The organism is Pseudomonas sp. VD-NE ins, assembly GCF_031882575.1.
Taxonomy (GTDB): domain Bacteria; phylum Pseudomonadota; class Gammaproteobacteria; order Pseudomonadales; family Pseudomonadaceae; genus Aquipseudomonas; species Aquipseudomonas fluorescens_BZ.
The window spans coordinates 5,143,078-5,373,763 of sequence record NZ_CP134772.1; the positions used below are offsets into that span (position 1 = coordinate 5,143,078).

Consider the following 230,686-nt stretch of genomic DNA (forward strand, 5'->3'; position numbering starts at 1 on the left):
CCCAGCGACTGAGCAGCGGCTACGCTGGCCACTTGTTCCTTTGTTGCGATAAACCTGATGCCATTGCGCCAGCGTCTCGAAAACCTGCCGGTCGGCCAGAAACTGCTGGCCGCCCTGCTGGTGCTGTTGACCACCGTCCTGCTGGTCGCCAACCTGACCTTTATCAGTGCCGCCTATTACATCTCCCAGGAAAGCATGGCACCGCAGGCCTTGCAGACCATCGGCCGGCTGATTTCCAACCCGAGCCTGGTCAGCGAAGCGCTGCAATCCCCGCAAAGCGCCGAGCGCCTGCTCAAAGAACTCGACAGTTATTCACCACTGCGCGCCGCCGCCCTGTATGACGGCAAGGGTGAACGGCTGGCGCAAGTCCAGCGCGGCGACAAACTCAACCTGCCGGAACGCTATCGACACATCGAAGCGTGGCAACTGACCGAGTTTCGCAGCAACCAGCTGATCACTCTGCCCCGCCCCGGCACTGCGCCGGGCCATCTGTTGCTGGTCGCCAGCAGCGAACTGCCGATGGCGTTCTACACCGGCACCCTGACTGCAAGCCTCGGCATCCTGATTTTCAGCGTATTGCTGTGGCTGGTGATTGCCCGGCAGATCAAGCGCCTGATCACCCGGCCGATTCATCAGCTTGAGGAGTTGTCGCGTCAGGTCACCCGCGAAGAGAACTACGCCCTGCGCGCCTCGCGCGGCAACCATGACGAAATCGGCAGCCTCGCCGAGGCATTCAACACCATGCTCTCGCGCATCGAAGCCCGCGAGCAGCAGCTCAAACGCGCCCGCGATGACTCGCAAGCCGCTTACGATCAGGCGCAGGGTCTGGCCGAGGAAACCCGCCACACCAACCGCAAACTGGAACTGGAAGTCCAGGTGCGCAGCAAAATCGAGAAGAAGCTCACCGGCTTCCAGAACTACCTCAACAGCATCATCGACTCGATGCCCTCGGCGCTGATCGCCCTCGACGAGCAGCTCTACGTCACCCAGTGGAACCAGGAGGCCAGCGCCCTTTCCGGCACGCGGCTGGACGAAGCACTTAACCAGCCGATCTTTCTTGCCTTCGAACCGCTCAAGCCGTTTCTGCCGCAACTCAAGCAGACCGTCGAGCAGCACACCGTGGCGAAAATCGAGCGAGTGACGTGGTTCAAGGACGATGAACCGAAGCATTACGCGCTGACGTTCTATCCATTGATGGGCGGTGCCGGGCGTGGCGTGGTGATCCGTATCGACGACATTACCCAGCGTCTGTCGCTGGAAGAAATGATGGTGCAGTCGGAAAAAATGCTCTCGGTCGGTGGCCTCGCCGCTGGCATGGCCCACGAAATCAATAACCCGCTGGGGGCGATACTGCACAACGTGCAGAACATTCGTCGACGCCTGTCCGCCGACCTGCCGAAGAACCTCGAAACCGCCGAGCAATTGGGCATCGAACTGGACACGGTGAACCGCTACCTGCAGGGCCGCGAAGTGCCGCAACTGCTCGACGGCATTCAGCAGGCCGGCGCACGCGCGGCGAAAATCGTCACCCACATGCTCAGCTTCAGCCGCCGCAGTACCCGGCAAATGGCGCCGTGCGATCTGCCGGCACTGATCGATCAAGCCGTGGAAATCGCCGGCAACGACTTCGACCTGGCCATCGGCTTCGACTTCAAGGGGCAGGCGATCACCCGCCAGTTCGACCCGGCGCTCGGCCCGGTGCCGGGCACCGCCAACGAACTCGAGCAAGTGCTGCTCAACCTGCTGAAAAACGCCGCACAAGCCATTCACCAGCGTGAAGACGACAGTGAGCCGGGACGGATCATACTGCGCACCAAGCTCAATCCACCGTGGGCCGAAATTCAGGTCGAGGACAACGGCATCGGCATGAGTGAGAACGTGCGCAAGCGCACCTTCGAGCCGTTCTTCACCACCAAGGAAATCGGTCAGGGCACCGGGCTGGGCTTGTCGGTGTCGTATTTCATCATTACCAACAATCACAAAGGACAAATGGAAGTGCAGTCAGCACCGGGCCAGGGCACCTGTTTCACCTTGCGCCTGCCGCTGACGCAGCCGTTGCCCATCGCTGCCGAAACCAATCAATTATCGAGGTAACCCATGGGCTTTCGCCTGTCGAAAATCTACACCCGCACCGGCGACAAAGGCGAAACCGGCCTTGGCGATGGCCGCCGCGTGCCCAAGGATCACCCGCGCATCGAGGCCATCGGCGAGGTCGATACGCTGAACAGTCAGGTCGGCGTGTTGCTGGCCGGGTTGATGGCCGAGCGCGACACGTTTCCTGAGTTGAATGAACTGATCGAGGTGCTGGCGCCTTGTCAGCATCGGCTGTTCGACCTCGGTGGCGAGCTGGCGATGCCGGAATATCAGGCGTTGAATGCGGCGGAAATCGAACGGCTGGAAGCGGCGATTGATGTGTGGAACGAGGAATTAGGGCCGCTGGAGAATTTCATTTTGCCGGGCGGGTCGATGCTGATTGCGCAGGCACATGTGTGCCGGAGCCTGGCGCGGAGTGCCGAACGGCGGTGTCAGCATTTGAATGCGATCGAGCCGTTGTCCGGTGTTGGCCTGGCGTATATCAATCGGTTGTCGGATTTGCTTTTTGTGGCGGCGCGGTTGATTGCGCGGCGGCAGGGGATTGCGGAGATTCTCTGGCAGCCGGCGGCAAAACCCACAGAGATGTAGCGCCTGATCGGCCGCTATCGCTGGCAAGCCAGCTCCCACAGGTTTCGAGTTGTACACAACACTTGTGAACGACACAAAGCCTTGTGGGAGCTGGCTTGGCCAGCGAAGAGGCCGGCAGCCGTTACAGAGAATCAGGCCAGAACGCGCGAATCCCCGCCACGCCTTGTGCACCAACGCCCCAGGCTTTTTCGCGCTCAGCCGGGCCAACCCCGCCCAACAGAAACACCGGCTTACTGAAGCCTTCAATCAACGCCTCAGCCTGCTCCCAGCCCAACGGCCGCGCGTCCGGGTGCGTCAAGGTCGGCTGCACTGGCGACAGCGTGACGAAATCCACGCCCATCTGCTCGGCCAGCGCCAGCTCTTCGGCGTTGTGGCACGACGCCGCCAACCAGCGCTCCGCCGGCAATGGCCGCCCCGCCGCTGCGTATTTACGCAATTGTGCGGAGGTGATGTGCCAGCCGGCAGACGGGAAATCGCCGAGCCACTCGAACGGCCCCTTGATCATCAACTGCGCCTTACCCGCACACAGGCCGGCCGCATCGACCGCCAGATCGCGGTATTTGGGGTCATAGCCATTCGGCGCACGTAGCTGAATCAACTTGATCCCGCCGGCAATTGCCTTCTGGATTCCGCGCAGCAGAGCCGGGGTTTCCAGGTCCTCCGGCGTAATCAAGTACTCCGCAGGCAAACGCGCGGCGGCAACGATCGGCTGGTTGGCGGCCGGAAACTCGTAGTTCGCCAGTTCTTTCGCCGTGACCCAGGCCAACGGCTGCCCTTCGGCACCGTGCGGTTCGCCGCTGAAGTCCGACACTTCCCAGACATCCAGCAGCACCTGCTTGTCCGGGTAATCGTGACGCACTTTGATCAGCGGTCGCGCGGCACCAACGACGATGGCCAACTCTTCGTGCAATTCGCGAGAGAGCGCGCTTTCGACCGACTCGTCGGCCTCGACCTTGCCGCCGGGAAACTCCCACAGACCGCCCTGATGCTGGGTGTCGGCGCGGCGGGCGATGAGGATCTTGCCGCTGTCGTCACGGATGACGGCAGCGGCGACGTGTACGCGTTTCACGGAATCAACTCCTCCAGTCCAGCCTTTTGCCACGCTTTGAAGGCGGGCCATTGGTAGACGGTTTCAACATAGGCTTGGTCGGCGGCCGGCAGCTGCACTTGGTAGGTGCGCAGACGCACGGCAATCGGGGCGAAGAACGCATCGGCCAGACTGACGCGACCAAACAGATAGGGACCGCTTTCGGTGGCGGCAGCACGGCACTCGGCCCACAGCGCGAGCATGCGTTCGATGTCGACCTTCACTTCCGGCGGCACCGGGTTGAGCGGTGCGTCATGGCTGAGGTTGAACGGCATGTGATTGCGCATGGCGAAAAAGCCGCTGTGCATTTGTGCGCAAGCGGACCGGGCCTGGGCGCGGGCGTAAATATCGCTCGGCCAGAGTTGCTCGGACGGAAACTGCTCGGCGAGGTATTCGGCGATGGCTAATGAGTCAGCGATGGTCCCGCGCGAGGTTTGCAGCAGCGGGACCTTGGCGGTCGGCGAGTGCTTGAGCAGCAGCTCACGAGTGTCGGGCTTGCCGAGTTTGATCAGCTCTTCGCTGTAGGGTGCGCCGGTCAACTCTACGGCCAGGGCGGCGCGCAGGGACCAGGAGGAAAGTAGTTTGTCGCCGATGATCAGGTGCAGGGACATGGGTGAGTACCTTCTTGTCAGGGAAACAATCCAGAATTTCTGGCGTCTGTTCGTCCGTCATCGCGGGCAAGCCCGCTCCCACAGTGATTGAGGTCGCTCACAAATTTTGTGTACACCACAGAACCCTGTGGGAGCGGGCTTGCCCGCGATGAGGCCGGCAGCCCGCTCCACCTTTTAGATCAGGTGCGGTATTCAGCGTTGATCTTCACGTATTCATGCGACAGGTCGGTGGTCCAGATGGTTTCGCTGCAATCGCCGCGACCCAACTCGATACGGATGGTGATCTCTTCCTGCTGCATCACCGCCGAGCCCTGGGCTTCAGTGTAGGTCGCCGCACGGGCGCCACGGCTGGCGATGCACACGTCGCCGAGGAACACGTCGATCTTGCTCACATCCAGATCCGGCACGCCGGCACGGCCGACAGCGGCGAGGATACGGCCCCAGTTCGGGTCGGAGGCGAACAGCGCGGTCTTGATCAGCGGCGAGTGGGCCACGGTGTAGCCAACGTCAAGGCATTCCTGATGGTTGCCGCCGCCATTCACTTCCACGGTGACAAACTTGGTCGCGCCTTCGCCGTCACGCACGATGGCCTGGGCCACGTCCATGCACACTTCGAACACCGCTTGCTTGAGCTTGGCGAACAGCTCGCCTTCGGCACGGGTGATTTCCGGCAGTGCGGCCTTGCCGGTTGCGATCAGCATGCAGCAGTCGTTGGTCGAAGTGTCGCCGTCGATGGTGATGCGGTTGAACGATTTGTTCGCGCCATCGAGCATCAAATTGTGCAGCACGTCGCGGGAGACGTTGGCGTCAGTGGCGATGTAGCCGAGCATGGTCGCCATGTTCGGACGGATCATGCCCGCGCCTTTGCTGATGCCGGTCACGGTGATGGTCACGCCGTCATGCTCGAACTGGCGGCTGGCGCCCTTCGGCAGAGTGTCGGTGGTCATGATCCCGGTGGCAGCGGCTTCCCAGTTGTTTTCCGACAGGTCGTCCAGCGCGGCTTGCAGTGCGCCTTCGATCTTCTCGACCGGCAGCGGCTCACCGATCACACCGGTGGAGTACGGCAGGATCTGACTGGCATCGACACCGGTCAGCTCGGCCAGTCTGGCGGTGGTGCGCTCGGCAGCGGCCAGACCCGGCTCGCCGGTACCGGCGTTGGCATTGCCGGTGTTGGTCAGCAAATAACGCACGGCGTTCTGCACGCGCTTCTTCGCCAGGATTACCGGCGCGGCACAAAAGGCGTTCAACGTGAACACACCGGCCACGGTCGAGCCTTCGGCGCAGCGCATCACAACGACATCTTTGCGCCCGGGGCGCTTGATGCCGGCCGAGGCGATACCGAGTTCAAAACCGGCAACCGGGTGCAACGTTGGCAAAGGACCAAGACCAACAGCCATGAATGCGCTCCTTACTCAATGATGTCAGCACCGCCACGCGCAGTGACGGTGGTTTAAATGGCAAAACGCCGCGACGGCAGGAGCCGGTCGCGGCGCGGGTATTTCAGCAGTTGAAACGGGTTTTACTGGATCTGCCCGTGGCAATGCTTGAATTTCTTGCCCGAACCGCAGTAGCACAGTTCGTTGCGGCCCAGCTTCTGATCGTTGCGAACCGGGGCCGTGGCGAGGGCTACATCAACCTCTTCACCGAGTACTTCCGGTTGCTCCAGACCTGGCGCTTCGGCGTGCTCGAACTGCATGCGGGCGGCCAGTGCTTCGGCTTCCTGACGCAGACGTTGCTCTTCGGCTTCCGGATCTTCGCGGCGCACCTGAACGTGCGACAGCACACGGATCGAGTCGCGCTTGATCGAATCGAGCAGCTCGGAGAACAGCGTGAACGACTCGCGCTTGTATTCCTGCTTCGGGTTTTTCTGAGCGTAGCCACGCAGGTGGATACCGTGACGCAGGTGGTCCATGGTCGACAGGTGGTCTTTCCACAGGTCGTCCAGTACGCGCAGCACGATTTGTTTCTCGAACGAGCGCAGTGCGTCGGCACCGGCCTGGTCTTCTTTCTCGTTGTACGCCGCCATCAGCTCGGTCATGAGCTTCTCGCGCAGGGTTTCTTCGTACAGGTGATCGTCTTCGTCGAGCCACTGCTGGATCGGCAGTGTCACGCCGAAATCGCTGGCAATCGAGGCTTCCAGACCGGCCACGTCCCACTGCTCTGGCAGCGATTGCGGCGGAATGTGCGCGCTGACGGTGGCGTTGAGCACGTCCTGACGGAAGTCGGCGATGGTTTCACCGATGTTGTCGGCGGCCAGCAACGTGTTACGCATGTGATAGATCACTTTACGCTGTTCGTTGTTGACGTCGTCGAACTCGAGCAGTTGCTTGCGAATATCGAAGTTGCGGCCTTCAACCTTGCGCTGCGCCTTCTCGATCGCGTTGGTCACCATGCGGTGCTCGATCGCTTCGCCCGGCTGCATGCCCAGGGCTTTCATGAAGTTCTTCACTCGATCGGACGCGAAGATGCGCATCAGACTGTCTTCCAGCGACAGGTAGAAGCGGCTCGAACCGGCATCACCCTGACGGCCGGCACGGCCACGCAACTGGTTGTCGATACGACGGGATTCGTGACGCTCGGAGGCAATCACCTGCAAGCCGCCCGATTCGAGCACTTGCTGGTGACGCTTCTGCCAGTCGGCCTTGATCTGGGCAATCTGCTCAGGGGTCGGGTCTTCCAGCGATGCGACTTCAACTTCCCAGTTACCGCCCAACAGGATGTCGGTACCACGACCGGCCATGTTGGTGGCGATGGTCAGTGCGCCCGGACGACCGGCCTGCGCGATGATCTCGGCTTCTTTTTCGTGGAACTTGGCGTTCAGAACCTTGTGTTCGATGCCTTCCTTCACGAGCAGTGCGGACATGTGCTCGGAGGTTTCGATGGTGGCAGTACCCACCAGCACCGGACGACCGGCCGCCATGCTTTCCTTGATGTCCGTAACGATCGCCGCGTATTTCTCTTCGGCGGTGAGGAACACCAGGTCGTTGAAGTCTTTACGCGCCAATGGTTTGTTCGGCGGAATGACCATGACTTCCAGACCATAGATCTGGTGGAATTCGAACGCTTCGGTGTCGGCGGTACCGGTCATGCCGGACAGCTTGGTGTACAGACGGAAGTAGTTCTGGAACGTGGTCGAGGCCAGGGTCTGGCTCTCGGCCTGGATGTTCAGGCCTTCTTTGGCTTCGATGGCCTGGTGCAGGCCTTCGGACAGACGGCGACCCGGCATGGTACGGCCGGTGTGTTCGTCGACGAGTACGACCTGGCCGTCCTGCACGATGTATTCGATGTTGCGATTGAACAGCTTGTGCGCACGCAGACCGGCATACACGTGGGTCAACAGGCCCAGGTTATGCGCCGAGTACAGGCTCTCGCCTTCAGCCAGCAGGCCGACGCGGGTGAGCATGTCTTCGATGAACTGGTGACCGGCTTCGTTGAGTTCGACCTGACGGGTCTTCTCGTCAACGGTGTAGTGGCCAGCCTTGGTGACTTCGCCTTCGACTTCTTCAACGTGCAGTTCCAGCTGCGGGATCAGTTTATTGATCTCCATGTACAGCTTGGAGCTGTCCTCGGCCTGACCGGAGATGATCAGCGGGGTACGCGCTTCGTCGATGAGGATGGAGTCGACTTCGTCGATCACGGCAAAGTTGAGTTCGCGCTGGAATTTTTCTTCCATGCTGAACGCCATGTTGTCGCGCAGGTAGTCGAAACCGAATTCGTTGTTGGTGCCGTAGGTGATGTCGGCGGCGTATGCCTGACGTTTCTCTTCCGGCGGCTGGAACGGCGTCACGACGCCGACGGTCAGGCCGAGGAATTCATACAGCGGACGCATCCAGTTGGCGTCACGACGCGCCAGGTAGTCGTTCACCGTCACAACGTGCACGCCCTTGCCGGACAGTGCGTTGAGGTAAACACCCAGGGTCGCTACGAGGGTTTTACCCTCACCGGTGCGCATTTCGGCGATCTTGCCTTCGTGCAAGGTCATGCCACCGACGAGCTGCACGTCGAAGTGGCGCATACCCATGATGCGCTTGCCGGCTTCGCGGGCGACCGCAAAGGCTTCTGGCAACAGCTTGTCGAGGGTTTCCCCTTTGGCGATGCGGGCCTTGAACTCTTCGGTCTTGGCGCGCAATTGATCGTCCGAAAGGGCCACCATTTGCTCTTCGAAGGCATTGACGAGCTGCACCGTCTTGAGCATGCGTTTGACTTCACGCTCGTTCTTGCTTCCAAAAAGTTTCTTTAACAAAGGCGCAAACATATCGGCAGGATCTTCCACACTAAAGGGATGGAGGGCGGCCCCGTGAGCGTCGCCCGTGCAGCCCTCATGGCCGCATGCGAACGAGCATTCTACCCGGAAACGGAAGTGAGGAAAGTGGCGATGTTCCACGATGCTGGCACTGCGCTTTGACGGGGCTCACTTAAAATAGGGGCGTTTTGCTCAACTTCAAGTCATACAAGGCAGAAGTTAGTCGTTGATTTAATGGGTAAAGCGGGGGCAAAAGCAATGGGCGAGTGAAAGGGGTGCTTTCTGCTACCATGGCGTTTCTGTTACTTCAGGTGTTCGATCATGGCATTTCGCCCTCTTACGGCCAGAGCACCCGCCGTTTTGCTACGCGAAGCCAAGCCGCTCAAAGCCATCCTCGGCCATGCCCAACGACTGGGGCATTTGCAGCGTCTGCTCGAAAGTCAACTGCAACCTGCCGCCCGGGAACATTGCCATGTGGCCTCGTGGCGTGAAGGCAGTCTGTTGCTGATTGTCACCGATGGTCACTGGGCCACACGCCTGCGCTACCAGCAAAAACGCCTGCAGCGGCAATTGCAGATGTTCGACGAGTTCGCGAGTCTGACGCGGATTCTGTTCAAGGTGCAGCCGCCGACGGTTCAACGCGGGGCAGTCGGGCACACGATGGACTTGTCCACGGATGCAGCGGCGACAATTCAGGCCACGGCGGACGGGATCAGTGATCCGGGTTTGCGCGCGGCGCTGGAGCGCCTGGCGGCACACGCCAAGGCCAAAACCTGAAGCAAAATCAAAAGATCGCAGCCTGCGGCAGCTCCTACAGATGAAACGCAATTCTCCTGTAGGAGCTGCCGCAGGCTGCGATCTTTGCTTTTAGCGGCGTTTGCTGCCTCCGAGTAATGAGCCCATCAAACCGCGCACCAGTTGTTTGCCAAGGTTATTGGCAGCCTGGCGCATCGCCGACTTCAGCGCCTGCCCGGCTGCCGTCCCGAGAAACTCCCCTGCCCTGTCGGCCAGGCTCGGCTCTTCAACTGCTGGCTTACCCGCTGGCACCTCGGCCTCCGGCGCCAGCCCTTTACGCCCCATCAGAATTTCATACGCCGACTCGCGGTCGATCGGCTTGTCATAGCGCCCCTTGAACGGCGAGCCGGCAATCAGCAACGTGCGTTCGGTCTCGGTCAACGGCCCGATTCGCGATTGCGGCGGCGCCACCAGCCCGCGCTGAACCATTTCCGGCGTGCCTTTCTCGGTCAGCGTGCCCACCAGCGCCTCACCAATTCCCAACTCGGTCAGCACCGACAAACTGTCGAATGCCGGATTCGGTCGGAAGCCGTCCGCCACTGCGCGCAGGGATTTCTGCTCTTTGGCGGTAAAGGCGCGCAAGCCATGCTGGATGCGCAGGCCGAGCTGCGCCAGCACGTCATCCGGCAAGTCCGCCGGCGATTGCGTGACGAAATACACACCAACGCCTTTGGAACGGATCAGGCGCACCACTTGTTCAAGTCGCTCCTGCAAGGCCTTCGGTGTATCGCCGAACAACAAATGCGCCTCATCGAAAAACAGCGCCAGCAGCGGTTTGTCGGCATCGCCGCGCTCCGGCAACTGCTCGAACAACTCGGCCAGCAGCCACAACAAGAACGTCGCGTAGACCTTCGGCGCCTCGTGCACCAGACGGCTGGCGTCGAGCAAGTGAATGCGCCCACGGCCGTCGGCGGTCGGTTGCAGAATGTCTTCCAGTTGCAGTGCCGGTTCGCCAAACAAGGCTTCGGCGCCCTGCTGCTCGAGGATCGCCAAGCGCCGCAACAGCGCCTGACTGGAGCCGGTGGTCATCAACGCCGCGTCTTCGCCCAGCAGTTGCGGATTGTCCTTGAGGTGATTGAGCAGCGCTTTCAGATCCTTCAGATCCAGCAGCAACAAACCTTCACGATCGGCGACCTTGAAGGCTGCGTACAGGGCCGACTGCTGACTGTCGGTCAGTTCCAGCAGGCTGCCGATCAGCAGCGGGCCCATTTCGCTCAGCGTGGTGCGCAGCGGATGACCGGACTCACCGTGGATACCCCACAGCGTCACCGGATAAGCCTGCGCCTTGTAATTGAGCCACGGCATCCCGGCGATACGCTCGGCAACCTTGCCCTGCGGGTTGCCGGCCGCACCGAGGCCGCACAGATCGCCCTTGATGTCCGCGGCAAACACCGCGACCCCAGCGTCGCTGAACGCTTCGGCCAAACGCTGCAAAGTGACGGTTTTACCGGTTCCGGTGGCGCCCGCGACCAGTCCGTGGCGGTTGGCCAGGCGCATGGCCTGAGCAATCTGTTGGCCTGCGAGATCGGCGCCGATTACGAGTTGCGAGGAGTCAGGCATTTTGTCACCCAATGGTTAATCTTTGATTGCGCATGGCCGATAAAGAGGAGTGAGAGACCCCGACCACAAGTCACGCCGGACATTTCCCTAAGGAGAGACGGAAATATCAGCTTGTTTTCACCCTTGCCCATTTTGCGCGCTTCTATAAAAGCACGCCCTGGACATTAAGACCTTAGCGGAACCCCAAGCCATGAACAAAAATCTGCGCTTCAGCCATAAAATTTTGCTTGCCGCCGCCCTTATCGTCATCGCCGCCTTCGCCTCGTTTACGGCGTACAACGACTGGTTGCAGCGCAATGCGATCCGCGATGACCTGAACAACTACCTCAACGAAATGGGCGAGGTCACTGCCGGCAGTATCCAGACCTGGCTCAGCGGCCGGATTCTGCTGATCGAGAACGCGGCCCAGAACATCGCCATCAACCCTGAGCCCGCCAACGTCGCCAGTCTGCTGGAACAGAAAACCCTGACTTCGACGTTCATGGCCACCTATCTGGGCGATGCCACCGGCCACTTCACTATCCGCCCGGATACGAAGATGCCCGACGGTTTCGATCCGCGCGTGCGCCCTTGGTATAAAGGTGCCGAGAGCAGCAGCACCTCGACCCTGACCGAACCGTACATCGACGCCGCCACCGGCCAGCTGATCATTTCCATTGCCACCGCCTCGAAAAAGGCCGGCCAGAGCGTCGGTGTGGTTGGCGGCGACTTGAGCCTGCAATCGCTGGTCGACACCCTCGCCGCCCGGGATTTCGACGGCATGGGTTATGTATTCCTGGTCAGCGCCGACGGCAAGATCCTCGTGCACCCGGACAAGGCCCTCGTGATGAAATCACTGAAGGAAGCCTATCCGCAGGACACCCCGCGCATCAGCAGCGACTTCAGCGAAGTCACCGTCGACGGCAAGACGCGCATTGTCACCTTCGCGCCGATCAAAGGTCTGCCGTCGGTGAACTGGTACATCGGTCTGTCGGTGGACAAGGATCAGGCTTTCGCGATGCTCAGCCAGTTCCGCACCTCGGCAGTGATTGCCACGGTAATTGCGGTGGCGATCATCATCGCCCTGCTCGGCATGCTGATCCGTATTCTGATCCAGCCGTTGCACGTGATGACCCGCGCCATGGAAGACATCGCCGATGGCGAGGGCGACCTGACCAAACGCCTGACCATCGTCAATAACGATGAATTCGGCAGCCTCGGTACTGCGTTCAACCGGTTCGTCGAGCGCATTCACACCTCGATCCGCGAAGTGTCGTCGGCCACCGGTCAGGTTAACGAAGTCGCCCTGCGCGTGGTCGCTGCGTCGAACTCGTCGATGTACAACTCCGATCAGCAAGCTTCGCGCACCAGCAGTGTCGCCGCGGCGATCAACCAGCTCGGCGCCGCCGCGCAGGAAATCGCCCGCAACGCCGCGCAAGCCTCGAATCAGGCCAGCGACGCTCGCGGTCTGGCTGAAGACGGCCAGCAAGTGGTGGATCGCAGCATTAAAGCGATGAATCAGCTGTCGAGCATGCTCAGTGCGTCGAGCAGCAATATCGAGTCGCTGAACAGCAAAACCGTGAACATTGGTCAGATTCTCGAAGTGATCACCAGTATTTCCCAGCAAACCAACCTTCTAGCGCTTAACGCGGCGATTGAAGCAGCGCGCGCCGGTGAGGCCGGTCGTGGTTTTGCCGTGGTGGCGGATGAAGTGCGCAATCTGGCGCACCGCACCCAGGAATCGGCGCAGCAAGTGCAGACGATGATCGAGGAGCTGCAGGTCGGCGCCCGCGAATCGGTGAGCACCATGAGCGACAGCCAGCGCCACAGTCAGGACAGCGTCGAAATTGCCAATCTCGCCGGGGAGCGCTTGAACAGCGTGACGCAGCGCATTGGCGAGATCGACGGGATGAACCAGTCGGTGGCCACGGCGACCGAGGAGCAGACCGCTGTTGTTGAGTCGATCAATGTCGATATCACCGAGATCAATACGCTGAACCAGGAAGGTGTGGAGAACTTGCAGGCGACGTTGCGGGCGTGTTCGGATCTGGAGCAGCAGGCTTCGCGTCTGAAGCAGTTGGTTGGCAGCTTCCGCATCTAAGATCAAAAGCCTACCCCCTCACCCCAGCCCTCCCGAAACGTCGGACCGCCCCCAAGGGGGCGAGGGGGAAAGGGAGCAGATCTTCATGCTTTTCAGAACCTGAGTTCGACTCAGGTCTCTCAAGTCGGCGTACCTCCAACATCCACCACGGTCAGTCCCCTCTCCCTCCGGGCGGTCCGACGTTTCGGGAGGGTTAGGGTGAGGGGCTCTTCCGCTCTGAAGCTCTTCAGCCCACCGCGCAATCCCGACCGAACATCTATTCTTGATAAAGGTCAACCAAGGGAGAACCACGCAGCGGAGGGTTGATCACCGTGCACATCGCCGACATCACCATGTTCTACGCCCCGGCCAGCGGTGGCGTGCGGACTTATCTGGATGCCAAACACCGCCGGTTGAGCGTCAAGCCCGGCATTCGCCACAGTCTGTTGATTCCCGGCGCGCACTTCAGCGAGCACGATGGCGTTTACACGGTTCCCGCCCCCGCCCTGCCCTTCGGCAAAGGTTATCGATTTCCCGTTCGCCTCGCCCCTTGGCGCAATGTCCTGCAGGGGTTGCAGCCTGACCTGATCGAGGTCGGCGACCCTTACCTGACTGCCTGGGCAGCACTGGATGCCCGCCGGCAACTGGATGTGCCAGTGATCGGTTTCTATCACTCGGATCTGCCATTGCTGATCAGCAATCGCATGGGCCATTGGGTCACGCCGAATATCGAGGCGTACGTCACCAGGCTTTACGGCAACTTCGACCGAGTGCTCGCGCCCAGTCAGGTCATGGCTGACAAGCTCAGCGGCCTCGGCGTACGCAATGTCTTCGTGCAACCGTTGGGCGTCGATCTGCAGACCTTTCACCCCAGCGCCCGCGACCCGCAACTGCGCGCAGAACTGGGCATCGCCGAAGACACCCGGTTGCTGATTTTTGCCGGGCGCGGTTCGAAAGAGAAAAACCTGCCGGTACTGCTCAAATGCATGCAACGCCTCGGCCCGCGCTATCACTTGCTGCTGGTCGGTTCGTCGATGCCCACGGCCGTGCCGGACAACGTCAGCGTAATCGATGAATTCTGCCCCGCGCCACGCGTCGCGCAGTTGATGGCCAGTGCCGATGCGTTGATCCATGCCGGTGATCAGGAAACGTTTGGCCTGGTGATCCTCGAAGCCATGGCTTGCGGCATTCCAGTGGTGGCGGTGGCTGCCGGGGCGCTCGGAGAGATTGTCACGGAGTCCTGCGGCCTGCTGTGCGCGCCAAACAACCCGCAGGCGATGGCCAATGCCGTGCGCGAACTGTTCAGTCGCGGCTGCGGCAAACTGGGCGCACAGGCCCGCCAGCATGTCGAAACCCACTACGCCTGGGACACTGTGGTTGACAGTTTGCTGGGCCATTATCACGCGGTACTTGGGCATACACTGCCGCGGGTGGCCAATGGTTGAATCGATGAACAATCCCGCCGTGTTGCTGGTACTGCACGACGTGGCACCGTCGACGTGGGCGGATTACCAACCGTTTGTCGAGGCGGTCGACGCATTGGGCAATGTGCCAATGACGTGGCTGGTCGTACCGAACTTCCACCGGCACAACACCCTCGACGCTCACCCGGCATTTTGTCGAATGCTCGACACGCGCGTCGCCCGTGGCGATGAGTTGGCGCTGCACGGTTATTTTCACGATGACCAGGAGCCCCGCCCGACAACACCGCGCGACTGGTTCATGCGCCGTATTTATACCCATGAAGGCGAGTTCTATCGTTTGTCCCGGGAAACCGCTCTCGCCCGCCTGCGCGACGGCATCGAAGTTTTCCAGCGCCATGACTGGCCGCTGCACGGTTTCGTCGCTCCGGCGTGGTTGATGAGCGACGGCACACGCCAGGCCCTGCGCGAGTTACCGCTGAGCTACACCAGTGATCCGCAACATCTTTATCGTTTGCCGGATTTCAGCGCTATCGACGTCCCCGGTCTGGTCTGGAGCGCCCGCAGTGCCTGGCGCCGTGGCTTGTCGAAAATCGTCAGCGAGCAGCGTCAACAGCGCTGGCGCCAGGCACCGGTGATTCGGCTAGGCTTGCACCCTGTGGACATGCGCCATGGTTTCTCCCGTGATTACTGGTTACACACCCTTGAACGCTTGCTGGCCGAAGGACGCGTACCGATGAGCAAAATCAACTGGCTTGCGCAACAGCACGGTCACCAGGAATGCGCCGCATGAGTCGCAGCCTTCTGTTGCTCATCGGCCTGCTTGCGGCGGTGCTGATCCCCGTTGTGCTGGGTGGCGGTGAAACCTGGGCGCGGCTGCAAAGTTTCCCTTTGCACTGGTTGCTGATCATGTTCGGCATGATTCTGCTGTGCTGGGGCATCAATACCCTGCGCCTGCGCTTGCTGCTCGGGGATCAACGCGAGCGCGTCACGCCACTGAAAAGTCTTGGCGTGGTCATGGCCGCCGAATTCGCCTATTGCGCAACACCCGGCGGCAGTGGCGGACCGCTGACGATCATGGCCCTGCTGGCGCGCTGCGGCGTACGTCCGGCCCGGGGCAGCGCGGTGTTTGCCATGGATCAGCTCAGCGACTTGCTGTTCTTTCTCTGCGCCCTCAGCGGGATTCTGATCTATGCGTTGTTCCAGCACCTCAGTGATCGACTGGAGTGGTTGCTGAGCGTCAGTGCGGTGTCATTGTTCGGCGGTTTGTTCAGTTGCGTGCTGGTTGCGCGTTATCACCGCGCCTTGATTCGCCTGAGCGGTCGCCTGTTGGCAAGGATGAACGTCAAGGCCAGCACCCGCCGTCGCTGGGCGCGCAAGTTGTTGCATTTTCTTGCCGCGTTCACCGACACCCTGAAGTTGCCTTGGCAAACATTGATCAAAGTATTCGCCCTGACCTGCGTGCATTGGTTGCTGCGATACAGCGTGCTGTATCTGGCGCTGCGCGGGTTGGGCGCCGACTTGCAGTGGGCGTGGAGTTTTCTGGTGCAGATGCTTTCGCTCGGGGCCGGGCAATTCAGTCTGCTGCCGGGCGGAGCCGGGGCGGCGGAGTTGACGTCGGCAGCGCTGCTGGCGCCGATGGTAGGGAAATCCACCGCAGCGGCGGCGATTCTGATTTGGCGGGTGGTGACGTATTACTTCTATCTGGTGGTGGGCGGCCCGGTATTTCTGTTGATGCTGGGGCGGCCACTGTTGAAGAAGCTGATGAACGTCAGACAGGCTTCTTGACGTCGTCCTGCTCCTGTTCCTTGAGTTGTTCCCACAACTCGGCAGCACCGGGAAACTCGGTACCATCCTCAGGGCTCATGTCCTCGGGATCATATCGACTCAAACAACCCTCGCCCAACGTTGCCGGTGCTTTGGAAGTGGCTTTGTCCAGTGGATCACTCATGGGCATTTCCTCGGGGCTTGAATGAACAAGGGTCTGAGCGATTGAACGCCCAGACCCTTGGTTTTTCAAGCCTGCGTGAGTTCGATCAGAACACCACGGTCTTGTTGCCGTGCACCAGCACGCGATCTTCGAGGTGATAGCGCAGGCCACGAGCCAGGACCATCTTCTCGACGTCACGGCCGAAACGCACCATGTCTTCGATGCTGTCGCTGTGGCTGACGCGGACTACGTCCTGCTCGATGATCGGACCGGCGTCCAGTTCTTCGGTCACGTAGTGGCAGGTCGCGCCGATCAGCTTCACGCCACGCAACGACGCCTGGTGATACGGCTTGGCGCCGACGAACGACGGCAGGAAGCTGTGGTGAATGTTGATGACCTTGTGCGCGTATTCGCGGCACATGTCTGGCGGCAGGATCTGCATGTAACGCGCCAGCACCACCACTTCGGCATCGTGCTGCTTGACCAGACGCGACACTTCGTCGAAGGCCGGTTGCTTGTCCTGCGGATTGACCGGGACGTGGTAGTAAGGAATGCCGTGCCACTCGACCATGCTGCGCAGGTCATCGTGGTTGGAAATCACACAGGAGATTTCACAGTCCAGTTCATCGCTGTGCCAGCGGTGCAACAAGTCAGCGAGGCAGTGGGATTCGCGGCTGGCCATCAGCACAACACGCTTTTTCTGCTCGGTGTCGGTGATGCGCCAGTCCATCGAGAATTCTTCGGCAATCGGCGCAAACTTCTCGCGCAGTACTTCAATACCGAAAGGCAGCGAATCGGCACGAATTTCGTGACGCATGAAGAACCAGCCCACTTGATTGTCCGAGTGGTGGCTCGCTTCGGTGATCCAGCCGTTGTGGGCTGCCAGAAAATTACTGACTTTGGCAACGATGCCAACGCGGTCCGGGCAAGATATCACCAGCCGAAAAGTGCGCATGAGGGGAAACTCCAGAACTTCGCAAAGGCCGCCATTCTAGCGGCTGCGCAGGAAAACTGCAGTATTGATCAGCGCCGGTCCGAGCCAGGCTCGGCCGATTCGGATTCTTGATGAGTAAGCGTCAGGCTGGCGCTGCTCCTGTGGCATCGCTCGATCAGGCAACTGTGAATATCTGTGATGACTGGATCACATTATTTAACTGAATAATCAATAGAGGGCAGTTTCTCGTAACTAATTTAAATAAAAACCCCGGTTAAATGTTTACTTGATGAAACAGCCTGACTATTATTGCGGCACTGTCCCCCTGCCATCCCGCACTCTACTAAGGTAGTAATCATGTCCTTGATCAACGAATATCGCGCCACCGAAGAAGCTATCAAAGAGCTGCAAGCCCGTTTGAAGAACCTGTCCCAAGACGACAAACTGCAAGCCGAGCTGGAATTCGAAGGCAAACTGCGCACCCTGATGGGCGAATACTCCAAATCGCTGCGTGACATCATCGCGCTGCTGGACCCGGAAGCAAAAACCAAAGCAGTACGCGGCGGCGCAGTAAAAACTACCGGCACCAAGCGTGCTCGCAAAGTTAAACAATACAAAAACCCGCACAACGGCGAAGTCATCGAAACCAAAGGTGGCAACCACAAAACTCTGAAAGAGTGGAAAGCCAAGTGGGGCGGTGACGTGGTTGAAGGCTGGGCTACCCTGCTGGGCTAAGCCGCAACGCCTTCGCAGAGCGATCCGCGAAAAAATAAACGCCAGCGAATGCTGGCGTTTTTTTATGCCCGGCATTTAAGCCCGGTCATGTTCGATTTCAAAGATTCAAACGTTTGCGCAATGCCTGGACATAATTCTGCCATTCATTGAGCACCTCACTCTGCATCGGCGTGGCATTAACCGACCACTGCTCTGCCGCTTCTGTAAAAGACTTCAAGGTATTCGGCGCGCCGCATTCAGGTGCGGACAAACGTTGCTGGCAAAATATTCTCCAGCGCTCTTGCTCTTCGAAATTCAACGTCTCGGGAAAGTTACGCGCGCGATATCGAAAGAGTAATTCAGGCAAACGTTCGTCATCGAAAGGCCATTGCTCTTGCGCTAGTTGCGCCGGATCAGCGGTCCTCACTTGCTCACATAGACGTCGATCGCGGTCACCGATAAATCCGTCGTACAACTGTTGTTCCGGATCCTCGCTCGGAATGAAATCTTCGCTGACATAAATTTGCGCAACTTTATCTTTCCAAACTTGTTGTGCGTCAGTTAGCCGCAGTGCTCGCTGTTGATACAACGCCATATCCAGCCCCAGACGTTGCTGATCCTGCGTGCGCAAAACCGCAAGCGGCGCTACCACCGGACAACGGTTGATGTGAATCAGCTTGAGCGGCACCGGCAACTCGCCTTCCGGCAAATCCTCGCGACGCGTGTACAAACGCTGGCGCAGGGTTTGCGCGTCCAGATCCAGCAACCCCTGCGGGTCGAGGTGCAGGTCACAGACGATCAGGGCATTGCGGTTTTTCGGGTGCCAGGCCAGTGGCAGCACCACGCCGATATAACTGCGGGCCGCCGAGAAACGCCCGGAGACATGCACCATGGGTTGCAACAGACGAATCTGATCCATGACTTTTTGCTTGCTGCGCAACTGGAACAACCAGTCATAGAGTTTTGGCTGTTTTTCGCGGATCAACCGGGCCAGTGCGATGGTCGCGCGCACATCCGACAGCGCTTCGTGGGCATGCCCGTGATCGATATCGTTCGCGGCCGTCAGACGCTCGAGCTTGAGTGTCACCCGGCCTTCGTCATCGGTCGGCCAGACCAGTCCGTCGGGACGCAACGCATAGGCGGCGCGCACCACATCGATCAGATCCCAGCGGCTGTTGCCGCCCTGCCACTCCCGGGCGTACGGGTCGAAGAAATTGCGATACAGGCTGTAACGGGTCATCTCGTCGTCGAAGCGCAGCGTGTTGTAACCGGCGCCACAGGTGCCCGGAGCCGCCAGTTGGGCATGCACGCGAGTCATGAAATCAGCTTCGCTCAAGCCCTTTTCGGCGAGCTGGCTCGGGGTAATGCCGGTGATCGCGCACGCCGCCGGATGCGGCAGGATGTCTTCACTGGGCTGGCAATAAAGATTGACCGGCTCGTCGATTTCGTTGAGCGCATGGTCGGTGCGGATCCCGGCCACCTGCAACGGGCGGTCGTTACGCGGGTTGATGCCAGTGGTTTCGTAGTCGTACCAGAAGATTGAAGTCACGGGCGGTTCCTGAACTGAAGATCGGCAAAGTCTAGGCGCTCGACCGCGCTCGCGGCCAGCCTCGCGTCATTCAAACACTTCGCGCTTTACGATGTGCAATACATAGTTATGTCGTTTTCCCCCGAGAGGCTGCTAGCATCGGACTCACTTGCACCCCGAACAGGCGAACATCAGGTAGCCCATGCTCGAGCCCACAGCACCGCCAAGGAAAGCACCGCTGGCCCCGCCGCTGGATACGCGGCATCAGGTCGAAACGCCGGAAGGCATCGACCTGCCGTTGCGCCCGGCCGGGCTGATGGTGCGTGCCGTGGCTTTCGCGATCGATCTGGCTCTGCGCGGTGTGATCATGGGCGTGCTGTTCATCGCCCTGGCGTTTTTCGGCAAGCTCGGCATAGGCCTGGGTTCGTTGCTGCTGTTCGCCATCAGTTGGTGGTACATGGTGTTGTTCGAAGTGCTGCGCCAGGGCCGCTCGCCGGGGAAACAATGGATGGGCCTGCGCGTGGTGCACGACGACGGCACCCCGATTGGCTGGTCGGCCTCCCTGCTGCGCAACCTGCTGCGTTTTGTCGATCTGCTGCCCTTCGGCTACTTCCTCGGCACCCTCAGTTGCCTGCAACACCCGACTTTCAAACGCCTCGGCGACATCGCTGCCGGCACACTGGTGGTCTACAGCGAACGTCCGCTGACCCGTGCGCAACTGCCTGATGCCGAGCCCCGGCGCTCACCTGTCCCCCTGACACTCACCGAACAGCGCGCCGTGCTTGGCTTTGCCGAACGCCAAGGTGAACTATCGCCAGCACGGGTCAATGAACTGGCTTCGCTGCTTGCTCAGCCACTGCATATTTCCGCGCCCAAGGCTGTGACCGAACTTAACGGCATCGCTCGCGGCTTGTTGGGCCCGACATGAAACAAAGCCTTTTCGAAGCGCGTCACAAGGCCGAGTGGGAGCGTTTTGCGCTGGCCCTAGAACGCCTTGAACGCGGCAAGGACACTTCGCAAGTCGCCGGTTTTCCCAAGGCCTATCGGCGCCTCTGCCAACATCTGGCGCTGGCACAGGTACGCGGCTACAGCAGTTTCCTCATTGATTCGTTGCAACAACACGTGCTGCGCGGACATCAACAGCTGTACCGTCATCGCAGCCGTCTAGGCGCCAATCTGCTGAGTTTCATCCTCGCCGACTTTCCCAGGCTGGTACGTGCCGAATGGCCCTTCGTACTGGTCGCCAGCCTGCTGTTTTTTGGCAGCCTGATCGGCGTCGGCATGTTGGTGTATGTGTTTCCCGAACTGGTCTACAACCTGATCCCCGCCGATCAGGTGCGCGAGATGCAAGGCATGTACGACCCGGTCGCCGGCCATCTCGGGCGCCCCGCCGAGCGTGCGGCCAGCGAAGACTGGGTGATGTTCGGTTACTACGTGATGCACAACATCGGCATTGCCTTTCAGACCTTCGCCAGCGGCTTGTTGATGGGCGTGGGCAGCGCGTTCTTTCTGTTCTACAACGGCATGGTCATCGGCGCGGTGGCCGGACACCTGAGCGAGATCGGTTTCGGTCAGACCTTCTGGTCATTCGTCATTGCCCATGGCGCCTTTGAACTCACCGCCATCGCCCTCGCCGGGGCCGCCGGCCTGGAACTCGGCTGGGCCTTGATCGCACCCGCACGGCTGAGCCGCAGCGAAGCGCTGAAGCGGGCGGCGCGCAAAAGCGTGTTGCTGGTCTGCGGCGTGATGTTGTTCCTGTTGATTGCCGCGTTCATCGAAGCCTATTGGTCGTCGAAAACCGGCGTCGCGCCACTGACCAAATATCTGGTCGGCGCCGGGCTTTGGACGTTGGTCGCGTGCTATCTGCTGTTCGCCGGAAGGACACGCCATGCGCCTGAGTGATGCCACCGTGGTGATCCGCCCGCGCACGACCTGGGAAGCCATGGATCTTGGCGTACTGATGTGTCAACAACATCGACGCTTGCTCATGACCAGTTGGGCCATCGTCACTTTGCCGCTGTTCGCTTTGCTCAGCGTGTTGTTTTGGGATTCGCCGTCGCTGGCAGTGTTTATCTTCTGGTGGCTGAAACCGGCGTACGAACGCCTGCCGTTGTACATCCTGTCGAAAGCGCTGTTTGGCGAAACGCCGACACTTAAACAAGCCTTGCGCGAATGGCCGCGCCTGCTCAAACCGCAACTGCTGGCCAGCCTGACCTGGCGCCGTCTGAGTTTCAGCCGCAGCTTTCTGCTGCCGGTGGTGCAACTCGAAGGCCTCGATGGCAGCGCCAGACAACAACGCCTGCACGTGCTCCTGCAACGCAACGCCGGTGCCGCGCAGTGGTTGACCCTCATCGGCGTGCACCTGGAAACCGCGCTGTGGATCGGCCTGATGGTGCTGTTCTACATGCTGCTGCCACAGCAAATCGAAACGGATTGGGACTGGCAGTCGCTGATTCTCGCAGCGGATAACCAGTGGCGTTGGCTCGAACATCTGACCAATGCCTTCTATGCGCTGGTGCTGGTGGTGTGGGAACCGATTTATGTCGCCTGCGGCTTCAGCCTTTATCTGAACCGGCGTACGCAACTGGAAGCGTGGGACATCGAACTGGTGTTCCGCCGCTTGCGCCAACGCCTTAACGCCAGTGTGTTGGGGCTGCTGCTGGCGGTCTGTCTGGTGCTGCCGAGTGTGCCACCGACCTGGGCGGCCGAGCCTGATGACAGTCCGCAGGCACCGCGCTTGTTGAATCAACCGCTGACCAGTCAGGCATCACGGGACAGTATCAAGGCGTTGCTTGAACAACCTCCGTTCAAAAACAAGGAGTCCGTTACCCGCTACCGTTTTGGCGACGACCAGGCGAAACCTGCCACAGCACAAAAACCCGGTGACGCACCGCAGTGGCTGAAAACCCTCTTGAGCTGGCTCGACGGGCAACACTTCAACGTGCTGGCGAAGATTATTGAAGTGTTGTTGTGGGGCGCGATCATTACTGCGTTCGGCTGGCTGATCTGGCGTTATCGCGAATATCTCCAAGCCTTCGTCAGCCGCCGCCCGAGACTGCCTGCCAAACCAAAACGCGCGTTGCCACAGCAGGCCTTTGGCCTGGACCTGAATCGCGACACTTTGCCTGACGACATTGCCGCCAGCGCCGAACACCTCTGGCAAAGCCAACCCCGTGCAGCGTTGGGCCTGCTCTATCGAGGGCTGCTCAGCCATTTGCTCCATGACTTCGATCTGAGCCTGAAACCCGCCGACACCGAACTTCAGGTGCTGGCGCACGTTGAGCAATTGCAGCGCCCGGAACTGCTTGCCTTCAGCCGCAGCCTGACCACCCATTGGCAAAACATGGCCTACGGGCATCGCGTGCCGACTGCACAACTGCAACAGGAATTGTGCGATGGCTGGCGCGCCCTGTTCGGCCCCGGAGCCGCCCGTTGAGTCGCCGGACACTGTGGTGGGTCGGCGCGTCAATCGTGCTGTTGCTCGGCACGTTAAGCGTTTTCCTCTATCTCAAGGCCAAGCCTTATCAGGAAGAAGTCGATCACGGCCCCTCGCCCGCTGCGCAAGCCAATCCTTATCTGGCAGCCGAGCTGTTCTTGCGTGAGCGTGGCCTCAACGTCAGCCATGCCGAAAGCCTTGCGGTGCTCCCCGATATCGATCCGCGCCGGCATACGCTTCTGCTGTTCAACGACCGCTCTCGCATGACTCCGCGTCAGGTCGATCAGATCCTGAACTGGACGCGGGCCGGCGGGCGGCTGGTGTTCGTCGCCGAATCGCTGTGGGACGAGCAGACAAAACAGAGTAACGACCTGTTGCTCGATCGGGTGCAACTGCATCAATCCCTGAGCAAGGATCTGAAAGACTTGCCCGACGACATTGAGCCAGAGCGCTTCCCGAAACTGACCAAGCTCTATCTGGAAGACGAAGACGCACCGGCCTACGCCGGTTTCGACACCGACTTCCACCTCGACGACCCGAAGAATCTTGCGCAAGCCTGGGCCAACAGCGCCAAGGCGACGCACATGATGCAACTGCCCTACAGCCTTGGCACGATCACTGTGGTCACCGACGCAGAGTTGTGGAAGAGCAAAGCCATCAGCCAATACGACAACGCCTGGCTGCTCTGGTATTTGTGCGCCGATACCGACGTCACGTTGATTTACAACACCGGGCACGATGGCCTGCTGACCTTGCTCTGGCGCTACTTTCCGCAAGCCATCGTCGCTTTGCTCGGGTTGATCGGACTGTGGCTCTGGCACGTCGGCGTACGCCACGGCCCACTGCAATTACCCGCCCCGAGTGGACGTCGGCAATTGCACGAACATCTGCGCGCCAGCGCCGATTTCCTGTTGCGCCACAACGGCCAGCAAGCGCTGCTGCAAGCACTGCAACAGGATGTGCTGCGTCGCGCCCGCCGCCGCCATCCCGGCTTTGACCAATTGAACGTTGCCGAACAATGGCTGGCGTTATCGCGCCTGACCCGGCAACCCACCCGCGCTATCAGCCAGGCCCTGAGCCCGGTGCCGGATCGACGCTTGTCCAGCGCCGATTTCTGCCGCCAGGTCGCCCACCTGCAAACCCTGAGGAACACGCTATGACCGAACAGATCGAGCCCGGCAGCGCCAGCCACGCCGCCCAGCAACGCCAGCGTGCCAGCCAGTTGGCGCAGGCAGTACGCGGCGAATTGCAGAAGGCCCTGATCGGCCAGAACCAGGTGATCGATGATGTGCTGACGGCGCTCATCGCCGGCGGTCATGTGCTGCTCGAAGGCGTGCCGGGGCTGGGTAAAACCCTGTTGGTAAGGGCGTTGGCCCGCTGCTTCGGTGGCGAGTTTGCGCGGATTCAATTCACCCCGGATCTGATGCCCAGTGACGTCACCGGCCACGCCGTGTACGACCTGCAAACCGAGCAGTTCAAGCTGCGAAAAGGCCCATTGTTCACCAACCTGTTGCTGGCCGATGAGATCAACCGCGCCCCGGCGAAAACCCAGGCAGCCTTGCTCGAAGCGATGCAGGAGCGCCAGGTCACGCTCGAAGGTCGCGCCCTGCCGATCGCGCAACCGTTCATGGTCCTCGCCACGCAAAACCCGATCGAACAGGAAGGCACCTATCCGCTGCCGGAAGCCGAGCTCGACCGGTTCATGCTCAAAGTGCGCATGGACTACCCCGACGCCGATCAGGAGCTGAACATGGTGCGCCAGGTCTGCCGCTCGACCCGCGCCGACATGCTCGATGTGCAACCGTTGCGCACCGTGTTGCAGGCCAAGGACGTGCAAGCCCTGCAACGCATCGCCAGTGATCTGCCGCTGGACGATCAGGTGCTTGATTACGCCGTGCGCCTGGCGCGCAGCACCCGCACCTGGCCGGGACTGACCCTCGGCGCCGGGCCGCGCGCCTCGATTGCCCTTGTGCGTTGCGCCCGCGCCCGCGCCTTGTTGCGCGGTGGCGAGTTCGTGATTCCCGACGATATCAAGGGCTGTGCGCTGGCCGTGCTGCGCCATCGCGTACGCATCGCCCCGGAGCTGGACATCGAAGGTTTGCAGGTCGATCAGGTGCTCGCGCAATTGCTCGACCAAGTCCCGGCGCCGCGTCTGTGAAACCCTCACGCCTGTTGTTGATCTGGCTGACATTGCTGCTGCTTATCGGCATTGTCCTCGGTACATTGCGCGCACTGGAGATCGAGATCCCGGCGAGCCTGATCTCGATCAACTGGGGCTTGCTGCTGGCGCTGTTGGCCCTGGCGGTACTGGATGCGCTGCGCCTGCAACGCCTGCCAACACCGCGCATCACACGGCAGATGCCCGGCAGTCTGGCGCTTGGCCGCTGGGGTGAGGTGCGTCTGGAAGTCGAACATGACTTCAGCGAGCCGATGCGCATTGAACTGTTCGATCACCCGCCAGAAGGTTTGAGTTTCGAACACCTGCCGCTGTCGATTGAATTGCAACCCGGCCAGCGCAGCCTGCTCGGCTATCGTCTGCGCCCACTCAAGCGTGGTCATTTCAGCTTCGCCCACTGCGAAACAAGTCTGCCCAGCCCCTTGGGTTTGTGGTCAGGCAAACGCCTGCTCGACGTCAGCGACCAGACCCGCGTCTACCCCGACTTCGCCCGGCTTTACGGCGGTGAGTTGCTGGCGGTCGACAACTGGCTCAGCCAGCTCGGCGTACGTCAGCGGCAACGGCGCGGTCAGGGCCTGGAATTTCACCAACTGCGCGAATTCCGTGAAGGCGACAGTCTGCGTCAGATCGACTGGAAAGCCACCGCGCGCCAACGCACGCCGATTGCCCGTGAGTATCAGGACGAGCGCGACCAGCAAATCATCTTCCTGCTCGACTGCGGCCGACGCATGCGCAGCCAGGACGATGAACTGTCGCACTTCGACCACGCGCTCAATGCCTGCCTGCTGCTCAGTTACGTGGCCCTGCGTCAGGGCGATGCAGTGGGTTTGAGTACCTTCGCCAGTGAACAGCCACGCCATCTCGCGCCGGTCAAAGGCACCGGGCAACTGAACGTGCTGCTCAACACGGTTTATGACCTCGACAGCACGCAGCGCCCTGCCGATTATCAGGCCGCCGCCAATCAACTGCTGAGTCGCCAGAAGCGTCGGGCACTAGTGGTACTGGTGACCAACCTGCGCGATGAGGATGACGATGGACTGCTGAGCGCGGTCAAACGCCTGAGCGCACAACACCGGGTGCTGGTGGCCAGTCTGCGCGAAGAGACGCTGGATACGTTACGCCAGACACCGGTGCAGACCCTGCCGGAGGCGCTGGCCTACTGCGGGACAGTGAATTACCTGAATGAGCGGGCAGAACTCCATGAGCGGTTGAGCGCTCATGGCGTTCCGGTGGTGGATGTCCGGCCTGCGGAGCTGGGGGCCGAACTGGTGACGCAGTATCTGAGCTGGAAAAGAAGTGCGGCGCTTTGATCAAGTCACCACCTCGACCTGTACGCTGCCAGTGTCCGAAGAACCGTCAGGATTTTCGACCTTGACCGTCAGGGACATGACTTGCGGCACCTGCACAGGCCTGCCAATGCTGGTGTATTTCCCCTCTCTGTCGGTAAGCCCCTCGATAAAGGGCGCATTGTTGCGTGACACCAGAATTTTTCTGAATGGCATGGGTTTTCGCGATTGCTTGTCGACGATCTGCGCGGTCATCGTCACCAACTGATTGACCGGAACCGGATTGGGTGTAGCGACAACCGACTCGACGGCCGCAAAACGTGACTCGACGATATCGAGGATCAACGCCCTGACGTCCCATCCCGCTATCCCTCCCCTCACCGATGCCAATAGTGAATCCTTTTCTGGTTCGCCAAGGACGAAATGCACCTTCGTCTTGCCCTCGGCATCCGTCAGCGTTGCCGGTAACGATGTGTTGTCGTATTCCCACATCACTTCGACATTGGCCAGAGGCTCCCCGGTGTCAGCTGAAACAACCAAGGCCTGCGCTGTCATCTCTTGTCCTGGATGTCCGGTCAAATCATCGCTGACCAGTTCTTTGATTTCCCGAGGCTCATGGAGAAAAAACGGCAACGAAATCGACTCCGAATACTGCGCATCCCCCACGGTCACCGTCAGTTGCGCCGCTCCGGGATTCTTGGGCACAAAGCGGATCCGCGCCTCGCCGTAGAAGTTGGTGGTCGTCGTTACCTCGCCAAGATCCGGACTGCGCCAGACAACATTCATCCCCACCATCGGCCTGCCGCTGATGGCCGAGACGATAGTGATCGTCTCCGACAACGCCTCGCCCCAAAGCAAGGTCTGACTGCCCCGCGGACGCTCGGCGATCTTCACCACTTGGGCGCCTTCGCCCACCGACATTGCATTGACAGGTGACCATCGAGCCAGCTTGTCGCAGGCCAGAAACAAACCGAAACTGCCGTTACGCTTGTCATCGACCGAGAATGAATCGGTGAATCCTGCCTCGCTGCTGAAAACCCTTGGCAGACCGAGTACTGGCTGAGCAAAGCGAATGCCCAGAGCCTCGGGACCGGCACCCACCATGCCCAGTGTCAATTCGCGACCTGACAAGAACGTATCCCCCGGAGCGGTCATATTGATTCGGTGGGTCAGTTTGCGACGCGGAAAACAAGTGTTCTGGCCGAATGGCTGTGCAGGCCCGTTGTCCATACTGAACTGCAATCGAGCCCACGGATCGTCGGCCAGCGAACAGACCTCCATCGAACGAGCATCTGTAACATTGTCATACGGACTGGTGACAGCCACCTCAACCGTTGCCAATCCGCCTGTGGTTGCCCCATACGCAAAGGCTGCCCAGCCATCGTCAGCAGTCACCTGTTCTTCAGTGTGGCCATCAACCGTCCACCATGTCGGCACTTGAACCATGGCATCTTGCGAGAAGTCTGAACGCACCTTCACCCACATCCATGCCGGTTCCTGACCCACGACCGGGTACACCGCGGATTCACGCACGGTTTCAATGCTGAGTTTGTTATGACCCAAGTGCAGCGTGGTTGAATCGGTTTTGCCCCAAAGCCCCAAAATAAAATTAATTCTAAAACTCCCGGCAACCCGACTCGCCGAGCAATCCAGTGTCCAGGTCATGCCACTTTCATCAATAACATTGTCGCTACGTAAAGGAGGGTTCAGGACGATGCCCAATTCTGCTGCTGGAGTTCCGTTCCATTGCAAATCCATCGCAAGACCCACCAGGGCACTCAGCGCATGGGTTCTGAAAATATACCGGTGTACGGCGCCCAGGCAGGGATACAGCGACTGACCTCGTTCGGGGCTCATTTGATCCAGAACAAGCGTGAACTCATCGTGAATATCCGGCGAAAACAAGCGACCGAGTAACTCTCGATCTTCCAGTGAATCGGTCAACAATCGCAGTCCGAACATACTGCTGCGGCTCGTTGCGAACTCGGAACTCAGGGTCCAGATCAGCGGTTCATCTTCCAGCAATACCCTGGGCTCGCCGAGGTGACTGACCTCCAGCCCGATCTCAGGATCGTCAACGCCCCATGCCAAGGTGATTTTTTGGCCAATCAGAGGACTGCGGGCAAGGGCAGTAACCTCCAGGGAGTGGGTTCGACCTCGTGTGCAGGCAACACCTGAATCTCTGTCGATCAGGCCGCGATCAAACGTAATGCCGAGCTTGTCTTTCCACGAGCTACTGGCAATTGCGGTCACGGTAAATTCGCACTGATGCGGCTCAGCAGACTCATGGGCCCGGACCGTGGCGGCGATCGCATGAATCCCGGGCTCTCTGGTGTAAAACTTCAGGCTCCCCCAACCACCGCTTCCCGTTTGGCTGCACACAATGCCATTGGCGGTTAGCCACTCGATCTTCGCACCGATCACCGGTTCGCCGTCGCCCTGATCGGTGACATGAACCACCTGCAATCGCAGGTACGCACTTTCGTACTCTTCCACCACCGGACTATTTTCCGCCTGGCGTACCTCTTTGATCCTGATCCTGTTGCGCGCCAGCGACATGCATTTCCTGGGCGACGGCAACAACAGCTTCGAGCAGACCAGTGACAATTCGAACATCCCGTCACGCTGGTCTTCACAAGTCAGGCTCCAGGAGGCGGTGCCGCCCTCGTCGACCGGCATAGGCACTGCCGTTTCCAGAGGCGGACTGACAACGACACCCAGTTGCTCATGCCTGTCACCGTGCCAGTACAGATAGAAGTCACTGCCGCGCAGACGACTGTCTGCGGCCAGCATTACGTCAATGGAATGTGTAGAACCTCGGTTTGGATAACTGTTATCAATCCAGTATCTGGTCTCGTTGTTTTCAACGACAGTCAACTGTGCCCACGGATCCTCGCCCAGTACCAGCACGTCAAACGTCTGAGTCCACACACCCTGCTCGTAATAAAGACTGACCACAGAGGCTTCAATAATGAAGTCCCCTGCTGCCTTCGCCTCATAATCGAAGTAGGCCCAACCTTGTTCATCAGTAACGGCAGCCGCCAAAACCCCTTGCCCGGCGGTCGACCAGTTCACCGTAAGCCCGGCAAATGGCTGGCCGGTGTAGTACGACGCAACCTGCACACCCAGGCGAACAGTTTGCTCAATCAACGGGTAGTAAGCGGCCTCGACCACCTCACGAAAAATCAGTCGGTGATGCCCTAGCGATACAGGGATCTCGTAGGCCTGCGCGGTGTAACGGTTGCGCAAACTCAGGGTGAATTCATAGTCCTGATCATCGATCAACGGGCAATCGAGCGTCCATGGCAGGTCCAGCGATTGCTGGGTGTCCCAAGCAGGTTTCGCGACAATCGCGCCCTGCGGGTTATTGTCGATGCTCAATGCAACCGGGGTGCCGTCCCAAGGGTTATCTGACACAGGTACAAAACTGAGTATGTGGGGCGAGATCAATCCGCCGCCGCCGAAATCACTGCCACTGTTTGCTCCCTGGCACAGATACATTTTGCGCGAGGGCAGAAACGACATGCCATCGAGTTGTATTTCCTGTAATTCAAGCGGCGCAAGTTTCAATTCGAGCTTGATGCGGGTAACCCAGAGTTCGCCATTAGGATTGGGGGACTCATTCGAGCTGAATAATTCAATGCGCAACGGCTCTGATTCTGAAATAGCCGATGTCAGTTCCACTTCATGCAGGGTCGGACTGAATCGCCTCGCAGGCTCTGAGCCGAGACGATCCAGACGGTCTTCATGATCACGGTTGCTGGCGGGTTTTAGCTCGATGAAGTGGTGCTCGGTTTCTCCCTGGGAAATCCTCACCCAGCCTGATTGGTTGAAACTGCTTTCCCAGAGAAAACTCAGCCAATAAGTGCCATTGCCATCGAGGTCCTTGGGAAGTGTAACGTCCTGACTGATACCCGCACCCTTCGGCGCTTTGATGTGTTTGACAGGCATGTTGTCGTAATACGCAGTACCTATGAGAACCCTCCCCGTCCTTGTCCAGAATTCGAATGCTTCTTCGAACTCGCCATTGCACACAAGATTCTCGTTTGCCTGAACGACAGGATCATTCATGACTGCGCACTCCCTTGCCCTTGCCAGCCTGTCTCTCTCCCGTTGCCTTGACCAACTCCTTCACCGAATCGGTAAACGACTGATCTCCGCTCTTGCACGTATAGCGAATGCGCAGAATGCAATCGTTCATCGAGCGCAACATGGCCTCCTGCTGCAGCTCTTTATGCCAAGGCCATTTCAGCTCCCAGGCGGACACCACACCGGTGTTTTCAAACGGATTGAGCAAACCTTCATCCGGCTTTACCGCCGCCATGCCATTGTCGGCAATACCTACCGACAGGGCGATCTGCTGACCGGGGCGCACGTTGAACAGCACATCGTTCGGGGCCACCTCCTCAGGAACGGGATTGTGCAAGTACTGCACTGACTGCACCGAAGCCCGGCTCGCGGTCAAGCTGCCGACCTGTAGCAACGTCGCGTGCACGTCCTCGAAAGGTCCCGTCAGTATCGGCAAATCGACTTCCACCGAACTGATCTGCCGGCAGTAATGCCCCGGATAATCCCGATCGAACAGCAATTGCGTCAGTCTGAACTCCAGCGAGCCGGTGGTCTGCAGTTGCGCCAGCGCCGCCTCCCAATTACCGATGCCGACCTGAGGGTCTGTTGCATCGTTGAACAGGCGACGCAAAGAGATGGTTTTTACCAGCTCCAGCCGCCGCTCGGTGCGCTGCAGGTATTCATGCTCCATACGCAGCAGATGTGCACGCAGATGCTCGCCGGCGGTCAAACCGTGGCGCTGATCCAGCCACACCTGAGGCAACGGAATATGTGAATCGTAATCGCCGGTTTCGGCACTCATCGCCGTTTGTGCGCTGAGACACAGACTGACCACCGCGTCATAAGCCTGATAGTGCAAGGCCTTGAGTTGGCCCAGCATCCAGCCGAACAATTCGGCATTGGTCGCGCGTTTTTTCAGATAGTTGTACATCGTCAACGCCTGAGCATTAGCTCGCAGCGTTTGCGCGAAGTTGGTTCTGGCCGCATCAATCGCGTAGCTTTGCGCGACGATTTGCGCATCGATAGCAGCGACTTCTGCCAACGCCTGATCGCGTTGCAGCCCCCAATCATTGCGGCGGCGGCGATAGCCTTCGGTGGTGGCTTGCTTGTCGGCATCGATCTGCAACATCGACGAAGCGATTTCCAGGCCAAAGCAGATGGCATCGGTGACTTTGTCGACACGAAACCCACCGTTCGCCATACCGAAGATATTAGGCGCAGCCGCCACGGCCGCGCCTACCGGTTTGAGGATTTTGGCGGTCAGCGCCAGCTCCTTGGACTGGTCCAGGTTTGCCATGACCTGATATTCGACGGCCGACACGTTTTCGTCATAGCGGGCTGCGTAAGCATCCGCTCGTTCCCGAGCCACGGCCCGGCTCTGCTCAAGTGCCGTCAAACTCGCTTCCAACTGGGCGATGGATTGCTCCTGCACGGTTTTGGCATAGCTGCCCAACTCCACCAGATGGTTTTGCTGCAACTCCTCCTGCTCGGCACGATCACGCCGCTCAAGCAGGTTGAGCACCTGGCTGCCGTAATCCTGCAAGCTCTGCACGGCGCGCAAGGCAACTTCGAAGATCACGCGCCAGCGAAACGCGATCACCACCAGCCGTCCGCCCATCGGCCTTGCGCCACCGACACCACCCGCCGCCAGCGCGCGCAGCAACTGATTCGGGTCAGTCGGTGGGTTGAACAGCGGCAGGAGCATGGGCTTGCCATCAATGGTCAGATTATTGCGCAAGTTGTTCATGCGGTACTGCGGCTCGTTGAACCGAGCGAGCAATTGCTCATTGATGGGCGCCCTGAACGGCGGACACCCCAACATGCCCAGCATCGGAGCCGAATCGGAACCGGCCGCAACATCCGCCAGGCTGAAACTCAGTGTCTGCTCGAAAGTTTCCAGTGCCGGGCGCGTGCAACTCTGTGCCAGAAGATTCTCCAGTGTTGCGCTCTGCCACAGGTTCACCGTTTGAGTCAGCGGCGGTTTGCCCATCAATGATCCCGCTTGCACATAGCACAACTTCGCTGCCACCAGACTCTCACGGGTCAATTGACGGTAGTGCCAGTCCCCCCAGGTCATGAGGTTCTTCACATACTCGATGAACATCAGCATTCTCAAATGCACAGGCGCTGAATATCCGATTGCATCCGGGTCGGCGGGCGCCACGGCTTCACAGCCGGCATTGCCCAGATCGTTGATCAACGGTCTGCAGCGCCAGTAATCCGGTTTCTCGGGGACCGAGCTGCTGTCGGCAGTAGCCCGGGGATCGAAGACGAAATGCAACCACGTCTGCGCTTCGGCAAACCGCTCTTCATCACGCAAGCGTGTCGCGATCAAATGCGGCAAATGGAAAAACAGCTCCCAGAAAAACAGACCGTTGGCACCGTCGAAAGCGCCATTGCGTTCCTCGAAATCAACATTGGTAGGCGGCGGCTCTGACAGATGCTGGGAGTCCCAGTTAATCAGCGTCGCTGGAGAGACAGTGGAGCGTGTGACCAACTCGGGACCGAACAGCGAATTGAGCCGAACGTATCGCAGTGCCCAAGCAGCGCCAAGCTGAAAGTCGAGGAACTGGGCGGCATCCGTGGTGTTTTTCAGCAGCGTTGGCGCAAGGAAATCAGAGAGATCGACAATCGTCAGGTCAAACTGTTTACCGCCAAAGCCTTCAGTATCATTCCTTAAAGTGAACTTGACGTTGTTCCAGGCCCCCTTTGGTCGAGTGAAAGTAGCCAGAAATTTCATTGTCCAACCGCCGGCTGTAGACATCGCACGCTTCACCGGCGCCGGGTCACTACCGGCGGAATTCTCCAACTGCAAGGTGAAGTTTGTATTCTTCTCTGACAAATCTGTGGGCCTGCAAAAGCCCTCAACCGTGAGCACGTCGTTGTCACCCACTCGCATGGCGAAGACGTTCAGGCCCAGAAAAGCTGCCATGGAGCCTGACGGTGACTCACTTGGGACCACCCTGACCTCAAGGCCCAAGGGGTGCTGAACCGTCAAGGCAGAAACAAATCGATCTTTCTTGGCCAGCTCCAGCCAGTTACCCGTGTCTTCGACAACGGGGCGCATCAGCACATCGATGATCGCTTTCTCGTTCAAGGTGCCGGCGTTATTGACCAGCAATACCCCGAGCTTGCCTTTGGGATTCTGGGAATCAACCCATACGGTTGCAATCAGCCTGGCACCTGCAGAGAGATCCTCATCGAACTCGCCATGGCGTAAATTCAAAGGCGCCGACCACTGGCCGTTCTGCCTTATGAAGGCCACATTGATATCCAGTTGATGGGGCACGAATCGGGATCTGTCGTCCTTGGCGGGATTCTCGGGGTCGACCTTGATGATCTCGCCGACCTTGTCCCGCCACTCAGCCCAGACCAGACACAGCCGGCCATTCCAGACCACCGGACGCATGTCCAGCACCCGCCCTGCGGGTTGAATGTCCACCGCTGTCCATTCACGCCACGCCGCCGGGTTGACGGCAACACACGTGGGAGTGATCTCGATTTGTGCCTTGCGCCAGAAGTACTGGAACGGCGGCAGCCGCTGACGCCCGACAAAGTAATAATCGGCACGCTCCGGGGTCGTGCCGTCCATGTAGCCACTGACAACATCCAGATCGCAGATCTGTTCAAAGGCTTGCAAGTAATCCTGCAGCGCGGCTTGAACCGAATCGGTGCTCAGACGGGCCTGGTTGAGATTGTTTTCAAGGGTCTTGAACAGATCCGTCTTGCGCTGACGCACGAACGGATTGATGTAGTTTTCCGGGTAGAGCGCGATCATCTGCACCGCGGCCCAGTCCGAGTAGTTGTTGTACAGCGTCCAGTTTTCCAGCTCCCCGGGGGGGAACTCGTGGTTTTCGAAACCGGGCTCCATTTTGTTGTACACCGCACTGATGTATTGCTGCGCACAACTGATCGCTTCGGCCACCGCCGACGTCTGCACCCGAGCACTGTCCAGCGGGTCAATGCGCAGCAGTTCGAAAACGTCCTCCGGGGTCAACAAAGGCGGATAGCGCTCCGACCTGACTTGCCCGATGCAATACTCAAGCAACGCCGTACGACGTTTTTCCTGCAACAGGCCAATGTTGTTCGAGGTCATGATCCTTGCTCCGTGGAAGAGGTTCCCGCGTCACTGTCAGGAGGCGGTGCCGCTTGTTCATGCGAGTGCTTGCGGCCTTGCGTCATCCCAAACTTGATGGGTTCGAAATGAATCCCCTGCCCGCTTGCCAGGCTGCGTATACCGACTGTGAATTCGCCACTGAAAGCGCTGGAGACATGAACCCTGGTTACACCGTGCTGATTGGTGAAACCCTGTGCCGGGCGGATCGTTGGTCTTTCTTCGGGATCTGTTTCTCCCTCCCAGGCCCAGTCCACCAGCATGTTGGCCCCAAGGTTTCCATGCGAGTCCATCATCGTGGCGTAGAGTTCGATTTCCTGTCCGAGAGGTACGACCTCCGTTGGCACCGGAGACATTAATCCGGTAGGGAAATGCATGCTGTTGGCCTCGGCGATGACGTCGATGTTCACCGCCCACTCAGGCTCAAGCAGGCTCATGGAAAAATAGAGGTTATCCGTGCCCAGGATCTCGCCCGGAGAATATTCAGCCGTGAGGACGCCCGCGGTATTTGTCACCTGCGCAGAGACCGTCCCAAACTCGGATTGCCAGTCAACGGAAACACCTTTCAACGGTGCGCCCTGGGCGTCAGTGAGCGTCAACGTGATGATCGCTTTCTCGTCTGGTTTACGAGCGATGATCTCAGTAGGGGTTGCGCTACAAGTCATCCTGACCAACTGTTTCAGTTCGCCCGGCATTTGCACGACCGGCATGCGCGTTTGGGTTTCACTGAGCAAGGCCAGCTCAGCCGCCTGGGCATAGGCCTCCTTATCGTCGGTTGTCTCCGGCAAAGTGCCGATCCGCAAGATGGTCCGCGCATCCATACCGGTCTGCATCGACAACTGGTACACGCGCATCAACAGGTCCAGTTGATCCAGTGTTTTCAGCACTTGGGTCTGGGGATCGATATGGCGAACACATTCACTGACTTCCTGCGCACTCCAGGCAAAGAACTCGGCCAGCTTGATAGCCGCAGCCTGCTGCACTATGCGCAATGCATCGGCGCTGGGCTTAAAGGGTAATGAATTGACCTGACGCAGATAATCCAGCAATTTCTGATCCGCCTGCTCGCTCAGGCCAAAAGCGCGGGTCAGCGTTGTCAGCGCGTAAAGTGTGCGCACCGAGAACACATATTTCTGACTGGAGTCGATTTTTCCAGGACGGCCAGGCCAGGATTCGTATCCATAATCCAGGTAATCCCGGAGCAGTGCCGTACTCAAGCCCAGCGTCGAAACAACTTCAGCGCGCTGACGCACAACGGCCAGCAGCTCGAGTAACGGGTCTGAAGGTTCGCCACGCAAACGCTCCGTCGCTGGCGATTCGAGGGCGGTGCGGTCATACACCTGGCGCAACAGTTGATAGACCGACGCTTCGACCCAATTCAGCACCAGGATGGCCGACTCGCCATCGATGCCGGTATAGACCGCCAGCGACTCCCTGACCAGCGACACCTGAGCGTCTCTGGTCTGCAGAAGAATGGTGAGCATGCTCTCGGTCAAGGCACTGACCTGGGCCTCTTCTATGTCCAGGCCGTTCCTGACCGCCCATTCGAGTTTCTCGCGAGCGGTGATCAAATATTGTTCTGGCGTGCCGACAGGGGCCAGTACCAGGCCATTGACGTCGACAACCGGGGCTAGCCCCTCACTGTCAATCGAGAGCAAATCCAGCCAGTCATTTTCTCCCGCTGGCGGAATACCGGCCATGAGAAAAGAGTTGTTGGACAACAACGCGCTGGGCAGGAGATTGCCGATCTTGTCGAAGAACTGCTGGTCCTGCTGGGAGAACTCGCTGAGGCGCTGGGGTGCGCTAACGTGCTGCAACATCCACAGCACCGATATGTTGCTTTGCTCACACCATTGCACACAGGCCTGCATGGCCTCGATCAGGCTCAGCACACCCGGACCGCCAGCCGTGGCCTCAATGCGGCTGTCATCATCCACCGCGCTGACAATACGTGGCTTGCCCGCGAGCCCGTTGAGCCAGGCTTCGCCCCCAAGCACTCTCAACATCAGCACGCCTTCGACTGGCGTGATATTCAACAGCCGAGCCAGTTTTACCAAACGGTAAAAACTGGAAATGACCACCGAACTGCGCTCCAGCGTATCGCTGAAACCATGAGCCTGGGCTATCGCCTGCGCCAGATAGTGGTAAGTCTGAAGATCAATCCCCAGACCATTGCACAACTGGCTGATCGTCAGATTGTCTTGATCCGATGTCGGTATCAGCGCAAACGGTTTGCCGTCGAGCTTCAGTGGCTGGCGGTAGTTGTCCTGATTGTTGAAGACCTGATCGAACTGCGACAGCGCATCGCCGCGACCGTAGAGTGATAACTCATCGAGAAACACGGCGAAATCGGCAGCCGTGCAGTTGTACCGTTCACGCAGTCGCTGAAACAGACCCAGGGCATGGATCACGTTCAACGAAATCGCCCACACCTCCGGCTTTTCAGCGCCACGTGCTTCGGCCCTGATCGCCGCCGCCAACAGGGCGTCAGTCTGCTCGCTGGGTAGATTCAGCCATTTGTCCAGGCGTAACTTGCGGTTCAATCGGTCAAATGTATTCAAACCTTTCAGGGTTTGGGGACTAACGATTATCCGATGGAAATTACTCCCTGACTGGGAAGTGATGCCGATAGCAGGATGGCTGTTCCCATTGATGTAAACCGAGCCAGACCGACCGCCTTCCGGGACATCGGGCTCTTCAGGGTATTCGACATTGTCCGTACGCCGCGGCGCATAGTCTCCAACCGAAAAAAGACTTGTAACCTCCTCGGCGACAAGATTCGTACGTTGAGCCAGATAAAAAATCTGATTGAGATTCAAGTACTCCAAGTCTTCGGTGCCAAAATTTTCCCGATAGAACTGATACATATCTTCGGAGTTTTTGTACTCCTCAGTCAGCAACCGTTGCTGGTAAGGGCCCAGCCGAGAGGCATGAGCCAGGGCGGCAGCGGCAAGCGTCGTCAGGGCTCCGGAGTGCAAGAAGTAGGGAAACTTCACGTCAACGATGTTGGAAAAATCCCCCACCGATCGACCATTGAAACCGGCAACCCCATCGACCGTGACCCAATGCTGGTAATACGGCAGACCGTTGGGATAACGTGCTTCGACCATTGCATCCTCATATGAACCCTTCTTGTCCGCGGTGATAAAAGCATCCAGCACGCGGACAATGACGTCGACCGACGACTCCGGCGCATTGACCGTTTTGCTGTCGACCTGCAACTCCATCAAATCCGTGCGGCGCTCATGCAGCGGCAGCCTGGTGTCGTCAGCAACCGGCTCGATCAAGTCGCGAATCAAGCGATACAGAAAGACAAGATAGGCCGCGGGCCCGTACATGGACTCCAAAGAACCCGGAGGGCATTTGGCTCCGAATTGCAGATCGAACATTCGCTCCAGTTGCGGTCCCGCTACGAGTGACATCAACCCGCTGGACGGCCCTCTCGGCCCGATTTTGTCCCGATGCACGTCTTGCTCGATATACCGACGCCGCACATAGGTCCCCAGGCTGTTAGCCCGGCGCAAAAAACGCCGAGCCTCTTCCTCCTCGAGTTCGTACTCGGCGACCAGCAACGGAATACCCCTTTCGACCAGAGGAAAAATCGATCCCCCCTCCACTATGTAGTTCCAGAGCTTCCAAAGCCGGTTTTGCCTGGTGGGCGCTTGCTCACCAAATAGCTGAAGGAACAACTGCGCGGCGGGGCGGAGTGAATCAGCCATGGTCACATTCCTCGAGTCGATAACAGGCTCGGGCTACCTGACGGTTGTTTCCGGCGACCCAGCGTTCAATAAGGATTTAGCGCTTGAAACCAGTCGCCGCCAACTGTCAGAAATGACAGGTTTAGTGACCGTTCATCGGATTTTCACTCCGGTTTTGTCTGCCGGCGCTGATTCGACTTCAAATCGATCGCTGACGACCCAGTCAGACCCGGTCGGATCGCTGTCATCTGGCTGCTGCCTGAAGCGACACCAGGTGCCACCCAGCGGTAGCGTTTGGTCAGACAGGCCTTGCCAGTCAGGGTCGACCTGAACCGACGCGATCCAGGTTTTGTCAGGGTTAAAGGCGTCAACCAGAATACCGACACCTTGACGGCCCTTGCCGGCAAACAACACCGGATTACGCACCCAGGACCCAGGTGCGGGTTTCTCAATGGTGGGCAGGAATGTAGCCAACCGAATTGAGAGGTTCGCCCTCTCGGATTCATACCCTTCGCAAGCCGCCACCGCGTCCAACTGATGAACGCCTTCGACCTGCCCGGGCTCCAGGGTCACCGACCACGTACGGTTGTCCCGCACCTCGGCGCTTGCCTGATCGCTACCCAGCGTCACGGTCACGGTGTCGCCGGGTGTCCCGAAACCCGACACGACGACCCGCTGTCCGACATGATCATCGCAGGTGGGGGTTTCAATAAACGGAGCCGCCGGCACGACCTTGTAACGCAAACGCTCATTGGGTTGAGAACGCTGCGCAATGCCATTGACGACGAAGGTCTGAAAGGCCCAGATGGTATGGTCGCCCACCGGTAAACTGACCTCGGCTTCCCATTTTTCATCCGAGTTCACATTGATGCCTGTCAGCAATGGCTCGGTACTGCCTTGCAGCCAGACTTCCACTTGGGCGGTGGGTCGACCGGTGCCAGCAATCTTCGCAGTACGCGGTTCCTTGCCGCCGGGAATCGGCGCGGTGAAGCGAGGCGGCGGCACCACCACATTGAGTTTGTGCTCGGCGCTGTTGGCCGATTCTCTCCCATTGAGAGTCTGCTGCGCGTGGAGGAAATATCCCCTCAGCTCCAGATCGCGCAGTTCGATCGACCATTTGCCCTCATCAAGTAATTCAAGCGGTGCGCCTAGCGTTCCTCCCATCTGGCTGTCATGTAATTGCATGACAGCGCCCTGCATACCGTTATCACCTTCAATGGTGACGTCGTACCCCACCTCTGAGCCGGATACCGGCGCGATAATGTGCGGTTGCAACATGACTCTGTGGACAGTGAAGGTTTTCGATATTGGCTCCGAAACGAGCTCGACAAACGTCTGGGTGGCGCTGGCGATGTGTTCAACGTTCGCCTTGAACGGGGTCGGTCGCTGAAACGTCCAGATTTCCCTCTCCACAATCGCCCCGTACACCTCGTCATCGTCGCTGAACGTGATGCTCACCGTGGCGCCGTTCAAGCAAGTACCACTGAAGATTGGCTCCAGCCCCTCCTCGGAGGGATCATCCAGGCCTGGCGCCAGCGGTGGAATCGTGACGTGCAGTATGCAAGGACGTTGCGAGGGAAAGTCTCCCAGATGCTGTGTAATGTGAACTTCCCGCTTGTTGGTTGGCCCCCACTTCACCAATGCCGGGGTCGACCATTGGCCGTTCACGACCACTACACTCCGTGCAGCCTCGGTTGTATCGGGAAACCTGAGCGAGACGGTAGCACCTGTGTAACCCTTGCCGCTGAAGACGGGTAGATACTCCTCGGTGTAGCTCGCCTCGGTGATATCCGGCATGTCGTTGTGGACTTTGAAATCAAAAGGCAGCGATTCGATCCAGCCATTGGCGTTGTCGGCGATCTTTTGAATCACCGTCACATCGTAGCTGCCCAGAGGCCAGACAACGGGGGCCGCTTCCCACTGGCCTTGGGCATTGACGGGGATGTTGGGAGGCAAAGGCAGCGAGCTGTCGCTGGCAGAGAACTGGATTTCGGTCGAGAGGTTTTGATCGAAATGGCCGGAGCCGGAGAACTTCAAGCTTGGATCCGGGAGAAAGGTGACCTCAGGTTCTTCCAGTTCGGGAGGGCGGATCCGGAAAGAGCGGGGAGCGCTTCGCTTCGACGGCTCATTGTTCAATACCTGCAGCGCAACAAGTGAAACCGGTCCTGGCTTGACCGTCACAGGCAAGCTCCAGTCATTCGCAGTGACGGCAATCTCACCCAGGTTTTCTGATGTCAAATCTATATAGATATATAGAGTTGCGCCCACGACGCCATCGATACCTGACAGTAAGAAATGGCGTTCCTGCAAATCAATGACCGGGAAGGTGATGGTCGGAATGCGAATGCCCGGAGAATAGGTTTCAGGTTGAGATTCGTCTGAAGCAAATTGTTTGTCACCGATAGAAAAACTGCTTTTTGCTACGTATACGTATTCCTTTTCTTCAGGTTCAAATCCTTCGAGCCACTTGGGGATCCACTTTCCATCGCTGCCAACAACAGCAGTCCCAATCACGCTTTTTCCATCTGAACTGTCGCCGTGTACCACTATGCTGGTACCGAATATCCCCGTCCCGTTCAGATCGACACCGGTGCCTTCCTGAGGCGCAATCCTTGGCGGAGGCTGAGTGGCAGTGAAGTAATTCGTCACCTCAAAAATTACGCTGCGTGCCGTAACCCGGTTTTTGCCCGTAGGCATAAAGTGCGGCAGGGTAAAACTCCAGACACCCTGCTTGGCAGACACCTCGAATTTCAGATCAACAAGAGGCCCAATGATTTGAATGTAAACCGTCTCATTGTGGATCAGGCCTCTACCTGAAATGGTATTGCTCCTGAAATCAATCTCCGATCCGTCTGCAGGCTCGTCGATGATCAAGGTGAGCACATCAGGATTCTGGTGGGTATCGTCGTTCATGCATCACCTTCGGATACAGTGACAGGAGAAGACAGAAAGCCACAGGAGTCAGCTTATTCCTACCTGTAAAATCTGACAGTCCCGACGAACGGTGTCTGCTCGCATAGCGAGCCAATAATGTCGTGCAACCTTCAACTCGCGACTACAACACCCTGGTTCCTCACCTGCAAATCTCTGAAAAAATGCGCTGGTCTGTGCACTTGCGGATCTAACTGAAAGACCGCGGCCTCTGCCTGACGATCAATCAGTTGAGCGAGAGGGGAATGTGGTTTCGGAGAAGGCTGGGTAACGAATGGGCCAATGACACAATCTGACGGTCGGTATTCGTGCACTCGTGAGGACGCTTTCGCGGACAAGCCCGCTCCCACAGGATGCTTGTGCACCCCGGATCCAGTGTGGGAGTGTGGGAGCGAGCCTGCTCGAGAAGCTTTTGGAGGTTTGAATTCAGGCCGAAGCCGGCATCGGCTGAAAACTGAAGTACTGCTGCAATGCCTGCACCAGTTGCCCGAATTCAGGCGGCGGGCGCTGCACGATGAAGCCGGCGTCGTAATGCAGCGGCGTGACGTCTTCGTGGCACCACACGCAACACGCAGTGAAATCGATGACTTGTTGGCAGCCATCGCTGGCGGGGATTTTCAGGCGTAACTGGAAGTCCACCCCGATCATCATCGGCAACTGGCTGATCAGCATCAGCCCGTCTGCGGAGACGTTGCCGAGAAAGCCAATGGGCTTGTCAGTGACACTGTTGAACACTCTGAGGAAGTACGGCAATTGGTGCCGTTCGATCCGGCGGTCGGTAAACATGCGCAGTTCGCCATGCAAGGCTCCATCACAGAGCCGCACCTTTGCTTCGGAACGTGCCGGTATCGCCGGCCCGCTCTCCCCGCTTCCGGTGTGACGGTCGCTACGTCGCCGTCACCTGACCACTTGCCAGTCGCAGGTGTTGCTCCGGGTTTACAGATTCGGCTCTAAACCCGGGTTACTCGACTATAGCTCAGCCTGTACACACGGCCAGATTTTGTATGACAACTGTCATCAGAAACGGGTCGGGCGCACCACGGCAGCGGCGCTGCGCGTCGGGTAATGGCCCAGGCTCTGCAAGGTTTCCAGACGCGCGCGAGCGCGGTAGGCGTATTCGCTGTTCGGGTAGGAAGCGATGATGAACTGGTAAGTCTGCGCCGCATCGACGAACATTTTCTGCCGTTCCAGGCACTGGCCGCGCATCATCGACACTTCCGGCCATACGTACGGGCGGGCGCGGCTGGCGCGTTCGACCTTGGACAGCTCCAGCATGACCTGCTCGCAATTGCCACGGTCATAGGCGCTGTAGGCGTTGTTCAAATGGTGGTTCATCGACCAACGGGTGCAGCCCGTCACGGCGAGGACGCTGAGGGCAAGGGCGGCAATGGGTAAGAATCGCATGAGGGTTCTCCTGTCTTGTGCTCTTTATCGACCCTTGCCGAAAAATCTTCAGAAGTGTTTGCGCCAATCGTCGTGTTCAATAAAGAAAGTATTAAGTAGTGCAAACGAACAATGACTACACCCCAAGAGCATAGTAGCCTTCGCTAGCGCTTGAACTCAGGAGTCTTTGCATGTCCGTCCGTCGTACCAAAATCGTCGCTACCCTTGGCCCGGCCAGTAACTCGCCGGAAGTTCTCGAACAGCTGATTCTGGCTGGTCTGGACGTTGCCCGTCTGAACTTCTCCCACGGCACCCCCGACGAGCACAAGGCTCGCGCGAAGCTGGTGCGTGACCTCGCTGCCAAGCACGGTCGCTTCGTCGCCCTGCTGGGTGACCTGCAAGGCCCGAAAATCCGTATCGCCAAATTCGCCAACAAGAAGATCGAGCTGAAGATCGGTGACCAGTTCACCTTCTCCACCAGCCATCCGTTGACCGAAGGCAACCAGCAAGTGGTCGGCATCGACTACCCGGATCTGGTCAAGGACTGCGGCGTGGGTGACGAGCTGCTGCTCGACGACGGCCGTGTGGTGATGCGCGTTGATACCGCCACCGCAACAGAATTGCATTGCACCGTGACCATCGGCGGCCCGCTGTCCGACCACAAAGGCATCAACCGTCGCGGTGGCGGCCTGACCGCACCGGCCCTGACTGAAAAAGACAAGGCCGACATCAAGCTCGCTGCGGAAATGGAAGTCGACTACCTCGCGGTGTCCTTCCCGCGTGACGCTGCCGACATGGAATACGCCCGTCAACTGCGCGACGAAGCCGGCGGTACTGCCTGGCTGGTGGCGAAGATCGAACGTGCTGAAGCCGTAGCGGATGACGAAACCCTCGACGGCCTGATCAAGGCTTCCGACGCGGTGATGGTTGCCCGTGGTGACCTCGGTGTGGAAATCGGCGACGCCGAGCTGGTAGGCATTCAGAAGAAAATCATTCTGCACGCACGCCGCCACAACAAGGCGGTGATCGTCGCGACCCAGATGATGGAGTCGATGATCCAGAACCCGATGCCAACCCGCGCCGAAGTGTCCGACGTGGCCAACGCCGTGCTCGACTACACCGACGCCGTGATGCTGTCTGCTGAATCCGCAGCGGGTCTGTACCCGCTGGAAGCTGTTCAGGCCATGGCGCGCATCTGCGTCGGCGCTGAAAAACACCCCACCGGTAAAACCTCCAGCCACCGTATCGGCAAGGAATTCACCCGCTGCGACGAAAGCATCGCACTGGCGACCATGTACACCGCCAACCACTTCCCGGGCGTCAAAGCGATCATCGCCCTGACCGAAAGTGGCTACACCCCGCTGATCATGTCGCGTATCCGTTCTTCGGTGCCGATCTATGCATTCTCGCCGCACCGTGAAACCCAGGCGCGTGCCGCCATGTTCCGTGGCGTGTACACCGTACCGTTCGACCCGGCTTCGCTGGAACCGCACGAAGTCAGCCAGAAGGCGATCGACGAGCTGGTCAAGCGCGGCGTTGTGGAAAAAGGCGACTGGGTCATCCTGACCAAGGGCGACAGCTACCACACCACCGGCGGCACCAACGGCATGAAGATCCTGCACGTGGGCGACCCGCAGGTCTGAGTGACGCGCTGAAAAACAAGAGCCCCGCCATGTGAATGGCGGGGCTTTTTTTGTCTGCGTTGAATCGAAAGCCCCTCACCCTGGCCCTCTCCCAGAGGGAGAAGGAGCCGATTGAGGGATATTGCAGAATTGCACCGACCTGATAGCTCTGCGCTGAATCCGACCGATTCTTTCAAGTCGATGTATAACGCATTACACCTCGGTCGGCTCCCTCTCCCTCTGGGAGAGGGCTGGGCGGGCGGCGTTCCGATGAGGGTTGGCTTTTCAATGCCGTTTGATAAACCCGGTCAACGCCGCCAAGGCTTCCGGCGAACGCAACCGCTGGGTGAACAACGCGCCCTCCTCCTCGATCACCTTACGGATCAACTCGCGATCCGGCGCTCGCATCAATTGCTTGCTGATGCGCACCGCTTCGGCCGGCAGCTCGTCGAAACGCAGCGCCATTTCCCGCGCCTTGCTGAGCGCCGCCGCGCCGCTACCCAATGCTTCGCTCGCAATCCCCCACTGCGCAGCCTGCTCACCGCTAAATCCCTCGCCCAACAGCAGCAGCTCCGCCGCTTTGGCCTGCCCAAGCAGACGTGGAAGGATCAGGCTGGAACCAAACTCCGGACATAACCCGAGATTGACGAAAGGCATGCGCAACCGCGCATCGCGGGCCACGTAGACCAGATCGCAGTGCAGCAACAACGTCGTACCGATGCCCACCGCTGCGCCCGCCACAGCGGCAATCACCGGTTTGCGGCATTCGAGCAGATTGAGCATGAAATGAAACACCGGGCTGTCGAGGTCGCTCGGCGGTTGCAGGATGAAGTCGGCGATGTCGTTGCCGGCGGTGAAGCACTCGGCGCTGCCGGTGATCAGCACGGCGTTGATTTCAGAGTCGTTGTCAGCCTGTTTCAACGCCTCGGCGAGGCGGCTGTACATCGCGCGGGTCAGGGCGTTTCTCTTGTCCGGGCGGTTGAGGCGCAGGGTCAGTAAACCGCGTTCGCGTTCCAGCAGGATGGCATCGGTCATGGCGTGTCTCGCGTCTGAAAATTCAGCGCTCAACCACGGCTCAAAAATACGTCGGCCAGCAGTTGGTTGCGCGGCAGTCCGGCCAGGTACAGACGCCGGGCGAAGGCGTCGACACTGGCCGTCGAGCCGCAGACTAAGGCCAGGGTTTGCCGGGAAACAAGGCGCAGTTGCGCCAAAGCGGCGGCTGACTCGGCCGCCGTCCACAACTCGACGCTGAGGTTTTCCCGCTGCGCAGCCAGTGCCGCCAGGGGTTTGGCCAGATAGTGTTGATCAGCATCATGGGCCAGGTGAATGACGCGGATTGCGCCTTGGTGATCCTGGCGCAGGGCTTCACGCAACACGCCGAACAACGGGCCTAAACCCGTGCCGGCGGCCAGCAGCCATAGCGGACGGCTGTGCCAGTCGGGGTCGTAATGCAAGGCGCCGCCACGCAGTTCGCCGAGGCGGATCGAATCGCCGATCTGCAAGCGCCGCGCGGCATCACTGAACTCACCGGGCTGTCGGCAATCGAGGTGGAATTCGAGAAAACGGTCTTCTTCCGGCAGGCTTGCCAGCGAATAGGGCCGGGCGATGTGATTGATCCACAGCACCAGATGTTGCCCGGCGCTGTAGCGCAAGGGCCGCTGCGGGGTCAGACGCAAACGCAGAACGCTGTCGCTGAGCCAGTCCAGCGCTTCGACCACCGCCGGACGACCGTCGGTAAGCGGATCGAAGGTGTGCACCTGCAAGTCTTCGACAACCTGACACTGGCACGCCAGACGCCAGCCTTCGTGACGCTGTTCGGCGCTCAAGGCGTCCGGCCGATTGTCGGCGGGCAGGCCTTGCACGCATTGCACCAGACAGGCATGACAGCTACCGGCGCGGCAGCTGTAGGGCACAGCGACGCCGTTCTGATTGAGGGCATCGAGCAGATTGCTGCCCGCCGCCACTGACCATTGTCGTTCACCCACGCGAAGTTCAGGCATCGACGCTCTCCCACGCGGCCGCACAACGATTGCGCCCGTCTCGCTTGGCCCGATACAACGCCTGGTCGGCGCGCTGCAGGGCGTCGTCCAGATCATCGCCCAACGCCAATAAGGTCATGCCGGCCGACAGGCTGAGGTTGCGCACATTCAGGCCCACCAGTTCAACATCAGTGAAGGCAATACGCAGACGCTCGCAGCAAGCGGTCAGCCGTTCGGCGTCGCAATCGGGCAACAGCACGACGAATTCCTCACCACCATAACGCGCCAGCACATCGCCGTCGCGCAGACAGGCTTGAGCAACGCCGGCGAAAGCCTGCAACACCTGATCGCCGGCGGCATGGCCGTGCAGGTCGTTGATGCGTTTGAAATGGTCGAGGTCGATCAATGCCAGACCGTGCACGACGCCATCGTCCATTGCATTCAGCTCTCGTGAGGCCAGACGCAAAAAGTGCCGACGATTGAACAGCCCGGTCAATTCATCGGTAGCGACCAGATCCTCCAGCTGACGCATCATTCCGCGCAGAGTGTCCTGATGCGCCTGCAAGGCAAACCGGCGCTGGCGCTGGCGTTGGCGCGAAACCTGGACGAAGCGCGCGTACAGCACCAGCCACGCCAGCACCATTGCCAGAATGCACACCTGCAGGGCGGCAAGCGCCGGTTCGCGCAAGCGGAAGTGGTAGCCGTCCCACAGCGTAATTGCACAGAAACTGAAGAACACCAGCAGTGCGCAGCGGATGAACGCCCGTCGACTGAGATGGAACAGGCCGAACAGCAGGATCAGCACGTAGAACACCAGAAAGGCGCCACGGGCTTCATCCAGATGGGCGATCAGCCAGGTCTGCCAGCCGAGACCGACCAACACCTGCGCTTCGGTCAGGCTGGGATCGGCAAAGCGCATGTTGCGCCCGCTCCAGAACAGCGCGAACAGCACCGACTGGCTGAGCACCACCAGCGCACTGCCGATGGCCACGGAGCTCAGGGACTGGGCGTAATGACCGGTGAAAAACGCCAGCCACAGCAGCAGCAAAGCCAATCCATAGGTGGCCGCAGCGAGGGCAAAGCGTTTGAGCAAAAGACGTTGAATGGCGTTATGGGTCAATCGTTGACTCACCGTGCGATAAGAGGCTGACCGAGTGTCCTACTCTACAGACCGGCTGCCACTTTAGAGGCCCAGTCGATAAATGACCACCGATTTTCGGGCTCGAAATTTGACGTCAAAAGTGTGGCCTGCGCATACCGCCAAAAGCCCCTCACCCTAGCCCTCTCCCAGAGTGAGAGGGGACTGACCGAGTTGTTTGTTCGAGATACGCCGACCTGAAATAACGAGCCGGACTCAGGTTTGAACAACATGAAGATCAGCTCCCTTTCCTGAGCCGGACTCAGGTTTGAACAACATGAAGATCGGCTCCCTTTCCTGAGCCGGACTCAGGTTTGAACAACATGAAGATCGGCTCCCTTTCCTGAGCCGGACTCAGGTTTGAACAACATGAAGATCGGCTCCCTTTCCTGAGCCGGACTCAGGTTTGAACAACATGAAGATCGGCTCCCTTTCCCCCTCGCCCCCTTTGGGGGAGAGGGCTGGGGTGAGGGGGTAGCTCTTGAAGTGCACACCCTCTGTCCGATATTCGCCCAGCCATGCGACCAACGAATGACTGCCGGCGCGTGTATGCCCCATCGAGGCGCGGTATACTGCCGCGCCTTTTTAGCGTCGCGCCAGCAGCCCCGGCGTGCCCGGCCCAAAGGGCCAGCTTCAAGTTGCAAGCTCCAAGCCGCAAGCTCGAACAGTCCGCGTACTGCTCCAACTTGTCGCTCGAAGCTAGAAGCTCAAAGCTGCCCTATTAAAATGTTCCCGTCTTTTAGAGGAGCGCGACTCATGACCGTGATCAAGCAAGACGACCTGATTCAGAGCGTTGCCGACGCCCTGCAGTTCATTTCCTATTACCACCCCGTGGATTTCATCCAGGCGATGCACGAAGCCTACCTGCGCGAAGAATCGCCAGCGGCCCGTGACTCGATGGCGCAGATCCTGATCAACTCGCGCATGTGCGCCACCGGCCACCGCCCGATCTGCCAGGACACCGGTATCGTTACCGTGTTCGTGCGCGTCGGCATGGACGTGCGTTGGGATGGCGCCACCATGGGCCTGGACGACATGATCAACGAAGGCGTGCGTCGCGCCTACAACCTGCCGGAAAACGTCCTGCGTGCCTCGATCCTCGCCGACCCGGCGGGTGCTCGGAAAAACACCAAGGACAACACCCCGGCCGTGATTCACTACTCCATCGTCCCGGGCAACACCGTGGAAGTGGACGTGGCGGCCAAGGGCGGCGGTTCCGAGAACAAGTCGAAAATGGCTATGCTCAACCCGTCCGACTCGATCGTTGACTGGGTACTGAAGACCGTTCCGACCATGGGCGCCGGCTGGTGCCCACCGGGCATGCTCGGCATCGGCATCGGCGGCACCGCCGAGAAAGCTGCGGTCATGGCCAAGGAAGTGTTGATGGAATCCATCGACATCCACGAGCTGAAAGCCCGTGGCCCACAGAACCGCATCGAAGAAATGCGCCTGGAGCTGTTCGAGAAGGTCAACCAGTTGGGCATCGGCGCCCAGGGCCTCGGTGGCCTGACCACCGTGCTCGACGTAAAAATCATGGACTACCCGACCCACGCAGCCTCGCTGCCGGTGTGCATGATCCCCAACTGCGCCGCCACCCGTCACGCACACTTCGTGCTCGACGGTTCCGGCCCGGCCTCGCTGGAAGCGCCACCGTTGGAGGCCTACCCGGAAATCGTCTGGGAAGCCGGCCCGTCGGCCCGCCGCGTCAACCTCGACACCCTGACCCCGGAAGACGTGCAGAGCTGGAAGCCGGGCGAAACCGTTCTGCTTAACGGCAAGATGCTCACCGGTCGCGACGCTGCGCACAAGCGCATGGTCGAGATGCTGAACAAAGGTGAAACCCTGCCGGTCGACCTCAAAGGCCGCTTTATCTACTACGTCGGCCCGGTTGATCCAGTCGGTGACGAAGTGGTTGGCCCGGCAGGCCCGACCACCGCAACGCGGATGGACAAGTTCACCCGGCAGATCCTTGAGCAAACCGGCCTGCTGGGCATGATCGGCAAATCCGAGCGCGGCCCGACCGCGATCGAAGCGATCAAGGACAACAAAGCCGTGTACCTGATGGCCGTTGGCGGCGCTGCTTACCTGGTGGCTCAGGCGATCAAGAAGTCGAAAGTGCTGGCGTTTGCCGAACTGGGCATGGAAGCGATCTACGAGTTCGAAGTCAAAGACATGCCGGTCACCGTAGCGGTGGACAGCAAAGGTGAGTCGGTGCACATCACTGGTCCTGCGATCTGGCAACAGAAGATCAGCGAAAGCCTGGCGGTCGAAGTGCAGTAAGCCCTTCGCACCCTGAAAACGGCCGGCTCATCCGCAACGATGACCCGGCCGTTTTTTATTTGGGCAAACCCTTCGCGATAAAAAATCTGCGAAAGCATACAAAATGATCTTGCGCACCTGTCAGATCTGACAGGTTCATTTATGCGCTGTTCTTGTTAGCGTCAGTCCATTCACGCCCCTCTCGCGCGCAATGGATTCGACCATGGCTGATCAACAAGAACTGAGCATCACCACCCCCTCCATTGCCAAAAGCGCATCGATTGCCACCATCGGCAAAAGCTGGGGCGCGGTGGGGCCGACCGGGGCGGCGTCGTTCGAATTGCCGATTCCGACGTCTGCCGGGCGGGGCTGGGATCCGCAGTTTTCGCTGAGTTACAGCAGCCAAAGCGGCAATGGTCCGTTTGGGCTTTCGTGGCACTTGGGCGGAGCGGGTCAGATCAGCCGCCGCACCCACAAAGGCGTGCCGCGCTACAGCGATCACGACGAGATCATCGGTGTCGATGGCGAAGTGTGGATGCCGGAACTGGATGAACAAGGTGAACTCCAGTTCCGTGAGGAAAGCGTTTACAACGGCGTCGACATTGGCCCACACAGAGTCGTGCGCTACTGGCCTCGAGTGGAAAGCGATTTTGCCCTGCGCGAGCGCTGGCAGCGGCAAACCAGAGAAACCGACCCACCGGTATTCTGGTTGATACACGGCGCCGACGGCTCGTTGCATCTTTACGGCAAAACCGAAGCCACACGAATCGCCGACCCGGACGCTCCCGGACGCATCGCCACATGGCTGCTGTGCGAAAGCATGAACGCGCGCGGCGAACACATTTGCTTCGAATACAAGGCCGATGATCAGGATCCCGACCCGCTGCATGACTACCGCGCCCAGCGCTATCTGCGCCGCGTGTGCTACGGCAACTTCAAAGCCAGCAGCAACCTGTACAGCTGGACGATCGACAATCCCGCCGAACTGGGCTGGCACTTTCATCTGCTGTTCGATTACGGCGAGCGCAGCACTTCACTGACTGACATACCGGCGTATGACGGCGACACCCTGAAACCCTGGACAGTCCGCCCGGATCGTTTTGCAACCCATGGTCAGGGGTTTGAGCTGGGCACTCGCAGACTCTGCCAACAGGCATTGCTGTTTCATCATTTTCCCGGGCAAACGACTGATCAACCGAAACTGGTGCGCCGCCTTCTGTTGGAATATCACCAACCGCAAAACATCACGCAGTGGGCCTACAGCCAGATCAGCGCGGCGCACTATCAGGCATTCGATGCCAGCGGCGTTGTCGAAAACACGCCGCCGGTCGAGTTCGACTACGCCCCTTTCGACATCCATAAAACCCCGGCGCGCGTCTTCGAACTCGATGTTCAACCGGGTATCGAGGACGGTGGTTTTTACCAGTGCGTCGATCTTTATGGCGAAGGTGTACCGGGTTTCCTCTGCCGTTATGACCAGAGCTGGTACTACCGCGAACCACAGCGCGCGACCCAGGGCACCGATGAAATCGGCTATGGGCCATGGACCGCACTGAACAAGATCCCGGTTGCTGATCGCAACCGTCCGGTACAGCAACTGCTGACCGACCTGACGGGAGACGGCAGGCTCGACTGGGTCATCGCGCAGCCGGGCAGCAGTGGGTTTCGCACGCTGACCGAGCAACGCGCGTTTGCCGACTTCGTCCCCTTCGGCAAATTCCCTCCGGAGTTTTTCAACACCCTCGCGACACTCGGCGACTTGAGCGGAGACGGCTTGAGCAGCCTGGCATTGATCGGACCGAACTCGGTGCGGCTATATGCCAACCAGCGCGAACAAGGCTTCGCCGCGCCGGAAGAGGTGCAGCACGAACCCGACGACGACCGCTTGCCAGTGTTCAGCAACGCCCCCACAGAACTGGTGCTGTTGGGCAACCTGCTGGGCAGCGATATGCCCGAGTTGTGCCGGATACGCCATGACGAAATCCGCTGCTGGCCGAACCTGGGCCACGGCCGGTTTGGCAAGGGTCGCAAGATCAGCGAGTTGCCCTTCAACTACGAGCAATTCGATTCGTCCCGGGTGCGCCTTGCCGACCTCGACGGCTCCGGTGCCGCGTCGCTGATTTATCTGAACTCGGATACCTTCGAGATCTACCTGAATCGTGGCGGCAACGGCCTGGAGCAAACACCGATCAGCGTGCCGTGGCCCGACGGTGTGCGCTACGACCGTCTCAGTCAAGTGAGCTTCGCTGACCTGCAAGGCCTGGGCTGCGCCAGCCTGATCCTCAGCGTACCGCACATGCAGGCGCAACATTGGCGCTACGACTTCGTTTCGGCCAAGCCGTATCTGCTGACCAGCAGTAACAACAACATGGGTTGCAGTACCAGCGTCGCCTATCGCAGTTCGGCGCAGGAATGGCTGGATGAAAAACACCGTTTGCTCACCCTCAAGCGTTTGCCGGTTTGCCACCCGCCGTTCCCGGTGGCGGTGGTCAAGAAACAGCAACAACTGGATGAAATCACTGGCAATTGCCTGACGCAGACCTTCACTTGGCGCGAAGGCGTCTACGACAGCCGCGAGCGTGAGTTCCGCGGTTTCGGTCTGTTGCAACAAACCGACAGTGAGAGCGCCAGAGCAGATGAGAGCGAAGGTTTCAGCGAACCGGTGCGGGTCTGCACCTGGTTTCATACCGGGCAATCGATGGACCGGCCGCGCGACGACTACTTCAATCAGGATGCACAAGCGGTAGCCCTGGGTAACACCCTGTTCAGTCGCCATCACCCGGAAGACGATGCCGATGAACTGATTCCGGTGCAGGATGAAGACAGCCGATACCAGATCTCCCGAGCGTTGGTCGGCTCGGTGGTCCGCAGCGAAACCTACGCTGATGCAGACATGGACGCCCCCGGGATTGCCACGCCTTATGCCGTAGAAGAAGTGCGATATCAGGTGCGCGAGGTTCGCGAGCAAGGTCCTTATGCCGCCGCCGTCTTGCTGCCACTGGTGGTGGAAAAGGTCAGTTATCAGTACGACCGCTTGGTTGATGATCCACTGTGTCGCAAAGACGTGAACCTGCGCTACAACAGCCATGGCCAGCCGACGCACGCCATCACGGTGAGTTACGCCCGGCGACTGACCGAAAAAGATGCGCCACCGTTCGACGACCCGGATGTACAGCAGTGGTGGTTCGACGCCCATGACCCGGCGCAACAATCGTTCTACCTGAATGAAAGCCGTTCAGCGCTCATCGATCTGGACAAGGACCTGCAGCATTGGCGTCTCGGTTTGCCTTTTCAGCAGCGTGGCAATGCACTGGTCTTGCCCAAAGGCACCCTGCCCACCGGGCTTGAAGCCGCGCAAGTGTCCTATGAGTGCCTGAAGGCACATGAGGATTCGGCGCACTGGAACGCTGAACGGGTGCTGACCACCCAGTCTGTACAGCGCTACTTGAGTACCGATGGCCAACGGCTGGACGACGGCGTTGCCGGATTCGAGGCCTTGGTCGGTCCACTGGAAGTGGCACAACTGGACAAGACGGCGCTGGACGCTTACAGCGTTCTGTCAGATTTCAACGTGCGCTCTGAACTGGAGAAAATCGGTTACACACCCATGCCGTTTCTGTTCTGGGTAAATCCCTTGGGCAGTACGGAAAATGACCTGTGGTCGGCGAATTTCGGCTACGCCGAATACGCCGGCCTCGACGGTTTCTACAAGGTCCGGCGCTATTGCGAAACCCTCAGCCACGCCTACACCCGCGCCGAATACGACGCTCATGCGCTGGCCGTGACCTTCGTGGAACTGCCGGATGGCTGTACCACGCGCATTGAGTACGACTACCACGCGCTGCAACCGCTGAGCATCATCGATGCCAACGACAACACCCACGAAGCGATCTATGAACCTTCCGGCCAGCCCTTGGCCAGCAGCTTTTACGGCACCGAAAACAACCAGACTGCGGGTTTCAACCCGTTGAGCGACTATTTGCCTCCGCAGGATCGGCGCCCGGCTACGGCGATTGCCTTTCCGGACGCCGCCGTGCAAAAAGCCGCCAGTACCCTGCGCAAGGACCTGTTCAGCTGGATGGGGCAGATCGCCAACGGCGCCAGTGAATGGATTGCCCAAGGCTATCTCCTGCCCAGCGGTCACATCAGGGCCAGTGCGCGGCAAAAACTCGCCCGGCGCAGCGCTACTTTGACGCCTGAAGAGCGGGCATTGCACAAGGCGATCGGTGCGGTGCATCGAGAACCGGTTCACAGTGTGATCCTCACTGCCGACCGCTACCCCGATGATCCATTTAGGCAGATCCAGATCGTCAAAGCCTGCGTCGACGGCTTCGGCAGGGCTCTGCAAACCCAGCAAAAGGTTGATCCGGGCAAGGCATATGCCGTGGACGACGACGGTTCACTGATCGTCGAAGATGGCCAGTTCAAAGAGGTCGATGCCGACCCGCGCTGGCGCATCAGCGAGCGGGTCGAATACAACAACAAGGGTTTGCCGGTCCGTCAGTTCCGGCCGTTTTTCGCCGATACCCACAGCTACGTCAACGATCAGTCCCTGCGCGAAATGGGCTTCTTCAATCAGGTGTTCTATGACGCCCTTGGCCGACAGATCAAAGTGGTCAACGCCAAGGGCGACTGCTCTCGAGAAACCTACCACCCCTGGTACCACACCAGCGAAGACTTCAATGACACCGCCGAGCCGTCACCGCCAGCCAAGGCATCGCGGTCATGACTGCCAACCTGCATTGGCGTACACCCGCGCTGTCCGTGAGCGATGCGCGAGGCTTGCCGGTGCGACAGATTGCTTACCTTCGTGGCACAGCGGCTGACCCGCCTGCTGCGCTGGTCAGCCGTCAACAGCATGACCACCTCGGACGCCTGGTCGATCAATGGGATCCGCGCCTGTCAGCACCTTGTCTGAGTACGGTTTACAGCCTGGACGGCTCGGTATTGAAATCCGACAGCGTCGACGCTGGCTGGCGCCTGACCCTGCCGGGACTCGCCGGTGAGCCGTTGCAACGCTGGGACCAGTGCGGTAGCTGTTGGCGCACGACCTTCGATGAACAATTGCGAGTGATCGCGCTCGAGGAAAACAGCGAGGCCAATGTGGAGGTGTTCAGCTACGCCGACGCCTCGGACAACGCGCAGTACAACCGCCGCGGCCAGTTGCTGGAACAGAAAGATCGTTCCGGTTCGCTGAGTACGGATAGCTTCTCCCTCACCGGCCAGCCCCTGAACGAAACCCGCACCTTCCACGATGACCAAGCGTTCACCAGCCAACAGGTATTCAGTCCGCTCGGCGCGCTGCTGGAACAGACCGACGCCGGCGGCCATCAACGACGCTCGCGCTTCGGGCTGGCCGGGCAGCTCAAGCAAGTCGAACTGCTGATCAGCGGCACGCCGGACTGGCAACTGGTGTTACGGGACGCCCAGTACAACGCCAACGATCAGATCATCGAGCAACTGGCCGGTAATCGCGTCCTCAGTGAATGGGCGTATGACCCGGCGGACGGTCGTCTGCACATCCAGTCCAGCCGCAAGGACGGCGGCGCTGTCCTGCAAAACCTCGAATACTTTTATGACCCCGTCGGCAATATCACCCGCATCGAAGACCACGCTTTTCAGCCGCGATATTTCGCCAATCAACTGATCGATGGCCACCGCGATTTCACCTACGACTCGCTCTATCGATTGACCAGTGCCACCGGCTACGACGACGCGCCGCCCTCGGACATTCCCGGTTTGCCGCTACCGAGTGACCCGAACAATCGCCTCAACTACAGCCAGACTTATAAATACGACAGCGGCAGCAACCTGATCGAACTGTGTCATGTACGCGCAGGCAACAACTCAACCCGGCACATGCGCATCGACCCGCACAGCAATCGCGGGGTGCGCTGGACACCGGGCGAGCCGGAGCCGGTGTTCGACGAGCTGTTCGACCCGCACGGCAATCAACGGTCGGTGCAACCAGGCCAGCCGCTGCAATGGAACGTTCGCGATGAGCTGGAGAAAGTGACCCTGATTTCGCGCGAAAACGCCCGCAGTGATGCCGAGCATTACCACTACAGCCAGGGCGTGCGCGTGTTCAAACGCCACGAAACCTTCGCGGCCAACGCCGAACATTTTCATCAGGTGCGCTACTTGCCGGGGCTGGAAATCCGCACCCGCGACAACGGCGAAGAACTGCACGTCATCAGTCTCGGCAACGCCCGCTGCCTGCATTGGGCAAAGAACAAACCCGATGTAATCGACGTGGATCAACTGCGCTACAGCCTCGAAGATCACCTCGGTTCCTGTGTGATGGAACTGGACCAACAGGGCGATCTGACCAGTCAGGAGGGTTATTACCCATTCGGCGAAACGGCGTGGATGGCCGCACGCCACGAAGTCGAAGTGCGCTACAGGTTTATTCGTTATTCAGGCAAGGAGATGGATGTCAGTGGGCTGTACTACTACGGCGCGCGGTACTACGCGCCGTGGTTGCAGCGCTGGGTCAGTGCGGATGCAGAGCAGGCCGATGGGCTGAATCTTTATGCGTTTGTGGGCAACAACCCGATGCGCTACGTCGATCCTGACGGCAACACGCGTGCCGAAAGCGTGATTTTGCTGACGTCGGACTTTGTTTCAGTCGTCAACAATTACTCCACGGAGTTGGTGAATCAGTTGCATAACATTCTCCATCCGCTTGGACTCAACAGAAATATGGTGCTGAGCTTTGTCGTCGAAGGCGGCTATTGGTATGCCGCAACCACCCACGCTGGAAGTCTCGGCAGCGGATTTGTCGATGGCATTATTCCCCCTCCAACTGAGATCGCCGCCTATCCGACAGTAGGGGGCGTTGTCGGCGGTAACATCGCCGGCGATGTCGGCACAAAAATGATAGATCCGGTAGCGGAAAGTGGCGGAATCAATTTGGGCCCACTGATTCCTCAGACCTCGAAAATGTCTGTCAGCGCCATTGACAATAGTTTGGGCATCGACGGTCCCGTCAAGGAGATCAAATCGTGGAAAGACGTAAAAAGCGAATTGATCCACCCTGCCCTCAACTCCGTAATCAACCCTGAATTTCTGATCGGCCGAGTGCTTGGCGCAGCGATATCGATCGTCCCGCACTTTCTGAATCTGTTTAAAAAGGCAATGGATAACGAGGACATCAAGAATCGACTGGACCCAGCGAAAATCCAGAAAATCGAAAACATGCTTGATGAATGGAAAGCAGCCGTAGAACAACGCGCTGGCTGGGCAGAGAACGCATTTGACGCACTGGGCACTGACGTCATTTCGCCCGCCGAGATATTGCCCAACATTACCCATATGACTTCCGCGCAAAGGCTGAAACCAATCACGCGCTCGGCCATGCGTGAACAAACCAACGCCGTCCTGGGCAATATTTCACGGGCCCAGACCATGGTCGGCTGGTACAAGGAAATGGGCACCACGGACAATCAGTTTTTGCTAAAGCAGAAACATACCAACAAGAAAAAGGCTGCCTGAGATGACGGTCTGTGCGAGTGTCTGGGCATGAATCAGTCAGTACACTGGCATACGCCAACGCTGCGCGTTCATGACCCCAGAAATCTTCCGCTCAGCAATGTCACGTACCTGCGTAAAGTGACCGGCGCGCAAGTTGAGCGCCAGGTCGCCCGTCAGCAGCATGATCACGCCGGGCATCAGGTCGGGCAATGGGATCCGCGTCTGTCGGCACCTTGCCTGACTACGGTTTACAACCTGAACGGTGCGGTATTGAAGTCCGACAGTGTCGATGCTGGCTGGCGCCTGAATCTGCCGGGGCTGGCCGGCGAGCCTTTGCAACGTTGGGACCAGCGCAACCACCATTGGCGCACGACGTTCGATCAGCAACTGCGGGTGGTGGCGGTCGATGAAAATGGTGAAGCCAGCGTTGATGTTTTTACCTATGCCGACGCCTCGGCTGATGCGGGCTACAACCGGCGCGGCCAATTGCTGGAGCAGAAGGATCGCTCGGGTTCGCTGCTCACGGACAGTTTCGGCCTCAGCGGCCAGCCACTGCATGAGACCCGAACCTTTCACGATGGCGAAGCGTGCATCAGCGAGCATGTGTTCAGCCCGCTCGGCGCGCTGCTGGAACAGACCGACGCCGGCGGCCATCAACGACGCTCGCGCTACGGTCTGGCCGGGCAACTCAAGCAAGTCGATCTGCTGATCAGCGGCACGCCGGACTGGCAACCGGTGTTACGGGACGCCCAGTACAACGCCAACGATCAGATCATCGAGCAACTGGCCGGTAATCGCGTCCTCAGTGAATGGGCGTATGACCCGGCGGACGGTCGTCTGCACATCCAGTCCAGCCGCAAGGACGGCGGCGCTGTCCTGCAAAACCTCGAATACTTTTATGACCCCGTCGGCAATATCACCCGCATCGAAGACCACGCTTTTCAGCCGCGATATTTCGCCAATCAACTGATCGATGGCCACCGCGATTTCACCTACGACTCGCTCTATCGATTGACCAGCGCCACCGGCTACGACGACGCCCCGCCCTCGGACATTCCCGGTTTGCCGCTACCGAGTGACCCGAACAACCGCCTCAACTACAGCCAGACTTATCAGTACGACAGCGGCAGCAACCTGATCGAACTGTGTCATGTACGCGCAGGCAACAACTCAACCCGGCACATGCGCATCGACCCGCACAGCAATCGCGGGGTGCGCTGGACACCGGGCGAGCCGGAACCGGTGTTCGACGAACTGTTCGACCCGCACGGCAATCAACGGTCCGTGCAACCAGGCCAGCCGCTGCAATGGAACGTTCGCGATGAGCTGGAGAGCGTGACCCTGATTTCGCGCGAAAACGCCCGCAGTGATGCCGAGCATTACCGCTACAGCCAGGGCGTGCGCGTGTTCAAACGCCACGAAACCTTCGCGGCCAACGCCGAACATTTTCATCAGGTGCGCTACTTGCCGGGGCTGGAAATCCGCACCCGCGACAACGGCGAAGAACTGCACGTCATCAGTCTCGGCAACGCCCGCTGTCTGCATTGGGCAAAGAACAAACCCAAAGACATCAACGACGACCAACTGCGTTACAACCTCGAAGATCATCTCGGCTCCAGCGTGATGGAACTGGATCAAGACGCCGTCATGATCAGCCAGGAAGGCTATTACCCCTTCGGTGAAACCGCGTGGATGGCACCGAATTCGGAAACCACGTACCGCTTCATCCGTTATTCAGGCAAGGAAATGGACGTCAGCGGCTTGTACTACTACGGCGCACGCTACTACGCGCCATGGTTGCAGCGTTGGGTCAGTGCCGATCCGGCGGGGGATGTGGATGGATTGAATCTGTATGCGATGGTGTCGAACAACCCGATGATTTATGTCGATACCGATGGGCGCGGACGGTTCGATTTTTCCCAGATCATCGGTGCATTTCGCACCACTGCCAACGTCGCCAGCCAGGCCCACGATGCCGCAACTGAATTTGATGGCCCCGACGACGAAGCCAATGTCAGTCAGGAAACCCGCGCGCGTATGACGTTTCGCCGCTACCTGTTCAGTAAAAACGGATTAGCGGCGTTTGGGCTCGGTTTCACCGTCGGAGCCACTGTCGGCGGTGCAGCCGGATCATTCGCGCCGGTAATTGGCAATACGATTGGCGGTTTTGTCGGCGGTCTGCTTGGCGGATCAGGAGCTGCCTATATTCGCTACCGTTTTTTCAAGCGTGGCATTCGCGTAACCGAAGCACTGCACACGGCTGAAGTCCGCGACGCCACGCAAACCATTGCGCAGGGTGCAAATGATCTAGTCAATGGCACGCTCCCGCGATCTGTTCAGGACGGGATAAACCAGATCCGGCAAACAGCTACAGAAGCCATTCTGAAAGAAGTCCAAAATATGGCCCCGCTCGATCAGCTCGATTTCGCAAAAATGGTGGACGAGGGCATTTCAGTCGCTGACGCTTACCGCACGATAACGGCTAAAACCACTGAGCTCATCAACAACACCCGGAACGCACTGGAAACGACACAAGACATACTTGATAGCCTCAGCGAAGCCGACGGTGTGACTGAACGCCTGCAACAATTGGAACAGTCAATTGCTGACGAGCCGCGTCCCAGACCCGTGCCGAAACCACGGCTGAATCTACAGCGGCGACATCAGGTGCAGGAAACGGCCGTATGACCCACGTGGCCCGCGCGAACAGCACGGCGGCCCACCTCGGCACATGCTATCGTGCCCGCCCGACCTGCCACCCGTTCGCCCAGCATGCTGCCGACTTCCCGTACCTTGCGTCTGTCGTTGTATACCTTGCTGATCATCGCCGGCGCAGCGCTTGCCGCCACGCTTGCGATCCGCCACGCCGAACGTCAGGCGCTGGAGGAAGACGCCGCTCGCGCCAACCAGCAACTGGCGTTGTACGCCAATTCCCTGCACACCCTGATCGATCGCTACCGCGCCCTGCCCGCCGTGCTGGCGCTGGACCCGCAATTGCGCTCGGCACTGGCCGGGCCGGTCGACGCCGACGAACAGGCGGCGCTGAACCTGAAACTGGAAAAGATCAACGGCGCGGCGCAATCCTCGACCCTTGAACTGCTCGACCACACAGGCCTCGCCGTGGCGGCGAGCAACTGGCGTCTGCCGAGCAGTTACGTCGGCCACAATTACGGTTTTCGTCCCTACTTCAGCCAGACCCGCACCCAGGGCACCGGGCGTTTTTATGCGGTGGGCGTGACCAGCGGAATTCCCGGTTACTTCCTCTCCAGCGCGGTGCTCGGCGACAACGACGAGTTCCTTGGTGCGATGGTGGTCAAGCTGGAATTCCCCGAGCTGGAACGCGAGTGGAGTCAGGGCAATGACACCCTGCTGGTCAGCGATGCGCGCGGGATCATCTTCATCGCCAACCAGCCCGGCTGGCGCTATCGCGCGCTGCGGCCATTGAGCGCCCGCGACATGGATGAAATCAAAGCCACCCGCCAGTACGACAAGCAATCGCTGCTGCCCTTGACGCATTTATCGCTGCGCCGCTTCGATGACAACAGCGACCTGCGCCGCGTCGAAGGCCCGCAAGGCACGGCGGATTATCTATGGGAATCGCTGCCCCTGAGCGCCGAAGGCTGGACCCTGCACCTGTTACGCCACCCGCAAGTAGCGTTTGAAGACCTGCGCAACGCCGGGCTGGCCGCCGCCGGGGTGTGGCTGGCGCTGGTATTTCTGTTGCTGTTTCTCAACCAGCGCTGGCGCCTGTCGAAAATCCGCCAGCGCAACCGTGAGGAACTGGAACAGTTGGTGGAAGAGCGCACCCGCGACTTGCGCACCGCGCAGGACGGCCTGGTGCAATCAGCCAAACTCGCCGCGCTCGGCCAGATGTCCGCCGCGCTGGCCCATGAAATCAATCAGCCGCTGACCGCTCAGCGCATGCAACTGGCGACCCTGCGCCTGCTGCTCGACCATGGCCGGGTCGACGATGCTTATAAAGCCTTGAAACCGGTAGACGAAATGCTCACGCGCATGGCCGCCCTCACCGGCCACCTCAAGACTTTCGCGCGCAAAAGCCCCAGCGGCTTGCGTGAGCGGCTGGATCTGGCGACGGTAGTTGATCAGTCGTTGCAGTTGCTCGATGCGCGGCTGCGCGACGAGCAGGTCAGTCTGGTGCTGCACCTGACGCGTCCGGCGTGGGTACGCGGTGATGCGATTCGTCTCGAACAGGTGCTGATCAACCTGCTGCGCAACGCCCTCGATGCGATGCAGGGCAAACCCTGCAAGCGCCTCGAAATCCGTCTGGAAGCCGATGAGCAACTGTGGCGCCTGAGCGTCAGCGACAATGGCGGCGGCATCGCCGAAGACCATTTGGGCCAGGTGTTCGATCCGTTCTTCACCACTAAACCGGTGGGTGACGGCCTGGGCCTCGGCTTGGCGGTATCCTTCGCTATCGTGCACGAATCCGGCGGCCGTCTGAGTGCTGAAAATGGCGACAGCGGCGCGGTGTTCAGCCTGACTTTGCCGATCGATCTGGAGGCACACATCTGATGCTCAATTCGGTGATGGTGGTCGATGACGAAAGCAGCATTCGCAGCGCCGTCGAGCAGTGGCTGAGCCTGTCCGGCTTCGAGGTGCAATTGTTCAGCCGCGCCGAAGAATGCCTCGCCGCCCTGCCCGCACACTTTGCCGGGGTGATCCTCAGCGACGTGCGCATGCCCGGCATGGGCGGCCTGGCATTATTGGCCGAGGTGCAGAAACGCGACGCTGATCTGCCGGTGATTCTGCTCACCGGCCATGGCGACGTACCGATGGCGGTCGAGGCGATGCGCGACGGCGCCTACGACTTTCTGGAAAAACCGTTCAGCCCGGAAACCCTGCTCGGCAGCTTGCGTCGGGCGCTGGACAAACGCCGGCTGATTCTGGAAAACCGTGCGCTGCACGAGCAGGCCGACAACCGCGCCAAACTTGATGCGACGTTGCTCGGCGTGTCCCGTGGTTTGCAGACGCTGCGTCGGCAGGTGCTGGACCTGGCGGCGTTGCCAGTCAACGTGCTGATCCGTGGCGAAACCGGCAGCGGCAAGGAATTGGTTGCGCGTTGCCTGCATGATTTCGGCCCGCGCGCGGCCAAGCCGTTCGTGGCGCTGAACTGCGCGGCGATTCCTGAGCAATTGTTCGAGGCCGAGTTGTTCGGTCATGAAAGCGGCGCGTTTACCGGCGCCTCGGGCAAGCGCATCGGCAAGCTGGAATACGCCGATGGCGGCACCTTGTTTCTCGACGAAATCGAAAGCATGCCGCTGGCGCAACAGGTGAAACTGCTGCGGGTGTTGCAGGAGCAGAAGCTTGAACGGCTGGGTTCGAACCAGAGCATTCGTGTCGATCTGCGGATTGTCGCGGCGACCAAACCGGATCTGCTCGACGAGGCTCGGGCCGGACGTTTTCGCGAGGATCTGGCCTATCGCCTGAACGTCGCCGAACTGCGTTTGCCGCCGTTGCGCGATCGCCGCGAAGACATTCCGCTGTTGTTCGAAACCTTCGCTCACCATGCCGCTGAACGCTTGGGCCGCACCTTTCCACCCTTGAGTGGCGCGCAATTGAGTCATCTGCTCAGCCACGACTGGCCGGGCAATGTCCGCGAACTGGCCAACGTTGCTGAGCGCCAGGTGTTGGGTCTGGATGAGCCGGCACCGGGGATTGACCCGGGGCAATCGCTGGCGGCGCAACAGGAGGCGTTTGAGGCGCAGTGTTTGCGTGCAGCGCTGACCCGGCACAAGGGCGATGTGAAAGCGGTGCTTGAAGAGTTGCAACTGCCGCGCCGTACGTTCAATGAAAAGCTGCAGCGGCATGGGTTGAGTCGGGAGATGTTTCTGAGCGAGTGAGTCGGGCTTGGGATCTTCTGTGTGGCTGAGATCTTTTCCCCCTCACCCCAGCCCTCCCGAAACGTCGGACCGCCCCCAAGGGGTAGAGGGGAAAGGGAGCCGATCTTCGTGCCATTCAAAACCTGAGTTCGACTCAATGTCTCAGGTCGGTGCACCTCGGACAATCCACTCGGTCGGTCCCCTCTCCCTCTGGGAGAGGGCTAGGGTGAGGGGCTTTTGACTTTCACCCCAATAAGCGGAAATCCGCTCACAAGATCAATTCCATCGGCACAAATCCGCCCACCCAATCCCGTCCCCCCCTCTAAACCGGCCCTCTCCCCGTTGGCACACCTCCTGCTATAGCCCTCGCAGGCTGCGTTCCAACGCGCTCCACAAAAACAATTAAACGAAGGATCCTTCAATGGATAACTCCAACGCCCTGCCACTTGGGTCGGCTGCCGTGCCCGCCAAAGAAAGAACCACCGCCAGCCGGATCAAATCGATCTTCAGCGGTTCCGTCGGCAACATGGTCGAGTGGTACGACTGGTATGTGTATGCCGCCTTCTCCCTGTACTTCGCGAAAACCTTTTTCCCTGCCGGTTCCACCACTGCCCAACTGATGAACACCGCTGCGATTTTCGCCGTCGGCTTTCTGATGCGCCCGATCGGTGGCTGGCTGATGGGCATGTACGCCGACAAGGTCGGCCGTAAAAAAGCCCTGATGGCCTCGGTCTACCTGATGTGCTTCGGCTCGCTGCTGATCGCCCTCAGCCCGAACTACGAAACCATCGGCATCGGCGCACCGATCCTGCTGGTGTTCGCCCGACTGCTGCAAGGCCTGTCGGTCGGTGGCGAATACGGCACCTCGGCGACCTATCTCTCGGAGATGGCGACCAAGGAACGTCGCGGCTTCTTCTCCAGCTTCCAGTACGTGACCCTGATCTCCGGCCAGCTCATCGCGCTCGGCGTGCTGATCGTGCTGCAGAACGTGCTGACCACTGAACAGCTGTACGCGTGGGGCTGGCGTATTCCGTTCGCCATCGGCGCGCTGTGTGCGGTCGTGGCGCTGTACCTGCGTCGCGGCATGGAAGAAACCGAGTCGTTCACCAAGAAAGAAAAGTCCAAGGAAAGCGCGATGCGCACCTTGATGCGCCACCCCAAAGAGCTGTTGACCGTGGTCGGTCTGACCATGGGCGGCACCCTGGCGTTTTACACCTACACCACCTACATGCAGAAATATCTGGTGAACACCGTCGGCATGAGCATCTCCGACTCGACCACCATTTCTGCCGCCACGCTGTTCCTGTTCATGTGCCTGCAACCGATCATCGGTGGCCTGTCGGACAAGATCGGTCGTCGTCCGATCCTGATCGCCTTCGGCGTGCTGGGGACGATCTTCACTGTGCCGATCCTGATGACCCTGCACACCATTCAAACCTGGTGGGGCGCGTTCTTCCTGATCATGGCGGCGCTGATCATCGTCAGCGGCTACACCTCGATCAACGCGGTGGTGAAAGCCGAATTGTTCCCGACCGAAATCCGCGCCCTCGGCGTCGGCCTGCCGTACGCACTGACCGTGTCGATCTTCGGCGGCACCGCTGAATACATCGCGCTGTGGTTCAAGAGCATCGGCATGGAAACCGGTTACTACTGGTATGTGACGGCGTGCATCGCGGTGTCGTTGCTGGTGTACATCACCATGAAGGACACCCAGAAGCATTCGCGCATCGTCACTGACTGATCGGGTTTTCACAGCCACTGCAACGGTGGCTGTTCTGGCCCCAATCGCTGGCAAGCCAGCTCCCACAAGTTTCGCGTCGTACACAAGGTCTGTGAACGGCGCTGTCATTGTGGGAGCTGGCTTGCCAGCGATTGGGGCAACTCGGTATCAGGTCAACTCGGCAACCTGCGGCTTGCCGAAACGCTTCTGCGCATACGAAGCACCGACAATCATCACCAGCAGAATCCCCGCCAGCACCGCCGATGAACCGATGGTGCCGAAGTCCAGCCCGCCCTTCTCATGGGGCTTGGTCATCAAGTCGCCTAAGGTCGCGCCAAACGGCCGGGTCAGCACGAACGCCACCCAGAACAGCACCACTGTGGAAATCCTGGTGAAGTATTTCAGCAACACGACTGCCGCGATGGTCGAGCCGATCAGCAGCGCGCCACCGGCAAAACCCAGCCCTGAATCGTCGGCCAGGTAGTCGCCCAGCGCGGTGCCGAGGGTGTTGGAAAACAGAATCGCCATCCAGTAGAACATCTCGCCGCGGAAGGTCTGCACCTTGCTGACGTTGAGCGAGTCACCGCTCAGGCGCCACGCGGCAAAGATCGCCAACAGTATCGCGATAAGGATCATCGAGCCGGTGGCGTAACCCAGTCCGAGGGTGCGATCCATGAAGTCCGACATGGTCGTGCCGGCGGTGCTGGTCGACAGGATCACCAGCCAGTACAGCAAAGGCTTGTAAGTCTTGGCCATCAACTGCGTGATCAGCGTCAGCACAAACACGCTGATCAGAATCAGCGAGCTCATGGCATAGCCGACGTTAAGGGTCATCGACAGCAAATCGCCCGCGGTTTCCCCCAGGGTCGTCGCGCAGATTTTCATGACCCAGAAGGCCAGGGTGATTTGAGGCAGTTTATTCATCGCAGGCAACGCTCCAGTGTGAGACGGCCGGTTCTTGGTTTTCTGGCCACGGGCAGACTGGCGTTGCAACGGTGAAAAAGCGGTCGGTAAAGTATGAAAAAACTGTCACACACGTAAAAACAGCGATTAATCGCTAATTAATGCTGCCCCTTCATTCTGCAATCACCTGATCGATGACCCGCGCGACGCTCGCTCCGACGACGAAAGCGAATTGAATGCGTCGCCCTTAATATCAAGTTAATCGATTGTTTTTAGCATTAATTTGCGCTTTTTAATCAATTTAGTTGGCGTAGCATTCAACCCATGCAAGACATACCGCCAACGAATCTGGAGTAACCACCATGAAAACCAAACTGATCCTCGCCCTGACCCTGTCCGTACTGGCCGCCAACACCTTTGCTGCCGACGGCTCGGATCGCACCAAATCCGCCGACTTCATCAACGGCGCCAGCGCCGCGATCGAAACCAGCCACACCGGTACCTATGCCGCTGACGGTTTTGATAAAACCAACATTGGTAAAGCGGTTGCTGCTGATGGTTTCGACAAGACCAACCTGGGTAAAACGGTCGCTGCTGACGGCTTCGATAAAACCGGCACCGCCGCTGCCATCAGCTAAGTATCCGCAGTCCTCCCACAGCCCGGCCTTGGCCGGGCTTAGTCATTTCTGGGGCATGACATTTTTTATAAAACCGACACAAAAACCTGTGGGAGCTGGCTTGCCAGCGATGACATTTTGTCATTCAAAGTCATTGTCGACTGACAGGCCGCCATCGCTGGCAAGCCAGCTCCCACAGGTTTTCCATTGGATGGAATATCAGTGACTGACTGGAAATTGTTTGACGGCACTTGCACTATTGCCCACTGACTCATGCCCTCCAGGAACTTCAGACATGCCCGATGACATCCACTTCTACGAACCCGCCAACGGCCACCGTCTGCCCCACGATCCGTTCAACGCCATTGTTGGTCCGCGCCCGATCGGCTGGATTTCTTCACAGGATGCCAACGGCCGCTTGAACCTGGCGCCGTACAGTTTCTTCAACGCCTTCAACTACATTCCGCCGATCATTGGTTTTTCCAGCGTCGGGCGCAAAGACAGCCTGAACAACATCGAGCAGACCGGCGAATTCGTCTGGAACCTTGCCACCCGCCCGTTGGCCGAGCAGATGAACCAGAGCTGCGCGATGGTCGCGCCTGAGGTCAATGAATTCGAATTGGCGGGATTGACGACAGTGGCGTCAAAGGTGATTTCGGTGCCACGGGTCGCCGAAAGTCCGGTGTCCTTCGAGTGCAAGGTCACGCAGATCATTCAGTTGCAGCGCGCCGATGGCGAGACAGTGCCGAGCTGGCTGATCCTCGGCGAAGTGGTCGCCGTGCATATCGCCAAGTGGCTGTTGAAGGACGGCATCTACGACACCGCCGCGGCAGAACCGATTCTGCGCGGCGGCGGGCCGGCGGATTATTTCCAGCTGGGGCCTGAGGCCCTGTTCAAGATGTGGCGTCCGGGCGCAACCAGGTAACGCGTTACCAGATCAACTCGGCGTCGTCAGTGACGCCCTTGAGGTTATCCAGTTCATTGATCGCCGCTTCATCGGCGGCAATGGCGCCGGGGAAGATCTGATCATTCAGCAGTTTGTGAAAGCGTGGTGCGCCGCCATCGACCAGGGCCTTGACCGCGATTGCCGCGTGATAGCCCTTGTTGCCGCCCAACTCGACGGGGACGACTGCGGAAACTGCTTCGAAGTGCTCAAACTCTTTACGTGCCATGTCACACATCCCGGCTCAGACAAATTAAGCCGGACATTAAACCCTCAACCGACGAGTTTGTGTACCGGCGCCGGGCATTGGCCGAGGGCTTGCGCCGCCGACACGTCCTTGAAGGTGTGGAAGTCGAGGCTGTTGACCACCAGTTCCTGCACCAGCTCGGCGAAGATTTCCATCGACGGACTGTTGAAATAGTTGGTCATCATTTGCTGGCTGCTCCAGAACCCGGAGACCAGCCACAGCTCGGAATCACACTGCGAATGCTGCAAGGCAAAGCTCAGGCAACCGGGGGCGGCGCGGGACGGCTCGATCAACGCGCTCAGGCGCACACCGAGTTCCGCCGAACGCCCGGCGCGCGCTCGAACGAAGGCCATATGACTGACGGGAATCTGCTTGGACATGTTCAACCCTCCCAGGGAGTCGCGTGGCAGCCGGGGGACGGGCTGCGACAGGATCAAAGGTTAAGGGCCTCGCGCCGGGCGCCGTTAGTCGATTCCTGTCGCCGCGTTGCACAATCCTGCGAGACTGCACACAGAAGCTGTAACAACCTGTAAACCTGCGCAACACGTCTGTCATACGCGTTTTGTGTAGGAGCTGCCGAAGGCTGCGATCTTTTGATTTTGCTTTAAAGATCAACAGATCGCAGCCTTCGGCAGCTCCTACAGGGTTGGATCGCGACAGGCGCGGAAACACCCCGGGGCAGAATCAGGCAAGCATTTCGCAGGATGTGTCTACCGCTGGCGCTTGCACAAACATATGCTCTGCTCCATTCCACCCCCCCTGCCGAGGATGCCGTGCATGACGTCATTCGATCGTTTTCAAGCCGAACCCACCGCTGACATGGAAAAACAGCGCGCGGAACTGGCGGCGATCATCCGCCGCAACACCACCGACGATGGCAGCTACGAGACCGCCATCGGCTCGCTGTTCATGTCGCGCCACACAAAATCCCACGACTTTGCCCCGGTGCTCGCGCAACCGGCGCTGTGCATCATGGCGCAGGGACGCAAAGAGGTGCGCCTGGCCGATGAATACTTCAATTACGACCCGCTGAATTATCTGGTGGTGTCGGTTTCGATGCCGCTCAGCGGGCGCGTGGTCAACGTCTCGCCGGAGGATCCGATCCTCGCCGTGCGCCTGGACATCGACCCGACCGAAATCACCGCGCTGATCGCTGACGCCGGTCCAATGGGCGTGCCGACCCGGCCGACCGGGCGCGGTTTGTATGTCGAGCAGATCGACAGCTCCATGCTCGATGCCGTGTTGCGTCTGGCCCGATTGCTCGATGCACCGAAAGACATCGCCATGCTCGCGCCGCTGATTCGCCGGGAGATTCTCTATCGCCTGCTGCGCAGCCCGCAGGGGCATCGCTTGTATGAAATCGCGATTGCCAACAGTCAGAGCCATCGCATCAGCCAGGCGATCAAATGGCTCAACGGCAACTTCGAGCAGCCGCTGCGCATTGATGATTTGGCGAAAGAAGTGAACCTCAGCGTGTCGACTTTGCATCACCGCTTCAAGGCGATGACGGCGATGAGTCCGCTGCAGTATCAGAAGCAGTTGCGCCTGCAAGAGGCGCGGCGGTTGATGTTGGCGGAAGGGCTGGAGGCTTCGGCGGCGGGGTATCGGGTGGGGTATGAAAGTCCGTCGCAGTTCAGCCGGGAATACAGTCGGTTGTTTGGTGCGCCGCCGTTAAGGGATTTGGCGCGGTTGCGGCTTTCGGTGTGACCGTTTAGAAGCCCCTCACCCTAACCCTCTCCCGGAGGGAGAGGGGACTGAATGGGAGATATTGAAGAAGTACGCCGACCTGAAAGTGCTTTGCCGAATCCATAATCGACTCGATATCTCAGGTCGATGGATAGCGCCAGACACCTCGGTCGGCCCCCTCTCCCCCCGGGCGGTCCGACGTTTCGGGAGGGCTGGGGTGAGGGTTCCTAAGCCCCCAACACCCGACAAGCCTCCACCGGCAACGTCACCGACACCGGATGCCCAATCCCCAACCCGATCCCCTGACACGGCGTGCTCAACGCGGTAAACGTCACCCCGGAACACTCCACCGTGGTCTCGATGGTCGCGCCGATATCGCGCACAAACGTCACCTTGCCCAGCAACCGATTCCCCGCCGTCGCTTGCGCTGCCGACAGTTGCAGGTCTTCCGGGCGAATCAGCATCTTCACTTTTTGCCCGACGACAATGCTGCTACAGATCGGCACTTGAAGCGCATCACCGCCCGGCAGGCTGACCTTGCCATCGCCCAGTGCCGTGGCCGGGAAGATGTTGCCCGAACCAATGAAGTCAGCGACAAACTCATTGGCCGGATGCCGATAGATTTCAATCGGCGTACCGACCTGCTGCACCTTGTGCTCGCCCAGCACCACGACGATATCGGCCATGGTCATGGCTTCGCGCTGATCGTGGGTGACCATGATCGTGGTGATGTTCAGGCGCTGTTGCAACTGACGGATTTCCACCTGCATCGACTCGCGCAATTTGGCGTCGAGCGCCGACAGCGGCTCATCAAGCAGAAGGATTTTCGGGTGCGAAGCGATCGCCCGGGCAATCGCCACGCGTTGCCTTTGCCCACCGGAGAGCTTCGCCACCGGACGATCGATCATCGCCTGCAACTGGATCAGTTCCAGCAACTCCACCACGCGCTTGTGTTGATCAGCCTTGCTGACGCCGCGCAACTTCAGCGGGTAGGCGATGTTCTCGCCGACCGTCATGTGCGGAAACAGCGCCAGCGACTGAAAGACCATACCGAAGTTGCGCAGGTGCGCCGGGGTCTGACCGATGTCTTCGCCATCCAGGCGTATCTCGCCAGCGCTGAGGGTTTCCAGCCCGGCAATCATCCGCAGCAAAGTAGTTTTGCCGCAGCCGGACGGGCCGAGAAAACACACCAGTTTGCCTTCCGGCAAATGCAGGTTGACGTCTTGTACCGCGCATGCCGAGCCGTAGAATTTCTTGACGTTTTCCAGAATCAGACCAGTCATGTTGCACCTCAAATCAAAAGGAAACGCCGCCCTCGCCCACCAGCTTCTCCAGCGCCCAGATCAGGACGAAGTCGATCAGCACGATCAGCACGGCAAACGAGAACACGGTAGGGTCGAGCGACGACACGGTGCGGCTGTACATCCAGATCGGCACGGTCATGACGTCGATGGTGTAGAGGAAATAGGTCACGGTGAATTCGTTGAACGAGACGATGAACGCCAGCAGCATGCCGGCCAGAATCCCCGACTTCATCAAAGGCACCACCACATCAACGATGGCCCGCAGCGGCGAAGCGCCAAGCATCCGCGCCGCTTCCTCGACTTCGCTGCCGATTGAAAGCATCGCCGCCGTGCAGTTCTTCACCACAAACGGCAGCGCTAGAATCACGTGGGCAATCACCAGTCGCGAGGTGGTCATGTGGAACGGCAGGCTGTCGAACACCAACAACAACGCCAGACCCAACACCACCATCGGAAACACCAGCGGCAGCGACATCAATTGCAGCGCCACGGCTTTGCCCCGGAACTCGCAACGGGTCAGCGCATAAGCGGCGGGCACCGCAATCAGCGTGGCGAAGACCATGGTCAGGCACGACACCAACAGGCTGGTGGCCATGGCCTGGCCGAGGCTGAGCACATCACTGGCGTCCGGCGACACGAAGGTGTGCCAGGCGGCTTTGTACCATTGCAGGCTGTAGCTGCTCGGCGGGAAGTCGAGGTTCGACGCGCCGCTGAACGACATGACGATCATGGTCAGGATCGGCAACACCGCCAGCAGCAGAATGAAGCCGGAGAGGATGCCGGCGAATTTGCCGGTTTCGCCGGGCAGCAGCGCCATGCGCTTGTTGGTCAGGGCACTCATTGCGAAGCCTCCAGCAGACGCCGACGACGGCCAGTGATGTATTCGGACAAGGTCATGATCGCCAGCGTGGTGATGATCAGCACGACGCCGGCAGCGGACGCGGCAGGCCAGTTCATCAGCGGGGCGATCTGGTCATGCACCATCACCGCCAGCATCGGTACGCGACGGCCACCGAGCAGCAGCGGCACTACGAAGCTGCTGGCGTTGTAAGCGAACACCAACGTTGCGCCGGTGATGATCCCCGGCAAACTCATTGGCAGCACCACTTGGCGGAACACCTGAAAACGGCTGGCGCCGAGGGTCGCCGCGGCCTCCTCATAAGTGCGGGCGACACCGCGCATGGCGCTGGCGATCGGCAGCACGGCGAGCGGGAACGCGGTCTGCACCAGGCCCATCAACACGCCGTTCTGGTTGTACAGCAACATGATCGGCCGCTTGATCAGGCCGAGTCCCATCAGCGCCTGATTGAGCATGCCCGCCGGGCCGAGGATCACCAGCCAGCCGTAGCTTTGCAGCAACAGATTGACCAGCAACGGCAGCAGCACCGCAGCGAGGAAAATCCGCCGCAGGAACGGCGATGTCAGTCGCGACATGGTGTACGCCACCGGGATCGCCAGCACCACGGCTATCACCGCGCTGATCAACGCCAGACGCAAGGTCAGCAGCAAGGATTTCAGGTAATAGGGTTCGAGCAACTGGGCGTAACTGGCCAGGCTGAAACCGCTCCACTCGGCGCCTTTGGTGCCGACGCTCATGCGCAGCACCAGCAGGCTCGCCGCGATGAGCACGCCGAGAAACAGCATCGACGGCGAGAGGAAAAGCCACGCCCGCGCGGTCGGTGAAAAACCGCGCACCGGGCGCACGGTAGCGGCGCCAACCGGTTGGGTCAGGGATTGATGTTCCATAGCAATGATCTCGTCAATGGAAAAACAACTGACGAACACAACTCTCCAAACCACCGAGCCCCTGTGGGAGCTGGCTTGCCAGCGATAGCAATCTGTCAGTGACATGATTGTCGACAGGTAGGCCGTCATCGCTGGCAAGCCAGCTCCCACAAGGGATTTGTGGTGTTCTGAAGGTTTGTGTTCGGCTCAGGAAGAAAAGATTTCCGTATAGCGACGAATCCATTGGTCATGCACGGTGGCCAGGAAGGCGTTGTCGTGCATGATCGCCTTCTCGGCAATCTGCTCCGGCGTGAGGATGAACGGGCTCTTGCGCGCTTCGGCGGAGATGATCGCCTTGGCGTTGACCGGGCCGTTGAAGATGTCTTCGGCCATCTTGCCCTGCACCAGCGGGTCGAGTGAGTGGTCGATAAAGGCGTAAGCCAGATCGGTATCGCCCGGACGGTTCTTCGGCATCACCGAGAGCATCAGGTCGGTGTAGAAACCTTCCTTCATGCCGAATGTGGCACCGAGACCGTAGTTCGGATCGCGAATCTGCTTGGGGAAAAATGCCGGCGCGTACAAGCCGCCCATGTCCAGCGAACCGGTGCGAAACAGCTCGGCAATCTGGTTCGGGTTTTCACCCAACGTCACCACGCGATCCTTGAGCTCGGCGAGTTTCTTGAAGCCCGGCTCGATGTTGTGCTCGTCACCGCCGGCCAGTTTCGCGGCGATGATGATCAGGTCCATCGCTTCGGTCCAGTTCGGTGGCGGCAGGAAAATATTCGGCGCCAGATCGGCGTCCCACAGCGCGGCGTAACTGGTTGGCGCTTCTTTCTGGGTGCGGGTGCTGTAGACCAGACTGTTGCACCACAACAGGTAACCGATGCCGTGGCCATTGGCGCCAGTGCGGTATTTTTCCGGGACGTCGACGAGGTTGGGAATGCGGTTGAGGTCGGGTTTTTCCAGCAGTCCGGCAGCGGCCAGACCTTCGGCGCCGACACCGGCCAGGGTGATGATGTCGTACTGCGGACGATCACCGCCGGCCTTGAGTTTGGCGACCATTTCCGAGGTACTGCCGGTGCGGTCGGCGATGACTTTGGCGCCGGTTTTGGCTTCGAACGTGGCGGCGATATTGCGCAGTGCGGCGAGGCCGGTGTCATCCGACCAGGTCAGCAAACGCAGGGTCTTGCCAGCGAATCGCGTGTCGCTGGCGCTCGCCCGGATGAAGGGCATGCTCAGGGCGGCCGCCGCCACCGAGGCGACGCCGACGGTTTTAATGAATTGACGCCTGTTCAGATCGTGCTCGCCCATGACGGACTCCCTTTGTTCTTTTAAGTATGAGGTTGGTCGCAACCGTTGCATCCGCGCGGCCGGGTCCGCTGAAAGCCTTGTTTTCAAAGGCCTGCAGCGCTGCCGACGGGTTCATCCTGAGGTCGTGCAAAACACCTGACTATCGATAAAAACTCATCGAAGCCATGACGCCGACGCATGCCTCGTTGCGAGGCATGCGCTGACCTTTTTCGGGCGTTCAGAGCGCCCGGATCACGTGTTTGATTTCCTGAAACACAGCCAAGCCCCACGGCCCCAACTCGCGGCCGATGCTGCTCTGCTTGTAACCGCCCCACGCCGTTTGCGGGAAGATCACTTGCGGCGCGTTGAGCCACACCAGCCCGGCCTGCAGGGCATTCGCGACACGTTCAGCGGTCTCGGCGTTACGCGTCACCACACTGGCGACGAGGCCGAACTGACTGTCGTTGGCCAGGGCGATCGCTTCGGCTTCGCTGCTGAAACGGCGCACGCACAGCACCGGGCCGAAAATTTCTTCGCACCACAGCGCACTGTCGAGGGGCACGTCGGTGAACACCGTCGGCTGCAAAAAATAGCCGCGCGGCAAATCTGCCGGACGATTACCGCCGCAGAGCAGCTTCGCCCCGGCACTCAAACCACGGTCGATGTGACCGAGCACACGCTGGTATTGCGCCTGATTGACCAGTGCGCCCATCTCCACGTCGGGGTCGAACGGGTCGGCGACGCGAATCGCTTGCGCACGCTTGTGCAAACGTTCGAGGAATTCGTCCGCCAGTTCATCGGCAACCAGTACACGGCTGGTGGCCGAACACATCTGCCCGGCGTTGAAGAAACCGCCACCGCAGGCCAACTCTACCGCCAGTTCCAGATCGGCATCTTCGAGCACCAGCAGCGAAGATTTTCCGCCCAGTTCCAGACTCACGCCCTTCACCGTTTCGGCGGCGCGCTGCATCACCTGGACACCGACGGCGGTACTACCGGTGAAGGAAATCTTGGCGATGCGCGGATCCGCCGACAGCGGCGCACCTACCGCCAGACCGGTGCCGCAGACGACGTTCAACACGCCTTTGGGAAGACCCGATTCAGCGATGATTGCCGCCAGTTCCAGCTCCGGGAGCGGCGTGACTTCCGACGGTTTCAACACCACGCAGCAACCGGCGGCGAGGGCCGGTGCGAGTTTCCACGCGGTGGTCACCATGGGGAAATTCCACGGCACGATCAGCCCGACCACCCCGCACGGCTCGCGGCGCAGGCGTGCGCTGAAATCATCGCTGGGCAGCGGCACGTTGCAGTCCTGTTTCGCGTCGAGGCCTTCGGCAAGTTCGGCGTAGTACTCGAAGGTGGCGATCACATCGTCGACGTCGATGGCTGCTTCGAACTGCGGTTTGCCGTTGTTGCTCGATTGCAGGTTGATCAAGTGATCGCGACCGTTGCGCACGCCATTGGCGATGTTGCGCAGGATCGCGCCGCGCTCGGCACCGCTGGTTTGCGACCATTCCTTGAACGCGGCAGTGGCAGCGGCGACGGCTTGATCGACCGCGTGCTCGTCACCGCCATTGACCGTGGTCAGCAGCGCTTCGGTGGCCGGGTTGATCACGCGCAGATGTTCGCGGCCGGCCGACCATTGGCCGTTGATGTAGAGGCCGTCGAGTGTGGTTGGAAAATTGATCATTTGGCCACCGCCTGCATCCACTGGTTCTGGTCGATTTCGATCACGGTCGGGCCTTGGCGATCGGTGGCGGCACGCAGTGCACTGCGCAGTTGTTCTACCGAGCTGATCGCTTCGGCGGCACAACCGAGGGCCTTGGCCACTCCGACGAAATCCGGGGTGTAGATGTCGACGCCGACCGGCTCGATGGCGCGGTTGACCATGTATTTCTTGATCTCTTCGTAGCCCTGGTTATTCCACAACAAAACGATTACCGGGGTGCGCGCTTCGACGGCGCTGGCCAGTTCCGGCAGGGTGAATTGCAGACCTCCGTCGCCGATCAGGCACACCACTGGCGGGCGGGCGCCTTTGTCGAGCTGTCCACCGAGCCAGGCGCCAATCGCGGCTGGCAACGCATAGCCGAGGGTGCCGTAACCGGTCGATGAGTTGAACCAGCGACGCGCACGCTCCGGGTTGAAGGTGAGGTTGCCGGTGTACACCGGTTGCGTGGAGTCGCCGACGAACACCGCGTCCGGTAATTCGTGCAGCACGGTTTCGAGGAAGCGGGTTTGCGCCAGCGTCGGGGCATCCCAGTTCGCGGCCAGGTCCTCACGCAAACGCGCGGCGCGCACCTGGCCCCAATCGTTACGGCGCTCGGCCAGCGCCTTGTGCGACAAGGCACTGAGCAGCGCTTGAGCGGCGTTGCGCGAATCGGCAACCAATGCCACGTGTGGCGGATAGTTACGCACGGTCTGATCGGCGTCGATGTCGATGCGCAGCAGTTTGCCTGGAATCTCAAAACCACCGGCGAAGGTCACGTCGTAATCGGTTTCCGCCAGTTCGGTGCCGATCGCCAACACCACATCGGCATCGGCGACCAGCGCGCGGGTGGCAACCAGGCTTTGCGTTGAACCGATCAGCAGTGGATGCGTCGACGGCAACATGCCCTTGGCATTGATGGTCAGCGCCACCGGTGCGTCGAGCAGTTCGGCCAGTTCGGTAAGCTCTGCTGCGGCATCAATCGCACCGCCACCGGCGAGAATCAGTGGCCGTTGAGCACCGGCCAGCAACTCGCTCATGCGGCTCACGGCAGCGGGGGCGGCACCGGCGCGGTCGATGTGGACCGGGATGCTGGCGAGCAGCGCATCGGCGTCTTCAACCAAGACGTCCAGCGGGATTTCGATGTGCACCGGGCGCGGACGCCCGGCCTGGAACAAGGCGAATGCGCGAGCGAGCACGCCGGGCAATTCCGCCGCCGACATCAGCGTGTGGGAGAACGCCGCAACGCCAGCGACCAGTGCGCTCTGGTTCGGCAACTCGTGCAGCTTGCCGCGACCGCCGCCCAACTGATTGCGGGTCTGTACGCTGGAAATCACCAGCATCGGGATCGAGTCGGCGTAAGCCTGGCCCATCGCCGTGGTGATGTTGGTCATACCCGGCCCGGTGATAATGAAGCACACCCCCGGTTTGCCGCTGGTTCGCGCATAACCGTCGGCCATGAAACCGGCGCCTTGCTCATGCCGTGGAGTGACGTGGTTGATGCTCGAACGGGCCAGCCCGCGATACAGCTCCACGGTATGCACCCCGGGAATGCCGAACACCTGCTCGACCCCATAACCTTCGAGTAACTTGACCAGTACTTCGCCACACGTCGCCATGTCATTGCCCTTCTTGTTCGTCTGAGACACAAGGCCCATGCGGGCCTTCAATGGGTTCATTGAACGGTCGGCAGGTAGCGGCAACAATCGATTAAAAGTCATACTAGCCATGTCCTCACGTCATACCTTGGATCCCCATGAAACGACTGCCTCCCCTGCCCGCCCTGCACACGTTTCTGATCACCGCGCAGTGCTGCAACTTCACCCGGGCCGCCGAGCAGTTGCACATCACCCAGGGCGCGGTGAGTCGGCAGATCGCCGGGCTGGAAGATCATCTGGGGTATGAATTGTTCATCCGCCTGGCCCGTGGTCTGGAGCTGACGGCCGAAGGTCGTGAGTGGTTGCCGCGAGTGGAAAAGGTCTTCGGCCTGATCACTGAAGCGACCGAGCAGATCGGCCTCAAGCGCGAAACCCTGCAACTCAAAGCCCCCAGTTGTGTGATGCGCTGGCTGGTGCCCCGCCTGCTGCAATGGCAAAAGGAACGCCCGGATGTGCCGGTCAAACTGACCACCACCCTCGCCCATGGCGTGGATTTTCAGCGCGAGCAATTCGACGCAGCGGTGATCTATGGAGCGCCGCCGGACAACTCCTCGACCGCGCTGCATCTGTTCGATGAACAGCTGACCCCGGTCTGTTCACCAGCCCTGTTGAAAGGCCCACCGGAATTGTCCGACCCGGCCGATCTGCAACAGCATCTGTTGTTGCATCCGACCCGCGATATCCAGGACTGGACGGTGTGGCTGACGGCAGCCGAGTTGCAATTGAACAATGTGAACATGGGCCAGCATTTCGAGACGCTGGATCAGGCGATGTCGATGGCGTCCCACGGGACGGGGGTGGCGATTGGTGACTGGTCGTTGATCGGCGATGACCTGCGCGCCGGGCGGCTGGTGATGCCGTTTGCGTTGAAGGTGAAGACGGGGCTGGCGTATTACGTGGTGGTGCCTGCGGGAACCGAGCCATCGGCGCAGCTGGAGGAATTGATGATCTGGTTGGTTGAGCAGGCGCATTTGCGGTGAGGCTTTTTCCCCTCACCCTAACCCTCTCCCAGAGGGAGAGGGGACTGACCGAGTTGTTTTGTCGAGTTACGCCGACCTGAAAATGCTGTACAGAATCCATAATCGACTCGATCGCTCAGGTCGATGTACAACGCCAGACACCTCGGTCGGCTCCCTCTCCCTCCGGGCGGTCCGACGTTTCGGGAGGGCTGGGGTGAGGGTAAAGCTGTATATCAATACCCGACAGTAAACCGCTGACGCGAATGCTTCGGCGTTTCCACCTCGTCGATCAGCGCAATCGCGTAATCGGCAAAGGTGATCCAGCTACGCCCTTCAGCACTCACCAACAAGTGATCCTTGCCGACACGAAACTTGCCACTGCGCTCACCTTCAACAAACTCTGCCGACGGCGACAGGAAGGTCCAGTCCAGATCCTGCTCCTGACGCAACGCCTCAAGAAACGCCGCACCGGCACTGGCTTCAGCTTTGTACTCTGCCGGGAAACCCACGCTGTCGATCACTCGCGTATCGTCCGGCAGCAACAGCGAACCGGCACCGCCGACCACCAGCAAACGCTTCACCCCAGCCTGCTTCACCGGCCCGACTATCGCCGCCGCCGGCACGGTATCGAAATGCGCAGCGGTGATCACCACCTCGTGACCGACCACCGCGTCTTGCAACGCGGCTGAATCCAGCACATCGACATTCTTGCTGACCACACCGGCACGCGCGCCGATCTTCGAGGTGTCGCGGGCGATAGCGGTGACGCTATGGCCGCGACGCAGGGCTTCTTCCAGCAGTTGGCTACCGGCGCGGCCGGTGGCACCAATGATTGCGATCTTGCTCATGACATTCTCCAGTTGGCTTGAGAGTGCTGCTTTTTTCAGAATCGGCTTACCACTGCATTTCGCCCTTGGCGACTTTCGCGCTCAGCTCCAGCGAGCTTTCTTCGCCGAGTGTCGGGTAGCGCTTTTTCATGGCCTTGATCAGTGCGGTGGAGTCTTTGGCCTTGGCGGTTTCCACGTCGAAAGCCTTAATGTAGTCGGCGGTGAATTTCACGCTGGCCAGTGAACGGCTGCTGTCGCCCAGGTAGTGACCCGGCACCACGGTGTTCGGCTTGAGGGTTTCGATCGAGTGCAAGGTTGCCAGCCAGTCGGCGTGGGATTGCGCGGTCTGGGTATCGGCCATCCATACGTGGATGTTCTCGGCAACGACAACGCCACCGACCACGGCTTTGAGCGACGGAATCCACACAAAGCTGCGGTCCGGCTGTTTGCCGTCGAGGCCGACTACCTGCAACTTCTGCCCTTCGAGCATCAGGCTGTCGCCCTTGAGCACGCCCGGCACGATGGTTTTCGCTGGCACATCGGCGCCCATTTTCGGGCCCCAGAAAGCCAGTTTGCCGGCGACGGTTTTGTTGATGTGATCGACGGTCGGTTGCGAAGCCAGCACCTTGGCGTCAGGGAACGCCTGAGTCAGGGTGTCGAGGCCGAAGTAGTAATCCGGGTCGCCATGGCTGATGTAAATGGTGGTCAGGTGCTTGCCGCTGGCGCGAATCTTCTCCACGACTTGTTCAGCCTGGGATTTGCCGAATTGCGCATCGACGAGGATCGCGTCCTTCTCTCCGCTGACCAGCACCGAGGTCACCGGGAAAATCGCGTTGGTTCCCGGGTTATAAACGTCGAGGGTCAGGTTGGCTGCGGCGGCATGCGCGGCGAAACCCAGGGAAGCGGTGGCGAGCAGAACGCGTTTGAGTGTGGTGAAGCCGATCATCTGTTGCTCCGGTGTCGGAATGCCGTGTCAGGCGATGGGACAGAGCTTAGTTGCCTGACTCAGTACAAAAAATGCGATGCTTGAACATAGTTTGTTTCTGAAAGCGGGCAAATCATGGATCGTCTCCAAGCAATGCGGGTATTTGTCACCGTGGTGGATCTGGGCAGTCAGTCGGCTGCGGCTGATCATCTGGATCTTTCGCGGCCGGTGGTTTCACGTTATCTGGCAGAGCTGGAAGACTGGGTCGGCGCACGCCTGATGCACCGCACCACGCGCAAGTTGAGCCTGACCGCTGCCGGCAGTGAAATTCTGCCGCGCTGTCGGCAGATGCTCGAACTGTCGACGGACATGCAGGCGGCCGTCAGCGAACCCCACGACGCCCCGCGCGGGCTGCTGCGGATCAGCGTCAGTACCTCGTTCGGCCAGGCCCAACTGGCGGATGCGATGGCCGCCTACGTCAAGCGTTATCCCGGTGTGAGCATCGATCTGCAAATGCTCGATCGCACGGTGAATCTGGTGGATGAGCGCATCGATCTGGCGATTCGTACCAGTAACGATCTCGACCCCAACCTGATCGCCCGACGCCTGACCGTTTGTCGTTCGGTGGTCTGCGCCGCGCCGACTTATCTGCAGGAGCAAGCGGCGCCGTTGCGGGTCGAGGAATTGAGTCGGCATAACTGCCTGACGCACTCGTATTTCGGCAAGAGCCTGTGGCATTTCGAGGAGGATGGCGAACCGGTTTCAGTGCCGGTGCAGGGCAATATCAGCGCCAACGAGGCCAGCACGTTATTGCGCGCGACACTGGCTGGCGCGGGGGTGGCGATGCTGCCGACCTATCAGGCCGGGGTGCATATTCACAGCGGTGAACTGGTCCGCCTGCTGCCCCATGCGGAGCCGCGGCAGATGAGCATCTACGCGGTGTACGCCTCGCGCAAACACATGCCGGCGGCGTTGCGCAGCATGCTGGATTTCCTGGTGCTCAGGTTCCCCGAAAACCCCGAATGGGATGAAGCAGCGTCAAGCGTAAAGCCACAAGCTGCGAGCTAGCTGCACCGCAATTCATCTTGACGCTTGCCACTCCAAGCTTGCAGCTGCCCCTACCTGACCTATGCTGAAAGTAATACCGCAGGGTATGTCGTTCAGAGGTCAACGCCATGAACATCAAAACAAGAAGGTACTTCGCGATTTTCATTACCTGCGCCGCCACGCTGGCGCTGTACGGCACCGCTGCCTGGCGGGTCGAACAGCTGCGCCAGCTGCCGCGCGAGTATGCGAGCTGCAACTTAGAGCGGTGCATTCCGCACAATGCCACGCTGAACGCATTGCGCTGATTTAGCTGCCTGGAATGTGATCCTGTGGGAGCGAGCCTGCTCGCGAATGCGGTGTGTCAGTCAATATTGATGCTGAATGACACACCGCATTCGCGAGCAGGCTCGCTCCCACAGTAGACCGCAGCGCTTAGAAGGTTATTGCTCGGCCTTGAGGCTGTCGCGGAAAGCTTTTGGTGAAATCCCCACCCTGCGCCGGAACAGGCGCGTGAAGTTGGTCGGATCGGAAAACCCCAACAACTCCGACATCTCGTAAATCGTCATGCTGGTGTAGGTCAGCAAGCGCTTGGCTTCCAGCAACTGGCGCTCGTGCATGATCTGCAATGCTGGCTGTCCCGCCAGCTCACGGCACGTGCCGTTGAGGTGCGACACCGAAATCCCCAGGCGATGGGCCAGGTCCTCGACCTTCACGTGCTGACGATAAGTCTCCTCGACCAATTGAATGAAACCATTGAGGTATTCGCGCTGACGTTGCGGGCGTTGACTGGCTTTGTGCCGCACGATCGCCTGCCGGCTGACCCAGACCATGATCACGCTGACCAGCGAATGCATGAGCATTTCCCGCGCCGGTTGATGACCGTTGTATTCGGCCTGCAACGCCGAGAACAGGCTGTTGAGGTAATCGCCGTCGTTGCCTGCCGGGTAGTTTTCCGCGCTGGCCAGCGCATGTACCGAATCGCCCAGTTGCGCCTGCAAGTGGTTGATCAGCGGTGTGGCGAGGGTAACGATGAACCCTTCGACGTCTTCGGAAAAACGAAAGCCGTGCACCGACAACGGTGGCAGCACTTGAATCGCCGGAGTTTCGAGTTGCGTGCGTTGCCCTTCGATCTCAAGCTCTGCCTGACCTTTGAAGACGAAGAGTAACTGGCACAAATCAGCATGGCGGTGGGGTTTGATTTCCCACTCATGTTCGCGACTGCGGGAGGAAATGGTTTCACAGTGCAGCAAGTCGGGGGTCGGCCAGTCCAGGCTTTCACCGTAGAGCTTGAACACTGGAATCGAAGGCAGCTCAGGCTTGTTCATCACTTCAATCCAGGCCTCGGGGTTGTGGGCGATAATCGCACCGATTGGCAGAATGTACAGGTATCGGCTCAGTTTTCACCTTCAATTGACAGACCCGCAAGGGAAAAATGCAAGCACTCGATCCATAAAAATCATTCACCGGTCATGGCCGCGTGAAGCTTGCGAGTCATAAAAACAATGAAAACGCTGAAAACCCAAGTCGCCATTATCGGCGCCGGTCCGTCCGGATTGCTCCTCGGCCAGTTGTTGCACAACGCCGGCATCGACACCCTCATCCTCGAACGTCAGACCCCCGATTATGTGCTCGGCCGCATCCGTGCCGGTGTGCTTGAACAAGGCATGGTAGAGCTGTTGCGTCAGGCTGGTGTGAATCAGCGCATGGACGCCGAAGGGCTGGTGCATGGCGGTTTCGATCTGGCTTTGGACGGACGTCAGGTGCACATCGATCTGCACGCGCTGACCGGTGGCAAGACCGTCATGATCTACGGCCAGACCGAAGTCACCCGCGACCTGATGGCCGCTCGTCGGGAGGCCGGCGCGCCGACGATTTACCAGGTGAGCAATGTCGTTCCTCACGGCATGAAAAGCGACGAAGCCTTTGTCACGTTCGAAAAGGACGGCGAAACCTTTCGCGTCGATTGCGATTACATCGCCGGTTGCGACGGTTTCCACGGTGTCGCTCGGCAGGCGATTCCGGCCGACAGCCTGAAAGTCTTCGAGCGGGTTTATCCGTTTGGCTGGCTGGGGATTCTCGCCGACACGCCGCCGGTGCATGACGAGTTGGTCTACGCCCGCCATGAACGCGGCTTTGCCTTGTGCAGCATGCGTTCGGCAACTCGCACCCGCTATTACCTGCAAGTGCCGGCGGATGAAAATGTCGATGACTGGAGCGATCAGCGCTTTTGGGATGAATTGAAAAAACGCCTGCCGGTGGAGCTTGCCGAGAAACTGGTCACCGGCCCGTCGATTGAAAAAAGCATCGCGCCGCTGCGCAGTTTCGTCGTCGAGCCCATGCAATACGGACGGATGTTTCTCGTCGGCGACGCCGCGCATATCGTTCCGCCGACCGGCGCCAAGGGTTTGAATCTCGCCGCCAGCGACGTCAGTACGCTGTTCAATATTCTATTGAAGGTTTATCGCGACGGACGCACCGATCTGCTGGAGAAATACTCGGAAATCTGCCTGCGCCGCGTGTGGAAAGCCGAGCGCTTTTCCTGGTGGATGACTTCGATGCTGCACCACTTCGATGATCACGATGCGTTCAGCCAGCGCATCAGCGCCTCGGAACTGGACTACTTTGTCAGTTCAGAAGCAGGGCGAAAAACCATTGCAGAAAATTACGTCGGACTTCCGTACGAGGCTATCGAATAGCTTCCTACCGACTTACACTGGCGAGCATCCCCGCTCGCCTGACGATCTGCGGGACTCTCACTGCCCGCAGGTTTTGCCCGTGACCAATCTCAATCACCCCGAAACGCCCAAACCGGCCATTCGCAGCGTGCTGGTCGCGCTGATGATGGCGATCTTTCTCGGCGCGCTGGACCAGACCATCGTCGCCGTGTCGATGCCGGCCATTTCTGCGCAGTTCAAGGACGTCAGCCTGCTGGCCTGGGTGATTTCCGGGTACATGGTGGCGATGACCGTAGCCGTACCCATCTACGGCAAGCTCGGTGATTTGTACGGGCGACGCAAACTGATGCTGTTCGGCATGGGCCTGTTCACCCTCGCCTCACTGTTTTGCGGCATGGCGCAAAGCATGGAGCAACTGGTGCTGGCGCGGATCCTTCAGGGCATCGGCGCCGGCGGGATGATTTCGGTGAGTCAGGCGATCATCGGCGACATCGTGCCGCCGCGTGAACGCGGGCGTTATCAGGGTTACTTCAGCAGCATGTACGCGGTGGCCAGTGTCGCAGGTCCCGTTTTGGGCGGTTATATGACCGAGTACCTGTCGTGGCGCTGGGTGTTTCTGATCAATCTGCCGCTGGGCCTCGGCGCCTGGTGGGTGGCCCGCCGCAATCTGCGCGGGCTGCCGATACCGCAGCGCAAACCGATCATCGATTACCTCGGCACTGTGTTGATGATCATCGGCCTGACCGCCCTGCTGCTGGGCATTACTCAGGTCGGCCAGGGTCATGCTTGGCGCAGCGCTGAAGTACTCGGTTTGTTCGCTTCTGCAGTGGTGGTGTTGGCGCTGTTTGTCTGGCACGAGCGGCGTGCGCGGGAGCCGTTGCTGCCGATGCACCTGTTCGCCAATCGCAATGCGCTGCTGTGCTGGTGCACGATTTTCTTCACCAGTTTCCAGGCGATTTCGCTGATTGTGCTGATGCCGCTGCGCTTTCAGAGTGTCACCGGGGCCGGGGCTGACAGCGCCGCGTTGCACTTGTTGCCATTAGCGATGGGTTTGCCGATTGGTGCATTCTTCGCTGGCCGGCGCACGTCGATCACCGGGCGTTACAAACCGCAGATTCTGACCGGCGCTCTGCTGATGCCGATCGCGATTCTCGGCATGGCGTTCAGCCCACCGGAGGCGACGCTGATCAGCGGACTGTTCATGTTGCTCTGCGGCATTTCCAGCGGCATGCAGTTCCCGACCTCGTTGGTCGGCACACAGAATTCGGTGGAACAACGCGACATCGGCGTAGCGACCAGCACCACCAATCTGTTTCGTTCCCTCGGCGGCGCAGTGGGCGTGGCGTTGATGTCGGCGCTGTTGCTGGCGTTGTTACAGGACTCCAGCTTCGCCCATCTGGCGAGCAGTTCGCTGATGAGCGAGGGCCATTCGGGCAACGTCCTGCTCGATGGTTTGAACGCCGCGCCGGGTGATGCGCAGAACGCCTTGCGTGCGGAGTTGCTGGTGACATTCCGGCATTTGTTGTGGGTGAGTGCGGTGGTGTCATTGCTCGGGTTGGCGGCGGCGATTGCGATGCCGAACAACCTGCTGCGCGGTCGCGAGCACGGCGCCAAATAACCGCAACACCACAAAACCCTGTGGGAGCAGGCTCGCTCCCACAGGAGGACGGTGTTTCATTCAAGGGCTGTAGTAACCCACGGCCACGAGGAAATGCCCGGCCTTCTTCAGGTAAGCATGCTTGTCCTCGACCTTGCCGGTCACCGGGTTTTTCCAACGGTATTCATACTCACCTTCATCCTGCTTGCCGATCAGCGCCAGAATCGGCTCGCCCACCGGTTTGCCTTCGGGATCCTTGACCTTACCGAAGTCGGTGTTGATCAAACGCAGATTGGTGCCGTGGGCGACGTAGCGCTGGGTGTTCAGATCCACCACAAACACGTACAGGTCATCCTGCAAATAACCGCCCTTGAGCGAGTTGATCGCCGTCAACGTGCCCTTCTCGTCTTTGCCCAAATCAGTCGCCGCTTTGTCGAGTAATGCCTTGGCCTGCTCAGCCGAGGCTCGCGGCAAGTAATAACCGACCGCCAGAATCCGCTGGCCGATGCGCTGGTAATACACGTGCTTGCGCTCGACCTTGCCATCGGCCCAATTCTGCCAACGATATTCGGCCTGCTGGATGCCATTGCCTTCCGGCACTTTCAACGCGTCCTTGAAGGTTTTCTGCAAATCCGGACCGAGCACCTCACTGACGTCACGACCGATCAACGCTGATGAAGGCCCGCCACTGGCGAGCATCACGCCCTTGGTATCGACCACGAATACATAGCGATCCTTGTCGACGAACTCGCCCTGGCGGCTGAACGCGGCGAACGCCTTGTCGCCGTTGTCGTGGTAATAGGCCAGGGCTTTTTCCAGCAAGGCGATGGCGGCCTGACTGTCATCCTTGGCGGTCGTGGCGGCGCTGGCCTGGCCGAAACCGGCCAGTAACATCACGCCGAGCCAGGCCACTTTATGCAAAAACCCCATAGCGCATCCCTCGTTCTTGTTGGTGTTTCAAGAGCGTAGACGGCTTGAGGTGATGTATGGATATTCAGAGGGTTTCTGAACGTTTCGCGGATCCTGTGGTGAGGAATGGCCCCACCACAGGTGATCAGAATTCAAGGGCGGGCGTTGATCTGCTGCTGCAGATTCTGGATCTGCGCCTGCAGCGTATTGATGTTGCGGGTCATCTGCCCACGGAAGGCATCGAACTCAGCAGTATTGCCGCCGCCCTGCGCGGCTGCCGGGCGGTTGTCCTGTTCGCTTTTGAGGACGACGATTTCCTGTTCGAGGCGATCGATCGCCGCGCTCGGGTTGCCCTGCTTCTTCAACGCCGCAATATCAGCGCCGAGGCTTTTGAACTGAGCGTCGAAGGCCTTCAACTGAGCATCGACCTTGCTGGTGTCGGCCGGCGTGCTTTTCACCGTCGCCAGTTCTGCAGTCAAGGCTTTGACCTGCGCCTGCAATTGGGTATTGGCGTTCTGCTGTTCGGTGGTCTGCGCGGTCATCTGCGCCAGGCGTTTGTCCAGATCACTGGCCTGCCCCGCGACGCCTTGCTGCTGCTTGCTCTGATCGAGCAGCTTGCCTTCGAGCTGTTTGATTTGCAGCTTCAGGGCCTCGCTGTCACTGGTGACGTTGGACTGACTGGCGACGACCTTGCCGGAAATGTCCTGCAAGCGCCCGGCCGCTTCTTCGCTGATCCGCGCGAAGCTTTCCTGGGTCGCGACCAGTTGCTGCTCCATCAGCGAGATCTGCTGGAAACTCCACCAGGCCAGACCGACAAAGGCGAAGAACAGCGCACCGACCAAGGCCCACAACGGCCCGGTACTCGCGGCCTTGACCTTGACCACCGGCGGCGTGCGCGAGTGCACGGAGGTGCGGGCGGTGGTCGGAATGTCATCGTCGTCGAAGTTGTCGGCACGCAGGCTCGGGACATCATCGAAATCGTCGTGGGCATCATTACGCATGGACATTGAGGCAACCTTTGTGAAACGCGGTGATGGCTAAATGCTGCGAAGTATAACCGCCGCAGCCGCAGGGATTGACCCCCAAGCGGCTACACGGTTCATTGCCGCCCGGCCGAATCGTTTCAACGGATGTCCTGAGCTTTCCACCACGCGCAGAACTCATCCAGCGCCGACCACAGGCTGACTTTCGGATCGTAGTCCAGATAATGCCGGGCGCGGCTGATGTCGAGGGTGAAACTTTTTTTCATTACCTGCATGCCCAGGCGCGACAGGGTTGGCTCCGGACGCCCGGGCCAGAGCTTGCACGCCCCTTCGTTGAGCGCCGCAACGCTGTAGGCCAGACCATACGAACGGTACTTGGTGACCTGCGGCACTTCCATCTTGCGCATCACGTAATTGACCACATCCCACAACGGTACCGGCGCGCCGTTGCTGATGTTGTAGGCCTTGCCCAGCGCGGAACCGGCGGCCAGCAAACTGCTGAGCAGCGCTTCGTTGAGGTTCTGCACACTGGTGAAGTCGACTTTGTTCAAGCCATTGCCGATGATCGCCAGCCGGCCCTTGCGCTGCATGTTCAGCAGGCGCGGGAAGATGCTCATGTCGCCGGCGCCGGTGACGAAACGCGGGCGCAGAGCGATGGTTTCCAGACCGAACTCCTGCGCACCGAAAACCTTTTGCTCGGCCAGATACTTGGTCGCGGCGTAGTGATGCTTGAAGCGCTTGGGCACTTGCTCTTCGGTCAGGTTGAGGTGATCACGGCCATCGAAGTAGATCGACGGCGACGACAGATGCACCAATCGGCGGACGCGCTGCTTCAGGCAGGCTTCGACGACGTTTTCGGTGACCTGCACGTTGCCTTGATGGAAGTCCTGATAGCGGCCCCACAGCCCGACAGCCCCAGCGCAGTGCACCACGGCTTCGACGTCGGAACACAGTTCGCGTACCAGGTCGGGATCGGTCAGATCGCCAGGCACAAACTCGGCACCACGGCGCACCAGATGTTCCACGCTCTCGGCCCGGCGACCGTTGACCCGCACGTCCAGGCCCTGCTCCAGGGCGAAGCGCGCAAAGCGTCCGCCAATGAAGCCGCTTGCGCCGGTGACCAGAATTCTCATGCAAAACTCCAACAAAAAAGCAGCTACGAGCTTCAAGCCCCCAGCTGCAAGTTAAAACGGTGCGCAGCGCTTGACTTGCCGCTTGCAGCTTGACGCTCGCATCTGCTTTTAAGCCACTAGCCATTGCGCCGATGAACGCACCAATTGCTCGGTCAGCAAGCCCAGCAGCTGACCGCCATTGCGCCAATGATGCCAGTACAACGGCACATCGATCGGTTTATCTGGCAACAGTTCGCGCAACACACCGCGTTGCAACTGCTCGCGCACTTGCAGTTCCGGCACCAGCCCCCAGCCGAGCCCGGCTTCGGTCAGGCGGATAAAACCTTCCGAGGACGGACATAAATGGTGTTCGAATCCGCCATCGACGCCCAACGAGGCGAGGTAGCGATGCTGGAGGAAGTCGTCCGGGCCGAACACCAGCGCCGGGGTACGCGGCAGTTGTTCGGCGCGTACGCCGTCGGGGAAATGTCGTTCGATAAACGCCGGGCTGGCCAGCGCGCGATAACGCATCGCCCCGAGCAACACACTGCGCGCGCCGGCCACCGGTCGTTCGCTGGCGCAAAGGCATGCGGCCACTTCGCCAGCGCGCATGCGTTTGAGGCCGACCGTCTGGTCCTCGACGACCAGATCGAGCAACAAATGCTGTTCGGCACAGAAATCGCCAACCGCTTCGGCCCACCATGTGGCGAGACTGTCGGCATTAAGGGCGATGCGCAAACGTTCCGGCAAACCCTCCTCGTCCAGCGCGGGCACAAGGGTTTGCAAGTCGCGTTCAAGCAAACGCACCTGCTGCACATGGTTGAGCAGGCGCCGGCCAATTTCGGTCGGCGATGGCGGCGTGCCGCGTATCAGCACCGGCTGGCCGACCCGCGCTTCGAGCAGTTTGATCCGCTGCGAGATCGCCGATTGCGACAAACCCAGCACCTGCGCGGCCCGTTCGAATCCGGCCTGCTCGACCACGGCGGCCAGAGCGGAAAGCAATTTATAGTCGAACATCAGTTTTCCTAATGAGCGATCAGCACTATTGGTTTTTCTTATACAGGTTTCGCCCGGAGAATAGCCAGCAAGCACTCTTTCCCAAGGATCACTTTCATGGCTGGCGAAACTTCACTCTCGACTTTGTTGCGCAGCATGAGCCCGCAACTCAATGCCGGCGAATACGTGTTCTGCACCCTGCCCGACGGCGCGTTGCCGAGCGGTCTGGAGATGGTTGGCAGCTTCCGCGAGCAGGAAGGCCTGACCGTGATTCTCGAACGTTCCCACGCCGAACAGTCCGGTTTCAGCTTCGACTATGTCGCGGCGTGGATAACCCTGAATGTGCATTCGGCTCTGGAAGCCGTGGGCCTCACCGCCGCATTCGCCACGGCATTGGGCAAGGCCGGGATCAGTTGCAACGTGATCGCCGGTTATTACCACGACCATTTGTTTGTCGGCCAGGCCGATGCCGAGCGCGCCATGCAAGTGCTGCGCGATCTCGCAGACAACGCGGAGTAATTTTTATGTGGCAAAGTTATCTGAACGGTCTGCTGGTGGCGTTCGGGCTGATCATGGCGATCGGCACGCAGAACGCGTTTGTATTGGCGCAGAGCCTGCGCCGTGAACATCACCTGCCGGTGGCGGCGCTGTGCGTGGTCTGCGATGCCCTGCTGGTGGCGGCCGGGGTATTTGGCCTGGCGACGATTCTCGCGCAGAACCCGACGCTGCTGGCGATTGCCCGTTGGGGCGGCGCGACGTTTTTGATCTGGTACGGCAGCCAGGCGCTGCGTCGGGCCTGTTCGAAACAAAGCATGGATCAGGGTGCGAATCAGACCGTACGTTCATTGCGCGCGGTGATGCTCAGTGCGTTGGCAGTGACGCTGCTCAACCCGCACGTTTATCTGGATACGGTGTTGCTGATCGGCTCTCTCGGCGCGCAGCAATCGGTGCCGGGGGCTTATGTGGTTGGTGCTGCGAGTGCTTCGCTGTTGTGGTTTTTCACCTTGGCATTGGGCGCTGCGTGGTTGGCGCCATGGCTGGCGCGTCCGAGCACCTGGCGGATTCTCGATCTGGTGGTGGCGTTGATGATGTTCACGGTTGCCGGGCAATTGATTTTCGCCAGCTGATTTATTCCAAACAGCTCTGGAACCTCTATCCCACACAGTTGTTGCGTGGTTATGCCGCAACCCCGGTGCTATGATCGAAACCCTGCGCCGCAAAGAGTAAAAACTCGCCGGTGCATTTCTGGCCGCCCGTGATCGGCCTTGCGCTCACCGCAACAGACCTGATTAGGAGAATCATCATGGCTTTCGAATTGCCGCCGCTGCCTTACGCACACGATGCCCTGCAGCCGCACATTTCCAAGGAAACCCTGGAATACCACCACGACAAGCACCACAACACCTATGTCGTGAACCTGAACAACCTGGTGCCAGGCACCGAGTTCGAAGGCAAGACCCTGGAAGAAATCGTCAAGACTTCCTCGGGCGGTATCTTCAACAACGCCGCTCAGGTCTGGAACCACACTTTCTACTGGAACTGCCTGGCACCAAACGCCGGCGGTCAACCAACCGGCGCGCTGGCTGAAGCCATCAACGCAGCCTTCGGTTCGTTCGACAAGTTCAAGGAAGAGTTCAGCAAAACCTCGATCGGCACCTTCGGTTCCGGCTGGGGCTGGCTGGTGAAAAAGGCTGACGGTTCCCTGGCCCTGGCCAGCACCATCGGCGCCGGCAACCCGCTGACCAGCGGCGACACCCCGCTGCTGACCTGCGACGTCTGGGAACACGCTTACTACATCGACTACCGCAACGTTCGTCCGAAGTACGTCGAAGCGTTCTGGAACCTGGTCAACTGGAAGTTCGTTGCTGAGCAGTTCGAAGGCAAAACCTTCACCGCTTAAGCTGTGCGCCAGTCAAAAAACCCGGCTTCGGCCGGGTTTTTTTATGGGCGTTTGATGATCGTTCCCACGCTCCTGCGTGGGAATGCAGCCCGTGACGCTCCGCGTCACTGGACGCAGAGCGTCCCTGGAGGCATTCCCACGCTGAGCGTGGGAACGATCAAAGATCAAAAGATCGCAGCCTTCGGCAGCTCCTACATAACAATGGCGTTTTTCTCACGCTGAAAGCTGTCTGCCGCTGCTTGCTGCCATGCCACTGCGGGCTAACATCAAAAAGAGGAAAAAATGCTGCGAACCGCTCAAGTTGAGGGGCGAAACTACCGACATAGTACAAATTAGGGCTAATACTCCAGACAGCAGCATTTCGGACGAGACCACGGGCAAATCATCCCCGGCCTGATTGTCCCTTTGACTGCCAACTCGGGATTGCCAATACTCATGGCAACTTGACGCTACCCGCACGGAACAAGGAATAACCCTTTGAAGCTGGAACTCAAGAACAGCTTGTCGGTGAAGTTGCTCCGGGTCGTGCTCCTGTCGGCATTGATCGTCGGCGTAGTCTTGAGCTGCGCGCAGATTGTTTTCGATGCCTACAAAACCCGCCAGGCCGTTGCCGGCGACGCCGAACGCATCCTCGACATGTTCCGTGATCCCTCGACTCAGGCCGTTTACAGCCTCGATCGGGAAATGGGCATGCAGGTGATCGAAGGCCTGTTCCAGGACGATGCCGTGCGTCAGGCTTCCATCGGCCATCCCAACGAGGCGATGCTCGCGCAGAAATCCCGCGAATTGCAGCAGTCCAACAGCCGCTGGCTGACTGACCTGATCCTCGGCCAGGAGCGCACCTTCACCACGCAATTGGTAGGGCGTGGTCCGTACAGCGAATATTACGGCGACCTGAGCATCACCCTCGACACCGCCACCTATGGCGAAGGGTTTATCGTCAGTTCGGTGATCATCTTCATTTCCGGGGTTCTGCGCGCATTGGCGATGGGTCTGGTGCTGTATCTGGTCTATCACTGGCTGCTGACCAAGCCGCTGTCGCGAATCATCGAACACCTCACCGAAATCAACCCGGATCGCCCCAGCGAACACAAGATCCCGCAGCTCAAGGGCCACGAGAAAAACGAACTGGGGATCTGGATCAACACCGCCAACCAGTTGCTCGAATCGATCGAACGCAACACCCATCTGCGCCACGAAGCCGAAAACAGTTTGTTGCGCATGGCCCAATACGACTTCCTCACCGGCCTGCCTAATCGCCAGCAACTGCAGCAGCAACTGGACAAGATTCTGGTCGACGCCGGCAAGCTGCAACGCCGGGTCGCGGTACTGTGCGTCGGGCTGGATGATTTCAAAGGCATCAACGAACAATTCAGCTATCAGACTGGCGACCAATTGTTGCTGGCCCTGGCTGATCGCTTGCGCGCCCACAGTGGCCGTTTAGGCGCCCTCGCCCGTTTGGGCGGCGATCAGTTCGCACTGGTGCAGGCCGACATCGAACAGCCTTATGAAGCAGCGGAACTGGCGCAAAGCATTCTTGATGATCTGGAAGCGGCGTTTGCCCTCGACCATCAGGAAATCCGTCTGCGCGCGACCATCGGCATCACTCTGTTCCCCGAGGACGGCGACAGCACCGAGAAGCTGTTGCAGAAGGCCGAGCAGACCATGACGTTGGCCAAGACGCGCTCGCGCAACCGCTATCAGTTCTATATCGCCAGCGTCGACAGCGAGATGCGTCGCCGTCGCGAGCTGGAAAAAGACCTGCGCGATGCCTTGCTGCGCGATCAGTTCTATCTCGTCTATCAGCCACAGATCAGCTATCGCGATCATCGCGTGGTCGGCGTCGAAGCACTGATTCGCTGGCAGCACCCGGAGCATGGTCTGGTGCCGCCGGACCTGTTCATTCCGCTGGCCGAGCAGAACGGTACGATCATCGCCATTGGCGAATGGGTGCTCGATCAGGCCTGCAAGCAACTGCGCGAATGGCACGATCAGGGTTTCGCCGACCTGCGCATGGCGGTCAATCTGTCCACCGTGCAACTGCACCACGCCGAGTTGCCGCGCGTGGTCAATAACCTGCTGCAGATGTACCGCCTGCCGCCGCGCAGTCTCGAACTGGAAGTCACCGAAACCGGCCTGATGGAAGACATCAGCACCGCCGCGCAGCACCTGTTGAGCCTGCGCCGCTCCGGCGCATTGATCGCCATTGACGACTTCGGCACCGGGTATTCATCGCTGAGCTATCTGAAAAGCCTGCCGCTGGACAAGATCAAGATCGACAAGAGCTTCGTTCAGGATCTGCTCGATGACGATGATGATGCGACGATCGTTCGCGCCATCATTCAACTGGGCAAGAGCCTTGGCATGCAGGTGATCGCCGAGGGCGTGGAAACCGCCGAGCAGGAAAGCTACATCATCTCCGAAGGCTGCCACGAAGGTCAGGGCTATCACTACAGCAAGCCATTGCCGGCCCGGGAACTGAGCGCCTATCTCAAGCAAGCGCAACGCACTAACGCGGCCATTCTCTAAAAGATCAAAAGATCGCAGCCTGCGGCAGCTCCTACATTTGGAATTCGTTCCCCTGTAGGAGCTGCCGAAGGCTCGGGCCGCGATCGGACGATCTTTTGATCTGCGTAAATAAGAAATATTTCCAGCCACAACCCTTTACACATAATGCGAAAGATTTGCATTATGTCGCAGTTTTGCGCACCCCCAGCGCGAGTCCACTCAACTATCGAAGCAGGATGTTCGCCATGATTCGTATGCCTCTGGCTACCGCCAGTCTGCTGGCCATCGCTATTTCCCTCGCCGGTTGCGGCGAAGGCAAAGACAAGGCTGCCGCTCCGGCCGCGCCGACGCCAGCCGCCAGCACCACCGCTCCTGCGGCTGCTCCTGCCGCTGCCGGTAAAGTCGACGAAGCCGCCGCCAAGGCTGTGGTCGCGCACTACGCCGACATGGTCTTCGCCGTTTACAGCGATGCCGAATCTACCGCGAAAACCCTGCAAACCGCCGTCGATGCTTTCCTCGCCAAGCCGAACGCCGACACCCTGAAAGCCGCCAAGGCTGCCTGGGTCGCCGCGCGCGTTCCGTACCTGCAGAGCGAAGTGTTCCGCTTCGGCAACACCATCATCGACGATTGGGAAGGTCAGGTTAACGCCTGGCCGCTGGACGAGGGTCTGATCGACTACGTCGACAAATCCTACGAGCACGCTCTGGGTAACCCGGGCGCCACCGCCAACATCATCGCCAACACCGAAGTTCAGGTCGGCGAAGACAAGGTCGACGTCAAAGACATCACCCCGGAAAAACTCGCCAGCCTCAACGAGCTGGGCGGCTCCGAGGCCAACGTCGCCACCGGCTACCACGCCATCGAATTCCTGCTCTGGGGCCAGGACCTCAACGGCACCGGCCCTGGCGCTGGCAACCGTCCTGCGTCCGACTACCTCGAAGGCGCCGGCGCCACTGGCGGCCACAACGATCGTCGTCGTGCCTACCTGAAGTCCGTGACCCAATTGCTGGTCAGCGATCTGGAAGAAATGGTTGGTAACTGGAAGCCGAACGTGGCTGACAACTACCGCGCCACTCTGGAAGCCGAGCCGGGCGAAACCGGTCTGCGCAAAATGCTCTTCGGCATGGGCAGCCTGTCGCTGGGCGAACTGGCAGGCGAGCGCATGAAGGTGTCCCTGGAAGCCAACTCCCCTGAAGACGAGCAGGATTGCTTCAGCGACAACACCCACAACTCGCACTTCTACGATGCCAAAGGCATTCGTAACGTCTACCTGGGCGAGTACACCCGTGTTGACGGCACCAAGATGACCGGCGCCAGCCTGTCGTCGCTGGTGGCCAAGGCTGACCCGGCGGCCGACACCGCGCTGAAAGCCGATCTGGCTGCCACCGAGGCCAAGATCCAGGTCATGGTCGATCACGCCAACAAGGGTGAGCACTACGACCAGTTGATCGCTGCCGGCAACACCGCTGGCAACCAGATCGTTCGCGACGCGATCGCGTCCCTGGTCAAGCAGACCGGTTCGATCGAAGCCGCTGCCGGCAAACTGGGCATCAGCGACCTGAACCCGGACAACGCTGATCACGAGTTCTGATCAACCACGTCTGCGTCAAAAAAGGCGACCTTCGGGTCGCCTTTTTCATGTCTGCTTTTTGTGGTGATGCTGATGGCCCCATCGCTGGCAAGCCAGCTCCCACAGGGATTGCTGGTGCACACAGATATTGTGAACGCCGCTGTACCTGTGGGAGCTGGCTTGCCAGCGATGGCCGCACCTCGGTCTCGAGTGAAATCCTGCGTCATATCAAGCAAACGATAATTCCTCTTATTCAAACCACCTCGCCCTGTTAGACTTTGCGCCTTTAATTTTGCCCGTCCGCAGGATGTCTGATGCCCTCGCTGCCTCTTCGCTTGTCCGCACTGCTGCTGGCCCTGGGCCTGAGTGCCTGCGATGACGCCCCGCGTTTCACCAAGGCCGAGCCCGGTGAAGCACGTTCGGGCGGTGCAGCGACCGTGCGCAAGACCGATCAGAACGCGTTCTCTCTGCCCTCGGCCAACCTGCCGCCGTCACGCCGAGTGGATTTCAGCGTCGGTAACAGCTTCTTCCGCAGCCCGTGGGTGATTGCGCCGTCGACCACCACAGCGCGCGATGGCCTCGGCCCGTTGTTCAACACCAACGCCTGCCAGAACTGCCATATCAAGGACGGTCGCGGTCATCCGCCGACGCCGGATGCCGCCAACGCGGTGTCGATGCTGGTCAGGCTGTCGATTCCCGACGCGCCGGAATATGTCCGGCTCATCGAGCAGGTTGGCGTGGTGCCGGAGCCGGTCTACGGCGGCCAGTTCCAGGACATGGCCGTGCCCGGCGTTGCCCCGGAAGGCAAGGTGCGCGTCGACTACACGCCAGTGCCCGTGCGTTTCAAGGACGGCACCGAAGTCGAACTGCGCAAACCGGTGTTGCAGATCACTCAACTCGGCTACGGCCCGATGCACCCGGACACGCGCTTTTCCGCACGCGTCGCGCCGCCGATGATCGGCCTCGGCCTGCTGGAAGCGATCCCCGAAGAAGCCATCCTCGCCAACGCCGCCGCACAGGCCAAAGCGAAAAACGGCATCCATGGCCGGCCCAATCAGGTCTGGGATGACGCCTTGCAGAAAACCGTCATGGGCAGATTTGGCTGGAAAGCCGGGCAACCGAACCTCAATCAACAGAATGTTCACGCGTTTTCGGGTGATATGGGCCTTACGACGAGTTTGAGACCCTTTGATGACTGCACCGACGCGCAAACTGCCTGCAAACAGGCACCGAATGGCAATGGCCCGGACGGCGAACCGGAAGTCAGCGACAACATTCTGCGTCTGGTGCTGTTCTACAGCCGTAACCTCGCCGTCCCTGCGCGTCGTGGCATCAACGACGAACAAGTGCTGGCCGGCAAGAACCTGTTTTTCCAGGCCGGTTGCGATTCCTGCCACACGCCGAAATACACCACCGCCGCCAACGCGGCCGAACCTGAGCTGGCCAATCAAGTGATTCGTCCGTACAGCGATCTGCTGCTGCATGACATGGGCGACGGTCTGGCCGACAACCGCACGGAATTCCAGGCCTCCGGCCGCGACTGGCGTACGCCGCCGTTGTGGGGGATTGGCCTGACGCAAGCGGTCAGCGGGCACACGCAGTTTTTGCATGACGGTCGCGCGCGCAATCTGCTCGAAGCGGTGCTCTGGCATGGCGGCGAAGCGCAAGCCGCGCAGCAACAGGTTTTGTCTTTCAATGCCGAGCAGCGTGCCGCGCTACTGGCGTTTTTGAACTCACTTTAAACACTGATAAAAGAATCGGGAGCCCGACATGTTCCGTCCCAAGCTACTGTTCACCAGCCTCGCCGCGCTCGCCCTCGGCGCCTGCTCGCCGCAGGATCCGCAAGCGGTCACCTCGGCGGCCATCGCCAAATCGGTGATCCTGCCGACCTACACCCGTTGGGTCGAAGCCGACAAGCAACTGGCGGTCAGCGCCCTCGCCTACTGCCAGGGCAAAGAAACCCTGGAGACCGCGCGCGCCGACTTCCTGCACGCACAGAAAGCCTGGGCCGAGTTGCAACCGCTGCTGATCGGCCCGTTGGCCGAGGGCAACCGTTCGTGGCAGGTGCAGTTCTGGCCGGACAAGAAGAACCTCGTTGGCCGTCAGGTCGAACAACTGGTGGTCGCCCAGCCGCAGATCGATGCCGCCGCTTTGGCTAAATCCAGTGTGGTCGTGCAAGGCCTTTCGGCTTACGAATACATCCTCTTCGACGCCAAGCCTGACGTGGCCAATGCCGAACAGAAAGCCAAGTACTGCCCGCTGCTGATCGCCATCGGCGAGCGCCAGAAGCAATTGGCTGAAGAGATTCTGCAAGGCTGGAACAACAGCGACGGCATGCTTGCGCAGATGACCAAGTTCCCCAACCAGCGCTACGCCGACTCCCACGAAGCGATCGCCGATCTGCTGCGGGTGCAGGTCACCGCGCTGGATACCCTGAAGAAAAAACTCGGCACGCCAATGGGCCGCCAGAGCAAGGGCGTGCCACAGCCGTTCCAGGCCGATGCATGGCGCAGCCAGTCGTCCCTGACCGCGCTGGAAGCCAGCCTCGCCGCTGCCAAAACCGTGTGGGAAGGCGTCGACAACAAAGGCCTGCGCGGTCTGTTGCCGGCTGAGCAAAAGCCATTGGCCGACAAGATCGATGCCGCTTATGCCGCTTCGCTGAAACTGTTCGACAGCACCCAGCGTTCGCTCGGCGAAATGCTTGAAGACGACGCCGGTCGTCAGCAACTCAACGACATCTACGACAGCCTCAACGTCGTCCACCGCCTGCACGAAGGCGAACTGGCCAAGGCGCTGGGCATCCAACTAGGCTTCAACGCCAACGACGGTGACTGATGAGGGCAACTGCCATGCTGCGACGTCAGGTTCTGACTTTAGGTAGTGCACTGCTGGGAGCAGTGACGCTGGGCGGCTGGACGCTGTTCAAACGCAAGGATCAGAGCCCGCTGTTGCTGTCGGCGCGCGACGACACTGACGGCAAGCACTACGCCGTCGGTTATCGGCTCGATGGCACGCGGGTGTTCGCCACCGAAGTCGGCCAGCGTTGCCACGACATCCTCAACCACCCGACGCAGCCGATCGCGCTGTTCGTCGCACGTCGCCCGGGCACCGAGAGTTACCTGATCGATCTGCGCGACGGCACGTTGCTGCAAACCGTGACGTCGCAGCCGAACCGGCATTTCTACGGTCACGCCGTGGTGCACAGGGACGGCGAATACCTGTACGCCACCGAGAACGACACGACCGATCCCGGTCGCGGTTTGCTCGGTGTGTACAAGTTCGAAGGCGAGCGGCTGGTGCACACGGGGGAGATTTCCACCCACGGCCTCGGCCCGCATCAAGTGTCGTGGATGCCTGATGGCGAGACGCTGGTGGTGGCCAATGGCGGGATTCGCACCGAGGCGGAAAGCCGCGTCGATATGAACCTCAACGCCATGGAGCCGAGCCTGGTCCTGATGCAGCGCGACGGCACGTTGCTGAGCAAGGAAACCCTCGCCCAGCAGATGAACAGCGTGCGCCATCTGGGCATTGCCAGCGACGGCACCATCGTCGCCGGCCAGCAATTCATGGGCGCCTCGCATGAGCGTTCGGAGCTGTTGGCGATCAAGCGGCCGGGGCAGCCATTCGTGGCCTTCCCGGTGCCGGAGCATCAGTTGCAGTCGATGGGGCATTACACCGCCAGTGTTGCGGTGCACAGCGACTTGCGCCTGGTCGCCCTGACGGCGCCGCGTGGCAACCGCTTCTTTATCTGGGATCTGGACAGCGGCGAAGTCCGCCTCGATGCGCCGCTGCCCGATTGCGCCGGTGTCGGTGCAGTGAAAGACGGCTTTGTCGTGACCTCCGGTCAAGGCCGTTGCCGTTACTACGATTGCCGTCAGGATGAGTTGCTGGCCAAACCGCTGGAGTTGCCGGCGGGGCTCTGGGACAACCATCTACACCTGATGGCGTAAAAAAAGCTTTAAAAGATCGCAGCCTGCGGCAGCTCCTACTCTGGAATGCAATCCCCTGTAGGAGCTGGCGAAGGCTCGGGCCGCGATCGGACGATCTTTTTGCGCCACCCTGTAAGAACTGTCAGTTGGAATCCCCCCTGTACTCGGAGTAATGTGCCCGCCTGTCTCACCTGATTTATCCAAGGAACTGGAAATATGCTGCGTCGCCGCATGCTGATCATGTTGGGTGTTGTTTTGTTGATCGTCCTGGTGCTGGGCGGGTACAAAGCCTTTTCGATCTACACGATGATCCAGGGCTTTTCCAAGCCGAAACCGCCGATCAGCGTCGCCGTGGCCAACGCCACCGAACGCCCGTGGCAGATGCGCCTGCCCACCGTCGGCAGCCTCAAGGCACTGCAAGGCGTCGACCTGAGTCTTGAGGTCGCCGGCACTGTCACCGAGCTCAAATTCGAATCCGGACAGAAGGTCAAGGCCGGGCAACCGCTGCTGCAACTCGACAGCGCCGTCGAAGCAGCACTGCTGGAGACCGCCAAGGCCGATCTGGGTCTTGCGCAACTGGACTTCGGCCGAGGCAGCCAACTGGTCGACAGCCGCGCCATTTCCAAAGGCGAGTACGACCGCCTCTCCGCCGTGCTGCAAAAGAACAAAGCCACGGTCAATCAGCTCAACGCAGCGCTGGCGAAAAAGCACATTCTCGCGCCGTTCAGCGGCACCATCGGCATCCGCCAGGTCGACATTGGCGACTACCTCGCCAGCGGCACCAAAATCGCTACCCTGCAGGATTTGAGCAGCCTCTACGCCGACTTCTACCTGCCCGAGCAATCGATCCCGAAACTGGCCATCGGTCAACCGGTGCAGATCTCGGTCTCCGCTTACCCCGGGCAAAACTTCGCCGGCAAGATCAGCGCAATCAACCCGATCGTTGAAAGCACCACGCGCAATATTCTGATCCGCGCCACCCTGGCCAACCCCGATGGCAAACTGCTGCCGGGCATGTTTGCCAGCCTTGAAGTGCTGCTGCCCGATCCGCAAAAACACATCGTTGTGCCGGAGAGCGCGATCACCTACACCCTCTACGGCAACTCGATCTACGTGGTCGGGCAGAAGAAAGCCGAGGACGGCAGCCTCGAAAAGGACGACAAAGGCCAACCAGTGCTGATCGCCGAACGCCGCTTCATCGAAACCGGTGAACGCCGCGATGGCCTGGTGATGATCAACAAGGGTGTGCAGAACGGCGAACAAGTGGTGACGGCTGGCCAGATCAAACTGGACAACGGCGCACACATCGCCATCAGCGACGACAAGACCCTCGGCGAGCAGAACAGTCCGCCTCGCGCCGACTGATCAAGGAATCCCCATGGCTTTTACTGATCCGTTCATCCGCCGCCCGGTGCTCGCCACCGTGGTCAGCCTGTTGATTGTGCTTCTGGGCTTTCAGGCCTGGAGCAAGTTGCCGCTGCGCCAATACCCGCAAATGGAAAACGCCCTGATCACCGTGACCACCGCTTACCCCGGGGCCAACGCCGAAACCATTCAGGGCTACATCACCCAGCCGATGCAGCAAAGTCTGGCCAGCGCCGAGGGCATCGACTACATGACCTCGGTCAGCCGGCAGAACTTCTCGGTGATTTCGATCTACGCGCGCATCGGCTCCAATACCGACCGTTTGTTCACCGAGTTGCTGGCCAAGGCCAACGAAGTCAAGAACAAGCTGCCGCAGGACGCCGAAGACCCGGTGCTGAGCAAGGAGTCCGCCGATGCCTCGGCGCTGATGTACATCAGCTTCTTCAGCAAGGATTTGAGCAACCCGCAGATCACCGATTACCTGTCACGGGTGATCCAGCCAAAACTGGCCACGCTGCCGGGCATGGCCGAAGCAGAGATTCTCGGCAATCAGGTGTTCGCCATGCGCCTGTGGCTCGACCCGGTGAAACTCGCCGGTTTCGGCCTCAGCGCCAGCGATGTGACCAACGCCGTGCGCCAGTACAACTTCCTCTCCGCCGCCGGCGAAGTGAAAGGCGAGTACGTGGTCACCAGCATCAACGCCAACACCGAGCTGAAATCCGCCGAGGCTTTTGCGGCGATTCCGCTCAAGGTCAGTGGCGACAGCCGCGTGCTGCTCAGCGATGTCGCGCGGGTGGAAATGGGTGCGGAAAACTACGACTCGATCAGCTCCTTCGGTGGCACGCCGTCGGTGTACATCGGCATCAAAGCCACACCGGGCGCCAACCCGCTGGACGTGATCAAGGAAGTGCGCAAGCTGATGCCGGAGCTGGAAGCGCAACTGCCGCCGAACCTGAAAAGCGAGATCGCTTACGACGCTACGCTGTTTATTCAGGCCTCCATTGATGAAGTGGTGAAAACCCTGTTCGAAGCGGTGCTGATCGTTATCGTCGTGGTGTTCCTGTTCCTCGGCGCGCTACGTTCGGTGGTGATCCCGGTGGTGACCATTCCGCTGTCGATGATCGGCGTGATGTTCTTCATGCAGATGATGGGCTACTCGATGAACCTGTTGACGCTGCTGGCAATGGTGCTGGCCATCGGTCTGGTCGTCGACGACGCTATTGTCGTGGTGGAGAACATCCACCGGCACATCGAGGAAGGCAAGACGCCGTTTGATGCGGCGCTGGAAGGCGCGCGAGAAATCGCCATGCCGGTGGTCTCGATGACCATCACCCTGGCGGCGGTGTATGCGCCGATCGGTTTTCTCACCGGGCTGACCGGGGCGTTGTTCAAGGAGTTTGCGCTGACCCTGGCCGGCGCGGTGGTGATTTCCGGGATCGTCGCCCTGACCCTGTCGCCGATGATGTGCGCGTTTTTGCTGCGTCACGAGGAAAACCCCAGCGGCCTGGCGCACCGCCTCGACCGTATCTTCGAAGGCCTCAAGCGCCGCTATCAGAGCATGCTGCACGGCACGCTGAACACGCGCCCGGTGGTGCTGGTGTTCGCGGTGATCGTGCTGTGCCTGATCCCGGTGTTCCTCAAATTCACCAAATCGGAGCTGGCCCCGGACGAAGATCAGGGCATCATTTTCATGATGGCCACTGCGCCGCAGCCGACCAACCTTGATTACCTGAGCACCTACACCGACGAATTCATCAAGATCTTCAAGGAGTTTCCGGAGTACTACTCCTCGTTCCAGATCAACGGCTACAACGGTGTACAGGCGGGGATCGGCGGTTTCCTGCTCAAGCCGTGGAACGAACGCAGCCGCACGCAGATGCAGATCCTCCCCGAGGTGCAAGGCAAACTGGGCGCCATCCCCGGCCTGCAGATTTTCGGCTTCAACCTGCCCTCCTTGCCCGGCACCGGCGAAGGCTTGCCGTTCGAGTTTGTGGTCAACACCGCCAACGATTACGAACTGCTGCTGCAAGTCGCCGACCGGATCAAGAAACGCGCGATGGAATCCGGCAAATTCGCCTTCGTCGACCTTGATCTGGCGTTCGACAAACCCGAGGTGGTGGTCGATATCGACCGCGCCAAAGCGGCGCAGATGGGCGTGTCGATGCTGGATCTCGGTGGCACGCTGGCGACGCTGCTGGGCGAGGCGGAAATCAACCGGTTCACCATCGAAGGGCGCAGCTACAAGGTGATCGCCCAGGTCGAACGGCCATACCGCGATAACCCGGACTGGCTGAACAACTATTACGTGAAAAACACTCAGGGCGAGTTGCTGCCACTGTCGACGCTGATCAAGGTCAGCGACCGCGCACGACCGCGTCAGCTCAACCAGTTCCAACAGCTCAACGCGGCGAAGATTTCCGGGTTCCCGCTGGTCAGCATGGGCGAAGCCATCGACACCGTGCTGCAGATCGCCCGGGAAGAAGCGCCGGCCGGGTTTGCCTTCGACTATGGCGGCGCCTCACGCCAGTTCGTCCAGGAAGGCAGTGCCTTGTGGGTGACGTTTGCCTTGGCCCTGGCGATTATCTTTCTGGTGCTGGCGGCGCAGTTCGAGAGCTTCCGCGATCCGCTGGTGATTCTGGTGACGGTGCCGTTGTCGATCTGCGGGGCGTTGATTCCGCTGTTCCTTGGTTGGTCGAGTATGAACATCTACACTCAGGTCGGGCTGGTGACGCTGATCGGCCTGATCAGTAAACACGGGATTCTGATCGTCGAGTTCGCCAACCAGTTGCGCAAGGACAAAGGCCTGACGGCGCGTGAAGCCGTTGAGGAAGCGGCGGCGATTCGTTTGCGGCCGGTGTTGATGACCACGGCGGCGATGGTGTTTGGCATGGTGCCGTTGATTCTGGCCACGGGTGCTGGGGCGGTCAGCCGGTTTGATATCGGTATGGTGATTGCCACGGGGATGTCGATTGGCACGTTGTTTACGCTGTTTGTCTTGCCGTGCGTGTACACCCTGCTGGCGAAACCCGATCCCAAACAAACCGCGTAACCCTGTGTGGGAGCGAGCCTGCTCGCGAAGGCGGTGTGTCAGACACCATAGGTATTAACTGACAGACCGCTTTCGCGAGCAGGCTCGCTCCCACAGGGGGCCAGACCCGAATTCCTGGCATAAAAAAAGGCCTCGCATCTGCGAGGCCTTTTATGTGGGCTTCAATCGGTTCAACTTTGCGGCCTCATCCCTTGAGAAAGTCCGAACATGAACAGCAACAAATCATGATCGGGTTTGGTCGCCACGGAGGCTTTCGCCACCCGTGGGACTGCGCAATGGGCGTCGTCTACGGACGCGCCAACCACCTGCATGCGGGGCTGCTCCCAGGCAGCCACCGCCAATGACGCAACTGCCAAGGCTCCAACCAAAAACAAACCTCGTGCAATTTCTAGTTTCATCGCTATAAACCTTTGATAGCGCTGCCAAACGCCGTCTCATAAAAGTAGACGAGTTTTTTCCAGTCCGCGTCGCGGAACGACGAATGGCGGCGCAATTGCTTCATGTCGTGGGAAGCGGCGCGATAGGCGGTCAGACGCTGGCGGCATTTCTCCAGATCGATCAAAGCGACCTCGACCTTGGCCGACTCGCCTTCGCCGGTCACGCGCACAAACACGTGTTTGATGTAGATGCAGCTGTGCTGCCAACGGCCCTTGTGCATGCGCGCCAGGTTCTCGGCGAGGTCCTTGAGCACGCGCTCATAAACCACATCGCCACACTGATCGCGACCGCCGGCAGCCGCCAGCCAATGTTCCAGTTCCTGGAAACCGTCCAGGGACTTGGTCACCAGCAGCGCGCGCCATTTGTGCTGCGGATCAGGCTGGGCGCCGCAAAAAACGATTTCTGGCACGCGCACACCGAGCTTGCTTACGCCGGTCAGCGCATCAAGTTCACGCAAAACAGTAGGACGGCCAAAAGGGTGCAACCAACTGCGATAGATATGACCAGTCTGGCGCTTGGCGTACAGCAGTTGACCATCGCGCCCCACGACCCTTTGCACGCCACTTTCCCCGCCACGTCGAACGTTGGGCTCTTCCACCCACTCGCCGCGCTGGTTCCAGTAAAAGTCAAAGCGATCTTGCGGAGCGACATCCGTTTCTGCTGCAAATTGCACTGCCATCCTGTTACCTCTTGCGTAATACGTAAACCCGCCACATGGCGTAGAGCGGAATAAAGTCCAGTTGTTCCTGAATCCGAAAACCTGCTTCCTCGAACTCCTTTTCCACCGTAGCGGCCGGTAACACAAAGCGATTCTGATACTCGCGTTTGTCACGGTTGCGCTCGGCTCGCTGGCGTTTCCAGGCTTTGAAATTGCCATCGACCCACAACGAAACGATCACACTGTCCCGGGTTACGCGCTCGAATTCGCGCAGAATCGCCCGGCGATGCTCGGCTTCACCGATGTGGTGGAGCAGACGCATGCAGAAAATGCTGTCGACGGCGTTGTCAGGCAAGGCAATGTCGAAGGCAGATGTGTGCAAGGGTTGTACCCGTTTCACCACATCGGCCGGTTGCGACTGCATTGCCGTCTTGATCATCGACTCGGAATTGTCCGCGCCGATAATCACCCGGTTGGTCTTTTCGCCCAACAAGGGCCAGAAACGCCCGGCACCGCAAGGCAGATCCAGCACCAGTCCCGGTTCACCCACCGACGCCAGCGCCTTGCGGGCCATCTGTTCGTCACGCCAATGGGAGAGACGACGTCCAAGGCTTTCTTTGTGCTTGCGCAGGTATTTCTGCGCGTGTTGATCGTCGTACTTCTCGGAAAAATCGAGTTTGATCGGACCGGCCATCACCTGGACTCCTGAATTGCTGATGTCACCACCTTAAGGAGCGGCGTGTCAGCGTCAGGTCATCCATTTGTGAAAAAAATGTCCGGTAAACAGACAAATTATTACAGCGTTATACAGGATTTAGACAGGAAGGAGGGAGTAGCATTGAGCCACTCCGTGCGTCAGATTTTGCCCAGATCTACCTCGAAGCGGCAGCCATTGGGCTCCATCGTGCTCAAGCTGACGGTCCAGCCCTGGTTCTCGCAGATCCGCTGAACCAACGACAATCCCAACCCCAGGCCTTCGCCGCGCTTTTCGCTGCCACGCACGAAGGGCTCGAACATGGCTTCGCGTTTTTCCTCCGGAATGCCGACACCGGAGTCTTCCACCACAAAGCCGTTGGCAGTGAGTGTCAGGCGAATGAAACCCTTCTCCGTGTAGTGACAAGCGTTGCGCAACAGGTTGCCCATCACCGCGGTCAACAACGTTGCGTTGTAGCAAGAGGTCGGCGGATTCCCCGGTTCGAACTGCAAGGTCAGCCCTTTGCTTTCGATCGGCTCACGCCACATGCACAGCAGACTGTCCGCGACTTGAGCGAGATTCTGTTGCGGCGCCGAACCGGCGTCTTCGCGCTGGGAGCGGGCGAGCATCAGGAAGGTCTGCACCAGTTCGCGCATTTCCTCACTGGCCCGGGCAATGCGCTCGACCTGATTACGCCCACGCTGATCGATGGCCGGGTTTTCCATCAGCAGCTCGCAGGAGCTGGCCAATACCATCAACGGCGTGCGCAACTCGTGACTGACATCGCTGGTGAACAATCTTTCACGGGTCAGCGCCTGACGCAGACGTCCCAGCGTGGCATCGAACGCCACCGCCAGTTCGCCGACTTCGTCTGCCGCATAATCCGGCGCCAGCGGCGGTGCCAGCCCGAGTAACTGGTCGCGATGGCGCACTTGTCGGGCCAAGCGCACCACCGGCGCCATCACCTTGCGCGCGAGCACCCAGCCAAGGAACACCGCCAGCGCCAGACTGAGCACGAAGCCCACCAGCACCACGGCAAACAGCACGCGCTCACGCTCTTCGAAATCGCTTTGATCCTGCAGCAGCACATAACGCCGACCGTCGACGATCTCGACCATTGCGTGATACGAAAGCTGCTCGCGGAACACTTCATGGAAACCCGCATCGAGGTGACGCAAGTCCTTGGGCAACTCGAAATCACCCGGCCCGCCGCTGAAATAGAACAACTGGTCCGGTTCCGGGCGATGGCTCCAGTCCGAAACATTGTCCATCAGCAGCAGACGCTGCAGGTCGCCGCCCAGCCCCGCCGAAATCAGTTTTTCTTCCACCAGGTGCACGGTCGCAACAATGCCCATGGCAAACGCGCCGGCCACCAGTGCGCTCATCAGCGCAAAGGCGATGATGATCCGTTGGGAAAGGCTTTGCTTAAACTCCATCGCGGCCCTCGGCCAAGCGATAACCGACGCCATGCACGGTGTGCAGCAGTGGTTTGGCGAACGGTTTGTCGATCACCTGACGCAACTGGTGGACGTGGCTGCGAAGGCTGTCGCTGTCCGGGCAATCATCGCCCCACAGCGCTTCTTCGAGAATTTCCCGGCGCAGCACGTGCGGGCTTTTCTGCATCAACACCGCCAGCAACTTGAGGCCGACCGGGTTGAGTTTCAGCAGTTTGCCTTCGCGGGTAACCTCCAGCGTGTCGAGGTCGTAGCTCAGATCACCGACCTGCAACGACCGGCGTCCGCCACCCTGGGTGCGGCGCATCACCGCTTCGACACGCGCGGCCAGTTCCGACAGGGCGAACGGTTTGACCAGGTAATCGTCAGCCCCGGACTTGAAGCCCTGCAAGCGGTCGTCGAGTTGATCGCGGGCAGTGAGCATGATCACCGGCGTGTCACGACGGGCGTCTTCACGCAGGCGTTTGCACAGGGTGTAGCCATCGATGCCGGGCAGCATGATGTCGAGCACGATCAGGTCGTAATGCTCGGTGGCGGCCAGATGCAGGCCTGACAGACCATCCTGGGCGCAATCGACGGTATAGCCTTTGAGCCCCAGGTAATCGGCCAGATTGGCGAGGATATCGCGGTTGTCTTCAACCAATAGAATTCGCATGGGCACTCCTCCGTACACAGTAACGGCCGTCATGGCTCGCGCAGCTTAAGGCCATCGCCAGCTCAGAGCTAGGGCTGAAAGCCTCGTAAATCAACTCTCTCAAGCAAATTCAAAGCTTAACGAGTTTTTCACTATTGGTTCACAACCTGACTACAGTGACAACGCGAGACTCTCGCGCCATTAGATATAAGGAATGTAGACAATGGACTTTTTCAAGACGGCGCCCATGCGCCTTCTGCTGTTGGTCACTGGCGTCTGGCTGGTGCTGTTCTTCCTGACCCGAACCGTCCTGCTGCTGACTCACCTTGATGAGGCCGGCGGCATTGCGCTTTCCGTCTTCGGCATCGGTCTGTTGTATGACCTGGGTTTCCTCGCCTACGCCGCATTGCCAATGGGCCTGTACCTGTTGCTGTGCCCGCCGGCGCTGTGGCGCCGTCGTGGTCATCGCTGGTTCCTGCAAGGGCTGCTGACCGTCAGCCTGTTCGCCATGCTGTTCGTTTCGGTGGCCGAGTGGCTGTTCTGGGACGAGTTCGGTGTGCGCTTCAATTTCATCGCCGTCGACTATCTGGTGTATTCCGACGAAGTACTGAACAACGTGCTGGAGTCGTATCCGATCGGTACGCTGCTGAGCATTCTCGCGCTACTGGCCGTTGCTCTCAGCTTCGCCCTGCGCAAGCCGTTCAATGCGGCGCTGGACGCTCCGCTGCCGCCGTCGCGTGGGCGTTTGCTCAATGCGCTGGCGTTGCTGGTGGTCGCCGGTCTGAGCCTGCAACTGCTCAGCCAGGATGCGCCACGTGCTCAGGGTGGCAATGCCTACCAGAACGAACTGGCCAGCAATGGCCCGTATCAGTTCTTCGCCGCGTTCCGGAACAACGAACTGGACTACACGCAGTTTTACGGCAGCCTGGCGCCGGAAAAAGTCGCCCAACAGATTCGTGCTGAACTGAATGAACCCAATGCACAGTTCATTGGCAAGGACCCGCAAGACATCCGCCGGATGATCGACAACCCCGGCACCCCGCGCACACCAAACATCGTGCTGGTCACCATCGAAAGCCTCAGCGCCAAATACCTGGGCAGCAATGGCGACGAGCGTAACCTGACACCGAATCTGGATGCCTTGCGCAAACAGAGCCTGTACTTCAGCAACTTCTACGCCACCGGAACGCGTACCGACCGAGGCCTGGAAGCCATCACCCTGGCCATTCCACCGACTCCGGGGCGTTCGATCGTCAAGCGCATCGGCCGCGAAAGCGGTTTCGCCAGCCTTGGCCAGCAACTCAGTGCGGTGGGTTACGACAGCGTGTTTGTCTACGGCGGACGCGGTTACTTTGACAACATGAACGCGTTTTTCAGTGGCAATGGTTACCGCGTGGTCGATCAGAGCAGCGTTGACGAAGCCGAGATTCACTTCAAGAACGCCTGGGGCATGGCCGATGAGGATCTTTACAAGCAGACGTTGAAGCTGGCCGATGCGGATTACGCCAAACAACAGCCGTTCTTGCTGCAGTTGATGACCACCTCCAACCATCGCCCCTACACCTACCCGGACGACCGGATCGACATCAAATCCGGTAACGGTCGTGATGGCGCGGTGAAATACACCGACTACGCGATTGGCCAGTTCCTTGAGCAGGCACGGCAGAAACCGTGGTTCGACAACACGATCTTCATCTTCGTCGCCGACCACACGGCAGGCAGCGCCGGCAAAGAAGATTTGCCGATTACCAATTACCAGATTCCGCTGTTTATCTATGCGCCGAAACTGGTCGAGCCGCGTGAAAGTGGCCAACTGGCCAGCCAGATCGACCTTGCGCCGACGCTGCTGGGCTTGTTGAACATGGATTACCAATCGACGTTCTTCGGTCGCAATCTGTTGCAGGACAACCCGCTGCCACCGCGTGTCGTGGTCGGCAACTACCAGCATCTAGGCCTGTTCGACGGCAAGGATCTGGCGATTCTCAGCCCCCGCCAGGGCTTGCGTCGACATGACGATGCGCTGACCGAAAGTCGTGAATCCCGAGTGACCAGTGATGACCCACTGATCAGCCGCGCGATCACTTATTACCAAACCGCCAGTTATGGCTTCAAGCAACAGCTGCTTGCCTGGAAAACACCCAAGGAGGGTGCTCCGCAAGTCAGCGAACGTTAATCGAAGCGCCCCGGGCTGATGCCCCGGGGCGTTTTCTTTTATTCAGGAACCAACATGTCATCAAATGTTGTACGCCCCACTCCTCGCCCGATGAATCTTTGGCTGTATCTGGGAATCCCCGTCGTTGCAGCGATCTCTCTGATCCTGCTGGAAATGACCGATCTGGACATGGTGCTGGCGCGGTTGTTCTATGACCCGGTTGCGGGCGACTTCATTGGCCGCCACAGTTTTTTCCTGGAAGACATCCTTCACGATCGCGCCAAACAGGTGGTGATCGCGTTCTCGGTGTTTGCGGTATTGGGTTTTCTCGGCTCGTTTTTCCTCGCCAGACTCAAACCGTTCAAGCGAGAACTGGGTTGCCTGGTGCTTTCGCTGGGCCTGGCAACATCGTTCGTCACTCCGGTCAAAGCCGTGACCGCCGTGCAGTGCCCGTGGAGCCTGGAGCAATTTGGCGGCCATGAAACCTACAGCAAACTGATGGAACATCGCCCACAGACCGACAAACCAGGCCGTTGCTGGCCGGGTGGTCATGCGGCGACGGGGTTCACTCTGTTTGCACTGTTCTTTGTCCTGCGTGATCGCCGCCCGCGTCTGGCGCGTCAGGCGTTTATCTTCGCCTTTGCCTTGGGCTCGGTGTTTTCGATCAGCCGGATGATGCAGGGCGCGCACTTCTTCTCGCACAACGTATGGACGGCGATTTTCTGCTGGCTGATTTGCTTGGGGTCTTATTACTGGGTGCTATATCGCCCGGCGGTAAAAACCGAGGCCGTGGTCAAGGCACAACCGGTCAGCGCCTGATCTGACGCCATCGCTGGCAAGCCAGCTCCCACAGGGTTGGTGCCGAGCACACATTTTGTGAACGCCCGAATCACTGTGGGAGCTGGCTTGCCAGCGATGAACGATTACTCGGACTTGCGCCAACACTAAATCAAAGGCAATAAAAAACCCCGCTGACTTTCGTCAGCGGGGTTTTGCGTTACAGGGGTAAGGCTGGCTTACATCATGCCGCCCATGCCACCCATGCCGCCCATGTCTGGCATGCCGCCGCCAGCAGCGCCGTCTTTCTTCGGCGCGTCAGCTACTGCTGCTTCGGTGGTCAGGATCAGACCGCCGATCGACGATGCAGCTTGCAGAGCGGAACGAGTCACCTTGGTTGGGTCCAGGATGCCCATTTCGATCATGTCGCCGTACTCGCCAGTCGCAGCGTTGTAACCGAAGTTACCTTTGCCGTTCTTGACTTCGTTGACCACAACACTTGGCTCGTCGCCGCTGTTGGCAGCGATCTGACGCAGCGGAGCTTCAACAGCGCGGCGCAGAACAGCGATACCGACGTCCTGATCAGCGTTGTCGCCTTTCAGGTCAACCAGCGTTTGCAGAGCGCGGATCAGCGCAACGCCACCGCCAGGTACCACACCTTCTTCAACGGCTGCGCGGGTTGCGTGCAGGGCGTCTTCAACGCGGGCTTTCTTCTCTTTCATTTCAACTTCGGAACCAGCGCCAACCTTGATCACTGCAACGCCGCCGGACAGCTTGGCCAGACGCTCTTGCAGTTTTTCACGGTCGTAGTCCGAGGAAGTTTCAGCTGCCTGGGCACGGATCTGAGTGATACGCGCCTGGATATCAGCTTCTACGCCAGCACCGTCAACAATGATGGTGTTTTCCTTGGAGATGGTCACACGCTTGGCGCTACCGAGGTTTTCCAGGGTAGCGGCTTCCAGGCTCAGGCCGATCTCTTCGGAGATAACGGTGCCGCCGGTCAGAACGGCGATGTCCTGCAGCATGGCCTTGCGACGGTCGCCGAAGCCTGGCGCCTTGACGGCTGCGACTTTAACGATGCCACGCATGTTGTTCACAACCAGAGTCGCCAGGGCTTCGCCTTCAACGTCTTCGGAAACGATCAGCAGTGGACGGCCGGCTTTGGCAACGGCTTCCAGCACTGGCAGCATTTCGCGGATGTTCGAGATCTTTTTGTCGACCAGCAGGATCAGCGGGCTGTCCAGCTCGGCAACCATGGTCTCTGGCTTGTTGACAAAGTACGGGGACAGGTAGCCACGGTCGAACTGCATGCCTTCTACAACCGACAGTTCGTTTTCCAGGCCAGTGCCTTCTTCAACGGTGATCACGCCTTCTTTGCCGACTTTTTCCATGGCTTCGGCAATGATGTCGCCGATGGAGCTGTCGGAGTTGGCAGAGATGGTGCCTACCTGAGCGATGGCCTTGGTGTCAGCGCATGGCTTGGACAGGTTCTTCAGCTCTTTGACGATCGCGATGGTCGCTTTGTCGATACCACGCTTCAGGTCCATCGGGTTCATGCCGGCAGCGACGGCTTTCAGGCCTTCGTTGACGATCGACTGAGCCAGAACGGTAGCGGTGGTAGTACCGTCACCAGCGTCATCGTTGGCACGGGAGGCAACGTCTTTGACCAGCTGCGCGCCCATGTTTTCGAAACGGTCTTCGAGTTCGATTTCTTTGGCGACGGAAACGCCGTCCTTGGTGATGGTCGGAGCGCCGAAGCTCTTCTCGATGATCACGTTACGGCCTTTCGGGCCCAGGGTCGCTTTTACTGCGTCAGCCAGGACGTTGACGCCCTTGAGCATTTTTTTACGGGCGGAATCGCCAAACAGAACTTCTTTAGCAGCCATGATCGATATTCCTTAAATACTTTGTAGTAGCGGGAAAATGAACGGGGGTATCAGCCTTCGATAACAGCGAGGATTTCGTTCTCGCTCATTACCAGCAGGTCTTCGCCGTCGACTTTCACAGTGTTGCTGCCGGAGTAAGGACCGAACACAACCTTGTCGCCTTCTTTAACGGACAGTGCGCGCACTTCGCCGTTTTCCAGAGCTTTGCCCGGGCCTACAGCGAGAATCACACCGTGGTTGGCTTTTTCAGCAGCCGAACCTGGCAGGACGATACCGCCAGCGGTTTTCTTTTCTTCTTCGCTGCGACGGATTACGACGCGGTCATGCAGAGGACGAAGCTTCATTGTCGATCTCTCCTAATTGTGGTTTTCATCGGCCGGTGTAGTCCCGGCGGGTTTAACAAATCCGGCCTGCGCCGGTTGCGGTTCGTCAAGCGAGCCGCGGAAGTCTGACTGGCTCAAATGCCAGAAACCTTTCGGTGACCGATACATAAGGGCGCATAAGCTTATTACAAGGGCGAGGCGAAAAATTTTTCACCGATATGTTGCACAAAAGCAGCCCATAAACGAACACGGCACCCGAAGGTGCCGTGTCGATGCAGATGTTACTTGGAGTCGCGATGTTCGAACTCGCCTTCGATCACATCACCCTCACGGCCCAAGGGCTGGCGCGGTGCAGGACCGCCACGGGGTTGCAGATCATCGGCAAACGCACGCTGGCGCATGGCCTGTTCTTCGGCGCGTTGGCGCATCTTGTTCGCCAGCAGCCGACGCGTGAACGGCAGCAGCATGACCAGACCGACCACGTCGCTGATGAAGCCCGGCAGGATCAACAGGCCACCGGCCAATGCCAGCATCAAACCTTCCAGCATGGTTTGTGCGGGCAGTTCGCCGCGGTTCAGGCTTTCACGGGCACGCAATGCAGTGGCCAGACCGGCGACGCGCAGCACAAACACACCGAACATCGAGCCGAGAATGATCAGCAGCAGGGCCGGGAAAAACCCGATAGCCCCTGCCACTTTGACGAATACGAACAGCTCCAGCACCGGAAACAGCAGAAAGAGCAACAGAAAAGGGCGCATCAAAGTTTCCTCAACGCAAGAAATGCCTTGCAGTAAGCCTTAGATGACGTCGCCCTTTCGTGAATTCAAGCGTCGACCACTGCATTTTTTGGCCAGACCTGCGCGTGAGCCAATGAAACCAAGGCTTCGCGCACTTGTGTCGGCGTATGACAAGGGGCTTGAAACGGCAACCAGTACAGCGCCTGACCGATGCGCAGGTGCATGCCTTCGGTGTCGATCCCGGCCAGTTGCGCCGGCGCGGTTTTCGGCAGACCGGCGAGGTCGACGTAGTGCGCGATGGCTTTGGCGTGGTCGCTGTTCATGTGCTCGACCATGCTGATTTCAGCCTTGCCGGCGAACGGGTTGGCCAGGGTCAGTTGATCAACCCAGTGGATCGCGCCGAAACCGCCGATGTAGCGGTGACGCACCGGGGTCAGCACCCAGAAATCGAAATCGTGGGCCTTGTGGTAATTCTGCGAATCCGGGAAATAACGGTAGTAACGCTCGGCGGCAGCTTCTATCGCAGCAGCGTCTTCAAGCTTTTGCGCTTCGGCCAGATAGGTCAGGCGACCAACGGCTTGCACATCATCGGCCTCGCGCTCACCGACGAGCAGCGAGCATTTCGGGTCTTTTTGCAGGTTGTGGGTATGCTGGGCGATGCGGCTGATCAGGATCAGCGGCCGGCCCTGCTCGTCCAGGCAGTACGGCACCACAGAGCCAAAGGGAAAACCGGGCATCGATTTGGAGTGGGTCGACAGCACTCCACGGTATTCCTTGAGAAGCAATTCTCGGGCATTCTTGGCCACTTCAACGCTCAATTTATGACTCCTTAAATAGAATCCGTCGAAAAAACGGACGGGCGCCCGGGATCAAGTCCCAGTCACGCCAGCGGGCAATTCTCATGTGCAACCCAGCCACGGCCGGTGCAGATCGGGAGTCGCTGAAAACAAAAACTACTCAGACCTGCTATCGGGGCATGCGAATGCAACTCAACGACAAAGTAATCATTATCACTGGCGGTTGCCAGGGTTTGGGCCGCTCGATGGCCGAGTATTTCGCCAGCAAAGGCGCGAAGCTCGCGCTGGTCGACCTCAATCAGGAAAAGCTCGACGACACGGTCGCGGCCTGCAAGGCCAAAGGCGTCGAGGCGCGCAGCTATCTGTGCAACGTCGCCAATGAAGAGCAGGTCGAGCACATGGTCGCCCAGGTCGCCGCCGATTTCGGCGCGATCCACGGTTTGATCAACAACGCCGGGATCCTCCGTGATGGCCTGCTGTTGAAGGTCAAGGACGGCGAAATGACCAAGATGAGTCTGGCCCAATGGCAGGCCGTCATCGACGTCAACCTGACCGGCGTGTTCCTCTGCACCCGTGAAGTGGCGGCGAAAATGGTCGAGCTGAAGACCAGCGGCGCGATCATCAACATTTCGTCGATCTCGCGTGCCGGCAACGTTGGCCAGACCAACTATTCGGCAGCCAAGGCCGGTGTTGCTGCAGCGACAGTGACCTGGGCCAAAGAGCTGGCGCGTTACGGCATTCGTGTCGCGGGGATTGCGCCGGGCTTCATCGAGACCGAGATGACCCTGGGCATGAAACCGGAAGCGCTGGAGAAGATGACCTCGGGTATTCCGCTCAAGCGCATGGGCAAGCCGGAAGAGATCGCCCATTCGGCGGCTTACATCTTCGAGAACAACTATTACACCGGGCGGATTCTGGAGATGGATGGCGGCTTGCGGATCTAAGCCACACCGCAAAACCAAATGTGGGAGCGACGGTGCGACGATTCGACCTGCTCGCGAATGCAGTGGATCAGCCAACTAATGAGTTGAATGACACTCCGCTTTCGCGAGCAGGCTCGCTCCCACAGTTTTGCCCGGCGTTTACAGATAGATTTAATCGTCGCTGATGGTGATGTTCGGCATCGCTGGCGTCGCCGCTTCCTGCAACACGATCCGCGCGCCGACGTGGCGGGCCAGTTCCTGATAGACCATGGCAATCTGGCTGTCAGGCTCGGCGATCACCGTTGGCTTGCCGCCATCGGCCTGCTCGCGGATCAGCATCGACAGCGGCAGCGAAGCCAGCAGCTCTACGCCGTATTGGGTCGCGAGTTTCTCACCACCGCCCTCACCGAACAGATGCTCGGCATGCCCGCAGTTCGAGCAGATGTGCACGGCCATGTTTTCCACCACGCCCAACACCGGAATGTTGACCTTGCGGAACATTTCCACGCCTTTGCGCGCGTCGAGCAATGCGAGATCCTGCGGAGTAGTGACGATCACCGCGCCGGCCACCGGGACTTTCTGCGCCAGGGTCAGCTGGATATCGCCAGTGCCTGGCGGCATGTCGATCACCAGATAATCGAGATCGCCCCACGCGGTTTGCGTGACCAGTTGCAGCAAGGCGCCCGAGACCATCGGCCCGCGCCAGACCATCGGCGTGTTGTCGTCGGTCAGGAACGCCATCGACATGACTTCTACGCCGTGCGCCTTGAGCGGCACGAACCACTTCTGATCCTTGACCTCCGGGCGGGTGCGCTCGGGGATGCCGAACATGATGCCTTGGCTCGGGCCGTAGATATCGGCGTCGAGAATACCGACCTTGGCGCCTTCGCGGGCCAGGGCCAGCGCGAGGTTGGCGGCGGTGGTCGACTTGCCCACACCGCCCTTGCCCGAAGCCACGGCGACCACGTTCTTGACGTTGGCCAGCCCCGGAATCTGCGCCTGCGCCTTGTGTGCGGCGATCACGGTGTTGATCTCGACTTTCGCCGCGGTCACGCCATCGAGGTTTTCGATGGCCAGTTGCAGCAGTTGCGCCCAGCCGCTCTTGAACAGACCGGCGGCGTAACCGATTTCCAGCTGCACGTTGACGCGATCACCGACGATCTCGATGTTCTTCACGCAACCGGCGCTGACCGGATCCTGGTTCAGGTAAGGGTCGGTGTATTGGCTGAGGACGGCTTCCACCGCTGCGCGAGTGACGGCACTCATGGGCAACTCCGATAACAAGACTGGGAAAAGATGGCGGGTATCCTACCCCTTCTATCCTCCGGACGGCATGCCTGGCAACGATTTGCAGGGGTGAAATATCTTGCCCGGCGCTTTATAGTGGCCGACCTCCGTTTCATCAAGTAGCGAAGCCCCACATGTCCGAACCACGCAAGATCCTCGTCACCAGCGCCCTGCCCTACGCCAACGGTTCGATTCACCTTGGCCATATGCTGGAATATATCCAGACCGATATGTGGGTGCGCTTCCAGAAGCATCGCGGCAATCAATGCATTTACGTCTGCGCCGACGACGCCCACGGTTCGGCGATCATGCTGCGCGCGGAAAAGGAAGGCATCACCCCGGAACAACTGATCGCCAATGTGCAGGCTGAACACAGCGCCGACTTTGCCGAGTTCCTGGTCGATTTCGACAACTTCCACTCCACTCACGCCGAAGAAAACCGTGAGCTGTCGAGCCATATCTACATCAAGCTGCGTGACGCCGGGCACATCGCCCAACGTTCGATCACCCAGTATTTCGACCCGGAAAAGAAAATGTTCCTGGCCGACCGCTTCATCAAGGGCACCTGCCCGAAATGTGGCACTGAAGACCAGTACGGCGACAACTGCGAAAAATGCGGCGCGACCTACGCACCGACTGACCTGAAGGATCCGAAGTCGGCCATCTCTGGCGCCACCCCGGTGCTCAAGGATTCCCAGCACTTCTTCTTCAAGCTGCCAGACTTCCAGCAAATGCTGCAAACCTGGACCCGCAGCGGCACCCTTCAGGATGCCGTCGCCAACAAGATCGCCGAATGGCTGGACGCCGGCCTGCAACAGTGGGACATCTCCCGCGATGCGCCGTACTTCGGTTTCGAGATTCCGGGCGAGCCGGGCAAGTATTTCTACGTGTGGCTGGACGCGCCGATCGGATACATGGCCAGCTTCAAGAACCTTTGCGATCGCACGCCGGATCTGGATTTCGACGCGTTTTGGGCCAAGGATTCCACCGCCGAGCTGTACCACTTCATCGGCAAGGACATCGTCAACTTCCACGCGCTGTTCTGGCCAGCGATGCTCGAAGGCGCGGGCTACCGCAAGCCGACCGGCATCAATGTGCACGGCTACCTGACCGTCAACGGCCAGAAGATGTCGAAATCGCGCGGCACCTTCATCAAGGCCCGCACCTATCTCGATCACCTGTCGCCTGAATACCTGCGCTACTACTACGCGGCCAAACTGGGCCGTGGCGTCGATGACCTCGATCTGAACCTCGAAGACTTCGTGCAGAAGGTCAACTCCGACCTGGTCGGCAAAGTGGTCAACATCGCCAGCCGTTGCGCCGGTTTCATTCAGAAAGGCAACGCTGGCCTGCTGGTCGGCACCAATGCCGCGCCAGAACTGACCGAGGCGTTCCTCGCTGCCGCGCCAAGCATTGCCGACGCCTACGAGGCCCGCGATTTCGCCCGCGCCATGCGTGAAACCATGGCCTTGGCCGACCGCGCCAACGCCTGGATCGCCGACAAGGCGCCGTGGTCGTTGAACAAGCAGGAAGGCAAGCAGGATGAAGTCCAGGCGATCTGCGCCACCGCCATCAACCTGTTCCGCCAATTGGTGATCTTCCTCAAACCGGTACTACCGCTGCTGGCCGCCGATGCCGAGGCGTTCCTCAATGTCGCCCCGCTGACCTGGAACGACCACACCACACTGCTGGCCAACCACCAGTTGAACGAATTCAAGCCGTTGATGACCCGCATCGACCCGGTGAAAGTACAAGCCATGTCCGACGCCTCGAAAGAAGACCTGACCGCCAGCCAGACCGACACCGGCGCCGCCGCCCCTGCGGGCAATGGCGAACTGGCCAAGGACCCGCTGTCACCGGAAATCGACTTCGATGCCTTTGCCGCGATCGACCTGCGCGTCGCATTGATCGTCAAGGCCGAACACGTGGAGGGTGCCGACAAGCTGCTGCGCCTGACACTGGATATCGGTGACGAGCAACGCAACGTGTTCTCGGGCATCAAGAGCGCTTACCCGGATCCGTCCAAGCTCGATGGTCGCCTGACGATGATGATCGCCAACCTCAAGCCACGGAAAATGAAGTTCGGTATCTCCGAAGGCATGGTGATGGCAGCCGGCCCTGGCGGTGAAGAGATCTACCTGCTGAGCCCGGACAGCGGCGCCAAGCCGGGTCAACGCATCAAGTAAGGTCCTGCAATAAATCGATCCCACCGGCGTGCCCTGCATGCCGGTGGGATTTTTCATATCTGGCCCACCCAACGGGGCTGCCGGATAATGCCTAACCTTATGAGACATTCGCCCGTTGCCCCGGCAGAACCATGACCGAACTCGTGCTTACGCTGATCAGTGCCGCCCTGCTCAACAACTTCGTGTTGCACTGGCCGCTGGGCGTCGATCCGCTGCTGGCCGGCAGTCGCCGTCAGGTGCATGCGTTGGGGCTGGCGACGTTATGCCTGATGCTGGTTGTCGGTGTATTCAGTTACGTCATCTGGCATTGGCTACTGATGCCGCTTCAACTGGAAGCGCTACGGTTGTTCGTATTTCTGCCGATGAGCGTTTTGCTGATCGCGCCGCTGCTGAAGCAGTTGGCACGCTGGTTGCCGAATCTACCCTTCGAAGGTCTATGGCCATTGCTGCTGGGCAATGCCGGTGTACTGGGGCTGGCGCTGACCAACGCGCAAAACGATCAAGGCCTACCGCAGGCGATAGCGCTGAGCCTCGGTGCCGGGTTGGGTTTCTGGTTGGTACTGAGCCTGTTCCAGGATTTGCGTGAACGTACGGCCGACAACGATATTCCCCTGCCCTTTCGTGGCTTGCCGATCGATTTGATCAGCGCCGGACTGATCGCAGTGATTTTTCTCGGATTCAGTGGACTGATCAAAACATGAGTCTGATTCAACGCATCGACGCCCTCCTGCCGCAGACCCAGTGCGGCAAGTGCGGCCACCCCGGATGCAAACCGTATGCACAAGGCATCGCCGAGGGCGAGCCGATCAACAAGTGTCCGCCGGGCGGTGACGAAACCATCGCCGCGCTGGCTGAACTGTTGAAAGTGCCGGTGCTGGAGCTGGATATCAGCCGCGGTTCGGCACCGCCGCAAGTGGCGTTCATCCGTGAAGCCGAATGCATTGGCTGCACCAAGTGCATTCAGGCCTGCCCGATCGACGCGATTGTCGGTGCGGCGAAACTGATGCACACCGTCATCATCGACGAATGCACCGGTTGCGATTTGTGTGTCGCACCGTGTCCGGTGGACTGCATCGAAATGCACCCACTGCCGCCGAGCACATTGCCGGTCGTCGGCGGCCTCGCATTCAGTCTCGAAGAGCAACGCGCACGCGCGGCCAAACGCGATCACGCGCGTCAACGTTTCGAGCGCCGAAACGAGCGCTTGCAACGCGAAGAACAACAGAAACAGGCTGAACGTGAAGCCCGGGCGAAACGGGCGGCGCAACCTGAAGTGACCGCCACCGATCCTGTGCAGGCGGCGCTGGAACGGGTGCGTGCGCAGAAAGCGGCGACCGCAGACGCGGCACTGAAGAAAGCCAAGATCGATGTGGCGATGAGCCGTGCACAATTGCATAAATCATTGAAAGCCTTCGGCCATCCACCGACCTTCGAGCAGCAGACGCAACTGATCGTATTGCAGCAGCAGTTCGAAGCGGCTGAACAGGCGTTGGCAAAGCTCGATAGCAGCCCGGCGCCAGCACCCATCGTGCCCGCCCCCGCCAAAGACACCGATCTGAAACGGGCAAAGATCCAGTTGGCCATGCGCCGCGCCGAACTGAAAAAAGCCCAGACCGCCGAAGCGGCGCCCGAGCAGATCGCAACGCTGGAACAGGCATTGCGCGATGCCGAACAGGCCCTGCACGCCGCCGAAGCCACCAGCGATCAGCCGTTACCTGACTTGGTGCGCGTCGAAAAACGCCCGATCGACAGCCAGCTTCGCCAGTTGAAAACCGAATTGGCCTACGCCCGCGCGGACCTCAATAAACTCGAACGGCGCGCCGACACGCCCACTGAAACCCTCGCCAAGGCCCGCGCCCGCCTGCAAGACGCCGAGCGCCAGGTGCAAGATCATGTCGCCCCTTGAAACACCGGACAATCGCCTGCAACAGGCGATGAAACTGGTGCTGCTCGCCGCCTTGCCGGGGCTGCTGACACTGTTCTGGTTGTACGGCTGGGGCGTGTTGATCAATCTGCTACTGGCGATCGTTACCGCGCTGATGGTCGAAGCCAGCGTCCTCCGCCTGCGTCGACAGCCACTGCGACCAACGCTGAGCGATGGCAGTGCGCTGGTCAGCGCGACTTTGCTGGCCGCCGCCCTGCCACCTTATTGCCCGTGGTGGCTGACGGTGACGGCGATCGCTTCGGGACTGTTGTTCGGCAAACATGTATACGGCGGCGTCGGTAGAAATCCGTTCAACCCGGCGATGCTCGGGTTTGCCTTGGCCATGGTGATGTTCCCGCAACCAATGACCCATTGGCCGGCCCATGGCCTGGATCTGTCGGCAACGTTTCAACAGGTCTTCGGCGCAGGCCAGCCGCCGGACGCCTGGGCACAGGCCACGGTGCTGGACAGCCTGCGTATCAACAAAAGCCTGACCATGGACGAATTGTTCGCCAGCAATCCGGCCTTCGGTCGTTTTGGCGGGCACGGTGTGGAATGGGCCAATCTGGCATTTCTTGTCGGCGGGTTATTTTTACTGCAACGCCGCGTCTTCGCTTGGCATGCACCGGTGGGCATGCTCGCCAGTCTGTTTGTCATCAGCCTGCTGTGCTGGAAGGGTTCCGGGTCGGACTCGCATGGGTCACCGCTGTTTCACCTGCTCAGTGGCGCGACGATGCTCGGCGCGTTTTTCATCATCACTGAACCGGTCTCTGGCGCTAAAAGCGCGTTTGCCCGTCTGTTGTTCGGCGTCGGCGTCGGGTTGCTGACTTATTTGATTCGCACCTGGGGTGGGTATCCGGATGGCGTGGCGTTTGCGGTGCTGCTGATGAACCTTTGCGTGCCGGCGCTGGAGCGATTTACCGCAGGCCGTCAGGTTGAGGTGATGCCATGAACCGCACGGGCAGCGCGCTGATTGTGTTGATGCTGGTGGTCATCGGCATCGGTGCGACCTACGTCTTACAGCGCATTAACGCACCGCAGATTGCCGCCGAACAACGCTTGATCGAAAGCCGCAAATTGCTCGACCTGCTCCCGTTCGAGGCCTACGACAATCAACCGCTGGAACAGCCTTTGGCCTTGGCAGACACAGCCTTGAACCACAGCATCTTGACCGGCGGTTATCGCGCGACCCGAGATGGCCAGCCCGTAGCGATATTGCTGCGCAGTCAGACTCAGGGTTATGCCGGCGCCATCGAACTGTTGATCGCCATTGATGCCAACGGCAAATTGTCGGGTGTGAAGACTCTCCAACAGACCGAAACTCCAGCGCTGGGCGGGCATCTGGGCGACTGGCCAAATACCTGGCTACAGACATTCATCGGCAAATCGAGCAATGAGCCGAGCGATGCGGGCTGGGCGCTGAAAAAGGATCAGGGCCAATTTGATCAAATGGCCGGTGCGACCATCACTTCCCGCGCAGCCATCAGCGCGATCCATGATGCCCTGCGTTACTTCGATGAACATCGTGCGGCATTGTTGGGGAGCGGAACATGAACCGGTCGGCAACCCTCTCGAATGCTTTGATGCTGACACTGCTGCTTGGCACCAGTGACTCATTGGCCGGCGCACTGGTGACATTGTTGATGTTCGGCACTGTCGTGGGTCTCTATGGGCTGTGCATGCCTGCTTTAAGGTCTCGGCTCACGGGAACAAGCGCATTGCTGGCCAGCCTGCTGCTCGCCGCGACCTTCACCAGTTGCGCAGACCTTTTCGCGCAACGCTGGTTTCTGCCCTGGCAACAAACATTCGCCCTCTATACCAGCCTGATCGCCTTGCAATGCGTGGTGCTGGAGCACAATGGCTTCTGGCGTTCATTGCCGGCCGAGCGTTTCAAACTCTGCGGCACGTTCGGCGGATTGATGTTGCTGCTCGCCGGGCTGCGCGAACTCACCGGTCACGGTAGTCTCGGCCGGGGACTATCCGAAAACTGGCCAGGTCTTGTTGTATTTAGCGAAGGGTTGCACCTGATCACCTTGATCCCCGGTGCTTTTATTTTGTTGGCGCTGCTGCTGGCGGCGCGTCAGGCGTTGATTCGCCCTAACTCGATATCCAAGGAAACGCATCGTCAATGAATGCTGCAAAACGTCTGGAAATTTTCCGTCGCCTGCACGAAGACAATCCGGAACCGAAGACCGAACTGGCCTACTCCTCGCCGTTCGAGTTGTTGATCGCCGTGATTCTTTCGGCGCAGTCGACTGACGTCGGCGTCAACAAAGCCACGGCGAAGCTGTTTCCGGTTGCCAATACACCGGCAGCGATCCACGCGCTGGGTATCGAAGGTCTATCCGAATACATCAAGACGATCGGTCTCTACAACAGCAAAGCCAAGAACGTCATCGAAACCTGCCGCTTGCTGGTCGAACGCCATGGCAGCGAGGTACCGCAAACCCGTGAAGAACTCGAAGCCCTGCCAGGCGTGGGCCGCAAGACCGCTAACGTTGTGCTCAACACGGCTTTCCGGCAACTGACCATGGCTGTCGACACCCATATCTTTCGGGTCAGCAACCGCACCGGCATTGCACCGGGCAAAAATGTGGTCGAAGTGGAAAAGAAGCTGATGAAGTTTGTTCCCAAGGAATTCCTGCTCGACTCTCATCACTGGCTTATTCTTCATGGCCGTTACGTGTGTCTGGCTCGCAAGCCACGCTGCGGCAGTTGCCGAATCGAGGATTTATGCGAATACAAGGACAAAACATCGGACGATTGACCCGCTATTGGAATAATTGATAAGTCGATTGAAAAAATCTTTTTTACCCGCCGCAGGAATGTCGATATAAGGAGCGCCAAAGGCATTCTTAGCCGGGAGTTAGCTGATGAGTAGCGACAAAGAGCCACTGGATGTAGATGACGATATCACCGCAGAAACGGATGACGCCGAACCTGTGGCCGAAGTCGCCAAGACAAATCTCAGCAAGCGCCGTACGATCGATAACCTGCTTGAGGAGCGCCGACTGCAAAGGCAATTGGCCGAATACGATTTTGATGACTGACATTTGAAAGCCTCCCGAACCGGAGGCTTTTCATTTTCTGCGGCTAGCTGAACTCGATCGGCCCATGACCCTGTCAGCTATCGATGCATTCAAACCAGACCGTTACGCTGCGCCAACTCGATCAGATCCACCAGGGAGCGCGCATTGAGTTTCAACAACAGGCGCGTCTTATAGGTGCTCACGGTTTTGTTACTCAAAAACATGCCATCGGCAATTTCCTTGTTGGTCTTGCCCCGGGCCAACTGCTGCAACACCATCATCTCACGCCCCGACAGACGATCGACCATGTCGGCTTCACTGGCATTGCCCAGGCTGGTACGAACGGTATGCAAGGCCTGATTGGGGAAATAACTGTAGCCTGACAGTACCGCTTTGATCGCACTGAGCAACTCGGTCAGGTCCTGCTGTTTACAGACATAACCGGCCGCCCCCGACTGCATGCAACGCATTGAAAAGTGCCCGGGCGCCTGGGAAGTCAGCACCAGTACTTTAATAGGCATGGCCGTCGAGGTCAGGCGCGCGATAACTTCCAGGCCATCAAGTTTGGGGATTCCAATATCCAGAATAACAATATCCGGCATCTGTTCTCGAGCAAGTTGTAAAGCATCCACACCGTTATCAGTTTCTGCGATGACTTCGTAGCCATGACGTTCCATCAGCATACGTACCGCAAGACGAATGACAGGGTGATCATCCACGATCAGCACTTTATTCATGGGCAAGTCCAGTTTCGCTGTTCGAATTTTTAGAACCCGCACAATAGCCCAGCCGCTTGCTCTATGGCATGCCAGGGTTAACACGCACTTGCATCGAGAGACATACCCTACAGCCATTGCGGATTAATCCTACAAAAAACCTCTCCCCCTCTAAACATCCGACGCTATTTTCGCCTTGGACCAAGTCAACTTGTCTCTTTTCAACTTGTTACAGACTACGACTGACAGCGCAAAAATCATGACTGCCGCTGAGGCTCATCACGTCTGATCGATGCCTCCCCCCTTCAAATTCCGCACTCCCGACAAGATTTATTAAGACTGGAAACACCCGGCAATACCCACCTCGACAACTTCATACTCACAAACAACCCATAAACACTTGAAACAAGATATTTATACTTAATCAAATACTTTTGCTATAAATTTAAACCTCCAAAACCCAACCAAGAGCAACTCAACCCACACGAACCTGACAACAATGAGAAAGATCAAACAGAACACTTCAAACTTGCTGAAAATAAAAAGCAAAATCACTAACCCAATGACAGTGATTGCAATATTTGCCGCCATCTCGGAAACATCAGCTGCGGTTTCCCTGCCATTTCTGGACAACAAAGACAGGGAGATTTATGTGTGGTTCCTGATCAGCTTTCCGTTTTACTTGCTATTTCTTTTCTTTATCACTTTAAACTTCAACTATCGCTCTCTCTATTCACCTTCCGACTTCGGTAAAGACAAGAACTTTTTAAAAGTAATCGATAACAATGATCGCGAGAACAAACGAAACACCTCGACGTCGGGACCCGCCGCACAAGGTACATTTGGACTATCAAGTTGTATCGTGCCCAGCGAGTCAGGCCCGGTCGAATGCAAAGACGCGTGCAAAGTACACAACGCCCCCGACCCGCCGTCGGATACCAATGCAAAACCGAGCCACATTATTCAGCACAACATTCAGCTACCAGCCTGGATCAGCGACCTGCATCTCATCGACGCGAGGGATGTCGATGCCTCAAGAGAATTAGTCACGATTCTGGAAAATATCCGAAACCTCGATAGGAAAACTTCACGGGTAGTCGTGTTTCTTTCCAATCATGTATCGGATGTTTTACTGACGCAGAATGCCCTGCTGCAAATCAGGCAGGTCAAGAAAGGCTCAGGCAAAACGCTTTGTATTGTTTATAACCTGTGCTCAAAAGCGGTAACGCTAATGGGACGGGCCTGAAAGATGAGTCGTAGCCACACGCACACGGAACAGCAACATGCAGGGCCGAACCAGACAAAGAATCATGCAAAAAGGGCGACCTTGTCTCGATGACAAGGCCGCCCTTTTCTTTACGCTTCAGATTGTCAAAGCTCAGAACAGCTTGCGGCCCTTATTGGCAGCAATGCGCATGCGCAGCGCGTTGAGCTTGATGAAGCCCGCCGCATCAGCCTGGTTGTACGCACCGCCATCTTCTTCGAAGGTCGCGATGTTCGCATCGAACAGCGAATCGTCGGACTTGCGGCCAGTGACGATCACGTTGCCTTTGTACAGCTTCAGGCGCACAACGCCATTCACGTTGACCTGCGACGCGTCGATCATCTGTTGCAGCATCAGACGCTCAGGGCTCCACCAGTAACCGGTGTAGATCAGGCTGGCGTATTTCGGCATCAACTCGTCTTTGAGGTGAGCGACTTCGCGGTCCAGAGTGATCGATTCGATGGCGCGGTGAGCGCGCAGCATGATGGTGCCGCCCGGGGTTTCGTAGCAGCCACGGGATTTCATGCCGACGTAACGGTTTTCAACGATGTCGAGACGGCCAATACCGTGAGCGCCACCGATCTTGTTCAGCGTCGCCAGCACGGTGGCCGGGGTCATTTCGACGCCGTCCAGTGCAACGATGTCGCCGTTACGGTAGGTCAGTTCCAGGTACTGTGGTTTGTCAGGAGCGTTCTCCGGGGAGACGGTCCATTTCCACATGTCTTCTTCGTGCTCGGTCCAGGTGTCTTCCAGCACGCCACCTTCATAGGAGATGTGCAGCAGGTTGGCGTCCATCGAGTACGGGGACTTCTTCTTGCCGTGACGCTCGATCGGGATCGCATGCTTCTCGGCGTAGTCCATCAGTTTTTCGCGGGACAGCAGGTCCCATTCGCGCCAAGGAGCAATCACTTTCACGCCAGGCTTGAGCGCGTAGGCACCCAGTTCGAAACGCACCTGGTCGTTGCCCTTGCCGGTGGCGCCATGGGAAATGGCGTCAGCGCCGGTTTCGTTGGCGATTTCGATCAGACGTTTGGCGATCAGCGGACGTGCGATGGAAGTACCCAGCAGGTACTCGCCTTCGTAAACGGTGTTGGCGCGGAACATCGGGTACACGAAATCACGCACGAACTCTTCGCGCAGATCGTCGATGTAGATTTCTTTGACGCCCATGGCCTGGGCCTTGGCGCGGGCCGGCTCGACCTCTTCGCCTTGACCGAGATCAGCGGTGAAAGTCACCACTTCACAGTTATAAGTATCCTGCAGCCACTTGAGGATCACCGAAGTGTCCAGGCCGCCGGAATACGCCAGAACGACCTTGTTTACGTCCGCCATGCCATCACTCCACGGGGTTCTACGGAAAGCCGAGGAGTCTACCGCTCAAACGCGATAATTTACAGAGGCGCGACAGCTTAAGACGACAAAGCGACAGAATCTGTCGAGAGCACGACGATGACCGGCGGGTCAGGAAGTCGCTGCAGTGCTGGCTGGCGTGCTCGCTTGCGGTGCTGGAGCGGTCACTGGAGCCACGCGCGCCAGTTTGACATTGACCCGACGGTTCTTCGCGCGATTGGCCGCGTTGGTGTTCGGCACGATCGGATATTGCTCGCCATGGAAGCGCACGGTGATCTGTGATTCCTGAATGCCATTGGCCTTGAAGAAGTCGACCACTGCCAGCGCTCGGCGGCGCGACAGTTCACGGTTGGTCAGGCGATTGCCGCTGTTGTCCGAGTGGCCATCGAGTTCGATGTGATTGACCGTTGGATCGGCTTTCATGAATTCGAGCATCACTTGCAGTTTGGCCTTGGCGGCGGCGTCCAGATCAACGCCCTCGCCAGGGAAGCCGATCTGCGATTGCTTGATCTGGTCGAAATTCTGCGGCAGCAACTTCGCCACACAGGTCTGATAGTCGTTAAACGCCTTGCTGAACTTGACCGGCAACAAACGCACTTCCGACACGCGGCCATCACCCGACGCGCGACGTACTACCGGGCTGCGACCGTCCAGCAAACCGCTGATCAGGCCGCCGGCCTGCGACTGCGAACTGTTGAACAGCACGTTGCCGCTGCCGAGCCTCACAGAGCCAAGGTTGATGTCACCACGTCCCGGCTGCCAAGGGGCAGCCGCTGCCAGCAAGGTCGCCGAACCGCCGCCGAGCATGGCGTTGTAGGCGTTCAGACGGAATATCGCCTGCTCGCCCGCCTTGCGCACGAACTCACCCGAGCCGAAATCAGTGATCGGTTGGGTCAGACGACATTCGAACTTGTCGCCGGCGACCGTCCACTCAATGTTCTCCAGACGGGTCTGGTACGTGAGCGCCATCGCCGGAAGGCTGGCAAACACACTGAGCAAGGCTAAATAACGCTGGCGCACGGGAGGCTCCATTGGCTTCTGAAACACAAAGACCGATTCACACTATGTTTACGGCATACCTACGGGATATCGGAAGGTTCCCGCAAAACTTGATAGCGAGTGCCTGCAAGAGTCTTTTCCGGTAGCATTCGCCTCAGTTTGACCCGCCTGGAAGCCCCTCATGTCCGACCGCCTGACCCTGCTGCGTCCCGACGACTGGCACATTCATCTTCGCGATGGTGCCGTGTTGACCAATACCGTTGCCGATGTTGCGCGCACTTTTGGCCGCGCCATCATCATGCCCAACCTGGTACCTCCGGTGCGCAACGCCGCTGAAGCCGACGGCTATCGCCAGCGGATTCTGGCTGCCCGCCCGGCCGGCAGTCGCTTCGAGCCGCTGATGGTGCTGTACCTCACCGACCGCACCCAGCCCGAAGAAATTCGTGAAGCCAAGGCCAGCGGTTTCGTGTACGCCGCCAAGCTGTACCCGGCCGGCGCGACCACCAACTCCGACTCTGGTGTGACCAGCATCGACAAGATTCTGCCGGCAATCGAAGCCATGGCCGAAGTCGGCATGCCGCTGCTGATCCACGGTGAAGTCACCCGTGGCGACGTCGATGTGTTCGACCGCGAAAAGATTTTCATCGATGAGCACATGCGTCGCGTGGTCGAGCGTTTCCCGACCCTGAAAGTGGTGTTCGAACACATCACCACCGGCGACGCCGTGCAGTTCGTCAACGAAGCTTCGGCCAACGTTGGCGCGACCATCACCGCGCACCACCTGCTCTACAACCGCAACCACATGCTGGTGGGCGGAATTCGGCCGCACTTCTATTGCCTGCCGATCCTCAAACGCAATACACACCAGGAAGCCCTGCTCAACGCCGCCACCAGTGGCAGCGCGAAGTTCTTCCTCGGCACCGACTCGGCGCCGCACGCCCAGCACGCCAAGGAAGCCGCTTGCGGTTGTGCTGGCTGCTACACCGCGTACGCCGCCATCGAGATGTATGCCGAAGCCTTCGAACAGCGTAATGCGCTGGACAAGCTCGAAGCCTTCGCCAGCCTCAACGGCCCGCGTTTCTACGGCCTGCCGGCGAACACCGATCGCATCACCCTGGTTCGTGAAGAATGGACCGCCCCAACCAGCCTGCCGTTTGGCGAGCTGACCGTTATCCCGCTGCGCGCCGGTGAAAAACTGCGCTGGCGCCTGCTGGAGGAACACGCGTGAGTGAAGAGCATTTCGACGACGAACTGGACGGTCAAAGTGGTGGTGGCGGTTCCCGTCACCCGATGGCAGCACGCTTTCGCGGCTACCTGCCGGTTGTCGTCGACGTAGAAACCGGTGGTTTCAACTCGGCCACCGATGCGTTGCTGGAGATTGCCGCGACCACCATCGCCATGGATGAAAAGGGTTTTGTTTACCCGGACCACACCTACTTCTTCCGCGTTGAGCCGTTCGAAGGCGCCAACATTGAAGCAGCAGCGCTGGAGTTCACCGGGATCAAGCTCGATCACCCGCTGCGCATGGCAGTCAGCGAAGAAACCGCGCTGACCGACATTTTCCGTGGCATCCGCAAGGCGCTGAAGGCCAATGGCTGCAAGCGTGCGATTCTGGTTGGTCACAACAGCAGCTTCGATCTTGGCTTCCTCAACGCGGCCGTTGCGCGTCTGGACATGAAGCGCAACCCGTTCCACCCGTTCTCCAGTTTCGACACCGCGACCCTGGCCGGTCTGGCCTACGGTCAAACCGTACTGGCGAAAGCCTGCCAGGCCGCCGACATCGACTTCGACGGCCGTGAGGCGCACTCGGCGCGTTACGACACCGAGAAAACCGCTGAGCTGTTCTGCGGCATCGTCAACCGCTGGAAGCAGATGGGCGGCTGGGAAGATTTCGACGACTGATCGATGGTCGTCGGGTAAATCCCGCGCATAAAAAAACCGGCCACGTGGGCCGGTTTTTTTGTACCTCGACGTTGCGCCTTACAGGGCTGCAGCGTTCTCGGTCAGGTAGGCAGCAACGCCTTCTGGCGAAGCGTTCATGCCTTTGTCGCCTTTTTTCCAGTTGGCAGGGCAGACTTCGCCGTGCTCTTCGTGGAATTGCAGAGCGTCGACCAGACGGATCAGCTCTTCCATGTTACGGCCCAGTGGCAGGTCGTTGATGATCTGCGAGCGGACAACGCCTTTGTCGTCGATCAGGAACGCGCCACGGAAAGCCACGCCGCCTTCGGATTCAACGTCGTATGCCTTGGCGATGTCGTGCTTCATGTCGGCAGCCATGGTGTATTTCACCTGGCCGATGCCGCCATTGTTCACTGGAGTGTTGCGCCATGCGTTGTGAGTGAAGTGCGAGTCGATCGACACAGCGATCACTTCAACGTTGCGTGCCTTGAAGTCAGCCATGCGGTTGTCCAGAGCGATCAGCTCGGACGGGCAGACGAAGGTGAAGTCCAGTGGGTAGAAGAACACCAGGCCGTATTTGCCTTTGATGGCCGAGGACAGGGTGAAGCTGTCAACGATCTCGCCATTGCCGAGTACGGCCGGGACGGTGAAGTCAGGGGCTTGTTTGCCTACGAGTACGCTCATTGATATCTCCTGGTGTAAAAACTTGAAGTTCAGGGTCCGGGCCAGCCTGCCACCCTCAGGCGACAGCCCTGTGACACGAACCCCCTTCGCAAGGGCCGACCATCATACACTGCGAATTTGGCCTGTCTTTAACGGTTTTTCAAAGCAGACGCAGAACGGCGCTGCATTTACGGGGCCAGGCAAATCGCCAGCAAATACCGTTCGTCAGTCATGGCGGTTAATCAGCTGAAGCTTTCCGAAAGCACTTTGACAATCATTCTCGTTAACATTAAGATCCATCGCAATTGAGTCACAACCAGCGACGGTTCTCACTTATGTATGTTTGTCTCTGCACTGGCGTCACCGACGGACAGATCCGCGAAGCGATCTATGAAGGTTGCTGCAGCTATAAAGAAGTCCGCCAGGCCACCGGCGTCGCCAGCCAATGTGGCAAATGTGCCTGCCTTGCCAAGGAAGTGGTCCGCGAAACCCTGACCAAGCTGCAAACCGCTCAGGCCGCGATCCCCTATCCGGTAGAATTTACCGCTGCGTAATAACACCCTATTTCAAAGAACCGGACTTATGTCCGGTTTTTTTATGCCCGTAAATCAATTGCTTAGCGTCCAGACGCGGAACACAAACATTCTTATTCCGATTAATTTTCATATATTATTCAATAACTTAGGTTTGACACTTATAAGTGCGAAGCTCAAACTCCGCCGTATATACAGCGAATACAGGGCAGGACTCCGATCATGAAAGGCGACATTACAGTCATCCAGCATCTCAACAAGATCCTTGCCAATGAGCTGGTCGCGATCAATCAGTACTTCCTGCATGCACGCATGTATGAAGATTGGGGTCTGAACAAGCTCGGCAAGCACGAATACAAAGAATCCATCGACGAGATGAAACACGCGGACAAGCTGATCAAGCGCATCCTGTTCCTCGAGGGCCTGCCGAACGTGCAGGACCTGGGCAAGCTGCACATCGGCGAGCACACCCAGGAAATGCTGGAGTGCGACCTGCGTATCGAGAAGACCGGCCACGCCGATCTGAAAACCGCGATCGCGCATTGCGAAACCGTCGGTGACTTCGGTAGCCGTGAACTGCTTGAAGACATTCTCGAATCCGAAGAAGAACATATCGACTGGCTGGAAACCCAGCTGGGTCTGATCGATAAAGTCGGTCTTGAGAACTATCTGCAATCGCAGATGGGCGAAGAGTAGGAGCTGCCGCAGGCTGCGATCTTTTCAGATTGCACCGGCAACTTGCAGTAACTTTTCGAACGCACTAAAAAGCCCCGCCCTCTTTCGAGGTGCGGGGCTTTTTATTGGCTGAAGATCAAAAGATCGCAGCCTCGTTTCACTCGACAGCTCCTACAGAAGCAGCAGCTGTCGCATGAGACCGGCCGATCAGGCTTCGGACTTGTTCGCCGCTGCCGCTTCAACAGCCGACTTGATGGTGCTTTGCAGCGAACCGTCTGCAGCCATCTCGGTCATGATGTCGCTACCGCCGACCAGTTCACCGCCGACCCACAGTTGCGGGAAAGTCGGCCAGTTGGCGTATTTAGGCAGGTTGGCGCGGATTTCCGGGTTCTGCAGGATGTCCACGTACGCAAACTTTTCGCCGCAAGCCATGACAGCCTGCGCAGCTTTCGCGGAGAAGCCACACTGCGGGGCATTCGGCGAGCCTTTCATGTAAAGCAGAATGGTGTTGTTGGCAATCTGCTCTTTAATCGTTTCGATGATATCCATGGAGCACCTCGGCTGAACTTTCCGACTCATGGGTCGGCACGGTGGCGCATTGTAACGGAATCCCGAGCGCCATGCTCGGTCTCCCCGACAGACTAGATCAAGCCGCCGCCACCGTCACCGGCACACCATTAAGTGCAGCGTTGCCGGACAACTCGTCGAGCTGGCATTCATCGGTCAGGTCATTGGCACTTGACCCCGGCTGACCGCTGGCAATCGCCATCTGCACGCCCGGGCGCGCATGGCCCCAGCCGTGCGGCAGGCTGACCACACCTTTCATCATGTCGAGGCTGCCAAGCACTTCCACTTCGATCTGGCCAACCCGTGAACTGACACGCACCCGCTGACCATCGTTGAGCCCACGGCTGGCGAGGTCATCCGGGTGCATCAACAATTGGTGACGTGGCTTGCCCTTCACCAGACGGTGATAGTTGTGCATCCAGGAATTGTTGCTGCGCACATGGCGGCGCCCGATCATCAGCAGTTCGTCGGCGGCCGGTGCTTGTAACGCGGCAAAACGCGCGAGGTCGGCGAGGATCTCTGGCGGCGCAGCATGCACGCGCTGGTTGGTTGTTCTCAGGCGCGACGCCAGATTGGCTTTCAACGCCCCCAGATCAATGCCGTGAGGATGATCAAACAATGTCGCCAACGAGAGTTTCTGCTCGGAGGCGTCACCGTACATGCCCATGCGCAGGCCCATGTCGATCATCTTCGCCGGCGGCATGGTCGGTTTCAGCTCCTTGCCGGTCTTTTCGGCAAAGGCCTTGGCCAGGCCCACGAAGATCTCCCAGTCATGCATGGCGCCCTCGGGCTTGGCGAGGATTGCGCGGTTGAAGCGAGTGACGTTGCGCACCGCGAACAGATTGAACGTGGTGTCGTAGTGATCATTCTCCAGCGCCGAGGTCGACGGCAGGATCAGGTCGGCATAGCGCGTGGTTTCGTTGATGTACAGGTCAATGCTGACCATGAATTCCAGGCCGTCCAAAGCCTGCTCCAACTGCCGCCCGTTCGGCGTCGACAACACTGGATTACCCGCCACAGTGATCAGCGCACGGATCTGGCCCTCGCCTTCGGTGAGCATCTCTTCGGCCAGCGCCGAGACCGGCAACTCGCCGCCGTATTCAGGACGCCCCGAGACACGGCTCTGCCATTTGTTGAAATGCCCGCCCGAGGTCGACGCCACCAGATCCACGGCTGGCTCGGTGCACAGCGCACCGCCAACCCGGTCGAGGTTGCCGGTGACCAGGTTGATCAATTGCACGACCCAATGGCACAAAGTGCCGAAGGCTTGGGTTGAAACCCCCATGCGCCCATAACAAACTGCACTCGGCGCGGCAGCGAAGTCACGTGCCAGCTGGCGGATCTGTTCGGCTGGCACGGCGCACAACGGACTCATGGTTTCAGCGGTAAACGTGGCGACTGCCGCGCGCACTTCGTCCAGACCATCGACCGGCAAATGGCTGTCGCGGGTCAGGCCTTCACTAAACAGCGTGTTGAGCACGCCAAACAACAACGCCGCATCGCCACCAGGACGAACGAACAGGTGTTGGTCAGCCATCGCCGCCGTCTCGCTGCGCCGTGGATCGACCACAACGACTTTACCGCCGCGCGCCTGGATTGCCTTTAAACGTTTCTCAACATCCGGCACCGTCATAATGCTGCCGTTGGAGGCCAGCGGATTACCGCCGAGGATCAGCATGAAGTCGGTGTGATCGATGTCCGGAATCGGCAGCAACAAGCCGTGGCCGTACATCAAGTAACTGCTGAGGTGATGTGGCAACTGATCGACCGAGGTCGCCGAGAAGCGATTACGCGTCTTCAGCAACCCGAGGAAATAGTTGCTGTGGGTCATCAACCCGTAATTGTGCACGCTCGGATTACCCTGATAGACCGCCACGGCGTTCTGCCCATGACGTTCCTGAATTGCCGCCAGCCTCTCGGCCACCAGCGCAAACGCCTCGTCCCACTCGATCGGCAGCCATTCGCTGCCAACGCGGCGCATCGGCTGGCGCAGACGATCCGGATCGTTCTGGATGTCTTGCAGGGCCACGGCTTTGGGGCAGATGTGGCCACGGCTGAAGGTGTCGAGGGCATCGCCTTTGATCGAGGTGATCGCGACGTGTCCATCGGTTTCGGTGGTCTCGATGGTCAGGCCGCAAATGGCTTCGCACAGGTGGCAGGCACGGTGATGGAGAGTCTTGGTCATGGCCAGTCTCTGTCTTGTTCTGGGCGGGCAATCACGTCCGCGGGAACAAAACTATGGCCCCGGCGCTGTTCAGGCGCCAGCGACGTTCGTCTTGTGAATCGACGCCTATCAGGTGCGCCGATAAACCGCCCCGATCAGTTCGATGGCAGCTGCGGCGGCGCGGCCAGCTGAATTTCCTGAATGGTTTCGATCTGCTCGTGAGCGACATGTACGCCGGTGAGTTCGCCGATCAGGCGCCAGTGCTCGTCGAGGCCGGCGCTGATGGTCGCCATGCGATCGATCATGTGGCGACCGGCGCTCTTCACCACTTCGTCTTCGCTGCGCAGCAGTTCGAAGGACATTGAGGTCACCGACGCGGTGAGATGGGTCAGTGAGCGAGCCGTGTGGCCCAGCAATTCCATTAACAGTTTTTCTTTCGATTCCATGCGGAGGCTTCCTGCGTCGCTCGAAACTTATTTATAACCCAGCACTTTGCTTTAGCAAATGTTTCGGCCCGAGCATCCGACCAAGTGATGGCATGGCGCCACGGTCGTAAACCGACTCAAGCGACACGATCCCCGCCACGCCGCATTGCCAAGCCCTGCGAGGCCAGTGTACAAAGAGGCTCGCTGCTGTCCTCAACCCGGCTTCAAATACGCGACTGTAACGCCAGTGCGTTCTCCGAATCCCACAAAAACCGTAGCCTATTGGAAAAACGCGACATTTAGTGTCAATATCGCGCCTTCCCCTATTTCGTCGCCCCGTGCGGCTTACGCCGCAGGTCTCGCCCGTTGTTCCGATAAACAAGGCTTTGAGCATCTGCGGTTTGTAGCAAAAAGGTAGTCAATGATGAGCGCAAGGCACTTTCTCTCCCTGATGGATTGCACGCCCGAAGAGCTGGTCAGCGTGATCCGTCGAGGCGTTGAGCTCAAGGACCTGCGTAACCGCGGCGTACTGTTCGAGCCTCTGAAAAACCGTGTACTGGGCATGATCTTCGAGAAGTCCTCGACCCGTACCCGTATCTCCTTCGAGGCCGGCATGATCCAGCTCGGCGGCCAGGCGATCTTCCTGTCGCCGCGCGACACCCAACTGGGCCGTGGCGAGCCGATCGGCGACTGCGCCATCGTCATGTCGAGCATGCTCGATGCGGTGATGATCCGTACCTTTGCCCACAGCACCTTGACCGAATTCGCCGCCAACTCGCGCGTGCCCGTGATCAACGGCCTGTCCGATGACCTGCACCCGTGCCAGTTGCTGGCCGACATGCAGACGTTCCTCGAGCATCGCGGCTCTATCCAGGGCAAAACCGTGGCCTGGATCGGCGACGGCAACAACATGTGCAACAGCTATATAGAAGCGGCGATCCAGTTCGACTTCCAGTTGCGCGTCGCCTGCCCGGAAGGCTACGAACCAAACCCTGAGTTCGTCGCCAGGGCCGGCGATCGCGTGACCATCGTTCGCGATCCTGCCGACGCCGTGCGCGGCGCGCATCTGGTGAGCACCGATGTCTGGACTTCGATGGGTCAGGAAGAGGAAACTGCCAAGCGCCTCAAGCTGTTCGCGCCGTTCCAGGTCAACCGTGCCCTGCTCGACCTCGCTGCCGAGGACGTGCTGTTCATGCACTGCTTGCCTGCGCACCGTGGCGAAGAAATCAGCCTCGACCTGCTTGATGACCCGCGCTCCGTCGCCTGGGATCAGGCAGAAAACCGTCTCCACGCACAGAAGGCCCTGCTCGAGTTCCTCGTCGAACCGGCATATCACCACGCATGAGCCATGAATTACTGCTGAACCTGCGCAACCTCGCTTGCGGCTATCAAGATCAACGTGTGGTGCAGAACCTCAATCTGCACCTCAACGCCGGTGACATCGGTTGCCTGCTCGGCTCGTCCGGCTGCGGCAAGACCACCACCCTGCGCGCCATCGCCGGTTTCGAACCGGTGCACGAAGGTGAAATCACCCTCGGCGGTGAGACCATTTCCAGCGCCGGCTTCACCCTGGCGCCGGAAAAACGCCGGATCGGCATGGTGTTCCAGGATTACGCGCTGTTCCCGCACCTGAGTGTCGCCGACAATATTGCCTTCGGTATCCGCAAGCATCCGAACAAAGAGCGCGTGACCGAAGAACTGCTCGAACTGGTCAACCTGAAAAATCTTGGCAAACGTTTCCCGCACGAGTTGTCCGGCGGCCAGCAACAGCGCGTCGCCCTCGCCCGTGCGTTGGCGCCGGAGCCGCAATTGCTGCTGCTCGATGAGCCGTTTTCCAACCTCGATGGCGAACTGCGGCGCAAGCTCAGCCATGAAGTACGCGACATCCTCAAGGCCCGTGGCACCAGTGCGATTCTGGTGACCCACGACCAGGAAGAAGCCTTCGCCGTCAGCGATCACGTTGGCGTGTTCAAGGAAGGTCGACTGGAACAGTGGGATACGCCGTACAACCTGTATCACGAGCCGGCAACGCCTTATGTGGCCAGCTTCATCGGTCAGGGTTACTTCATTCGCGGCCAGCTCGGCAGCCCGGAATCGGTGCAGACCGAGCTGGGTGAGTTGCGTGGCAATCGTGCTTATACATGGCCGATTGGCGGCGCCGTGGATGTATTGCTGCGCCCGGATGACATTGTTTATGCACCGGACAGTGGCTTGAAAGCACGGATTGTCGGCAAGACCTTCCTGGGCGCTTCGACGCTGTATCGTCTGCAATTGCCGACGGGGGCGCAGCTGGAATCGATCTTCCCAAGCCATGCGGATCATCAGGTCGGTGCGGAAGTGGGGATTCGTGTAGTTGCCGAACACTTGGTACTTTTCCAGGCCTCCGGCAGCACCGCCGCACAGATCCCGGCAGTGGAAAGCGGCGTGCGCCGTTACAGCGCCGCACTTTAAAGATCAAAAGATCGCAGCCTTCGGCAACTCCTACAGGGATCAATGTAGGAGCTGCCGAAGGCTGCGATCTTTTAGCTTCTAACCGAGGATCAGGGTGCCGCTGGCAACCAGCGTCGCATTGCCGCCGATCTTCACCCGCTCACCCTCCAACCGACAAAACAACTCCCCGCCCCGCGCCGAGCGCTGGCACGCGGTCAGGCTCGACTTGCCCAGACGCTTCGACCAATACGGAATCAGGCTGCAATGCGTTGAACCGGTCACCGGGTCTTCATCGATGCCGATCGCCGGTGCGAAATAGCGCGAGACGAAGTCATGCTGATTGCCCCGCGCCGTAACGATCGCGCCCAGCCACGGCAGCTTGGCCAGCGCAACCATGTCCGGCTTGCAATCGAGCACCGCCTGCTCCGACTCCAGCACCACAAACAGTTCGTTTGAGCCGAGCACATCCACCGCCTCAACACCCAGCGCCCGCTCGACGTCCAGCGTCACGCCAATCTCTGACGGTACGATCGACGGGAAGTCCAGCCACAACCGATCACCTTCACGCGTGACGCTCAGCGCGCCGGACTTGCAAGTGAAGTCGATACGTTCGGCGCTTTCCTTGTAGATTTCGAACAGTACATAAGCGCTGGCCAACGTGGCGTGCCCGCACAACGGTACTTCAGTGGTCGGCGTAAACCAGCGGATATGCCAGGCCTGACCTTCGCGTACCAGAAACGCGGTTTCCGCCAGATTGTGCTCGGCGGCAATCTTCTGCATCAGCTCATCGGCGAGCCAGGCGTCCAGCCGATAAACCATTGCCGGATTGCCACTGAACGGCCGATCACTGAATGCGTCGACCTGATGAAACTCGAGCTGCATAACCTTCTCCCTAAGTCAGTCGGCAGAGCATGCCGCCACGACGCGATCAGCACCAGTGACAGAACCGGCCAATTTTCTGCATACAGCGATAACGACTACGCACGGCCGATATCGGCAAATTTCGCCTGGGTATGTTCGGCGAGCACAGCAGGCGCCAACTCGACTTCCAGCCCGCGCCGACCGGCGCTGACATAAATAGTCGCAAAACCCTGAGCCGAGTTATCGATGAAGGTGCGCAGGCGCTTTTTCTGCCCCAACGGGCTGATGCCGCCCAACAGATAACCGGTGGAGCGCTGGGCCGCTGCCGGGTCAGCCATCTCGACTTTTTTCACGCCTGCCGCATGCGCCAGACCTTTGAGGTCGAGGCTTCCGACGACCGGCACCACTGCCACCAGCAACTCGCCCTTTTCGCTGGCTGCCAGCAAGGTTTTAAACACCTGCGCCGGTTCAAGTGCCAATTTCTCTGCGGCCTCCAGCCCATACGACGCGGCCTTTGGGTCATGTTCGTAACTGTGCACGCGATGTTCGGCACGAACTTTTTTCAACAAGTCCAACGCAGGGGTCATGGCAGCTCCAGGCTCGGCAGTGACAGAAAATTCCTCCGGCGGATTCTAGGTGATCAGCCCTTAAAAGGCTCTATCCCAAGCCACGATTCCCGTGGGGTGTAGCCATTTCAAAAGTGCCGCGCTGTGTGCATGGCACAGGATCATTCACCCAGCGAATAGTTTTATTGTGACCGATGGTTCACTTTCGACCTTTGACAGGTTTGTTTCTTGTCTATATTTTTTCGAATCTGAATAATGTAAGAATTATCGTCATCGCAGCACCCAGCAGTAAACCGGGAACGGAATGGGGATTCCTACCTGGTGAAAATCGCGCCTTGCCCTGACGGCAGCGCGCCAGACAACAACAAAAACCGAGGTTTTCAATGACAACTGCTTTACAGCAACCAACGCTCTCAAGCCAATGCATGGCCGAGTTTCTGGGTACTGCACTTCTGATCTTTTTCGGCACTGGTTGCGTCGCCGCGCTCAAGGTCGCGGGTGCCAGCTTCGGCCTGTGGGAAATCAGCATCATCTGGGGCGTCGGCGTGAGCATGGCGATCTACCTCACTGCCGGTGTTTCCGGCGCACACCTGAACCCGGCCGTGAGCATCGCCCTGGCGATCTTCGCCGACTTCGAAAAGCGCAAACTGCCGTTCTATATTCTTGCCCAGATCGCCGGGGCCTTCTGTGGCGCGCTGCTGGTTTACACGCTGTACAGCAATCTATTCTTCGATTACGAACAAACTCACCAAATGGTTCGTGGCTCGGCCGCCAGCCTCGAGTTGGCCTCGGTGTTCTCGACCTTCCCGAACCCGGTACTGTCGACCGCGCAGGCGTTCCTGGTCGAGATGATCATCACCGCGATCCTGATGGGCGTGATCATGTCCCTGACCGACGACAACAACGGCCTGCCGAAAGGCCCATTGGCACCGCTGCTGATCGGCTTGCTGATCGCGGTGATCGGCAGTTCGATGGGCCCGCTGACCGGTTTCGCGATGAACCCGGCGCGTGACTTCGGTCCGAAACTGATGACTTTCTTCGCCGGCTGGGGTGAAATTTCCTTCACTGGCGGCCGCGATATTCCCTACTTCCTGATTCCGATTTTTGCACCGATTGTCGGTGCCTGCCTCGGTGCTGCCGGGTATCGCGGGCTCATCGCCCGTCACCTGACCGGCGCCACACCTGCTACAAAGGATGCAGAACCGGCCATTGACGGCAAACCAAGAACTTCTTGAAACAGTCGGCGCCGGCTCCTGCCCAATAGAGCCTGCGCCACGGCCCACTCTCCCTTATTTCGTCCAAGGCAATCGACATGACCGACATTCAGAATAAGAACTACATCATTGCCCTCGATCAGGGTACGACCAGCTCCCGCGCGATCATTTTCGACCGCGATGCGAACGTGGTCTGCACCGCGCAGCGCGAATTCGCCCAGCATTACCCGCAGGCCGGTTGGGTCGAACACGACCCGATGGAAATCTTCGCCACCCAGAGCGCGGTGATGGTTGAAGCGCTGGCCCAGGCCGGTCTGCATCACGATCAGGTCGCCGCCATCGGTATCACCAACCAGCGTGAAACCACCGTGGTCTGGGACAAGACCACCGGCCGCCCGGTTTACAACGCCATCGTCTGGCAGTGCCGCCGCAGCACCGAGATCTGCCAGCAACTCAAGCGCGACGGTCACGAAGAGTACATCCGCGACAACACCGGCCTGGTCACCGACCCGTACTTCTCCGGCACCAAACTGAAGTGGATCCTCGACAACGTCGAAGGCAGCCGCGAGCGTGCGCGCAACGGCGAATTGCTGTTCGGCACCGTCGATAGCTGGCTGATCTGGAAGTTCACCGGCGGCAAAGTACACGTCACCGACTACACCAACGCCTCGCGCACCATGCTCTTCAACATTCACTCGCTGGAGTGGGATTCGAAGATGCTCGAGATCCTCGACATCCCGCGCGAAATGCTCCCGGAAGTGAAAGCCTCTTCGGAAATCTACGGTCGCACCAAGAGCGGCATCGCCATCGGCGGTATCGCCGGCGACCAGCAAGCAGCCTTGTTCGGGCAAATGTGCGTGGAGCCAGGTCAGGCAAAAAACACCTACGGCACCGGCTGTTTCCTGCTGATGAACACCGGCGACAAAGCGGTGAAATCCCAGCACGGCATGCTCACCACCATCGCTTGCGGCCCGCGTGGCGAAGTTGCTTACGCACTGGAAGGCGCGGTGTTCAACGGCGGTTCGACCGTACAGTGGCTGCGCGATGAACTGAAGATCATCAACGACGCCCACGACACCGAATACTTCGCCAATAAAGTGAAGGACAGCAACGGCGTGTACCTGGTACCGGCATTCACCGGTCTCGGTGCTCCGTACTGGGACCCGTATGCCCGTGGCGCGCTGTTCGGCCTGACTCGCGGCGTACGTGTGGATCACATCATCCGCGCTGCGCTGGAATCGATCGCTTACCAGACCCGCGACGTGCTCGACGCCATGCAACAGGACTCCGGCGAACGCCTCAAGGCTCTGCGCGTGGATGGCGGCGCGGTGGCGAACAACTTCCTCATGCAGTTCCAGGCCGACATCCTCGGCACGCAGGTTGAGCGCCCGCAAATGCGCGAAACCACGGCACTCGGCGCGGCGTATCTGGCCGGCCTGGCGTGCGGCTTCTGGGGCAGCCTGGAAGAACTGCGCGGCAAAGCGGTGATCGAGCGCGAGTTCGAGCCGAGCCTGGACGAAGTGGAGAAAGAGAAGCTGTACAAAGGCTGGAAAAAAGCCGTCAGCCGCACCCGTGACTGGGCGCGTGAGGACGCTGAATAAGCCAACCTGAGTACTCGTATCTGTATGTAACTGGTCGGGAGGAGATTCCTGCGGCATCATGGGCAAATTTTGCACGGCAGCCCAAAGGAAGCCCCATGAATCTGCCTCCCCGTCAGCAGCAAATCCTCGAGCTGGTCCGCGAACGCGGCTATGTGAGCATCGAGGAAATGGCCACGCTGTTCGTTGTTACCCCGCAAACCATCCGCCGCGATATCAATCAGCTCGCGGAAGCCAATCTGCTGCGTCGCTACCATGGCGGTGCTGCCTACGATTCCAGCGTCGAAAACACTGCCTATGCGATGCGCGCCGACCAGATGCGCGATGAAAAACAACGCATCGGTGAAGCCATCGCCGCACAGATTCCCGATCACGCCTCGCTGTTCATCAATATCGGCACGACCACCGAATCGATTGCCCGCGCCCTGCTCAATCACAATCACCTGAAAATCATCACCAACAACCTGCACGTAGCGTCGATGCTCAGTGCCAAGGATGATTTCGATGTGCTGCTGACCGGCGGCAATGTGCGTCGTGACGGCGGTGTGGTCGGTCAAGCGAGCGTGGATTTCATCAATCAGTTCAAGGTTGATTTCGCCCTGGTCGGGATTAGCGGTATTGATGAAGACGGCAGTTTGCTCGACTTTGATTATCAGGAAGTGCGGGTTTCGCAGGCGATCATTGCCAATGCACGACAGGTGATTCTGGCGGCGGATTCGAGCAAGTTCGGGCGTAACGCGATGATCCGGTTGGGGCCGATCAGCTTGATTGATTGCCTTGTAACCGATCAGCAGCCGGTGCCGGCGCTGGCACAGTTGTTGAGTCAGCACAAGATTCGCCTCGAAGTGGTTTAAAAACCCTCAAGATCAAAAGATCGCAGCCTTCGGCAGCTCCTACATAGGTTCACTTGACCTGTAGGAGCTGCCGGAGGCTGCGATCTTTTTTGCTCTTAATGTTCGTATTTTTTCCTTTCCCCGCCCTTCGATGAGTTTTTTCAATCGAACGTGACTGGCTGCGCGCGTGTTTATGGGCTACCATTTTCGCAAATGAACATTCATGTTCGATTTCCAATATAGAAAATCAAAAGAACCCGAGGCCAGCCGATGTCCACCTCTACCTTGCGTACGCCCCCAATCTCCGAGATCTACGACATCGCCGTTATTGGCGGCGGGATCAATGGCGTGGGGATCGCAGCGGATGCCGCCGGTCGCGGGCTTTCGGTGTTCCTTTGTGAAAAAGATGATCTGGCCAGCCACACCTCGTCGGCCAGCAGCAAGCTGATCCACGGTGGCCTGCGCTACCTCGAACATTACGAATTCCGTCTGGTGCGTGAAGCGCTGGCCGAACGCGAAGTGCTGCTGGCCAAGGCGCCGCACATCGTCAAACCGATGCGTTTCGTGCTGCCGCACCGTCCGCACCTGCGCCCGGCGTGGATGATCCGTGCGGGCCTGTTCCTGTATGACAACCTCGGCAAGCGCGAAAAACTGCCAGGTTCGAAAAGCCTGAAGTTCGGTGCCGACAGCGCGCTTAAAAGCGAAATCAAGAAAGGCTTCGAGTATTCCGACTGCTGGGTCGACGACGCCCGTCTCGTGGTTCTGAATGCCATGGCCGCTCGCGAAAAAGGCGCCCACGTGCACACCCAGACCCGTTGCGTCAGCGCCCGCCGCGCCAAAGGCTTGTGGCACCTGAACCTGGAACGTGCCGACGGCAGCCTGTTTTCGATCACCGCCAAAGCGCTGGTGAACGCCGCCGGCCCGTGGGTCGCCAAGTTCATTCGTGACGACCTGAAGATGGAATCGCCGTACGGCATCCGTCTGATTCAGGGCAGCCACATCATCGTGCCGAAGCTGTACGAAGGCGATCACGCGCACATTCTGCAAAACGAAGATCAACGCATCGTTTTCACCATTCCGTACCTCAACCACTTCACTCTGATCGGCACCACCGACCGTGAATACACCGGCGATCCGGCGAAAGTGGCGATCACCGACGGCGAAACCGATTACCTGCTGAAAGTGGTCAATGCGCACTTCAAGCAGCAGATCAGCCGCGACGACATCCAGCACAGCTACTCGGGCGTACGCCCACTGTGCAACGACGAATCCGACAACCCGTCGGCCGTCACCCGCGATTACACCCTGGCCTTGTCAGGCAGCACTGAGGAAGCACCACTGTTGTCGGTGTTCGGCGGCAAGCTGACCACCTACCGCAAACTCGCCGAGTCGGCGATGGCGCAGTTGCTGCCGTTCTTCACCCAGATGCGCCCGAGCTGGACCGCCACCGCCACACTGCCCGGTGGCGAAGACATGACCACCCCGCAAGCCTTGTGCGCGCAGATTCGCGACAAGTTCGACTTCGTGCCGACCGAGATCGCTCGTCGCTGGTCCACCACCTACGGCAGCCGCACCTGGCGCATGCTCGAAGGCGTGGAAACCCTGGCCGACATGGGCGAACACCTCGGCGGCGGGCTCTACACCCGTGAAGTCGATTACCTGTGCAGCGAAGAATGGGCAACCACTGCCCACGACATTCTCTGGCGCCGCAGCAAACTCGGTTTGTTCACTACGCCGGCAGAGCAGGAAAAACTGGCGGCGTATCTGGGCAAGGTTGAACAGAACCGCAAGATCGAAGCGGCCTGATCTTCGGAACGTCGCTTGAACGAAAGCCCCTGAGTTGTGAGATTCAGGGGCTTTTTGTTGTGCCCGCAAGATCCAGCCCCCCTCACCCCAGCCCTCTCCCCCCAAGGGGGGCGAGGGGGAAAGGGAGCCGATCGGGGCTCGTTCAAATACCGCGCAGGGAAAGGGAGAGCCGATCGGGGACTTTTCAAATTCTGAGGTCGACTCGATATTTCAGGTCGGCATCACTCGCAAGGACGACACGATCAGTCCCCTCTCCCACTGGGAGAGGGTTAGGGTGAGGGGCTTTTGGGCCGTTATCACTGCGCCAGATGCAACAACAGAAAATCGATAAACGCCCGCGACTTGTGCGGCAGATGCGGGGTGTTCGGAAATACCACATTGATCGACTGCGAAGGCAACGAATACTCCGGCAGCAAGCGCACCAGATGCCCGGCAGCAATGTCATCGGCCACCACCCACGCCGGCAGAACCGACACGCCCAGCGAAGACAACGTCATCGAGCGAATCGCCGTCGACGAGTTCGATTCGAAGTGGCTGGTGCCGCCGACCTCAACGCTCTGCCCTTGCCCATGGCGCAATGTCCACTGGGTCGGCGCCTGCAAATTGCTGTTGGCGATCCATGGCACGCTGTTCAGATCCTGCGGTTCCCGCACCGTATGCCGGGCGAGAAATGCCTCGCTGGCCACCAGCACGATTTCATAATCGGCCAACTTGCGACTCTTGAATGCCGAATCCGCCAAGTTGCCCAGACGGATCACCAGATCAAGCTTCTCCGCCACCAGATCATTCAACGAAGAGTTGAAGTTGTAGCACAGGCGAATTTCCGGATAACGCTCGGAGAACAGTGGGATCAACGGCAGAATATACTTTTCACCGTATTCACTGGTTGAACTAATCCGTAACTTTCCGGATACCCGATTATTACCTTTGAGGACATTATCAAAGGCATTGTCGATGTCCGCGACAATACCCTTGAACTCTTCATAAAACTCCTGACCTATTTCGGTCAGCGATATATTGCGGGTATTGCGGATCAACAGCGTCGCCGACAAAACCTCTTCCAGCGCCTTGACATGCAGGCTGGCCATGGCTTTGCTGATACTCAGGTAGTTTGCAGCTTTGGTATAAGAACCAAAGTCGACCACCGCGAGGAACGTCTGAACCCGATTAAGATGAGAATGCATGGCGCTATGGCTCACTGTTAAATCCTGTCAAACATTGTTTTAAGCATAGTCGTATCGACACTTCAAGTCCATCGCCCCTATGCTGCGCGGCAAAGGGGATACAACATGAACTATCGCTATAAGATTGCGCTGATCTTTTTGATCGGCTTTTTTATTGACTGTATAAACATATTTATGTCGGCTGTGGCATTGCCCAGTATATCGGCAACTTTACAGGTGAGTACTTCATCGGTGGCGTGGGTCGCCAATGCTTATATTCTGGGCCTGACCCTGATTATTCCGGTCAGCACCTGGCTGGCCGGGCGTTTTGGCAGTCGCGAGATTCTCACCGCTTCGATGCTGGTGTTCACCGGCTCTGTGTGGATGTGCGGCATGGCCGACAGCTTCCATGAACTGGTGATCTGGCGTTTCGTTCAGGGCGTCGGTGGCGGGCTGTTGATTCCGGTCGGTCAGGCGCTGACCTTCAATCTGTTTCAGGGCGAGCAGCGGGCGAAAATATCCACTCTGGTGATGGCTGTCGCGCTGATTGCCCCGGCCATTTCGCCGACGGTCGGCGGCATCATCGTCGACAGCAGCTCCTGGCGTTGGGTGTTCTACAGCAACATCCCGTTCTCGTTGATCGCCGCCGGGCTGTCGTGGTTGTGGATCAAGGAAAGCAAACCAACCGATCTTCCACGCCCGGACATCAAAGGCCTGCTGCTGGTCAGCGCTGCACTCGCCAGCCTGCTGATGGGCATGTCGCTGTACGGCGGCGACTACCCGGCGCTGGCCGCGTTGAGCTGTGTCGCGGCCGGCTTGCTGTTCATCGCGCTGTACCTGCGGCACTACCGCCGCTGCAGCAACGCGATCATCGAATTGAGCCTGCTCAAAAGCAAAAAACTCAGCACCTCGATCCTCATCTATTACGCGATTCCCGGCGTGTTCACCGGGGTCAACCTGATGAGCATTTTCTTCCTGCAGAACACCCTGCACTTCAGCGCCCGACTGACCGGGATGTTCATGATCCTCTACGCCATCGGCGCGTTCATTGCGATGACGATATGCGGCCGGGTCTACAACCGCGTCGGCGCGAAACGCCTGTTCACCCTCGGCATGCTGCTGCACAGCGCCGGCATCGCCACGCTGATGCTGGTCAACGCGCCGACAGACCTGTGGGTGATCGTCATCGCTTACAGCCTGATGGGCATTGGTGGCGGCATCGGCGCCAACACCGCGCAAACCACCTCGTTGATGGATTTCGCCGGCGGCGATACGCACAAGGCCAGCGTGATCTGGAACATCAATCGGCAGATGTCGTTCAGCCTCGGTGCCGCGCTGTTTCTGATGATTTTCAATGTGCTGCTCAAGCAGTTCGACACCACACAGGCCTATCACGCGACGTTCGCGATTGCGGCACTGGTCGGGCTGTTCCCGCTGTTTCAGATGAGTCAATTGAACCCTCCAAAGGAATGCCATGAACAACAACCTGGTTGAACGAGCGCAACACAGTATTCACCACGTGCACGATCTGATTCACCGCGTCTTCACCGATGCCGACGGTGCCGGCGCAGACGCCATCGCGCCGCTGATGGCGGTGTTCGCCGAACACTTCAGCATGGTCACCACGTCGGCTGCCGTGGTCGGTCGGGCGCAAGTCGAGCAACTGTTCAGCGGCGCCGTCGGTGCCCGCAAAGGTCTGGAGATTCTGATCAGCGACCTGCACACGGTCTGGCACGAAGGCTCGACCGTGGCCCTGCGCTACAAGGAAACCCATCGCCTGAATCAGAGCGAAACCTCGCGTATTTCGCTGGCGATCCTTCGCGTCCAGCACCACGACGTCCAGTGGCTGTACCTGCACGAAACACCGTTGAGCCAGGAAAAGCCTGCATGAAATACACCGTCACCCACTGCCGGATGCTCTCGGCGTCGATCAAGGAAGTCACCGTCAGCGGTCCGGCCTCCCTGGTGGACATGACCCATGCCGGTGCGCACTTCAAATGGCTGATTCCGGGGCTGGACGACTGTCGGCATTACTCGACGGTGCATGTGGACGAGGTCGCGGATGGCCAGTTCACCTTCGCCATTCGCCTCTCGCCGGACTCCGCCAGCAGCCAGTACATCCAAGCGTTGGCCGTAAACGACAGCGTGGAGCTGGAAGGTCCGTTGAACACCTTCGACTACCCGCTCGACGCTGACAGCGGACGTGATATCGCGATTGCCGGTGGCATCGGCATCACGCCGCTGACCGGCATCCTGCGCCACCTCGACGCGTTGAACCGCCCTGCGCACCTGCATTACTTCGCCAAGAGCGCCGACGACGCGGTCTACGCCCGGCACCTGCAAGAACAGCTGCAAGAACGCCTGCAACTGCACTTCTCCGGCAGTCGCCCGGCGATCAGCGAAGTGCTTGCCGACCTGACCGCCGATGACCGTCTGTATGTCTGCGGCCCGGCGGCGATGCTCAGCGCGGTACTCAGCCACGCCGAAAGCGTTGGCCTGGCGCGGGAGCAGATCCATCTGGAAGTGTTCAACGTTGCCCGCGATGACGCCGCGCAAGGCTTTGTCATCGAGGCGGCCGACTCCGGCGTCAGCGTCAATGTCGGCCCGCAACAGTCGTTGCTCGAAGCCTTGGAGGCGGCCGGACTCGATCCGCTGTACGACTGCCGTCGCGGTGAATGCGGCGTTTGTGCGCTGGATGTACTGGAAGGCGAAGTCGATCACCGCGATTTCATCATGAGCGAACAGGAAGCGGCGTGCAGTGCGCGAATCTATCCCTGCGTTTCACGGGCAAAAAGCCCGCGCCTGAAACTGGCGATCTGAAAGAGGACACCCCGTTGGACAACTATTTCAATGGCAGAGAAGTGCATAAATCTCTGTTCCTTGATCAGGCGCTTTTCGAACAGGAACAGCAGCGCGTGTTTGCCGCGAGCTGGTGCTACCTGGGTCACGACAGCCTGATCCCCGAGACCGGCGATTACTTCACCACTACCCTCGCGCAACAGCCGCTGGCGATGGTTCGGCAGAAGAACGGTGCCATCGTCGTGCTGCACAACCGCTGCCCGCACAAAGGCGTGAAAGTACTGGCCGAAGCGCGCGGCAATGTCGGCCGCTTCATGCGTTGTCCGTACCACGCATGGACGTTCAAGACTGACGGCGAGCTGCTGAGCATTCCGGTGAAAAAGGAATACGACGACTGCGACCTCAGCAGTTGTTCTGCGCACAAAGGCATGCGCCCGGTGAACGCGGTGCACAACTATCGTGGTTTCGTGTTTGTCCGTTTGACGGAACAAGGCATCGGCTTCGAGGAGTTCTTCGGTGAGTCGCTGTCGACCCTGGACAACATGGTCATGCGCTCGCCGCAGAGCCAGTTGAAAGTGATCGGCCAGCCATTGCTGCACCGCCATCGCTGCAACTGGAAAATGGTCGTCGACAACCAGACCGACACCTGCCACCCGATGATCGCCCACGAATCTTCGGCCGGCGAAGCGATACGCCTGTGGCAGGCAACCGGTGATCAGGGCAAGCCGCCGATGGCGGTCGAACTGTTCTCGCCGTTCATGGCCTCCTACGAGTTTTTCGCCGGCATGGGCATTCGGGTCTGGGCCAACGGCCACGGGCATACCGGCGTCAGCAATTCGATTCACAAGGCGTACACCGACATCCCCGGCTACTGGGAACAGATGGTCGAAAGCTACGGTGAAGACCAGGCCCGGGCGATCCTCGACGATACCCGCCACAACACCGTGTATTTCCCCAACCTGATGGTCAAGGGACCGATTCAGACCTTGCGTGTGATCAAACCGGTCAGCGCCCGCGAAACCATCGTCGAGTCGTGGATCTTCGAACTGCAAGGCGCGCCCGTGCAGTTGCTGGAAAGGACTGTGCAGTACAACAACCTGATCAACTCGCCGTGCTCGATGGTCGCCCACGACGATGTGGAAATGTACGAACGGGCCATGGAAGGCCTGGGCAGCGACGCCAACGAATGGGTCAACGTCGCCCGCTTGTTCAGCCCGAACGAATCCTATGCGCAGACCCAAGTGGTGTCCGGCACCAGCGAAATGGCCATGCGTAATTTCTATAACAGTTGGCAGCACTTGATGCGGGACGACCATGCAACACGATCAATCTAATCACCACGCCATTGAGCAACTGATCGAAACCGAACTGCACTTGCTCGACCAGCAGGATTTCGACGCCTGGCAGCAACTGCTCAGCGATGACTACCACTACTGGATTCCCATGACCCGTGAGCAGGTCAGCCCGTTGCACGAATCGTCGCTGGTGTATGAAGACCGTTTTCTGACCACGCTGCGGATCAACCGGCTGGCCAATGCGCGCAACTTTTCCCAGCAGCCCAAGAGCCGCAGCCTGCACATCGCCCAGCGCCCGCGCATCAGCCTCGACGCAGCCTCGTTCAACGCCTTCGCCAGCTCCAACATGCTCTATTGCGAAGCGCGCGGCGACAACGAATGGCACTACCCGGTGACCGTCGAGCATCAACTGATCAACATCGATGGCACGTGGAAAATCCACGGCAAGAAGATCCTGTTGCTCAACCCCGCACGCGCCCTTGAAAGCCTGCAGCTCATTATCTGATCGATCGAGAATTCCCCCCTGTGAAGCCTATTTCCCATGATTGCAGTCAGGCGTCCGCGTGCCTGTCTTTTCCCTACGTCGATCTGCTGTATGACTACGGCCAGTTCCTGCGCAGTGCCGATGAAGCCATTGGTTACCTGCCGGCGGAAAGCGCCGAGAAACACATCGGCATCGTTGGCGCCGGCCTCAGCGGTTTGGTCGCCGCCTACGAATTGCTGCGCGCCGGGGCGCGTCGCGTCACCCTGTTTGAAGCCGAACCCGAGCATGTTGGCGGGCGCCTGCTGACCCAATGTTTTGACGAAGAGCAGCCGCAATTCATTGCCGAAATGGGCGCCATGCGCTTTCCGCCGAGTGAGGTCGGTCTGTTTCATTACCTCAATCGTTTCGGCATCCAGACCACCGAGGCGTTTCCCGACCCGGGCGTCGTCGACACCGAAATCCACTACCGCGGCGAGGCCCATCACTGGGCGGCGATGCAACCACCGCCGGCATTGTTCAGCACCGTTCACCAGGGCTGGATCGCCTTTCTCAGCGAAGGCGTGACCCTCGATGACGGCACGTGCCTGGCACCGCCGCTGCTGATCACCGAATTGCTCAAGCAGCACAATTACTGCGAAGTGCAGCCCGAGTGGCAACGCTATCTGGACTGCTTCGGTGACAGCTCGTTTTACTCGGCCATGGTGCGCATCTTCACCGGCAAAAAACCGCCGGGCGGCAAGCCGTGGCGCAAGCCCGAAGACTTCCATCTGTTCGGTTCGCTGGGCATTGGCTCCGGCGGTTTCCAGTCGGTGTACCGCGCCTCGTTCACCGAAATCCTGCGGCTGGTGGTGAATGCGCTGGAGGTCAATCAGCGTCTGGTGCCCAACGGTATTTCCTCGCTGGCCGAGCGGATTGCCGACACCTCGTTCAACGGCATTCAGGTACGCGACATGATTTGCCGCACGCGCATCGAATCGATCAACAAAGGTGCGCACGGCGAAATTCTGCTGGCCGGCAGCAATGGCGAAACGTATGCCTGCGACCGGGTAATCACCACCACCACGACCCGCGCCCTGCAAGTGAACCTCAAGCTCACGCAGAACCAGGCCTTCGTCAATCGCGACGTCGCGCGGGCGATCAATGAAACGCACATGGTCGGCTCATCCAAGCTGTTCATCCTGACCAAGGACAAGTTCTGGCTCAAACATGGTCTGGCGCAAAACATCCAGACCGACACCCTGGTCAAGGGTGTGTATTGCCTCGACTACGCGCCGCACGATCCGGATTCCTGGGGCGTGGTGCTGATCAGCTACACCTGGGAAGACGACTCGCACAAGATGGTTTCGATGACCGACAAGGTGCAACGCTGCCTGCGTCTGGTCGATGAATTGGCGATGAGTGCACCGGAGTTTGCCAGCCATCTGCTGCCGCTGGACGGTAACTACCAGCGCTACGTTCTGGAATACGACTGGCTGACCGACAAGCACGCGCTGGGCGCTTTCAAGCTGAATTTCCCCGGCGACGATATTTACTCCGAGCGCCTGTTCTATCAGTTCCGCACCGCACTCGATCCGCAACAGGACACCGGTTTGTACCTGGCCGGTTGCGGCGCCTCGTTCACTGGCGGCTGGGCCGAAGGCGCGATCCAGACCGCGCTGAATGGCGCGTGCGCGGTGATCAGCAGCCTGGGCGGCGACCTGATTGCCGGCAACCCGCTCGACGACCTGCACTCGCAGTACCGCTACTGCTGAACCAGTCCCTTTCCACGCCGAGAATCATCCATGTACAGCCAGCTTTCAATTGAACAGCTCGTCAACGGCTTTCGCAGTGGTCAACACTGCCCGGACACCTGGCAGCACGCCCTGCGCGAGCGCCATGTGCAGATGCAGCATCTGAACAGTTTCATCACCTTCGACCCGTCAGCGTTCAAGGCAAATGCTGCCGCGCGCGACAGCGCACTGTATGGCCTGCCGGTGTCGTTCAAGGACAACATCAATGTCAGCGGCCTGCCGACCACCGCCGGCACGCCCGGGCTGGCCGACTATGTGCCGCAGGCCGATGCCGGCATCGTCGAGCGCTTTCGGCAATTGGGCGCGCAGATTGTCGGCAAGAACAACATGCACGAATTGTCGTTTGGCGTGACCTCGGCCAACCATTCTCATGGCGCCGTGATCAACCCCGTCAACGAACGCTACAGTGCCGGCGGCAGCAGCGGTGGTTGTGCCGCGGCTGTCGCTGCCGGGCTGGTGGCGTGCGCGGTCGGCACTGACACCGGTGGCTCGGTGCGTATCCCGGCGGCGTTCTGCGGGATTGTCGGGTTCCGCCCGACCACCGGCGTATATCCGGTGGAAGGCATCGTCCCGGTGTCGCAAACCAAAGACACCCCGGGCCTGCTGACCCGCACCGTGGAAGATTGTCAGTTCGTTCACGCGCAACTGACCGGCAGCCTGCATCAGCCTGAAACCCGGCCGTTGCGCATTGGCATTCCCGAGCATTTCCTCTGGGCCGACCTCGCTGACAACGTGCAACGTGCTTGCCGCGCGGCCATCGATAGCCTGGCCGCGCGTGGCGTGATCATCGTGCCGGTCGACGATGCAGTGATTGGCGAGATCAACGAGAGCATTCAGTTTCCGCTACCGATCTACGAGTTCTTCATCGACTTTCCACGCTTCCTGATGAAAGCAGGACGCGGCGAACAGTTCCTCGACATCCTCGCGCAGATTCGCGACCCGGCGATCAAGAAAATCCTCACCGCGCAACTGGAAAGTCCGGCGATTTCCTACACGGACTACGTGCAGGCATTGATGAGCAAACTGCGTCTGGAGAAGGAATACCGCGCCCTCTTCAGCCGCCATCAACTGGATCTGCTGGCTTACCCGACCGTCACTTGCAGCGCGCCACTGCTCAGCGCTTGCGCGGATGAGAGCAACTTCGAAACCTTCGTGCGCAACACCGACCCGGCGAGCAACCTGGCGGCGCCGAGCATCAGCGTTCCGGTCGCGGCGGCGGGTGAGTTGCCAGTGGGTTTGTCGTTCGATGCGTTGCCGGGGCAGGACAGCTTTTTGCTGGCGAATGTTCAACGGTTAGCTCGTTTGCTCAACATCGCCTGAACCACGATCCCTGTGGGAGCGAGCCTGCTCGCGAAGGCGTCGTGTCAGTCGACATCAACTTCGTCTGCCAGACCGCATTCGCGAGCAGGCTCGCTCCCACAGGGGCTCTGCGTCGATGCACCTATAACAATTCAAATTGCGGGCCTTGCCATGCGCGTCACCTCAATATCCTCCGTTCCCGCTGTCGAACGTTCGCCGTCGATCCTCGGCGGCGCCATGATCATCGGCGGCACCATCGTCGGTGCCGGCATGTTCTCGCTGCCGGTGATCATGTCCGGGCTATGGTTCTACGGCTCCATCGCGGTGCTGCTGTTTGCCTGGTTCTGCACGTTGCACTCGGGCTTGATGATCCTCGAGGCCAATCTCAACTACCGCGAAGGCGCGAGTTTTTCCACGATCACCCGCGATCTGCTCGGCCGGGGCTGGAGCCGTTTGAACGGTTTGAGCATTGTGTTTGTCCTCTACACCCTGACGTACGCCTATATTTCCGCCAGCGGCTCAGTGATTCATCACACCGCGCAATCCTTCGGGCTGGAGTGGTCATCGCGCGCCGGCGGTTTGGGGTTCACGCTGCTGGTGGCGTTCATTGTCTGGCTGAGCACCACGGCGGTGAGTCGCATGACCACGCTGGTGTTCGGGGCAAAAATCCTCGCATTCTTTTTGACCTTCGGCGGTTTGCTCGGCCATGTGCAAAGCACCACGCTGCTGGATCTGAACGGCGGCGACAGGCATTACTGGCCTTATCTGTTGGTGACGCTGCCCTTTTGCCTGACTTCGTTCGGTTTTCACGGCAACGTGCCGAGCCTGATGAAGCATTACGGCAAGGACCCGCAGCGGATTCGCGCCTGTCTGGTCGGCGGCACCTTGATCGCACTGGCGCTGTATCTGGTGTGGATGCTGTGCAGCATGGGCAACATTCCCCGCGACACGTTCAAGGACATCGCCCAGCGCGGCGGTAACATCGATGTGCTGATCAGCGCCTTGGGGGCACGGCTCAACAGCGCCAACGTCGATCTGCTGCTGACGTTTTTTTCCAACTTCGCCGTGGCCTGTTCATTTCTCGGGGTGACCCTGGGTTTGTTCGATTACCTGGCCGATGTGCTGAAGTTCGACGACAGCCCCGTCGGTCGCCTGCAAACAGCGGCCGTGACGTTCGGGCCGCCAATGCTCGGTGGCTTCCTGTGGCCGGAAGGCTTTCTGCATGCCATCGGTTTTGCCGGGTTGGCGGCAACGTTGTGGGCGGTGATCACCCCGGCGTTGCTGGCACGCGCTTCGCGCAAGCGCTTTGGCAGCCCGCGCTATCGCGTATGGGGCGGCACGCCGATGATCGTCCTGGTGCTGTTGTTCGGGGTGATCTGCGCGGTGTCCCATGTGCTGTTCGTGCTGGATTGTCTGCCGGTGTGGCGCTGAGGCACTGCGTTCGGTTTTCCGAACGCGACTTCACGGTCGATTCGGTTAACCGGATCAGCCAAGGTGAAAAATACCGCCACAAAACTTTAATAACGTTATAAATCATCAACTTAGCTATCAGCGACTGGTCTGGCACGAGTCATGCTCTACACTCTCTCGACGAATGCCTGTTGTGCCAACACTTCAGGAGCCGTCAGGCATTCGAAGCACAAAAGGGCCGACGAACTGGCTCCATAAAAAAAACAATTCGAGGAAAATTTGATGCGCATCGTTCCCCATATCCTGGGCGCAGCCATTGCGGCCGCTCTGATCAGCACGCCAGTTTTCGCCGCCGAACTCACCGGCACCCTGAAGAAGATCAACGATTCGGGCACCATCACGCTCGCTCACCGCGACAGTTCCATTCCGTTTTCCTACATTGCAGATGCTTCCGGCAAGCCAGTGGGCTACTCCCACGACATTCAAGTGGCCATCGTTGAAGCGCTGAAAAAAGACCTGAACAAGCCAGACCTGCAGGTCAAGTACAACCTGGTGACCTCGCAAACCCGTATCCCGCTGATCCAGAACGGCACCGCGGATATCGAGTGCGGCTCCACCACCAACAACGCCGAACGCGCCCAGCAAGTCGACTTCACCGTCAATATCTTCGAAATCGGCACCCGTCTGCTGGTCAAGAAAGACAAGGATGGCAAGCCGTCCTACGCTGACTTTGCCGACCTGAAAGGCAAAAACGTCGTGACCACCGCTGGCACCACGTCCGAGCGCATCATCAAAGCGATGAACGCCGACAAGCAGATGGGCATGAACATCATCTCCGCCAAAGACCACGGCGAATCCTTCAATATGCTGGAAAGCGGCCGCGCCGTTGCCTTCATGATGGACGACGCCCTGCTGGCCGGCGAAGAAGCCAAGGCCAAGAAACCGGCTGACTGGATCATCACCGGTACTCCACAATCCTTCGAAGCCTACGCGTGCATGGTTCGCAAAGACGACCCGGCCTTCAAGAAAGCTGTCGATGACGCTATCGTCGCCCTGTACAAGTCTGGCGAAATCAACAAGATCTACAGCAAGTGGTTCGAAAGCCCGATTCCACCAAAAGGCCTGAACCTGAACTTCCCGATGAGCGACAAGGTTAAAGATCTGATCGCCACCCCGAGCGACAAGCCGGCGCCTGACGTAAAAATCTGATTCCTGACTAACCTTATTGCCTGAGGGGGCCACTCTCCCTCAGGCGTCTGTTACTACCTGCGGGCTTTACTGTGGAACACTCGACCTGGCGGTTTTCGAGCCGATCGCGTGTGCCTGACGTTCAACGTCAGGCGGGAAAGGATCTTCCCCAAGCGGGTGCTTGTACATCGATCGATCTCGAGGGGAGACCCTAATGAATTACAACTGGGACTGGGGCGTGTTCTTCAAGTCCACCGGCGTCGGCAGCGAGACTTATCTCGACTGGTACGTCACCGGTTTGGGCTGGACCATTGCCATCGCCATCGTGGCCTGGATCATCGCCTTGCTGCTGGGCTCCATTCTGGGGGTCATGCGCACGGTGCCGAACCGCATCGTATCGGGCATCGCCACCTGCTACGTGGAGCTGTTCCGTAATGTGCCGCTGCTGGTGCAGCTGTTCATCTGGTACTTCCTGGTACCCGACCTGCTGCCGCAAAACCTGCAGGACTGGTACAAACAGGACCTCAACCCGACCACCTCGGCTTACCTGAGCGTTGTCGTCTGCCTGGGCCTGTTCACCGCCGCCCGTGTTTGCGAACAAGTACGCACCGGCATCCAGGCGCTGCCACGCGGCCAGGAATCCGCCGCGCGCGCCATGGGCTTCAAACTGCCGCAGATCTACTGGAACGTGCTGCTGCCCCAGGCCTACCGGATCATCATTCCGCCGCTTACCTCGGAATTCCTCAACGTCTTCAAGAACTCCTCCGTGGCGTCCTTGATCGGTTTGATGGAACTGCTGGCGCAAACCAAACAGACCGCTGAGTTCTCGGCCAACCTGTTTGAAGCCTTCACCCTGGCCACGCTGATCTACTTCACCCTGAACATGAGCCTGATGTTGCTGATGCGCATGGTCGAGAAGAAAGTCGCAGTGCCCGGCCTGATCTCCGTGGGGGGTAAATAATGGACTTCGATTTCAGCGGCATCATCCCCGCCATTCCGGGCCTGTGGAACGGCATGGTCATGACCTTGCAGTTGATGGTCATGGGCGTGGTCGGCGGCATCGTGCTGGGGACCATCCTCGCACTGATGCGCCTGTCGTCGAGCAAACTGCTGTCGCGGGTGGCCGGCGCTTATGTGAACTACTTCCGTTCGATCCCGCTGCTGCTGGTGATCACCTGGTTCTACCTGGCGGTGCCGTTCGTACTGCGCTGGATCACCGGTGAAGACACGCCAATCGGTGCGTTCACCTCCTGCGTCGTGGCCTTCATGATGTTCGAAGCCGCGTACTTCTGCGAAATCGTCCGGGCCGGTGTGCAGTCTATCCCCAAAGGCCAGATGGCCGCCGCGCAAGCAATGGGCATGACCTATGGCCAGACCATGCGTCTGATCATCCTGCCCCAGGCGTTCCGCAAGATGACCCCGTTGCTGCTGCAACAGTCGATCATCCTGTTTCAGGACACCTCGCTGGTTTACACCGTGGGCCTGGTGGACTTCCTCAACTCCGCCCGCTCCAGCGGCGACATCATCGGTCGTTCCAACGAGTTCCTGATCTTCGCCGGTGTCGTCTACTTCATCATCAGCTTTTCCGCCTCGCTGCTGGTCAAGCGTCTGCAAAAAAGGTTTGCCGTATGATCTCTATCAAGAACATCAACAAGTGGTATGGCGACTTCCAGGTGCTGACTGATTGCAGCACCGAGGTCAAAAAAGGCGAAGTGATCGTGGTCTGCGGCCCGTCGGGTTCCGGTAAGTCGACCCTGATCAAATGCGTCAACGCGCTCGAGCCGTTCCAGAAAGGCGACATCGTCGTCGACGGCACCTCGATTGCCGACTCGAAGACCAACCTGCCGAAACTGCGTTCGCGCGTTGGCATGGTGTTCCAGCATTTCGAACTGTTCCCGCACCTGACCATCACCGAAAACCTGACCATCGCGCAGATCAAGGTGCTGGGCCGCAGCAAGGAAGAGGCGACCAAGAAAGGCCTGCAACTGCTCGAACGCGTTGGCCTGTCGGCGCATGCCCACAAGCACCCGGGACAACTGTCCGGTGGTCAGCAGCAGCGTGTGGCGATTGCCCGGGCGCTGGCGATGGACCCGATCGTCATGCTGTTTGACGAACCGACCTCGGCGCTCGACCCGGAAATGGTCAACGAAGTGCTCGACGTGATGGTGCAACTGGCCCACGAAGGCATGACCATGATGTGCGTAACCCACGAAATGGGCTTCGCCCGCAAAGTGGCCGACCGGGTGATTTTCATGGACGCCGGCAAGATCATCGAGGACTGCCCGAAAGAGGAATTCTTCGGCGACATCAGCGCCCGCTCCGAGCGCGCGCAACACTTCCTCGAGAAAATCCTGCAGCACTAAAAGCAAACCCGCCTCCCCCTGTAGGAGCTGCCGCAGGCTGCGATCTTTTGACTTTTTTTTCAAAGATCAAAAGATCGCAGCCTGCGGCAGCTCCTACAGTGGATTGGTGAAGTTTGTTGTGGTGGTTGACCCAAGGCAACTGTGATGAAATGCGACCCCAATCTCTATCGCGCCGCGCCGCCATCACTTGCCGTGAAACCCCGTCTGATTCGTCATTTGTTCCTGCCGCCACTGATCATCGCCCTGATGATCGGCCTGGGTTTTATCGGCTTCTGGACCAGTGAACATTTCGGCATCCGTAGCCTCGGCGAGAGCGGCCAGCGTCAACTGGAACTGCACGCCCGCGCCGTCGAAAGCGAAATCAGCAAATACACCTACCTGCCCAGCCTGCTGGAACTCGAAACGAGTGTGTCGCAGCTGCTGGCCGACCCGACCCCGGAACACCGGCAAGCGGTCAACGATTACCTTGAGGGCCTGAACCGGCGCAGTCGCAGTCGGGCCATCTACGTCATGGACACCACCGGTCGCGTCATGGCCACCAGCAACTGGCGCGATGTCGACAGTTATCTCGGTGAAGACCTGTCCTTCCGCGCCTACTTCCAGAAAGCCATACGCGGCGAACCCGGGCGCTTCTACGGGATCGGCAGCACCAACGGCGAACCCGGTTATTACCTCGCCCACGGCCTCGAAGAGCACGGCAAGATCATCGGCGTCGCCGTGGTCAAGGTGCGTCTGGAAGCCATGGAAGAACGCTGGCAGCGCGCTCGCCTGGAAGCCTTTGTCAGCGATGAAAACGGCATCATCATTCTTTCCAGCGATCCGGCCCGGCGCCTTAAAGCGGTCATTCCCTTGAGTGAAACCACCAAGGAAAAACTCGCGCGCAGCCTGCAGTACTACTGGTTTCCGCTCAACGAATTGCAACCGTTGGCTCGCGAAACCCTGTCCGAAGGCGTGGAGAAACTCACCTTCCCGGCCAATAGCGAGGTGCAGTCAGGCGAAGACGACATCAGCTATCTGGCGCAAACCCGACCGCTGAGCGACACGCCGTGGAATTTCACCCTGCTCACCCCCCTTCAGGATCTGCGCCGTGAGGCGATCAACCAAGGCATTCTCGTCGCCGTCGCATTCGCGCTGGTGGCCTTCCTGCTGATCGCCTGGAACGAGCGGCGCAAGGTCATCGCCACCCGCCTCGCCGCCCGCGAAGCCCTGCAGGAAGCCAATAATCAACTGGAGCGTCGGATTACCGAACGCACCACCGACCTGCGCGCCAGCAATGAGCGACTGAAGAGCCAGATCCGCGAACGCCGTCAGGCTGAAGAGACGTTGCGCCGCGCGCAGGATGAACTGGTGCAGGCCGGTAAACTTGCCGCCATTGGCCAGATGTCGACCAGCATTGCCCATGAATTGAACCAGCCGCTGGCAGCAATGCGTACGCTGTCGGGCAACACCGTGCGTTTCCTCGAACGCGGTCAGCTGGATGTCGCCAGCACCAACCTCAAGACCATCAACGACCTGATCGATCGCATGGGCCGGATCACTGCCAGTCTGCGTTCGTTCGCCCGACGCGGTGACAATCAGGGCCAGGCCAGCCTCGGCAAAGCCGTGGACGCTGCGCTGCAGTTGCTCGGCGCACGCCTGGAGAATTCGGCGCTGCAGATTCACCGGCAGTTTATCGATGTGCAGTTGCAGATCGACCAGACCCGCCTCGAACAGATTCTGGTCAACCTGATCGGCAACGCCCTCGATGCGATGCAAGCGCAACCGCATCCCGAACTGTGGCTGGAGGGCGAAGAATTCAACGCCAAATATCGCCTGCGCGTGCGCGACAACGGCCATGGTGTCGATGCCGAAGCACGCAAGCATCTGTTCGAACCGTTCTTCACCACCAAACCCGGCGAACAAGGCCTGGGCCTTGGTCTGACTCTATCCGCCAGCCTCGCCGCCGCCACCGGCGGGCACCTGGGTGTTGAACACCCGGCCAGCGGTGGCACCACCTTCGTCCTCAGTTTACCGTTGGTAAGCCCTACTCCTGCCGAGCCAATATGAACCCTGAACTCAGTGTACTGATCGTCGAAGACGACCCCCATGTGCTGCTCGGCTGCCAGCAGGCGCTGACCCTGGAAGACATTCCCTGTGTCGGCGTCGGCAGTGCCGAAGAGGCGCTGGAAAAGGTCGGCGACAACTTTGCCGGCATCGTCATCAGCGACATTCGCCTGCCGGGCATCGATGGCCTGGAACTGCTGACCCGCCTCAAGCAACGCGATCGCAGCCTGCCGGTGGTGTTGATCACCGGCCACGGCGATATTTCCATGGCCGTCGGCGCAATGCAGAAAGGCGCCTACGACTTCATGGAAAAACCGTTCTCGCCCGAGCGTCTGGTCGACGTCGCCCGGCGTGCGCTGGAGCAACGCAGCCTCGCCCGCGAAGTCTCGTCGCTGCGCCGCCAACTGGCCGAGCGTGATTCCCTCGAGGGGCGGATCATCGGCCGCTCGCCAGCGATGCAGAATCTGCGCGAACTGATCGCCAACGTCGCCGACACCTCGGCGAACGTACTGATCGAAGGCGAAACCGGCACCGGTAAGGAACTGGTCGCCCGTTGCCTGCACGATTTCAGTCGACGCCACAGCAAACAGTTCGTCGCGCTTAACTGCGGCGGTCTGCCGGAAAACCTCTTCGAAAGCGAGATCTTCGGCCACGAGGCCAACGCCTTCACCGGCGCCGGCAAACGCCGTATCGGCAAGATCGAACACGCCGACGGCGGCACGCTGTTCCTCGACGAAGTGGAAAGCATGCCACTGCCATTGCAGATCAAACTGCTGCGGGTGTTGCAGGAACGCACCCTTGAACGCCTCGGTTCGAACCAGAGCGTGGCCGTGGATTGCCGGGTGATCGCGGCAACCAAATCCGACCTCGACGAAGCGAGCAAGGCCGGTGAGTTCCGCAGCGACTTGTACTACCGCCTCAACGTAGTGACGCTGGAGTTGCCACCTTTGCGCGAACGCCGCGAAGACATCCTGCAACTGTTCGAACACTTCACCCAGCAATCGGCCCTGCGCTTCGACCGTGCGTTGCCGGCGCTGGACAACCAGACCCTGTCGAACCTGATGAGCCACGACTGGCCGGGCAACGTGCGCGAACTGCGAAACGTCGCTGAACGTTTTGCCCTTGGCCTGCCCGCGTTCAAGAAGTCCGGTGCCAACGGTGGAGGACAAGGCCTGGGCTTTGCCGAAGCGGTGGAAGCGTTCGAGCGCAACTTGCTCAACGACGCCTTGCAACGCAGCGGCGGCAACCTGACCCAAGCCAGTCTTGAACTGGGCATGGCCAAGACCACGTTGTTCGACAAAGTGAAGAAGTACGGGTTAAGCCATTAAGCGAGAACGATGTGGATCTGTTTTTCAAAGCCTTGCTGGGCGCAGCGGTGGTGTTGATCATCGCAGCGTTGTCGAAAACCAAAAACTATTACATCGCCGGGTTGGTGCCGCTGTTTCCGACGTTTGCGCTGATTGCGCATTACATCGTTGGCAAGGGGCGTTCGGTTGAGGATCTGAAGACCACGATCGTGTTCGGGATGTGGTCGATCATTCCGTACTTTGTGTATCTGGCGACGTTGTATGTGATGGTGGATCGGCTGCGGCTAGAGGCATCGCTGGCGGTGGCGGCGGTGGCCTGGTTGATGGCCGCCACTGTTTTGGTGACTGTGTGGGTGCGCCTGCACAGCTAAGGTCAAAAGCTACCCTCACCCCAGCCCTCCCGAAACGTCGGACCGCCCGGAGGGAGAGGGGGCCGACCGAGGTGTCTTGCGTCTGACATTGACCTGAAAGATCCAGTTGATTATGGATTCGGTACAGCACGTTTAGGTCGGTGTACAACTCCAGCATCCCCCAATCAGTCCCCTCTCCCTCTGGGAGAGGGTTAGGGTGAGGGGCTTTTGGCTCCTACCGATATCAACTAACCGTACCACCCTTCGACTCAGCCATGATCTGCCGGATCGCTCCGACAAACGTCTCCACCGGCTGCCCGCCCGTCACCGCGTATTGCCCGTTGAACACCACCGTCGGCACCGAACTCACCCCACGCTGCAGCCACAACTGCTCCTCCTCGCGCACCTCATCGGCAAATTCGTCCGACGCCAGAATCGCCTCGGCTCGCTGGCGATCCAGCCCGACGCTTTGCGCAACCTGCACCAGTTGCCGGTGATCCGACGGATTGCCGCCATCACTGAAATACGCCTTGAACAACGCCTCTTTCAACGGCAGCTGCACACCTTCAAGACCGGCCCAATGCAGCAAGCGATGCGCATCGAAGGTGTTGTAGATACGACTGTTGCCGTCAGTGCGAAAGGCAAACCCGAGTTCAGCGCCACGGGCACGAATCGCTTCGCGATTCTTCTGCGATTGCTCTGGCGTCGAGCCGTACTTCTCTTGAATATGCTCAGCAATGTTCTGCCCATCAACGCCCATTTTCGGGTTCAGTTCGAAGGGTTGGAAACGGATCTCGGCCTGCACTTCGTTGCGCAGGATCTCCAGTGCCTGTAACAGGCCACGCAAACCGACGACACACCAAGGGCAGGAGACGTCGCTGACAAAGTCGATTTTCAGAGCGGAATTCATCAAATACCTCGCAGGGGAAATCGTGCGGGAAAGTTTGCACGATACACCTGCTCCAGATTTTTTGGTGACCATAGCGGCCCCTTCGCGAGCAGGCTCGCTCCCACCCTTGGAATGCGTTCTCCTGCTCGCGAAGAGGCCCGCTCAGACATTACAAAGACCTTGGTTACAGCAAATTCCCGCCCACCGCCGGCTCAATCTGCGCCCAGTGCGAAGCGTCTTCACGATGCGCCTGCAGATACGGCAACACCGCCGCCAGCAACGGCTCCTTGAATGCCTCCTGAAAACGATGAGCCAACCCCGGAATCAGCTTCAACTGGCTGCCACGAATGTGCGCCGCCAAATGAACCCCGTGCATCACCGGCAACAACGGATCCGCCGTGCCATGCACCACCAGCGTCGGTACCCGCAACTGGTTGAGCAACGCCACCCGACTTGGCTCGGCAAGAATTGCCATGATCTGCCGCTTCACGCCTTCGGGGTTGAACGCGCGGTCATACGACAGCGCAGCTTGATGCAACAAGGCCTGCCGATCATCCGCGACGGCCGGGCTACCCAGTGCCGCGAGCAAATCAGCCTGTTGCTCCAGCGCCACCTGGCGATTCGGTGCACCGCGCCGTGATAAAAGCTGCACCAGCGCGGCACTCGGAGCCGGCAGACCTTCGGCGCCAGAAGTGGTCATGATCAATGTCAGACTTTCGACCCGCTGCGGCGCCATCGCGGCCATGTGCTGGGCGATCATTCCGCCCATGCTCGCGCCCAATACGTGAAATTGCTCGACGTGCAACGCGTCCATCAGGCCGAGTGCATCGTCGGCCATGTCAGTCAGGCTGTAGGGCGCCGCCACCGGCAAGCCGAGCTTGTAGCGCAGTACTTCAAAGGTCAGATTGGCTTCAGGCGGCGCCTGACGCCACGTCGACAGGCCGACATCGCGGTTGTCATAGCGAATCACCCGAAAACCCTGCTGACACAGCGCGACCACCACTTCGTCCGGCCAGTGGATCAACTGTCCACCCAGGCCCATGACCAGCAACAACGCCGGATCCGACGCGCGACCAATACTCTGGTAAGCAAGACTCACCTGCTGCAGATCAACGTGCTCGGTCGGCACATTCACATCGCAACGCGCCGCCGCCCACGACGATGATCCGAAAAAAATCGCGGCCAACAAAGCCGCGACCGATAAAAAACCCTTAGCCATGAAAAACACCGAAACGCAGAACCCCAGTAGAGCGCGAGTCTGATGAAGTTTGTTCAAGCGCGCTGCCACACTTCCATGACAGTTTGATGAAGAGCGCCGAGCGGTCATGGGCGTTTGTTGCAAAGAATATCTATGTACCGCCATCGCCTTGCGCGATTTCTCTTGAATGACTCGCTCAGGGACGGATTCCCCGCCCCGCCATGCGAGTCACGCCACCATGCCCGATCGCCTTATTCTGGATGAGCTCCGCGCACCGTCACCGCTGCCCGAGACCGTCGAGCACCTGCCAAAAACCATTGATGACAGCCTGTTGCTGCAGGCCAGCCAACGCTGGCACGCCAGCAGCGAGGGTTTGCGCGACTTGTTTGCCGCCAGCCCGGCCCTGCGCGATAGCGTCAATGAGCTGCTGCGCCAGCAGCTGCAACTGGACGGCGAAAAAACCGGACTGCGCTTTGCTGCCACCGATGACGAACCGGAACACACCGTCAGCCTTACCGATGCCTGTGCCTTTGTCGTTCAACACCCAACGCTGGAAACCGATCTGGATCAGCGCTGCAGCGTGACGGGTCTCCGCTCGAATCACCCGCTGTACGCGTTAAAACCCGTGCAGCTCCTTGAAAAGCTGAAGGCGCTCGATCCACGCAAAAGCCACGAGATTCGCTGGGCAGCGTTCTGGGACGCGCGCGCCCCGCGCACACCGATGTCGCGGCGTGCCCGCGCGACGCAACTGTACCGGGCGCATTTCGAAGCCACCGCACACACAGCCCTTGCCCACCAGACCATTAGCGCGGTGCAACTCAAGACCCTGCAACAGATCATCGACTCTAGCGCCAGCGCACTGAGCATCGATGGGCAACCCGTCCACACCGAAAAACCGGCACTGGTGCTGAGCAATCACAGCAGAGTCAAACTCCCCGGGGCGTGGGTCATCAGCGTGGGTGATGTGGCCACGGCCGCTCCGTTGCTATATCTGCCCAGCCACCCCGTGTCGATCCAGGCGTTCGAGACCCGCGCCGACCTGCAAACCTGGCTGACCGCGCATGTGCAGATCCCCACCGATCTGCCCAAGGAAATCCTGCGCTTTGACTACACCGCAGCGGTCAACCCGATGGTCACCGGGGCAAGCGATCTGTTCGCCGACCGACACCACGCGCAACTCGATGCCTTGAGCAATGCCAACAAAGGTAAACCCGGGATAAGGGAACACGGCGCGCGATCACTGGTGCATGTCGAGCTGATTGATCATCAGCGCAGCAGTGCGATCATCGTGGCTGCCCCGCCAAAACCGGTTACGCCCGCCATCGATATCGAAACGGATGAGAAAACGCTGTTCGGCAGCCTGTCGGCCGGTATTCCACTGGCCGTGCGACAAGCGGCGCTCAAACGCGAACGCGATGCGCTCGAACGCTTGCAGGACAACGATCGCGACGGTTCCCGGTATCAGCAATGCAAGGACGCCCTCAAAGCGCTGGAGACGGCCGAGCAAGCCGGCGAGACCGCCGCCACATCACTGCTGTACAGCGAAAGCGCCCTTGATGTGACGCCCGCAAACACAGCGCTAACCGCCCTGCGTCAGGCGCATCAGGACGGTTTGTATGCCGAAGCCAGACTGCAAGCGGCCCTGGGCCAACTCGACAGCGCCGAACACGCTCTGCTTAAAGCCGTGCTGGACACCCCCGTAGCGGCCGAGCGCGACGCTGACATCACAGCGGCCAGCCTGACATTGACGCTGACCGAAACCAAAGACGAGACCGTTACGACGCAGAGCGAACCACTCAAGGGCGCGCTGGTCATTGGTCGAAAGGCGGCACTCTCGGACAGGGCATCGACGTCCAGCCTGATGCTTTACTGGATGGGTAGCGGCGGTGGCCTGCAATGCTTCGCCGATCGCCGGACCCTGGAGCGTGAGGTGTTCAGGATTATGGACCGCGACAGCGACCTGACCCTGCAACTGAACCCCATCAGCACAAACCCGCTGCATCACTGCCTCAATGCGCTGATGACCGACTTCGAAGCGAAAGCCACGAGTCTGCGCGGTAAACCTGAACAGGCTGACGCTCTGGAACTTCTGCGCCTGGGCTGTCTCGCCCATGTGCAGGTCCCGGTTAACGCCGCCAGAAGCCTGTCCTTCGCCCATCGGCAGGACCAGGAGCGCAGTGGCACCCTCGCCGGCCATTTGCCGGGCTGGCTGATCAGACTCAAGGCAAACGAGCGTAGCTCGCTGAAACAGAATATCGAGGCGTACATCGCGGCGATGCGCCAAAGCCACGCGCTCATGACCCTCGCGCTGGAACCCCGTGACGACTTTACCCGCCGCCACCTGCACGCCCGGCTGCGCAAGGATTTTTCCCTCGAAGGCCACTTTTCCGTAGAGGTCGAATTGCCCGACTCGACCAAAATCGAACAGGTTCCCGAATCGGGGCCCGGTGGCGTCAGGACTACGACGACTATTGTGGCTAGCAAGACTTACAGCAAAATGTCACTGGAAGACTTGGCCCAGCTCAATATCGACAACGTGCACTCAGTGCTCAATGACTCACTGTCGCAGCGCCTGATTTTCCTGCGGCTGGAGGTCACCGCGACGCTGAAACAGGATCGCATTCGCCTGCTCAACGGCATCAAATTGCCCTATTTGCGCAAAGTCTTGCCGGAACTCGACCTGCCAAAAGCCTATGAGCAGAAGATCCACGACGCCTTCAGGGGCGCCGCCAGCGAGGCGGATTTTGTCAAACAACATCGCCGGGAAAGCCTGATCGAGCCCTGGCGTCTGATGCTCAAAATACAAAGCGAAAATGCGCGCCTGCAAAAACACCTCAGAGACGATGAGGCCGCGCTGCTGAACATCGCCATTGATGCCAATACCGAACAAGCGTGGCAAGCCAACGGCAAGCGCCTTGTCCTGTTGCCGGTGTCGCTGAAAGTGGGCGGCAAGGACACCCCCGGCGAAGGTCCGGTGACCCTGTCCGGCGTCAGCCTGATCGAAGAACAGATCAGCGGCGTCACCCTCTTGTATCTGCCAGACAGCCACGACGGGCAGTTTTTCCGCCGCTACGGCACGCTCGAAGCGGCGCGCAAAGGCCTGTTCACCTTGTGCGGGAGTGACAAGTGGATCGAGTACCTGGCGAACAGGGCTTTGCAGGGCAACGTCAGGGCCCATGTCAGCCGTATCGGTCAGGCCGTGGAAAAAAACTTCGACGCCATCATCGAAGTGGGTGCGCGCTGGCCGGCGACTACCTCATTCGCCGCGCACCTGCTCGATGTGCACATGGGGCGCCTGGTCGAAGCCCATCGCGGCACTTCGCGCTCCAATGATGAACTGTTCTTCGAGCGCTATGCGTTGAAAGGCCCGCGCGCCTTCAACTACATAAAAATGGCATTGGGGATGGTGCCTTTCGTCGGCACTGCGCTGGCCCTTTATCAGGCCTGGACCGCGGCCAATCAGGCCACCGCCGCGTTCCTGCGTGGTGAGGTGGCGGACGGTCTGGCGGAAATCGAGTCCATGTTGCTGTCGTTGATCGACGCCTTGATGGATCTGCTCCCGGGCGAAGCGGTGGCCTCGACACTCTCACGAACGACACGCGCGCTGACCCGGACTCGTCAGCTCCACGCGCTGGTCGGCAACGTGGCGACACTGCACGGCAGAACGCAGCGTCAGGCCAGGCATGTGCTGGCGCGCTTCAAGGATTACGATTATGAAAAGCCGATTTCCCTGGCAGGAATAGAACCCGCCAGCCACGGCCTCTACCGAGGGATCTACCGGCACGCCGACGGCGACTTCATCGAACGTCAGGGACGCCTTTATCAAGTGGAGCTGGACCGGGGTTCGCGCATTTGGCGTCTGTCCGGCAACTCGCAAAAAACCTATAAACAGCCGATCGCACTGGATGAAACCGGGCACTGGGACACCTGGTTCGGCGTCTACGGGACAACCCTTGAAGGCGGCCTGCCGGGTGGTGGCAATCTCGTCGGGCGTGTCGCCGATGCGCTGGACTCTTACTGGCCACCGGCGATCCGGCAACGCTTGCCGCGCTGGCTGATCGATCGTGACTTTCGCCGCCGGCGTCAACTGACCGCCACGGCTAATGAACTGGCTGGCCAACAGAAGGCCAGAGGAACAAAAAGCGATCGGACGCTCAGCCTCTACAGCGAAGCCGGGTTAGAGGAACGCCCAGCCCTGTGGGCGGCTGCCGAAGCCGCTTGCGTTGGCGATATCCAGATAGCCCGGCAGCGCTATCAGACATTGACGGAGCTGATTGAGCTGACCCCAGGCAGAAAGCGCAAGGAGATTATCCAAGTGCGAAGCAAGGCCGCATGGTTACTGACTGATCGCTATCGGCGGCGCGCCATTCACGCCGCAGAGAGTACTCAAACCCTGAAACTCAAGCTCAAGAAACTGAGGCAGGCATACAACGCGTTGCCATCCGACGCACTGGCTCAGCGCTCGAAAAGCCTGGAAGAGATACGGCTGATGCGTATCGAGATCGTGGAAAAGCTCGACCATATACAAGCGTTCAAGGAGCAGATGAACCACTGGTATGAACGCATGCAGGCAAAACACCGGCCGAAGATTTCCGCATTCGTCGACAGCTCCAACTCCCACTCCAGTCACAACGAAGCAAGCCTGTTGTACTGGAAAACCTCCCAACGCCTTGAAATCGTCAAGAAAGCCGGCAGCCTTGAAGATGTGTCGTGGGACTATCTGGCCGAGCTGGCAGAACCCCTTCGCCGCAAAATCGATCATGCCCTGTTCAACCAGTACAACCTGCCGAACATCATTGCCACGAAGAGCGAACGTAATCGTATTCTTCAAGAATGCGTCGACGCGTGCAGCGAGTTTCGTCGCGAGATGGCCGTCTGGACCGCCAGTTACCCGCAATTCTTTCATCTGGAAGTGGTCGATCCCTTGCTGGACGGCATTGACCGACTGGCCGCGCGGGCGCGCGCCGGGATCAACAAACCACCCGAGAAAAGGGTTGCCGGGCAACCGCTGCAGCGCATATTCATAACCGAAGACAACCAGCTGCGCCATGGCGTGGAGCAATGGGACAACGTGACTCAGACGCGGCGATATACATCCACCGGGCCCAGAGGCCATGAAGAAATCTGGGAGCAAGGCGCCGATGGTCGATTACGTCTGACCAACCCGCAAAACATCGCAATCCGCTCCCCTGCAGGGTTGAGTCTGGCCCAACTGGTCACCGAGGCACAGGAGCGCCTGGATAACCTGCCAGCTTACCGCGCCACGGTTCAGAGCAACGCCGACAGGGGCATGCTCCCGATCAATCTGGAACACATGATGACCAGCCAGGCTGGCGAGCTTAATGACCGCGCCAACCGCATCGCGGCGAAGTCGGCGCAGCATCCGCTCATCCAGCAATTGCGCACCAGGGCTGGCGAACTGGTCATGGAAGGTCGCGCCATACGCACCCATCGCTCACTGAGCAGCCTGCGCCCGACTGACGGCATGCTCGACGACCTCATCGGCCAGCGGGCGGTGGAGATACGCCGATGGAAGTCGATCAAAAAACTGAGTGACTATCAGGGCGAACCCAACTATATGCAGGAGTATGAAATCTGGAACATGAACGCGCAGCCTGAGCAATTGTGGTGGTATGCCCATTTCCACTACAACGCGTCTGACCGGCCTTTCCGGGATTTCAAGAGAGCCCACCTGAAACTGCTGAAGGATCAACGCCTGACGCATGCTGACGACCCCGACCTGCTCGATTCCAGAATCGAACAGCAGTCAATCGTCTTGATTCATTTCGAGAGGGTTTGAATCCGCGCTGCCCTGAGGCGCAGCGGGTTTGCGGCGGCACAAGTGAACGGCGACGTAATCGTCGACAAGCCCTTGCAACATGAGACAAACTCAACCTTTATGCGTTGACCACAAGTTTTACTCATGGAGTCCTGCGGTGCTTGAAATCCGTCACCTGAAAACCCTGCACGCCCTGCGTGAAGCCGACAGTCTGGTCGACGCCGCCGACCGCTTGCACCTCACGCAGTCGGCGCTGTCCCACCAGTTCAAGGAACTGGAGGAACGCCTGGGCATGGCGTTGTTCGTGCGCAAGACCAAACCGGTGCGTTTCACCAGCGCCGGTTTGCGCCTGCTGCAACTGGCCGACGCGACCCTGCCGCTGTTGCGCGCCGCGGAACGGGACATCGGTCGTCTGGCCGGTGGCACCGCCGGGCGTTTGCACATGGCCATCGAATGCCACAGCTGCTTCCAGTGGCTGATGCCGACCATCGACCAGTTCCGCGATGCCTGGCCGGAAGTCGAACTCGACCTCGCCTCGGGTTTCGCCTTCGCACCGTTACCGGCACTGGCACGCGGTGATCTGGATCTGGTGGTGACTTCTGATCCATTGGAAATCGCTGGCATCACCTATGTGCCGCTGTTCACTTACGAAGCCATGCTCGCGGTGGCCAATCAGCATGCATTGGCGAGCAAGCCGTACATCGTCCCCGAAGACTTGTTGACGGAAACACTGATCACTTATCCGGTGGAACGTGATCGCCTCGATATCTTCACGCGGTTCCTGGAACCGGCCGACATCGAACCGGCGCAAGTGCGCACCTCAGAACTGACGGTGATGATGATGCAACTGGTCGCCAGCGGCCGTGGCGTCTGCGGCATGCCGCACTGGGCACTGCACGAATACAGCTCGCGCGGTTATGTGAAGGGCAAACGTTTGGGGGAAAAAGGCTTGTTCGCCACGTTGTACGCAGCGATTCGCACCGACATGCTCGATGCACCGTACATGCGCGATTTCCTGTTGACGGCCAAGGACACGTCGTTCTCGACCCTGGACGGGGTCAGCGCCGTGCGCTGAGTCACTTGTGGGAGCGAGCCTGCTCGCGAAAGCGATGTATCAGACACACAAATAGTGACTGTCAGATTGCTTTCGCGAGCAGGCTCGCTCCCACAGGGATCAGCGCAATATCAGAGCTGTCGCCACATGTGGATCTTGTCGAAGTAGTCTTCACCCACCCGCACCGCCAAAGGTTCGAGGCCGAACTGGATGAAGCCGCAGCGCTGGTAGAGATTGAACGCGGCGTCATTGCCGGCGGTGACGGTGAGCTGGAGCAGTTTCAGCGCCGGATGGTTTTGCGCTTCGGCAATGGCCGCCTGCACCAGTTCATGGCCCAGGCCATGCTGGCGAAAATCCGCCGACACGTACATGCCGAACAACGTGGCTTTGTGACGGGCCTTTTCGCGCGGTTCAAAGGCCAGGCCGACGATACCGGCCAATGTGCCGGCCTCAAACGCGCCGAGCACTACATCGAGCTTGCTGGTCAGGCGCCCTTCCCACCAGCTCAATGGCATCACCGCGCGCTCGCGCACGCTTGAGGTGAACGCCTGCGGATGACGGTCGTAGGCCTCGAGCATCAGTTCGCGGTAAGCCAGGGCATGGCTGGCGTCCAGCCGTTCGATCCACATGTTCACGCCGTCCTGCGTTGCTCAAGCATCAGGCGCACGGCCAGACCAGCCAAAACGAAGCCCATGAAATAACGCTGCAGCGCCAGCCACGTCGGGTTGCGCACAAACCACGAAGCGATGGCCGCTGCGAACAGCGCGATCAGCAAATTGACAGAGAAACTGACGCTGATCTGCGTCAGGCCGAGCATGATGCTCTGGGTGAACACCGAACCGTGTTCAGGGGTGATGAACTGCGGAAACACCGAGAGGTAGAACACGGCGATTTTCGGGTTCAGCGCGCTGGTGAGAAAGCCCATGGTGATCAATCTGCGCGACGAGTCCGCCGGCAACTGCTGCGCCTCGAACGGCGAGCGCGCCCCGGGTTTCAGCGCTTGCCAGGCCAGCCACAACAGGTACAGCGCACCGGCCCATTTAAGCACTTCATAGGCCATCGGCACGGCAAGAAACACCGCAGTCAAGCCCGCCGCTGCCGCAAACAGATGCACAAAGAACCCCGCCACCACGCCGAGCAACGACGTCACCCCGGCCTTGCGTCCCTGACAGATCGAACGCGAAATCAGGTAGATCATGTTCGGGCCCGGCGTCAGCACCATCAGCAATGCGGCAGCGGCGAAGATCAGCAAGTCTTGAAGCGGGATCATGGCAAAGTCCTTTGCGTGGATGATCAGGCGATTGCGCTCAGCGACTTGCGATAAAACGGCAGGATCAGGTCACGTGTCAATGGCGCCAGATCGACAGCAGGATCAGTGGCGGGATCGACCCAGATCACTTCTTCGATTTCAGCCGCCGGGATCACGTCAGTGTCGATCGTCAGTTGAAAGATCTGCGCCTGAACGACAAACCCCGGTTCGTTGGCGGCAGGCGCCGAGAACTGCCCGAGAAATGCAGCCTGCGCCGGGTCGATCTGCAAGCCCAACTCCTCCTCCAGCTCACGCGCCAGTGCGTGCACCGGCAACTCGTGCGCTTCGATCTTGCCGCCCGGTTGCATGAACGCCGTAGTGCCGCGCTTGCGCACCAGCAGAGTCTGGCCTGCGGGATTGAGCACCAGCGCGGCGGCGATACGAATGAGGTTTGCAGAGACAACGGATGCAGAGGTCATGGGTCAGCCACCGGCCTGGAAAAACCGCAAGGATCCCACGCCCGGCCCAATGACGTCACCTCACCGATCATTCGCCCAGCGCCTTGAGCGTGGCTTCAACCTCCTCCGGCACCTTGACGAAAATCGTGTACTTGCCACCCTCCATGGCTTCGAACGCAATCAGCTTTTCCACCAACAGCGCACTGAGCACCTTGCCGGCATTGAGCAGCAGCATGCCGTTATCGGCATTCAGATTGCGCGCCAGAATCATCCCCGCCGCCAGGTCCCGAGTGGACAGTACCTTGACCGACGGATCGGCCAGCGTCACGTCGCTGAGAAATGCCGCACACACCTGAATGAAATCTTCGACCAGATCAGGATCATACAAACGCCCGGCGTACTGGCGCAGGTACAGCAGCGCTTCATCGCTGTTCATCTGCCGCTCGAGGATCAGACCGCGCTGCAACTCGACGAAATCCACCGCCAGTTTCAGCAAGCGCGAGCCGAACGGAATGCCCTCGCCCTTGAGCCGGTCGGGAAAACCGCTGCCGTCCCAGCGCTCCTGATGATGCAGGATCAGACGCGCCGCATCCTTCATCGGGTCCAGGGTCATGAGCAACGATTCGCTCTGCTTCGGATAACTGCGATAGCGCTCGCGTTCGGTATGGCGCAGCAGATCCGAGGGCGTGGTCATCATCGCGTCGGTCCAGCTCAGCTTGCCGATGTTGTACAGCGCCGCAGCCATGGTCAGGTCGCGGCTGGAGGCCTCGTCCAGCCCGTGCTGTTTGCAGTAGCTGCGCACCAGTTCGATGATCTGCCGGTTGGTCTGCTTGGCAGGTGGCAAGCGCAGATTGGCCAGCAGCGAAAACACTTCGGTGCCGGTGACATAGCTGTGCTTGAGCTCTTCGTACGCCAGATCGAGCATGTCGGCGGTTTGCTGCAGTTCGGCGGTGCGCGCCGCGACATGCTTTTCCAGAGTGCTGTTGAGCAGTTTGAGCTGGTCGTTCTGCACCCGGGTCAAGCGCTCCAGACGCTCGCGCTCCTGCTCGGAATGCTGGTGCTCGAGGGACTGGCGCAGAATCAGCAGCAGCTCTTCGTCATTCCACGGTTTGCTGATGTAACGGTGGATCTGCCCGTCATTGATGGCTTTGATGATCGCCGCCGGGTCGGCATAGCCAGTGAGCATGATCCGCACAGTCGCCGGATAACGCTCACGGACATGCGCCAGCAACGACGCACCGTCCATGCCCGGCATGCGCGCATCACTTACCACCAGGTTCACTGGCTGCTGCGCGAGGATCTCCAGCGCCTGGACGCCGCTGGTGGCCAACAGAAGATCGTAGGGTTGGCCGCGTAACAGGCGGCGCAGGCTGTTGAGGATCGACTCCTCGTCATCGACCAGCAGCACTGTGGGTCGATGCGCCGGCAGCGGCGCGGATGGCTCTTCCATGGCATGGCCTCAAGCAAACAGAGAAATAACGACGCACCGAGCCAACACTGCGCCGGTCCGCGCCTGAGTCCAAGGCTAGATGATTTTGGCCGGCCTTCACGCCGATCTTTGTCCGGGGCCGAAAGCGCAGTACCGGCGAGCCGACTATGCTGAAGACAGCGCAAGACTCCATCGGCTGATACAAACAGGCAAATGGCGAGGGAAAAGGATGCCCCGGATGACCACAGCATGCCTCCCCACGGGTGGCGCGGCATGACAACGCCAACCGTGCACATCAATCGCCGCGTGCTGATCGTTGACGACAGCCCGGCGATCCATGGTGATTTCGCCAAGATTCTCAGCCCGGTCATCCCCGGTGACGATGGCCTGGGCGAAACCGAGAGCCTGCTGTTCGGCACCCCGTCCGCCAGGCAATCCCAGCATTTCGAGCTGGACTCGGCGTTTCAGGGCCGCGAAGCCCTGGAAAAACTCGAGGCCGCGCTGGCGCAAAACCGCCCTTACGCCATGGCCTTCATCGACATGCGCATGCCGCCGGGCTGGGATGGTCTGGAAACCATTGAGCGGCTGTGGCAGGTCGATCCCAAGCTGCAAGTTGCGCTGTGCACCGCCTATTCCGATTATTCCTGGGAAGACATCGACCGACGTCTGGCGCTGAACGACCGGCTACTGATTCTGAAAAAGCCCTTCGACGCCATCGAAATCCGCCAGATGGCCAGCGCCCTCACGGTCAAATGGCAGATGACCGAAGACGCCGAACTGAAGATGAACCTGCTGGAGCAAGCGGTGCAGGAACGCACCCGGGAGCTGTCGGACGCCAACGTGATCGTGCAGAACAGCCCGACCGTTCTTTACCGTTTGCGCGGCGAACCCTCGTTTGCGCTGATGTACATCTCCCACAACATCACCCGTTACGGCCATGTTGCCGCCGACCTGGTGGGGTCGCCCGACTGGGCACAGGCACTGATTCATCCGGACGATCAGGCGAACGTCGATGCGGCCATGGCCCGGGTGCTGGATCGGCATGCGTCGGGCGCTTCGATCGAATTCCGCATGCGCACAGGTCAGGGCACCTGGCGCTGGGTAGAGAACCGCTACATCCCGGTGCGCGATCAGGACGGCCGTCTGCTGGAAGTCGAAGGCATCATTCTCGACATCACCGAACGTCGCCTGGCCGAGGAAAAACTGGCCTTGCTCGCGCGCTCCGATGGCCTGACGGGCCTGGCCAATCGCGCCACAGTGATCGAACGCCTGCATCAGGCATTCGCCGCCGCGCGGCGGGGGGCCATGCCGTTCGCGGTGTTCTATCTGGATCTCGACCACTTCAAGCGGATCAATGACACCCTGGGCCACCCGGTGGGCGATCTGCTGCTGCAGGAAGTCGCCCGGCGCATCAAGTGCGGCGTACGTGAAAGCGACGTGGTGGCGCGCCTGGGCGGCGACGAATTTGCGATCCTGCAACTGGACGTCAGCGATCCGACCCAATCCGCCGCGATGGCTGCCAATATCCGCGACGCGCTGCTGGCGCCCTACCAACTGGCCGGCAATGCGCTGCATATTTCGGTGAGCATCGGCATCAGCAGTTACAGCGACCTCAGCCTCGATGCCGACACGCTGCTGGGACAGGCCGACATGGCGCTGTACCGCGCCAAGGAAATGGGCCGCAACCAGTACCACTTCCATTCCGAGGAAATCTCCCGGGAAGTGGCCGAACGCATGACCCTTGTCGGTGAGTTGATGACCGCCCTCGAGGGCAATGAGCTGCTGCTGCGTTATGCGCCGGAGGTTGATCTGCACAGCGGCAGGATTCTCGGCATGGAGGCACAAGTCCTCTGGCAGCATCCCCGTCGCGGCCTGCTGCAGGCCTGCGACTTCGTGCCGATCGCGGAGAAAACCGGCGCGATCATTCCGCTCGGGCGCTGGGTGCTGGATCACGCCTGCCACCAGATGCATCTGTGGCGTAATGAAGGCGTCGCGCCGCCGGTGATGGCGATCAAACTCTCGCTGGCCCAACTCAAGAGCGGCCCCGAGTTGATCTACAACGTGCTGCGCACCACCGCCCGCTGGGAAATTGCGCCCTGGGACCTGCGCTTCGATGTCACCGAGGCTACGCTGGCCCAGACCAAGTGGACACACAACGACGCGTTGCCGCGCCTGCGGGAACTGGGCGTGAGCATCGCCATCGATGATTTCGGCACCGAATACTCCTCGTTCGACTACCTGAAAACCTACCGGGTCAATCACCTCAAACTGGCGCAGAGTTTTGTCAACAGTGCTGCCCACGATGTCGCCGGTGCCAATGCCCTGCGCGCGATCGTCAACTTCGCCCGGGACCTGGACATCGGCATCATCGCTGAAGGCCAGCCGTCGTCGGATCAGCCGAGCACACCACCCGCCGCGCCCCCGCTGCCGAGCGCCCGGGGCATGTATTTCAGTGCAGCGGTCAGCGCCGAACAGGCCGGGGATTTGCTCAAGGGCAGTGCCCGTCTGACGTTAAAGGAGGACGAGGCATGAAAACGCCTTTTCCCCAGACCAACCGGCGCATCCTGATCATCGACGACACGCCGGCGATCCACGATGATTTTCGCAAGATCCTCGCCCCGCAGGTGGCGGACGCCGTCGATTTGCAGCAACTGGAACAGACATTGTTCGGTAGCCAGCAGACGCCGCACCTGAGCTTCCAGCTCGACTCCGCCTATCAGGGACAGGAAGCGCTGGCACTGGTCAACCGCGCACTGGCCAGTGGCAATCCCTACGCCCTCGCCTTTATCGACATGCGCATGCCGCCCGGCTGGGATGGCCTGGAAACCATCGAGCAACTGTGGCGGGTCGACCCGAATCTGCAAATCGCCTTGTGCACGGCGTACAGCGACTACAGCTGGGAAGCGATGGCCGAACGGCTGGAGTTCGGCGATCAGTTGCTGATCCTGAAAAAGCCGTTCGACAGCCTGGAAATCCGTCAGATGGCCAACGCCCTGACCTGGAAATGGCAACTGGCGCAGGACGCGGCGTTGAAGATGCTCAGCCTTGAGCGGACCATCGAGGCGCGGGTACACGAACTGCTCAAAGTCTCGCACCTGCTGCAATACGACAGCCTCACGGAACTGCCCAACAGCACCCTGCTCGGTGATCGCCTGAGCCAGGCCATGGCGGTGTGTCGGCGGCATGACAAACAACTGGTGGTGATGTTTCTCGGCCTCGATCGCTTCAAGCGCATCAACAATGCGCTGGGCCATCCGGCGGGTGACGAGATGCTCAAACGGGTCGCTCGACAACTGTTGTCCTGCGTGCGCGATTCGGACTCGGTGTTTCGCTACGGCTCCGACGAGTTCGTGGTGATCCTCGGCGACATCAACCACCCTCAGCAAACCCACGGCATCGCGGAAAAACTCCTCGCCGCCATTCGCCTGCCGCAGATGATTGCCGGCCACGACGTCAGCGTCACCGCCAGCCTTGGTATCAGCGTCTACCCCGATGACGGCCTCGAAGCCACCGAGCTGATCAAGAAGGCCGAGACCGCGATGCGCAACGTCAAGGAACAGGGCCCCGACAGCATCGGTTTCTTCATCGAAGCCATGAACCAACACGCCCGGGAACAGCACAGCATCGAGTCGGGCATTCGCCGCGCCCTGCAGGAACATGAATTCGTCCTGCACTATCAGCCGAAAATCGACCTGCGCACAGCCGCCGTAGTGGGTGCCGAAGCACTGTTGCGCTGGCAAAAACCGGGGCATGGCTGGGTCTATCCGGCGGACTTCATCCCGGTGGCCGAGGACAGTGGCCTGATCGTGCCGTTGAGCAAATGGGTGCTGGCTGAGGCCTGCCGGCAGACCCGCGCCTGGCAATTGGCCGGACTGCCGCCGATCCGCATGTCAGTCAACACCTCGCCGATCGATTTTCGCCAGCGTGATTTCGTCGCCGGCATCGAACGCGTACTGGAACAGACAGGTCTGGCCCCCGAGTGGCTGGAACTGGAAATCACCGAAGGCGTACTGATGCAAAACGTCGAGGCGACGATGACGGCGCTCAATCGCCTGAAGACGCTGGGCACGCGTCTGGCCATCGATGACTTCGGCACCGGCTATTCCAGCCTGAGCTACCTGCGGCGGTTTCCCATTGATGTGCTGAAGATCGACCAGTCGTTCATTCGCAACCTGTGCAACGACCGCAATGATGCCGCGCTGGTCAGCGCGATCATCAACCTGGGCAAGAGCCTGGGCCTGGACGTCATCGCCGAGGGCATCGAAACCGCCGAACAACTGGCGTTTCTCAAGGCCCACCATTGTGAAGAAGGCCAAGGTTACTTTTTCAGCAAGGCGCTGCCGGCAGACACGTTTGCGCGTTTGCTCGCCGGTACGCAACCCACGCCCTGGACGATTGAATGAGCACTGTAAAAGCGGCCGTGAGTCAGGGAGACAATTGCCGATGAACCTTTTCCATCACGCGATGGCGTTGCTGCTGTACGGACTCTGTGTCGGGGCCAGTGCCGAGCCGCTGGACGAGCCGCTGAAACCGTTGCCCGCAGTACCGCCGCAGGATGCCCGGCACGTGGAACTCGGTCGGCGCTTGTTCCACGAGCCACGCTTGTCGATCAACAACACGCTGTCCTGCGCCAGCTGCCACCAACTGGACAAAAACGGTGCCGACAGCCGCGCCTTGTCCCTGGGCTTCGACGGTAAACCGGTGGCCGTCAACACACCGACCGTGTTCAACGCGGCCCTCAACTTCCGCCAATTCTGGGATGGCCGCGTCGAAACGCTGGTAGAACAAAGCGCCGTCGTCATCACCAGCCCCCATGAAATGGGCAGCGACTGGCACACCGTGATCGAACGCATCGGCAACGACCCTGACTACCGTCGCGATTTCGCCGCCGCCTACCCGGACGGCGTGACCCAGGCCAATGTCCAGCAGGCGCTGGCCAGTTTTGAGCGTACCCTGTTGACGCCCGATTCGCGCTTCGATCAATACCTGCAAGGCAATACCGACATCCTCACCCTGGAAGAAAAGTACGGTTACCAGCGCTTCAAGGAGTACGGCTGCATTGCCTGCCATCAAGGGGTGAACATCGGCGGCAATATGTTCCAGAAGTTCGGTGTATTCGGCGATTACATTGCCGATCGCGGCAACCCGACCGTGGCCGACCAAGGCCGCTTCAACGTGACCGGCGACGAAGCAGACCGGGCCGTGTTCAAGGTGCCGAGCCTGCGCAACGTCGCGATCACCGCGCCGTACTTTCACGACGGTTCGGCACCCACCCTCGAACGCGCCGTGGATGTGATGTTCCAGTACCAGTTGGGGCGCATGCCAAGCGCTGAGGACAAAAGGCTGATCATGCTGTTTCTTACAACCCTGACCGGCCAACGGGAAGACAAGCCATGATCAACATCTCGCGGCGACGCAGCCTGCTGTTGCTGACCCTGGTCGCCCTGGCGCTGGCCTCGATCCTGCTGTTTCTGTACATCAAGTCCAGCTCCGACCAGACCATGACCTACACCGAATCGCGGGATCTGATCCGGCAGATCAAACAGCAGAACTCGCTGTGGGAAAACGAGCTCCTCAAGGCGCGAGTGGCGCTCACCCACAACTACGATCCGCTGGTGTCACCGATGAACGAAATGAACCGGCTCTGGGCGCGCTTCGACGCGATCGAGTCCGGGCATGGGCGCAACAACTCGGCGCAATGGAACGAGGCTCACGAAAGTTTCCTGCAGGCGATGCAGGAAAAGACTCGCCTGGTCGAACAGTTCAAATCGCACAACGCGCTGTTGCGCAACTCTCTGGCCTTTTTGCCCACTGCTGAAGACGACATCCAACAGCAACTGGCCAGCCTGTCGGACTTCGATAAATTGCAGCTGCAAAACATCACCACCGACACCTACGACCTGCTGCTCAGCGCCCTCGAATTCGCCCAGGTCACCTCCGAGGACCGGGCCGCCGACATCGAGGTCGGCCTGAACAAGCTGAAGGTCAACGCGCAACGCCTGCCGCCGGCGTTTCAGACCCCGATCAAAATCATGAGCAGCCATATCTCACTGATTGCGCGCGAGCAGCCAGTGGTCAATCAGTTGCTCGAAAGCATCGAAGGCATTCCCGTGGCCGACAGCCTCGACAACATCACCACCATGCTCGATCGCGATCAGCAGCGCGCCGATGAGATCGACCGGCAGTACCACTTCTACCTGCTGCTGTTTTCGGTGCTGCTGATGTTGTCGCTGGTGTGGCTGGCCATCCGTTTGATCGGCAGTTTCGCCGAGATCAACCGGGTCAATAACGCCCTGCAAACGGCCAACGATGCGCTGGAACAAAGAGTCGAAGAACGCACCCGGGAACTGCGCGACGCCCAGAGCGAACTGCTTGACGCGGCACGTCAGGCCGGCATGGCGGAAATCGCCACTAACGTGCTGCACAACGTCGGCAACGTGCTCAATAGCGTAAACATCTCCAGCGACCTGATTACGCGCAAGCTGCGCAGCAGCAAGAGCCAAGGCCTGGGCAAGGCCATGCAATTGATCAACGAACACCCGGATGACCTCGGCGGGTTCCTCAGCGAAGACGCCAAAGGCAAATTGCTCCCCGGCTACCTCAACCAACTGGTGGTCGCGATTGCCCAGGAACAACAGGAAATGCTCGACGAATTGCATCAGATGAATAAAAGCGTCGACCACATCAAGGACATCGTCGCCACCCAGCAATCCTATGCCGGCGCCAACAGCCTGACCGAACCGCTGTTCATCAACGAACTGCTCGAAGACGCGTTGCGCATGAACGCCGGCGCCCTGACCCGGCACCACGTCACGGTGGTCCGGGAATACGCCGACGTGCCGCAGGTGATGGGCGACAAACACCGGTTGCTGCTGATCCTGATCAACCTGATCAGCAACGCCAAATACGCCATGTCCGACCTTAGCAACCGCCCCCGGACCATGACCCTGGCGGTCAAAATTGTCGATGACAACTTCCTTGAAATCAGCGTCAAGGACGATGGCGAAGGCATTGCCGCGGAAAACATGACGCGGATCTTTGCCCACGGTTTCACCACCCGCAAGGAAGGCCACGGCTTCGGCCTGCACAGTTGCGCCCTGGCGGCCATCGAGATGAGCGGCCACCTCACGGCGCACAGCGACGGCCCCGGCCAGGGTGCGTTGTTCACCTTGCAGATCCCCCTGATCAGCGTCACGGAGAACGCATGAGCGAGCTGTCGAACCGCCGCATTCTGCTGATCGACGACATGCCGTCGATCCATGAAGACTTTCGCAAGATTCTCGCGCCACCGGCGGCGCAGTCGGTGGAACTGGACGAGATGGAAGCAGCATTGTTTGGCGCTCAGGTGCGCGCCGAACGTCCGCCGTTCGAACTGGACTCGGCCTACGGCGGCGAGGAAGGTCTGGGCAAGCTGGTCCAGGCTCTGGCGGAACAACGCCCCTACGCGCTGGCCTTCGTCGACATGCGCATGCCCGACGGCTGGGATGGCGCGAAAACCATCGAGCATCTCTGGCAACAGGATCCGCAGTTGCAAGTGGTGGTCTGCACGGCCTACTCGGATTATTCCTGGGATGAACTGCTGGAGCGTCTGCAGGCGCATGACCGCTTGCTGATTCTGAAGAAGCCGTTCGACAACATCGAAGTGCAGCAGATGGCCAACACCCTGTTGACCAAGTGGCAGATGACCGAACGCGCGTCATTGCAAATGCATCACCTGGAACATCTGGTCGATCAGCGCACCGCCCAGTTCAAGCAGGCCAGCGAAGAACTGCAACGGGAAATCGATGAGCGCAAGCAACTGGAAAGTCAGTTGGTGCAGTCGGAAAAACTTGCGTCACTGGGGCAAATGGCGGCGGGCGTGGCCCATGAGATCAATAACCCGATCGGCTTTATCTCTTCCAACCTCGGCACCCTCGACGGCTACTTCAAACAATTGCTCAGCGTACTCGATGCCTGGCAGACGCTTGGGCCCGCGCCAGACCACGAGTCCGTGGCACAGCTTGAGCAATTGCGCAAAGACGCCGACCTGGATTTTCTCCTCGAGGACATCCCGGTGCTGATCCGCGAATCCAAGGAAGGCATTGGCCGCGTCGGGCAGATCGTCAAGGACCTCAAGGATTTCTCCCGGGTCGATAGCCATCAGCAATGGCAGTGGGCCAATCTGCAACAAGGCATCGAGTCGACCCTGAACATCGTCGCCAGCGAACTCAAGTACAAGGCCGACCTGATCAAGGAGTATCAGCCACTGCCGGACATCGAATGCCTGCCGTCGCAAATCAATCAGGTGATCATGAACCTGGTGGTCAATGCGGCGCAGGCCATGGGGCCTGAACGCGGCACCATCACCTTGCGCACCGGGCAGCAACAAGACACGGCGTGGGTGGAAGTCGCCGACACCGGCGCGGGGATTGCGCCGGAGATCCTGCAGAAAATCTTCGATCCGTTCTTCACCACCAAACCGGTCGGCCAGGGCACCGGGCTTGGCCTGTCCCTGTCGTACGGCATTGTGAAAAAGCACGGTGGCGACATTTCGGTACGCAGCGAACCGGGGGTGGGCACGACCTTTCGCGTCGAGTTACCGATGCGTCAGAGCCGGCCCGCTGCGTGAAGGCGCCTCAGGTCGCTTCCTGAAAATCCATCTCCGGCGGTTGGCGACGGAAGCCGCCGGTGAGCACCGCCAGATACACCACGCCAATCGCCAGCCAGCTCAGGCCCAGATACACCGCCAGGTGATCGAGGCTGACCATCAGCCACAAATCCGCGACCAGACCAATGAACGGAAAGAGCAAAAACAGCACCATCTCACGCAGTCCCTTTTTCTCGCCGCCGATCCAGTAATGAAAGATCACCGAGAGATTGACCAGGCTGAACGCCAGAAACGCGCCGAAGTTGATGAACGAGGTCGAGGTGGTCACGTCGAGTTTCAGCGCCAGCAACGCCACCACGGCGCACAGCAAGATGCTGTTGACCGGTGTGCCGAAGCGCGCGTGCAAGGTGCCGAAGAACGACTTCGGCAACACGCCGTCGCGGCCCATGGCGAACAGCAGCCGCGAACCGCTGGCCTGCGCCGACAGCCCCGAAGCGAACTGGCCGACAATCAGACCGATCAGAAAGATCGACACAAACAGATCACCACCGATGTTGCGGGCGATTTCATAGGCGGCCGAGTCGACACTGTCGAACTGGAACGAGGGATGGGCGATCTGCACGAAATACGACACGCCGACGAAGATCAGCCCGCCGATCAGTGTGATCAACATGATCGCCCGAGGGATGGTGCGGCGTGGGTCGCGGGTTTCTTCGGTCAAGGTGCTGACCGCGTCGAAACCAAGGAACGAATAACAGGCAATCGCCGCGCCGCTCATGATCAGCGGCATCTGCATATCGCCGTTGAAGAACGGTTTGATCGACCATAACGGCGTGGCCGCATCGCCGCCAATGTAGTGCACGCACAGCGCGACGAAAGCAATCAGCACCAGAAACTGCACCAGCATCAGCAAGGCGTTGATGCCGTTGGCCAGTTTCAGGCCAATGATGTTGATTGCGCTGGTGATGCCGATAAAGGCCAGCACCCAGATCCATTGCGGGATCGACGGGAATGCCGACGCCAGATACGCCGCACCGATCAGCCAGATCGCCATGGGTAGAAACAGGTAATCGAGCAACACGGCCCAACCGGCGATAAAACCGAGTTTCGGGCTGATCGCCTTGCGCACGTAACTGTAAGCGGAACCGGCGACAGGGAACGCGGCAGCCATGCGGCCGTAACTCATGGCGGTGAAAAACATCGCCACCAGTGCCGCCAGATACGCGGCAGGGACCATGCCGGCGGTGGACTGGGCGAGGATGCCGAAGGTGCCGAGGACAATGATCGGCGTCATGTAGGCGATGCCGAACAGCACCACCGACCCTAATGAAAGGGTGCGTTGCAAACGAGCCATGGGCGACTTACTCCGAATTTTATTGGATTTATGGCAGAGCCGGATTCGGCGAATGTTTTCGGGTGTGGCTTTGTTGTTCTGGTGTTATTTGAGTTTTTTGTTCGGCTTGAAATCTTTTCCCCCTCACCCCAGCCCTCCCGAAACGTCGGACCGCCCCCAAGGGGTAGAGGGGGAAAGGGAGCCGATCTGCATGGGTTTCAAATCCTGAGTTCGACTTGAATTCGCAGTTTCAAACCCTGCGCCCAATTCGAATTCGCAGTTTCAGATCCTGAGTTCGACTAGGTATTTCAGGTCGGCGTACCTCGAACAATCAACTCGGTCAGTCCCCTCTCCCACTGGGAGAGGGCTAGGGTGAGGGCAGCGGTCAACGGCGTGGAATCAACAACTCACGAACACCATCGCCACGCTCCACCACCTCCCCCGGCAATTTCAAACGTTGATCATCCAGATAGCGGTAATCCTTGCGCGCAATCTCCAACCGCGCGAAATCCAGCTCAACGCAGAACGTCCCTTCTTCCCGTCCGGCCTCGAACAACAGCGAGCCCAGCGGATCGACCAGCGCACTGCCACCAGCAAACATCAAACCGTCATCCCCCGCCTCCACGCGATTGACCATCAACGCAAAGGCCTGATTCTCCTGGGCACGGGCCATGATCGCGGTGCGGTGAGTCGGCGCGTACGGGTCCATGTTGCCGTTGGTCACGATCAGCAACTCGGCACCGAGTTGCGCGAGGGCACGGGCCGACTCCGGAAACTCGATGTCGTAGCAGATCAACAAACCGACGCGCACGCCGTTCCACTCGCAGGTGGCGTAGCGGTCGCCGGCCTCGAACACGCCGCGATCCGACGCCCACAAATGCGTCTTGCGGTATTTCAGGGCGATGCCTTCAGGAGTAATCAGCAGCGTGGTGTTGTAGAAGCGACCGTTGTCGTTCTCGGCCATGCCGATCACCACAGCGATATTGCGTTCGCGCGCGGCAGCCAACACGGCGCTGACGGTCGGGCCGTCGACGGATTCGGCGGTTTGCGCCACGGTCTCGGCCGTCGGGAAGCCCATCAAGTGGGTTTCCGGGAACACGATCAGTTGCGTGTCGGCCGCGCACGCGGCGATCGCTGCGAGTGCGCGTTCGAGGTTATATGCCGTGGCATTGTCACGGCCCGCCAGTTGGGCGAGTTCGACTTTCATGGGAATTCCTTGTGATGAGCGCCGGGCGCGGAAATATTGCCCGGTGGCTGTCTGTGGGCCAGTATGCGCAGCAAGCAGCCGGTCAGGGAATTACGCGGCCGGGGTAACCCGATAGGGGTAGATCGATGACACTTTCGTTTGACGACATCACCTGGCACCGCGCGGTCGGGCAACTGATCGACGCGCTCGACAAGCCGAATTTCTGGGCGCAACTGGTGCGGTTGCTCGACCAGTACGTGCCGTTCGATAGCTGGGTGGCGCTGCTGTTCAGCGCCGATCAACACCCGCAAGTCTTCGCCGAATGCCCGGGTGAAGATGGCAATCCAGACCCGTTGTTTCAGGATTATCTGCGCGGCCTGTACCTGCTCGACCCGTTCTACATCGCCTGCCGCGAGCAAACCCGCACCGGTCTGTATCGCTTGTCCGAGGTGGCACCGGAGCATTTCGAACTGACCGAGTATTACCAGCGATACTTTCGTCTGAATGTCGTGGCCGACGAAATCCAGTTCAATTGTCAGCTCGAAGGCGATCGCACGCTGTGTCTGTCGCTGGGCAGTGAAAAACGTTTCACTGGCGAACATATCGCCTTGCTGTCATTGATCCAGCCGTGGGTGCTGGGCCTGTTGCGCCAGCGGCTTCCGTATGAAATCAACGAAACCGTGGCCCTCGCCGCCGCCCCTGCCCGGGCTGACTGGCGGGTGCAACTGGAGGCGTCGGTGCAGCAACTCAAGGGCGCGCAGTTGACGGCGCGGGAGCTGGATGTCGGGCGTTTGATGCTCAGCGGTTGCTCCAGTAAAGAAATCGCCCGTAAGCTGGAAATCTCCGTAGAAACCGTGAAAGTCCATAAGAAACACATGTACAGCAAGCTGGGGATCAAATCCCAGTCCGAGCTGTTTTCGATTTTTCTTCAGGCGCAAAACGCCTGATCGTTTGGTGAAGTTGCTTTTTGTGGGAGCGAGCCTGCTCGCGAATGCGTTGGGTCAGACAATAATTTTTCTACTGACAGGTCGCCTTCGCGAGCAGGCTTGCTCCCACAGGAATTTTGTACATTCCTTAGCTTTTCGCCGAAATCTCTGAGTCCGAACCAAGGAAACCGTATGAGCCTGTCACTCCTGAGCCGCTACGCCTTCTTTGCCGTCTGCGTGATGTTCACCCTCGCCAGCCTGCCTTTCCTCGAACATGACTGGCTGTGGCCGATCACTGCGGTTACCGGCGTACTGAGCCTGATCGGTCTGTTCGACCTGCTGCAAAGCCCGCACGCCGTACGCCGTAACTACCCGATCCTTGGCAACATCCGCTATCTGGTTGAAGGCATCCGCCCGGAGATCCGCCAATATTTGCTGGAGTCCGACAGCGATGCCCTGCCCTTCTCCCGCGCGCAACGTTCGCTGGTCTATTCGCGAGCGAAAAACGAAACCGCCGACAAACCGTTCGGCACGCTGATCGACGTCTATCAATCCGGTTTCGAATTCATCGGCCACTCGATGCGTCCGGCACCACTGAGTGACCCGAGCAGTTTCCGCGTCACCGTCGGCGGCCCGCAGTGCAGCCAGCCGTACTCGGCGTCGGTGTTCAACATCTCGGCGATGAGCTTCGGCTCGCTTAGTGCCAACGCCATTCGCGCACTCAACCAAGGCGCGAAACTCGGCAACTTCGCCCACGACACTGGTGAAGGCAGCATCAGCCCGTATCATCGCGAACACGGCGGCGACCTGACCTGGGAACTGGGCAGTGGCTACTTCGGCTGCCGCACCAGCGACGGCCGCTTCGACCCGGAACGCTTCGCCACCCAGGCACAGAACCCGCAAGTGCGGATGATCGAAATCAAGATGAGCCAAGGCGCCAAACCCGGCCACGGCGGCATCCTGCCCAAGCACAAAGTCACCAAGGAAATCGCTGAAACACGGGGCATCATGATGGGCGAAGACTGCGTCTCACCGTCGCGCCACAGCGCGTTTTCCACGCCGATCGAAATGATGCAGTTCATCCAGCAACTGCGTGAACTGTCCGGCGGCAAACCGGTGGGCTTCAAGTTCTGCCTCGGCCACCCGTGGGAGTTCATGGGCATTGCCAAGGCCATGCTGGAAACCGGCATCCTCCCGGACTTCATCGTCGTCGACGGAAAGGAAGGTGGCACCGGCGCCGCCCCGGTCGAGTTCACCGACCACATCGGCGTACCGATGCGCGAGGGCCTGCTGTTTGTCCACAACACCCTGGTCGGCCTGAACCTGCGCGACAAGATCAAACTCGGCGCCAGCGGCAAGATCGTCAGCGCCTTCGACATCGCCAGCGTGCTGGCCATCGGCGCCGACTGGGCCAACTCCGCGCGCGGCTTCATGTTCGCCATCGGCTGCATCCAGTCGCAAAGCTGCCACACCAACAAATGCCCGACCGGCGTGGCCACTCAGGATGCCCTGCGTCAACGCGCGCTGGTGGTGCCGGACAAGGCGCAGCGCGTCTTCAGCTTCCACCGCAATACCCTCAAGGCGCTGGCAGAAATGCTCGCCGCAGCCGGGCTGGAACATCCATCACAACTATCGGCCAAGCACTTGGTGCGGCGTATGTCGGCGACCGAGATCAAACTGTTCTCGCAGTTGCATGTGTTCCTGAAACCGGGGGAATTGCTCACTGGCGAAGTGAATGGCGAGTTCTATTCGCGGATGTGGCAGATGGCGCGGGCGGACAGTTTTGAGCCGCAGGAAGTGGCGGCGGCGTAACGGCCAATGCGCCAGTCTGCGCAACGGACTGGCGCGTTACTGCTGATTTTGGCGCAACAAGACAAACCGGAAATACAGGTAGCCTGCCAATAGATTGAGCAGCGTGAAAGACGCCACGGTGACCAATCCATGCCAGTGCTGCGCATCGGCAAGCAAACCGATGGCAAAACTCACCCCGCCCATCCCGCCGATAAACAATAGATAACCAAGCACCGACGTATTGCGCTCGAAGGTATACAGCACATTCACGTAAAACGAGAACGCCGCGGCCACGCAAAACGCGGCGAAATTACTGGCAGCCTGCGTCAGCCCCACGGCGGTGCACAGGACAAAAAATATTTGCCAGTGAATCAGTCCATCGGCGAGGCCGATCACAGTCAATGCAGAGAATCCTTTCATCTCGGTTCCTTGCCAAAGCCGTTTTGGCGAACGGCCAACCTAGGTCATCACTCGTTGGCGGTCTACTGTCAGAAATTACAGGTACAGGGCTGATTGCGACCAACGGTCAGCGTTTCACCACTGCAACAACCGTCCGTGCGGCGGCTCTTTCATAACGATAAAACCGTAATCACCGAGCAGATAAATGCGGTAATACAGACTCTCCACCAGCGCGGGATAACCCAGATACCCGACGTGGGTGGCGTTGCGTCGCTCACGTTCGGCTACCACGTTGGTGATGCCCACCGAGGGCAGGTTTTCCGCAAGCACGTAGTAATCGACATTCAGCAGATAACGCAAAACCGGCAGCTGTCGGAACGATCCCTCGGCACTGGCCAGCCAGCGCTCGGAATAATTGATCGACAGGTAAATACGCTTGGCTTCCCGTAGCTCGCGATGAGCGGCGATGTCGTGACCGAGGCTGTACAGGGCTGCGGTGGCGAAGGTTTTCTGCATGTTCAACACGCGGCCGTAGGCAAACGACAGCGACAACGTCGCCAATAGCGGGATCACCAACAGCAAAGGCAACAAGCGGTGATAGGGCGCCAACGTCAGTCGGGCGAGAAAGAACAGAAACACCAGGAGCACGCCGAACCCCATCAACGTGCGCGCGCCCTCGTTGAAGTCGCGAAACAGCAACGTGATGCCTGGCACCAGTAGCACCAGCACGGCCAGGGCCGCCAGACTGATCAGCGCAACGCTTGCGCGCCGCTCCGGCCATGCGAGTCGTACCAGTCCCCAGAGGGCAAAAAGCACCAGAGCGATAAACACCCACAGATATCCACCGTGAAACAGCAGCGCGGTTTTTTCCAGCACGCGGCCCATGTTGGTGATGATTTGCAGTATTGGATGCCCTGCCCCGTCGAGCAGCTGCGCTTGTCGCGATGCCACCATGAACGGGTACGCGGTGACGCCATAGATCGCGACACCAAGACCGAGCTGCGCAAGCTTGCTGCCAAGCAAATGCAGGACCTCCGTCGCCGAGACCCGGCGGTGCAGCGCCCTGAGCAACTCCACACAACACAGGCCAAGAAAGACGTTGACGCTGATCTGGTACAGCCCGATGCCCACTGCAATCAGTGCCGCCGGTACCAACCAGCGTTGCACCCGCGTCGAACCGTGAAAGGTGATCGCGCAGATCATCGCGACCAGACTCAAGGCCATGGTCGGCCCGTCGTATTGATAAGAGAAATTCTGCAGCAGAAACGGGTTGTACCAGAGCGGCAACGGCACCAGACAACAGGCCAGTGTCGGCTCGGCAAAGTAGTGAAACGTCAGACCGGTCAGCGCCAGACTCATCGCCACCGTGGCAAGCAACAACGGCAAGGGGAAGATATCCGGCGCAGCGCCGGTGAACGTCAACGCCTGATACAGCCAGTCGGCAAACAAGCGGCCGTAGCCGGCCCACGCATTACCGGCGGCCAGTGCCCGCCAGTTATCGTCGATGTAGGGAAAGTCGGCGAGGATCAACGGCAGAACATACAACCCGGTCGCCAGGACAAAGAACAGCAGGACCTGGCGCCGGCCGAGTTCGCGAACGACAAAATCGCTGATCCTCATCGCTGCGCCTCTGTTCACTGCTGCGCGAAGTGATACAAATTTGAACTCGAGCGCCGGGCTTGTATCAGTCATTCAGACCGACGGTGCGGGAAGGTCGCAACTTGGGGCAACTCCTGCATTGAAACGATCTTCTGCAAGCGCTGCCCGAGGCTGCGATCTTTTTTTTCTATCGGGTTTTTCGACCTGCAACGCCAAACGCTCGCACATTGCATTGCATTGCCCGGTTGCAACTAATGTTTCAGGCGACGACGTTAACCGCAATCAGTACGTCAGGATCGGGCAACTCGAAGGATGAGAGATCTTCAACACGGTTGCGACTGATGGAACCATTGTCGATGTCGGCGGGATGAAACTCGCTGACATTGAAATCACGACCAGCACGCTTGCTCCCATAGGTATTCAACGTAACGCTCAACGCTCCGCTTTCCAATGCTTTATGCAAACCCTCCTTCATGGCTTCTGGAGTGGCAAACTTCACTAATCCGGAATTGGGTTCGTAAAAAAGCCACTCGGGTTTACCGTTCCTGACTCTTATTGCTGCAAGCATTGCATGGTCTTTACTGGTCAGTCGTAGAATTTTCGAATTCGCAGAAGTTTCCAGTGCTTCGATAATCTCGTCAGCATCCATTTTTGTGAGGGGTGCGCCCATATGAAAGGTGTATTTATTATTCACCGTATTATGGAACTGCTCCAGGTTGGAGATAAATTTTGTGGCGTCAGGACTGTAGGGCATCTTGGCCGCCTTGGACAGATTATCTATCAGCTTATCTTCATTGCCTTTGAGAATGGCCAGTGCCATCGCGTTTGAAAGCCCTGCGCACTGACCTTTGGAAACCATATTGACGTGCGCCAGATAATGCCCTTGCGAATAGGCAGTGACTTTGACATTTACGCCCTTCACATCCTGAACAAGCAGCGCGGAAGAATACTTGGCGTCCTGAATCATTCTTGTTTTCAGTTCTTTTGTCAGAGCGCCTATCTCTGTTGGCGTGAGCCCGGGTTCCGATGCCAGATCAATCAGGTCATCAAACTTCATTCTCGGTCGATAGCCACTGATATCCAATAACCGACCTTCGAGGTAGCCATGATTGAAATCAGCAATATTTCTCGGATTTTTCGCAAATTCAATATTGTGATAAAAGCCAACGTAGACACGGGAGTTGGCCTCACTGCCCAGCGTCCCTCCCCAACTGAGCCCTCGCGCCATGAATTCTCTCGGAGGACCATAAAGTTGATTGGTATTAATGTTGTACTGATACCAATTGTCATTTTTCAGCACGCCCACACTGTCGATAGTTCGTTCACCTACCTTGAAGGTTCCTATCAGGGTAGGCCCATGCTGCTGGCCCACTGAGTGGAGAAACTTAAAGCCATCCGGCGCATTGCGCAATTTGTCGAGTTGTCGTACGGCGAGGGCACCTACCAAGCCGAGCCCTTTTCCTAACAGCTTACTTCCTGCCACCGCCAGAGCGGGCAAACCACTGAACGGATTGAGTTCGCCAATGACGAATGCTCCGATTATCCTCGCGGCCCGGAGTCCCCGGCTGATTGCCGAAGCGGTCCTGCCCACGACCTGAGTCAGTTTGGCTGCGGTCGACGCTCCGGCGGTAATGAATCCCAAGGCATCGAAGAACAGATCCACCGCACCGTCGAAATAGTTTCCTTTTATGAAGTTGGTAATGGCTGACTTGAAGGGAACCAAATCAACCACGAAATCGATTACCTTCTGCGTGACCGCGTCTTCCCGCTCTTGAGTCGTTTGGCCTTTGGCTGCCTGCAGAATGTCCTCGTTATCCAGGTCCAGATGTTGAACGAAGGCCTGGGCGATCAGTTCGGTTCTCTCGCTGGAATAACTGTTGAGCGGTAACGAATCATTGACGGGTAGTGGAGACAGCTTCCCGGCTTTCGATTTGTCAGTCAGATCCATGGGTTCGATCGTGTATATGAGGCTCGGGACCAAGGGATTGACGCGCTTTACGGGCTCCGCCGGGTCATAAGGTTTGCTCTCGATAACGCTGCGCTTCAAATCAATTTCATAGAGTTTTGTGACACCGTCCCACTCGACTTTCATTGTCAGGGCGCTACGTGTGGATTCCAGTTTTTTGCCAAAGAAATCCAGATTGAGCCTATAAGTCTTATGCTGATAGAACGAGACATTGCCATATTCGAGACTTTTTCTGTCCTTCAGCGGTAACTCGGCTACCAGATGTTTTACGCTCAGGCGAGCGCCTTCCTTGATGTTGCTGAGTGCACTGTCGAACTGCGTTTGAAAGATATCTTTTACGCCGAGTTCGAGGGGCGTGTTGATTTCGCCAAGAAGCGGACGCAAGCGTGGATCACGAGTAGTCCATCGGTAGTAAGGAGGTCCTCCCATCATCACGATGTCCAGCAGGGAATATCTGCCATTGAGCGTCGGGTACAAACCGCTCGGATCTGCCGCTGGCTGCTCCAGAAGCCGCTCTTCAAAAGGGACGTCACCCTTGAACGTCGCCTTGAGCCTGGTCAGCGCGATTGCTTTGCGGTTTGGGAGTTCGCTGTTCAACAGGATCGAAATATTGAGGCGGTCGGTCAGTTGCTGATTGAACTGCGTTTTGACTTTGTCCAGTTCGTCGAGAGTGTAATGCTCCTCGTGGTTTTTTTTGATCACACCCTTGATCACACCCCAGTCCGCCAAAGCGGCGGCATGGACCGGCGGAGCGACTTGTGGGTCGATCATTGCAGCGCTGTCCGCGCTGGCCATGACTTGGGCAAATGTCATTTGCGGGACTTTGCCGGGCGTGTGAACTTCAATCGTCCGCGCTGCAACAGTCAGGTTGACCCATGCCGCGCTGCCGTATTTCAAACTGTCGGGCAGCTTCTCGATAAGGCATTCGGGCGCCTTGCGCGCGAGTAACAAGTTGGCGGCCAATCCGGCCAACCTGGAGCTGCTCAAGCGTGCGTTGGTCAAGTAATCAACAAGATGATCGAATACCGCCGAAGCAGGTTTGCCCCAGAGCTTTTCATCCAGCAGATCGAAACCCGCGATGGTGGTGCGCGTCGGACGATCAATCTCACCCTGATGCAGGCTCAAATGAATGCCGGCCATGGTGTATTCACTGATGCTGACATCCGTAGCTATTGCGTTCAGACGGGTTTGTATCGCTTGCCCCAGCGCTTGCCCACGGGAACCGGTAATCAGTGTTGCCAATGCCGAGGACGGATCCCGGAGGGCCGCATCTGAAAGAGGATTTTCACTGTTCAAATAATCCAGCACCCCTGCCCCCGGTGTCGAAATGCGATCGAGGCTGTCCAGATACAGGCTGGTGACTTGCAAGACTTCTTTTTGTTGAGCAGTCGTCAATGGAATTGGCCAAGACATTGCTCCACCAAAATCGCCAAACTTGTGCGGAAAGATTTTTTCAACTTCCAAGTAGGTTGTAATTACTTCAGACTGATTATCGACAGCGGACGAAGCAGTATCAATAACGGACTCATTATATTCGTACATTCGATCTTCCTTGACGGATTAAATTGAATGAAAAGTAAATAATGAAAAACGCCAAAACACCAAGCCAGAAACCATTACAAACTACAGAAGTAACAAGCTGCATATACGACAATTAAATACACAGCACACCAACCTGTTACCGATTACATATCAGTAGCCGCGCACAGCATGCCATAGCCGACTCTAACAAACCTTGATCAGCCCACTATTCATTACACCCAGAGCAATAGTCATTGAGCTTTATTACACTATACATCCGAACATATGCATTGAAAAAATACGGGAGAGACAACAGGCAACACTGTTAAAACAGAAAAAGATCACATCCCGCAACAAGACCTACACAATTAAAACCATGTAGATACTGTTACTGGAAGCGATCTTTTACTTCAACCTGTCGCGTTTCGGCAATTACGAGGCCGAACGCACTGCCACGGACGATGCACTTCTCGGTTGCAACTTGAACACGTAGAACAACACGGTCAGCAGCACCAGAAACGCAGGTCCCACATACAGCGCCACGCGGGTGTCCGGGAAGTACGCCATCAGGCCGACCACCAGCACCAGGAACGCCAGCGCGAAGTACGAGCTGACCGGGTACAGCCACATCTTGTACTTGAGGCCGGCACGTTCGCTGGCGCTCAGGCCTTTGCGGAATTTCAGCTGGGCCAGCAGGATCATCACCCAGGTCCAGATCGCGCCGAAGGTGGCAATCGAGGTGACCCAGACGAAGACTTTCTCCGGCACCAGATAGTTGAGCATTACGCCCAAGAGCAACACCGCAATCGACAGCAGCAGCGCACGACGCGGCACACCGTTGTTCGATGTCTTGGCGAAACCGGCCGGGGCCTGGCCGTTCTGCGCCAGGCTGTAGAGCATGCGCCCGGTGCTGAAGATGCCGCCATTGCACGACGACAAGGCTGCGGTGATTACCACAAAGTTGATGATGCCGGCGGCGGTCTTGATGCCCAGACGCTCAAAGGTCATCACGAACGGGCTGCCCTGAGTGCCGATTTCGTTCCACGGGTAGATCGACAGAATCACGAACAATGCGCCGACGTAGAACAGCAGAATCCGCCAGAACACCGAGCCGATCGCATCAGGAATGGTCTTCTGCGGGTTCTTCGCTTCACCGGCAGTCAGGCCGATCATCTCCACGCCGAGGTAGGCGAACATGACCATTTGCAGGGACATCAGCACGCCAGTCACGCCGTTGGGCATGAAGCCGCCGTGAGCCCACAGGTTGGAAATCCCCAGTGCCACGCCGTCATTGCCGAAACCGAAGGCGATGATGCCGACGCCGCCGATCACCATCGCAATGATGGTGACGATCTTGATCAGGGCAAACCAGAATTCGAATTCACCGAAAGCCTTTACCGCGATCAGGTTGACCGAGCCCATGCTGATCAGCGCCGCGAGGGCCCAGATCCAGCGCGGCACATCGGGAAACCAGATGCCCATGTACACGGCCACCGCGGTGATTTCCGCGACGCAGGTCACCAGCCACAGGAACCAGTAATTCCAGCCAGTAAGGAAGCCGGCCAACGGGCCAAGATAGTCTTGCGCGTAGCGACTGAACGATCCGGCGACCGGGTTGTGCACGGCCATCTCGCCGAGGGCGCGCATGATCACCAGGATCGCCAGACCACCCAGAATGTAGGACAGCATGATCGCCGGGCCGGCCATTTCAATGGCCTTGGCCGAACCCAGAAACAGACCGACGCCGATACAGGCACCGAGCGCCATCAGGCGAATATGCCGTTCGCCGAGTTCGCGTTTGAGCGGACCGCCCTGAGCGGTGTCGCCGTGAGGCAGGTGATTGCCAACTGGCATAGGGGTGCAACCTCGTCTTGTTATTGGATATGACCACCGAGTGTCGAAGCGTCGGCCGGTAAGCCTTGGCTGGAAATGAAACCGCGCCTGCTTTGTGGGCAGACGCGTCTTGCAGGGCAACCTGAAAGATCAGCGGGGCGTGCAGTATAAAAAGCCTGGGGCAGGATTTTTCACTCTATAAAACACAAGATTCAGCGGGAGTTGCCGCAAGAATGCCAGCAGACCCATTGGATCAACTGGCACAAGTAGGAAAACTCGCCACTGAAAACGGCGGCGAGTATTTCACAAAAAGACTGATCCGTTCTGCTTCGCCCGGCTTTTCAGCACTATCGACAACGTGTTACCGGCGCTTCTGCCGCCGTCGGAACGTCGTCGCAACGCGCTGACAAGGCAGGCCGGATCACACGCTCAGGGGCGCGGATGAAAAGTTTTCTAGGGTGCTGCGAATATCATTTATTTCGGTTTCGTCAGGCTTGAACTCGTTGACAGCATAATCAGCGCCGCCGCGCTTTTTTCCATACGGCTGGAAAGTCTTCGCCAAGGCCCCGTCCCCTAAAGCTTTGGACAAGCCTTCCTGTAAGGTTTTCTGGGTGTCAAATAGCACAACGCCAGAGTTAGGGTCGTAAAAGAACCATTCTTGCTTGCCGGCTTTGAATCTTGTACCGGCGACCATTCCATGACTTTTAGTGCCGATCATGAGTATCTTTTCATCACGAGCATCGACGAGTTCATCGATGATGTTCTGCGCATCCATTTTTTGCGGCTTGCCCCCTGTATGGAATGAATATTTGGCACCCAGTCGCTGCTGACTCTTTTCCAGATCGGCAATAAATTGTGCCGCTTGCGGAGCACTCTGGTTATCGGCAGCCTTTGTGACATTCCTGAAAAACGTCCCCTCTCGCCGATGATGAAAGGCGTACGCCATGCCGTATGACAGCGCGGCGCATCTGCCATTGGAAGCCACATCGACCCGTGCCAGAAAATTGCACTGCGAAAACGGCACGACTTTGACACCTTTGGGCATGTCCTCAAGGAGTCGCTTTTGATAAATAACTGCGTCCAGAAACAGACTCTCTTTTATCTCCCTGGTCAAAGCCCCCATTTCTTCGGGGAGCCAACCAGGTTTCGTCGCCAACTCCAACAATTCCCGCGTGTTCATGCGGGAACTGTAATCAGGGATGGCTTTGACAATATCCAGCCCATCGTTGAAGCCATCTTTGAAGGCTGAAACATTGTTCGGCGTGCAGGCAGCCTTGATATTGTCGTGAAAACTCGAATAGCGATCGGCGTAGTTTGCATCCGCTCCAAACAGGCTGCCCATACGCACTTGTCTGGACTGAAAGTCGCCGGGGGGGCCGTAAACTCTATTGCTTGCAAGATTGTAGGGGTACCACTGATCGTTTTTCAGAACGCCTATGCCATCAATACGCAACTCGCCTACCTTCCAGATGCCTGGCAATGCAGTCGCGTGTTGTTTACTCACCGCCTCCAACAGCTCATAGGTGCCCGCAGCCCCGCCGCGCAATCTGACGAGATTTTCCAGGCCGCGGTTTGCAAGGAACTTGACTCCATTGCCTACGAGTCGTGCTCCTCCCGTAGCCAGAACGTGCAGCCCGCTGAGCGGGTTGAGTTCGCCAATGACCAGCGCGCCGATGATTTTCGCGGCCTTGAGCGCCTTACTGAGTGCCGATGCCGTCCTGGCGCCCAATTGTGCCAACTTTGCCGCGGCACTCACGCCAGCGGTGACGAACCCCAAGACATCGAGAAACAGGTCAATTGCACCGTCCAGATATTTGCCGTCGATAAAATTGCTGATGGCCGATTTGAAGGGAATCAGGTTGAGCAAAAAATCCACACGGGAGTTCAGGACCGCCACTTGTTTGTCATAAGTCGTCTGGCCTTCAGCCGCGCTCAGAATGTCCTCGCTGTCGTAATCAAGATGCTCGACAAAAGCATCGGCAAGGATGCGGGTTCTGGCGCTGGAGTAGCTGACGGGAACAGGCACAGCCCAGGCCGGAAAGGTTCTTTGCCTGAGCTTCCTGGAAAGCTTTTGGTCAGCAAGGTAAAAAGGCGTCGTGGCGTACACGATGCTCGGAACCTGCCGGTCGACCTGGTCTGTTTCTGTGGCTGGGTCAGACTCTTTTTTGGTGATTGAGCCAGCAGTCAGATCGATGCAATACACCGAGACTTTTTTTTCGATGCCGCGCTCAACTCTCAGTGTCAGCCTGGGGCTGGTGAAAATCACGCTTCTGCCATAAAAACCCGTACTTAATCTGAAGGTCTTGTTCTGATAAAAATCGATCTTGCCGTACTCAAGGTTTTCCCGGTCTTCCAGCGGCAATTCGGATACCAGATGTTGAAACGTTAGCCGGGCGCCTTCCTTGAGGTTATTCAGCGTTGTTTCAAACTGACTGTTGAAAGTTGTCCGTACACGCAGGTCCAGTTCGTTGATCTCGTAAATACGATACTTCAAAAGTGGATCACTGGTTTTCCACTTGTACGCCCCGTCCATCATCGCAACGTCGAGCAACGTGTGCATGCCGACAGGCCCCACTGTTGCACTTGGCAGGGGGGAGAGAATGGTCAATAGATTCGCCTCGACCTCACCCTCCCATTCGAGGACGTGCTTCTCGATCGGGTAGTTTTTGCCAAACTGTTTCTCCAGCCCGGCCCGGGCAATGCCCATGCGACTCGGGAACACACTGCTCAACAGGATGGGAGTATTGAGCCGGTCGGCCAACTCATCATTGAAACGCGTCTTCAGTTCGCTCAGTTGTACTTCCGTATAGCTTTCATCACTTTCCCTCTCCACCAGACCATGAATAACGCCCCAATCGATCAGCGTTATCGTCTGCGCATGCCGGGTAACCGCTGGATCGACCAGCGCAGCGCTTTCAGCGCAAATCATGACTTGGGCAAAACTCAGATTCGCGACCTTCCCCGGCGACTGAGCTTCGATCATTTCGGTGGCAACGGTCAGGTTAAACCATGCCGGGCCGCCGTATTTGACACCGTCCGGGATATCTTTGATCAGATACAGAGGAGCGTTCCTGGCCAGCAACAGGTGCGCGCCCAAACCGGCCATTTCAGGGTTGCTGAAAAGTTCTTTGATCAAGTGCTCACGAAGTTTTTTGAACACCGACGATACCGGCTTACCCCAATGTTGTTTATCGGCCAGATCGAAACCGGCGACGCTGTTGCGTTGAGGGTTTTCAATGGACAGTGGATCAAGATTCAACTGAAGAGCAGCCAATGCGTATTCATTGACGCTTGCATCAGTGGATATACCTTTCAAGTGTGTCTGTACCGCCAGTCCCAATGCCTGGCCGCGGGGACTGGCAATAAGCGCCTCCAAGGCCCTGGCGGGATCCAGCAAGGTTTCACTGGCAAGCGGTTGCGCCAGGTTCAGATGTTCCAGCAACCCTTGGCCCGGCTTCCATCTATCTTCAAGACTGGCGATATAAATCCGCACAGCGTTCAGCACTTCCTTCTGCTGATCAACACTTAACGGGACTGGCCAAGATAAAGCACCGCCGAAATCTCCCAATGCGTGTGGCAAAATCTTTCCAACTTCGATCCTTTCAGCATCGATGAAAGCCGCCTCACTATCAGCCAGCAAAACAGCATCAGGCACCAAACTATTTACTTCAGACATACAACCATCCTGGAAAAACAAATGAAGTAAAAGTAAACATCAAAACCTGCCAGACAAAAAACCTGAAAGCATTACCAGCTATATGTATTGCCAAACACGAGCATTACCAACTTACAACTAAGTATCTTTATTTCCGAGAATGATAAAAGTTACCCCTCACCTGTATTTGTATAAATCTCACCGAGTCAGAACGTGGTTGCGAAGCGACCAGAAGCTGCCCTCATCGCTTCCTGATCCGTGCTCGCATCACAATTTCCCTCCCATCGCCAACCAACGTCTAAGCTTCAGACAAGTCCGATCAATCTGCGTGAATGGATCAATCGACTATGGGCGCTTTGTGGCAAACCGATTCGAGTAAAGCCGTGGTTCCGACTGACCGTGTGGATGAAGCGCCTGTCCCTGAAAAACCCCGCCGCAACCGGCACGGGTGGAAGGCTTTCTGGTTGTTGCTGGTGATTATCGCGATCGTCGTGGGGCTGGCTGCGTCCAAGGAAATGCGCACCTCGCGCTTTCAGTCACGGCAACTCAGCCAGTACGCTGCTTCGCTGACTTACCATCTCGAACCAGGCCCAAGCGAAGCGATTCGCTATCCGGGCAATGGTCCGTTCGATTTGCGCCTGGGTTACAGCTCGCTGGATGAATTCCTGCCGCGCCTGCTCAAACGCAATTACGTCATTACCGAACAGACGCGGTTTTCCCCGGCGCTGCTCAGCTATACCGACAAAGGCCTGTTCGTACCGTATTCAGAGAAGATTCAGGCCGGGCTGTCGATCACCGATTGCCGGGCCGCACCGCTGTACAAGTACAACTACCCGCAACAGCTTTATTCAAGCTTCGAATCCATTCCGCCAGTGGTGGTCAGCAGCCTGTTATTCATCGAAAACCGTTTTCTGCTCGACCCGAAACAACCACTGGCCAACCCGGCGGTGGATTGGCCGCGTTTCGGCATGGCCGCGTGGTCGCAAGTCGCTAAATTGCTGCATCTGCCAGGACAATCGGCGGGTGGCAGTACGCTGGCGACGCAATTGGAAAAGTACCGCCATTCACCGGATGGCCTGACGGTGTCCGGTGCCGAGAAGCTGCGGCAGATGATGTCCGCCAGCGTGCGCGCCTATCAGCCCGGCCCGCAAACGCTGGGAGCACGGCAGAACATCGTGCGCGATTACCTCAACAGCGTGCCGCTCTCGGCGGTGCCGGGGCATGGCGAAGTGCATGGCATGGCGGAAGGCTTGCGGGTCTGGTACGGCAGCGACTTCAACCAGGCCAACGCACAGTTGAACAGCCCGGCCACCGATCCGCAGACCATGGCCGCCAAAGGCATCGCCCTGCGTGAAATGCTCTCGCTGATGATCGCCCAGCGCCGCCCTTCGCATTACCTGACCAAGGGCCGCGAAGAGCTCGCCGACCTCACCGACAGCCACTTGCGTCTGCTCAAACAGAACGGTGTGATCGACAACGCCCTGGCCGATGCTGCCCTCACCAGTAAGGTCACTTATCGCGACTGGCAGACCCAGCCGACCATTCAGCCGATCGAAACCAACAAGGGCATCAGCGTCGCCCGCAGTCGTCTGGCGAGCATGCTCAACCGGCCGCTGTACGACCTCGACCGCCTCGACCTCTCGGCCACCAGCACCCTGCAGGGCGACCTGCAAACCCAGGCCACCGCCTACCTGAAGAAACTCGCCGACCCGGCCTATGCCGCCGAAATCGGCCTGCTCGGCGAACGTTTGCTTACCCCGACCAGCACCACGCAAGTGCGCTACAGCTTCACCCTCTTCGAGCTGACCCCGGACGGTTCCCGCGTGCGGGTGCAGACCGACAGCACCGACCAGCCGTTCGACATCAACGAAGGCAGCAAACTCGAACTCGGCTCGACCGCGAAGATGCGCGTGCTCACCACTTACCTGCAAATCATCGCCGAACTGCACGACAAGTACGGCGCCATGAGCGTGCCGGAGCTGAAGAAAGTCGAAGTCCCCGATCAGGACCGCTTGAGCCAGTGGGTCATCGATTACCTGACCCAGAACAAGGATCATGACCTGTCGAAGATGCTCGGCGCAGCCCTCGACCGCAAATACTCGGCGAGCCCCGGCGAGGCGTTTTTCACCGGTGGCGGTTTGCACGTGTTCCACAACTTTCGCAAGGAAGACAACGGCCGCATGCCCACCCTGCGTGATGCCCTGCGCGAATCGATCAACCTGCCATTCATTCGGCTGATGCGCGACGTGGTGCGCTACGTCACTTATTCGGGGCCCAATAGCAGTGCCGAATTGCTCAAGGATGATCGCGACCCGCGACGTCAGGAATACCTGGCGAATTTCGCCGACCGCGAAGGCACTTCGTTCCAGCTCAAGTTCTGGAAAAAGTACAAAAACAAAGACACTCAGGCGCGTCTCGACACGTTCCTCGACAGCATGCGCCCGACGCCGATCCGCATGGCCGCCGTGCATCGCTATCTGCTGCCCGATGCCAGCCAGGCAGACTTCAACACCTTCGTGCGCTCACACCTCAAAGGCGCCAAGCTCAGCGAAAAACTCACCGATGATCGCCTGATCCGCCTCTACGATTCCTACGGCCCCGGCAGCTACGATTTGCCCGATCAGGGCTTTATCGCCAAAGTGCACCCGCTGGACCTGTGGATGATGGGCTACCTGCTGAACCACCCGGACGCGACCTTCAGCGAGATCGTCAAGGCCAGTCATTTCGAACGTCAGGAAGTCTACAGCTGGCTGTTCAAGAGCAAGCACAAGGGCGCCCGCGACAGCCGTATTCGCACCATGCTGGAGATCGAAGCATTCCTCGAGATTCACCAGCGCTGGCAAAAAGTCGGCTACCCGTTCGATCATCTGGTGCCGTCGCTGGCCACGGCCATTGGCAGCTCCGGTGACCGCCCCGCCGCACTGGCCGAGTTGATCGGCACCATCCTCAATGACGGCGTGCGCATGCCGACGCTGCGCATCGACAGCCTGCATTTCGCCGCCGGCACGCCCTACGAAACGCAACTGGTCAATGACCCGCACGTGGGCAAACGGGTAATGCCATCCGAGGTCGCCACAGCCATGCGCGAGGCGCTGTCGCAAGTGGTCGACGCCGGTACGGCAAAACGTGTGTCCGGCAGTTTCAAACTGGCCGATGGCAGCCCACTGGCCATGGGGGGCAAAACCGGGACCGGCGACAACCGCATCGAGGCCATCGGTTCGGGCGGTCGCATCCTCAGTTCGAAGTCGATCAACCGTACCGCGACGTTCGTTTTCTACATCGGCGATCACCATTTCGGCACCCTCACCGCATTCGTTCCGGGGCGCTCGGCGGAGAACTTCAAGTTCACCTCGGCCCTGCCGGTGCAGGTGCTCAAGGGCATGGCACCGATTCTGACGCCTTATCTGCAACCGGGCAGCGACTCGCAATGCAAACCGGCACAGACCGCCAGCGTGGCGATGCTCGATGCGCCGCGCCCTGCAGCGAGGTAACAAATCGTGTCGGCTTTTTCTGCATCAGGGTGACGAATTTTCGGTTCGGCGGGTGGTATTCATGCATTTTTCAGATTCGAATTTTCGCAGGTTTGGCGCTCCGCCACGGGGTTTGCCTCCCGATCTTTGAACTTTTGTTTTGCCCTGCCCTGAGTAGGCTGATCACTCCTCAACAATCAAGGATGATTGGCCATGTCTCTCTCTCCCCAGCCTGCGGAAACCGCGGACAAAGGGCGGCACTACGAATTCATCAAGTCCGCCGTCAACGACAATTTCAAGACCGCCACCGTCAGCCGGGGCAAAGCGCTGGCGGCCACACCACTGAAGATTGAATCCTGGTACACCAGCGCACCCGCCGCCTATCTGGACAGGCTGACCAACGCCAATCTCAAGGCCTGGAGTTCGCAGAACCAGGTTGACCATCTGCTGGCCAAAACCGATCTCTACACCTTCGCCGAACCGCTGCTCAAGGCAAAAATCAAGGAGCGTCACGGCATCGAGCCGGACCTCAAAAACACTTTTCTGCGCCTGTACCTGCCGAAGGACAAACCGTGGTACGCCGTTGACGTTTCCGCCGGCGTCGTAACCCGCACCGTCTCGTTGCTGGATGCCGCCCTGCACAACTTCGCCAGCGGCGAGACGGTCGGTCATGGCTCGGACTACATCAGCAAACCCGATGAACGAGGGCTGTTCGATGTCCTGCCGATCAAGAACAAAATGCCCATCAGCCAGTTTCAGACGCTATGCCGGGATCTGGACATCGGCGCGCAGTACCAAAAACATCTGCAAAGCTACCTGCTGCCCGGCGAACCCGTGGCCGAGAGCGTGCTGCAATACAAGGTGAATGAAAGTCAGAAAGACGCCCTCGCCGTCGCGACGCACCTGGCGTTGATCAAGGAAGATATCCAGTACGACGCCTACAAAATGCTGCTGAATCTGGCGGAGGACAAACCGCTACTGCTCAATGGTCGATCGATGTACTGCTGTGACCTGTCAATGCTCGACACCCGGCTCACGGGCGTGCTCCTGCTGATGCACAGAACGCGGGACAATCGCGGCGTGCGACGGCTGATTGTCTACGTCCCTCATGATCCGGATCACCCGCTGAAGGAATACAGCTCTCTCAAGGCCTTCAAAACCGAACTGGCGCGGCAACTGCGCGAGGACGCCTTTTGCGCCTCCACCGAACAGACCTTTCGCCAGTTCTTCAGCCAGTTTGTCGACCAGCAACAGCGCGGTCATTTCTTCGCCACCCTTGAGCAACGGCTGTTCGTCGTCAGGTACCACCCGCGTGAGGACCCCACCGATCAGCAGCCAGCCTGGCGCAAGGACCCCGTGGAGAACCCGAACCTGCAGATGCAACAACTGCCACTGCAAGGCAATTACTGGCAACACGCCTATCAGCAAAAGCTCAACAAGATGCTCAACGACGCCCGGGAAATCGCCGTGTCCACCGCCGACACCGACAGCAAGGCGCGCTGGGCCTGGTGGGACAACTTCAAGAAAATCGTCTCGGACATCTTCAACGTTGCACTGCTGATCGCGACGCCGTTTGTGCCGGGACTGGGCGAGCTGATGATGGCCTACACCGCTTACCAACTGACCAGTGACGTCATCGAAGGCATCGTCGATCTGGCCGAAGGCGTCTGGGAAGAAGCCGCCGGGCATGTGATCAGCGTGGTGACCGACATCATTCAGTTGGCCGCCTTCGCGGCGGGCGCACAGATCGGCGAAGCCTTTCGCGTCAAACTGTCACAGCTGGTCGACGCCATGAAACCGGTCAAGCTACCCAATGGCAAAGACAGTTTATGGCACCCGGACCTGAGCCCTTACGAACGCAACGACCTGATCCTCTCGCCGAATTCAAAACCTGACCGGCTTGGCCTGCATCAGCACGGCAACGAAAGCATCCTGCCGCTGGAAGGCAAGCTGTACAACGTCGAAAAGGCTTCGACGGCAGCGACGTCCAACACTCACCGAATCAAACACCCGAAACGCGCCAATGCCTACAAGCCGCAAGTCGAACACAACGGCCACGGTGCCTGGGTGCATGAAGCGGAAACCCCGCACGACTGGCCGGATGAGGCGCTGATGCGGCGCCTGGGCCACAGCGTCGAACGCTTCTCTCCCACGGAGCTGGAGCAGATCCGCATCAGCAGTGGCACCGATCACAACGCCCTGCGCCAGATGCACATCGATAACAGCCCGCCACCGCCGCTGCTGGCCGATTCAGTCAAGCGCTTCGGTGCCTATGACGATGCCAACAGCGCGAGTTCGAACATTCGCCGCGGGCAACCGATCGACCCGCAAGCTGTCTGGCTGGAACCGATATTAACCGGTCTGCCGGGCTGGCCGTCGGCCAAGTCGCTGGAGGTCTATGCCGATGCCAGCCTGACCGGCTACTCGCGCAAGTACGGCAACCCGCACGCATCGCCTGCCGATACCTTGACCATTGGCCTGGACGATCTCAACGCCGGCAGGCTGCCAGAGCAGGTAGTGAGTTTTCTCAGCGATGGCGAGCTGAACAATCTGCTCGGCAACGACGTCGCGCCCGACCAGCGTGTCAGCGCCTTGCGCGGTCAACTCGCGGACGCTGTCGAGGAACGTCGCAGCGCGGTCGCCAGCCACCTCTACCAGGGCAGTCAGCGCTCGGCCAAAGCCGATGTCAGCGTGGTCAGACAAACCTTCCCGGATCTGCCGCTGCCATTGGCCGAGAAACTCGTGACTCAGGCCAGCCCTGCCGAGCTGCAGCGAATCGCCGATGACCATCGCCTGCCGCTGCGCCTCAAGGCCCAGGCGCGGGAACTGGATTTCGAAGCGAGAGCCGCCCGCGCCTACGAGGGTTTTTATCGCGACGAACTGATGACCGTCGACACCGAACGGCTCACGCTCAACACGCTCAAGTTCCACACCGCAAGCTTTGCCGATTTGCGCATTGAAGTGCGCAGCGGCAGCCCCGACGGACCGCTGCGGTGCGCCGCCGGGGCGGATAAAGCGCCGATCGTCAGACGTCTGGTCAGGGACGAACAGGGCCGTTACGAGGTTATCGATGCGAACGGCCGTACGCTGCACAACGCCGATGACTTCTATGAATCGATATTGCGCGCAATGCCGGAGCAGACGCTGGCGGACACCGGCTATCGCCTTGGCCAGGGTCGAGTGCTGAAAAACTGGATCATGGAAACCGCCGCGCCTGCTGCCGAGCGTCGCACCGTGCTGGCCGAACCACCCATTCGGCCGGTGGTGCCTCTGGAAACCGAAACACTGGTACGCGGCTGGCCAAGGTGGTTTTTTGCCGGTCCTCCGGAAGAGAGAGTGAAGGCACTCTTTCCGGGTCTGAACGAAACGCAAGTGACGCGTTTTATTAAAGACCTGAGTGCCAAGGGTGACCCGGTTGAAGCCATCAAACGCCTGGAGGTTGAACGTGAACAATTTCGCAACGCATTGGAGAAATGGCGTGACAGTTACCCCGCCGGAGTTGACTCCTCGGGGGAACCGATTCACGGAGCTTCAGGTGAATATCTGCATAATGGCGGCCTCTATCTCGAGGAACAGTTAGTCAATTGCTTCGAGCGCAAAAGCAGGTTTTTCAAGGCGCACAACGACGCTCCCGCGCAAGGCTACACACTCGACCTGTCCTCCGAGCTCCTGACCCGCAACCTTGAGCGTTGGTGGAAGGATCTGCGTAATCGCCCCGAGTTCAAACCCTTTATCGATCAGATCACCGCGCTGAAACTGGGCAAAACAGAAGTATCGTCAGCACCCGACGGCTTGCTGGGCAGTTTCCCCCATTTGCGCCAGTTGCGCGTGAACCAGGGTGGATTGCGGGAGATACCGTCAACCATCGGCGGGATGAAACAACTGGAACATCTGGACCTGGCCGACAACTCGATCAACCTCAATCCCGATTCGATCCGGCAACTCAGTGAGCTGACTCAGCTACACACGCTGAACCTGAACGGCAATCCACTGAACCAGCCACCCGACATCGGACGCATGTATCGCCTCAGAGACTTGAGCCTGGCCAATACCCGACTCAAGAGCTGGCCCCAGGGGTTGTTCAAGGTGGGCGCGGTGAACCGACAGCGACCGCGCACGTTCCGGATCGACCTGCGCAAATCGCCGATCAACAGCGTGCCCGATGTCCCCGTCCGCTCCGATCAGGCGTTTGTGCTCGCGCGGGCACGCTTCGATCAGTCGAAACTGCCCCAAAGGGACCTTTTGCGTCTCGGTTACCAGCGCAAATTGGTCGGTTTTTCCTTCGAGCAGCGTTACACAACGGCGGGCAACGACGAGATCAGCCATTGGCGACTCCTTCCTGAGGATGCGGCCGGTCTCGGCCCATCGGCAGAACTCAGCCCCTACCGTGAAGAGTCGTGGCATGACGTCCAGGGGGAACCTGGCTCCGCAGACCTGTTTAAAGTGATTGCCCAGCAACGAAACACAGCCGACTACCAGCTTGACCAGCCACGCCGACGATTGACCGCTCGGGTGTGGGAACTGATCGACGCGGTAGCCCTGGATACGGACCTGCGCGAAAAACTGTTCCAACAGGCTGGCGAGCCCGAAAGTTGCTACGAGGGCGGGGCTTATCTGTTCAACTCCATGGGCATGAAGGTGCTGGTCGCCAAGGCCTATGCAGAGCCGACCTCGGCCCGGGAGCTGGACCATAATCTGCTGACCCTGGCGCGCAGCAGCGCCCGTCTGGAAAGCGTGGGTGATATGGCACGGGAAGAAATCAGCCGCCAGACGCAGCGAAACCTGATCGACCCTCGGAACAACCGGGCACCGGACGATCTGCAAGTACACATGGCGTACCAGAGCGGCCTGGCAGAACGTCTGGGCCTGCCATGGCAATCGGAAAAATTGCTTTACCGGCAACGCGCCGGGGTGAGCCCGGAGAGTCTCGACGAGGCGTACACGTTGATCATCAAGCGTGAAGACGGTGACGGACTGGTCAACAAGATGATCGCCCCCTTGGACGGAAATGATTTCTGGGAGCAGCATTTGCGCAAGACTCACCCGACCCAATACGAAACCCATGACCGTCTCTTCCAGGTCAGGCACGAACGACTGGAAGATTTGCGCGCGGCGCAGGAACAGTGGGCCAACCTTACCGATCCGGCACTGCTCAATCCACTGGCCCGAAAAATGGAAGTCCTCGCCGATCAACTCGACATCCCTCAGGTTGAGGTGTTCAGTGGCGATCCCATGGATCCGCAACTCTACGACCGACTGATGGAGAAAATGGGCTATGAGCGCATGGAACTGTCGAGAAAACTGACCCGTGAAGCGTTGGTCCGGGCCGGTTTCTGAAAGCGATTGTTGGCAGAGGGGGCCGTTCATCGCAGACGGCTGCCTCTGCCCAGGACCTAATCGACTTCCGAATCCCAGATCACGGTGATGTTGCCTTTATAGGGACGGCCCTTTGCGTTTTCGATCAGCCAGGCGGTCTGCTGCTCATTTACCTCGAAATGCAGGGTGCCCGGTTTGCGATCGATATAAAGGCCCGGTTGAAACGTTGCCACCGTATCGGCATTCAAAGGTCGGCGCCGGACCGATTGCCCGGCGCTGTCGGTCAAGCCGTTGGGCAAGCTGACACTGACGTCGACGGCCCCGCCAAAGCCCTGACCGTCGACAATGGCGCAGCCCGAGCCCCAGCCCAGTCGGTGCTCACATTCAAGTTTCATGGTGAACTTCGACGAGGCGGAGATATGGAAGATCTGATCGCGATAAAGACGCACAGGCTTGCGTCCACTGTCGAGCCAGCGCTGCCAGCCGCCTTGTGGTTCAAGGACGACTTTGTTGCCACCGGGCGGGATGTCCACTTTCAAGGTGTGTTGCACGTCGAGGACAAAATCCAGCGTCAGGCTGCTGTCGTCCGGCTCGAACAGTTTGCCCATATCGAAATCCCCCCCAGATCCGAGGCTGTAGGTCAATGAGCCGGTATACCGGCCCGAAGACATATTCAACGGGTTGGGCGTGCGCAGCTCGTAGGTGATGTCCAGTTTGTCGAAATACATTGATGGAATGTGAAAGGCCGGCACCTTGATACAGTGAGCCTCCTGCGTGGTTTTCCAGAAAAACCGCCAGTTGTCTTCGCCGTAGGCGCCAACGCCGCTATACCAGCAAGGGGCTGGAATGCCTTGCACCCAATTTCCCGTAGTCCACAACCGGCTATGGCCTTCCAGCGCGTTGCTGCCGCCTGCCAGGCGCACAGCCGGATGGCTCAACACATACTTGGAACCAATGCCGGTGATGCGTATTTCCACTGACTGGGTTTCCTGCGTCTGACTGTTTGTGATGGTCAGCCGCCGAAAACTGGCGGGCGCCTTGACTGCCGCCCAGTCAAATACTCCGATGTATCGGGTGGAACTGAAACGTACGGGCAATTCAATGCTGAACATCCCGTTACTTTCACATTCGCCCGGATAGGTCGCGCAATAACCGCTGTTCGGGGTTTTGTTGACGAACGTTACCTTGTCTGGTTTTGAAGGGTCCGGCTGGAACAACGCGCGGATCTCCTGATTGATCGCCTGCGCCTGAGGGATGCTCAACGCCGCCAGCACACCCAGCCAAATTAACCTTTTCATTATTCGTCCTGCCTCTGATGAGCCTGATCTGTTTTGCTGTTACGCCCCCGGTGCCTTGGCGTTGAACATCAGCACTACATTGCCGTGATAATCCCCGGGGCGATAACCACCCGCCGGTTCGATCGGGTCGATCTTCAACGCCACGCGCTTGCCCCCGGCGGCCTCTTCCTCTGACAGCACCTGACGCGGGGTGATGTGCGAACTCAATTCGACATCATTGAACGCGACCCGCAGATCAATCACTTCACCGGGCCGACCGTTCTCCATGTAAGGGTCGAAGGCCAGACGCGCTTCAATCGCGCTGCTGTCATGGCGCACATCGAAATTCCGCTGCAGCCCGCTGAGGCTCGAGCGCTGGTAATCCCACTCGAGCCGCTGCGGTCGGTGAATCCAGTCCGGTTCCGCAGGAATGATGTAGAACGGGCGACTGGGAATGGTCAGGGAAACTTCGAAGGTGTGTTCTTCGCGAGCGGCCCACGCCCCAGCGCCGATCAGTGCGGTGGCAGCCATCAATGTGGCGGTGGTGCATTGCTTGATCATGGTGGTTACCCGATGCGTCAATGGAAAACAAACCTAGCGACTGGCGATCTTTATGGTTTTTTTCTCGCTGCCTTCGATCAGGAAGAAGCTGTACTGACGACCCTTTTCCTTATCGAAGGCAAAGGTCTTGCCCGCCAGCACATGGTGTTTGGTGGTTGCGCCGCAGTCGCTTTCCTTGCTCAGCGAACAGCTCTTGAACTCATCGACAATCAGCACAGTGTTACCGTTGTTGCGCAGTTCGTAGCGGCTGTCGGTGTCGTTGACGACGGTGGCGAAACGCGCGTCCCGGGGCCGCACGAAGAAGATCGTGCCGAACCCGGTCATCACGTTGACCCCGGCTGAAAGCGAGTTTTTGTAGTCTTCGCGCTCTTCGTTGCTGACCACAAACTCGTCTTCCTTTTCCGGCACCACCGGGACGAAGCGGACCCGAAAATAGCGCTCGCGATCGCGCTCGCCCATGTACAGCAAACGCGTGCCCTGCATGCCCTGCGCCGGCACGATCAGCCGCGCCGGGCTGGCCATCACGCCATTGCGCGAAGCGCCGTCGGCAGCGTTTTGCACGGGCACTTCCTGCGGCACGCCATCGGCGTCGTAGATGATTTCCAGCACGTTGATCTTGACGAATGCCGTGGCGTCGCCACTGTTGAATACACGTTTGAGGTAGGTACTTTTATCGGCATCGAGATAGTCGTACACGGTGCCGACATTGATTTGCGGACCGGCCTGTGCCGTGAGGCAAAACACGCTGAGCACGCCCAGCAGAAAACCACGGTTCATCGTCTTTAACTCCATGAATTTCGAGGATGGGCAGACTGGAGCGCTCACGCTTCCGAGTCCCAGATAATGGTGATGTTGCCGCGCAGCCGGTCGTTCAGGCCGGGGCGCAGGAGGAAATCGATCGCAAACGGGTCCAGCTCGAAATGCAGCGCGCCGGGCTTGCGCTCGACATAGAGGCTGGGCTGGAACGGGCCGGCCCAGTTGTTGAAGCTCAATGGAATTCTGTTGACGGGGCCATTGCCGGGGCCCTCGATTCCCGCAGGCAAGGTCATCGAGACCTTGATCTGAACGGAGTTGCCCAAGGGGCTGCCGAGGTTGCAGTACGGCCCGCCCTGGGAATCGCACAGCATCATCACCTTGAAGCGCGACGACGCAGAAATGAAGAAGGGTTGATCGCGGAAAATCCGCTTCGGCTTGCGCCCGCTGTCGAGCCATGGCGCCCATCCGCCTTCGGGTTCCAGCGAGACTTTATTGCCACCCGGTGGCAGATCGACTTTAAGGGTGTGTTGTACGTCCAGCACGAAGTCGAGGGTGAGGTTGCTCTCGTCCGGCTGAAACGCCGCGCCCATATCGAAATCGCCGTTGGGCCCCATGCTGTAAGAGATGGATCCGGTATACAGACCGCTCGACATGCTCAACGGGTTAGGAGTTTTCAGCTCATAAGCAAAATCAATATTGTCGAAGTACATCGAGGGGATGCGGAAAGCGGCGGTCTTGGTACAGGGCGCTTGCACAGGTGTCTGCCAGAAAAAACGATAAGTGCGGTCGCTGTATCCCGCCACGCTGGTACCCTGGCAAGGCGCCGGGGCATACAGCCAACCTGTGCGGGACTCCCAGAGGATGTCATGACCTGTAGGGGCGGCCACTCCGGTCAGGTTATCCACGGTATCGCTGAGGACAAATCGGGAACCGATACCAGTGATGCGTACCTCTACGGCCTCCGTTTCCTGAGTATCCTGATTAGTAACCGTTAGCCGCTTCCAGCCAGCAGGGACCTGCAGCGAGACATCGTCACCCGGCATAAGCTCGCCTGTTGAGCTGTAGCGCACGGGCAACTCGATGCTGAACATGTTGTTGCTCGCGCATTGCGCGGGAAAGTTCACGCAATAACCACTATTGGGCGTCTGGTTGACGAACAGATTCTTGCCCGGCTGCGCAGGGTCAGGCTGAAACAGCGCGCGGATCTCCTGATTGATTGCCTGGGCCGGCGACATGCTCAGCGCCAGTACCAATGCACATCCCCCTGTAATTATCTTCATAGGATCAACCCGCTTTCTGTTCGGTGGAGGTGACGTCGGCCAGCGTGTCCGGCGTGCAGCGCAAATCACCGATCATCAACACATTGTTTTCGCTGCGATGGCTGTCGGCATCGAGACGGAACTGGCACAGCAACTGTTTGCCCTGCCGCACTTCCAGCGTCGGTGAGCCGGCGTTCATTTCCATCGAGAAGAACCCGTCGACTTCGGTCACCCCACGGCTGGCGTGGTTGATCACGTGGTGGCCCTTGAGCGGACGCCCTTGGCCGTCCACCAGTCGGCCGAGCACGGTGAGGGTTTTCATCACGCGGACCTTGCGGTATTCCACGCCGCCCTTGTTCAAGTGATAACGAGTGCGCGCCGGTTCGATGGTGGCGGCCGGTACGTTGTTGCCTTCGAAGTCGAAACTCACCGAGCTGTTCTGATACGCGGTAATCGGGATGAAATTGCGCCCCGGCTTCAACGCCGCACCGCCACCGCTGTAATCGTCGGCGCGCAGAACGATGTCCTCGATGTCCGATTCCACATCCACGATCATGCCGGCGCCGCGCACTTCGCTCTGGCTGGTCATGAGTATCTGCTGCCCGCCGACCACCAGGGTGCTGTCGACGTTAAGGCCGCCCGTGAAGTTGCCGTTGTAGGAGGAGCGCTGAATGAAGCCATCGCCATTAACCGCGTCGGTGCGGAAGTTGGCGAGGCTGGCAACGCCCACCCCGTAAGTGTCGGTAAGTGCCGTGAGCGACACGTTTTGCAGGACGTGATCCTGAAAATCCTTGCGCCAGCCAAGAGAAGCATTGTTGTCCCGCCTGCCGTCGCGGGCCGTGCGCGACCCGATACTGCCGGTGATCTGCTGACCGGGTGCGCCGAGCGCCATGTTGATGCTCAGGTCGACTCCACGGTTGCGTGCATCGCCGCTGCTGAAACTGCCCGGCCGATCAAAAATCGACAGGCGCCAACTGGCATCGCTGCCCAGCACCATCGTGCGCTGGGTCCAGCCCAGATCGACACCCATGCCCTCGACATTGCCCTCGCTGTGCGAAACCCGCGCGTTGACCGAACTCTTGCTGCTGATGCGATGGTTGAGCGCCAGCGATGAATTGCTGGTCTGCCCGATAAACACATTGCGCGGGCGCACTCGGGTGCCGTCGGGCAACGTATCGTAGGTATTGGTGGTGTCGAGCCAACTGCGGTTGTGGCTGACGACGAGGCTACCGGCGCCATAGTTGTAGAGGCTTTGCAGATCGAGACCGGTGCCGTAATCCTCGGTCTTGTAGACGTTGGCGTACAGGCTGATGTGGTTGGCCAGGGTCCAGTCGATGGACGTGCCGTATTGCAGTTTTTCGCGAATCTGCCGTGCCGACAGGCCGAGAATCACCCGTGGATGCAGCAGGTAATTCACCGAAGCGCCCGCCGTCGGGCTGCCGCTGGCCTGAGTGTCCCAGTTGCTCAGCAGTTTCTGTTCTTCGCCGGCAAAGACGTTGTAGCGCCAGCGCTCGTCGAGGTTGCGCCAGTTGTTGGGCTTGTACACCAGCTCCTGGGTGGTGGAAGTGATCTGGCCGTCTTCGATCAGGCGCACTTCCACTTCATAAATGCCGCCGGGCAATGGTCGGGTGTCGAGGGTCTGTAAACCGGCCGGCACCGATTGGGTATTGATCAGCAAACCATCGCGCCAGATCTCGACGGAACCCTGGCGGTTGGCGGTGACGTAGATCGGATAAACGCTAGGCATCGGGCTGTTGATGGCCAGGCTATCGGAGCTGCCGTACATCACACCGACGGCGGTGTCGGGGCTGGTGCCGAACGTGCGCGGTTGGCGCGTCAGCCCTTCGGAATTGGGGGTGAAATAACCCAGACGGAAAAAACTGCCTTGCAGTTCGCGCTGGGTGTGCAGCTCTTGAATGGCGTGATACAGCTTGTCGTCCGGACCACCGAGACGGGCCAATTGCAGGTTGAGCGTCTGGCTCCAGTTGCCCAGGCTGGAGCTGGCTTCGAGGCCAAAGCGTCCGCCGAGATCCTGGTCCTGACCGCCATTGAGGTTGAGCTGATTGCGCACCATCAAGCCGTGGCTGCCGCCATCAGGCTGATCGTAGAAACGTTTGGCCTCGACATCGCGCTCGGCGTTTTCGGTGAGAATCGAGACCAGCGAGTTTTCCAGGTTGTAGTGCACCGCCAGAAACTGGTCCGGGCAGGAACCGCTGCACGCCCCCAACGGCACGCCGGGCTTGAGATAGCTCGCCCACTTTTCGCGTTCGGCGGGGCCAAAGCGGTTTTCGCTGGTGTCGGTGAATTCGAGCAGGGTGATGCGATCATCGCGGGATAACACCACCATGGCCTCACCCAGTGGTTGCTGATCGACTTCGACCCGTACCGCCAGCGGCACATCAAAGAAATGCTCCTCGAAATCCGCCGGCAAACCCTTGGCCTGCGCCAGCAGACTGCGGGGTGTGGTACCGGTGGAGTTGGAAGCCACGGCTGCGCTGGCACAAAACAACAGCGCAAGCGCAGCCGCGATGGGTGTCATCGGGAACATGAACTCGTACTCTGATTTACAAACAAGGAAAGTCCGGCGGGGCAACCACTGCTGACTGCCCCGTCGGTTAGCGCCACTTGTACAAGTGCACGCTTAGTGCCCGATCAATGTGATCAGTTGGTCGCAACCGGTGGCACGGCATCGAAGATCATTGCCACGGAACCGGTGTAATCGCCCGGCTGGAAGTTGCTGCCTACGGCGCTGATGTTCAGCGGCGCGCGGTAGTTGACGTCGGACTCCGACTCGCCCACCACCATTTGCGGAGTCAAGGTCAACTCCCTGTTGTTAAGCAACACACGCAGGTCAATGGAGGTATTGCCGGCGATCAGTTTCGGCTGGCTTTCGAGGCTGGCGTGTACCGAGCCGTTGTTGTTACGCACATCGAAGAAACCATTGACGTCGCGCATCTTGCCGGTGGTTGGCTGATAGCTCATGTCCTGGTCCTTGTTGACCAGATCCGGGTCGGTCGGCACAACATAGAAACCGTTGGTCGGCACATGAGCGACAAGGCTGATCGAGTGCGACGCTTCACCAGCGGCGAATGCGCCAGTGGAACCCAGTGCCAGAAGAGCCAGTGGAGCGGCGATTGCGAGTTTCTTGAACATCGTTATGTACCTGTTTTCTTGATAGGGGGATGAGCATTGAAAGTTCAAGACCAACACTGGCCGAATCGCTGCCCGGCTTGTTTCAGGTCAACTTAAACTTTCAATGCCGGAGCATCATCGGCTGTTAACTCTGGGAAGTAAGCAGGCAACTTCCGACAACCTCGTAGTTAAACAACCCCATGACCCGCGAGAAAAAAGAACAAAAAAACAATATTCGAAACAGTAACTGTAAGTTATCCCCTACAGACAGTTTAAGTTAAAAAACCATACAGCAACTTCGCCCTGCCAGCACGGCTACATTGCGTTGTTTAGAACATATACTCTACAGCAAATAGAGTGATGACTTTAACTTTCAAGTTATCGCTGACGAAATCCCGCCTGAACACCCATCGCTTGCATTTACCTTGCAGATGCCGCTCGTCAGCCCGGGTCACGGCTCAGGGAAAAAGCGCTTGCGCCCGCCTTAAGATATATCTTAAGTTGTATCTAAACACGACGAGAGAAGACAGAAATGAGAGACCATCATTCCCCCCACCGCGAACACGGCGACGGCCGTGACGGCTTCGAGAAGCGCCCCGGACGCGAGCGCGGCGGCCGTGGCCCCCGGGTGTTCGCCCCCGGCGATCTGAAACTGCTGTTGCTGGCGCTGGTCGCTGAACAGCCGTGTCACGGCTATGACCTGATCCGCCAGATCGAAGGCATGTTCGACGGCGCGTACAGCCCGAGTCCCGGGGTGATCTACCCGACCCTGACCTTTCTTGAAGAGAGCGAGCTGATCACCGGCGACGCCGAGGGTGGCAAAAAACGCTACAGCGTCACCGAGGCCGGTCGTTTGTCTTTAAGCGAGCAAGCCGTGGCGCTGGACGGTGTGCGGATGCGCATCGATGTGAGCAAACGCTCGCTGCGCGGCCATGATCGGCCGCCGGAAATCCACGAAGCGGTACACAACCTGCGCCATGCCCTGCAGATGCACCACGGCCGCTGGAGCGCCGAAGAAATCCTGCGCGTGCGTGACCTGCTCAACGACACCGCCAAAGCCATCGTCGACGGCCCTGCCGTTCAACCTGTTTCGGAGAAAAGCGAATGACTGCAGTCGATACCCAAACCATTCACCGCGTGATGCACGAAATCAAACGCCGCAAGCTCGAAGTCCTGCGCGTGGTCGACCTGACCCCGCGCATGCGCCGCATCACCCTCGGTGGGCCGGAGCTGGCCGGTTTCATCAGCCTGGGCACCGATGATCACGTCAAACTGTTGTTCCCGCAGAATGCCGAACAGGTGGCAGCGCTGGAGACCATGGTGCTCGGCGCCGGCAAGGACGATGGGCCGAAACCGGAAATGCGCGACTACACCCCGCGTCGCTACGACCTCGATGCGCTGGAGCTGGATATCGACTTCGTTCTGCACGGTGACGGCCCTGCGTCGACTTGGGCCGAACAGGCCCAACCCGGGCAATTCCTGCACATCGGCGGCCCGCGCGGTTCGATGATCGTGCCGGACATTTTCGACAGCTACCTGCTGATCGGCGATGAAACCGCCCTGCCCGCCATCGCCCGGCGTCTCGAAGGTCTGGCGGCCAATCGCAAGGCGCTGGTGGTGATCGAAGTGGAGAACGGCGCCGAGCAGCAAATACTGGAGAGCCCGGCGCAGGTCAATGTGATCTGGGTGTTGCGCGAGGGTGGCCGGGACAATCTGCTGGCGACGGTGAAGCAATTGCAGGTGCCCAAGGGCAATCTGTATGCGTGGGTCGCGACGGAAACGAAAGTTTCACGGCAGATCCGCCGGGTGCTGATCGATGAGCATGGGCTGGATGAGCAACTGATCAAAGCCGTCGGTTACTGGCGCGCCGAGGGCAGTCCCGAAGAAGAATGAGAACCCTGTGGGAGCGAGCCTGCTCGCGAAGGCGTCAGCACCTTCAACATCCATGGTGACTGACACAACGCATTCGCGAGCAGGCTCGCTCCCACCCTGTATCTTAACTTCGTGCGGCTTGCCAGCGATCGATGCCAATGACCAGCAACCCAATCACCACAAACCCCACCAATATCCCCCCGGCATTGACCAGCACCTGTGGATAACCCAACACCGCCACATCAATGAACGGGTACGCATACGCGCCGAGCCAATGCCCGCGCAGCAAGGCGTAAATGAAATACACCAGCGGATAAATCAGCCACACCGGCAGATGCCACCAGCACAAAGTGCCCTTGGGCACGCACACCCACCAATAGACCAGAAACAGCAGCGGCATCACGTCGTGCAGCAGTTCATCGGCAATAAACTGCCAACCTTCGGGATGCCACAAATGCCGCAGCAAGATGCTGTAGGCGAGGCCGACCACAGCAATGCTCACGGCAATGCCACTGCTCACCCACGGCTGCAAGAACCAGCGGCGCGCAGCAGACTCACGCGCGGTCACGGCACAGGTCAGCACCGTCGCCACCAGCGTATTGGTCAGAATCGTGAAGTAGCTGAAAAAACTCACCACGCCGCCCAACAGGCTCGCGCCAACGCTTAAACGGGCGAAGAAAATCAGGTACAGCTGAATGCCCAAACCCGCCCAGCCTAGAACGGCTGCGCAGGTAATCAGGCGACGGCGCCAACAACCGGCGTCCATTTCAGAGCGGTCGCTTGGTGCGCATCAACTTTACGTACAAACGCTCGACCTTCTCCCGCGCCCACGGGGTTTTGCGCAGAAACGTCAGGCTCGACTTGATGCTCGGGTCGCTCTTGAAGCAGCGAATATCGATGCGCTCGGCCAGCCCCGACCATTCGTAATGGGCCACCAACGCATTGAGGATCTGTTCAAGGGTCACGCCGTGCAGCGGATCGGGGGTTTGTTCGTTCATGCCAGGCCTTTGGGCGAAGTGAAAATGCAGAAGCCGCGCACCTTAGCCGAGGGGGTGGTTCGGTGGAAGGGCTTCCTTCAAATGTAGGTCAAGGTCAAAAGATCGCAGCGTTCCGCAGCTCCTACAGGTGTATGCATTTCAATGTAGGAGCTGCCGAAGGCTGCGATCTTTTCGCACTGTTACCAAATCCGAAAGGATGCATGTTCACAAAAGGCCTTTGTCTTTTTGTAACAGATCATTATCCTGCCGCCCTTCCGCTGAATCGCTTCACTGCCTGCGACTTATTGAAGCACTCAGCTCGCACCCCCGAAAACACCAAAAAAAGACTTAGCCATGCCCGATTTTTCCTTCTCCCGAGACAGCGCTATCTCAGCCCTGCGCACCCTAGGCGGCTGCACCGCCCTCGGCCTCGCCACTTGCGCCCAAGCGGCGCCCGCGTTCGACAGTGACTCACCGTACATGCTCGGTGACTGGAACGGCACGCGTACAGAACTCTCGGAAAAAGGCTACGACTTCAAGCTCGATTACACCGGCGAAATGGGCAGCAACCTCCACGGTGGCTACGACCATGACCGCACCGCGCGTTACAGCGATCAGTTCGGCCTTGGCACACACCTGGACCTGCAGAAGATCCTCGGCTGGGACGACGCCGAGTTTCAACTGACCATCACCAAACGCAGCGGCAACAACATCAGCAACGACCGCATCAACGATCCGCGCGTTGGCGGCTTCACCTCGGCTCAGGAAGTCTGGGGCCGTGGCCAGACCACGCGCCTGACGCAGATGTGGTATCAGCAGAAATTCTTCGATCAGAAACTCGACATCAAGGTCGGTCGTTTCGGCGAAGGCGAAGACTTCAACAGCTTCCCGTGCGACTTCCAGAACCTCGCGTTCTGCGGCTCGCAGGTCGGTAACTGGGTCGGCGGCATCTGGTACAACTGGCCGGTCAGCCAGTGGGCGCTACGCGTCAAATATCACCTGACCCCAGAGCTGTACGCACAGGTCGGCGCTTACGAGCAGAACCCGTCGAACCTCGATCGCGGCAACGGCTTCAAACTCAGCGGCAGCGGCACCCAAGGCGCAATCCTGCCGATCGAACTGGTGTGGACGCCGAAACTCAACGGCCTGCCGGGTGAATATCGCGCCGGTTACTACTACAGCAACGCCAACGCCACTGACGTCTATAAAGACAACCACGGCCAACCAGCCGCCCTCAGCGGCGAAGCCTACCGCAGCGCGTCGAGCAAACACGGCGTGTGGCTGGGTATCCAGCAGCAGATCACCAGCGTCGCCAGCGATAACAGTCGCGGCTTGAGCGTGTTCGCCAACGGCACGATGCACGACAAGAAAACCAACGCGATCGACAACTACGTGCAGGCCGGCATCACCTACAAAGGCCCGTTCGATGCCCGCGCCAAGGACGACATCGGCTTCGCCCTCGCCCGCGTGCACGTCAACCCGGCCTTCCGCAAAAACGCTGAAGCCAGCAACCGCGCCAACGCCGTGTACGACTACGACGACCCGTCCTTCCTGCCGCCGCAAGACACCGAATACAGCGCCGAGCTGTATTACGGCGTGCACGTGACCAACTGGCTGACCGTACGCCCGAACCTGCAATACATCCGCCACCCCGGTGGCGTGAACAACGTCGACGACGCCCTGATCGGCGGGATCAAGATCCAGTCCTCGTTCTAACCGACACCAAAAAAACCTGTGGGAGCTGCGGTGCGACGATTCGACTTGCCAGCGATAGCGGTGGGTCTGTCACTGAAAATGCCAACTGATAGACCGCCATCGCTGGCAAGCCAGCTCCCACAGGGGATTTATGAAATTCGTTAGCTAGACAAGTTTTTATCTGAACCATGCCTGTGCCAAATCGTCATCTAAAGTGACTACAGCGCGGGACTACATAAACGTCACGGAGAATCACACTATGAGCACCGAAAGTGCTTCGAGTCGGGGCCGTTTGCTACCGAGCCTGCTCGGCATTCTGCTTCTACTGATGGGCCTGGCCATGTTGGCCGGTGGGATCAAGCTGAGCATGCTCGGCGGCTCGCTGTACTACCTGCTGGCCGGTATCGGCATTGCGCTGTCCGGCATCCTGTTGCTGATGCGTCGTCGCGCAGCGCTGGGCCTGTACGCCATCGTTCTGTTTGCCAGCACCGTTTGGGCGCTGTGGGAAGTCGGTCTGGACTGGTGGCAACTGGTGCCACGTCTGGCCCTATGGTTTGTCCTCGGCTTCGTGATGTTGCTGCCGTGGTTCCGTCGTCCGCTGCTGCTTAACGGCCCGGCGCCACTGGGCACTGGCGGTCTGACCGTCGCTGTGGTGCTGGCCGGCGTCACCGCTCTGGCCAGCCTGTTCACCCATCCGGGCGAAACCTTCGGCGAACTGGGCCGCGACACCGCGGACACCACCAGCACCGCGCCAGCCATGCCCGATGGCGACTGGCAGGCCTATGGCCGCACCGAGTTCGGTGACCGTTACTCGCCGCTGAAGCAGATCACCCCGGCCAACGTCGGCAAGCTGCAAGAAGCCTGGCGCATCCAGACCGGCGACCTGCCAACGGCAGATGACCCGGTCGAGCTGACCAACGAAAACACCCCGCTCAAAGCCAACGGCATGATCTACGCCTGCACCGCGCACAGCAAAGTGTTGGCCCTGGACCCGGACACCGGCAAAGAACTGTGGCGTTTCGACCCGCAGATCAAGAGCCCGGTCGGCTTCAAAGGCTTCGCCCACATGACCTGCCGTGGCGTGTCGTACTACGACGAAGCCGCTTACGCGAAAACTGAAAACGCAGCCTCGGCGGTGATTTCCGAAGCTGGCAAAGCCGTTGCTCAGGCCTGCCCGCGTCGTCTGTACCTGCCAACCGCTGATGCCCGCCTGATCGCCCTGAACGCCGACACCGGCAAGATCTGCGAAGGCTTCGGCAAAAACGGCGTGGTTGACCTGACCCAAGGCATCGGCCCGTTCACCGCTGGCGGCTACTACTCCACCTCGCCAGCGGCGATTACCCGTGACCTGGTGATCATGGGCGGTCACGTTACCGACAACGAATCGACCAACGAGCCATCGGGCGTGATCCGCGCCTTCGACGTGCGCGACGGTCACCTCGTGTGGAACTGGGACAGCGACAAGCCAGACGCCACCGAGCCATTGGCACCGGGCGAAACCTACAGCCGCAACTCGGCCAACATGTGGTCGCTGGCCAGCGTCGACGAAAAACTCGGCATGGTGTACCTGCCACTGGGCAACCAGACCCCAGACCAGTGGGGCGCAGATCGCACCCCGGGCGCCGAGAAATTCAGCGCCGGCATCGTGGCTCTGGACCTGGCCACCGGTAAAGTGCGCTGGAACTACCAGTTCACTCACCACGACCTGTGGGACATGGACGTTGGCAGCCAGCCAACCCTGCTCGACATGAAAACCGCCGACGGCGTGAAACCTGCGCTGATCGCTCCGACCAAACAGGGCAGCCTGTACGTCCTCGACCGTCGTGACGGCACGCCGATCATCCCGATCAAGGAAATCCCGGTCCCGCAAGGCGCAGTGAAAGGCGACCACACCGCACCGACCCAGGCCCGTTCGGACCTCAACCTGCTGGCCCCGGAACTGACCGAAAAAGCCATGTGGGGCGCGAGCCCGTTCGACCAGATGCTGTGCCGCATCCAGTTCAAAGAACTGCGTTACGAAGGCCAGTACACCCCGCCGTCGGAACAGGGCAGCCTGATCTACCCGGGTAACGTCGGCGTGTTCAACTGGGGCGGCGTCTCGGTCGATCCGGTTCGCCAAATGCTGTTCACCAGCCCGAACTACATGGCCTTCGTTTCGAAAATGGTGCCACGCGAGCAAGTCGCCGCCGGCAGCAAACGCGAAAGCGAAACCGCTGGCGTGCAACCGAACACCGGCGCGCCATACGCGGTGATCATGCACCCGTTCATGTCGCCATTCGGCGTACCGTGCCAGGCCCCGGCCTGGGGCTACGTCGCCGGTATCGACCTGACCACCAGCAAAGTCGTGTGGAAACGCAAAAACGGCACCAGCCGCGACAGCTCGCCAATCCCGATCGGCTTCACCTTGGGCGTGCCAAGCATGGGCGGCTCGATGGTCACGGCTGGCGGCGTCGGCTTCCTCAGCGGCACCCTCGACCAGTACCTGCGCGCGTACGACGTGAACAGCGGTAAAGAGCTGTGGAAATTGCGTCTGCCGGCTGGCGGCCAAGCAACTCCGATGACTTATACCGGCAAGGACGGCAAGCAATACGTCCTGCTGGTCGTCGGCGGTCACGGCTCGCTGGGCACCAAAATGGGTGACTACGTGATTGCGTACAAACTGCCGGAATAAGTTTTAGCGGCGGTAAAAATGAAGGCGATGTCTCGTGAGGGGCATCGCCTTTTTTGTGCATGCCATTTCTGCATACACCTGAGGACCCTGTGGGAGCGAGCCTGCTCGCGAAGGCGTCGGCACATTCAACATCTACGGTGCCTGACACACCGCTTTCGCGAGCAGGCTCGCTCCCACAGGTTGAAAAGTGTTTATCTGTGGGAAATGTGCTCGTCCTACAGACGTTGAAAGTGACACGGAGTTTTCCGACAAGTCGCGTCGGTTGTGCCTCGGAAATTGGCTGGATAGGCTCTGGGGGTCGCTGCAAATTCAGCGAACGGGCGTCGCGGCCCGACTTCTGGGGCATAATTGCCGCCGCTTAACAGCAGCACCCCGAGTGCTTGTTTTATGGTGGCTGTACGCGGGATACCTTCGGGTATGCCGAATGCTCAGGTCGGTCCGCGAACCCGCGTACAGCTGCCACCCTCTTTTTGCGTCGCGGCAATTAGAGGAATGGCCCAATTCCTGAGGAGCAACAAATGAAAAAACCAACACCCAATCCCCCCGAAACCAACGACACCTCGCCCTACGAATCCCCCGATTCAAAGAAATTCCACGAAGCCGCCGAACGCGCCCTCGACCACTACCTCAAACCCAACGCCTTAACCCTGCGCTTCCACAAACCCAGCACCATGTTCCAGGTTGCCCCCGAACAGGACAGCGAAAGCCTGCTGGTCCACGCCTGCGAATCCCTGGCCCAGGCCAGCCTCATGACCAGCGACATCGCCGCCTACATCGACCTGCCGCAGCGGAGGACGATTCTGGCGATTCAGCAAATCATCATGCTCGCCGAACTGGCGGTGAACCGCGTGCTGGATAACCACGAAATCCCTGCAAATACCTGACAACTCACCTTGTGTAGGAGCAACGTGCGACAGTTCCTACACAAGGTGAGCGTTAGCCCGGTTGACTCAAAAAGCTTTCCCACCACTTTTCATCCGCTGCAATCGATCATTGATCAATTGCTCGGCCTGTTTGCGGGTCTCAAGCAAAGAACTCTCATCCGTTGCGCTATAGATCACCCGATAACGCAGACCCGGGGTGTCGGAGGAGTATTCGCGAATAGTGAAGCCCTCATAATTCGTATCGGTATAACTCATGGCTGGATTCCTTGAAGTCCGTAAATTGGCATGCACCGTCCTGCCTGAGGACGTTTGGTTAATCTCGGATCGACCGGGCAACGTGTCTACTGTCAGAAATTACAGGGGCTCAAGATTGGTTCGAAATAAACCGCAATGAATTTTGATCTATGAGTAAACCGTCAAATTGCAGATGACTCTCGAGAGGCACCGTTTTTTTTGTGCACATTCTTCAGGCACTGTAGATGCCACAGCGGATCAACTTGCGCCGCCTATATAACTCGCCTCTTGGTACATCATCGCGAATAGGCATAAAAACCTGTCAGATGTGACAGTTAACTGTTTATGCCTTTTCTCTCAGACTTCCTTCTCCAACTCAATCAATCGAGGAAGCTCCCCATGACAACTTCAAAAGCATCCCCAGCAGTCTTCGCCGTCGGCGTTCTTGATATTGATGTGAAAGGCACTATCAGCGGTACATATTTAGATCTGACCAGCTACAGGACCACAGCCACTTCTGTGTCTTTCAACCCGTTAGGAGGTTATTACTTTGATTTCGGTCACCACAAAGGTTTATCGAGCGAACGAACTTTTTCCGTTTCACTTCGCGACCTGCTAAAGCCATCCACACCTGGCTACTCTGAAAGAGTCGTTACAGACCGGGGTATCCAGTTTTATGAATATGAAATGAAATCCTCTTCAACTATCGCTGTCTCCAGACCCAGTCCCAGCCTGTACCGATATGAACTCAACGATTTCAAACTTTCCGGCAAAGCACGCTACACGGATGACACGCGTGAACTCACCTGTAACGGATTCTTTCTGCTCCAGGAACTGACCTGGCCTTTGTAACGACCTTGGTCAGGTAACCCCGTACCCAAATGCAGAACGTAAAATCAAAAGCCCCTCACCCTAACCCTCCCGAAACGTCGGACCGCCCGTAGGGAGAGGGGACTGACCGAGTTCTCAGGGAGAGATACGCCGACATGCAATAACGCGTTGAACTCAAGCTTTGAAAAGCACACAAATCGGCCCCCTCTCCCTCCGGGAGAGGGCTGGGGTGAGGGCAGATCCACCACAAACCCAAAGCCGAATACCCGTGCTCCTCACCACTCAATAGGCCGAGTGTCAGCTCGCCTGCTCTTGATCTTGATCTTGATCTTGATCCACGGGCGACGTCGGAAGGCTGAGCGGAGGGATTGATCCGGGCGTGGGAGCGCAGCGACCGTTTGGCGCAGCCAAACACAGCGAGAGGAGGTGCAGCGAAGCAAACCGTAGGCGCTGCGCCCGGATCGATCCCGCAGCGAAGGAACCCCGAGCCCCAGCGAGCGGGCCGCACGTAGGAGCAAGCGTTTTTTGCTTACTTTTTTTGGCGTTTGAAAAAAAGTGAGTCGCCGTAAGGGCGAAACCGCCAGCCGCAGCACCCGAAGCAACGGATATCCCCCCAAAACCCCAAGAACCTGGTCGGCCCAAAGGCCGCCAAGTCAAAAGCGTGAACCCTGTCAAAACCCTGAACACACAATCAGAAACACCGCCCCCCATTGAAACCACCCAAACCCTGCCCCATCTAAGACCCATACCCCATTGCGCAGGTGCCCCATGAGCGACCAGCAAGAATTCCCGGAAAACCCCGACGACTACACCGAAGCCGAACACATCGAACACACCTCCTCCGGCAAAGGCCTCGCCCTGCCCGGCCAGAACCTGCCGGACAAGGTCTACATCATCCCGATCCACAACCGCCCGTTCTTCCCGGCGCAAGTCCTGCCGGTCATCGTCAATGAAGAACCGTGGGCCGAAACCCTCGAACTGGTCAGCAAATCCGAACACCACTCCCTGGCCCTGTTCTTCATGGACACGCCCCAGGAAGACCCGCGTCACTTCGACACTGGCGCCCTGCCGCAATACGGCACCCTGGTCAAAGTCCACCACGCCAGCCGCGAAAACGGCAAATTGCAATTCGTCGCCCAAGGCCTGAGCCGCGTACGCATCAAGACCTGGCTGAAACACCACCGCCCACCGTACCTGGTCGAAGTCGAATACCCGCACCAGCCCACCGAGCCGACCGACGAGGTCAAGGCCTACGGCATGGCGCTGATCAACGCGATCAAGGAACTGCTGCCGCTCAACCCGCTGTACAGCGAAGAGCTGAAAAACTACCTCAACCGCTTCAGCCCCAACGATCCGTCGCCGCTGACCGACTTCGCCGCCGCCCTGACCTCGGCCACCGGCCCCGAGCTGCAAGCCGTGCTCGACTGCGTGCCGATGCTCAAGCGCATGGAAAAAGTCCTGCCGATGCTGCGCAAGGAAGTCGAAGTCGCGCGCCTGCAAAAAGAGATTTCGGCAGAAGTTAACCGCAAGATCGGCGAGCATCAGCGCGAGTTCTTCCTCAAGGAACAACTCAAGGTCATCCAGCAGGAACTCGGCCTGACCAAGGACGACCGCAGCGCCGACCTCGAACAGTTCGAGCAGCGTTTAGAGGGCAAAGTCCTGCCGGCGCAGGTGCAGAAACGCCTCGAAGAAGAAATGAACAAACTGTCGATCCTCGAAACCGGTTCGCCAGAGTACGCGGTCACCCGCAACTACCTCGACTGGGCGACCTCGGTGCCGTGGGGCGTGTACGGCGAGGACAAACTCGACCTCAAGCACGCGCGCAAAATCCTCGACAAACACCACGCCGGCCTCGACGACATCAAGGACCGCATCCTCGAATTCCTCGCCGTCGGTGCTTATAAAGGCGAGATCAGCGGCTCCATCGTGCTGCTGGTCGGTCCGCCGGGCGTGGGTAAAACCAGCGTCGGCAAATCCATCGCCGAATCCCTTGGCCGACCGTTCTACCGCTTCAGCCTCGGCGGCATGCGCGACGAAGCCGAGATCAAGGGCCACCGCCGCACCTACATCGGCGCGCAGCCGGGCAAACTCGTGCAGGCGTTAAAAGACGTCGAAGTGATGAACCCGGTGATCATGCTCGACGAGATCGACAAGATGGGCCAAAGCTACCAGGGCGACCCGGCCTCGGCGCTGCTGGAAACACTCGACCCGGAACAGAACGTCGAATTCCTCGACCACTACCTCGACCTGCGCATGGACCTGTCGAAAGTCCTGTTCGTGTGCACCGCCAACACCCTCGATTCGATTCCGGGTCCGTTGCTCGACCGCATGGAAGTGATTCGCCTGTCGGGCTACATCACCGAAGAAAAAGTCGCCATCGCCAAGCGTCACCTGTGGCCGAAACTGCTGGAGAAGGCTGGCGTGTCGAAAGGCAGCCTGAGCATCAGCGACACCGCGCTCAAAGCCTTGATCGACGGTTACGCCCGTGAGGCCGGCGTGCGCCAGCTGGAAAAGCAAATGGGCAAACTGGTGCGCAAAGCGGTGATGAAGCTGATCGACGAGCCGAAAGCGGTGATCAAACTCGGGCCGAAAGACCTCGAAGCGTCACTCGGTCATCCGGTATTCCGCAATGAACAAGTGCTATCCGGCACGGGCGTGATTACCGGTCTGGCCTGGACCAGCATGGGCGGCGCCACATTGCCGATCGAAGCGACGCGGATTCACACGCTCAACCGTGGCTTCAAACTCACCGGACAATTGGGCGATGTGATGAAGGAATCGGCGGAGATCGCCTACAGCTACGTCAGTTCGCACCTGAAACAGTTCGGCGGTGACGCGAAGTTCTTCGACGAAGCCTTCGTCCACCTGCACGTTCCCGAAGGCGCAACACCGAAAGACGGCCCGAGCGCCGGCGTGACCATGGCCAGCGCCCTGCTCTCCCTCGCGCGTAATCAGCCACCGAAAAAAGGTGTGGCGATGACCGGCGAACTGACGTTGACCGGGCATGTGCTGCCGATTGGCGGAGTGCGTGAGAAGGTGATTGCGGCGCGTCGGCAGAAGATCTTCGAGCTGATTTTGCCGGAGCCGAATCGGGGTAACTTTGAGGAATTGCCGGATTATCTGAAGGAAGGGATTACGGTGCACTTCGCCAAGCGGTTTGCCGATGTGGCGAAGGTACTGTTCTGACCGGTAGCCCGTAGCCCCTCACCCCAGCCCTCTCCCCCAGGAGAGGGAGCCAACCGAGCCGTCTTGCGCTATGCGCCGACCTGAAACACCGGGTCGATTATGGATTCGCTGACGCACGCTCAGGTCGGCGTACCTCGCCAATATCCCCCGGTCAGTCCCCTCTCCCCCTGGGAGAGGGCTAGGGTGAGGGCTTGGCATTGTCACACTTTGTCTCATCTTCAGTTATGCTCGCCGTTCGTCGCCAACGTCGGAGCCGCTGACCTTATGTCCCCCACTCGCCTGTTTCTCCCCCTCGCCCTTTCGTTGCTGGCCGCCTGCGCCACTCAACCGAAACACAACGTGACCGTGGAAAAACAAAGCGAATGCCCCGTACAACTGAGCAACGGGCAAAACCTGATCATCACATTACCAAGCAACCCGACGACCGGTTACCGCTGGGCCATTCAGGATTCCGCTGGCGGCGTGTTGCGCGCACTCAGCCCCGAGGTCTACAGCAATCCGGAAGATGCCGGTGTGGTCGGCGCAGCAGGTCTGTCGACCTGGCGCTTCCAGGCCTTCGCCCCCGGCACCGGGCGTCTGCGCCTGACCTCGCAACAACCGTGGGCGCCAGAAGTGCTGCCGGTGGAAACTTTTGACTGCGCCATTTCGGTGAATTGATCGTGGGCTGGCTGATTCTGGCGCTGATGGGCGCGGTGACGTTTCTCTACGGTGTCAGCACCCATGCGGCGTTGCTGTGCCTGTTGGTCAAACCGTTGCCAGTGCTGGCGTTGCTTGGCTGGTTGCATGATGCGCCACCCAGCGACTATCGCCGCTGGATCAGTCTGGGTCTGATTTTCTCGCTGCTGGGTGATGTGTTGCTGGCATGGCCGGGCGACCTGTTTGTATTCGGCCTCGGCGCGTTTCTGGTCGCGCATCTGGCGTATCTGAAGGCTTATCTGAGTGACTGCAAGCGTCTGGCGATTTTGCCGCTGGTGGTTGCCCTCGGAGTGGGCGCGGTGCTGCTGGGTCTTCTGATTTCCAGCGGTCTTGGACCATTGCTGGTGCCGGTGATTGTTTATGGCACGGCGATCAGCGCGATGCTCTGGCGTGCGCTGGCCCGTTTGGGCACCGATGTGCCGAAACGCTCGGCGTTGCTGGCGGCGGGCGGTGCGCTGGCGTTTGTGTTCTCGGACAGCGTCATTGGGATTGATCGTTTCGTCGCCCCATTCCACGCCGCGCCGTACGTGATCATTCTCAGCTACTGGCTGGGCCAGTGGGGCATCGCCGCCTCCGCCTTCTCCCAAAGCAAACGCGCCAGCCTCTGATCGTTCCCACGCTCTGCGTGGGAACGATCAACCAGAGCAATATCCCCGCGTTTTATCAGACAACCCAAGCATCCCCGCGCCCTTTTGGCTAAAATGCCGGCCTTTTCCACCGACACCGCCGGAACCGCCGTGAGCAAAGAACCCGATCGCATTTTCGCCAAGCCTTTGGCCCAGGTACCCGACTTCGCCTTCAATGAAGACGTGGTGCGGGTGTTCCCGGACATGATCAAGCGCTCGGTGCCGGGTTACCCGACCATCGTCGAAAACCTCGGCGTGCTCGCCGCGCAGTTCGCCCAGCCGAACAGCGTGCTCTACGATCTCGGCTCGTCGCTGGGCGCGGTCACTCAAGCCCTGCGCCGCCACGTGCGCACCGACGGTTGCCGGGTGATCGCTGTGGATAACTCCGCCGCGATGGTCGAACGCTGCCGCGAATACCTCAACGGTCAGGATTCGATGTTCCAGGAGTTGCTGCCGGTTGAAGTGATCGAAGGCGACATCCTCGCCCTCGATTTCCAGCCTGCTTCGGTGGTCGCGCTGAACTTCACCTTGCAATTCATCGCCCCGGATCAGCGCACCGCGTTGCTCTCGCGTATTCGCCAATCGTTGCTGCCGGGCGGCGCATTGATTCTCTCGGAGAAGCTGCGCTTCAACGATGCCGAAGAACATGCGTTGCTCACCGATCTGCACGTCGCGTTCAAACGCGCCAACGGCTACAGCGAACTGGAAATCGCCCAGAAGCGCAGCGCCATCGAAAACGTCATGAAGCCCGACAGCCTCGAAGAACACCGCGAACGCCTGCTGGCCGCCGGGTTCTCGAAAGTCGTGCCGTGGTTCCAGTGTCTTAACTTTGCCTCGTTGATTGCCTTGCCATGATTGATCTGTCCCCCCTCGCCCGCCGATTGGCCGGCACGCCGCTGGCCGAATGGGCCAACACCCTGCAGGCGCAACTCGACAAGAAAATGGAGAAAGGTCACGGCGATCTGGAGCGCTGGCAAAGTGCGCTGGACGCCTTGCCGAAGATTCAGCCGAGCGAAGTCGATCTGCTCAATGGCCTGAAACTCGACACCGAGTGCGACGACGCAACCCGCGCGCAGATGCACACAGCGTTGATGGGCCTGTCGCCGTGGCGCAAAGGGCCGTTCGATTTGTTTGGTGTGCACGTCGATACCGAATGGCGCTCGGACTGGAAGTGGTCACGGGTTGCACCGCATCTGGATCTGAAAGGCAAACGCATCCTCGATGTCGGCTGCGGCAACGGCTACTACATGTGGCGCATGCTTGGCGCCGGTGCTGACAGCGTGATCGGCGTCGACCCGAACTGGTTGTTTTTCTGCCAGTTCCAGGCGGTGCAACGTTATTTGTCAGAGCCAAATGCCTGGCACCTGCCGTTCCCGTTCGAAGACTTGCCGCCGAACCTCGAAGGGTTCGACACGGTGTTTTCCATGGGCGTGTTCTACCATCGCCGCTCGCCGATCGAGCACTTGCTGGCGCTGAAGGATTGCCTGGTCAAGGGCGGCGAACTGGTACTGGAAACGCTGGTGGTGGAAGGCGACAAGCATCAGGTGCTGGTGCCGGAAGATCGTTATGCGCAGATGCGCAACGTGTGGTTCCTGCCGTCGGTGCCGGCGCTGGAATTGTGGTTGCGTCGTGCCGGGTTCAGCGATATTCGTTGCGTGGATGTGAGCACGACAACGGTCGAGGAACAGCGCGGGACTGAGTGGATGAAGTATCAGTCGCTGAGTGATTTCCTTGATCCCGAGGATCACAGCAAAACCATCGAAGGGCTACCGGCGCCGATGCGGGCGGTTATCGTCGCCAGAAAATAAGCACTTTCCCGATCACCGCGGTGAGCCTACCCCTCACCCCAGCCCTCTCCCCAGGGAGAGGGAGCTGATCTTTGAGCTTTTCAAAACTTGAGTTCGACTCGGAATCTCAGGTCGACGGACTTGGCCCATCCAGCTCGGTCAGTCCCCTCTCCCACTGGGAGAGGGTTAGGGTGAGGGGCTTTTTGCTCTTCGGGCGCGGAAGAATTCGGTCAACACCGCGCCACACTCCTCCGCCAACACCCCGCCTTCATACAACACCCGGTGATTCAAAAAGCCCTGGGTGAAAAACTGCCCCTGGCTCTGCACAATCCCCGCCTTCGGCTCCAGCGCGCCATACACCACCCGCGCCACTCGCGAATGCACGATCAAGCCCGCGCACATGCTGCACGGTTCCAGCGTCACATACAGCGTGCTGCCCGGCAGACGATAGTTATCCACCGCCTGCGCCGCCGCACGAATGGCGACCATTTCCGCGTGGGCACTCGGATCGCTGGTACTGATCGGGCAATTGAAGCCGCGACCGATGATTTCGCCATCCTGCACCAGCACCGCGCCCACCGGCACTTCGCCGAGGGCTGCGCCTTGTGCGGCGAGGGTCAGGGCTTCGCGCATGAAATCGCGGTCTCGGCTGCGGTCGATGATCGCGGCGGGGCGAATCTGGCGCATCACTTCACCTCGATGGCGGCCATCAGGCCGGTTTCCATGTGGTCGATCACGTGGCAATGGAACATCCACACCCCCGGATTATCAGCTACCAGCGCCACTTGCGCGCGCTCGTTCTTGCCCAGCAGATAGGTGTCGGTGAAGTACGGAATGATCTTGTGCCGGTTCGACGCGATCACCTTGAAACTCATGCCGTGCAAGTGGATCGGGTGCTGATACTGGGTCATGTTCTTCAATTCGAAGATGTAGCTCTGCCCCAGTTTCAGGCTGGCGATCGGCCGGTCGGCGCAAGTCTTGTCAGTGATGTCCCAGGCCTTGCCGTTGATCTGCCACAGGCTCGGCGGCTTGCCGTTGTCGACGTTGACTGACACCGAGCCGACCCATTCGAAATTGAAGTTGAGTTTCTCGGCATTGGCCAGGTCCGGCTCTGCCACCGGGTTGGCCGGCAGCGCTTTTGGCCAGTCAGTCGGCGCGTCGGTATTGGCCACCGAACGCAGCGTGCCCAGACGTACCGGACCGTTGCGCAGCGACAATTCTTCGCCCGCCGCCGGCGCCTTGATCGCCAGACAAATACGCATGCCCGGGCCGAGCCAGTACTCCTTGCCCAGCGGGCGCGGCTCGACCGGATTGCCGTCCAGCGCATAGATCTGCGCTTCGACGCCGGGAATGTTGATGCGATAGGTCAGGGTGTTGTCGAGGTTGAGCAAACGCACGCGAGTGATCTGCCCGGCCGGCAATTCGATCACCGGAGTCGGCACGCCGTTGATGGTCGACAATCGCCCCGCCGTGCCGCCACGTGCTGCTTCACGGGGGATGCTGAACTCGACGAAATTGCCTTCGTCATCGATGT

177 protein-coding genes and 1 pseudogene (2 of these 178 running past the window's edge) are annotated in these 230,686 nt (G+C 59.2%); 101 read left to right on the top strand and 77 right to left on the bottom strand.

Going from position 1 to position 230,686, the window contains the following annotated elements; translation table 11 throughout:
* The 3 genes in view from RMV17_RS22970 to RMV17_RS22980 are tightly spaced (at most 45 nt apart) and all read left to right on the top strand, a layout consistent with a single transcriptional unit that may run on beyond the window.
* Window positions 1-12 carry the final stretch of a putative 2-dehydropantoate 2-reductase gene (locus RMV17_RS22970; protein WP_311882738.1) on the top strand. The gene continues 906 nt to the left of window position 1, outside the view, so the window shows 12 of its 918 coding nt (coding positions 907-918); the start codon falls outside the window, past its left edge; the stop codon is at window positions 10-12.
* Window positions 13-57: 45 nt separating this feature from the next.
* Window positions 58-2,094 carry an ATP-binding protein gene (locus tag RMV17_RS22975; RefSeq protein WP_311882739.1) on the top strand — a complete coding sequence of 679 codons (2,037 nt, stop codon included), beginning with the start codon at window positions 58-60 and terminating at the stop codon, window positions 2,092-2,094.
* A 3-nt stretch (window positions 2,095-2,097) separates the two neighbouring features.
* Complete coding sequence (locus tag RMV17_RS22980; RefSeq protein ID WP_311882741.1) at window positions 2,098-2,682, top strand: cob(I)yrinic acid a,c-diamide adenosyltransferase; 585 nt, start codon at window positions 2,098-2,100, stop codon at window positions 2,680-2,682.
* Window positions 2,683-2,803: 121 nt separating this feature from the next.
* On the opposite strand, the gene RMV17_RS22985 is transcribed toward RMV17_RS22980, so the two are convergent.
* The 4 genes from RMV17_RS22985 to secA form a co-directional block, all read right to left on the bottom strand.
* Window positions 2,804-3,751, bottom strand: a complete 948-nt coding sequence (locus RMV17_RS22985) for a Nudix family hydrolase (protein ID WP_311882743.1) — start codon at window positions 3,749-3,751, stop codon at window positions 2,804-2,806.
* Window positions 3,748-4,380, bottom strand: coding sequence for a glutathione S-transferase family protein (locus RMV17_RS22990; protein ID WP_034153431.1), 633 nt, complete (start codon window positions 4,378-4,380; stop codon window positions 3,748-3,750). The genes RMV17_RS22985 and RMV17_RS22990 overlap by 4 nt, the downstream gene beginning before the upstream one ends.
* A 179-nt stretch (window positions 4,381-4,559) precedes the next feature.
* A complete protein-coding gene (gene argJ, locus RMV17_RS22995) occupies window positions 4,560-5,777 on the bottom strand; it encodes a bifunctional glutamate N-acetyltransferase/amino-acid acetyltransferase ArgJ (protein WP_311882746.1) in 1,218 nt (405 codons plus the stop codon).
* Between the two features lie 122 nt (window positions 5,778-5,899).
* Entirely contained in the window at window positions 5,900-8,635 is a 2,736-nt protein-coding gene (secA, locus tag RMV17_RS23000) for a preprotein translocase subunit SecA (RefSeq protein ID WP_034153433.1), read from the bottom strand.
* A 309-nt stretch (window positions 8,636-8,944) separates the two neighbouring features.
* Here secA and RMV17_RS23005 point away from each other — a divergent pair, with 309 nt between their 5' ends.
* Window positions 8,945-9,400, top strand: coding sequence for a DciA family protein (locus RMV17_RS23005; protein WP_311882749.1), 456 nt, complete (start codon window positions 8,945-8,947; stop codon window positions 9,398-9,400).
* A 90-nt stretch (window positions 9,401-9,490) separates the two neighbouring features.
* On the opposite strand, the gene RMV17_RS23010 is transcribed toward RMV17_RS23005, so the two are convergent.
* Window positions 9,491-10,978, bottom strand: a complete 1,488-nt coding sequence (locus tag RMV17_RS23010; RefSeq protein WP_311882751.1) for a helicase HerA-like domain-containing protein — start codon at window positions 10,976-10,978, stop codon at window positions 9,491-9,493.
* 334 nt (window positions 10,979-11,312) lie between these two features.
* Here RMV17_RS23010 and RMV17_RS30210 point away from each other — a divergent pair.
* The 5 genes and pseudogenes from RMV17_RS30210 to RMV17_RS23030 all read left to right on the top strand — a co-directional run.
* Window positions 11,313-12,152, top strand: a pseudogene (locus tag RMV17_RS30210) (cache domain-containing protein); the annotation flags it as partial.
* Between the two features lie 141 nt (window positions 12,153-12,293).
* Entirely contained in the window at window positions 12,294-13,058 is a 765-nt protein-coding gene (locus tag RMV17_RS30215; protein ID WP_371043227.1) for a methyl-accepting chemotaxis protein, read from the top strand.
* A 302-nt stretch (window positions 13,059-13,360) separates the two neighbouring features.
* Window positions 13,361-14,482, top strand: a complete 1,122-nt coding sequence (locus tag RMV17_RS23020) for a glycosyltransferase family 1 protein (protein WP_311882755.1) — start codon at window positions 13,361-13,363, stop codon at window positions 14,480-14,482.
* Window positions 14,475-15,251 (top strand): polysaccharide deacetylase family protein, encoded by a 777-nt coding sequence (locus RMV17_RS23025; RefSeq protein WP_311882757.1) that lies wholly within the window; start codon window positions 14,475-14,477, stop codon window positions 15,249-15,251. The genes RMV17_RS23020 and RMV17_RS23025 overlap by 8 nt, the downstream gene beginning before the upstream one ends.
* Window positions 15,248-16,246, top strand: coding sequence for a lysylphosphatidylglycerol synthase transmembrane domain-containing protein (locus RMV17_RS23030; RefSeq protein WP_311882759.1), 999 nt, complete (start codon window positions 15,248-15,250; stop codon window positions 16,244-16,246). Before RMV17_RS23025 ends, RMV17_RS23030 begins: the two co-directional genes overlap by 4 nt.
* Here the strand turns inward: RMV17_RS23030 and RMV17_RS23035 are convergent.
* Window positions 16,230-16,409 (bottom strand): hypothetical protein, encoded by a 180-nt coding sequence (locus RMV17_RS23035; protein ID WP_034153438.1) that lies wholly within the window; start codon window positions 16,407-16,409, stop codon window positions 16,230-16,232. The two genes, RMV17_RS23030 and RMV17_RS23035, sit on opposite strands and share 17 nt — an antisense overlap.
* Before the next feature lie 85 nt (window positions 16,410-16,494).
* Window positions 16,495-17,343 (bottom strand): formyltetrahydrofolate deformylase, encoded by an 849-nt coding sequence (gene purU, locus RMV17_RS23040; protein ID WP_007912774.1) that lies wholly within the window; start codon window positions 17,341-17,343, stop codon window positions 16,495-16,497.
* Window positions 17,344-17,679: 336 nt separating this feature from the next.
* On the opposite strand from purU, the gene mvaT reads away from it, so the two are divergent.
* The gene (gene mvaT / locus RMV17_RS23045; protein ID WP_007912775.1) at window positions 17,680-18,057 is read left to right on the top strand and encodes a histone-like nucleoid-structuring protein MvaT; all 378 of its coding nucleotides are present in this window, start codon (window positions 17,680-17,682) and stop codon (window positions 18,055-18,057) included.
* Between the two features lie 97 nt (window positions 18,058-18,154).
* Here the strand turns inward: mvaT and sbcB are convergent, their stop codons facing one another.
* Window positions 18,155-19,585 carry an exodeoxyribonuclease I gene (gene sbcB, locus RMV17_RS23050; protein WP_311882765.1) on the bottom strand — a complete coding sequence of 477 codons (1,431 nt, stop codon included), beginning with the start codon at window positions 19,583-19,585 and terminating at the stop codon, window positions 18,155-18,157.
* Window positions 19,586-19,766: 181 nt separating this feature from the next.
* On the opposite strand from sbcB, the gene RMV17_RS23055 reads away from it, so the two are divergent.
* The 6 genes from RMV17_RS23055 to RMV17_RS23080 are packed head-to-tail and all read left to right on the top strand — an operon-like array spanning window position 19,767 to window position 26,486.
* Window positions 19,767-20,492 carry an RDD family protein gene (locus tag RMV17_RS23055; RefSeq protein ID WP_311882767.1) on the top strand — a complete coding sequence of 242 codons (726 nt, stop codon included), beginning with the start codon at window positions 19,767-19,769 and terminating at the stop codon, window positions 20,490-20,492.
* The gene (locus RMV17_RS23060) at window positions 20,489-21,466 is read left to right on the top strand and encodes a stage II sporulation protein M (protein ID WP_311882769.1); all 978 of its coding nucleotides are present in this window, start codon (window positions 20,489-20,491) and stop codon (window positions 21,464-21,466) included. Before RMV17_RS23055 ends, RMV17_RS23060 begins: the two co-directional genes overlap by 4 nt.
* Window positions 21,453-23,000 (top strand): DUF4129 domain-containing protein, encoded by a 1,548-nt coding sequence (locus tag RMV17_RS23065; protein WP_311882771.1) that lies wholly within the window; start codon window positions 21,453-21,455, stop codon window positions 22,998-23,000. Before RMV17_RS23060 ends, RMV17_RS23065 begins: the two co-directional genes overlap by 14 nt.
* A complete protein-coding gene (locus RMV17_RS23070; protein ID WP_311882773.1) occupies window positions 22,997-24,160 on the top strand; it encodes a DUF4350 domain-containing protein in 1,164 nt (387 codons plus the stop codon). Before RMV17_RS23065 ends, RMV17_RS23070 begins: the two co-directional genes overlap by 4 nt.
* Window positions 24,157-25,158: a MoxR family ATPase gene (locus tag RMV17_RS23075; RefSeq protein WP_034153443.1), complete on the top strand. Its 1,002-nt coding sequence runs from the start codon at window positions 24,157-24,159 to the stop codon at window positions 25,156-25,158. Before RMV17_RS23070 ends, RMV17_RS23075 begins: the two co-directional genes overlap by 4 nt.
* Window positions 25,155-26,486, top strand: a complete 1,332-nt coding sequence (locus tag RMV17_RS23080) for a DUF58 domain-containing protein (protein ID WP_311882776.1) — start codon at window positions 25,155-25,157, stop codon at window positions 26,484-26,486. The genes RMV17_RS23075 and RMV17_RS23080 overlap by 4 nt, the downstream gene beginning before the upstream one ends.
* On the opposite strand, the gene RMV17_RS23085 is transcribed toward RMV17_RS23080, so the two are convergent.
* The 6 genes from RMV17_RS23085 to RMV17_RS23110 all read right to left on the bottom strand — a co-directional run bounded on the left by RMV17_RS23085 (window position 26,487) and on the right by RMV17_RS23110 (window position 42,677).
* Window positions 26,487-30,533 carry an Ig-like domain-containing protein gene (locus RMV17_RS23085; RefSeq protein WP_311882778.1) on the bottom strand — a complete coding sequence of 1,349 codons (4,047 nt, stop codon included), beginning with the start codon at window positions 30,531-30,533 and terminating at the stop codon, window positions 26,487-26,489. It abuts the gene before it with no gap.
* On the bottom strand, window positions 30,526-34,626 hold the full coding sequence (locus RMV17_RS23090) for a neuraminidase-like domain-containing protein (RefSeq protein ID WP_311882780.1): 4,101 nt from the start codon (window positions 34,624-34,626) through the stop codon (window positions 30,526-30,528). Before RMV17_RS23090 ends, RMV17_RS23085 begins: the two co-directional genes overlap by 8 nt.
* Entirely contained in the window at window positions 34,623-38,363 is a 3,741-nt protein-coding gene (locus RMV17_RS23095; RefSeq protein WP_311882782.1) for a Tc toxin subunit A, read from the bottom strand. The genes RMV17_RS23090 and RMV17_RS23095 overlap by 4 nt, the downstream gene beginning before the upstream one ends.
* Window positions 38,364-38,495: 132 nt before the next feature.
* The gene (locus RMV17_RS23100) at window positions 38,496-41,255 is read right to left on the bottom strand and encodes a hypothetical protein (RefSeq protein ID WP_311882784.1); all 2,760 of its coding nucleotides are present in this window, start codon (window positions 41,253-41,255) and stop codon (window positions 38,496-38,498) included.
* Between the two features lie 444 nt (window positions 41,256-41,699).
* Complete coding sequence (locus RMV17_RS23105; protein ID WP_311882786.1) at window positions 41,700-42,059, bottom strand: PilZ domain-containing protein; 360 nt, start codon at window positions 42,057-42,059, stop codon at window positions 41,700-41,702.
* A gap of 231 nt (window positions 42,060-42,290) precedes the next feature.
* Window positions 42,291-42,677 carry a tetratricopeptide repeat protein gene (locus tag RMV17_RS23110; RefSeq protein ID WP_311882788.1) on the bottom strand — a complete coding sequence of 129 codons (387 nt, stop codon included), beginning with the start codon at window positions 42,675-42,677 and terminating at the stop codon, window positions 42,291-42,293.
* A 170-nt stretch (window positions 42,678-42,847) separates the two neighbouring features.
* Between RMV17_RS23110 and pyk the strand changes: the two genes are divergently transcribed.
* Entirely contained in the window at window positions 42,848-44,299 is a 1,452-nt protein-coding gene (gene pyk, locus RMV17_RS23115) for a pyruvate kinase (protein ID WP_077574310.1), read from the top strand.
* A gap of 264 nt (window positions 44,300-44,563) precedes the next feature.
* Here the strand turns inward: pyk and RMV17_RS23120 are convergent, their stop codons facing one another.
* From RMV17_RS23120 to RMV17_RS23130, 3 genes are read right to left on the bottom strand one after another with little or no spacing between them, the layout of a single operon-like run.
* Entirely contained in the window at window positions 44,564-45,313 is a 750-nt protein-coding gene (locus RMV17_RS23120) for an enoyl-CoA hydratase-related protein (RefSeq protein ID WP_311882792.1), read from the bottom strand.
* A gap of 29 nt (window positions 45,314-45,342) precedes the next feature.
* A complete protein-coding gene (locus RMV17_RS23125) occupies window positions 45,343-46,278 on the bottom strand; it encodes an iron-sulfur-binding ferredoxin reductase (protein WP_034153451.1) in 936 nt (311 codons plus the stop codon).
* Window positions 46,271-47,377 (bottom strand): GGDEF domain-containing protein, encoded by a 1,107-nt coding sequence (locus tag RMV17_RS23130; RefSeq protein WP_311882794.1) that lies wholly within the window; start codon window positions 47,375-47,377, stop codon window positions 46,271-46,273. Before RMV17_RS23130 ends, RMV17_RS23125 begins: the two co-directional genes overlap by 8 nt.
* 774 nt (window positions 47,378-48,151) lie before the next feature.
* On the opposite strand from RMV17_RS23130, the gene RMV17_RS23135 reads away from it, so the two are divergent.
* From RMV17_RS23135 to RMV17_RS23165, 7 genes are all read left to right on the top strand, one after another.
* Complete coding sequence (locus tag RMV17_RS23135) at window positions 48,152-49,675, top strand: fumarate hydratase (RefSeq protein WP_311882796.1); 1,524 nt, start codon at window positions 48,152-48,154, stop codon at window positions 49,673-49,675.
* Between the two features lie 202 nt (window positions 49,676-49,877).
* Window positions 49,878-54,383, top strand: coding sequence for a SpvB/TcaC N-terminal domain-containing protein (locus RMV17_RS23140; protein ID WP_311882798.1), 4,506 nt, complete (start codon window positions 49,878-49,880; stop codon window positions 54,381-54,383).
* Window positions 54,380-57,148: an RHS repeat-associated core domain-containing protein gene (locus RMV17_RS23145; RefSeq protein WP_311882800.1), complete on the top strand. Its 2,769-nt coding sequence runs from the start codon at window positions 54,380-54,382 to the stop codon at window positions 57,146-57,148. Before RMV17_RS23140 ends, RMV17_RS23145 begins: the two co-directional genes overlap by 4 nt.
* 27 nt (window positions 57,149-57,175) lie before the next feature.
* On the top strand, window positions 57,176-59,815 hold the full coding sequence (locus RMV17_RS23150) for an RHS repeat-associated core domain-containing protein (protein WP_311882802.1): 2,640 nt from the start codon (window positions 57,176-57,178) through the stop codon (window positions 59,813-59,815).
* A gap of 84 nt (window positions 59,816-59,899) precedes the next feature.
* Window positions 59,900-61,660 (top strand): ATP-binding protein, encoded by a 1,761-nt coding sequence (locus RMV17_RS23155; RefSeq protein ID WP_311882804.1) that lies wholly within the window; start codon window positions 59,900-59,902, stop codon window positions 61,658-61,660.
* Window positions 61,660-62,988 (top strand): sigma-54 dependent transcriptional regulator, encoded by a 1,329-nt coding sequence (locus RMV17_RS23160; RefSeq protein ID WP_311882806.1) that lies wholly within the window; start codon window positions 61,660-61,662, stop codon window positions 62,986-62,988. The genes RMV17_RS23155 and RMV17_RS23160 overlap by 1 nt, the downstream gene beginning before the upstream one ends.
* A gap of 400 nt (window positions 62,989-63,388) precedes the next feature.
* A complete protein-coding gene (locus tag RMV17_RS23165; RefSeq protein ID WP_007912608.1) occupies window positions 63,389-64,708 on the top strand; it encodes an MFS transporter in 1,320 nt (439 codons plus the stop codon).
* A 147-nt stretch (window positions 64,709-64,855) separates the two neighbouring features.
* On the opposite strand, the gene RMV17_RS23170 is transcribed toward RMV17_RS23165, so the two are convergent.
* Window positions 64,856-65,611: a hypothetical protein gene (locus tag RMV17_RS23170; protein ID WP_311882810.1), complete on the bottom strand. Its 756-nt coding sequence runs from the start codon at window positions 65,609-65,611 to the stop codon at window positions 64,856-64,858.
* Between the two features lie 341 nt (window positions 65,612-65,952).
* Between RMV17_RS23170 and RMV17_RS23175 the strand changes: the two genes are divergently transcribed.
* Window positions 65,953-66,228 (top strand): hypothetical protein, encoded by a 276-nt coding sequence (locus RMV17_RS23175; RefSeq protein ID WP_034153461.1) that lies wholly within the window; start codon window positions 65,953-65,955, stop codon window positions 66,226-66,228.
* Between the two features lie 274 nt (window positions 66,229-66,502).
* Entirely contained in the window at window positions 66,503-67,132 is a 630-nt protein-coding gene (locus RMV17_RS23180) for a flavin reductase family protein (protein WP_311882813.1), read from the top strand.
* Between the two features lie 4 nt (window positions 67,133-67,136).
* On the opposite strand, the gene RMV17_RS23185 is transcribed toward RMV17_RS23180, so the two are convergent.
* Window positions 67,137-67,379 carry a hypothetical protein gene (locus RMV17_RS23185; protein ID WP_077574323.1) on the bottom strand — a complete coding sequence of 81 codons (243 nt, stop codon included), beginning with the start codon at window positions 67,377-67,379 and terminating at the stop codon, window positions 67,137-67,139.
* Between the two features lie 44 nt (window positions 67,380-67,423).
* Entirely contained in the window at window positions 67,424-67,777 is a 354-nt protein-coding gene (locus RMV17_RS23190) for an antibiotic biosynthesis monooxygenase family protein (protein WP_108225541.1), read from the bottom strand.
* A 397-nt stretch (window positions 67,778-68,174) separates the two neighbouring features.
* Between RMV17_RS23190 and RMV17_RS23195 the strand changes: the two genes are divergently transcribed.
* Entirely contained in the window at window positions 68,175-69,104 is a 930-nt protein-coding gene (locus RMV17_RS23195; RefSeq protein ID WP_034153465.1) for an AraC family transcriptional regulator, read from the top strand.
* Between the two features lie 206 nt (window positions 69,105-69,310).
* Here RMV17_RS23195 and RMV17_RS23200 read toward each other — a convergent pair whose 3' ends face one another.
* The 6 genes from RMV17_RS23200 to RMV17_RS23225 all read right to left on the bottom strand — a co-directional run bounded on the left by RMV17_RS23200 (window position 69,311) and on the right by RMV17_RS23225 (window position 76,726).
* Window positions 69,311-70,366 carry an ABC transporter ATP-binding protein gene (locus RMV17_RS23200; protein WP_311882818.1) on the bottom strand — a complete coding sequence of 352 codons (1,056 nt, stop codon included), beginning with the start codon at window positions 70,364-70,366 and terminating at the stop codon, window positions 69,311-69,313.
* 13 nt (window positions 70,367-70,379) lie between these two features.
* Window positions 70,380-71,228, bottom strand: a complete 849-nt coding sequence (locus RMV17_RS23205) for an ABC transporter permease (RefSeq protein ID WP_311882821.1) — start codon at window positions 71,226-71,228, stop codon at window positions 70,380-70,382.
* The gene (locus RMV17_RS23210; RefSeq protein ID WP_311882823.1) at window positions 71,225-72,133 is read right to left on the bottom strand and encodes an ABC transporter permease; all 909 of its coding nucleotides are present in this window, start codon (window positions 72,131-72,133) and stop codon (window positions 71,225-71,227) included. The genes RMV17_RS23205 and RMV17_RS23210 overlap by 4 nt, the downstream gene beginning before the upstream one ends.
* 186 nt (window positions 72,134-72,319) lie before the next feature.
* A complete protein-coding gene (locus RMV17_RS23215) occupies window positions 72,320-73,423 on the bottom strand; it encodes an ABC transporter substrate-binding protein (RefSeq protein ID WP_242210021.1) in 1,104 nt (367 codons plus the stop codon).
* A gap of 217 nt (window positions 73,424-73,640) precedes the next feature.
* A complete protein-coding gene (locus RMV17_RS23220) occupies window positions 73,641-75,089 on the bottom strand; it encodes an aldehyde dehydrogenase family protein (protein ID WP_311887082.1) in 1,449 nt (482 codons plus the stop codon).
* Entirely contained in the window at window positions 75,089-76,726 is a 1,638-nt protein-coding gene (locus tag RMV17_RS23225) for a 5-guanidino-2-oxopentanoate decarboxylase (protein WP_311887083.1), read from the bottom strand. The genes RMV17_RS23220 and RMV17_RS23225 overlap by 1 nt, the downstream gene beginning before the upstream one ends.
* 137 nt (window positions 76,727-76,863) lie before the next feature.
* Between RMV17_RS23225 and RMV17_RS23230 the strand changes: the two genes are divergently transcribed.
* Window positions 76,864-77,745: a LysR substrate-binding domain-containing protein gene (locus RMV17_RS23230; protein WP_311882829.1), complete on the top strand. Its 882-nt coding sequence runs from the start codon at window positions 76,864-76,866 to the stop codon at window positions 77,743-77,745.
* Window positions 77,746-77,957: 212 nt separating this feature from the next.
* Here RMV17_RS23230 and RMV17_RS23235 read toward each other — a convergent pair whose 3' ends face one another.
* Entirely contained in the window at window positions 77,958-78,572 is a 615-nt protein-coding gene (locus tag RMV17_RS23235) for an NAD(P)-dependent oxidoreductase (protein WP_311882831.1), read from the bottom strand.
* Window positions 78,573-78,618: 46 nt separating this feature from the next.
* A complete protein-coding gene (locus RMV17_RS23240; RefSeq protein ID WP_311882833.1) occupies window positions 78,619-79,497 on the bottom strand; it encodes an MBL fold metallo-hydrolase in 879 nt (292 codons plus the stop codon).
* A gap of 114 nt (window positions 79,498-79,611) precedes the next feature.
* Between RMV17_RS23240 and RMV17_RS23245 the strand changes: the two genes are divergently transcribed.
* Entirely contained in the window at window positions 79,612-80,544 is a 933-nt protein-coding gene (locus RMV17_RS23245) for a LysR family transcriptional regulator (protein WP_080762014.1), read from the top strand.
* Between the two features lie 107 nt (window positions 80,545-80,651).
* A complete protein-coding gene (locus RMV17_RS23250) occupies window positions 80,652-80,828 on the top strand; it encodes a hypothetical protein (protein WP_178087384.1) in 177 nt (58 codons plus the stop codon).
* 135 nt (window positions 80,829-80,963) lie between these two features.
* Here the strand turns inward: RMV17_RS23250 and RMV17_RS23260 are convergent, their stop codons facing one another.
* Window positions 80,964-81,848, bottom strand: coding sequence for a helix-turn-helix domain-containing protein (locus RMV17_RS23260; protein ID WP_034153474.1), 885 nt, complete (start codon window positions 81,846-81,848; stop codon window positions 80,964-80,966).
* Between the two features lie 177 nt (window positions 81,849-82,025).
* Between RMV17_RS23260 and pobA the strand changes: the two genes are divergently transcribed.
* Both pobA and RMV17_RS23270 read left to right on the top strand, forming a co-directional pair.
* Window positions 82,026-83,219 carry a 4-hydroxybenzoate 3-monooxygenase gene (gene pobA / locus RMV17_RS23265; RefSeq protein ID WP_311882839.1) on the top strand — a complete coding sequence of 398 codons (1,194 nt, stop codon included), beginning with the start codon at window positions 82,026-82,028 and terminating at the stop codon, window positions 83,217-83,219.
* Between the two features lie 79 nt (window positions 83,220-83,298).
* Window positions 83,299-84,816, top strand: a complete 1,518-nt coding sequence (locus RMV17_RS23270) for an MDR family MFS transporter (RefSeq protein WP_311882841.1) — start codon at window positions 83,299-83,301, stop codon at window positions 84,814-84,816.
* Between the two features lie 60 nt (window positions 84,817-84,876).
* Here RMV17_RS23270 and RMV17_RS23275 read toward each other — a convergent pair whose 3' ends face one another.
* The 4 genes from RMV17_RS23275 to RMV17_RS23290 form a co-directional block, all read right to left on the bottom strand.
* Complete coding sequence (locus RMV17_RS23275; protein ID WP_311882843.1) at window positions 84,877-85,725, bottom strand: cache domain-containing protein; 849 nt, start codon at window positions 85,723-85,725, stop codon at window positions 84,877-84,879.
* A gap of 131 nt (window positions 85,726-85,856) precedes the next feature.
* Window positions 85,857-86,711: a hypothetical protein gene (locus tag RMV17_RS23280; protein WP_034153478.1), complete on the bottom strand. Its 855-nt coding sequence runs from the start codon at window positions 86,709-86,711 to the stop codon at window positions 85,857-85,859.
* A gap of 116 nt (window positions 86,712-86,827) precedes the next feature.
* On the bottom strand, window positions 86,828-87,820 hold the full coding sequence (locus tag RMV17_RS23285; protein WP_034153479.1) for an NAD(P)-dependent oxidoreductase: 993 nt from the start codon (window positions 87,818-87,820) through the stop codon (window positions 86,828-86,830).
* A 108-nt stretch (window positions 87,821-87,928) separates the two neighbouring features.
* Complete coding sequence (locus tag RMV17_RS23290; RefSeq protein ID WP_034153480.1) at window positions 87,929-88,816, bottom strand: LysR family transcriptional regulator ArgP; 888 nt, start codon at window positions 88,814-88,816, stop codon at window positions 87,929-87,931.
* 96 nt (window positions 88,817-88,912) lie between these two features.
* Between RMV17_RS23290 and RMV17_RS23295 the strand changes: the two genes are divergently transcribed.
* From RMV17_RS23295 to RMV17_RS23340, 10 genes are all read left to right on the top strand, one after another.
* Window positions 88,913-89,314 (top strand): ACT domain-containing protein, encoded by a 402-nt coding sequence (locus RMV17_RS23295; RefSeq protein ID WP_311882848.1) that lies wholly within the window; start codon window positions 88,913-88,915, stop codon window positions 89,312-89,314.
* Between the two features lie 5 nt (window positions 89,315-89,319).
* Window positions 89,320-89,922 (top strand): LysE/ArgO family amino acid transporter, encoded by a 603-nt coding sequence (locus RMV17_RS23300; RefSeq protein ID WP_311882850.1) that lies wholly within the window; start codon window positions 89,320-89,322, stop codon window positions 89,920-89,922.
* A 176-nt stretch (window positions 89,923-90,098) separates the two neighbouring features.
* Entirely contained in the window at window positions 90,099-90,695 is a 597-nt protein-coding gene (locus RMV17_RS23305; protein ID WP_007918933.1) for a superoxide dismutase, read from the top strand.
* Between the two features lie 477 nt (window positions 90,696-91,172).
* The gene (locus tag RMV17_RS23310; protein ID WP_311882853.1) at window positions 91,173-93,224 is read left to right on the top strand and encodes an EAL domain-containing protein; all 2,052 of its coding nucleotides are present in this window, start codon (window positions 91,173-91,175) and stop codon (window positions 93,222-93,224) included.
* A 224-nt stretch (window positions 93,225-93,448) separates the two neighbouring features.
* Window positions 93,449-94,795, top strand: a complete 1,347-nt coding sequence (locus tag RMV17_RS23315) for an imelysin family protein (protein WP_007918935.1) — start codon at window positions 93,449-93,451, stop codon at window positions 94,793-94,795.
* 293 nt (window positions 94,796-95,088) lie between these two features.
* Window positions 95,089-96,516, top strand: coding sequence for a di-heme oxidoredictase family protein (locus RMV17_RS23320; RefSeq protein WP_311882856.1), 1,428 nt, complete (start codon window positions 95,089-95,091; stop codon window positions 96,514-96,516).
* Between the two features lie 28 nt (window positions 96,517-96,544).
* The gene (locus RMV17_RS23325; protein WP_102901054.1) at window positions 96,545-97,609 is read left to right on the top strand and encodes an imelysin family protein; all 1,065 of its coding nucleotides are present in this window, start codon (window positions 96,545-96,547) and stop codon (window positions 97,607-97,609) included.
* Window positions 97,610-97,623: 14 nt separating this feature from the next.
* Window positions 97,624-98,724: a DUF1513 domain-containing protein gene (locus tag RMV17_RS23330; protein ID WP_311882859.1), complete on the top strand. Its 1,101-nt coding sequence runs from the start codon at window positions 97,624-97,626 to the stop codon at window positions 98,722-98,724.
* 195 nt (window positions 98,725-98,919) lie between these two features.
* A complete protein-coding gene (locus RMV17_RS23335; RefSeq protein ID WP_311882861.1) occupies window positions 98,920-100,068 on the top strand; it encodes an efflux RND transporter periplasmic adaptor subunit in 1,149 nt (382 codons plus the stop codon).
* Between the two features lie 13 nt (window positions 100,069-100,081).
* Window positions 100,082-103,117, top strand: coding sequence for a multidrug efflux RND transporter permease subunit (locus RMV17_RS23340; RefSeq protein ID WP_311882863.1), 3,036 nt, complete (start codon window positions 100,082-100,084; stop codon window positions 103,115-103,117).
* Between the two features lie 170 nt (window positions 103,118-103,287).
* Here the strand turns inward: RMV17_RS23340 and RMV17_RS23345 are convergent, their stop codons facing one another.
* From RMV17_RS23345 to colR, 5 genes are all read right to left on the bottom strand, one after another.
* Entirely contained in the window at window positions 103,288-103,515 is a 228-nt protein-coding gene (locus RMV17_RS23345) for a hypothetical protein (protein ID WP_034153490.1), read from the bottom strand.
* A 2-nt stretch (window positions 103,516-103,517) separates the two neighbouring features.
* On the bottom strand, window positions 103,518-104,234 hold the full coding sequence (locus RMV17_RS23350; protein ID WP_007916599.1) for a lipopolysaccharide kinase InaA family protein: 717 nt from the start codon (window positions 104,232-104,234) through the stop codon (window positions 103,518-103,520).
* 4 nt (window positions 104,235-104,238) lie between these two features.
* Window positions 104,239-104,907, bottom strand: coding sequence for a class I SAM-dependent methyltransferase (locus tag RMV17_RS23355; protein WP_108225561.1), 669 nt, complete (start codon window positions 104,905-104,907; stop codon window positions 104,239-104,241).
* 161 nt (window positions 104,908-105,068) lie between these two features.
* Window positions 105,069-106,343, bottom strand: coding sequence for a HAMP domain-containing sensor histidine kinase (locus RMV17_RS23360; RefSeq protein WP_311882870.1), 1,275 nt, complete (start codon window positions 106,341-106,343; stop codon window positions 105,069-105,071).
* Window positions 106,333-107,016, bottom strand: a complete 684-nt coding sequence (gene colR / locus RMV17_RS23365) for a two-component system response regulator ColR (protein ID WP_065258608.1) — start codon at window positions 107,014-107,016, stop codon at window positions 106,333-106,335. Before colR ends, RMV17_RS23360 begins: the two co-directional genes overlap by 11 nt.
* 202 nt (window positions 107,017-107,218) lie before the next feature.
* On the opposite strand from colR, the gene RMV17_RS23370 reads away from it, so the two are divergent.
* Together RMV17_RS23370 and RMV17_RS23375 are read left to right on the top strand one after the other, a co-directional pair.
* Entirely contained in the window at window positions 107,219-109,168 is a 1,950-nt protein-coding gene (locus tag RMV17_RS23370) for an LTA synthase family protein (protein WP_311882873.1), read from the top strand.
* A 54-nt stretch (window positions 109,169-109,222) separates the two neighbouring features.
* Window positions 109,223-109,966, top strand: coding sequence for a phosphatase PAP2 family protein (locus RMV17_RS23375; protein WP_311882875.1), 744 nt, complete (start codon window positions 109,223-109,225; stop codon window positions 109,964-109,966).
* Between the two features lie 197 nt (window positions 109,967-110,163).
* Here RMV17_RS23375 and groL read toward each other — a convergent pair whose 3' ends face one another.
* The 4 genes from groL to RMV17_RS23395 form a co-directional block, all read right to left on the bottom strand.
* Window positions 110,164-111,810: a chaperonin GroEL gene (gene groL / locus RMV17_RS23380; RefSeq protein ID WP_007916609.1), complete on the bottom strand. Its 1,647-nt coding sequence runs from the start codon at window positions 111,808-111,810 to the stop codon at window positions 110,164-110,166.
* A 50-nt stretch (window positions 111,811-111,860) separates the two neighbouring features.
* Entirely contained in the window at window positions 111,861-112,154 is a 294-nt protein-coding gene (locus RMV17_RS23385) for a co-chaperone GroES (RefSeq protein WP_007916610.1), read from the bottom strand.
* A gap of 260 nt (window positions 112,155-112,414) precedes the next feature.
* Window positions 112,415-112,891, bottom strand: a complete 477-nt coding sequence (locus RMV17_RS23390) for an FxsA family protein (protein ID WP_034153496.1) — start codon at window positions 112,889-112,891, stop codon at window positions 112,415-112,417.
* 65 nt (window positions 112,892-112,956) lie between these two features.
* A complete protein-coding gene (locus tag RMV17_RS23395) occupies window positions 112,957-113,688 on the bottom strand; it encodes a HugZ family protein (protein ID WP_311882879.1) in 732 nt (243 codons plus the stop codon).
* A 164-nt stretch (window positions 113,689-113,852) separates the two neighbouring features.
* On the opposite strand from RMV17_RS23395, the gene RMV17_RS23400 reads away from it, so the two are divergent.
* On the top strand, window positions 113,853-114,611 hold the full coding sequence (locus RMV17_RS23400; protein WP_311882881.1) for an SDR family oxidoreductase: 759 nt from the start codon (window positions 113,853-113,855) through the stop codon (window positions 114,609-114,611).
* A gap of 150 nt (window positions 114,612-114,761) precedes the next feature.
* Here the strand turns inward: RMV17_RS23400 and apbC are convergent, their stop codons facing one another.
* Entirely contained in the window at window positions 114,762-115,856 is a 1,095-nt protein-coding gene (gene apbC, locus RMV17_RS23405) for an iron-sulfur cluster carrier protein ApbC (RefSeq protein ID WP_180699449.1), read from the bottom strand.
* 155 nt (window positions 115,857-116,011) lie between these two features.
* Between apbC and metG the strand changes: the two genes are divergently transcribed.
* From metG to RMV17_RS23445, 8 genes are all read left to right on the top strand, one after another.
* Complete coding sequence (gene metG, locus RMV17_RS23410) at window positions 116,012-118,063, top strand: methionine--tRNA ligase (protein WP_311882884.1); 2,052 nt, start codon at window positions 116,012-116,014, stop codon at window positions 118,061-118,063.
* A 131-nt stretch (window positions 118,064-118,194) separates the two neighbouring features.
* The gene (locus RMV17_RS23415) at window positions 118,195-118,764 is read left to right on the top strand and encodes an Rnf-Nqr domain containing protein (protein ID WP_311882886.1); all 570 of its coding nucleotides are present in this window, start codon (window positions 118,195-118,197) and stop codon (window positions 118,762-118,764) included.
* Complete coding sequence (gene rsxB, locus RMV17_RS23420; protein WP_311882888.1) at window positions 118,761-119,969, top strand: electron transport complex subunit RsxB; 1,209 nt, start codon at window positions 118,761-118,763, stop codon at window positions 119,967-119,969. The genes RMV17_RS23415 and rsxB overlap by 4 nt, the downstream gene beginning before the upstream one ends.
* Complete coding sequence (locus tag RMV17_RS23425; protein WP_311882889.1) at window positions 119,956-120,939, top strand: RnfABCDGE type electron transport complex subunit D; 984 nt, start codon at window positions 119,956-119,958, stop codon at window positions 120,937-120,939. The genes rsxB and RMV17_RS23425 overlap by 14 nt, the downstream gene beginning before the upstream one ends.
* Window positions 120,936-121,541, top strand: a complete 606-nt coding sequence (locus RMV17_RS23430) for an RnfABCDGE type electron transport complex subunit G (protein ID WP_311882891.1) — start codon at window positions 120,936-120,938, stop codon at window positions 121,539-121,541. Before RMV17_RS23425 ends, RMV17_RS23430 begins: the two co-directional genes overlap by 4 nt.
* Window positions 121,538-122,119 carry an Rnf-Nqr domain containing protein gene (locus RMV17_RS23435; protein WP_311882893.1) on the top strand — a complete coding sequence of 194 codons (582 nt, stop codon included), beginning with the start codon at window positions 121,538-121,540 and terminating at the stop codon, window positions 122,117-122,119. The genes RMV17_RS23430 and RMV17_RS23435 overlap by 4 nt, the downstream gene beginning before the upstream one ends.
* A complete protein-coding gene (nth, locus tag RMV17_RS23440) occupies window positions 122,116-122,754 on the top strand; it encodes an endonuclease III (protein WP_034153506.1) in 639 nt (212 codons plus the stop codon). The genes RMV17_RS23435 and nth overlap by 4 nt, the downstream gene beginning before the upstream one ends.
* Window positions 122,755-122,860: 106 nt before the next feature.
* Entirely contained in the window at window positions 122,861-123,037 is a 177-nt protein-coding gene (locus tag RMV17_RS23445) for a PA3496 family putative envelope integrity protein (protein WP_311882896.1), read from the top strand.
* An 89-nt stretch (window positions 123,038-123,126) separates the two neighbouring features.
* On the opposite strand, the gene RMV17_RS23450 is transcribed toward RMV17_RS23445, so the two are convergent.
* Window positions 123,127-123,753 (bottom strand): response regulator transcription factor, encoded by a 627-nt coding sequence (locus RMV17_RS23450; RefSeq protein WP_007916656.1) that lies wholly within the window; start codon window positions 123,751-123,753, stop codon window positions 123,127-123,129.
* 508 nt (window positions 123,754-124,261) lie between these two features.
* On the opposite strand from RMV17_RS23450, the gene RMV17_RS23455 reads away from it, so the two are divergent.
* Window positions 124,262-124,978 carry a hypothetical protein gene (locus RMV17_RS23455; RefSeq protein WP_311887084.1) on the top strand — a complete coding sequence of 239 codons (717 nt, stop codon included), beginning with the start codon at window positions 124,262-124,264 and terminating at the stop codon, window positions 124,976-124,978.
* Between the two features lie 132 nt (window positions 124,979-125,110).
* Here RMV17_RS23455 and RMV17_RS23460 read toward each other — a convergent pair whose 3' ends face one another.
* Window positions 125,111-126,328 (bottom strand): argininosuccinate synthase, encoded by a 1,218-nt coding sequence (locus RMV17_RS23460; RefSeq protein ID WP_016986656.1) that lies wholly within the window; start codon window positions 126,326-126,328, stop codon window positions 125,111-125,113.
* Between the two features lie 129 nt (window positions 126,329-126,457).
* Window positions 126,458-127,366 carry a flagellar protein MotY gene (locus tag RMV17_RS23465; protein ID WP_034153508.1) on the bottom strand — a complete coding sequence of 303 codons (909 nt, stop codon included), beginning with the start codon at window positions 127,364-127,366 and terminating at the stop codon, window positions 126,458-126,460.
* A 160-nt stretch (window positions 127,367-127,526) separates the two neighbouring features.
* On the opposite strand from RMV17_RS23465, the gene pyrC reads away from it, so the two are divergent.
* Both pyrC and rnt read left to right on the top strand, forming a co-directional pair.
* A complete protein-coding gene (gene pyrC / locus RMV17_RS23470) occupies window positions 127,527-128,573 on the top strand; it encodes a dihydroorotase (RefSeq protein ID WP_311882902.1) in 1,047 nt (348 codons plus the stop codon).
* Entirely contained in the window at window positions 128,570-129,247 is a 678-nt protein-coding gene (rnt, locus tag RMV17_RS23475) for a ribonuclease T (RefSeq protein ID WP_034153510.1), read from the top strand. Before pyrC ends, rnt begins: the two co-directional genes overlap by 4 nt.
* Window positions 129,248-129,325: 78 nt before the next feature.
* Here the strand turns inward: rnt and RMV17_RS23480 are convergent, their stop codons facing one another.
* Window positions 129,326-129,928 (bottom strand): peroxiredoxin, encoded by a 603-nt coding sequence (locus RMV17_RS23480; protein WP_003227723.1) that lies wholly within the window; start codon window positions 129,926-129,928, stop codon window positions 129,326-129,328.
* Between the two features lie 314 nt (window positions 129,929-130,242).
* On the opposite strand from RMV17_RS23480, the gene RMV17_RS23485 reads away from it, so the two are divergent.
* Window positions 130,243-130,461: a bacterioferritin-associated ferredoxin gene (locus RMV17_RS23485; protein ID WP_003227725.1), complete on the top strand. Its 219-nt coding sequence runs from the start codon at window positions 130,243-130,245 to the stop codon at window positions 130,459-130,461.
* 201 nt (window positions 130,462-130,662) lie between these two features.
* Entirely contained in the window at window positions 130,663-131,136 is a 474-nt protein-coding gene (gene bfr, locus RMV17_RS23490) for a bacterioferritin (RefSeq protein ID WP_016986653.1), read from the top strand.
* A 186-nt stretch (window positions 131,137-131,322) separates the two neighbouring features.
* On the opposite strand, the gene grxD is transcribed toward bfr, so the two are convergent.
* The 3 genes from grxD to RMV17_RS23505 all read right to left on the bottom strand — a co-directional run bounded on the left by grxD (window position 131,323) and on the right by RMV17_RS23505 (window position 134,292).
* On the bottom strand, window positions 131,323-131,664 hold the full coding sequence (gene grxD / locus RMV17_RS23495; RefSeq protein WP_008079424.1) for a Grx4 family monothiol glutaredoxin: 342 nt from the start codon (window positions 131,662-131,664) through the stop codon (window positions 131,323-131,325).
* A gap of 97 nt (window positions 131,665-131,761) precedes the next feature.
* A complete protein-coding gene (locus RMV17_RS23500) occupies window positions 131,762-133,867 on the bottom strand; it encodes a molybdopterin oxidoreductase family protein (RefSeq protein WP_311882906.1) in 2,106 nt (701 codons plus the stop codon).
* A 134-nt stretch (window positions 133,868-134,001) separates the two neighbouring features.
* On the bottom strand, window positions 134,002-134,292 hold the full coding sequence (locus RMV17_RS23505; RefSeq protein ID WP_016986650.1) for a hypothetical protein: 291 nt from the start codon (window positions 134,290-134,292) through the stop codon (window positions 134,002-134,004).
* Between the two features lie 403 nt (window positions 134,293-134,695).
* Here RMV17_RS23505 and argF point away from each other — a divergent pair, with 403 nt between their 5' ends.
* On the top strand, window positions 134,696-135,616 hold the full coding sequence (gene argF, locus RMV17_RS23510) for an ornithine carbamoyltransferase (protein ID WP_034153512.1): 921 nt from the start codon (window positions 134,696-134,698) through the stop codon (window positions 135,614-135,616).
* Entirely contained in the window at window positions 135,613-136,722 is a 1,110-nt protein-coding gene (locus RMV17_RS23515; protein ID WP_016986648.1) for an ABC transporter ATP-binding protein, read from the top strand. The genes argF and RMV17_RS23515 overlap by 4 nt, the downstream gene beginning before the upstream one ends.
* A 78-nt stretch (window positions 136,723-136,800) precedes the next feature.
* On the opposite strand, the gene RMV17_RS23520 is transcribed toward RMV17_RS23515, so the two are convergent.
* Window positions 136,801-137,583 (bottom strand): PhzF family phenazine biosynthesis protein, encoded by a 783-nt coding sequence (locus RMV17_RS23520; RefSeq protein WP_034153513.1) that lies wholly within the window; start codon window positions 137,581-137,583, stop codon window positions 136,801-136,803.
* Between the two features lie 95 nt (window positions 137,584-137,678).
* A complete protein-coding gene (gene ybaK / locus RMV17_RS23525; RefSeq protein WP_003227741.1) occupies window positions 137,679-138,149 on the bottom strand; it encodes a Cys-tRNA(Pro) deacylase in 471 nt (156 codons plus the stop codon).
* 362 nt (window positions 138,150-138,511) lie between these two features.
* On the opposite strand from ybaK, the gene RMV17_RS23530 reads away from it, so the two are divergent.
* From RMV17_RS23530 to glpD, 4 genes are all read left to right on the top strand, one after another.
* The gene (locus tag RMV17_RS23530) at window positions 138,512-139,363 is read left to right on the top strand and encodes an MIP/aquaporin family protein (protein ID WP_016986645.1); all 852 of its coding nucleotides are present in this window, start codon (window positions 138,512-138,514) and stop codon (window positions 139,361-139,363) included.
* Window positions 139,364-139,440: 77 nt separating this feature from the next.
* Window positions 139,441-140,943 carry a glycerol kinase GlpK gene (glpK, locus tag RMV17_RS23535; protein ID WP_007916698.1) on the top strand — a complete coding sequence of 501 codons (1,503 nt, stop codon included), beginning with the start codon at window positions 139,441-139,443 and terminating at the stop codon, window positions 140,941-140,943.
* A 95-nt stretch (window positions 140,944-141,038) separates the two neighbouring features.
* The gene (locus tag RMV17_RS23540; protein WP_007916700.1) at window positions 141,039-141,794 is read left to right on the top strand and encodes a DeoR/GlpR family transcriptional regulator; all 756 of its coding nucleotides are present in this window, start codon (window positions 141,039-141,041) and stop codon (window positions 141,792-141,794) included.
* Window positions 141,795-142,043: 249 nt separating this feature from the next.
* Window positions 142,044-143,579 (top strand): glycerol-3-phosphate dehydrogenase, encoded by a 1,536-nt coding sequence (gene glpD, locus RMV17_RS23545; protein ID WP_034153515.1) that lies wholly within the window; start codon window positions 142,044-142,046, stop codon window positions 143,577-143,579.
* Between the two features lie 296 nt (window positions 143,580-143,875).
* Here the strand turns inward: glpD and RMV17_RS23550 are convergent, their stop codons facing one another.
* Window positions 143,876-144,763, bottom strand: a complete 888-nt coding sequence (locus tag RMV17_RS23550) for a LysR family transcriptional regulator (protein WP_311882915.1) — start codon at window positions 144,761-144,763, stop codon at window positions 143,876-143,878.
* A gap of 105 nt (window positions 144,764-144,868) precedes the next feature.
* Here RMV17_RS23550 and RMV17_RS23555 point away from each other — a divergent pair, with 105 nt between their 5' ends.
* From RMV17_RS23555 to RMV17_RS23625, 15 genes are all read left to right on the top strand, one after another.
* Entirely contained in the window at window positions 144,869-146,236 is a 1,368-nt protein-coding gene (locus RMV17_RS23555; protein WP_311882917.1) for an MFS transporter, read from the top strand.
* Window positions 146,217-146,633 carry a DUF4440 domain-containing protein gene (locus RMV17_RS23560; protein ID WP_311882918.1) on the top strand — a complete coding sequence of 139 codons (417 nt, stop codon included), beginning with the start codon at window positions 146,217-146,219 and terminating at the stop codon, window positions 146,631-146,633. Before RMV17_RS23555 ends, RMV17_RS23560 begins: the two co-directional genes overlap by 20 nt.
* The gene (locus RMV17_RS23565; protein ID WP_311882920.1) at window positions 146,630-147,562 is read left to right on the top strand and encodes an iron-sulfur cluster-binding domain-containing protein; all 933 of its coding nucleotides are present in this window, start codon (window positions 146,630-146,632) and stop codon (window positions 147,560-147,562) included. Before RMV17_RS23560 ends, RMV17_RS23565 begins: the two co-directional genes overlap by 4 nt.
* Before the next feature lie 14 nt (window positions 147,563-147,576).
* Window positions 147,577-148,875 carry a Rieske 2Fe-2S domain-containing protein gene (locus RMV17_RS23570; protein ID WP_311882922.1) on the top strand — a complete coding sequence of 433 codons (1,299 nt, stop codon included), beginning with the start codon at window positions 147,577-147,579 and terminating at the stop codon, window positions 148,873-148,875.
* Window positions 148,856-149,341 (top strand): aromatic-ring-hydroxylating dioxygenase subunit beta, encoded by a 486-nt coding sequence (locus RMV17_RS23575; protein ID WP_034153521.1) that lies wholly within the window; start codon window positions 148,856-148,858, stop codon window positions 149,339-149,341. The genes RMV17_RS23570 and RMV17_RS23575 overlap by 20 nt, the downstream gene beginning before the upstream one ends.
* A gap of 20 nt (window positions 149,342-149,361) precedes the next feature.
* A complete protein-coding gene (locus tag RMV17_RS23580; protein WP_311882925.1) occupies window positions 149,362-151,071 on the top strand; it encodes an FAD-dependent oxidoreductase in 1,710 nt (569 codons plus the stop codon).
* A 30-nt stretch (window positions 151,072-151,101) separates the two neighbouring features.
* The gene (locus tag RMV17_RS23585; RefSeq protein WP_311882927.1) at window positions 151,102-152,430 is read left to right on the top strand and encodes an amidase family protein; all 1,329 of its coding nucleotides are present in this window, start codon (window positions 151,102-151,104) and stop codon (window positions 152,428-152,430) included.
* A 150-nt stretch (window positions 152,431-152,580) separates the two neighbouring features.
* A complete protein-coding gene (gene mtr, locus RMV17_RS23590; protein ID WP_311882929.1) occupies window positions 152,581-153,840 on the top strand; it encodes a tryptophan permease in 1,260 nt (419 codons plus the stop codon).
* A 261-nt stretch (window positions 153,841-154,101) separates the two neighbouring features.
* Window positions 154,102-155,028, top strand: a complete 927-nt coding sequence (locus tag RMV17_RS23595; protein WP_008079434.1) for a glutamate/aspartate ABC transporter substrate-binding protein — start codon at window positions 154,102-154,104, stop codon at window positions 155,026-155,028.
* A gap of 193 nt (window positions 155,029-155,221) precedes the next feature.
* Window positions 155,222-155,968 carry an amino acid ABC transporter permease gene (locus RMV17_RS23600; protein WP_016986630.1) on the top strand — a complete coding sequence of 249 codons (747 nt, stop codon included), beginning with the start codon at window positions 155,222-155,224 and terminating at the stop codon, window positions 155,966-155,968.
* Window positions 155,968-156,639 (top strand): amino acid ABC transporter permease, encoded by a 672-nt coding sequence (locus RMV17_RS23605; protein WP_003227756.1) that lies wholly within the window; start codon window positions 155,968-155,970, stop codon window positions 156,637-156,639. The genes RMV17_RS23600 and RMV17_RS23605 overlap by 1 nt, the downstream gene beginning before the upstream one ends.
* Window positions 156,636-157,370 carry an amino acid ABC transporter ATP-binding protein gene (locus RMV17_RS23610; protein ID WP_007963947.1) on the top strand — a complete coding sequence of 245 codons (735 nt, stop codon included), beginning with the start codon at window positions 156,636-156,638 and terminating at the stop codon, window positions 157,368-157,370. Before RMV17_RS23605 ends, RMV17_RS23610 begins: the two co-directional genes overlap by 4 nt.
* 144 nt (window positions 157,371-157,514) lie before the next feature.
* On the top strand, window positions 157,515-159,416 hold the full coding sequence (locus RMV17_RS23615) for an ATP-binding protein (RefSeq protein ID WP_311882935.1): 1,902 nt from the start codon (window positions 157,515-157,517) through the stop codon (window positions 159,414-159,416).
* Between the two features lie 44 nt (window positions 159,417-159,460).
* Window positions 159,461-160,741 (top strand): sigma-54 dependent transcriptional regulator, encoded by a 1,281-nt coding sequence (locus RMV17_RS23620; RefSeq protein ID WP_230669467.1) that lies wholly within the window; start codon window positions 159,461-159,463, stop codon window positions 160,739-160,741.
* Window positions 160,742-160,752: 11 nt separating this feature from the next.
* On the top strand, window positions 160,753-161,091 hold the full coding sequence (locus tag RMV17_RS23625) for a GlpM family protein (RefSeq protein ID WP_186622895.1): 339 nt from the start codon (window positions 160,753-160,755) through the stop codon (window positions 161,089-161,091).
* Between the two features lie 223 nt (window positions 161,092-161,314).
* Here RMV17_RS23625 and RMV17_RS23630 read toward each other — a convergent pair whose 3' ends face one another.
* Both RMV17_RS23630 and RMV17_RS23635 read right to left on the bottom strand, forming a co-directional pair.
* On the bottom strand, window positions 161,315-161,980 hold the full coding sequence (locus RMV17_RS23630; protein ID WP_311882940.1) for a DsbA family oxidoreductase: 666 nt from the start codon (window positions 161,978-161,980) through the stop codon (window positions 161,315-161,317).
* A gap of 163 nt (window positions 161,981-162,143) precedes the next feature.
* Complete coding sequence (locus RMV17_RS23635) at window positions 162,144-163,178, bottom strand: alpha/beta fold hydrolase (RefSeq protein WP_034153578.1); 1,035 nt, start codon at window positions 163,176-163,178, stop codon at window positions 162,144-162,146.
* 217 nt (window positions 163,179-163,395) lie between these two features.
* On the opposite strand from RMV17_RS23635, the gene RMV17_RS23640 reads away from it, so the two are divergent.
* Window positions 163,396-168,957, top strand: coding sequence for a dermonecrotic toxin domain-containing protein (locus tag RMV17_RS23640; RefSeq protein ID WP_311882943.1), 5,562 nt, complete (start codon window positions 163,396-163,398; stop codon window positions 168,955-168,957).
* Between the two features lie 136 nt (window positions 168,958-169,093).
* Entirely contained in the window at window positions 169,094-170,011 is a 918-nt protein-coding gene (gene metR / locus RMV17_RS23645; protein ID WP_007916739.1) for a transcriptional regulator MetR, read from the top strand.
* 110 nt (window positions 170,012-170,121) lie between these two features.
* Here metR and RMV17_RS23650 read toward each other — a convergent pair whose 3' ends face one another.
* The 4 genes from RMV17_RS23650 to RMV17_RS23665 form a co-directional block, all read right to left on the bottom strand.
* Window positions 170,122-170,619, bottom strand: coding sequence for a GNAT family N-acetyltransferase (locus RMV17_RS23650; protein ID WP_034153530.1), 498 nt, complete (start codon window positions 170,617-170,619; stop codon window positions 170,122-170,124).
* Between the two features lie 2 nt (window positions 170,620-170,621).
* Window positions 170,622-171,260 carry a LysE family translocator gene (locus tag RMV17_RS23655; RefSeq protein ID WP_311882944.1) on the bottom strand — a complete coding sequence of 213 codons (639 nt, stop codon included), beginning with the start codon at window positions 171,258-171,260 and terminating at the stop codon, window positions 170,622-170,624.
* A 23-nt stretch (window positions 171,261-171,283) separates the two neighbouring features.
* The gene (locus RMV17_RS23660) at window positions 171,284-171,718 is read right to left on the bottom strand and encodes an NUDIX domain-containing protein (RefSeq protein ID WP_311882945.1); all 435 of its coding nucleotides are present in this window, start codon (window positions 171,716-171,718) and stop codon (window positions 171,284-171,286) included.
* A 67-nt stretch (window positions 171,719-171,785) separates the two neighbouring features.
* Complete coding sequence (locus RMV17_RS23665) at window positions 171,786-173,147, bottom strand: HD domain-containing phosphohydrolase (RefSeq protein WP_311882946.1); 1,362 nt, start codon at window positions 173,145-173,147, stop codon at window positions 171,786-171,788.
* 252 nt (window positions 173,148-173,399) lie between these two features.
* Here RMV17_RS23665 and RMV17_RS23670 point away from each other — a divergent pair, with 252 nt between their 5' ends.
* From RMV17_RS23670 to RMV17_RS23690, 5 genes are read left to right on the top strand one after another with little or no spacing between them, the layout of a single operon-like run.
* Window positions 173,400-175,658, top strand: coding sequence for an EAL domain-containing protein (locus tag RMV17_RS23670; protein WP_311882948.1), 2,259 nt, complete (start codon window positions 173,400-173,402; stop codon window positions 175,656-175,658).
* Entirely contained in the window at window positions 175,655-177,529 is a 1,875-nt protein-coding gene (locus tag RMV17_RS23675; RefSeq protein ID WP_108226574.1) for a putative bifunctional diguanylate cyclase/phosphodiesterase, read from the top strand. Before RMV17_RS23670 ends, RMV17_RS23675 begins: the two co-directional genes overlap by 4 nt.
* Before the next feature lie 40 nt (window positions 177,530-177,569).
* Window positions 177,570-178,523: a cytochrome-c peroxidase gene (locus tag RMV17_RS23680; protein ID WP_034153536.1), complete on the top strand. Its 954-nt coding sequence runs from the start codon at window positions 177,570-177,572 to the stop codon at window positions 178,521-178,523.
* Window positions 178,520-180,334 carry a DAHL domain-containing protein gene (locus RMV17_RS23685; protein ID WP_311882954.1) on the top strand — a complete coding sequence of 605 codons (1,815 nt, stop codon included), beginning with the start codon at window positions 178,520-178,522 and terminating at the stop codon, window positions 180,332-180,334. Before RMV17_RS23680 ends, RMV17_RS23685 begins: the two co-directional genes overlap by 4 nt.
* Window positions 180,331-181,734, top strand: coding sequence for an ATP-binding protein (locus tag RMV17_RS23690; RefSeq protein ID WP_034153538.1), 1,404 nt, complete (start codon window positions 180,331-180,333; stop codon window positions 181,732-181,734). Before RMV17_RS23685 ends, RMV17_RS23690 begins: the two co-directional genes overlap by 4 nt.
* A gap of 7 nt (window positions 181,735-181,741) precedes the next feature.
* Here RMV17_RS23690 and RMV17_RS23695 read toward each other — a convergent pair whose 3' ends face one another.
* Both RMV17_RS23695 and RMV17_RS23700 read right to left on the bottom strand, forming a co-directional pair.
* Window positions 181,742-183,067, bottom strand: a complete 1,326-nt coding sequence (locus RMV17_RS23695) for an APC family permease (RefSeq protein WP_311882957.1) — start codon at window positions 183,065-183,067, stop codon at window positions 181,742-181,744.
* A gap of 364 nt (window positions 183,068-183,431) precedes the next feature.
* Window positions 183,432-184,253: a carbon-nitrogen hydrolase family protein gene (locus tag RMV17_RS23700; protein WP_311882959.1), complete on the bottom strand. Its 822-nt coding sequence runs from the start codon at window positions 184,251-184,253 to the stop codon at window positions 183,432-183,434.
* A 125-nt stretch (window positions 184,254-184,378) separates the two neighbouring features.
* Here RMV17_RS23700 and RMV17_RS23705 point away from each other — a divergent pair, with 125 nt between their 5' ends.
* Together RMV17_RS23705 and RMV17_RS23710 are read left to right on the top strand one after the other, a co-directional pair.
* Entirely contained in the window at window positions 184,379-185,179 is an 801-nt protein-coding gene (locus tag RMV17_RS23705) for a LuxR C-terminal-related transcriptional regulator (RefSeq protein WP_311882961.1), read from the top strand.
* A 171-nt stretch (window positions 185,180-185,350) separates the two neighbouring features.
* Window positions 185,351-186,970, top strand: a complete 1,620-nt coding sequence (locus tag RMV17_RS23710) for an FMN-binding glutamate synthase family protein (protein WP_311882963.1) — start codon at window positions 185,351-185,353, stop codon at window positions 186,968-186,970.
* Between the two features lie 36 nt (window positions 186,971-187,006).
* Here RMV17_RS23710 and RMV17_RS23715 read toward each other — a convergent pair whose 3' ends face one another.
* The 5 genes from RMV17_RS23715 to RMV17_RS23735 all read right to left on the bottom strand — a co-directional run bounded on the left by RMV17_RS23715 (window position 187,007) and on the right by RMV17_RS23735 (window position 197,943).
* Complete coding sequence (locus RMV17_RS23715; RefSeq protein WP_034153543.1) at window positions 187,007-187,369, bottom strand: polysaccharide synthesis protein GtrA; 363 nt, start codon at window positions 187,367-187,369, stop codon at window positions 187,007-187,009.
* A 114-nt stretch (window positions 187,370-187,483) separates the two neighbouring features.
* Window positions 187,484-188,968, bottom strand: coding sequence for a glucosyltransferase domain-containing protein (locus RMV17_RS23720; RefSeq protein WP_311882966.1), 1,485 nt, complete (start codon window positions 188,966-188,968; stop codon window positions 187,484-187,486).
* A 238-nt stretch (window positions 188,969-189,206) separates the two neighbouring features.
* On the bottom strand, window positions 189,207-192,455 hold the full coding sequence (locus tag RMV17_RS23725; RefSeq protein ID WP_311882968.1) for a hypothetical protein: 3,249 nt from the start codon (window positions 192,453-192,455) through the stop codon (window positions 189,207-189,209).
* Window positions 192,456-192,866: 411 nt separating this feature from the next.
* The gene (locus RMV17_RS23730) at window positions 192,867-194,288 is read right to left on the bottom strand and encodes an amino acid permease (RefSeq protein WP_034153545.1); all 1,422 of its coding nucleotides are present in this window, start codon (window positions 194,286-194,288) and stop codon (window positions 192,867-192,869) included.
* A gap of 400 nt (window positions 194,289-194,688) precedes the next feature.
* Window positions 194,689-197,943, bottom strand: coding sequence for a hypothetical protein (locus RMV17_RS23735; RefSeq protein WP_311882971.1), 3,255 nt, complete (start codon window positions 197,941-197,943; stop codon window positions 194,689-194,691).
* 326 nt (window positions 197,944-198,269) lie between these two features.
* On the opposite strand from RMV17_RS23735, the gene RMV17_RS23740 reads away from it, so the two are divergent.
* Together RMV17_RS23740 and RMV17_RS23745 are read left to right on the top strand one after the other, a co-directional pair.
* Window positions 198,270-201,413: a transglycosylase domain-containing protein gene (locus RMV17_RS23740; RefSeq protein WP_311882973.1), complete on the top strand. Its 3,144-nt coding sequence runs from the start codon at window positions 198,270-198,272 to the stop codon at window positions 201,411-201,413.
* 192 nt (window positions 201,414-201,605) lie between these two features.
* Window positions 201,606-206,729 (top strand): NEL-type E3 ubiquitin ligase domain-containing protein, encoded by a 5,124-nt coding sequence (locus RMV17_RS23745; protein ID WP_311882975.1) that lies wholly within the window; start codon window positions 201,606-201,608, stop codon window positions 206,727-206,729.
* Window positions 206,730-206,785: 56 nt separating this feature from the next.
* On the opposite strand, the gene RMV17_RS23750 is transcribed toward RMV17_RS23745, so the two are convergent.
* From RMV17_RS23750 to RMV17_RS23775, 6 genes are all read right to left on the bottom strand, one after another.
* Entirely contained in the window at window positions 206,786-208,006 is a 1,221-nt protein-coding gene (locus RMV17_RS23750) for a hypothetical protein (protein ID WP_409373101.1), read from the bottom strand.
* A 39-nt stretch (window positions 208,007-208,045) separates the two neighbouring features.
* Entirely contained in the window at window positions 208,046-208,546 is a 501-nt protein-coding gene (locus RMV17_RS23755) for a CS1 type fimbrial major subunit (RefSeq protein WP_034153550.1), read from the bottom strand.
* A 33-nt stretch (window positions 208,547-208,579) separates the two neighbouring features.
* Window positions 208,580-209,323, bottom strand: a complete 744-nt coding sequence (locus RMV17_RS23760) for a molecular chaperone (protein WP_311882980.1) — start codon at window positions 209,321-209,323, stop codon at window positions 208,580-208,582.
* A gap of 44 nt (window positions 209,324-209,367) precedes the next feature.
* The gene (locus RMV17_RS23765; protein ID WP_311882982.1) at window positions 209,368-210,582 is read right to left on the bottom strand and encodes a hypothetical protein; all 1,215 of its coding nucleotides are present in this window, start codon (window positions 210,580-210,582) and stop codon (window positions 209,368-209,370) included.
* A gap of 4 nt (window positions 210,583-210,586) precedes the next feature.
* The gene (locus RMV17_RS23770; protein ID WP_311882984.1) at window positions 210,587-213,109 is read right to left on the bottom strand and encodes a CS1-pili formation C-terminal domain-containing protein; all 2,523 of its coding nucleotides are present in this window, start codon (window positions 213,107-213,109) and stop codon (window positions 210,587-210,589) included.
* A 113-nt stretch (window positions 213,110-213,222) separates the two neighbouring features.
* Window positions 213,223-213,714 carry a CS1 type fimbrial major subunit gene (locus RMV17_RS23775; protein ID WP_311882986.1) on the bottom strand — a complete coding sequence of 164 codons (492 nt, stop codon included), beginning with the start codon at window positions 213,712-213,714 and terminating at the stop codon, window positions 213,223-213,225.
* A 511-nt stretch (window positions 213,715-214,225) separates the two neighbouring features.
* Here RMV17_RS23775 and RMV17_RS23780 point away from each other — a divergent pair.
* Window positions 214,226-214,801, top strand: a complete 576-nt coding sequence (locus tag RMV17_RS23780; protein WP_311882988.1) for a PadR family transcriptional regulator — start codon at window positions 214,226-214,228, stop codon at window positions 214,799-214,801.
* Window positions 214,798-215,586 carry a siderophore-interacting protein gene (locus RMV17_RS23785; protein WP_311882990.1) on the top strand — a complete coding sequence of 263 codons (789 nt, stop codon included), beginning with the start codon at window positions 214,798-214,800 and terminating at the stop codon, window positions 215,584-215,586. The genes RMV17_RS23780 and RMV17_RS23785 overlap by 4 nt, the downstream gene beginning before the upstream one ends.
* 103 nt (window positions 215,587-215,689) lie before the next feature.
* Here the strand turns inward: RMV17_RS23785 and RMV17_RS23790 are convergent, their stop codons facing one another.
* Together RMV17_RS23790 and RMV17_RS23795 are read right to left on the bottom strand one after the other, a co-directional pair.
* The gene (locus RMV17_RS23790; protein ID WP_311882992.1) at window positions 215,690-216,331 is read right to left on the bottom strand and encodes a Pr6Pr family membrane protein; all 642 of its coding nucleotides are present in this window, start codon (window positions 216,329-216,331) and stop codon (window positions 215,690-215,692) included.
* Between the two features lies 1 nt (window position 216,332).
* On the bottom strand, window positions 216,333-216,563 hold the full coding sequence (locus RMV17_RS23795; protein WP_042608309.1) for a VF530 family DNA-binding protein: 231 nt from the start codon (window positions 216,561-216,563) through the stop codon (window positions 216,333-216,335).
* A 333-nt stretch (window positions 216,564-216,896) separates the two neighbouring features.
* On the opposite strand from RMV17_RS23795, the gene RMV17_RS23800 reads away from it, so the two are divergent.
* The 3 genes from RMV17_RS23800 (at window position 216,897) to RMV17_RS23815 (ending at window position 221,792) form a co-directional block, all read left to right on the top strand.
* Entirely contained in the window at window positions 216,897-218,258 is a 1,362-nt protein-coding gene (locus RMV17_RS23800) for a carbohydrate porin (protein WP_311882996.1), read from the top strand.
* A gap of 238 nt (window positions 218,259-218,496) precedes the next feature.
* On the top strand, window positions 218,497-220,908 hold the full coding sequence (locus RMV17_RS23805; RefSeq protein ID WP_311882998.1) for a glucose/quinate/shikimate family membrane-bound PQQ-dependent dehydrogenase: 2,412 nt from the start codon (window positions 218,497-218,499) through the stop codon (window positions 220,906-220,908).
* Window positions 220,909-221,426: 518 nt separating this feature from the next.
* The gene (locus RMV17_RS23815; RefSeq protein WP_311883000.1) at window positions 221,427-221,792 is read left to right on the top strand and encodes a DUF6124 family protein; all 366 of its coding nucleotides are present in this window, start codon (window positions 221,427-221,429) and stop codon (window positions 221,790-221,792) included.
* Window positions 221,793-221,858: 66 nt separating this feature from the next.
* Here the strand turns inward: RMV17_RS23815 and RMV17_RS23820 are convergent, their stop codons facing one another.
* Complete coding sequence (locus RMV17_RS23820) at window positions 221,859-222,047, bottom strand: hypothetical protein (protein ID WP_311883002.1); 189 nt, start codon at window positions 222,045-222,047, stop codon at window positions 221,859-221,861.
* 378 nt (window positions 222,048-222,425) lie between these two features.
* Here RMV17_RS23820 and RMV17_RS23825 point away from each other — a divergent pair, with 378 nt between their 5' ends.
* From RMV17_RS23825 to cmoB, 6 genes are all read left to right on the top strand, one after another.
* Window positions 222,426-222,878: a hypothetical protein gene (locus RMV17_RS23825; protein ID WP_311883004.1), complete on the top strand. Its 453-nt coding sequence runs from the start codon at window positions 222,426-222,428 to the stop codon at window positions 222,876-222,878.
* Between the two features lie 747 nt (window positions 222,879-223,625).
* Window positions 223,626-226,043 carry an endopeptidase La gene (gene lon, locus RMV17_RS23830; protein ID WP_034153561.1) on the top strand — a complete coding sequence of 806 codons (2,418 nt, stop codon included), beginning with the start codon at window positions 223,626-223,628 and terminating at the stop codon, window positions 226,041-226,043.
* Window positions 226,044-226,307: 264 nt separating this feature from the next.
* Window positions 226,308-226,700, top strand: a complete 393-nt coding sequence (locus RMV17_RS23835) for a protease inhibitor I42 family protein (RefSeq protein ID WP_034153562.1) — start codon at window positions 226,308-226,310, stop codon at window positions 226,698-226,700.
* A 2-nt stretch (window positions 226,701-226,702) separates the two neighbouring features.
* Window positions 226,703-227,347, top strand: coding sequence for a lysoplasmalogenase (locus RMV17_RS23840; protein WP_196251136.1), 645 nt, complete (start codon window positions 226,703-226,705; stop codon window positions 227,345-227,347).
* Between the two features lie 93 nt (window positions 227,348-227,440).
* Window positions 227,441-228,220 carry a carboxy-S-adenosyl-L-methionine synthase CmoA gene (gene cmoA, locus RMV17_RS23845; protein WP_175559565.1) on the top strand — a complete coding sequence of 260 codons (780 nt, stop codon included), beginning with the start codon at window positions 227,441-227,443 and terminating at the stop codon, window positions 228,218-228,220.
* Window positions 228,217-229,173, top strand: coding sequence for a tRNA 5-methoxyuridine(34)/uridine 5-oxyacetic acid(34) synthase CmoB (cmoB, locus tag RMV17_RS23850; protein WP_034153564.1), 957 nt, complete (start codon window positions 228,217-228,219; stop codon window positions 229,171-229,173). The genes cmoA and cmoB overlap by 4 nt, the downstream gene beginning before the upstream one ends.
* Before the next feature lie 165 nt (window positions 229,174-229,338).
* On the opposite strand, the gene tadA is transcribed toward cmoB, so the two are convergent.
* Together tadA and RMV17_RS23860 are read right to left on the bottom strand one after the other, a co-directional pair.
* On the bottom strand, window positions 229,339-229,839 hold the full coding sequence (gene tadA / locus RMV17_RS23855) for a tRNA adenosine(34) deaminase TadA (RefSeq protein ID WP_034156281.1): 501 nt from the start codon (window positions 229,837-229,839) through the stop codon (window positions 229,339-229,341).
* A protein-coding gene (locus RMV17_RS23860; protein ID WP_311883011.1) for a multicopper oxidase family protein crosses the window boundary here: on the bottom strand, window positions 229,839-230,686 show its 3' portion. The gene runs 529 nt beyond the window's last position; 848 of the gene's 1,377 nt are visible here — the last part of the coding sequence; its start codon lies off the right edge, out of view; it ends in the stop codon at window positions 229,839-229,841. Before RMV17_RS23860 ends, tadA begins: the two co-directional genes overlap by 1 nt.

Bases quoted from the DNA above. Each gene is read 5' to 3' on its own strand.
- RMV17_RS23285 (WP_034153479.1), bottom strand. From the start codon at position 87,820: ATGAGAATTCTGGTCACCGGCGCAAGCGGCTTCATTGGCGGACGCTTT.
- RMV17_RS23460 (WP_016986656.1), bottom strand. From the start codon at position 126,328: ATGGCGGACGTAAACAAGGTCGTTCTGGCGTATTCCGGCGGCCTGGAC.
- RMV17_RS23780 (WP_311882988.1), top strand. From the start codon at position 214,226: ATGAGAGACCATCATTCCCCCCACCGCGAACACGGCGACGGCCGTGAC.
- RMV17_RS23725 (WP_311882968.1), bottom strand. From the start codon at position 192,455: ATGTACGAATATAATGAGTCCGTTATTGATACTGCTTCGTCCGCTGTC.
- RMV17_RS23685 (WP_311882954.1), top strand. From the start codon at position 178,520: ATGATCAACATCTCGCGGCGACGCAGCCTGCTGTTGCTGACCCTGGTC.
- RMV17_RS23095 (WP_311882782.1), bottom strand. From the start codon at position 38,363: ATGGCTGATTCACTCCGCCCCGCCGCGCAGTTGTTCCTTCAGCTATTT.
- RMV17_RS23325 (WP_102901054.1), top strand. From the start codon at position 96,545: ATGTTCCGTCCCAAGCTACTGTTCACCAGCCTCGCCGCGCTCGCCCTC.
- RMV17_RS23035 (WP_034153438.1), bottom strand. From the start codon at position 16,409: ATGAGTGATCCACTGGACAAAGCCACTTCCAAAGCACCGGCAACGTTG.
- groL (WP_007916609.1), bottom strand. From the start codon at position 111,810: ATGGCTGCTAAAGAAGTTCTGTTTGGCGATTCCGCCCGTAAAAAAATG.
- mvaT (WP_007912775.1), top strand. From the start codon at position 17,680: ATGTCCTTGATCAACGAATATCGCGCCACCGAAGAAGCTATCAAAGAG.
- RMV17_RS23300 (WP_311882850.1), top strand. From the start codon at position 89,320: ATGTGGCAAAGTTATCTGAACGGTCTGCTGGTGGCGTTCGGGCTGATC.
- RMV17_RS23235 (WP_311882831.1), bottom strand. From the start codon at position 78,572: ATGAGCAAGATCGCAATCATTGGTGCCACCGGCCGCGCCGGTAGCCAA.
- RMV17_RS23560 (WP_311882918.1), top strand. From the start codon at position 146,217: ATGAACAACAACCTGGTTGAACGAGCGCAACACAGTATTCACCACGTG.
- glpD (WP_034153515.1), top strand. From the start codon at position 142,044: ATGTCCACCTCTACCTTGCGTACGCCCCCAATCTCCGAGATCTACGAC.
- RMV17_RS23710 (WP_311882963.1), top strand. From the start codon at position 185,351: ATGAGCCTGTCACTCCTGAGCCGCTACGCCTTCTTTGCCGTCTGCGTG.
- RMV17_RS23480 (WP_003227723.1), bottom strand. From the start codon at position 129,928: ATGAGCGTACTCGTAGGCAAACAAGCCCCTGACTTCACCGTCCCGGCC.
- RMV17_RS23010 (WP_311882751.1), bottom strand. From the start codon at position 10,978: ATGCCTGACTCCTCGCAACTCGTAATCGGCGCCGATCTCGCAGGCCAA.
- RMV17_RS23745 (WP_311882975.1), top strand. From the start codon at position 201,606: ATGTCTCTCTCTCCCCAGCCTGCGGAAACCGCGGACAAAGGGCGGCAC.
- RMV17_RS23160 (WP_311882806.1), top strand. From the start codon at position 61,660: ATGCTCAATTCGGTGATGGTGGTCGATGACGAAAGCAGCATTCGCAGC.
- RMV17_RS23575 (WP_034153521.1), top strand. From the start codon at position 148,856: ATGCAACACGATCAATCTAATCACCACGCCATTGAGCAACTGATCGAA.
- RMV17_RS23600 (WP_016986630.1), top strand. From the start codon at position 155,222: ATGAATTACAACTGGGACTGGGGCGTGTTCTTCAAGTCCACCGGCGTC.
- RMV17_RS23640 (WP_311882943.1), top strand. From the start codon at position 163,396: ATGCCCGATCGCCTTATTCTGGATGAGCTCCGCGCACCGTCACCGCTG.
- tadA (WP_034156281.1), bottom strand. From the start codon at position 229,839: ATGCGCCAGATTCGCCCCGCCGCGATCATCGACCGCAGCCGAGACCGC.
- RMV17_RS23330 (WP_311882859.1), top strand. From the start codon at position 97,624: ATGCTGCGACGTCAGGTTCTGACTTTAGGTAGTGCACTGCTGGGAGCA.
- RMV17_RS23435 (WP_311882893.1), top strand. From the start codon at position 121,538: ATGAACCGGTCGGCAACCCTCTCGAATGCTTTGATGCTGACACTGCTG.
- RMV17_RS23025 (WP_311882757.1), top strand. From the start codon at position 14,475: ATGGTTGAATCGATGAACAATCCCGCCGTGTTGCTGGTACTGCACGAC.
- RMV17_RS23775 (WP_311882986.1), bottom strand. From the start codon at position 213,714: ATGTTCAAGAAACTCGCAATCGCCGCTCCACTGGCTCTTCTGGCACTG.
- RMV17_RS23785 (WP_311882990.1), top strand. From the start codon at position 214,798: ATGACTGCAGTCGATACCCAAACCATTCACCGCGTGATGCACGAAATC.
- RMV17_RS23055 (WP_311882767.1), top strand. From the start codon at position 19,767: ATGCTCGAGCCCACAGCACCGCCAAGGAAAGCACCGCTGGCCCCGCCG.
- RMV17_RS23500 (WP_311882906.1), bottom strand. From the start codon at position 133,867: ATGACCAAGACTCTCCATCACCGTGCCTGCCACCTGTGCGAAGCCATT.
- RMV17_RS23065 (WP_311882771.1), top strand. From the start codon at position 21,453: ATGCGCCTGAGTGATGCCACCGTGGTGATCCGCCCGCGCACGACCTGG.
- RMV17_RS22980 (WP_311882741.1), top strand. From the start codon at position 2,098: ATGGGCTTTCGCCTGTCGAAAATCTACACCCGCACCGGCGACAAAGGC.
- RMV17_RS23450 (WP_007916656.1), bottom strand. From the start codon at position 123,753: ATGAATAAAGTGCTGATCGTGGATGATCACCCTGTCATTCGTCTTGCG.
- RMV17_RS23690 (WP_034153538.1), top strand. From the start codon at position 180,331: ATGAGCGAGCTGTCGAACCGCCGCATTCTGCTGATCGACGACATGCCG.
- RMV17_RS23165 (WP_007912608.1), top strand. From the start codon at position 63,389: ATGGATAACTCCAACGCCCTGCCACTTGGGTCGGCTGCCGTGCCCGCC.
- RMV17_RS23360 (WP_311882870.1), bottom strand. From the start codon at position 106,343: ATGGAGTTTAAGCAAAGCCTTTCCCAACGGATCATCATCGCCTTTGCG.
- RMV17_RS23715 (WP_034153543.1), bottom strand. From the start codon at position 187,369: ATGAAAGGATTCTCTGCATTGACTGTGATCGGCCTCGCCGATGGACTG.
- apbC (WP_180699449.1), bottom strand. From the start codon at position 115,856: ATGAGTGCCGTCACTCGCGCAGCGGTGGAAGCCGTCCTCAGCCAATAC.
- RMV17_RS23185 (WP_077574323.1), bottom strand. From the start codon at position 67,379: ATGGCACGTAAAGAGTTTGAGCACTTCGAAGCAGTTTCCGCAGTCGTC.
- RMV17_RS23060 (WP_311882769.1), top strand. From the start codon at position 20,489: ATGAAACAAAGCCTTTTCGAAGCGCGTCACAAGGCCGAGTGGGAGCGT.
- RMV17_RS23515 (WP_016986648.1), top strand. From the start codon at position 135,613: ATGAGCCATGAATTACTGCTGAACCTGCGCAACCTCGCTTGCGGCTAT.
- RMV17_RS30215 (WP_371043227.1), top strand. From the start codon at position 12,294: ATGTACAACTCCGATCAGCAAGCTTCGCGCACCAGCAGTGTCGCCGCG.
- ybaK (WP_003227741.1), bottom strand. From the start codon at position 138,149: ATGACCCCTGCGTTGGACTTGTTGAAAAAAGTTCGTGCCGAACATCGC.
- RMV17_RS23540 (WP_007916700.1), top strand. From the start codon at position 141,039: ATGAATCTGCCTCCCCGTCAGCAGCAAATCCTCGAGCTGGTCCGCGAA.
- RMV17_RS23005 (WP_311882749.1), top strand. From the start codon at position 8,945: ATGGCATTTCGCCCTCTTACGGCCAGAGCACCCGCCGTTTTGCTACGC.
- RMV17_RS23835 (WP_034153562.1), top strand. From the start codon at position 226,308: ATGTCCCCCACTCGCCTGTTTCTCCCCCTCGCCCTTTCGTTGCTGGCC.
- RMV17_RS23700 (WP_311882959.1), bottom strand. From the start codon at position 184,253: ATGAAAGTCGAACTCGCCCAACTGGCGGGCCGTGACAATGCCACGGCA.
- RMV17_RS23790 (WP_311882992.1), bottom strand. From the start codon at position 216,331: ATGGACGCCGGTTGTTGGCGCCGTCGCCTGATTACCTGCGCAGCCGTT.
- RMV17_RS23445 (WP_311882896.1), top strand. From the start codon at position 122,861: ATGAGTAGCGACAAAGAGCCACTGGATGTAGATGACGATATCACCGCA.
- RMV17_RS23085 (WP_311882778.1), bottom strand. From the start codon at position 30,533: ATGAATGATCCTGTCGTTCAGGCAAACGAGAATCTTGTGTGCAATGGC.
- RMV17_RS23340 (WP_311882863.1), top strand. From the start codon at position 100,082: ATGGCTTTTACTGATCCGTTCATCCGCCGCCCGGTGCTCGCCACCGTG.
- RMV17_RS23585 (WP_311882927.1), top strand. From the start codon at position 151,102: ATGTACAGCCAGCTTTCAATTGAACAGCTCGTCAACGGCTTTCGCAGT.
- RMV17_RS23120 (WP_311882792.1), bottom strand. From the start codon at position 45,313: ATGACCGATGCCATCCTGCTGGAACGCGAACGCGGTTTACTGACCCTG.
- RMV17_RS23765 (WP_311882982.1), bottom strand. From the start codon at position 210,582: ATGAAGATAATTACAGGGGGATGTGCATTGGTACTGGCGCTGAGCATG.
- RMV17_RS23430 (WP_311882891.1), top strand. From the start codon at position 120,936: ATGAACCGCACGGGCAGCGCGCTGATTGTGTTGATGCTGGTGGTCATC.
- RMV17_RS23385 (WP_007916610.1), bottom strand. From the start codon at position 112,154: ATGAAGCTTCGTCCTCTGCATGACCGCGTCGTAATCCGTCGCAGCGAA.
- RMV17_RS23820 (WP_311883002.1), bottom strand. From the start codon at position 222,047: ATGAGTTATACCGATACGAATTATGAGGGCTTCACTATTCGCGAATAC.
- RMV17_RS23230 (WP_311882829.1), top strand. From the start codon at position 76,864: ATGAAACGACTGCCTCCCCTGCCCGCCCTGCACACGTTTCTGATCACC.
- RMV17_RS23190 (WP_108225541.1), bottom strand. From the start codon at position 67,777: ATGTCCAAGCAGATTCCCGTCAGTCATATGGCCTTCGTTCGAGCGCGC.
- RMV17_RS23090 (WP_311882780.1), bottom strand. From the start codon at position 34,626: ATGACCTCGAACAACATTGGCCTGTTGCAGGAAAAACGTCGTACGGCG.
- argF (WP_034153512.1), top strand. From the start codon at position 134,696: ATGAGCGCAAGGCACTTTCTCTCCCTGATGGATTGCACGCCCGAAGAG.
- RMV17_RS23755 (WP_034153550.1), bottom strand. From the start codon at position 208,546: ATGATCAAGCAATGCACCACCGCCACATTGATGGCTGCCACCGCACTG.
- colR (WP_065258608.1), bottom strand. From the start codon at position 107,016: ATGCGAATTCTATTGGTTGAAGACAACCGCGATATCCTCGCCAATCTG.
- RMV17_RS22990 (WP_034153431.1), bottom strand. From the start codon at position 4,380: ATGTCCCTGCACCTGATCATCGGCGACAAACTACTTTCCTCCTGGTCC.
- RMV17_RS23550 (WP_311882915.1), bottom strand. From the start codon at position 144,763: ATGCATTCTCATCTTAATCGGGTTCAGACGTTCCTCGCGGTGGTCGAC.
- RMV17_RS23375 (WP_311882875.1), top strand. From the start codon at position 109,223: ATGTCATCAAATGTTGTACGCCCCACTCCTCGCCCGATGAATCTTTGG.
- RMV17_RS23390 (WP_034153496.1), bottom strand. From the start codon at position 112,891: ATGCGCCCTTTTCTGTTGCTCTTTCTGCTGTTTCCGGTGCTGGAGCTG.
- RMV17_RS23400 (WP_311882881.1), top strand. From the start codon at position 113,853: ATGCAACTCAACGACAAAGTAATCATTATCACTGGCGGTTGCCAGGGT.
- RMV17_RS23180 (WP_311882813.1), top strand. From the start codon at position 66,503: ATGCCCGATGACATCCACTTCTACGAACCCGCCAACGGCCACCGTCTG.
- RMV17_RS23815 (WP_311883000.1), top strand. From the start codon at position 221,427: ATGAAAAAACCAACACCCAATCCCCCCGAAACCAACGACACCTCGCCC.
- RMV17_RS23695 (WP_311882957.1), bottom strand. From the start codon at position 183,067: ATGGCTCGTTTGCAACGCACCCTTTCATTAGGGTCGGTGGTGCTGTTC.
- RMV17_RS23295 (WP_311882848.1), top strand. From the start codon at position 88,913: ATGGCTGGCGAAACTTCACTCTCGACTTTGTTGCGCAGCATGAGCCCG.
- RMV17_RS23315 (WP_007918935.1), top strand. From the start codon at position 93,449: ATGATTCGTATGCCTCTGGCTACCGCCAGTCTGCTGGCCATCGCTATT.
- RMV17_RS23730 (WP_034153545.1), bottom strand. From the start codon at position 194,288: ATGCCAGTTGGCAATCACCTGCCTCACGGCGACACCGCTCAGGGCGGT.
- RMV17_RS23355 (WP_108225561.1), bottom strand. From the start codon at position 104,907: ATGGCCGGTCCGATCAAACTCGATTTTTCCGAGAAGTACGACGATCAA.
- RMV17_RS23275 (WP_311882843.1), bottom strand. From the start codon at position 85,725: ATGGGGTTTTTGCATAAAGTGGCCTGGCTCGGCGTGATGTTACTGGCC.
- RMV17_RS23675 (WP_108226574.1), top strand. From the start codon at position 175,655: ATGAAAACGCCTTTTCCCCAGACCAACCGGCGCATCCTGATCATCGAC.
- RMV17_RS23520 (WP_034153513.1), bottom strand. From the start codon at position 137,583: ATGCAGCTCGAGTTTCATCAGGTCGACGCATTCAGTGATCGGCCGTTC.
- RMV17_RS22975 (WP_311882739.1), top strand. From the start codon at position 58: ATGCCATTGCGCCAGCGTCTCGAAAACCTGCCGGTCGGCCAGAAACTG.
- RMV17_RS23655 (WP_311882944.1), bottom strand. From the start codon at position 171,260: ATGATCCCGCTTCAAGACTTGCTGATCTTCGCCGCTGCCGCATTGCTG.
- pyrC (WP_311882902.1), top strand. From the start codon at position 127,527: ATGTCCGACCGCCTGACCCTGCTGCGTCCCGACGACTGGCACATTCAT.
- rsxB (WP_311882888.1), top strand. From the start codon at position 118,761: ATGAGTCTGATTCAACGCATCGACGCCCTCCTGCCGCAGACCCAGTGC.
- RMV17_RS23145 (WP_311882800.1), top strand. From the start codon at position 54,380: ATGACTGCCAACCTGCATTGGCGTACACCCGCGCTGTCCGTGAGCGAT.
- RMV17_RS23345 (WP_034153490.1), bottom strand. From the start codon at position 103,515: ATGAAACTAGAAATTGCACGAGGTTTGTTTTTGGTTGGAGCCTTGGCA.
- RMV17_RS23425 (WP_311882889.1), top strand. From the start codon at position 119,956: ATGTCGCCCCTTGAAACACCGGACAATCGCCTGCAACAGGCGATGAAA.
- pyk (WP_077574310.1), top strand. From the start codon at position 42,848: ATGTCCGTCCGTCGTACCAAAATCGTCGCTACCCTTGGCCCGGCCAGT.
- RMV17_RS23335 (WP_311882861.1), top strand. From the start codon at position 98,920: ATGCTGCGTCGCCGCATGCTGATCATGTTGGGTGTTGTTTTGTTGATC.
- RMV17_RS23770 (WP_311882984.1), bottom strand. From the start codon at position 213,109: ATGTTCCCGATGACACCCATCGCGGCTGCGCTTGCGCTGTTGTTTTGT.
- pobA (WP_311882839.1), top strand. From the start codon at position 82,026: ATGAAAACGCTGAAAACCCAAGTCGCCATTATCGGCGCCGGTCCGTCC.
- RMV17_RS23135 (WP_311882796.1), top strand. From the start codon at position 48,152: ATGACCGTGATCAAGCAAGACGACCTGATTCAGAGCGTTGCCGACGCC.
- RMV17_RS23100 (WP_311882784.1), bottom strand. From the start codon at position 41,255: ATGAACGACGATACCCACCAGAATCCTGATGTGCTCACCTTGATCATC.
- RMV17_RS23595 (WP_008079434.1), top strand. From the start codon at position 154,102: ATGCGCATCGTTCCCCATATCCTGGGCGCAGCCATTGCGGCCGCTCTG.
- RMV17_RS23110 (WP_311882788.1), bottom strand. From the start codon at position 42,677: ATGCGATTCTTACCCATTGCCGCCCTTGCCCTCAGCGTCCTCGCCGTG.
- cmoA (WP_175559565.1), top strand. From the start codon at position 227,441: ATGCCGGCCTTTTCCACCGACACCGCCGGAACCGCCGTGAGCAAAGAA.
- RMV17_RS23735 (WP_311882971.1), bottom strand. From the start codon at position 197,943: ATGTCTGAAGTAAATAGTTTGGTGCCTGATGCTGTTTTGCTGGCTGAT.
- RMV17_RS23605 (WP_003227756.1), top strand. From the start codon at position 155,968: ATGGACTTCGATTTCAGCGGCATCATCCCCGCCATTCCGGGCCTGTGG.
- RMV17_RS23680 (WP_034153536.1), top strand. From the start codon at position 177,570: ATGAACCTTTTCCATCACGCGATGGCGTTGCTGCTGTACGGACTCTGT.
- RMV17_RS23250 (WP_178087384.1), top strand. From the start codon at position 80,652: ATGAACATCAAAACAAGAAGGTACTTCGCGATTTTCATTACCTGCGCC.
- glpK (WP_007916698.1), top strand. From the start codon at position 139,441: ATGACCGACATTCAGAATAAGAACTACATCATTGCCCTCGATCAGGGT.
- purU (WP_007912774.1), bottom strand. From the start codon at position 17,343: ATGCGCACTTTTCGGCTGGTGATATCTTGCCCGGACCGCGTTGGCATC.
- RMV17_RS23630 (WP_311882940.1), bottom strand. From the start codon at position 161,980: ATGAATTCCGCTCTGAAAATCGACTTTGTCAGCGACGTCTCCTGCCCT.
- RMV17_RS23660 (WP_311882945.1), bottom strand. From the start codon at position 171,718: ATGACCTCTGCATCCGTTGTCTCTGCAAACCTCATTCGTATCGCCGCC.
- RMV17_RS23650 (WP_034153530.1), bottom strand. From the start codon at position 170,619: ATGTGGATCGAACGGCTGGACGCCAGCCATGCCCTGGCTTACCGCGAA.
- mtr (WP_311882929.1), top strand. From the start codon at position 152,581: ATGCGCGTCACCTCAATATCCTCCGTTCCCGCTGTCGAACGTTCGCCG.
- RMV17_RS23200 (WP_311882818.1), bottom strand. From the start codon at position 70,366: ATGACTGGTCTGATTCTGGAAAACGTCAAGAAATTCTACGGCTCGGCA.
- RMV17_RS23610 (WP_007963947.1), top strand. From the start codon at position 156,636: ATGATCTCTATCAAGAACATCAACAAGTGGTATGGCGACTTCCAGGTG.
- RMV17_RS23370 (WP_311882873.1), top strand. From the start codon at position 107,219: ATGGACTTTTTCAAGACGGCGCCCATGCGCCTTCTGCTGTTGGTCACT.
- RMV17_RS23825 (WP_311883004.1), top strand. From the start codon at position 222,426: ATGACAACTTCAAAAGCATCCCCAGCAGTCTTCGCCGTCGGCGTTCTT.
- RMV17_RS23320 (WP_311882856.1), top strand. From the start codon at position 95,089: ATGCCCTCGCTGCCTCTTCGCTTGTCCGCACTGCTGCTGGCCCTGGGC.
- RMV17_RS23800 (WP_311882996.1), top strand. From the start codon at position 216,897: ATGCCCGATTTTTCCTTCTCCCGAGACAGCGCTATCTCAGCCCTGCGC.
- RMV17_RS23665 (WP_311882946.1), bottom strand. From the start codon at position 173,147: ATGGAAGAGCCATCCGCGCCGCTGCCGGCGCATCGACCCACAGTGCTG.
- RMV17_RS23245 (WP_080762014.1), top strand. From the start codon at position 79,612: ATGGATCGTCTCCAAGCAATGCGGGTATTTGTCACCGTGGTGGATCTG.
- RMV17_RS23140 (WP_311882798.1), top strand. From the start codon at position 49,878: ATGGCTGATCAACAAGAACTGAGCATCACCACCCCCTCCATTGCCAAA.
- secA (WP_034153433.1), bottom strand. From the start codon at position 8,635: ATGTTTGCGCCTTTGTTAAAGAAACTTTTTGGAAGCAAGAACGAGCGT.
- RMV17_RS23210 (WP_311882823.1), bottom strand. From the start codon at position 72,133: ATGGAACATCAATCCCTGACCCAACCGGTTGGCGCCGCTACCGTGCGC.
- grxD (WP_008079424.1), bottom strand. From the start codon at position 131,664: ATGGATATCATCGAAACGATTAAAGAGCAGATTGCCAACAACACCATT.
- RMV17_RS23555 (WP_311882917.1), top strand. From the start codon at position 144,869: ATGAACTATCGCTATAAGATTGCGCTGATCTTTTTGATCGGCTTTTTT.
- argJ (WP_311882746.1), bottom strand. From the start codon at position 5,777: ATGGCTGTTGGTCTTGGTCCTTTGCCAACGTTGCACCCGGTTGCCGGT.
- RMV17_RS23720 (WP_311882966.1), bottom strand. From the start codon at position 188,968: ATGAGGATCAGCGATTTTGTCGTTCGCGAACTCGGCCGGCGCCAGGTC.
- RMV17_RS23075 (WP_034153443.1), top strand. From the start codon at position 24,157: ATGACCGAACAGATCGAGCCCGGCAGCGCCAGCCACGCCGCCCAGCAA.
- RMV17_RS23225 (WP_311887083.1), bottom strand. From the start codon at position 76,726: ATGGCGACGTGTGGCGAAGTACTGGTCAAGTTACTCGAAGGTTATGGG.
- RMV17_RS23175 (WP_034153461.1), top strand. From the start codon at position 65,953: ATGAAAACCAAACTGATCCTCGCCCTGACCCTGTCCGTACTGGCCGCC.
- RMV17_RS23760 (WP_311882980.1), bottom strand. From the start codon at position 209,323: ATGAACCGTGGTTTTCTGCTGGGCGTGCTCAGCGTGTTTTGCCTCACG.
- RMV17_RS23290 (WP_034153480.1), bottom strand. From the start codon at position 88,816: ATGTTCGACTATAAATTGCTTTCCGCTCTGGCCGCCGTGGTCGAGCAG.
- RMV17_RS23505 (WP_016986650.1), bottom strand. From the start codon at position 134,292: ATGGAATCGAAAGAAAAACTGTTAATGGAATTGCTGGGCCACACGGCT.
- lon (WP_034153561.1), top strand. From the start codon at position 223,626: ATGAGCGACCAGCAAGAATTCCCGGAAAACCCCGACGACTACACCGAA.
- RMV17_RS23750 (WP_409373101.1), bottom strand. From the start codon at position 208,006: ATGAAAAGGTTAATTTGGCTGGGTGTGCTGGCGGCGTTGAGCATCCCT.
- cmoB (WP_034153564.1), top strand. From the start codon at position 228,217: ATGATTGATCTGTCCCCCCTCGCCCGCCGATTGGCCGGCACGCCGCTG.
- RMV17_RS23030 (WP_311882759.1), top strand. From the start codon at position 15,248: ATGAGTCGCAGCCTTCTGTTGCTCATCGGCCTGCTTGCGGCGGTGCTG.
- RMV17_RS23705 (WP_311882961.1), top strand. From the start codon at position 184,379: ATGACACTTTCGTTTGACGACATCACCTGGCACCGCGCGGTCGGGCAA.
- RMV17_RS23260 (WP_034153474.1), bottom strand. From the start codon at position 81,848: ATGAACAAGCCTGAGCTGCCTTCGATTCCAGTGTTCAAGCTCTACGGT.
- RMV17_RS23740 (WP_311882973.1), top strand. From the start codon at position 198,270: ATGGGCGCTTTGTGGCAAACCGATTCGAGTAAAGCCGTGGTTCCGACT.
- RMV17_RS23415 (WP_311882886.1), top strand. From the start codon at position 118,195: ATGACCGAACTCGTGCTTACGCTGATCAGTGCCGCCCTGCTCAACAAC.
- nth (WP_034153506.1), top strand. From the start codon at position 122,116: ATGAATGCTGCAAAACGTCTGGAAATTTTCCGTCGCCTGCACGAAGAC.
- RMV17_RS23805 (WP_311882998.1), top strand. From the start codon at position 218,497: ATGAGCACCGAAAGTGCTTCGAGTCGGGGCCGTTTGCTACCGAGCCTG.
- metG (WP_311882884.1), top strand. From the start codon at position 116,012: ATGTCCGAACCACGCAAGATCCTCGTCACCAGCGCCCTGCCCTACGCC.
- RMV17_RS23215 (WP_242210021.1), bottom strand. From the start codon at position 73,423: ATGGGCGAGCACGATCTGAACAGGCGTCAATTCATTAAAACCGTCGGC.
- RMV17_RS23105 (WP_311882786.1), bottom strand. From the start codon at position 42,059: ATGTTTACCGACCGCCGGATCGAACGGCACCAATTGCCGTACTTCCTC.
- RMV17_RS23350 (WP_007916599.1), bottom strand. From the start codon at position 104,234: ATGGCAGTGCAATTTGCAGCAGAAACGGATGTCGCTCCGCAAGATCGC.
- RMV17_RS23150 (WP_311882802.1), top strand. From the start codon at position 57,176: ATGAATCAGTCAGTACACTGGCATACGCCAACGCTGCGCGTTCATGAC.
- RMV17_RS23280 (WP_034153478.1), bottom strand. From the start codon at position 86,711: ATGTCCATGCGTAATGATGCCCACGACGATTTCGATGATGTCCCGAGC.
- RMV17_RS23125 (WP_034153451.1), bottom strand. From the start codon at position 46,278: ATGCCTGAACTTCGCGTGGGTGAACGACAATGGTCAGTGGCGGCGGGC.
- RMV17_RS23530 (WP_016986645.1), top strand. From the start codon at position 138,512: ATGACAACTGCTTTACAGCAACCAACGCTCTCAAGCCAATGCATGGCC.
- RMV17_RS23635 (WP_034153578.1), bottom strand. From the start codon at position 163,178: ATGGCTAAGGGTTTTTTATCGGTCGCGGCTTTGTTGGCCGCGATTTTT.
- RMV17_RS23615 (WP_311882935.1), top strand. From the start codon at position 157,515: ATGAAATGCGACCCCAATCTCTATCGCGCCGCGCCGCCATCACTTGCC.
- RMV17_RS23795 (WP_042608309.1), bottom strand. From the start codon at position 216,563: ATGAACGAACAAACCCCCGATCCGCTGCACGGCGTGACCCTTGAACAG.
- RMV17_RS23195 (WP_034153465.1), top strand. From the start codon at position 68,175: ATGACGTCATTCGATCGTTTTCAAGCCGAACCCACCGCTGACATGGAA.
- RMV17_RS23670 (WP_311882948.1), top strand. From the start codon at position 173,400: ATGACAACGCCAACCGTGCACATCAATCGCCGCGTGCTGATCGTTGAC.
- bfr (WP_016986653.1), top strand. From the start codon at position 130,663: ATGAAAGGCGACATTACAGTCATCCAGCATCTCAACAAGATCCTTGCC.
- RMV17_RS23305 (WP_007918933.1), top strand. From the start codon at position 90,099: ATGGCTTTCGAATTGCCGCCGCTGCCTTACGCACACGATGCCCTGCAG.
- RMV17_RS23565 (WP_311882920.1), top strand. From the start codon at position 146,630: ATGAAATACACCGTCACCCACTGCCGGATGCTCTCGGCGTCGATCAAG.
- RMV17_RS23155 (WP_311882804.1), top strand. From the start codon at position 59,900: ATGCTGCCGACTTCCCGTACCTTGCGTCTGTCGTTGTATACCTTGCTG.
- RMV17_RS23240 (WP_311882833.1), bottom strand. From the start codon at position 79,497: ATGATCGGCTTCACCACACTCAAACGCGTTCTGCTCGCCACCGCTTCC.
- RMV17_RS23485 (WP_003227725.1), top strand. From the start codon at position 130,243: ATGTATGTTTGTCTCTGCACTGGCGTCACCGACGGACAGATCCGCGAA.
- RMV17_RS23170 (WP_311882810.1), bottom strand. From the start codon at position 65,611: ATGAATAAACTGCCTCAAATCACCCTGGCCTTCTGGGTCATGAAAATC.
- RMV17_RS23205 (WP_311882821.1), bottom strand. From the start codon at position 71,228: ATGAGTGCCCTGACCAACAAGCGCATGGCGCTGCTGCCCGGCGAAACC.